This is a genomic window from Streptomyces chartreusis (assembly GCF_008704715.1).
In the GTDB taxonomy this organism is placed as follows: domain Bacteria; phylum Actinomycetota; class Actinomycetes; order Streptomycetales; family Streptomycetaceae; genus Streptomyces; species Streptomyces chartreusis.
The window spans coordinates 4858584-5086955 of record NZ_CP023689.1; the positions used below are offsets into that span (position 1 = coordinate 4858584).

Annotated in this window: 204 protein-coding genes and 7 tRNA genes (2 of these 211 running past the window's edge); 95 read left to right on the plus strand and 116 right to left on the minus strand. The window is 70.2% G+C overall.

What is annotated here, in order from left to right:
* From CP983_RS21090 to CP983_RS21100, 3 genes are all read left to right on the plus strand, one after another.
* Window positions 1-26, plus strand: the 3' end of a protein-coding gene (locus CP983_RS21090) for a hypothetical protein (RefSeq protein ID WP_107904894.1). The gene continues 451 nt to the left of window position 1, outside the view; the window shows 26 of its 477 coding nt (coding positions 452-477); the start codon falls outside the window, past its left edge; the stop codon is at window positions 24-26.
* Between the two features lie 85 nt (window positions 27-111).
* Window positions 112-477, plus strand: coding sequence for a PH domain-containing protein (locus tag CP983_RS21095; RefSeq protein ID WP_030950219.1), 366 nt, complete (start codon window positions 112-114; stop codon window positions 475-477).
* A 61-nt stretch (window positions 478-538) separates the two neighbouring features.
* Window positions 539-1219: a nucleotidyl transferase AbiEii/AbiGii toxin family protein gene (locus tag CP983_RS21100; protein ID WP_125527308.1), complete on the plus strand. Its 681-nt coding sequence runs from the start codon at window positions 539-541 to the stop codon at window positions 1217-1219.
* A gap of 37 nt (window positions 1220-1256) precedes the next feature.
* On the opposite strand, the gene CP983_RS21105 is transcribed toward CP983_RS21100, so the two are convergent.
* A complete protein-coding gene (locus CP983_RS21105; RefSeq protein WP_150501148.1) occupies window positions 1257-2216 on the minus strand; it encodes an intradiol ring-cleavage dioxygenase in 960 nt (319 codons plus the stop codon).
* A 129-nt stretch (window positions 2217-2345) separates the two neighbouring features.
* On the minus strand, window positions 2346-4109 hold the full coding sequence (gene aspS, locus CP983_RS21110; RefSeq protein ID WP_150501150.1) for an aspartate--tRNA ligase: 1764 nt from the start codon (window positions 4107-4109) through the stop codon (window positions 2346-2348).
* Window positions 4110-4307: 198 nt separating this feature from the next.
* Between aspS and CP983_RS21115 the strand changes: the two genes are divergently transcribed.
* Entirely contained in the window at window positions 4308-6506 is a 2199-nt protein-coding gene (locus tag CP983_RS21115; protein WP_150501151.1) for a SpoIIE family protein phosphatase, read from the plus strand.
* Here the strand turns inward: CP983_RS21115 and CP983_RS21120 are convergent.
* The 3 genes from CP983_RS21120 to CP983_RS21130 form a co-directional block, all read right to left on the minus strand.
* Window positions 6428-7534: an AI-2E family transporter gene (locus CP983_RS21120; protein WP_163016873.1), complete on the minus strand. Its 1107-nt coding sequence runs from the start codon at window positions 7532-7534 to the stop codon at window positions 6428-6430. The two genes, CP983_RS21115 and CP983_RS21120, sit on opposite strands and share 79 nt — an antisense overlap.
* Window positions 7535-7701: 167 nt before the next feature.
* Complete coding sequence (locus CP983_RS21125) at window positions 7702-8682, minus strand: pirin family protein (RefSeq protein WP_150501153.1); 981 nt, start codon at window positions 8680-8682, stop codon at window positions 7702-7704.
* 191 nt (window positions 8683-8873) lie between these two features.
* Window positions 8874-10373 carry an MFS transporter gene (locus CP983_RS21130; protein ID WP_150501155.1) on the minus strand — a complete coding sequence of 500 codons (1500 nt, stop codon included), beginning with the start codon at window positions 10371-10373 and terminating at the stop codon, window positions 8874-8876.
* 132 nt (window positions 10374-10505) lie between these two features.
* Between CP983_RS21130 and CP983_RS21135 the strand changes: the two genes are divergently transcribed.
* Entirely contained in the window at window positions 10506-11252 is a 747-nt protein-coding gene (locus tag CP983_RS21135) for a TetR/AcrR family transcriptional regulator (RefSeq protein WP_150501157.1), read from the plus strand.
* 88 nt (window positions 11253-11340) lie between these two features.
* Here CP983_RS21135 and CP983_RS21140 read toward each other — a convergent pair whose 3' ends face one another.
* Window positions 11341-11814 carry an SseB family protein gene (locus CP983_RS21140; protein WP_107904901.1) on the minus strand — a complete coding sequence of 158 codons (474 nt, stop codon included), beginning with the start codon at window positions 11812-11814 and terminating at the stop codon, window positions 11341-11343.
* A 178-nt stretch (window positions 11815-11992) separates the two neighbouring features.
* Between CP983_RS21140 and CP983_RS21145 the strand changes: the two genes are divergently transcribed.
* The 4 genes from CP983_RS21145 to CP983_RS21160 all read left to right on the plus strand — a co-directional run bounded on the left by CP983_RS21145 (window position 11993) and on the right by CP983_RS21160 (window position 16519).
* Complete coding sequence (locus CP983_RS21145; RefSeq protein ID WP_150501159.1) at window positions 11993-12826, plus strand: dioxygenase family protein; 834 nt, start codon at window positions 11993-11995, stop codon at window positions 12824-12826.
* A gap of 128 nt (window positions 12827-12954) precedes the next feature.
* Window positions 12955-14781 (plus strand): acyl-CoA dehydrogenase, encoded by a 1827-nt coding sequence (locus CP983_RS21150; RefSeq protein WP_150506772.1) that lies wholly within the window; start codon window positions 12955-12957, stop codon window positions 14779-14781.
* A 134-nt stretch (window positions 14782-14915) separates the two neighbouring features.
* Window positions 14916-16211 carry a M18 family aminopeptidase gene (locus CP983_RS21155; protein WP_125527890.1) on the plus strand — a complete coding sequence of 432 codons (1296 nt, stop codon included), beginning with the start codon at window positions 14916-14918 and terminating at the stop codon, window positions 16209-16211.
* 59 nt (window positions 16212-16270) lie between these two features.
* Window positions 16271-16519 (plus strand): DUF6458 family protein, encoded by a 249-nt coding sequence (locus tag CP983_RS21160; RefSeq protein ID WP_107904905.1) that lies wholly within the window; start codon window positions 16271-16273, stop codon window positions 16517-16519.
* On the opposite strand, the gene CP983_RS21165 is transcribed toward CP983_RS21160, so the two are convergent.
* Together CP983_RS21165 and CP983_RS21170 are read right to left on the minus strand one after the other, a co-directional pair.
* The gene (locus tag CP983_RS21165) at window positions 16507-18333 is read right to left on the minus strand and encodes an NHL domain-containing thioredoxin family protein (RefSeq protein ID WP_150501161.1); all 1827 of its coding nucleotides are present in this window, start codon (window positions 18331-18333) and stop codon (window positions 16507-16509) included. The genes CP983_RS21160 and CP983_RS21165 overlap by 13 nt on opposite strands.
* Window positions 18334-18362: 29 nt before the next feature.
* A complete protein-coding gene (locus CP983_RS21170; RefSeq protein WP_107904907.1) occupies window positions 18363-18749 on the minus strand; it encodes a cupin domain-containing protein in 387 nt (128 codons plus the stop codon).
* A gap of 51 nt (window positions 18750-18800) precedes the next feature.
* Between CP983_RS21170 and CP983_RS21175 the strand changes: the two genes are divergently transcribed.
* Window positions 18801-19805: a GlxA family transcriptional regulator gene (locus CP983_RS21175; protein ID WP_150501163.1), complete on the plus strand. Its 1005-nt coding sequence runs from the start codon at window positions 18801-18803 to the stop codon at window positions 19803-19805.
* On the plus strand, window positions 19802-20299 hold the full coding sequence (locus CP983_RS21180) for an LURP-one-related/scramblase family protein (protein ID WP_107904909.1): 498 nt from the start codon (window positions 19802-19804) through the stop codon (window positions 20297-20299). Before CP983_RS21175 ends, CP983_RS21180 begins: the two co-directional genes overlap by 4 nt.
* Before the next feature lie 118 nt (window positions 20300-20417).
* Here CP983_RS21180 and CP983_RS21185 read toward each other — a convergent pair whose 3' ends face one another.
* A complete protein-coding gene (locus CP983_RS21185) occupies window positions 20418-21236 on the minus strand; it encodes a carbon-nitrogen family hydrolase (protein WP_150501165.1) in 819 nt (272 codons plus the stop codon).
* Between the two features lie 181 nt (window positions 21237-21417).
* Here CP983_RS21185 and CP983_RS21190 point away from each other — a divergent pair, with 181 nt between their 5' ends.
* Complete coding sequence (locus tag CP983_RS21190) at window positions 21418-22242, plus strand: maleylpyruvate isomerase family mycothiol-dependent enzyme (RefSeq protein WP_125527885.1); 825 nt, start codon at window positions 21418-21420, stop codon at window positions 22240-22242.
* Window positions 22243-22324: 82 nt separating this feature from the next.
* On the plus strand, window positions 22325-23110 hold the full coding sequence (locus CP983_RS21195; RefSeq protein WP_150501167.1) for an SAM-dependent methyltransferase: 786 nt from the start codon (window positions 22325-22327) through the stop codon (window positions 23108-23110).
* Window positions 23111-23128: 18 nt separating this feature from the next.
* Here the strand turns inward: CP983_RS21195 and CP983_RS21200 are convergent, their stop codons facing one another.
* Both CP983_RS21200 and CP983_RS21205 read right to left on the minus strand, forming a co-directional pair.
* Window positions 23129-24424, minus strand: coding sequence for an MFS transporter (locus tag CP983_RS21200; protein WP_150501169.1), 1296 nt, complete (start codon window positions 24422-24424; stop codon window positions 23129-23131).
* Window positions 24421-25083, minus strand: coding sequence for a GntR family transcriptional regulator (locus tag CP983_RS21205; protein WP_030953275.1), 663 nt, complete (start codon window positions 25081-25083; stop codon window positions 24421-24423). The genes CP983_RS21200 and CP983_RS21205 overlap by 4 nt, the downstream gene beginning before the upstream one ends.
* A gap of 259 nt (window positions 25084-25342) precedes the next feature.
* Here CP983_RS21205 and CP983_RS21210 point away from each other — a divergent pair, with 259 nt between their 5' ends.
* Entirely contained in the window at window positions 25343-26188 is an 846-nt protein-coding gene (locus CP983_RS21210) for a D-alanyl-D-alanine carboxypeptidase family protein (protein WP_150506774.1), read from the plus strand.
* A gap of 66 nt (window positions 26189-26254) precedes the next feature.
* On the opposite strand, the gene CP983_RS21215 is transcribed toward CP983_RS21210, so the two are convergent.
* The 3 genes from CP983_RS21215 to pdhA (CP983_RS21225) are packed head-to-tail and all read right to left on the minus strand — an operon-like array spanning window position 26255 to window position 29826.
* Window positions 26255-27658, minus strand: a complete 1404-nt coding sequence (locus CP983_RS21215) for a dihydrolipoamide acetyltransferase family protein (protein ID WP_150501171.1) — start codon at window positions 27656-27658, stop codon at window positions 26255-26257.
* A 10-nt stretch (window positions 27659-27668) separates the two neighbouring features.
* Complete coding sequence (locus tag CP983_RS21220) at window positions 27669-28646, minus strand: alpha-ketoacid dehydrogenase subunit beta (RefSeq protein ID WP_030952986.1); 978 nt, start codon at window positions 28644-28646, stop codon at window positions 27669-27671.
* A 1-nt stretch (window position 28647) separates the two neighbouring features.
* Window positions 28648-29826 (minus strand): pyruvate dehydrogenase (acetyl-transferring) E1 component subunit alpha, encoded by a 1179-nt coding sequence (gene pdhA / locus CP983_RS21225; protein ID WP_030952987.1) that lies wholly within the window; start codon window positions 29824-29826, stop codon window positions 28648-28650.
* Window positions 29827-30364: 538 nt separating this feature from the next.
* Between pdhA (CP983_RS21225) and CP983_RS21230 the strand changes: the two genes are divergently transcribed.
* Complete coding sequence (locus CP983_RS21230; RefSeq protein ID WP_150501173.1) at window positions 30365-31360, plus strand: phosphotransferase; 996 nt, start codon at window positions 30365-30367, stop codon at window positions 31358-31360.
* A gap of 106 nt (window positions 31361-31466) precedes the next feature.
* Here the strand turns inward: CP983_RS21230 and CP983_RS21235 are convergent, their stop codons facing one another.
* Window positions 31467-33014 carry a protein kinase domain-containing protein gene (locus tag CP983_RS21235; protein WP_150501175.1) on the minus strand — a complete coding sequence of 516 codons (1548 nt, stop codon included), beginning with the start codon at window positions 33012-33014 and terminating at the stop codon, window positions 31467-31469.
* Between the two features lie 350 nt (window positions 33015-33364).
* Between CP983_RS21235 and CP983_RS21240 the strand changes: the two genes are divergently transcribed.
* A complete protein-coding gene (locus CP983_RS21240; protein WP_125528848.1) occupies window positions 33365-35005 on the plus strand; it encodes a Stk1 family PASTA domain-containing Ser/Thr kinase in 1641 nt (546 codons plus the stop codon).
* A gap of 66 nt (window positions 35006-35071) precedes the next feature.
* On the opposite strand, the gene CP983_RS21245 is transcribed toward CP983_RS21240, so the two are convergent.
* Entirely contained in the window at window positions 35072-35614 is a 543-nt protein-coding gene (locus CP983_RS21245; RefSeq protein ID WP_030961390.1) for a bacterial proteasome activator family protein, read from the minus strand.
* A 200-nt stretch (window positions 35615-35814) separates the two neighbouring features.
* Between CP983_RS21245 and CP983_RS21250 the strand changes: the two genes are divergently transcribed.
* Entirely contained in the window at window positions 35815-36717 is a 903-nt protein-coding gene (locus CP983_RS21250) for a hypothetical protein (protein WP_150501177.1), read from the plus strand.
* Between the two features lie 66 nt (window positions 36718-36783).
* Here CP983_RS21250 and CP983_RS21255 read toward each other — a convergent pair whose 3' ends face one another.
* Window positions 36784-37764 carry an NAD(P)H-quinone oxidoreductase gene (locus CP983_RS21255; protein ID WP_150501179.1) on the minus strand — a complete coding sequence of 327 codons (981 nt, stop codon included), beginning with the start codon at window positions 37762-37764 and terminating at the stop codon, window positions 36784-36786.
* A 162-nt stretch (window positions 37765-37926) separates the two neighbouring features.
* Between CP983_RS21255 and CP983_RS21260 the strand changes: the two genes are divergently transcribed.
* Complete coding sequence (locus CP983_RS21260) at window positions 37927-38940, plus strand: ATP-binding cassette domain-containing protein (RefSeq protein ID WP_107904921.1); 1014 nt, start codon at window positions 37927-37929, stop codon at window positions 38938-38940.
* Window positions 38937-39785, plus strand: coding sequence for an ABC transporter permease (locus tag CP983_RS21265; protein WP_107904922.1), 849 nt, complete (start codon window positions 38937-38939; stop codon window positions 39783-39785). Before CP983_RS21260 ends, CP983_RS21265 begins: the two co-directional genes overlap by 4 nt.
* A 13-nt stretch (window positions 39786-39798) precedes the next feature.
* Here CP983_RS21265 and CP983_RS21270 read toward each other — a convergent pair whose 3' ends face one another.
* The 6 genes from CP983_RS21270 to pdhA (CP983_RS21295) all read right to left on the minus strand — a co-directional run bounded on the left by CP983_RS21270 (window position 39799) and on the right by pdhA (CP983_RS21295) (window position 46794).
* Window positions 39799-40917, minus strand: coding sequence for a potassium channel family protein (locus CP983_RS21270; RefSeq protein WP_167537744.1), 1119 nt, complete (start codon window positions 40915-40917; stop codon window positions 39799-39801).
* Entirely contained in the window at window positions 40905-42314 is a 1410-nt protein-coding gene (locus CP983_RS21275) for a molybdopterin molybdotransferase MoeA (protein ID WP_150501183.1), read from the minus strand. Before CP983_RS21275 ends, CP983_RS21270 begins: the two co-directional genes overlap by 13 nt.
* Window positions 42311-43255, minus strand: coding sequence for an NTP transferase domain-containing protein (locus tag CP983_RS21280; RefSeq protein WP_150501185.1), 945 nt, complete (start codon window positions 43253-43255; stop codon window positions 42311-42313). Before CP983_RS21280 ends, CP983_RS21275 begins: the two co-directional genes overlap by 4 nt.
* Window positions 43256-43322: 67 nt before the next feature.
* The gene (locus CP983_RS21285; protein WP_150501187.1) at window positions 43323-44657 is read right to left on the minus strand and encodes a dihydrolipoamide acetyltransferase family protein; all 1335 of its coding nucleotides are present in this window, start codon (window positions 44655-44657) and stop codon (window positions 43323-43325) included.
* Window positions 44657-45661, minus strand: coding sequence for an alpha-ketoacid dehydrogenase subunit beta (locus CP983_RS21290; protein WP_030950496.1), 1005 nt, complete (start codon window positions 45659-45661; stop codon window positions 44657-44659). The genes CP983_RS21285 and CP983_RS21290 overlap by 1 nt, the downstream gene beginning before the upstream one ends.
* Entirely contained in the window at window positions 45658-46794 is a 1137-nt protein-coding gene (gene pdhA, locus CP983_RS21295; protein WP_030950495.1) for a pyruvate dehydrogenase (acetyl-transferring) E1 component subunit alpha, read from the minus strand. Before pdhA (CP983_RS21295) ends, CP983_RS21290 begins: the two co-directional genes overlap by 4 nt.
* Window positions 46795-46984: 190 nt before the next feature.
* Between pdhA (CP983_RS21295) and CP983_RS21300 the strand changes: the two genes are divergently transcribed.
* Window positions 46985-47470 (plus strand): Lrp/AsnC family transcriptional regulator, encoded by a 486-nt coding sequence (locus tag CP983_RS21300; protein WP_107904928.1) that lies wholly within the window; start codon window positions 46985-46987, stop codon window positions 47468-47470.
* A 15-nt stretch (window positions 47471-47485) separates the two neighbouring features.
* Here the strand turns inward: CP983_RS21300 and CP983_RS21305 are convergent, their stop codons facing one another.
* From CP983_RS21305 to CP983_RS21315, 3 genes are all read right to left on the minus strand, one after another.
* A complete protein-coding gene (locus tag CP983_RS21305; RefSeq protein ID WP_150501189.1) occupies window positions 47486-47791 on the minus strand; it encodes a hypothetical protein in 306 nt (101 codons plus the stop codon).
* A gap of 98 nt (window positions 47792-47889) precedes the next feature.
* Entirely contained in the window at window positions 47890-48480 is a 591-nt protein-coding gene (locus tag CP983_RS21310; protein WP_107904930.1) for a TetR/AcrR family transcriptional regulator, read from the minus strand.
* Window positions 48477-49994 (minus strand): 3-hydroxyacyl-CoA dehydrogenase, encoded by a 1518-nt coding sequence (locus tag CP983_RS21315; protein WP_150501191.1) that lies wholly within the window; start codon window positions 49992-49994, stop codon window positions 48477-48479. Before CP983_RS21315 ends, CP983_RS21310 begins: the two co-directional genes overlap by 4 nt.
* A 160-nt stretch (window positions 49995-50154) precedes the next feature.
* On the opposite strand from CP983_RS21315, the gene paaN reads away from it, so the two are divergent.
* Complete coding sequence (gene paaN / locus CP983_RS21320) at window positions 50155-51846, plus strand: phenylacetic acid degradation protein PaaN (RefSeq protein ID WP_125528672.1); 1692 nt, start codon at window positions 50155-50157, stop codon at window positions 51844-51846.
* Here paaN and CP983_RS21325 read toward each other — a convergent pair.
* Genes CP983_RS21325 through CP983_RS21335 form a run of 3 tightly spaced genes read right to left on the minus strand, consistent with a single transcriptional unit; the run spans window position 51843 to window position 54615 of the window.
* On the minus strand, window positions 51843-52589 hold the full coding sequence (locus CP983_RS21325) for a TrmH family RNA methyltransferase (RefSeq protein ID WP_150501193.1): 747 nt from the start codon (window positions 52587-52589) through the stop codon (window positions 51843-51845). The genes paaN and CP983_RS21325 overlap by 4 nt on opposite strands.
* Window positions 52586-53812: an HTTM domain-containing protein gene (locus CP983_RS21330; protein WP_150501195.1), complete on the minus strand. Its 1227-nt coding sequence runs from the start codon at window positions 53810-53812 to the stop codon at window positions 52586-52588. Before CP983_RS21330 ends, CP983_RS21325 begins: the two co-directional genes overlap by 4 nt.
* Entirely contained in the window at window positions 53809-54615 is an 807-nt protein-coding gene (locus tag CP983_RS21335) for a DUF5819 family protein (RefSeq protein ID WP_150501197.1), read from the minus strand. The genes CP983_RS21330 and CP983_RS21335 overlap by 4 nt, the downstream gene beginning before the upstream one ends.
* A gap of 203 nt (window positions 54616-54818) precedes the next feature.
* Between CP983_RS21335 and CP983_RS21340 the strand changes: the two genes are divergently transcribed.
* Entirely contained in the window at window positions 54819-55952 is a 1134-nt protein-coding gene (locus CP983_RS21340; protein WP_125529626.1) for an acyl-CoA dehydrogenase family protein, read from the plus strand.
* A gap of 87 nt (window positions 55953-56039) precedes the next feature.
* Here CP983_RS21340 and CP983_RS21345 read toward each other — a convergent pair whose 3' ends face one another.
* The 4 genes from CP983_RS21345 to CP983_RS21360 form a co-directional block, all read right to left on the minus strand.
* Window positions 56040-56369 carry a rhodanese-like domain-containing protein gene (locus tag CP983_RS21345; RefSeq protein ID WP_150506776.1) on the minus strand — a complete coding sequence of 110 codons (330 nt, stop codon included), beginning with the start codon at window positions 56367-56369 and terminating at the stop codon, window positions 56040-56042.
* A gap of 57 nt (window positions 56370-56426) precedes the next feature.
* Window positions 56427-57242 carry a hypothetical protein gene (locus CP983_RS21350; RefSeq protein WP_308436556.1) on the minus strand — a complete coding sequence of 272 codons (816 nt, stop codon included), beginning with the start codon at window positions 57240-57242 and terminating at the stop codon, window positions 56427-56429.
* Window positions 57243-57837: 595 nt separating this feature from the next.
* The gene (locus tag CP983_RS21355; protein ID WP_150501198.1) at window positions 57838-59304 is read right to left on the minus strand and encodes a DUF2252 domain-containing protein; all 1467 of its coding nucleotides are present in this window, start codon (window positions 59302-59304) and stop codon (window positions 57838-57840) included.
* Between the two features lie 226 nt (window positions 59305-59530).
* Window positions 59531-59893, minus strand: a complete 363-nt coding sequence (locus CP983_RS21360) for a winged helix-turn-helix transcriptional regulator (protein WP_107904939.1) — start codon at window positions 59891-59893, stop codon at window positions 59531-59533.
* Between the two features lie 151 nt (window positions 59894-60044).
* Here CP983_RS21360 and CP983_RS21365 point away from each other — a divergent pair, with 151 nt between their 5' ends.
* Both CP983_RS21365 and CP983_RS21370 read left to right on the plus strand, forming a co-directional pair.
* Window positions 60045-60695 (plus strand): FMN-dependent NADH-azoreductase, encoded by a 651-nt coding sequence (locus CP983_RS21365; protein ID WP_107904940.1) that lies wholly within the window; start codon window positions 60045-60047, stop codon window positions 60693-60695.
* A gap of 272 nt (window positions 60696-60967) precedes the next feature.
* On the plus strand, window positions 60968-61330 hold the full coding sequence (locus CP983_RS21370; RefSeq protein WP_150501200.1) for a DUF1304 domain-containing protein: 363 nt from the start codon (window positions 60968-60970) through the stop codon (window positions 61328-61330).
* Between the two features lie 154 nt (window positions 61331-61484).
* On the opposite strand, the gene CP983_RS21375 is transcribed toward CP983_RS21370, so the two are convergent.
* Window positions 61485-61568: transfer RNA gene (locus tag CP983_RS21375), tRNA-Leu, on the minus strand.
* A 505-nt stretch (window positions 61569-62073) separates the two neighbouring features.
* On the opposite strand from CP983_RS21375, the gene CP983_RS21380 reads away from it, so the two are divergent.
* From CP983_RS21380 to pknB, 6 genes are all read left to right on the plus strand, one after another.
* Complete coding sequence (locus tag CP983_RS21380) at window positions 62074-62940, plus strand: FhaA domain-containing protein (protein WP_107904942.1); 867 nt, start codon at window positions 62074-62076, stop codon at window positions 62938-62940.
* Window positions 62941-62950: 10 nt separating this feature from the next.
* A complete protein-coding gene (locus CP983_RS21385; RefSeq protein WP_107904943.1) occupies window positions 62951-63466 on the plus strand; it encodes an FHA domain-containing protein FhaB/FipA in 516 nt (171 codons plus the stop codon).
* A gap of 90 nt (window positions 63467-63556) precedes the next feature.
* Window positions 63557-65137 carry a Stp1/IreP family PP2C-type Ser/Thr phosphatase gene (locus CP983_RS21390; protein ID WP_125527763.1) on the plus strand — a complete coding sequence of 527 codons (1581 nt, stop codon included), beginning with the start codon at window positions 63557-63559 and terminating at the stop codon, window positions 65135-65137.
* A gap of 27 nt (window positions 65138-65164) precedes the next feature.
* The gene (locus CP983_RS21395) at window positions 65165-66604 is read left to right on the plus strand and encodes an FtsW/RodA/SpoVE family cell cycle protein (RefSeq protein WP_107904944.1); all 1440 of its coding nucleotides are present in this window, start codon (window positions 65165-65167) and stop codon (window positions 66602-66604) included.
* On the plus strand, window positions 66601-68076 hold the full coding sequence (locus CP983_RS21400; RefSeq protein ID WP_150501202.1) for a peptidoglycan D,D-transpeptidase FtsI family protein: 1476 nt from the start codon (window positions 66601-66603) through the stop codon (window positions 68074-68076). Before CP983_RS21395 ends, CP983_RS21400 begins: the two co-directional genes overlap by 4 nt.
* 170 nt (window positions 68077-68246) lie before the next feature.
* Window positions 68247-70232, plus strand: coding sequence for a Stk1 family PASTA domain-containing Ser/Thr kinase (pknB, locus tag CP983_RS21410; protein WP_150501204.1), 1986 nt, complete (start codon window positions 68247-68249; stop codon window positions 70230-70232).
* Window positions 70233-70319: 87 nt separating this feature from the next.
* Here pknB and CP983_RS21415 read toward each other — a convergent pair whose 3' ends face one another.
* The 6 genes from CP983_RS21415 to CP983_RS21440 are packed head-to-tail and all read right to left on the minus strand — an operon-like array spanning window position 70320 to window position 74692.
* A complete protein-coding gene (locus CP983_RS21415; RefSeq protein ID WP_150501206.1) occupies window positions 70320-71081 on the minus strand; it encodes a class E sortase in 762 nt (253 codons plus the stop codon).
* Window positions 71082-71094: 13 nt separating this feature from the next.
* Window positions 71095-72339 (minus strand): class E sortase, encoded by a 1245-nt coding sequence (locus CP983_RS21420; RefSeq protein ID WP_150501208.1) that lies wholly within the window; start codon window positions 72337-72339, stop codon window positions 71095-71097.
* Window positions 72336-72974 carry an aminodeoxychorismate/anthranilate synthase component II gene (locus tag CP983_RS21425; RefSeq protein WP_107904949.1) on the minus strand — a complete coding sequence of 213 codons (639 nt, stop codon included), beginning with the start codon at window positions 72972-72974 and terminating at the stop codon, window positions 72336-72338. Before CP983_RS21425 ends, CP983_RS21420 begins: the two co-directional genes overlap by 4 nt.
* Window positions 72971-73132 carry a hypothetical protein gene (locus tag CP983_RS21430; RefSeq protein ID WP_030945481.1) on the minus strand — a complete coding sequence of 54 codons (162 nt, stop codon included), beginning with the start codon at window positions 73130-73132 and terminating at the stop codon, window positions 72971-72973. Before CP983_RS21430 ends, CP983_RS21425 begins: the two co-directional genes overlap by 4 nt.
* Window positions 73133-73186: 54 nt before the next feature.
* Complete coding sequence (locus tag CP983_RS21435) at window positions 73187-73897, minus strand: class E sortase (RefSeq protein ID WP_150501210.1); 711 nt, start codon at window positions 73895-73897, stop codon at window positions 73187-73189.
* 18 nt (window positions 73898-73915) lie between these two features.
* Window positions 73916-74692: a DUF881 domain-containing protein gene (locus CP983_RS21440; RefSeq protein ID WP_125527755.1), complete on the minus strand. Its 777-nt coding sequence runs from the start codon at window positions 74690-74692 to the stop codon at window positions 73916-73918.
* A 140-nt stretch (window positions 74693-74832) separates the two neighbouring features.
* On the opposite strand from CP983_RS21440, the gene crgA reads away from it, so the two are divergent.
* Window positions 74833-75087 carry a cell division protein CrgA gene (crgA, locus tag CP983_RS21445; RefSeq protein ID WP_030945488.1) on the plus strand — a complete coding sequence of 85 codons (255 nt, stop codon included), beginning with the start codon at window positions 74833-74835 and terminating at the stop codon, window positions 75085-75087.
* Window positions 75088-75401: 314 nt separating this feature from the next.
* Here the strand turns inward: crgA and CP983_RS21450 are convergent, their stop codons facing one another.
* A complete protein-coding gene (locus CP983_RS21450) occupies window positions 75402-76286 on the minus strand; it encodes a rhomboid family intramembrane serine protease (RefSeq protein ID WP_125527754.1) in 885 nt (294 codons plus the stop codon).
* Between the two features lie 101 nt (window positions 76287-76387).
* Window positions 76388-76921 (minus strand): peptidylprolyl isomerase, encoded by a 534-nt coding sequence (locus CP983_RS21455; protein WP_107904953.1) that lies wholly within the window; start codon window positions 76919-76921, stop codon window positions 76388-76390.
* Between the two features lie 326 nt (window positions 76922-77247).
* Here CP983_RS21455 and CP983_RS21460 point away from each other — a divergent pair, with 326 nt between their 5' ends.
* A complete protein-coding gene (locus CP983_RS21460) occupies window positions 77248-77961 on the plus strand; it encodes a DUF5324 family protein (RefSeq protein ID WP_107904954.1) in 714 nt (237 codons plus the stop codon).
* A gap of 229 nt (window positions 77962-78190) precedes the next feature.
* On the opposite strand, the gene CP983_RS21465 is transcribed toward CP983_RS21460, so the two are convergent.
* Window positions 78191-78263: transfer RNA gene (locus tag CP983_RS21465), tRNA-Ala, on the minus strand.
* Between the two features lie 183 nt (window positions 78264-78446).
* Here CP983_RS21465 and CP983_RS21470 point away from each other — a divergent pair.
* Entirely contained in the window at window positions 78447-78995 is a 549-nt protein-coding gene (locus CP983_RS21470) for a helix-turn-helix domain-containing protein (protein ID WP_030945501.1), read from the plus strand.
* Window positions 78996-79171: 176 nt separating this feature from the next.
* On the plus strand, window positions 79172-80854 hold the full coding sequence (locus CP983_RS21475; RefSeq protein WP_150501212.1) for a serine/threonine-protein kinase: 1683 nt from the start codon (window positions 79172-79174) through the stop codon (window positions 80852-80854).
* A gap of 143 nt (window positions 80855-80997) precedes the next feature.
* Here the strand turns inward: CP983_RS21475 and CP983_RS21480 are convergent, their stop codons facing one another.
* Together CP983_RS21480 and CP983_RS44470 are read right to left on the minus strand one after the other, a co-directional pair.
* Window positions 80998-82338 carry a hypothetical protein gene (locus tag CP983_RS21480; protein WP_229914998.1) on the minus strand — a complete coding sequence of 447 codons (1341 nt, stop codon included), beginning with the start codon at window positions 82336-82338 and terminating at the stop codon, window positions 80998-81000.
* 225 nt (window positions 82339-82563) lie between these two features.
* Window positions 82564-82692 (minus strand): DLW-39 family protein, encoded by a 129-nt coding sequence (locus CP983_RS44470; protein WP_003999697.1) that lies wholly within the window; start codon window positions 82690-82692, stop codon window positions 82564-82566.
* A 338-nt stretch (window positions 82693-83030) separates the two neighbouring features.
* Here CP983_RS44470 and CP983_RS21490 point away from each other — a divergent pair, with 338 nt between their 5' ends.
* Window positions 83031-83408 carry a DUF6344 domain-containing protein gene (locus CP983_RS21490; RefSeq protein ID WP_107904958.1) on the plus strand — a complete coding sequence of 126 codons (378 nt, stop codon included), beginning with the start codon at window positions 83031-83033 and terminating at the stop codon, window positions 83406-83408.
* A 107-nt stretch (window positions 83409-83515) separates the two neighbouring features.
* Here CP983_RS21490 and CP983_RS21495 read toward each other — a convergent pair whose 3' ends face one another.
* The 11 genes from CP983_RS21495 to dnaA all read right to left on the minus strand — a co-directional run bounded on the left by CP983_RS21495 (window position 83516) and on the right by dnaA (window position 97865).
* Complete coding sequence (locus CP983_RS21495) at window positions 83516-84259, minus strand: AAA family ATPase (protein WP_150501214.1); 744 nt, start codon at window positions 84257-84259, stop codon at window positions 83516-83518.
* Between the two features lie 55 nt (window positions 84260-84314).
* Window positions 84315-84668, minus strand: a complete 354-nt coding sequence (locus tag CP983_RS21500; protein WP_107904960.1) for a VOC family protein — start codon at window positions 84666-84668, stop codon at window positions 84315-84317.
* An 89-nt stretch (window positions 84669-84757) separates the two neighbouring features.
* Window positions 84758-84831, minus strand: a tRNA-Ile gene (locus tag CP983_RS21505).
* Window positions 84832-84977: 146 nt separating this feature from the next.
* Window positions 84978-85763, minus strand: coding sequence for a DUF3566 domain-containing protein (locus CP983_RS21510; protein ID WP_150501216.1), 786 nt, complete (start codon window positions 85761-85763; stop codon window positions 84978-84980).
* An 18-nt stretch (window positions 85764-85781) separates the two neighbouring features.
* Window positions 85782-88367 carry a DNA gyrase subunit A gene (gene gyrA, locus CP983_RS21515; RefSeq protein WP_107904962.1) on the minus strand — a complete coding sequence of 862 codons (2586 nt, stop codon included), beginning with the start codon at window positions 88365-88367 and terminating at the stop codon, window positions 85782-85784.
* Window positions 88368-88409: 42 nt separating this feature from the next.
* Window positions 88410-90494, minus strand: a complete 2085-nt coding sequence (gene gyrB / locus CP983_RS21520) for a DNA topoisomerase (ATP-hydrolyzing) subunit B (RefSeq protein ID WP_107904963.1) — start codon at window positions 90492-90494, stop codon at window positions 88410-88412.
* Between the two features lie 484 nt (window positions 90495-90978).
* Complete coding sequence (locus CP983_RS21525) at window positions 90979-91530, minus strand: DciA family protein (protein WP_150501218.1); 552 nt, start codon at window positions 91528-91530, stop codon at window positions 90979-90981.
* The gene (recF, locus tag CP983_RS21530; RefSeq protein WP_150501220.1) at window positions 91527-92648 is read right to left on the minus strand and encodes a DNA replication/repair protein RecF; all 1122 of its coding nucleotides are present in this window, start codon (window positions 92646-92648) and stop codon (window positions 91527-91529) included. The genes CP983_RS21525 and recF overlap by 4 nt, the downstream gene beginning before the upstream one ends.
* Window positions 92649-92805: 157 nt before the next feature.
* Entirely contained in the window at window positions 92806-93681 is an 876-nt protein-coding gene (gene gnd, locus CP983_RS21535) for a phosphogluconate dehydrogenase (NAD(+)-dependent, decarboxylating) (protein ID WP_093866319.1), read from the minus strand.
* 259 nt (window positions 93682-93940) lie between these two features.
* A complete protein-coding gene (gene dnaN, locus CP983_RS21540; RefSeq protein ID WP_030967521.1) occupies window positions 93941-95071 on the minus strand; it encodes a DNA polymerase III subunit beta in 1131 nt (376 codons plus the stop codon).
* Between the two features lie 880 nt (window positions 95072-95951).
* Complete coding sequence (dnaA, locus tag CP983_RS21550) at window positions 95952-97865, minus strand: chromosomal replication initiator protein DnaA (protein WP_150501223.1); 1914 nt, start codon at window positions 97863-97865, stop codon at window positions 95952-95954.
* A 383-nt stretch (window positions 97866-98248) separates the two neighbouring features.
* On the opposite strand from dnaA, the gene rpmH reads away from it, so the two are divergent.
* The 9 genes from rpmH to CP983_RS21595 all read left to right on the plus strand — a co-directional run bounded on the left by rpmH (window position 98249) and on the right by CP983_RS21595 (window position 105166).
* Entirely contained in the window at window positions 98249-98386 is a 138-nt protein-coding gene (rpmH, locus tag CP983_RS21555; protein ID WP_015659252.1) for a 50S ribosomal protein L34, read from the plus strand.
* Between the two features lie 21 nt (window positions 98387-98407).
* On the plus strand, window positions 98408-98779 hold the full coding sequence (gene rnpA / locus CP983_RS21560) for a ribonuclease P protein component (protein ID WP_093746624.1): 372 nt from the start codon (window positions 98408-98410) through the stop codon (window positions 98777-98779).
* Entirely contained in the window at window positions 98776-99129 is a 354-nt protein-coding gene (gene yidD, locus CP983_RS21565; protein ID WP_107904969.1) for a membrane protein insertion efficiency factor YidD, read from the plus strand. Before rnpA ends, yidD begins: the two co-directional genes overlap by 4 nt.
* 3 nt (window positions 99130-99132) lie before the next feature.
* Window positions 99133-100398, plus strand: coding sequence for a membrane protein insertase YidC (gene yidC / locus CP983_RS21570; protein ID WP_125524331.1), 1266 nt, complete (start codon window positions 99133-99135; stop codon window positions 100396-100398).
* Window positions 100399-100413: 15 nt separating this feature from the next.
* A complete protein-coding gene (locus CP983_RS21575; protein WP_150501225.1) occupies window positions 100414-100926 on the plus strand; it encodes a Jag family protein in 513 nt (170 codons plus the stop codon).
* Window positions 100927-101053: 127 nt separating this feature from the next.
* Complete coding sequence (rsmG, locus tag CP983_RS21580) at window positions 101054-101770, plus strand: 16S rRNA (guanine(527)-N(7))-methyltransferase RsmG (protein ID WP_107904972.1); 717 nt, start codon at window positions 101054-101056, stop codon at window positions 101768-101770.
* A 295-nt stretch (window positions 101771-102065) separates the two neighbouring features.
* On the plus strand, window positions 102066-103139 hold the full coding sequence (locus CP983_RS21585) for a ParA family protein (protein ID WP_093746623.1): 1074 nt from the start codon (window positions 102066-102068) through the stop codon (window positions 103137-103139).
* The gene (locus CP983_RS21590; RefSeq protein WP_150501227.1) at window positions 103136-104233 is read left to right on the plus strand and encodes a ParB/RepB/Spo0J family partition protein; all 1098 of its coding nucleotides are present in this window, start codon (window positions 103136-103138) and stop codon (window positions 104231-104233) included. Before CP983_RS21585 ends, CP983_RS21590 begins: the two co-directional genes overlap by 4 nt.
* Before the next feature lie 315 nt (window positions 104234-104548).
* Window positions 104549-105166 (plus strand): GNAT family N-acetyltransferase, encoded by a 618-nt coding sequence (locus CP983_RS21595; protein ID WP_030947167.1) that lies wholly within the window; start codon window positions 104549-104551, stop codon window positions 105164-105166.
* A gap of 71 nt (window positions 105167-105237) precedes the next feature.
* On the opposite strand, the gene trxA is transcribed toward CP983_RS21595, so the two are convergent.
* The 7 genes from trxA to CP983_RS21630 form a co-directional block, all read right to left on the minus strand.
* Complete coding sequence (gene trxA / locus CP983_RS21600; RefSeq protein ID WP_107904974.1) at window positions 105238-105570, minus strand: thioredoxin; 333 nt, start codon at window positions 105568-105570, stop codon at window positions 105238-105240.
* Window positions 105571-105611: 41 nt separating this feature from the next.
* The gene (gene trxB / locus CP983_RS21605; RefSeq protein WP_150501229.1) at window positions 105612-106580 is read right to left on the minus strand and encodes a thioredoxin-disulfide reductase; all 969 of its coding nucleotides are present in this window, start codon (window positions 106578-106580) and stop codon (window positions 105612-105614) included.
* Window positions 106581-106749: 169 nt separating this feature from the next.
* Window positions 106750-107697, minus strand: coding sequence for an anti-sigma factor (locus CP983_RS21610; protein WP_150501231.1), 948 nt, complete (start codon window positions 107695-107697; stop codon window positions 106750-106752).
* The gene (gene sigM, locus CP983_RS21615; protein WP_126901636.1) at window positions 107694-108434 is read right to left on the minus strand and encodes an RNA polymerase sigma factor SigM; all 741 of its coding nucleotides are present in this window, start codon (window positions 108432-108434) and stop codon (window positions 107694-107696) included. The genes CP983_RS21610 and sigM overlap by 4 nt, the downstream gene beginning before the upstream one ends.
* Before the next feature lie 18 nt (window positions 108435-108452).
* Window positions 108453-110147 (minus strand): protein kinase family protein, encoded by a 1695-nt coding sequence (locus CP983_RS21620; RefSeq protein ID WP_150501233.1) that lies wholly within the window; start codon window positions 110145-110147, stop codon window positions 108453-108455.
* Window positions 110148-110283: 136 nt separating this feature from the next.
* Window positions 110284-112533, minus strand: a complete 2250-nt coding sequence (gene murJ / locus CP983_RS21625) for a murein biosynthesis integral membrane protein MurJ (protein ID WP_150501235.1) — start codon at window positions 112531-112533, stop codon at window positions 110284-110286.
* A 45-nt stretch (window positions 112534-112578) separates the two neighbouring features.
* Entirely contained in the window at window positions 112579-114987 is a 2409-nt protein-coding gene (locus tag CP983_RS21630) for a DUF6049 family protein (protein ID WP_150501237.1), read from the minus strand.
* A 277-nt stretch (window positions 114988-115264) separates the two neighbouring features.
* On the opposite strand from CP983_RS21630, the gene CP983_RS21635 reads away from it, so the two are divergent.
* The gene (locus CP983_RS21635) at window positions 115265-116707 is read left to right on the plus strand and encodes a CCA tRNA nucleotidyltransferase (RefSeq protein ID WP_125524323.1); all 1443 of its coding nucleotides are present in this window, start codon (window positions 115265-115267) and stop codon (window positions 116705-116707) included.
* Window positions 116708-116811: 104 nt separating this feature from the next.
* Here the strand turns inward: CP983_RS21635 and CP983_RS21640 are convergent, their stop codons facing one another.
* The 4 genes from CP983_RS21640 to CP983_RS21655 all read right to left on the minus strand — a co-directional run bounded on the left by CP983_RS21640 (window position 116812) and on the right by CP983_RS21655 (window position 120603).
* Entirely contained in the window at window positions 116812-117309 is a 498-nt protein-coding gene (locus tag CP983_RS21640) for an LppU/SCO3897 family protein (RefSeq protein WP_185843776.1), read from the minus strand.
* A gap of 111 nt (window positions 117310-117420) precedes the next feature.
* A complete protein-coding gene (locus CP983_RS21645) occupies window positions 117421-118698 on the minus strand; it encodes an MFS transporter (RefSeq protein ID WP_150501239.1) in 1278 nt (425 codons plus the stop codon).
* A gap of 95 nt (window positions 118699-118793) precedes the next feature.
* On the minus strand, window positions 118794-119876 hold the full coding sequence (locus CP983_RS21650) for an inositol-3-phosphate synthase (protein WP_125524321.1): 1083 nt from the start codon (window positions 119874-119876) through the stop codon (window positions 118794-118796).
* 43 nt (window positions 119877-119919) lie between these two features.
* On the minus strand, window positions 119920-120603 hold the full coding sequence (locus CP983_RS21655; protein ID WP_107904984.1) for a PadR family transcriptional regulator: 684 nt from the start codon (window positions 120601-120603) through the stop codon (window positions 119920-119922).
* Window positions 120604-120954: 351 nt separating this feature from the next.
* Between CP983_RS21655 and CP983_RS21660 the strand changes: the two genes are divergently transcribed.
* Together CP983_RS21660 and CP983_RS21665 are read left to right on the plus strand one after the other, a co-directional pair.
* The gene (locus tag CP983_RS21660) at window positions 120955-123582 is read left to right on the plus strand and encodes a transglycosylase domain-containing protein (RefSeq protein ID WP_167537745.1); all 2628 of its coding nucleotides are present in this window, start codon (window positions 120955-120957) and stop codon (window positions 123580-123582) included.
* 207 nt (window positions 123583-123789) lie between these two features.
* Window positions 123790-125292 (plus strand): glycosyltransferase family 87 protein, encoded by a 1503-nt coding sequence (locus CP983_RS21665; protein ID WP_150501241.1) that lies wholly within the window; start codon window positions 123790-123792, stop codon window positions 125290-125292.
* Window positions 125293-125440: 148 nt separating this feature from the next.
* On the opposite strand, the gene CP983_RS21670 is transcribed toward CP983_RS21665, so the two are convergent.
* From CP983_RS21670 to CP983_RS21680, 3 genes are all read right to left on the minus strand, one after another.
* A complete protein-coding gene (locus CP983_RS21670) occupies window positions 125441-126472 on the minus strand; it encodes an alanine racemase (RefSeq protein WP_107904986.1) in 1032 nt (343 codons plus the stop codon).
* Window positions 126473-126570: 98 nt separating this feature from the next.
* A complete protein-coding gene (gene femX / locus CP983_RS21675; protein ID WP_030951926.1) occupies window positions 126571-127689 on the minus strand; it encodes a peptidoglycan bridge formation glycyltransferase FemX in 1119 nt (372 codons plus the stop codon).
* 217 nt (window positions 127690-127906) lie between these two features.
* Complete coding sequence (locus CP983_RS21680) at window positions 127907-128212, minus strand: hypothetical protein (RefSeq protein WP_150501243.1); 306 nt, start codon at window positions 128210-128212, stop codon at window positions 127907-127909.
* Window positions 128213-128475: 263 nt separating this feature from the next.
* Between CP983_RS21680 and rpsF the strand changes: the two genes are divergently transcribed.
* The 4 genes from rpsF (at window position 128476) to rplI (ending at window position 130205) form a co-directional block, all read left to right on the plus strand.
* On the plus strand, window positions 128476-128766 hold the full coding sequence (rpsF, locus tag CP983_RS21685; RefSeq protein WP_010353482.1) for a 30S ribosomal protein S6: 291 nt from the start codon (window positions 128476-128478) through the stop codon (window positions 128764-128766).
* Between the two features lie 80 nt (window positions 128767-128846).
* Entirely contained in the window at window positions 128847-129446 is a 600-nt protein-coding gene (locus CP983_RS21690) for a single-stranded DNA-binding protein (RefSeq protein ID WP_107904988.1), read from the plus strand.
* A gap of 57 nt (window positions 129447-129503) precedes the next feature.
* A complete protein-coding gene (gene rpsR / locus CP983_RS21695; protein ID WP_003949403.1) occupies window positions 129504-129740 on the plus strand; it encodes a 30S ribosomal protein S18 in 237 nt (78 codons plus the stop codon).
* Between the two features lie 18 nt (window positions 129741-129758).
* Entirely contained in the window at window positions 129759-130205 is a 447-nt protein-coding gene (rplI, locus tag CP983_RS21700; protein ID WP_030953359.1) for a 50S ribosomal protein L9, read from the plus strand.
* A 211-nt stretch (window positions 130206-130416) separates the two neighbouring features.
* On the opposite strand, the gene CP983_RS21705 is transcribed toward rplI, so the two are convergent.
* Complete coding sequence (locus CP983_RS21705; protein WP_150501245.1) at window positions 130417-131754, minus strand: MATE family efflux transporter; 1338 nt, start codon at window positions 131752-131754, stop codon at window positions 130417-130419.
* A gap of 459 nt (window positions 131755-132213) precedes the next feature.
* Here CP983_RS21705 and dnaB point away from each other — a divergent pair, with 459 nt between their 5' ends.
* Both dnaB and CP983_RS21715 read left to right on the plus strand, forming a co-directional pair.
* On the plus strand, window positions 132214-133692 hold the full coding sequence (gene dnaB, locus CP983_RS21710; protein WP_107904989.1) for a replicative DNA helicase: 1479 nt from the start codon (window positions 132214-132216) through the stop codon (window positions 133690-133692).
* Window positions 133693-133751: 59 nt separating this feature from the next.
* Window positions 133752-135143, plus strand: a complete 1392-nt coding sequence (locus tag CP983_RS21715; protein WP_150501247.1) for a serine hydrolase domain-containing protein — start codon at window positions 133752-133754, stop codon at window positions 135141-135143.
* Between the two features lie 94 nt (window positions 135144-135237).
* On the opposite strand, the gene CP983_RS21720 is transcribed toward CP983_RS21715, so the two are convergent.
* Both CP983_RS21720 and CP983_RS21725 read right to left on the minus strand, forming a co-directional pair.
* The gene (locus CP983_RS21720) at window positions 135238-135690 is read right to left on the minus strand and encodes a GNAT family N-acetyltransferase (protein ID WP_125524317.1); all 453 of its coding nucleotides are present in this window, start codon (window positions 135688-135690) and stop codon (window positions 135238-135240) included.
* Window positions 135691-135699: 9 nt separating this feature from the next.
* Window positions 135700-136158 (minus strand): MarR family winged helix-turn-helix transcriptional regulator, encoded by a 459-nt coding sequence (locus CP983_RS21725; protein WP_150501249.1) that lies wholly within the window; start codon window positions 136156-136158, stop codon window positions 135700-135702.
* A 142-nt stretch (window positions 136159-136300) separates the two neighbouring features.
* Here CP983_RS21725 and CP983_RS21730 point away from each other — a divergent pair, with 142 nt between their 5' ends.
* A complete protein-coding gene (locus CP983_RS21730) occupies window positions 136301-137512 on the plus strand; it encodes an MFS transporter (RefSeq protein ID WP_150501250.1) in 1212 nt (403 codons plus the stop codon).
* Window positions 137513-137634: 122 nt separating this feature from the next.
* Window positions 137635-138057, plus strand: a complete 423-nt coding sequence (locus CP983_RS21735; protein ID WP_150501252.1) for a GlcG/HbpS family heme-binding protein — start codon at window positions 137635-137637, stop codon at window positions 138055-138057.
* A 110-nt stretch (window positions 138058-138167) separates the two neighbouring features.
* On the opposite strand, the gene CP983_RS21740 is transcribed toward CP983_RS21735, so the two are convergent.
* On the minus strand, window positions 138168-139034 hold the full coding sequence (locus tag CP983_RS21740) for a GNAT family N-acetyltransferase (protein ID WP_150501254.1): 867 nt from the start codon (window positions 139032-139034) through the stop codon (window positions 138168-138170).
* A gap of 201 nt (window positions 139035-139235) precedes the next feature.
* On the opposite strand from CP983_RS21740, the gene CP983_RS21745 reads away from it, so the two are divergent.
* On the plus strand, window positions 139236-139868 hold the full coding sequence (locus tag CP983_RS21745; protein WP_150501256.1) for an HAD family hydrolase: 633 nt from the start codon (window positions 139236-139238) through the stop codon (window positions 139866-139868).
* A gap of 393 nt (window positions 139869-140261) precedes the next feature.
* Window positions 140262-141989: a globin domain-containing protein gene (locus CP983_RS21750; protein WP_150501258.1), complete on the plus strand. Its 1728-nt coding sequence runs from the start codon at window positions 140262-140264 to the stop codon at window positions 141987-141989.
* 2 nt (window positions 141990-141991) lie between these two features.
* Here CP983_RS21750 and CP983_RS21755 read toward each other — a convergent pair whose 3' ends face one another.
* The 5 genes from CP983_RS21755 to CP983_RS21775 all read right to left on the minus strand — a co-directional run bounded on the left by CP983_RS21755 (window position 141992) and on the right by CP983_RS21775 (window position 145790).
* A complete protein-coding gene (locus tag CP983_RS21755) occupies window positions 141992-142474 on the minus strand; it encodes an NUDIX domain-containing protein (protein WP_030967399.1) in 483 nt (160 codons plus the stop codon).
* A gap of 147 nt (window positions 142475-142621) precedes the next feature.
* Window positions 142622-143527 carry a LysR family transcriptional regulator gene (locus tag CP983_RS21760; protein ID WP_125529898.1) on the minus strand — a complete coding sequence of 302 codons (906 nt, stop codon included), beginning with the start codon at window positions 143525-143527 and terminating at the stop codon, window positions 142622-142624.
* 232 nt (window positions 143528-143759) lie between these two features.
* Window positions 143760-144917, minus strand: coding sequence for a cystathionine gamma-lyase (locus tag CP983_RS21765; protein ID WP_150501260.1), 1158 nt, complete (start codon window positions 144915-144917; stop codon window positions 143760-143762).
* Window positions 144914-145405: a low molecular weight protein-tyrosine-phosphatase gene (locus tag CP983_RS21770; protein WP_107905000.1), complete on the minus strand. Its 492-nt coding sequence runs from the start codon at window positions 145403-145405 to the stop codon at window positions 144914-144916. Before CP983_RS21770 ends, CP983_RS21765 begins: the two co-directional genes overlap by 4 nt.
* A gap of 7 nt (window positions 145406-145412) precedes the next feature.
* A complete protein-coding gene (locus CP983_RS21775) occupies window positions 145413-145790 on the minus strand; it encodes a phage holin family protein (RefSeq protein WP_030957564.1) in 378 nt (125 codons plus the stop codon).
* Between the two features lie 60 nt (window positions 145791-145850).
* Between CP983_RS21775 and CP983_RS21780 the strand changes: the two genes are divergently transcribed.
* The 4 genes from CP983_RS21780 (at window position 145851) to CP983_RS21795 (ending at window position 148135) form a co-directional block, all read left to right on the plus strand.
* Window positions 145851-146168 carry a cupin domain-containing protein gene (locus tag CP983_RS21780; protein WP_107905001.1) on the plus strand — a complete coding sequence of 106 codons (318 nt, stop codon included), beginning with the start codon at window positions 145851-145853 and terminating at the stop codon, window positions 146166-146168.
* A 162-nt stretch (window positions 146169-146330) separates the two neighbouring features.
* Window positions 146331-146543 (plus strand): DUF5326 family protein, encoded by a 213-nt coding sequence (locus CP983_RS21785; RefSeq protein ID WP_030820182.1) that lies wholly within the window; start codon window positions 146331-146333, stop codon window positions 146541-146543.
* 196 nt (window positions 146544-146739) lie between these two features.
* On the plus strand, window positions 146740-147600 hold the full coding sequence (locus CP983_RS21790) for an IclR family transcriptional regulator (protein WP_189749027.1): 861 nt from the start codon (window positions 146740-146742) through the stop codon (window positions 147598-147600).
* A gap of 97 nt (window positions 147601-147697) precedes the next feature.
* Entirely contained in the window at window positions 147698-148135 is a 438-nt protein-coding gene (locus tag CP983_RS21795; RefSeq protein WP_030957553.1) for an SsgA family sporulation/cell division regulator, read from the plus strand.
* 231 nt (window positions 148136-148366) lie between these two features.
* Here the strand turns inward: CP983_RS21795 and CP983_RS21800 are convergent, their stop codons facing one another.
* Window positions 148367-150016, minus strand: a complete 1650-nt coding sequence (locus CP983_RS21800; protein WP_373309886.1) for a YibE/F family protein — start codon at window positions 150014-150016, stop codon at window positions 148367-148369.
* Between the two features lie 523 nt (window positions 150017-150539).
* On the opposite strand from CP983_RS21800, the gene thiC reads away from it, so the two are divergent.
* The gene (gene thiC / locus CP983_RS21805) at window positions 150540-152342 is read left to right on the plus strand and encodes a phosphomethylpyrimidine synthase ThiC (RefSeq protein WP_150501261.1); all 1803 of its coding nucleotides are present in this window, start codon (window positions 150540-150542) and stop codon (window positions 152340-152342) included.
* Between the two features lie 261 nt (window positions 152343-152603).
* Here the strand turns inward: thiC and CP983_RS21810 are convergent, their stop codons facing one another.
* The 3 genes from CP983_RS21810 to CP983_RS21820 form a co-directional block, all read right to left on the minus strand.
* Window positions 152604-153473 carry a hypothetical protein gene (locus tag CP983_RS21810; RefSeq protein WP_150501263.1) on the minus strand — a complete coding sequence of 290 codons (870 nt, stop codon included), beginning with the start codon at window positions 153471-153473 and terminating at the stop codon, window positions 152604-152606.
* A 193-nt stretch (window positions 153474-153666) separates the two neighbouring features.
* Window positions 153667-154740 carry a metallophosphoesterase gene (locus tag CP983_RS21815; protein WP_150501265.1) on the minus strand — a complete coding sequence of 358 codons (1074 nt, stop codon included), beginning with the start codon at window positions 154738-154740 and terminating at the stop codon, window positions 153667-153669.
* Window positions 154741-154980: 240 nt separating this feature from the next.
* Entirely contained in the window at window positions 154981-156093 is a 1113-nt protein-coding gene (locus CP983_RS21820) for a LacI family DNA-binding transcriptional regulator (protein WP_150501267.1), read from the minus strand.
* A gap of 453 nt (window positions 156094-156546) precedes the next feature.
* On the opposite strand from CP983_RS21820, the gene hisC reads away from it, so the two are divergent.
* Window positions 156547-157626, plus strand: coding sequence for a histidinol-phosphate transaminase (gene hisC, locus CP983_RS21825; protein ID WP_107905005.1), 1080 nt, complete (start codon window positions 156547-156549; stop codon window positions 157624-157626).
* A 48-nt stretch (window positions 157627-157674) separates the two neighbouring features.
* Here hisC and CP983_RS21830 read toward each other — a convergent pair whose 3' ends face one another.
* The gene (locus CP983_RS21830) at window positions 157675-158067 is read right to left on the minus strand and encodes a cyclophilin-like fold protein (RefSeq protein ID WP_107905006.1); all 393 of its coding nucleotides are present in this window, start codon (window positions 158065-158067) and stop codon (window positions 157675-157677) included.
* A gap of 142 nt (window positions 158068-158209) precedes the next feature.
* Here CP983_RS21830 and CP983_RS21835 point away from each other — a divergent pair, with 142 nt between their 5' ends.
* The 4 genes from CP983_RS21835 (at window position 158210) to CP983_RS21850 (ending at window position 165440) form a co-directional block, all read left to right on the plus strand.
* Window positions 158210-159718 carry a cytochrome ubiquinol oxidase subunit I gene (locus CP983_RS21835; protein ID WP_150501269.1) on the plus strand — a complete coding sequence of 503 codons (1509 nt, stop codon included), beginning with the start codon at window positions 158210-158212 and terminating at the stop codon, window positions 159716-159718.
* A 20-nt stretch (window positions 159719-159738) separates the two neighbouring features.
* On the plus strand, window positions 159739-160743 hold the full coding sequence (cydB, locus tag CP983_RS21840) for a cytochrome d ubiquinol oxidase subunit II (protein WP_150501271.1): 1005 nt from the start codon (window positions 159739-159741) through the stop codon (window positions 160741-160743).
* 12 nt (window positions 160744-160755) lie between these two features.
* Complete coding sequence (gene cydD / locus CP983_RS21845) at window positions 160756-164262, plus strand: thiol reductant ABC exporter subunit CydD (RefSeq protein ID WP_150501272.1); 3507 nt, start codon at window positions 160756-160758, stop codon at window positions 164260-164262.
* Window positions 164263-164375: 113 nt separating this feature from the next.
* Entirely contained in the window at window positions 164376-165440 is a 1065-nt protein-coding gene (locus CP983_RS21850; RefSeq protein WP_150501274.1) for a M23 family metallopeptidase, read from the plus strand.
* Between the two features lie 115 nt (window positions 165441-165555).
* Here the strand turns inward: CP983_RS21850 and CP983_RS21855 are convergent, their stop codons facing one another.
* The 7 genes from CP983_RS21855 to CP983_RS21885 form a co-directional block, all read right to left on the minus strand.
* Window positions 165556-166443 (minus strand): HAD hydrolase family protein, encoded by an 888-nt coding sequence (locus CP983_RS21855; protein ID WP_189749029.1) that lies wholly within the window; start codon window positions 166441-166443, stop codon window positions 165556-165558.
* A 130-nt stretch (window positions 166444-166573) separates the two neighbouring features.
* Window positions 166574-167476: an LLM class flavin-dependent oxidoreductase gene (locus CP983_RS21860; RefSeq protein ID WP_107905012.1), complete on the minus strand. Its 903-nt coding sequence runs from the start codon at window positions 167474-167476 to the stop codon at window positions 166574-166576.
* A gap of 41 nt (window positions 167477-167517) precedes the next feature.
* The gene (locus tag CP983_RS21865) at window positions 167518-167964 is read right to left on the minus strand and encodes a hypothetical protein (protein ID WP_125524484.1); all 447 of its coding nucleotides are present in this window, start codon (window positions 167962-167964) and stop codon (window positions 167518-167520) included.
* A 35-nt stretch (window positions 167965-167999) separates the two neighbouring features.
* Window positions 168000-168548 (minus strand): RNA 2'-phosphotransferase, encoded by a 549-nt coding sequence (locus tag CP983_RS21870; protein WP_150501278.1) that lies wholly within the window; start codon window positions 168546-168548, stop codon window positions 168000-168002.
* A 122-nt stretch (window positions 168549-168670) separates the two neighbouring features.
* Complete coding sequence (locus tag CP983_RS21875; protein WP_150501280.1) at window positions 168671-169603, minus strand: MerR family transcriptional regulator; 933 nt, start codon at window positions 169601-169603, stop codon at window positions 168671-168673.
* Window positions 169604-169743: 140 nt separating this feature from the next.
* Window positions 169744-171501 (minus strand): SDR family oxidoreductase, encoded by a 1758-nt coding sequence (locus tag CP983_RS21880; RefSeq protein WP_150506784.1) that lies wholly within the window; start codon window positions 171499-171501, stop codon window positions 169744-169746.
* A gap of 8 nt (window positions 171502-171509) precedes the next feature.
* Entirely contained in the window at window positions 171510-172361 is an 852-nt protein-coding gene (locus tag CP983_RS21885; protein WP_167537748.1) for a M24 family metallopeptidase, read from the minus strand.
* Window positions 172362-172615: 254 nt separating this feature from the next.
* Between CP983_RS21885 and CP983_RS21890 the strand changes: the two genes are divergently transcribed.
* From CP983_RS21890 to CP983_RS21915, 6 genes are all read left to right on the plus strand, one after another.
* A complete protein-coding gene (locus CP983_RS21890) occupies window positions 172616-173599 on the plus strand; it encodes an ABC transporter ATP-binding protein (protein WP_107905017.1) in 984 nt (327 codons plus the stop codon).
* Complete coding sequence (locus CP983_RS21895) at window positions 173589-174512, plus strand: ABC transporter permease (RefSeq protein WP_150501284.1); 924 nt, start codon at window positions 173589-173591, stop codon at window positions 174510-174512. Before CP983_RS21890 ends, CP983_RS21895 begins: the two co-directional genes overlap by 11 nt.
* Window positions 174509-175420: an ABC transporter ATP-binding protein gene (locus CP983_RS21900; RefSeq protein ID WP_107905019.1), complete on the plus strand. Its 912-nt coding sequence runs from the start codon at window positions 174509-174511 to the stop codon at window positions 175418-175420. Before CP983_RS21895 ends, CP983_RS21900 begins: the two co-directional genes overlap by 4 nt.
* A 10-nt stretch (window positions 175421-175430) precedes the next feature.
* Window positions 175431-176150, plus strand: a complete 720-nt coding sequence (locus CP983_RS21905; protein WP_107905020.1) for an ABC transporter permease — start codon at window positions 175431-175433, stop codon at window positions 176148-176150.
* A gap of 142 nt (window positions 176151-176292) precedes the next feature.
* Window positions 176293-176535, plus strand: coding sequence for an SGM_3592 family protein (locus tag CP983_RS21910; protein ID WP_125524489.1), 243 nt, complete (start codon window positions 176293-176295; stop codon window positions 176533-176535).
* 307 nt (window positions 176536-176842) lie between these two features.
* Window positions 176843-176927 (plus strand) — tRNA-Ser (locus CP983_RS21915).
* Window positions 176928-177043: 116 nt separating this feature from the next.
* On the opposite strand, the gene CP983_RS21920 is transcribed toward CP983_RS21915, so the two are convergent.
* From CP983_RS21920 to CP983_RS21960, 9 genes are all read right to left on the minus strand, one after another.
* On the minus strand, window positions 177044-177862 hold the full coding sequence (locus tag CP983_RS21920; protein ID WP_107905022.1) for an HAD family hydrolase: 819 nt from the start codon (window positions 177860-177862) through the stop codon (window positions 177044-177046).
* The gene (gene serS, locus CP983_RS21925) at window positions 177859-179136 is read right to left on the minus strand and encodes a serine--tRNA ligase (RefSeq protein WP_125524491.1); all 1278 of its coding nucleotides are present in this window, start codon (window positions 179134-179136) and stop codon (window positions 177859-177861) included. Before serS ends, CP983_RS21920 begins: the two co-directional genes overlap by 4 nt.
* A 564-nt stretch (window positions 179137-179700) precedes the next feature.
* Complete coding sequence (gene pheA, locus CP983_RS21930; protein WP_030949852.1) at window positions 179701-180633, minus strand: prephenate dehydratase; 933 nt, start codon at window positions 180631-180633, stop codon at window positions 179701-179703.
* Between the two features lie 136 nt (window positions 180634-180769).
* The gene (gene efeB, locus CP983_RS21935) at window positions 180770-182107 is read right to left on the minus strand and encodes an iron uptake transporter deferrochelatase/peroxidase subunit (protein WP_150501285.1); all 1338 of its coding nucleotides are present in this window, start codon (window positions 182105-182107) and stop codon (window positions 180770-180772) included.
* Between the two features lie 8 nt (window positions 182108-182115).
* The gene (locus tag CP983_RS21940) at window positions 182116-184170 is read right to left on the minus strand and encodes a copper resistance CopC/CopD family protein (RefSeq protein WP_150501287.1); all 2055 of its coding nucleotides are present in this window, start codon (window positions 184168-184170) and stop codon (window positions 182116-182118) included.
* Between the two features lie 13 nt (window positions 184171-184183).
* Window positions 184184-184639 (minus strand): copper chaperone PCu(A)C, encoded by a 456-nt coding sequence (locus CP983_RS21945; RefSeq protein WP_150501289.1) that lies wholly within the window; start codon window positions 184637-184639, stop codon window positions 184184-184186.
* On the minus strand, window positions 184636-185289 hold the full coding sequence (locus tag CP983_RS21950) for an SCO family protein (protein WP_150501291.1): 654 nt from the start codon (window positions 185287-185289) through the stop codon (window positions 184636-184638). Before CP983_RS21950 ends, CP983_RS21945 begins: the two co-directional genes overlap by 4 nt.
* 111 nt (window positions 185290-185400) lie before the next feature.
* Complete coding sequence (locus tag CP983_RS21955) at window positions 185401-186138, minus strand: YcnI family copper-binding membrane protein (RefSeq protein ID WP_150501293.1); 738 nt, start codon at window positions 186136-186138, stop codon at window positions 185401-185403.
* Window positions 186139-186373: 235 nt separating this feature from the next.
* The gene (locus CP983_RS21960; RefSeq protein ID WP_150501295.1) at window positions 186374-187213 is read right to left on the minus strand and encodes a hypothetical protein; all 840 of its coding nucleotides are present in this window, start codon (window positions 187211-187213) and stop codon (window positions 186374-186376) included.
* 269 nt (window positions 187214-187482) lie between these two features.
* On the opposite strand from CP983_RS21960, the gene CP983_RS21965 reads away from it, so the two are divergent.
* The 3 genes from CP983_RS21965 to CP983_RS21975 all read left to right on the plus strand — a co-directional run bounded on the left by CP983_RS21965 (window position 187483) and on the right by CP983_RS21975 (window position 189787).
* A complete protein-coding gene (locus tag CP983_RS21965) occupies window positions 187483-187929 on the plus strand; it encodes an ATP-binding protein (protein ID WP_150501297.1) in 447 nt (148 codons plus the stop codon).
* Between the two features lie 92 nt (window positions 187930-188021).
* Window positions 188022-188948, plus strand: coding sequence for an intradiol ring-cleavage dioxygenase (locus CP983_RS21970; RefSeq protein ID WP_189749031.1), 927 nt, complete (start codon window positions 188022-188024; stop codon window positions 188946-188948).
* Between the two features lie 11 nt (window positions 188949-188959).
* Complete coding sequence (locus CP983_RS21975; protein WP_150501298.1) at window positions 188960-189787, plus strand: triphosphoribosyl-dephospho-CoA synthase; 828 nt, start codon at window positions 188960-188962, stop codon at window positions 189785-189787.
* A 106-nt stretch (window positions 189788-189893) separates the two neighbouring features.
* Here the strand turns inward: CP983_RS21975 and CP983_RS21980 are convergent, their stop codons facing one another.
* Window positions 189894-191378, minus strand: coding sequence for an aminopeptidase P family protein (locus CP983_RS21980; protein WP_107905336.1), 1485 nt, complete (start codon window positions 191376-191378; stop codon window positions 189894-189896).
* A gap of 168 nt (window positions 191379-191546) precedes the next feature.
* Window positions 191547-192995, minus strand: coding sequence for a PP2C family protein-serine/threonine phosphatase (locus CP983_RS21985; protein ID WP_373309882.1), 1449 nt, complete (start codon window positions 192993-192995; stop codon window positions 191547-191549).
* Between the two features lie 566 nt (window positions 192996-193561).
* Here CP983_RS21985 and CP983_RS21990 point away from each other — a divergent pair.
* On the plus strand, window positions 193562-194221 hold the full coding sequence (locus tag CP983_RS21990; RefSeq protein ID WP_107905032.1) for a bifunctional DNA primase/polymerase: 660 nt from the start codon (window positions 193562-193564) through the stop codon (window positions 194219-194221).
* 55 nt (window positions 194222-194276) lie between these two features.
* Window positions 194277-194945 carry a hypothetical protein gene (locus CP983_RS21995; RefSeq protein WP_229914999.1) on the plus strand — a complete coding sequence of 223 codons (669 nt, stop codon included), beginning with the start codon at window positions 194277-194279 and terminating at the stop codon, window positions 194943-194945.
* A gap of 243 nt (window positions 194946-195188) precedes the next feature.
* On the opposite strand, the gene CP983_RS22000 is transcribed toward CP983_RS21995, so the two are convergent.
* The 3 genes from CP983_RS22000 to CP983_RS22010 all read right to left on the minus strand — a co-directional run bounded on the left by CP983_RS22000 (window position 195189) and on the right by CP983_RS22010 (window position 197969).
* The gene (locus CP983_RS22000) at window positions 195189-196154 is read right to left on the minus strand and encodes a DUF5926 family protein (RefSeq protein WP_107905033.1); all 966 of its coding nucleotides are present in this window, start codon (window positions 196152-196154) and stop codon (window positions 195189-195191) included.
* A gap of 161 nt (window positions 196155-196315) precedes the next feature.
* On the minus strand, window positions 196316-196954 hold the full coding sequence (locus CP983_RS22005) for an ATP-binding protein (protein ID WP_107905034.1): 639 nt from the start codon (window positions 196952-196954) through the stop codon (window positions 196316-196318).
* A 187-nt stretch (window positions 196955-197141) separates the two neighbouring features.
* Window positions 197142-197969, minus strand: a complete 828-nt coding sequence (locus CP983_RS22010; RefSeq protein WP_107905035.1) for a glycerophosphodiester phosphodiesterase — start codon at window positions 197967-197969, stop codon at window positions 197142-197144.
* Window positions 197970-198238: 269 nt separating this feature from the next.
* On the opposite strand from CP983_RS22010, the gene CP983_RS22020 reads away from it, so the two are divergent.
* Both CP983_RS22020 and CP983_RS22025 read left to right on the plus strand, forming a co-directional pair.
* On the plus strand, window positions 198239-199789 hold the full coding sequence (locus CP983_RS22020; RefSeq protein ID WP_150501300.1) for a S1C family serine protease: 1551 nt from the start codon (window positions 198239-198241) through the stop codon (window positions 199787-199789).
* 226 nt (window positions 199790-200015) lie between these two features.
* Complete coding sequence (locus tag CP983_RS22025; protein ID WP_150501302.1) at window positions 200016-201701, plus strand: serine/threonine-protein kinase; 1686 nt, start codon at window positions 200016-200018, stop codon at window positions 201699-201701.
* 59 nt (window positions 201702-201760) lie between these two features.
* Here the strand turns inward: CP983_RS22025 and CP983_RS22030 are convergent, their stop codons facing one another.
* A complete protein-coding gene (locus CP983_RS22030) occupies window positions 201761-201967 on the minus strand; it encodes a cold-shock protein (protein WP_107905038.1) in 207 nt (68 codons plus the stop codon).
* 217 nt (window positions 201968-202184) lie between these two features.
* On the opposite strand from CP983_RS22030, the gene CP983_RS22035 reads away from it, so the two are divergent.
* Window positions 202185-202271, plus strand: a tRNA-Ser gene (locus tag CP983_RS22035).
* A 246-nt stretch (window positions 202272-202517) separates the two neighbouring features.
* On the opposite strand, the gene CP983_RS22040 is transcribed toward CP983_RS22035, so the two are convergent.
* A complete protein-coding gene (locus CP983_RS22040) occupies window positions 202518-202949 on the minus strand; it encodes a hypothetical protein (RefSeq protein WP_167537749.1) in 432 nt (143 codons plus the stop codon).
* Window positions 202950-203129: 180 nt separating this feature from the next.
* Entirely contained in the window at window positions 203130-203996 is an 867-nt protein-coding gene (locus CP983_RS22045) for a bifunctional DNA primase/polymerase (protein WP_150501306.1), read from the minus strand.
* A gap of 376 nt (window positions 203997-204372) precedes the next feature.
* Between CP983_RS22045 and CP983_RS22050 the strand changes: the two genes are divergently transcribed.
* The 6 genes from CP983_RS22050 to CP983_RS22075 all read left to right on the plus strand — a co-directional run bounded on the left by CP983_RS22050 (window position 204373) and on the right by CP983_RS22075 (window position 210225).
* Window positions 204373-204699, plus strand: coding sequence for a hypothetical protein (locus CP983_RS22050; protein WP_150501308.1), 327 nt, complete (start codon window positions 204373-204375; stop codon window positions 204697-204699).
* A gap of 330 nt (window positions 204700-205029) precedes the next feature.
* A complete protein-coding gene (locus tag CP983_RS22055; RefSeq protein WP_150506793.1) occupies window positions 205030-206022 on the plus strand; it encodes a bifunctional MaoC family dehydratase N-terminal/OB-fold nucleic acid binding domain-containing protein in 993 nt (330 codons plus the stop codon).
* A 35-nt stretch (window positions 206023-206057) separates the two neighbouring features.
* A complete protein-coding gene (locus tag CP983_RS22060; protein WP_189749050.1) occupies window positions 206058-206480 on the plus strand; it encodes a MaoC family dehydratase in 423 nt (140 codons plus the stop codon).
* Window positions 206477-207643 carry a lipid-transfer protein gene (locus CP983_RS22065; protein WP_150501310.1) on the plus strand — a complete coding sequence of 389 codons (1167 nt, stop codon included), beginning with the start codon at window positions 206477-206479 and terminating at the stop codon, window positions 207641-207643. Before CP983_RS22060 ends, CP983_RS22065 begins: the two co-directional genes overlap by 4 nt.
* Before the next feature lie 146 nt (window positions 207644-207789).
* Window positions 207790-208350: a SigE family RNA polymerase sigma factor gene (locus CP983_RS22070; protein WP_125524838.1), complete on the plus strand. Its 561-nt coding sequence runs from the start codon at window positions 207790-207792 to the stop codon at window positions 208348-208350.
* 198 nt (window positions 208351-208548) lie between these two features.
* Window positions 208549-210225: a long-chain fatty acid--CoA ligase gene (locus CP983_RS22075; protein ID WP_150501312.1), complete on the plus strand. Its 1677-nt coding sequence runs from the start codon at window positions 208549-208551 to the stop codon at window positions 210223-210225.
* Window positions 210226-210325: 100 nt separating this feature from the next.
* On the opposite strand, the gene CP983_RS22080 is transcribed toward CP983_RS22075, so the two are convergent.
* Window positions 210326-214657, minus strand: a complete 4332-nt coding sequence (locus CP983_RS22080; protein WP_150501314.1) for a hybrid sensor histidine kinase/response regulator — start codon at window positions 214655-214657, stop codon at window positions 210326-210328.
* Window positions 214658-215045: 388 nt separating this feature from the next.
* The gene (locus tag CP983_RS22085; protein ID WP_150506794.1) at window positions 215046-215540 is read right to left on the minus strand and encodes an SSI family serine proteinase inhibitor; all 495 of its coding nucleotides are present in this window, start codon (window positions 215538-215540) and stop codon (window positions 215046-215048) included.
* Window positions 215541-215709: 169 nt separating this feature from the next.
* Between CP983_RS22085 and CP983_RS22090 the strand changes: the two genes are divergently transcribed.
* Both CP983_RS22090 and CP983_RS22095 read left to right on the plus strand, forming a co-directional pair.
* Window positions 215710-215800: transfer RNA gene (locus CP983_RS22090), tRNA-Ser, on the plus strand.
* Window positions 215801-216019: 219 nt separating this feature from the next.
* Window positions 216020-216092 (plus strand) — tRNA-Arg (locus CP983_RS22095).
* Between the two features lie 110 nt (window positions 216093-216202).
* Here the strand turns inward: CP983_RS22095 and CP983_RS22100 are convergent.
* The 5 genes from CP983_RS22100 to CP983_RS22120 all read right to left on the minus strand — a co-directional run bounded on the left by CP983_RS22100 (window position 216203) and on the right by CP983_RS22120 (window position 223018).
* Window positions 216203-217231, minus strand: coding sequence for an MASE1 domain-containing protein (locus CP983_RS22100; RefSeq protein ID WP_229915000.1), 1029 nt, complete (start codon window positions 217229-217231; stop codon window positions 216203-216205).
* A gap of 5 nt (window positions 217232-217236) precedes the next feature.
* The gene (locus CP983_RS22105; RefSeq protein ID WP_107905047.1) at window positions 217237-218064 is read right to left on the minus strand and encodes a PP2C family protein-serine/threonine phosphatase; all 828 of its coding nucleotides are present in this window, start codon (window positions 218062-218064) and stop codon (window positions 217237-217239) included.
* Between the two features lie 173 nt (window positions 218065-218237).
* Window positions 218238-221204 (minus strand): SpoIIE family protein phosphatase, encoded by a 2967-nt coding sequence (locus tag CP983_RS22110; protein ID WP_150501316.1) that lies wholly within the window; start codon window positions 221202-221204, stop codon window positions 218238-218240.
* A 132-nt stretch (window positions 221205-221336) separates the two neighbouring features.
* Window positions 221337-221915, minus strand: a complete 579-nt coding sequence (locus CP983_RS22115; protein ID WP_229915001.1) for a GtrA family protein — start codon at window positions 221913-221915, stop codon at window positions 221337-221339.
* A 275-nt stretch (window positions 221916-222190) separates the two neighbouring features.
* Window positions 222191-223018, minus strand: coding sequence for an NAD(P)H-binding protein (locus CP983_RS22120; RefSeq protein WP_150506798.1), 828 nt, complete (start codon window positions 223016-223018; stop codon window positions 222191-222193).
* Window positions 223019-223115: 97 nt separating this feature from the next.
* Between CP983_RS22120 and CP983_RS22125 the strand changes: the two genes are divergently transcribed.
* Window positions 223116-223532, plus strand: a complete 417-nt coding sequence (locus CP983_RS22125) for a winged helix-turn-helix transcriptional regulator (protein WP_189749036.1) — start codon at window positions 223116-223118, stop codon at window positions 223530-223532.
* 46 nt (window positions 223533-223578) lie between these two features.
* Here CP983_RS22125 and CP983_RS22130 read toward each other — a convergent pair whose 3' ends face one another.
* Window positions 223579-224061 carry a MarR family winged helix-turn-helix transcriptional regulator gene (locus CP983_RS22130; RefSeq protein WP_107905050.1) on the minus strand — a complete coding sequence of 161 codons (483 nt, stop codon included), beginning with the start codon at window positions 224059-224061 and terminating at the stop codon, window positions 223579-223581.
* Between the two features lie 127 nt (window positions 224062-224188).
* On the opposite strand from CP983_RS22130, the gene CP983_RS22135 reads away from it, so the two are divergent.
* The 5 genes from CP983_RS22135 to CP983_RS22155 form a co-directional block, all read left to right on the plus strand.
* Window positions 224189-224569 carry an HGxxPAAW family protein gene (locus CP983_RS22135; protein ID WP_229915002.1) on the plus strand — a complete coding sequence of 127 codons (381 nt, stop codon included), beginning with the start codon at window positions 224189-224191 and terminating at the stop codon, window positions 224567-224569.
* A 39-nt stretch (window positions 224570-224608) separates the two neighbouring features.
* A complete protein-coding gene (locus tag CP983_RS22140; protein ID WP_150501318.1) occupies window positions 224609-225487 on the plus strand; it encodes a DUF2797 domain-containing protein in 879 nt (292 codons plus the stop codon).
* Window positions 225488-225627: 140 nt separating this feature from the next.
* Complete coding sequence (locus CP983_RS22145; RefSeq protein ID WP_030956349.1) at window positions 225628-226368, plus strand: response regulator transcription factor; 741 nt, start codon at window positions 225628-225630, stop codon at window positions 226366-226368.
* Window positions 226365-227978, plus strand: coding sequence for a sensor histidine kinase (locus tag CP983_RS22150; RefSeq protein WP_150501320.1), 1614 nt, complete (start codon window positions 226365-226367; stop codon window positions 227976-227978). Before CP983_RS22145 ends, CP983_RS22150 begins: the two co-directional genes overlap by 4 nt.
* A gap of 14 nt (window positions 227979-227992) precedes the next feature.
* Window positions 227993-228372, plus strand: partial view of a bifunctional glycosyltransferase family 2/GtrA family protein gene (locus CP983_RS22155; RefSeq protein ID WP_150501322.1) — the beginning only. Its footprint extends 1105 nt past the window's final position; 380 of the gene's 1485 nt are visible here — the first part of the coding sequence; it begins with the start codon at window positions 227993-227995; its stop codon lies beyond the right edge, outside the window.

Below are 228372 nucleotides of genomic sequence, written 5' to 3' on the forward strand. Positions count from 1 at the left end.
CCTGGGACGGTTCGTACGACACCTGATCGTTTACCCCTCTATGCCTGGACCCCTCCGAGGCGCTATACATTGCGAAGATCATGTAGAGCCATCACGTGGGGGGATCCATTCATGGCGCTCTTCGGTAACGCGCACACCATCGACTCGGGTCAGGCGCAGCAGGACTTCGCCCGGCTGCTGGGTCACGGTGAGCAGGTGCACGCCGCGTACCTGCTGATACGCGACACCATCCTGTTCACCGACCGTCGTCTGATCCTGGTCGACAAGCAGGGCATCACCGGCAAGAAGGTGGAGTACCACTCCATCCCGTACCGCAGCATCACGCACTTCGCGGTCGAGACCGCGGGCACCTTCGACCTGGACGCCGAGCTGAAGATCTGGGTCTCGGGCACGCCGACGCCGATCGAGAAGACGTTCACCAAGGGCGTCGACATCTACGAGGTGCAGGCGATCCTTACGCAGTTCGTGGCGAAGTAGCCCGCACGTCCGGCCCCGCCGAGTCCGGCCGGCTCGGCGGGGCCGCCATAATCGGCGCACGATGATCCCGCTCCGCCACCACCTGCTGACCGACGTCCTCACGATCGGCGCCCCCTACCCGCTCGTGCTGGCCGGCGGGTACGCGGTCCGGGCGCACGGCCTGATGCCGGACGCCTCGGTCGAAGGGCCGCTGGAAGTGGCCACCGAGAGCCCCGAGCCGATGGACCGGGTCGCGGCGGCGGTCCGCACGGGCCTGACGGAACGCGGCTGGCTGGTGCGCCCCCTGGAGATCGACCCGCTGTCCGCGCGCCTCCTGGTCACCGGTGTGGAGGGCGCCGAGGAACACCCGGTCGACCTGGTGAAGGAAACCCTCTGGCAGCAGCCCGTCGCGACCGACCTGGGCCCCGCCCTCTCCCTCGATGACCTCATCGGCACCAAGGTCCGCGCGCTGGCCGACCGGGGCACCGCCCGCGACCTCACCGACGTCCACGCCGCCGCGGCCCACTGGAGCTTCCCCGACCTGGAGGAGCAGGGCCGGCGCCACGCCTGGGACGAGTTCGACCCGGCCGACCTCCAGTCCCGTCTGGAGGCGACGGAACTGCTGGACGACCGGGAGTTCACCACCCGGGGCCTGGACGCGGAGGCGGTGCCGGCCCTGCGCCGCTGGGTACGGGCCTGGGCCGACGACATCGCGGAGCGCCTGCTGGAGCAGGAGGCACTTCGGCCGCCCACGGAGGAGTGACGGCCGCCTCCCGCCCCACCAGGCCCTCAGGTCCGCGTCAGCTCGCCGACGCCGACGCTCCCGGCTGGACCGCGTCGTCCGTGCCGTCGTGCGTGGCCTCGGGGGCGACGCCCATCGTGATCGTGGCGACCACGCCCTTCGCGATGCCGTTCTTGCGGTACTTCAGCTTCAGCAGGCCGCCCTCGGTCCCGTTGTCCGGGTAGATGGTGTCCTCGTCGAGCGTGGTGCGGGTGGTGGTGTTCGTGGAGTACGGCGCCACCTCCGCGGAGGCGAGCACGCTCTCCTCGTCGAAGAAGAACTGACCGGTGTGGCAGGTGTTGCCGCCCTCGTAGCCGGCGTCCGTCCAGGTGCCGCTCACATGGACCTTGGTGTGGATGTGGACGCACCGGCCCTGGTACCAGCCGGGGAAGACCGTCCTGAACTCCACCGTGCCGTTGCGGTCCGTCCGCCAGGTGCCGCGCAGATAGCGCTCGTCGTCCGTCGGCTCCTGGTGGACACCGCCTCCCCCGCCGGGGCCGCCCGAGGGCTCACCGGACGGGGGCTCGCCCGTCGGCTCACCGGACGGCGGGGTGCCGCCGCCACCGCCACCGCCGCTGCCCATGTCCTCGTAACCCGAGTACACGCCCAGCGCGTTGCAGTGCCAGATGTCGACCGCGGCGTTCCTGATGGGCTTGCAGGTCTCGGAGTCGATCACCTTGAGGCGGAGGGTGAGCGGGATGCCCTCCTGGTCCTCGGTGATGTCCTTGCGGAGCTTGTCCGCGTCGATGTAGTAAGGGCCCTCGGTGGTCTCGGAGGTCAGCTTGTAGCAGGTCTCCGAGGCGCTGCCGCTCGCCGAGGCCGTGGTGCCCGCCGCGCTCTTCTCACCCGCGAAGGCGCCCGCCGCGAGGGTGCCGCCGACGCCCACGGCGACCGCCGCGCCCGCGCCGGCCGCGACGACCTTGCGACGCGTGAGGTCCTTCTTGTGTTTCGGCCCTTCGGCCGTCTGGTTTCCCGTCATGGGCAGGGAAGTTAGGGACCACGCCTGTCAGGAGCTTAGGTAAGGGCTGGGTGAGAGCCCTGCATGTGCCGCACAAAGAGAAGTGGCCCGGAACCTGCGTCGGTTCCGAGCCACCTCACTGCGTATCGCCTACTTCGGCTGCGGCTTGCGCACCGTGAGGTGCAGCTCCCTGAGCCGGGCCTCCTCCAGCTCCGTCGGCGCGCCCATCATCAGGTCCTGGGCGTTGCCGTTGAGCGGGAAGGCGATGGTCTCGCGGATGTTGGGCTCGTCCGCGAGGAGCATGACGATGCGGTCGACGCCGGGGGCGATGCCGCCGTGCGGCGGGGCGCCGAAGCGGAAGGCGCGCAGCATGCCGGCGAACTTGTCCTCGACGGTCTCGCGGTCGTAGCCGGCGATCTCGAACGCCTTCAGCATGATCTCGGGCTCGTGGTTCCGGATCGCGCCGGAGGACAGCTCGACGCCGTTGCAGACGATGTCGTACTGCCAGCCCAGGATGTCCAGCGGGTCCTGGGTCTCAAGGGCCTCGAGGCCGCCCTGCGGCATGGAGAACGGGTTGTGCGAGAAGTCGATCGCGCCGGTCTCCTCGTCCTTCTCGTACATCGGGAAGTCGACGATCCAGCAGAACCGGAAGACGCCCTCCTCGAAGTGCCCGGCACGCTTCGCGGCCTCGACGCGGACCGCACCCATGATCTTGGAGACCTCGTCGAACTCGCCCGCGCCGAAGAACACGGCGTGACCGGCGGCCAGCGACAGGCGCTTGGTCAGCTCGGCGACGTTCTCCTCGGTGAGGAACTTGGCGATCGGGCCGGTCAGCGAGCCGTCCTCGGCGACACGGACCCAGGCCAGGCCCTTCGCGCCGAGGGTGACCGCGAAGTCACCGAGCTGGTCGAAGAACTTGCGGGGCTGCGCGGAGACGTCCGGCACCGGCAGCGCACGCACGTGCTTGCCGGCGAACGCCTTGAACTCCGAGCCCTCGAAGACGTCGGTGATGTCGACGAGCTCCAGCTGGGCCCGCAGGTCCGGCTTGTCGGAGCCGTACTTCAGCATCGCCTCGCGGAACGGGATCCGCGGGAAGGGGGAGGTGACATGGCGGCCGCCGCCGAACTCCTCGAACAGCTCCGTCATGAGCTGCTCGATCGGCTGGAAGACGTCCTCCTGCTCCACGAAGCTCATCTCGACGTCGAGCTGGTAGAACTCGCCCGGCGAGCGGTCGGCGCGCGCGTCCTCGTCGCGGAAGCAGGGCGCGATCTGGAAGTAGCGGTCGAAGCCGGAGATCATCAGCAGCTGCTTGAACTGCTGGGGGGCCTGCGGCAGGGCGTAGAACTTGCCCGGGTTCAGGCGGGAGGGGACGACGAAGTCGCGGGCGCCCTCGGGGGAGGTCGCGGACAGGATCGGCGTCGCCATCTCGTTGAAGCCCAGCGCCGTCATCTTGTGGCGGATCGCCGAGATGACCGACGTACGCAGCAGGATGTTCTTGTGCATGCGCTCGCGGCGCAGGTCCAGGAAGCGGTACTCCAGGCGCCGCTCCTCGTTGACCCCGTCCTCGGTGTTGATCGTGAAGGGGAGCGGGGCGGCTGCGCCGAGCAGCTCGACCTCGCCGACCTCGACCTCGATCTCGCCGGTGGGCAGCTCGGAGTTGATGTTCTCGGCGCCACGGGAGACGACCTTGCCGTCGATCCGGACCGTGGACTCCTTGGACAGCTTGTCCAGGGCCTCGTACGCGGGGGTGCCCGGGCGGGCCACGAGCTGCGTGATGCCGTAGTGATCACGCAGATCGATGAAGAGGATGCCGCCCAGGTCGCGCCGATTGTGCAGCCAGCCACTCAGCCGGACGTCGGTGCCGACGTCAGAGGAGCGGAGCTCGCCGCAGGTGTGGGACCTGTACCGATGCATCGTCGTTCATCCAGTCTTCGCGGATCGGGGGCTTGGTTCCCGTGAATGAGGGGCTTTGTTTCACGTGAAACTCCCCCAAGCCTACCGGGCACCCCAAGATCGCCTCCCCACCATTTAGCCGTGGCCCCGGGCCCGGGGAGCGGATGCCCCGTACAGCTTCGGTGGCAGCGTTCGATCACCTCTTCTTAGAGTGGGGCAATGCGCACTGGTGAGCCCCTGCCCGCCGTGGGGGAGGTTCTGGCCGCCCTCGCGACCGGACTGTGGCACTGGAACACCGCCACGGGACTGGTCACAGTCGACGCGGAGGCGGCACGTCTGCTGGGCCTGCCCTCCGAACGGGCCACGCTCAGCCAGGCCCAGGTGCGCGCACGGCTGCACCCGGTGGACTGGAACGAGATCAGCGGCGTGATCCAGCTGGCCGTCGCCGAGGGCACGCTCGGCGAGGTGCGGGTGCGGATCATGGACGACCTGGGCCGGGTCGTCCGGGTCGGCCGCAGCCGCTTCCACGCGTCCTTCGACCGCGAGAAGCGGTCGTACGAGGTCACCGGGTCCCTCCAGGAGGTCACCGAGCCGGTGCCGGGCACCTCCGCCGGGCGTACGGCGGTCACCGGTGACTGGCGGCGCTCGCGGGAGGCGTTCCTGCTGGACGCGGGCCGGGCACTGGCCGAGGCGCGATCGACGGCCGAGGTGCTGCGGGTCGCGGCCGGTCTGTCGATGCCGGGCTTCTCACCGGACGGGCTCGCGGTCTTCGGCGTCACCGGCGACCGTCTGACGATCATCGGGCACCACGGCCATCAGCCCGGTGACGAGGGCCCCTTCACACATATGGCCCTGGACACGGACTACCCGGCCGCCGAGGTGGTCCGCACCGGCCGTGCCGTCTATCTCTCCTCGCCCGAGAAGTACAAGGACCGCTACCCGGTCACCTGGCCGCTCGCCGCGCACTTCGACCGGCAGTCCTGGGCGTTCCTGCCGCTGACCGTGGCCGGGCGCACGATGGGCGCCTGGATGGCGGCGTTCACCTATCCGGTCGCCTTCACCCCGGACGAGCGCTCCGTGCTGACGACGGTCGCCCGCATGCTCGCCCAGGCCCTCTCGCGCGCCGAGGCCGCCGAGTCCGCACGGGAGCTCACGGACGGCCTCCAGCGCTCGATGCTGCCCAAGCTGGGCCCCGAGATACCGGGCATGGGTGTCGCCGCGCGCTATGTCCCGACGGGCGGCGGCCTCCAGGTCGGCGGCGACTGGTACGACATGATCCCGCTGCCCGGGGGCACTTCCCGAACGGAGTTCGGGGGAGGCCGCTTCGCCCTCGTCATCGGCGACGTCCAGGGTCATGACGTGCGGGCGGCGGGCCTGATGGGCCAGCTGCGGATCGCGCTGCGCGCCTACGCCTCCGAGGGTCACCGCCCCGATGCCGTGCTCTCCCGGGCCTCGCGCTTCCTGCACGGGATGACGTTCGGCGCCCTCGACGAGGACCCGTCCGACCTGCGCTTCGCGACCTGCCTGTACGTCGAGGTCGATCCCGCGTCGGGCCTGCTGGACATCGCCCGCGCCGGGCACCCGGACCCGGCGATCCGGATGACCGACGGCACGGTGCTGGCGCGTCCGACGGCCGGCGGTCTGCCGCTGGGCATCGATCCGGACGCCGACTATCCGACGACCAGGATCACCCTGGAACCCGGCGAGACCATGCTGATCTGCACGGACGGGCTGATCGAGACCGGCGGCCACGACCTGGAGACCGGCTGGAAGCGCATCCGCTCGATCCTGGAGGAGCACGACGGCGACCTGGAGGGGCTCGCCGACGCCCTGGTCCAGGCCGTCCACGGCCCGTCCTCCCACCACACCACCGGCCCGCTCGCCGACCGGCGCGAGGACGACATAGCGGTACTGCTGCTGCACCGGCAGGGCGACGGACACGCCGACACCGCCCTGCGGACGACGGTCCGGCGCACCGTGCTGTCGGTCGCGCAGGCCGAGCCGGAGCGGGTCGGGGTGGCCCGGCAGCAGCTGCGGGAGCTGCTGCACGACTGGGCCTCCGAGGACCAGGTCGACTCCGCGGTCCTGCTGCTGTCGGAGACGCTGACGAACGTCCTGGTGCACACCGACGCCGACGCGCTGCTGCTGGCGGAGGTGCGGGGCGAGCCCGGCGACCGCCGGGTGCGCGTCGAGGTCACCGACACCAGCGACGACCTGCCGCACCGGCGCAGCCCCGGGGAGCTGGCCTCGTCCGGGCGGGGTCTGATGCTGATCGAGCTGCTGGCCCAGGCGTGGGGCGTCGACCCTCGCGGCGAGGGCAAGAGCATCTGGTTCGAGCTCTACGAGTCCGAGGGCGCCGTCGAGTCCGGGGGCGGCTCGGTCGAAGTCGCGGTCGCGCTCGAGGTCGAGCTGCCGTAGCGCTCCCGCAGCTCGTGCGCGACGCCGAACGCGGCGGCGGTGAGCGGTACGGCGAGCAGCATGCCGAGGATGCCGGCCACGGAGGCGCCCGCGGTGATCGTCACCATGACGACGGCCGGGTGCATCTGCACGGTCCGGCTCTGGATCGCCGGCGTCAGCACATGCCCCTCCAGCACCTGCACGGCCAGCACGATGCCCAGCACCCACAGCGCGATGACGAAGCCCCGGTCGGCGAGGGCGACCAGCACGGCGACGGCTCCCGAGATGACCGCGCCCAGATAGGGGATGTAGGCGCCGACGAAGACGAGCGCGCCGAGCCCGATAGCGCCCGGCACATCGAGGATCACCAGTCCGACGGTGATGCAGACGGCGTCGATGAAGGCGATGAAGGTGGTCCCCCGCATGAACCCCTCCACGGCCTGGAACGCGCGCCGGGCCATGGCCTCCACGAGTTCCCCGCTGCTGCCGGGCACGAGGGACCGCAGGGCGCCGGCCGCCCGGTCGGAGTCCCGCAGGAAGAAGAAGACCAGCAGCAGCGCGAGCACGCCGATGGCGATGGTCTCGCCCACGACGCTGACCCCGCTGATGAACCCGGAGGCGGCCGTCCCGCCGAACTTGGTGAGCAGCTCCTGGGCATTGGCGGCGACGTCGTCCAGTGAGGTGCCGGCGGCCCCGAAGTGGTCCGCGATGTCCCGGCCCGCCTGCTTGAGCGAGGCGACGATCTCGTCGCCGCTGTCCACGATCGCGGCGACGACGATGTACACGGCCCCGCCGACTACGGCCACCACGGCGACGCAGGTGAGCGCGGCGGCGACCGACCGGTTGACCTTGGCCTTCACCAGCCGCCGGTGCAGCGGCCCGAGCAGCGCCGTCCCCAGCAGCGCGAGCAGCACGGGCACCACGGCCGTACTGAACTCCACGGCCAGCCGGATCCCGACGTAGACCACTCCGGCGACGAGCAGCACGACCACACACCAGGCGGCGAGCCGCCGTACGGGATCGGGGAGCAGCGGGGTGGGGGCCTGCACGGTTCCAGCGGATCACGCGCGGGGCGGGGCTGTCGTGCGCGGGCGGACCGGGCGGGTGACGAGCGGGGAAGGGGCGGGGGACGGGTGGCGACGGGTGGCCGGGGTGACGAAAGGCCCGGGGCCGCACCACGCTGTGCGGCCCCGGGCCTTTTTCGTACCTGGGCGGGTCAGGCCTCGGAGGGACCCTCGCCGCTCATTCCGTGCACCGCCGGGACGGTGCCGAGGCGGCCCTTCTGGAAGTCCTCGAAAGCCTGCATGAGTTCGTCCTTGGTGTTCATGACGAACGGGCCGTAGTGGGCCATCGGCTCACGGATCGGCTGCCCGCCGAGGAGGACGACCTCCAGGTCCGGCGTGTTCGAGTCCTGCTTCTCGTCGGCGCGGACGGTCAGCGAACCGCCGTCGCCGAACACGGCCGTCTGGCCCGTGTGGATCGCGCGGCGCTCCGCACCCACGCTGCCGCGGCCCGCGAGGACGTACGCGAGGCCGTTGAAGTCCTCGCGCCACGGCAGGGTGATCTCCGCGCCCGGGGCGAGGGTCGCGTGGATCATCGAGATCGGGGTGTGGGTGATGCCGGGACCCTGGTGGCCGTCCAGCTCACCGGCGATGACACGCAGCAGCGCGCCGCCGTCGGGGGAGGTGAGCAGCTGGACGTTGCCGCCGCGGATGTCCTGGTAGCGCGGCGCCATCATCTTGTCCTTGGCCGGGAGGTTGACCCACAGCTGGAGGCCGTGGAAGAGACCGCCGGACATGACCAGCGCCTCCGGCGGGGCCTCGATGTGCAGCAGACCGGAGCCGGCCGTCATCCACTGGGTGTCGCCGTTGGTGATGGTGCCACCGCCGCCGTTGGAGTCCTGGTGGTCGAAGATCCCGTCGATGATGTAGGTGACGGTCTCGAAGCCGCGGTGCGGGTGCCAGGGCGTTCCCTTGGGCTCACCCGGCGCGTACTCCACCTCGCCCATCTGGTCCATCATGATGAACGGGTCCAGATGGCGGTAGTTGATCCCGGCGAACGCACGGCGCACCGGGAAGCCCTCACCCTCGAAACCGCTCGGCGCGGTCGTGACGGTGAGCACGGGACGGGCCACCGCCTCCGCGGGCGCGGCGACGCGAGGCAGCGTCAGCGGGTTCTCGACGGTCACTGCAGGCATGTCGGTACCTCCTTGTGCGGCCAGTTTAGTTGAGCGTTGAACTTCTTGCCACCCCTAACGGGAAAAGCGCGGCAGCCATTCCCGCCCGGGCACGCCGAAGGCCGGCGCCCAGGGCGGGCGCCGGCCTTCGTCACGAGGACCCGGTGCTTCGACGGCGGCTCAGTGTGTCAGGAAGAGCCGGTCCGAGGGGGTCAGACGACGAGTTCGGGCTGCTCGTCGGGGGTGCCGGCCGCCTCCTGCGGCCCGCGGCGGTCGTCGCGCATGACCAGGGTCGCCAGCAGCGCCGCCGCGAGGACGCCGATCGCGCTGACCGTGAAGGTGGTGGACATCGAGGCGGTGAAGGCCTCGCGGGCCGCCGCGATCAGACCGGCGTCGCCCCCGGCGACCGCACCGGCGATCGAGTGCCTGGCCTCCTCGGGCACGCCCTCGGGCATCCGGTCCGCGAAGCCGCTCGACAGCAGCGAGCCCAGGATCGCGATGCCCAGGGCGGTGCCGGCCTGCTGGACGGTGTCGTTCAGGGCCGAGCCGACGCCCGCCTTGTCCTCGGGGATCGTGCCCATCAGCGCGCCGACCGCGGCCGGCATCGCCAGGCCCGCGCCGAGGCCGAGCAGACCGAGCGCCACCGCCGGGACCGTGAAGCCGGAGTCCGCCGAGACCGTGGTCAGCAGCGCGAAGCAGGCCACCATCACCAGCATCCCCGCGAGGATCACCCACCGGTTGCCGTACCTGGCGGCGAGCTTGACGCCGGCGCCGTTGCCGACGAGGGCCGTGATCGCCAGCGGCAGGAAGGCGAGGCCGGCCTTGATGGGCGAGTAGCCGAGCACGAACTGGAGGTACTGGGTCAGGACCAGCAGCAGACCGCCGTTGCCGATCTGGACGAGCGCCAGGGAGAGCGAACCGCCGCTGAAGTTGCGGTGCCTGAAGAGGACCAGCGGGACCATCGGGGACTTGGTGACGTTCTCCCAGATCACGAAGCCGGCCAGCGACGCGAGAGCCACCGGCAGGGCGGCGGTCCACACCCCGTGCTGCGGGAGCTCGATGATCCACCAGACCAGGGCCGTCATCCCGACCGCCGACAGCACCGCGCCGAGCGGGTCCGGCTTCTGCCAGGGCGCCCTGGACTCCGGCATCAGCGTCAGACCGGCGACGACGGCGAGCACCACGATCGGCACGTTGATGAAGAAGATCGACTGCCAGGAAAAGTGCTCGATCAGGACACCGCCGAGCACCGGGCTGCCGACCAGACCGAGCATCGACACCGAGCTCCAGGCCGCCATCGCCCGGCCGCGCTCCTCCTCGTCGAAGACGGTGATGAGGATCGACAGCGTGGACGGCATGATCAGCGCCCCGCCGACCCCCATCGCGACACGGACGGCGATCACCTCGCCGGGGTTCGTGCACCAGGTCGCGGCCAGTGACGCCGCCCCGAAGAGCAGGAGCCCGATCAGCATCACCCTGCGGCGTCCGAACCGGTCGCCGAGGCTGCCGGAGGTGAGCAGCAGCCCCGCGAACACCAGGATGTAGGAGTCCAGGATCCACTGGGTCTCCTGCGCGCTCGCCCCGAGCTCCCCGGTCATCACGGGCACCGCGACGGTCAGCGCCATGCTGTCGACGACCAGCACCAGCGTGCTCAGGCAGAGCACCAGCAGGATCCACCAGCGACGTGGATCACGCGTTCCCTTGACGTCCATGACGTTCCCCTCCGGTTCGTGAACACCATTCCTTCGTTGCGAACACTGTACGCACAGCGGAACAGTGTTCGCAACACTTCATTCCTGTACGCTCGATGCGAACGATGTACGCAGGGATGCGAAGGAGTGCCGATGGCCGCCAGGACGACGAAGCAGAGCTCCATCCCCTCCGTGTGGGCCCGCCCGCAGCGCGAGTCCGACCAGCCCGCGCTCAGCCGGGCCACGATCGTGCGCGAGGCGATCGTCATGCTGGACGCGGAGGGCGTGGAGGCGCTGAGCATGCGCAAGCTCGCCACCAGGCTGAACGCCGGCGCGGCCTCCCTGTACCGGCATGTCGCGACCAAGGACGAGCTGATGGAGCTGGCCGTCGACGAGGTCGCCGCCGAGATCGACGTACCGCCCGCGGACAGCCCGGACTGGCGGGCGGCCGTGGCGCAGGCCGCGCACTCCTTCCGTACGACGGCACTACGGCACCCGTGGCTGTCCTCGGTCCTCGGCCAGGCGGGCCTCGCCTATCTCGGCCCCAACCTCATGTCGTACTCGGAGCGCTTGGCCGCCCTGTTCACCACTGCCGGGTTCCCGGACCCCAACGGGGCGATCGACGCCGTCCTGTCGTACGTCATCGGGATGAGCACCACCGAGGGCGCCTGGCTCATCACGGTCGCCCGCTCCGGGGAGACCGAGGCCGACTTCATCGCACGGCTGATGCCTGCGGCCCAGCAGGCGGTGGCGGACCACGAACACCTGGCCAAGGGCTACGCCCAGACGGAGGAGGTCGCCACCACGGACCCGGCGACCATGCGGGACACAAAGTTCGCGGCCGCCCTGGACATCGTCCTCGACGGCCTGGCCCTGCGCCTCGAAACGCCGGGATCCTGAGCGCCCCCCAGGGGCGCGGGGAACTGCGCGACCAGCCACAACGGCCCCGCAGACGCCGAACGACCCGGCGCGGCAACCCCGCGAAGCGCTACCCGTACATCCTGCGCATGGCGAACTCGACCATCTGCTCCACGGCCTTCGCGTCGAAGACCATGCGGTGCTCGCCCTCCATGTCGACGACGAAGCCGTAGCCGGTGGGCAGCAGGTCGATCACCTCGGAACCGGTGATGACGAAGTACTTGGACTCCTTGCCCGCGTACCTGCGCAGCTCCTTCAGCGAGGTGAACATCGGGATCACCGGCTGCTGGGTGTTGTGCAGGGCGAGGAAGCCCGGGTTGTCGCCGCGCGGGCAGTAGACCTTCGACGTCGCGAAGACCTGCTGGAAGTCCTCGGCGGACATCTGCCCGGTGGTGAAGGCGCGCACCGCGTCCGCGAGCGAGGGCGGGGACGGCTCGGGGTAGAGCGGCGGCTGCTGGCCGTACCCGCCGACGCCACCTGCCATGGGCTGCTGCGGCGGGGCGTACTGCTGCTGTGCACCGACGTTCTGGTCGTAGCCGTACATGAACGCAAGCGTACCCAGAGCCGCCGGGCTGCGGACCGGTACGGGGGCTGCGGCAAACCGACAGCGACTTGACAGCGACTCGACAGTCACCGCGCTGGTTTCGCACCGCGCACGCTCATAGCGTCGGCCGCAACGCGCAAAGTGCCGCGCACGGCACCGCACCGGCAAGGGGACAGCCATGCACCGACACGACGACGCCGAGGTCCACGAGCACGACCGCGGGCTCTCGTACGACCTCCCGGTCCTCGCCCGCCGCCGCATGATCCGGCTGATGGCGGGGGCGGGTCTGATCCCGCTGGTGGGCTGCACGTCCGACGGCGAGTCCTCGGCCGGCGCCTCCTCGAAAGGCTCCGCCGAGGCCTCACTCGGTACGTCCGCCGAGTGCGCGACCATCCCCGACGAGACCGCCGGCCCCTTCCCCGGCGACGGTTCGAACGGCGTGAACGTCCTGAAGGAGAGCGGTGTCGTGCGCGACGACATCACCAAGAGCTTCGGCGACTCCGCGGGCGGCACCGCCGAGGGCGTGCCCCTGACCGTCACGCTCACCGTCGTGGACGCGGCCTCCGGCTGCGGGACGCCGAAGAAGGGCGCCGCCGTATACATCTGGCACTGCGACCGGGACGGCAACTACTCCCTGTACTCGGACGGCGTCACCGAGGAGAACTACCTGCGCGGCGTGCAGGAGACCGACGACAAGGGCCAGGTCACGTTCAAAAGCGTCTTCCCGGGCTGCTACGCGGGCCGCTGGCCGCACATCCACTTCGAGGTGTACGGCAGCCTCGCGGACGCCACCGCGGCGACGGCCGTCACGAACACCTCCCAGCTGGCCTTCCCGAAGGACGTCTGCGAGACGGTGTACGACTCGGACGGCTACGAGAGGAGCGTGGACAACCTGAGCGGCCTCTCCCTGGAGACCGACGGGATCTTCAGCGACGGCGCCGACCAGCAGCTGGCCGCCATGAAGGGGAGTGTGGCGCGGGGATACACGGCGACACTGACGGTTCCGGTGTGACCTGTCACAGATTGCGGATCGGGGTTGCGTCTTATTACTGACGGGTAGCATCATCGTAGCTACTTGTTGGTACGTGAACTAGCGCGAGGATCCAAGTGCCTCGCCGATCCCTCTACGGAGTCGTCACCATGGGGCACTACAAGTCGAACCTCCGCGACATCGAGTTCAACCTCTTCGAAGTACTCGGACGCGACAAGCTGTATGGCACGGGTCCGTTCGAGGAGATGGACGTCGAGACCGCGAAAAGCATCCTGGAGGAGCTGACCCGCCTCTCCGAGAACGAGCTGGCGGAGTCCTTCGCGGACGCCGACCGCAACCCGCCGGTCTTCGACCCCGAGACGAACACCGCGCCGGTCCCGGCGTCCTTCAAGAAGAGCTACAAGGCCTTCATGGACTCCGAGTACTGGCGTCTCGGCCTGCCCGAGGCCATCGGTGGCACGACCGCGCCGCCGTCCCTGATCTGGTCGTACGCGGAGCTGATCCTCGGCTCGAACCCGGCCGTGTGGATGTACACCTCCGGCCCGGCGTTCGCCGGCATCCTCCACGACGAGGGCACCGAGGTCCAGAAGAAGATCGCGCAGATCGCCGTCGAGAAGACCTGGGGCTCCACCATGGTCCTCACCGAGCCCGACGCGGGTTCGGACGTGGGCGCCGGCCGCACCAAGGCGATCCAGCAGGAGGACGGCTCCTGGCACATCGAGGGCGTGAAGCGCTTCATCACCTCCGGTGAGCACGACATGGAGGAGAACATCCTTCACTACGTGCTGGCGCGCCCCGAGGGTGCCGGCCCCGGCACCAAGGGCCTGTCCCTCTTCCTCGTCCCGAAGTACCTCTTCGACTTCGAGACCGGCGAGCTGGGCGAGCGCAACGGCGCCTACGCCACGAACGTCGAGCACAAGATGGGCCTGAAGGCCTCCAACACCTGCGAGATGACCTTCGGTGACCAGCACCCCGCCAAGGGCTGGCTGATCGGCGACAAGCACGACGGCATCCGCCAGATGTTCCGCATCATCGAGTTCGCCCGCATGATGGTCGGCACGAAGGCGATCTCCACGCTGTCGACGGGCTACCTGAACGCGCTGGAGTACGCCAAGGAGCGCGTCCAGGGCTCCGACCTCGCGGCGTTCGGCGACAAGGCCGCGCCCAAGGTCACCATCACCCACCACCCCGACGTGCGCCGCTCGCTGATGACGCAGAAGGCGTACGCGGAGGGCATGCGCGCCCTGGTGCTGTACACCGCCTCGGTCCAGGACACGATCGCCGTCAAGGACGCCGCCGGCGAGGACACCAAGGCCGAGCACGCGCTGAACGACCTGCTCCTGCCGATCGTCAAGGGCTACGGCTCCGAGAAGGGCTACGAGCAGCTCGCGCAGTCGCTCCAGACCTTCGGCGGCTCCGGGTTCCTCCAGGAGTACCCGATCGAGCAGTACATCCGCGACGCCAAGATCGACACCCTCTACGAGGGCACCACCGCGATCCAGGGCCAGGACTTCTTCTTCCGGAAGATCGTCCGCAACCAGGGCGCGGCCCTGAACTCGCTCGCCGAGGACATCAAGAAGTTCCTGGCACTCGGCGAGGGCGGCGAGGACCTCGGCACGGCCCGCGAGCAGCTCGCCAAGGCGGCCGTGGAGCTGGAGGCGATCGTCGGCCTGATGCTGACCGACCTCGCGGCCACCGAGCAGGACGTCAAGAACATCTACAAGGTGGGCCTCAACACCACCCGTCTGCTGATGGCCTCCGGTGACGTCGTCGTCGGCTACCTGCTCCTCAAGGGCGCCGCGATCGCCGCCGAGAAGCTGCAGACGGCCTCCTCCAAGGACAAGGCCTTCTACCAGGGCAAGATCGCGGCGGCGAAGTTCTTCGCAGCCAACGTCCTGCCCGGTGTCACCGGTGCGCGCAAGCTCGCCGAGGGCGTCGACCTGGACCTGATGGATCTGGACGAGGCGGCCTTCTAACCGGAGGCGACGACGCCGGAACGACCGCTTCCACCCGGTCGTTCCAGGCACTCACGGACAATCCACATCGCCCTCACGAGGGCCCGCTCCCCTTCTCCGGGAGCGGGCCCTCGTACGTCGTTAAGGTGAACCCCATGAGCGAACCCCCCCGCTTCGATCGCGGCCACACCGACGACCTCATGTCCTTCCTGGCGGCCAGCCCGTCGCCGTACCACGCCGTGGCGAACGCCGCCGAGCGGCTGGAGAAGGCAGGATTCAGGCAGGTCGCGGAGACGGACGCCTGGGACGGGACGAGCGGTGGCAAGTACGTGCTGCGCGGCGGCGCGATCGTGGCCTGGTACGTCCCCGAGGGCGCGGCGCCCCACACGCCGTTCCGCATCGTCGGCGCGCACACGGACTCGCCCAACCTGCGGGTCAAGCCGCTGCCCGACACCGGCGCGCACGGCTGGCGCCAGGTGGCCGTGGAGATCTACGGCGGACCGCTGCTCAACTCCTGGCTCGACCGCGACCTCGGCCTCGCCGGCCGGCTGACGCTGCGCGACGGCTCGACGCGGCTGGTGAACGTGGACCGGCCCCTGCTGCGCGTCCCCCAGCTCGCCATCCACCTGGACCGCTCGGTCTCCGCGGAAGGGCTCAAGCTCGACAAGCAGCGCCACCTCCAGCCCGTCTGGGGCCTCGGCGACACCCGCGACGGCGACCTGATCGCCTTCCTGGAGGAGACCGCCGGGCTGGCGGCCGGCGAGGTCGCGGGCTGGGACCTGATGGCCCACTCCATCGAGGCACCCGCGTACCTGGGCCGCGACAAGGAGCTCATGGCCGGTCCCCGCATGGACAACCTCCTGTCGGTGCACGCCGGTGCGGCGGCGCTGGCCGCGGTCGCCGGCTCCGGCGCCGCGCTGCCCTGCATCCCGGTGCTGGCGGCCTTCGACCACGAGGAGAACGGCTCGCAGAGCGACACCGGTGCGGACGGGCCGCTGCTGGGCAGCGTCCTGGAGCGCTCGGTCTTCGCGCGCGGCGGGTCGTACGAGGACCGGGCGCGCGCCTTCGCCGGCACCGTCTGTCTCTCCTCCGACACCGGCCACGCGGTCCACCCCAACTACGCCGAGCGCCACGACCCGACGCACCACCCGCGCGTCAACGGCGGGCCGATCCTCAAGGTCAACGTCAACAACCGCTACGCCACCGACGGTTCGGGCCGGGCGGTGTGGGCGGCGGCCTGCGAGAAGGCCGAAGTCCCCTTCCAGTCCTTCGTCTCCAACAACTCCATGCCCTGCGGCACCACCATCGGCCCGATCACCGCGGCCCGGCACGGCATCAAGACCGTCGACATCGGCGTGGCGATCCTTTCGATGCACAGCGTGCGGGAGTTGTGCGGCGCGGACGACCCCTGGCTGCTGGCGAATTCGCTGGTGGCGTTCCTGGAGGGGTAGTCCGGGATACGTGGGGTACTCGCCTGCGACCGGAACCACCGGACAGGAAGGCGAGACACATGGGCCTCGGCGGGTGCATCATCCTCATCGCCGTTGGAGCCATCCTCACGTTCGCGACCGACTGGGAGATGGACGGCGTCAATCTCGACCTGGTCGGGGTCATCTTCATGATCGTGGGACTGATCGGCGTCACGACGTTCAGCAGCATCGCGCGGCGCAAGCGGGTGGTGGTGCCCCCGACGACTCCGGTCGTCGAGGAGGACCACCACCACCGCAGGGACGGATACAGCGACGGCTACGGCGTCTGAGCGTCCATCCCGGCCAGCACCAGCGGGAGACGGTCGGCGCCCGTCTCCGTCAGACGGACCGGCACGCCCCAGTCCTGCTGGTGGACATGGCACGCCGGGTACTCGTTGTGAGGGTCGTCGTCGCAGGACGCGGCCATCGCCGAGACATGCAGTACGCCCTCCGGGACGGACGGGTCGAGTTCGAGGGTGCGGGCGAGATCGGTGCCCGCACCCTCGCCCGTGCGCAGCAGCTCCGGAGGGGTCGAGGAGACCAGCAGCCGGGTCGAGGGGCCGTACCGGGTGTCCAGCTTCTGGCCCGCCGGGGCCTGGAAGATCACGTCCAACAGGAGCTTGCCGGGGGCCACTTCGGTGGCGGCGCGCCGCGTGCGGTGGGCGACCGCCTCGACGCGGACGGCCTCCTCGGGCAGCCGCAGCCGGGTCAGCCGGTGCCGGGCCGACTCCACGACCACGATGTCCTCGCCGGCCAGGACCGCGCCCGACGGCTCCCGCAGGTCCGTCGCCAGGGTGGTGACCTCGCCGGTCGCCGGGTCGTAGCGGCGCAGGGCGTGGTTGTAGGTGTCGCTGATCGCCACCGAGCCGTCGGGCAGGGCCGTGACGCCCAACGGGTGCTGGAGCAGCGCCTGTTCGGCGGCGCCGTCGCGGTGCCCGAAGTCGAAGAGGCCGGTGCCGACGGCGGTGTGGACCGCGCCGTCGGGGTCGACCCAGCGCAGCGCCGAGGTCTCCGAGTCTGCCAGCCACAACCTGTCGGGCGTCGCCGCGAGCCCCGACGGCTGCGCGAACCAGGCCTCGGCGCCCGGACCGTCGACCAGGCCCTCGTTGGAGGTGCCGGCGGTCACGGAGACGGTGCCGGAGTCCGGGTCGTACGCCCACAGCTGGTGGATGCCGGCCATGGCGATCCAGACCCTGCCCTGCCACCACGCCACGTCCCACGGTGAGGACAGGTTGACCTCGCGCGCGGGGCCGGACGTGGCGTCGCCCTGCATCCACTGGTGGCCGGTGCCGGCGAGGGTGGTGGTGCGGCCGCTGACCGGATCGAAGCGCCGCAGGGCGTGGCTCACCGTGTCGGCGACGACCACGGAGCCGTCCGGCAGCAGCGCCAGGCCCTGCGGTTCGTTGAAGCGCGAGCGCACCTCGGTGCTGTCGGTGAACCCGCGACTGCCCTGGCCGATCCGCCGGACGACGGTCTCGCCGTCCGGCTCCAGCTCCACCAGCTGATGCCGGGTGGTGTCGCTGACCAGGAAGTTCCCGCTCGGCAGCAGCAGCGCCTTCCCCGGGAAGCGCAACACCGTGGGCTCCGGCTCCGGCGCCACGTACGGGCCGTCGCCGCGCCGCAGCGTGCCCTTGGCCTCGTGCTCGGCCTCCAACTCGGTCACCAGACGCTCGATGGCGTGCACATGCCCCTCGCCGGCGTGCTGCGCGACGACATAGCCCTCGGGGTCGATCACCACGAGCGTCGGCCAGGCCCGCACCGCGTACTGCTTCCAGGTGGCGAGCTCGGGGTCGTCCAGCACGGGATGCTCGACGCCGTACCGCTCCACCGCGTCCACGACCGCCCCGTGCTCGGCCTCGTGCACGAACTTCGGCGAGTGCACCCCGACGACGACCACCGTGTCCCGGTGCTTGCGCTCCAGCGCCCTGAGCTCGTCCAGGACGTGCAGGCAGTTGATGCAGCAAAAGGTCCAGAAGTCCAGGACGACGATGCGTCCTCGCAGGTCGGCGAGGCTGTACGGGCGGCCGCCGGTGTTCAGCCAGCCGCCCTCGCCGACCAGCTCGGGGGCGCGGACGCGGACGCGTCGGGGTGCGGAGTCGCTCATGCCCCCAGGGTGCCACCGGCCACCGACAGTCAGCCCAGGGCGTGTCCGGTGGTGGCGTCCACATGGGCCGGTACCTCGTCGTGGCGGTCGCCGACCGTCAGGGTGCCGGTGGGTTCGAGGAGGAGGATGGACGTCGGGGCGGGGGCGTACGGCTTGTGTTCGGTGCCGCGGGGGACCGTGAAGACCGAGCCCTTGGGGAGGACGACGGTGCGTTCCGTGCCGTTCTCGCGCAGGGAGATGTGCAATTCGCCGTCGAGGACCAGGAAGAACTCGTCGGTGTGGTCGTGGGCGTGCCAGACGTGTTCGCCGTCGACCTTGGCCACGCGGACGTCGTAGTCGTTGACGGACGCGACGATGCGCGGGCTCCAGGTCTTGGTGAAGGAGGCGAGGGCCGCGTCGAGCGAGATGGGTTCCATGCGCTCATCGTGCGGGTGGCACCGGCGCCCTGCGAGTGCTAGGAATCGCATATGGCGCAAGGATCCTCTCAGCCGAAGCCCGGGCATCGGGTCGCCGTGATCGTCGACGAGGGCACCAATCCGTTCGAGGTCGGCGTCGCCACCGAGCTGTTCGGGCTGCCGCGGCCCGAACTGGGGCTCGCCGGGCCGCTGTACGACGTGACGCTGTGCGCGCCGACGCGCGAGGTGCGGATGAACCACGGCTTCTTCACGATGACCGGCGTGGCCCCGTTGGACGCGGTCGATGAGGCGGACACCCTCGTCGTGCCCGGCCGCCCGGACAACGTCGTCCCGCGCGGGGCCGCCGTACGCGACGCGATCCGCCGCACGCACGCGCGTGGCGCGCGCGTGATGAGCCTGTGCACCGGCAGCTTCGCGCTCGCCGAGGCCGGGCTGCTGGAGGGACGCCGGGCCACCACCCACTGGCGCTGGGCCGACATCTTCCGGGCGCTGCATCCGGGGGTCCTGCTGGAGCCGGACGTGCTGTTCGTCGACGACGGCGACATCCTGACCGCCTCGGGCAGCGCAGCCGCGCTCGACCTGTGCCTGCACGTCGTACGGCGGGACCACGGGGCCGAGGTCGCCAACGCGGTCTCGCGCAGGCTGGTGTTCGCCGCGCACCGGGACGGCGGGCAGAAGCAGTTCGTGGAGCGGCCGCTGCCGGACGTGCCGGACGAGTCGCTGGCCCCGCTGCTGGCGTGGGCGCAGGCACGGCTGGGGGAGCCGCTGACCGTGGCGGACCTGGCGGCGCGGGCGGCGGTGTCGCCGGCGACCCTGCACCGGCGCTTCCGGGCGCAGCTGGGGACGACGCCGCTGGCCTGGCTGACGGGGGAGCGGGTCACGCTCGCGTGCCGGCTGATCGAGCGCGGCGAGGAACGCCTTGACGTGGTCGCGGCCCGCAGCGGACTGGGCACCGCGGCTAACCTGCGCGCGCGGGTGCGGCGCGAGACCGGGCTCAGTCCGTCGGCCTACAGACGGCGTTTCGGGCCGGGCGGCGGGGAACCCCTCATGTCATGAGATTCCTCGTACGCGACCGGCTCCTCGGCTTCGGTGACGACTACTGGATCGAGGACGACCGGGGCAGCAAGGTGTTCCTCGTCGACGGCAAGGCGATGCGGCTGCGGGACACCTTCGAGCTGAAGGACGCGCAGGGCAACGTCGTCATCGACATCCATCAGAAGATGTTCGCGCTGCGCGACACGATGGTGATCGAGCGCGGCGGCGCGCCGCTGGCCACGATCCGCCGCAAGCGGCTGTCCCTGCTGCGCAACCACTACCGGGTGGCCCTGGCCGACGGCAGCACGGAACTCGACGTCAGCGGCAAGATCCTGGACCGGGAGTTCGCGGTCGAGTACGACGGTGAACTGCTGGCCGTGATCTCGCGGCGCCGGCTGCACGTCCGCGACACCTACGGCGTCGACGTGGTCCGGGAGGACGCCGATCCGGCGCTGCTGATCGCGGTGGCGGTGTGCGTGATCCACCTGGCGGAGAAGGAGCGGGGGGACGACTGAGGGCGGCCCGTGAAGCCCGCCGGTGCGGCTTCGGCCGCAGCGCCGGACCGCGGCGCGGCTCGGGTGAGCGGCGCGGCCCTGCTCAGCCGCGCGGTCCTGCTCAGCCGCGCGGTCCTGCTCAGCGGCGCGGCGGCGCCAGTCCCAGCATGCGGTCCTTGAGCGCCGGGAACTGATCCCGGGTCAGCGCGACCTTGCCGGGGTCGAACTCCACCGTCAGGACCTGCTCCCCCGCGCCGGCCTGCGCCAGCACCTCGCCCCAGGGATCGACCACGATCGAGTGACCGGCCTGCGGAACTCCGGCGTGCGTCCCGGCCGTTCCACAGGCGAGCACGAACGCCTGGTTCTCGACCGCCCGCGCCTGAGCCAGCAGCGTCCAGTGCGCCCGGCGGCGCTCCGGCCAGCCCGCGGGGACGACCAGAGTCTCGGCGCCGGCGTCGACGAGACCGCGGAAGAGTTCGGGGAATCGGAGGTCGTAGCAGGTGGCCACGCCCAGCGTGGTCCCGGGCAGGCGGACGGTCACGAGGTCCTCGCCCGCCGCCATCAGCACGGCCTCGCCCTTGTCGAAGCCGAACCGGTGGATCTTCCGGTAGGCGGCGGCCAGCTCACCGGAGGGGGAGAAGACGAGAGAGGTGTTGTAGAGCGGCCCGTCACCCGTGGCGGAGCCGCTGTCGGCCGGAGCCCGCTCGGGGATCGAGCCCGCGTGCAGCCACACGCCGGCGTCGCTCGCGGCCTTCGCCATCACCTCGTACGTCGGCCCTTCGAGCGGCTCGGCCTCGCTGCCGAAGCCTTCGTAGGCGAACGCCCCGGTGGTCCACAGCTCGGGCAGCACGACCAGATCGGCTCCGGCCTGTTCCCGTACGAGTGAGGCTACGCGGCCACGACGCGATTCGACCGATTCGCCCTCGTTGACGTCGATCTGGAGCAGAGAGGCGCGCACACTACCACCGTCCTGGCATTCGAGCCGTCCATCCGGGCCTACGATCGTCACACGAAAGCACTGCCGGGGTGCCTCACAGCAGCGTAACTTAGCGTTCAAGACACCCGCCGACAGCCGCCACCTCCCACTGGCAACGCCGCCACAACCCGCCCGTGTACCGACCGCCGAGGGGTCCCGTTCCGTGAGTCTGCATCCCACCCTCCAGCCCTACGCCGACGCCTGGACCCACTCCATCGATGCGATATCCGAGCTGGTGACACCGCTCGTCGAGGGCGAGTGGAATCGGCGAACGCCCTGCCCCGGCTGGTCGGTGCGCGATGTCGTCTCGCATGTCATCGGTCTGGACTGCGAGATGCTCGGCGACCCGCGCCCCATCCACACGCTCCCGCGCGACCTCTACCACGTCACCAACGACCACCAGCGGTACATGGAGATGCAGGTCGACGTCCGCCGTCATCACACGGCGCCGGAGATGACCTCCGAGCTCGAGTACACGGTCATCCGCCGCAACCGGCAGCTGCGCAACGAGTCCCGTGATCCCGGAACCAAGGTGCGCGGTCCGCTCGGCGCGGAGATCACCCTCGAGGAGTCGATGCGCAACCACGCCTTCAACGTGTGGGTGCACGAGCAGGATCTGCGCGCCGCCCTCGGCCGCCCGGGCAACCTCGACTCCCCCGGCGCGCACGTGACCCGTGACGTGCTGCTCTCCCAGCTGCCCGACATCGTCGCCACCAAGGCCGACGCCCCGCGCAGCTCGGCGATCGTCCTCGACGTGCACGGCCCGGTCGAGTTCCTGCGCACGATCCGTATCGACATCCAGGGCCGCGGCACCCTGGAGACGGCCCCCGCGCTCGGCCCCGCCGCCAGCCTCACCCTCGACTGGGAGACCTTCGTCCGTCTCGCCTGCGGCCGTATCACGGTGGAGTCGGTGGCGGACCGGCTGAAGACGGAGGGCGACCCGAATCTGACGGCGGCGATCCTGCGGAACTTCACCGTCACGCAGTAGGCGCCGCGGGCGGCGGGACGGGCAGGGGCGGCGGCGGGAAAACCGGTGTCGTCCGCCGCCCGGCCGCGGCTACCGTCCCGGCGTGACCGACACCGACACACACTCCGCGTCCACGTCCGCCCTACCCCCGCGCCTGACCCGACTGACCTTCCACGGCCCGCTGTCCGAGGCACGGGCACAGAGTCTCGTCCGGCGGCTGACCCGCACGGATCCCCGTACCGTCCTGGACATCGGCTGCGGCTGGGGCGAGTTGATGCTCCGCGTCCTCGAAGCCGCCCCGCGGGCCACCGGTGTCGGGGTGGACCTGAACGCCGAGGACCTCGCCCGCGGCCGGCGCAACGCCGAGGCCCGTGGGCTCGCCGAACGCGCCCGGTTCGTCGAGGAGTCGGCGACGGGAACCTCCCGCGGCCCCGCCGATCTCGTCCTGTGCGTCGGGTCGAGCCATGCCCTTGCAGCGGCCGAGCCGCCGGGGCACTTGGCCGAGGCCCTGCGTGAACTGCGCCATCTGGTCAGCGACGACGGCCGTGTCCTGCTCGGCGAGGGCTTCTGGCAGCGTCCCCCGACCCCGGCCGAACTCGCCGGCATGTGGCCGGAGGCCGCGGTGAGCGACCATCACGACCTCGCGGCCCTTCTCGACCTCGTGGTCGCCGCCGGGTTCCGTCCGGAGTGGACGGAGACGGCGAACCTCGACGAGTGGGAGGAGTTCGAGTCGGCGTACCAGGCGGACGCCGAGGTGTGGCTGGCGCGGAACCCCGGGCACCCGCTGGCGGACGAGACCCGTGAGCGTCTCGACCGTCATCGCGCCCAGTGGATGAGCTACCGCGGGGTGCTGGGGCTCGCGTATCTCACGCTCGTCCCGGTCCTCTGACCTCGCGGGCCGCTCCGCTCACGCGGGAACGTGCACCGTCTCCACCCTGCTGGCGACCAGCCGTTCCCGCTCCCTGCGCGCCGCCCGCCTGCGCAGCCGCAGGATCTGGCTGATGCCGAGGGCCTGGAGGACGAAGACGAACGAGAAGGCGACGGTGTAGTCGTCGCCGGTCGCGTCCAGCAGCACGCCGACGGCGAACAGCGTCGTCATCGAGGCCACGAAGCCACCCATGTTGGTGATGCCGGACGCCGTGCCCTGACGCTCCGGCGGGTTCGCCGGGCGGGCGAAGTCGAAGCCGAGCATCGAGGCCGGACCGCACGCCCCGAGCACGGTGCACAGCACGATCAGCAGCCACATCGGCGCCGTCGCACCGGGCCAGAGCAGCGTCGTCGCCCACATCACGGCCGTCGCCGCGACGGTGCCGAGCGCCAGTGGGAGGCGCGCCTCGTGGTGCCGGGCCACGACCTGGCCGTAGACCAGGCCGACGACCATGTTGGACAGGACGACGAGGGTGAGCAGTTCGCCGGCCGTGGCCCGGGACAGGCCCTGTGCCTCCACCAGGAACGGCATTCCCCACAGCAGCAGGAAGACCATCGCCGGGAACTGCGTCGTGAAGTGCACCCACAGCCCGAGGCGGGTGCCCGGCTCCCGCCAGGACGCGGCGATCTGACGTCGTACGTACGCCGAGCCCTGGTGGGGCAGGGGCTCCGGCTCGTGTCCCTCGGGGTGGTCCTTCAGGAACAGCAGGCTCAGCACGAGCACCACGACGCCCGCGCCGGCGCTGCCCGCGAACGCCGCCGTCCAGCCGACCCCGTGCAGCAGCCGGGCCAGTACCAGCGTGGAGACGAGGTTGCCGGCCATGCCCACGAGACCGGCGAGCTGGGCGATCAGCGGACCGCGCCGGGCCGGGAACCAGCGGGTGCCCAGCCGCAGCACGCTGATGAACGTCATCGCGTCGCCGCAGCCCAGCAGCGCGCGGGAGGCGAGGGCCGTGCCGTACGACGGCGAGAAGGCGAAGCCGAGCTGGCCCGCGGTGAACAGCACCGTGCCGATGGCCAGCACCTTCTTGGTGCCGAGCCGGTCGACGAGCAGGCCGACGGGTATCTGCATGCCCGCGTACACGAGCAGCTGGAGGATCGAGAACGTGGACAGGGCGGAGGCGTTGACCTCGAAGCGATCCGCGGCGTCGAGGCCGGCGACCCCCAGTGACGTACGGAAGATGACGGCGACGAAGTAGACCGAGACGCCTATGCCCCAGACGGCGACGGCGCGGCGGCCGCCCGGAGGATCGCCCGGCAGTGCGGCGGACCTCATCGTTCCTCACCCCGTGCGAGGTGGGAGAACCAGTCGATGTGCCGGTGGACGAGGCCGACCGCGGCCTCGGTGTCGCCGGAGCGCAGCGCCTGGAGGATCTCCTCGTGCTCGACGAGGGTCTTGGCGATGCGGTCGGGGTGGGAGTACATGACCGCTACGCCCATGCGCAGTTGGCGGTCGCGCAGCTGGTCGTAGAGCCGGGAGAGGATTTCGTTGCCGCCGCTGCGGACGATCTCGGCGTGGAAGCAGCGGTCGGTGACGGCGGCCGCGGCGAGGTCGCCCGCGGCTGCCTGTTCCTTCTGCCGGGCGAGCAGCTCCTCCAGGCGCTCGATGAGGCCGGGCGGCGCGGGGACGGCCTTGCGGGCCGCGTGCTCCTCGACGAGGATCCGCGTCTCGACGACGTCCTTGATCTCCTGCGCGGAGACCGGCAGCACCAGGGCGCCCTTCTTCGGGTAGAGCTTGATCAGCCCCTCGACCTCCAGGCGCAGCAGCGCCTCCCGCACCGGGGTGCGCGACACGCCGACGGCCTCGGCCAGCTCGCCCTCGGTGAGCAGCGTGCCGCCTTCGTAACGGCGGTCCAGGACGCCCTGTTTGACGTGGGTGTAGACGCGGTCGGCGGCGGGGGGCTGCTTGAGGGGTGCGGGCGGGGCGGAAGGCATGCCCACAGCATAGATACAACACGTACGCATGTCGGTCTTCGTCCATCATGCGGACCGCTCGGGAATCGTCCGGCAAAGAAGCGACATTGGCGCCAGTTGTTGCACAACCTTCTGTGCTAATTACGTGTCACACACGTGCGGCCCCACTTTCTTTCCCCTCCAATTCGGCCGCATATTCGGGGCATTCGACGCAATCGGGGTATTTCAGTTGATAATCGCCACCAAGGGCCGCCGTGTCCGCAGAGCCGCAGCCGTCGCCATGACGACCGGTGCCGTGCTCGCCACCGGAGCCCTCACCGCGGTTCCCGCGCAGGCCGTGACGACGCCCACCATCACCGCCAAGGGCGGGTACCTGATGAACGGAGCGACCGGCGCGACCCTCTTCACCAAGTCCGCGGACACGAAGAGGCTGACCGCGTCGACGACGAAGATCATGACCGCCAAGGTCGTGCTCTCGCAGTCGAACCTGAACCTGGACACCAAGGTCACCATCCGCAAGGAGGTCAGCGACTACATCGTCTCCAAGGGCGCCTCGTCGGCCCGGCTGATCGTCGGCGACAAGGTCACCGTCCGTCAGCTGCTCTACGGGATGATGCTGCCGTCCGGCTGTGACGCCGCCATGTCGCTCGCCGACAAGTTCGGCACCGGCACCACGGTCAAGGCCCGCACGGCCAACTTCATCGGCAAGATGAACACCATGGCCAAGAGCCTGGGCATGACGAACACGCACTTCGACTCGTTCGACGGCATAAGCAATGGCTCCAACTACTCGACGCCGCGCGACCTCACCAAGCTCGCCCGCAGCGCGATGAAGAGCACCACGTTCAAGTCCGTCGTGAAGACGAAGTCCTACACGGCCAAGACCATCACCAAGACCGGTGCCACCCGGACGATGGCGGCCTGGAAGAACACCAACGCCCTGCTCGGCTGGAACGGAACGCTCGGCATCAAGACCGGCTCCGGCACCGAGGCCAAGTACTGCCTGGTCTTCGCCGCCACGCTCAACGGCGAGCAGGTGATGGGCGCCGTGCTGACCTCCTCCTCCGAGGCCAACCGCACGGCCGACGTGAAGAAGCTGATCAGCTACGGCTACGCCCGTATCTGACCTCCTCGTCACACGCAAAGGGGCGGCCACCCGACGGTGGCCGCCCCTTTCGTCACCCGCTGCGACCTACGCCCAGGTGATCAGCCGCTTCGGCTGCTCCAGGATCGCCGCCACGTCGGCCAGCACCTTGGAGCCCAGCTCGCCGTCGACCAGACGGTGGTCGAAGCTCAGCGCCAGGGTGGTGACCTGACGGGGCTTGACCTTGCCCTTGTGGACCCACGGCTGGAGCTTGATCGCGCCGACCGCGAGGATCGCGGACTCGCCGGGGTTCAGGATCGGCGTGCCGGTGTCGACGCCGAAGACGCCGACGTTGGTGATGGTGACGGTGCCGCCCTGCATCGCGGCGGGGGTGGTCTTGCCCTCCCGCGCCGTGGCGACCAGCTCGCCGAGCGCCTGCGCCAGCTGCGGGAGCGTCCGGGCGTGGGCGTCCTTGATGTTCGGGACGATCAGGCCGCGGGGGGTCGCCGCCGCGATACCCAGGTTGACGTAGTGCTTCTGCACGATCTCCTGGTTGGCCTCGTCCCAGGACGCGTTGACGTCCGGGTTGCGCTTGATCGCGACCAGGAGGGCCTTGGAGATCAGCAGCAGGGGGTTCACGCGCAGGCCCGCGAACTCCTTGTCCGCCTTGAGCTCCTCGACCAGCTTCATCGTGCGCGTCACGTCCAGCGTCACGAACTCCGTGACGTGCGGGGCCGTGAACGCCGAGCCGACCATCGCCGCCGCGGTCGCCTTGCGGACGCCCTTGACCGGGATGCGGGTCTCGCGCGCCGTGTCGTAGGCGACCGGCGCCGCCGGAGCGGCCGGGGCCACGGGGGCGGCCTGCGGCACCGGCTCGGCGGCCGGGGCGGCCACCGCCGCGTGGACGTCCTCGCGGGTGATGATGCCGTCGGGGCCGGTGGGCGTCACCGTCGCGAGGTCGACGCCCAGGTCCTTCGCCAGCTTGCGCACGGGGGGCTTGGCCAGCGGCCGGGTCGCGGCCACCTCCGCGGCGGCAGCGGGCCCGTGGCCGTTCAGTTCGGACTGCAGGGCCTGCGCCGCGGGCTCCTGACGCGGGACGTCCGCTCCCTTGCGGGGGCGGCGCTTCGTCGAGGTCTGGGCCACGCCGTAGCCGACCAGCACCGGCTGGCGGCCCTGCGGTTCGGCCTCCTCCTCCGCGGCCTGCGCCGGGGCCTCCGGCACATCGGCGGGCGCGGCGGCGGGCGCCGCTCCACCCGCGACGTCCACGGCGATGATCGCCGTACCGACGTCCACCGTCGTGCCCTCGGGGAAGCGCAGCTCACGGACCACCCCGTCGTACGGGATGGGCAGTTCCACGGCCGCCTTGGCCGTCTCGACCTCGCACACCACCTGGCCGTCGGTGACCGTGTCGCCCGGCTGGACGTACCACTTGAGGATCTCCGCCTCGGTGAGTCCCTCGCCCACGTCGGGCATCTTGAACTCGCGCACGGACGCTTCAGTCATCGTCGTCACGACCCTCTCCTCAGTACGCCAGGGCACGGTCGACGGCGTCGAGCACCCGGTCCAGGCCCGGCAGGTACTCCTCCTCCAGACGCGCCGGCGGATACGGGGCGTGGTAACCGCCCACCCGCAGCACCGGGGCCTCCAGATGGTAGAAGCAGCGCTCCGTGATCCGGGCGGCGATCTCCGCGCCCGAACCGAAGAAGACCGGAGCCTCGTGGACCACGACCAGACGGCGGGTCTTCTCCACGGACGCCTGGATGGAGTCGAAGTCCAGCGGGGAGACCGAGCGCAGGTCCAGGACCTCCAGGCTGCGGCCCTCCTCGGCGGCCGCCGCGGCGACCTCCTGGCACAGCTTCACCATCGGGCCGTACGCGGCCAGGGTGAGGTCGGTGCCCTCGCGGACGACGCGCGCCTTGTGCAGCGGGCCCGGGATGGCCTCGGTGTTGACCTCGCCCTTGTCCCAGTAGCGCCGCTTGGGCTCGAAGAAGATCACCGGGTCGTCGCTCTGGATGGCCTGCTGCATCATCCAGTAGGCGTCCGACGCGTTGGACGGCGACACGATCTTCAGGCCCGCCACGTGCGCGAAGAGGGCCTCGGGGGACTCGCTGTGGTGCTCGACCGCGCCGATGCCGCCGCCGTAGGGGATGCGGACGACGACCGGCAGCTTGACCTTGCCCAGCGAGCGCGCGTGCATCTTCGCGAGCTGCGTGACGATCTGGTCGTAGGCCGGGAAGACGAAGCCGTCGAACTGGATCTCCACCACGGGGCGGTAGCCGCGCAGCGCGAGGCCGATGGCCGTGCCCACGATGCCCGACTCGGCGAGCGGGGTGTCGATGACGCGGCTCTCGCCGAAGTCCTTCTGGAGGCCGTCCGTCACGCGGAAGACGCCGCCGAGCTTGCCGACGTCCTCGCCCATGATGAGGACCTTGGGGTCCGAGTCCAGGGCGCGGCGCAGCGACTCGTTGATCGCCTTGGCCAGAGCCATCTTCTCCGCCATGTCAGGCCCCCTCTACGTCCGCGAACGACGCCTGGTAGGCGGCGAACTGGGCGCGTTCCTCGTCGACGAGCGCATGCCCGTCCGCGTACACGTTCTCGAAGATGGCGAAGTGGTCCGGGTCAGGCATGGCACGGACCGCCTCGCGCACTCGTTTGCCCAACGCCTCGCTCTCGGTCTCCAGTTCCGCGAAGAATCCCTCGTCCGCGTGGTTTGAAGCCTCGAGGTACCGGCGAACGCGCAGGATCGGGTCCTTCGCCTCCCAGGCCTCGCGCTCCTCGTCGGCGCGGTACTTCGTCGGGTCGTCGGAGGTGGTGTGGGCGCCCATGCGGTAGGTGTACGCCTCGACCAGCGTGGGTCCCTCGCCGGCGCGGGCGCGCTCCAGCGCCCACTTCGTCACGGCCAGGCACGCCAGGACGTCGTTGCCGTCGACGCGGACGCCCGGGAAGCCGTAGCCCTGTGCGCGCTGGTAGAGCGGCACGCGGGTCTGCTTCTCGGTCGGCTCGGAGATCGCCCACTGGTTGTTCTGGCAGAAGAACACCACGGGCGCGTTGTAGACCGCGGAGAAGGTGAAGGACTCGGCCACGTCGCCCTGGCTGGAGGCGCCGTCGCCGAAGTAGGCGATGACCGCGCTGTCCGCGCCGTCCTTGGCGATGCCCATCGCGTAGCCGGTGGCGTGCAGCGTCTGGGAGCCGATGACGATCGTGTACAGCTGGAAGTTGTTGCTGTTCGGGTCCCAGCCGCCGTTGTTCACGCCGCGGAACATGCCGAGCAGGTTGGTCGGGTCGACCCCGCGGCACCAGGCGACGCCGTGCTCGCGGTAGGTCGGGAAGACGTAGTCGTCCTCGCGGGTGGCCCGGCCGGAGCCGATCTGGGCGGCCTCCTGGCCGAGCAGCGACGCCCACAGGCCCAGCTCGCCCTGGCGTTGCAGGGAGGTGGCCTCGGCGTCGAAGCGTCGGGTGAGCACCATGTCGCGGTAGAGGCCGCGGAGCTCGTCGGGGGTGATGCCGGCGACGTACTTGTCGTACTCGGCGTTCTTGACGCGCTTGCCTTCTGGCGTCAGCAACTGAACGAGTTCGGGGTCCGTACTCGTCGTTTTCCTTGCGGTTGTGGTCTTGCCGGCCGTGCTCTTGGTACCGGCGCTGCGTCGCGGCTTTCGCGCGGCAGTGCTCTCCACGGTCACGTGTGCTCCTCCGTCGGTCCGGCTACCCGGGTTCGCCGGGTGCCAGTGCGGCTCACCTGAAGCCCTACGGACGCACAGGGTGGGTGCGGCTCGGTGGGGACAGGCGTGACAGGTGCCCCGGCGAGCGCCCTGCAAAAGGCACGTTACCCAGTGCTCCACATTTCTGTGAAACCCCTCCTGACCTGCGATTTTGCTTGGATTTCCAAGTAAATCGCCAAAGTCGGGAACAACTCCTGGTCACAGCCTTGCAGGGGGCCGGAACAACGGCACGTTATATCGGTGAGCCAGGTCACGGGAAGAGTCGCCGAGGGCCAGATCACCACAGAGGTGTGACATCGCCCTCGTGGGCGAAGAAGGAAATGTCCGTTAATCCGACTCGGTAAAAAACGATCAAGAATTGCGAGAGCGCCGCTGATCGGTCCGGCGATCGGAAGTGACTGACGGCGACTGGCAATGACTGGCTGCGACAACGCCCAGCTCACGGGATCCGCCGTTGCCCTAGCATCGGCGCGTGCCGCGCTCCTGTGTACCACCGTTAGTGCCTCACGCACCCCCTCTGGGCACCCTTCTCCGCCAGTACTCCGCCGGTTCCCCGCTGGCCTGCGATCCCGTCGACCATGGCCTGCTGAACCGCGGCTACCGGCTGCGCACGACCCGCGGCCGCTACTTCCTCAAGCACCACCACGACCCCGAGACCGCCGACCCGGCCGCCATCGCCCGCCAGCACCGGGCCACCCGGCACCTGGCCGACCTCGGCGTCCCGGTGGCCCCGCCGCTGGCCGACCGCGACGGACGTACGGTCGCGGTCGTGGGCGGCCAGGCATTCGCCCTGCACCCCTGGATCGACGGGCGGCACCGCCACGGCGGCCAGCTCACGCGCGGGCAGTGCGAACGGCTGGGGGCGCTGCTGGGCGCGGTGCACGCGGGGCTGGAGCGCGTGATGCCGGTCGCGGGGCGGGCGCGGACGGAGAGCGCCGACCCCGCCGACACCTTCGCCCTCATCGACGACCTGCTCGCCCGGGTCCGCCGGCGTCGCCCCGCCGGCTCCTTCGACGAACTCGCCCGCCACCGTCTGCTGGAACGCCGCGGACTGCTGCGGCGGCACGCCTGGCGGCGTCCCCCGCCCGGGACGTCGGTCGGCTGGGTGCACGGCGACTTCCACCCCTTCAACCTGCTCTACCGGGGCGAGGCGCCGGCCGCGATCGTCGACTGGGACCGGCTCGGCGTGCAGCCCCGCGCGGAGGAGGCCGTCCGCGCCGCGGCGATCTTCTTCGTACGGCCCACCGGAGCGCTCGACCTCGCGAAGGCGGCGGCGTACACGCGCGCGTACCGGCGTACGGCCGGCGCCACCCCCGAGGAGCTCGCGGCGGCCGTGCACCGTGTGTGGTGGGAGCGGCTGAACGACTTCTGGATGCTGCGCTGGCACTACGAGCGCGGCGACACCCGCGCGGACGCGCAGTTCCCGGCGGCCTCGGCGCTGGCGGTGTGGTGGACGCGGGAGTACGACGCGGTCCGCGACGCCTTCACGGGCTGAGCGGGGCGCGGCCGGGGTGTCCTGAAACGGCACGCGCGCGTGGAGCCCGTTTCCGGGCGGCACGCGCGCGTGGAGGTTCGGTGCCGATCCGCCGTCGGCCGGACGGTCAGCCCGTGGCCGGCGGGGTGGTCGGCAGCGTCGGCTCCTCGGTGGGCTCCTCCGTCGGCTCCTCGGTGGGCTCCTCGGTCGGGTCCTCCGTGGGCTCGGCCGTGGTCGGGTCCTCCGTCGGCTCCTGGGTGGGCTCCTCCGTCGGCTCCTGCGTCGGCTCCTCGGTCGGCGTGTAGTCCGGGTCGGTGCCCGTGCCGGAGCCGTCGTCGGTGACCTCTTCCGTCGGCTCGTCGGTCGGCTCTTCCGTCGGCTCGTCGGTCGCCTTGTTCTCGTCGGTGGTCTGCGACGTGGTCGGCGTCTCCTTGGTGTCGCCGCCTCCGCCGCCGGCGCCGTTGTTCAGCGCCAGCGCGACTCCGGCCGCGATGGCGATCACCGCGAGGACGGCGAGGATCCACAGCTTGCCGCGGCCGCTGCCCCGGTTGCCGTGCCCCTCGAAGCCGCCGTCGTCACCGCCGCCGTAGCCGCCCGGCAGGATCGGCTGCGGGATCTGCGTCGTACCGGAGGCCGGGTCGCCCGGGTGCCCCATGACGGTCGTGTTCGCGAAGCCCGACGCCGGGGTGTGCCGGCCCTCGTGCATGGCCACCGGACCGGTGTTCCAGGTGCCGGTGTGGCCGCCCTGGTCGTACAGCATCTGAAGGCCGTACTGGACGAGGCCGCGCATCTCCTCGGCCGTCTGGAACCGGTCGTCCGGCTCCTTGGCGAGCGAGCGCATGACCAGGCCGTCGAGCTCCGGCGGCGTCGCGTCGGAGACCTCGGAGGGCGGGGTCGGGATGTCCTGGACGTGCTGGTAGACCACCGACAGCGGGGTCTCGCCGGTGAACGGGGGCCGCAGCGCGAGGAGTTCGTAGAGGAGGCAGCCGGTCGCGTACAGGTCGGAGCGGTGGTCGACCGCCTTGCCGAGCGCCTGCTCCGGGGAGAGGTACTGCGGGGTGCCCATGACCATGCCGGTCTGCGTCATCGTCGACTGCGCGCCGTGCAGGGCACGCGCGATGCCGAAGTCCATCACCTTCACGGCGCCGTTGTTGGTGATGATGACGTTGGCGGGCTTGATGTCGCGGTGCACGATGCCGTGCTGGTGCGAATAGGCGAGGGCCTCCAGGACGCCGGAGACGATGATCAGCGCCTGCTCGGGGCCGGGTGCCTCGGCGTTGAGGAGGAGGTCGCGGATCGTGCGGCCCTCGACGATCTCCATCACGATGTACGGCACGCTGTGCGAGCCCACGACATCTTCACCGGAGTCGTACACGGCGACGATCGCGTGGTGGTTGAGGCCGGCCACGGACTGGGCCTCGCGCGTGAAGCGGGCCTTGGACACCGGGTCCTCGGCGAGGTCGGAACGCAGCAGTTTGACCGCCACGGTGCGCCCGAGACGCACGTCCTCGGCCGCGAACACCTCTGCCATGCCGCCCCGGCCGAGTCTGTGGGTCAGCCGATAACGGCCGTCCCCGACAAGTCCGCCATTACCCCACATTTCCGGCGCGTCTGACATACCGCCGCCAGCCGCCTCGGGGTCGGACGGGCCCTGAGCGCGCTGCTGCTGCTCCATCAGTCCTCGCCGTCGTTTCTGCCCGCGGTGCGCGCGGTGTTGTTACGGTCTCCGTCGGCCACGCTACAGCCTCCGCGCAAGCCGCCGGTCCGAGACGGTGGCCCGGGCCGGACGAAGGCGGACGGGCCATGAAACCGGTACCCCGTCTCCTCGTGCAAATTCTGTGCACCGACCGTACGGCCCCTGTAACGCTTCCGCGACGCTCCCTTCGCGTACGGTCACGGAACGGGCACCGCGCTTGACCTGTCAGTGCCGTGGGGCAGACTTGGCCGGGAATAGCACATTGGATCACTCGGGACCACCCGGTCCGCGGGGTCGCAGGCGCCCAAGGGGCACGGGGGACGCAGAACATGAGCCAGGACGGCGCACAGGGCACGGGCGCGGGGCGGGCGCTGGCCGGCGGCCGGTATCAGCTGCGCGACCTGCTCGGCCAGGGCGGCATGGCCGCCGTGCATCTCGCCTACGACTCCGTGCTCGACCGGCAGGTCGCGGTCAAGACCCTGCACACCGAGCTCGGCCGCGAGCAGGCGTTCCGCGAGCGCTTCCGCCGCGAGGCCCAGGCAGTGGCCAAGCTCACGCACACCAATATCGTCTCGGTCTTCGACACGGGCGAGGACACCGTCGACGGCATGACGACCCCCTACATCGTCATGGAGTACATCGAGGGCCGTCCGCTCAGCTCGGTCTTCGACGAGGACGTACGGCAGTTGGGCGCCGTGCCCGCCGACAAGGCACTGAAGATCACCGCCGATGTGCTGGCCGCCCTGGAGATCAGCCACGAGATGGGGCTGGTCCACCGGGACATCAAGCCGGGCAACGTGATGCTGAACAAGCGTGGCGTGGTCAAGGTGATGGACTTCGGCATCGCGCGCGCCATGCAGTCCGGTGTGACGTCGATGACGCAGACCGGCATGGTGGTCGGCACCCCGCAGTACCTCTCGCCGGAGCAGGCCCTCGGCCGGGCCGTGGACGCCCGCTCCGACCTGTACTCGGTCGGCATCATGCTGTTCCAACTCGTCACCGGGCGGCTGCCGTTCGACGCGGACTCGCCGCTGGCGATCGCGTACGCGCATGTGCAGGAGGAGCCCGTCGCTCCGTCCTCCGTCAACCGCGCGCTGCCGCCGGCCGTGGACGCGCTGGTCGCCCGCGCGCTGAAGAAGAACCCGAACGAGCGCTTCCCGAGCGCCGAGGCCATGCGCGACGAGTGCCTGCGCGTGGCGGCGTCCTTCCAGGCGGCGCCGCCGAGCATCGTGCCGGGCGCGAACACGCAGAGCGGCCAGGGCGTCGGCGCCTCGGTGTTCCCGCCGGTCGGCCAGACGCCGCCGCCCGGGGGCCCCGTCCAGACGCCGTACCAGCCGACCCCGCCGCCGAATCCGTACGGCACGCCGCCGCCGTCGGCGCCCTCGCCCGCGTACGGCTACCCGCAGCAGCAGCCGGGCTTCCAGACGCCCGCGCCCGCGGCCTACTCCCCGCAGCCCGGCATGGCGACGCCGCCGCCGTACTCCATCTCGCCCCAGACGCAGACCAATTCGGGCGGCGGCAAGAACAACCGGCCCGTCATCATCGGCTCGATCGTCGTGTCCATCGTCGCGGTGGTCGGCCTGATCGCCGCGCTCGCGCTGAACGGCGGCGGCAATGAGGACGACGGCGGTGGGGGCGGTGACGCGACCGCCACGTCCTCGGCGACGAAGAAGGCGGGATACCGCGAGGGCGACAGCACGAAGACGGTGGAGACGTCCGACTGCACGGAGCCTTCGGAGTCGTACCTGGACCCCGACAAGGTGACGATGCCGGACTTCACCTTCAAGTACTGGCCGTCGGTCCTCGAGTGCGTCAAGGCCGCCGGATGGGACTGGGAGAAGGTCGACGTGGACGAGAACACGTACGGCCAGGGCACCGTCATGCGGCAGTCGCCGAAGCTCCGCACGGACTTCGACCCGGAGGACCCCCCGACGATCACGTTCCAGGTCTCGACCGGCAACCCGGAGTGACCCCACCGATGTGAAAGGGCCCGGCAGCCTGTGCTGCCGGGCCCTTCGCCGTTCGTGGGCGAGTGGTTACAGGTAGGGACCGCCCGAGCGCCCGCCCGGGTGCTGTTCGCCGTCCTCGTGGCCGCCGACTCCCGGCGGCAGGGCGCGGCGCATCTGCTCCAGCTGGGCGCGCGCGGCCATCTGCTGGGCGAAGAGCGTGGTCTGGATCCCGTGGAAGAGGCCCTCCAGCCAGCCGACCAACTGGGCCTGCGCGATGCGCAGTTCCGCGTCGGACGGCGTCCCTTCGTCCGTGAAGGGCAGGGAGAGCCGCTCCAGCTCCTCCACGAGCTCCGGGGCCAGGCCGTCCTCCAGTTCCTTCACCGAACTGGCGTGGATCTCCTTCAGCCGGACCCGGCTCGCCTCGTCGAGGGGGGCGACGCGGACCTCTTCGAGCAGCTGCTTGATCATGCTGCCGATCCGCATGACCTTCGCAGGCTGTTCGACCTGCTCGGTCACCGGGATCTCGCGGGAGTCCTCGTCTCCGTTGCCGCCGGTGAGCGCCATCCCGTCCTGGCCCACGACCAGGATCTGGGGGTTCTCGGGCGACCGTTCGTTCCTCGGCATCTCCATGCCGCCATTCTCTCGCACCCGTACAGCTCATCATCGTGGTGCCCCCGGTGTGGGGTGATCCACCGTTTACGTCCCCCCGATTTTCGTAAAAGCCCGGCGGCGCGGCGAGGCGGGTCACGCCGGTGCCGGCCGTGCGCCGGATTGGGTCGGGTGGCGGAGTCCGGAATGCCGGGTTCGGCAGGTGCTGTGAGGGTTGTTCCATGACTTCATGGCTGGGGGCGGTGCGGGGGCGTACGCGAGCGGCGTCGAGTCGGCCGCGCGCCCTGTCGTGGCCCGCCGGGACCCTGACCGTGCTGGTGGCGGGGCTGGCCGTCGGGCTGCCGGGGGCCGGGGTGTCGTACGGGCTCGACGAGCCGCACGGCGCGGTCCCGACCGGCTCGTCGTCCGGTTCCGCCGCCCTGTCCTGGTCGAGCCTGTTGTCCGGGGCGTCCGGGGCGCCCTCGTGGCCGGCGGGTCCGCCCACGGCGGCCTCCGGGGCGTCGCCGGGATCCGCGGGCGGGAGCGGGACCGAGCCGTCCGCCGTTCCTCCGCCGCAGGACGAGAAGCCCTCGGCGACCGCCCCGTCACCCAGCGGGACGTCGGAGGAGTCCGCGGAGGAGACGCCCGAGGAGACGGAGGCGTCGGAGGAGCCCGGGGAACGGTCCGAGAAGCCCCGGAAGCGGCCCCGGGAATCGTCCACGCCCACCGCTCACGGGCCCGCCGCGTCCTCGCCCGACCCTTCCGACAAGCCGTCCCGGGCCGGCAGCCGGGCGGGAGAGGGACGGCAGCGGCCCGGTCGGGAGAAGGGGCCGCTGGAGGAGCAGGAGGTGGCACGGGACAAGCGGGACGGTGACAAGAGGGCCGATGAACGCGACGGCTCCCGGACGCCGGACGCGGAGCGCGAGGAGGAGGACGACGGCGACACCGAGCCGGAGAGCTCGGACACGGCCGACGCCCCCGCCCAGGACACCGCGCCCTCCGCCACGCCGACCCGTCACGCGCGACCTCCCGCACCGCACGCCGCCGAGCCCGTACTCGAAGTGCTGCCCCTCGGCGCCGGCCTCGTCCTCATCGGCCTGGGCCTGGGCCTGGCTTTCGTGGGCCTGCGACTGCGGCGCGGTTAGCGGTTGTCGCCGGCCGGTCCGGTCCCGTCCGACGGCGGGACCGGACCGGCCGGCGGTGCAGCCGCCCTACGGCGCCACCAGCAGCACCTTCCCCACGTGGCCGCTCTCCTCCACCACCCGGTGGGCCTGCGCCGCCTCGTTCATCGGCAGCTGGCGGTCGACGACCGGGCGTACATGGCCGGCGTCCAGAAGGGGCCAGACGTGTTCGCGTACGGCCGCGACGATCGCCGCCTTCTCGGCGAGCGGGCGGGCCCGCAGCGAGGTCGCGCTGATGGCGCCGCGCTTGCCCAGCAGCGCCCCGATGTTGAGCTCGCCCTTGATGCCGCCCTGCATGCCGATGATGGCCAGCCGGCCGTTGACGGCGAGGGTCTGGACGTTGCGGTCCAGGTACTTGGCGCCCATGTTGTCGAGGATGACGTCGGCCCCGGCCCCGTCGGTGGCCTTCTTGATCTCCTCGACGAAGTCCTGCTCCCGGTAGTTGATCAGGATGTCCGCGCCCAGCTCGGCGCACCGGTCCAGCTTCTCCCTGCTGCCCGCCGTGACGGCGACCTTCGCTCCGACGGCCTTGGCGAGCTGGATCGCCATGGTGCCGATGCCGCTGGAGCCGCCGTGCACGAGCAGCGTCTCGCCGGGGCGCAGGTGGGCGACCATGAAGACGTTGGACCACACCGTGCAGACCACCTCGGGCAGCGCGGCGGCCTGCGTGAGACTCACGCCCTTGGGCAGGGGCAGCAGCTGGCCGGCCGGCACGGCGACCTTCTCGGCGTAACCGCCGCCCGCCAGCAGCGCGCACACCTCGTCGCCGACCGCCCAGCCGGAGACGCCGGGGCCGACCTCGGCGATCCGGCCGGAGCACTCCAGGCCGGGGTAGGGGGAGGTGCCGGGCGGCGGGTTGTAGAAGCCCTGCCGTTGCAGGATGTCGGCGCGGTTGACGGCCCCGGCCATCACTTCGACCAGCACCTCGCCCTCACCGGCCACCGGATCGGGGACCTCGTCCCACACCAACGCCTCGGGCCCACCAGGTTCGGGAATCGTGATCGCATGCATGGGACGGACGCTACTCCTCGGCCCTACGCCGCCGTCCCTGCCCCGTCGCCGCCGGGTCCTTCGAAAATCCCTGTGCGCCACCGATGAGTTTGCGCGACCGTAAAGGTCTCCCCATGCGTAGCCCAAGAACGCGGAAGGACCATCCGGAAGGAACCCTAAAGCATGAGCACGCAGACGACGTCCGGTCTCGCCATCGAGACCGCGGGCCTGGTGAAGACTTTCGGTGAGACACGGGCCGTCGACGGCGTGGACCTCGCGGTTCCGGCCGGCACGGTCTACGGCGTCCTCGGCCCGAACGGCGCCGGCAAGACGACCACGGTGAAGATGCTCGCCACCCTGCTGCGGCCCGACGGCGGAGAGGCCCATGTCTTCGGGCACGACGTCGTCCGCGAGGCCGACGCGGTGCGCGGGCGCGTAAGCCTCACCGGGCAGTACGCCTCCGTGGACGAGGACCTCACCGGCACCGAGAACCTGGTCCTGCTGGCCCGTCTCCTCGGTCACGGCAAGCCCGCCGCGCGGGAGCGCGCCGGGCAGCTGCTGGAGGCCTTCGGGCTGACCGACGCGGCCGGGAAGCAGGTCAAGAACTACTCCGGCGGTATGCGCCGCCGTATCGACATCGCCGCCTCCATCCTGAACACCCCCGACCTGCTCTTCCTGGACGAGCCGACGACCGGCCTCGACCCGCGCAGCCGCAACCAGGTGTGGGACATCGTGCGCGCGGTCGTCGCCCAGGGCACCACCGTGCTGCTGACCACGCAGTACCTCGACGAGGCCGACCAGCTGGCCTCCCGGATCGCCGTCATCGACCAGGGCAAGGTGATCGCGGAGGGGACCAAGGGCGAGCTGAAGGCGTCCGTCGGCGCCGGCTCCGTCCATCTGCGGCTGCGTGACCCGGAGCAGCGGCCGGAGGCCGAGCGGGTGCTGCGGCTGGCGCTGGACGCGGACGTGCAGCTGGAACCCGACCCCGTGGCGCTCACCGCCCGCGTCGGTTCGGGCAGCGCGAACGGTCGGGGCGCGGCGGAACAGGCGGGCCGCGCGCTCGCCGAGCTCGCCCGCACCGGCATCACCGTCGACAACTTCTCGCTGGGCCAGCCCAGCCTGGACGAGGTGTTCCTCGCCCTGACCGGACACGACACCCACAAGACGGACGCCGACAAGGACGAGGTGACGGCATGAGCACCGTGACGCAGACCGAGAGCAAGGACCTCGCCCCCGTCAGCGCCGAGTCGCTCGCCGCGCTGCTCGTCGCCAAGGAGCGCCCGCCGCGGCCCAGCGCCTTCTCGGCGTCCATGACCTTCGGCTGGCGGGCGATCCTGAAGATCAAGCATGTGCCGGAGCAGCTCTTCGACGTCACCGCGTTCCCGATCATGATGGTGCTGATGTACACGTACCTGTTCGGGGGCGCCCTGGCCGGGTCCCCGAAGGAGTACATCCAGTTCCTGCTGCCGGGCATCCTGGTGATGTCGGTCGTGATGATCACGATGTACACGGGCGTCTCGGTGAACACCGACATCGAGAAGGGCGTCTTCGACCGGTTCCGTTCGCTGCCGATCTGGCGGCCGTCGACGATGGTCGGCTATCTGCTGGGCGACGCCCTGCGCTACACCATCGCCTCCATCGTGATGCTCACCGTCGGCATCATCCTGGGCTACCGCCCGGACGGCGGCGTGGCCGGAGTGCTCGCCGGGATCGCGCTGCTGGTGGCCTTCTCGTTCGCGTTCTCGTGGATCTGGACGATGTTCGGGCTGATGCTGCGCTCCGAGAAGTCGGTGATGGGCGTCAGCATGATGGTGATCTTCCCGCTGACCTTCCTGTCGAACGTCTTCGTGGACCCGAAGACCATGCCGGGCTGGCTCCAGGCGTTCGTGAACAACAGCCCGATCACACATCTGGCCTCGGCCGTGCGCGGGTTGATGGCCGGCGACTGGCCGGCCGACGAGATCGCCTGGTCGGTGGGCTGGGCGGCCCTGTTCGTGCTGGTCTTCGGGCCGATCACGATGCGGCTGTACAACCGCAAGTAGGGCGGCGCGTCCGTCAGATGGGCTTCATCCCCGGGGGCAGTCGCCGGTCGTCAGGTGTCACCTGGATGGCCGGCGACGCCCGCACGATGGTGATGAGCCGGTCGGTCAGCTCCAGTGTCCCGACGGCCGAATCGTCGTAGCCGAGCACGCGGTGCCCGCGGATGACACTGACGACCAGGTCCTCGATCTGCCGCGGGGTCTTGCCCACCTCGGCCTTTATGACGGGCCGTTCGATGATGTCGAGCCCGCTGCCCTGGTGGATCAGGTCCTCGAGGACCATGCCGGCGGCGGGGCTGAGCACCGACAGACCGAGCAGCCGCCCGGCCGCGCTGGCGCTGGTGATGACCGCGTCGGCGCCGGACTGCTTCAGCAGCGGCGCGTTCTCCTCCTCGCGGACCGCGGCCACGATCTTCGCGCCCCGGTTGAGCTGCCGGGCCGTCAGCGTCACCAGGACGGCCGTGTCGTCCCGCTGGGTCGCGATGATGATCTTCCGGGCCTTGTGCACCTCGGCCCGCTTCAGGACGTCGCTGCGCGTCGCGTCGCCGGTGACCCCCGCGTACCCGTCCGCGACGGCCGCTTCGATCACCTTGGAACTCGCATCGACCACGATGACCTGGTCCCGCCTCAGACCCGTGGCACAGACGGTCTGGATCGCCGAACGTCCCTTCGTGCCGAAGCCGACGACGACGGTGTGGTCACGCAAGGTGGACCTCCAGCGGGTCAGACGCCATTCCTCCCGGGTCCGTTCGGTGAGGACCTCGAGCGTGGTGCCGACCAGGATGATCAGGAACAGCACACGCATCGGCGTGATGACGAAGATATTGGTCAGCCGGGCGCCGTCGCTGACCGGGGTGATGTCGCCGTATCCGGTGGTGGAGAGGCTGACGGTGGCGTAGTAGAAGGCGTCGAGGAGATCGACGGACCCGTCCGAGCTGTCGTTGTAGCCGTCGTGGTCGGCGTAGACGATCAGGGCGGCGAGAACGAGCAGCGACAGTGCGATCGTGACCCGCTTGGCGACCTGCCGGAACGGGTGCTCCACCATCTTCTTCGGGAGCTTCACCCGATAGGTCGCGACTCTCTCGTCCGCACGGCGGGCGATCGCGTCCTGGCCCGGAAGTTTCACGTGAAACACACCTCGATACCGGCGGTGGCCCAGGGCAGATCGAGCAGTTCTGCCTCCTGACCCGCGCGTGCGCCGCCCGGCGGTACGACGGCGACGGCATCGGCCGCCGCCATGCCCCGCAGCATGGCCGGGCCCTGGTAGTGCAGCGGCACGGCATGGTCACCGCGCAGCACGACCGGGATGAGGCGGGTGTCGTGCGGGTGCCCGTGCGCAGCATCCTTCAGGGGCATCGTGTACGGCTCCGGGGCCGGGCGGGCGCCGAGGGTGCGCAGCAGGGGCTCGGCGAGCGTGAGCAGGCCGGAGACGGCGGCGAGCGGGTTGCCGGGCAGGCCGACGAGGTGCTGGTCCTCCTTGATGCGGGCCAGCAGCATCGGGTGGCCGGGCCGCACCTTGACGCCGTCCACCAGGAGTTCGGCGCCGATGCGCTCCAGCGTGGGGTGGACATGGTCGACGGGGCCGGCCGCGGTGCCGCCGGTGGTGACGATGAGGTCGGCTCCGGACTTGGTGAGGGCCTTGTGCAGCGCCTTGGCGTCGTCGCCGAGCCGGCGCACGGCGGTGACCTCGGCGCCGAGCGCGCGCAGCCAGGGAGGCAGCATCGGGCCGAGTGCGTCACGGATGAGCCCGTCGTGCGGGAGCCCCTCGGTGAGCAACTCGTCGCCGAGGACGAGGACTTCGACACGGGGTCGGGGTACGGCGGTGACGGTGTCGTATCCGGCGGCGGCCGCCAGTCCGAGCACGGCCGGCGTCACCAGGGTGCCCACGGGGAGGAGTTGGTCGCCGTTGCGGCACTCCTGGCCGCGCGGGCGGATGTCCTGGCCGTGCTGGATCTCCCGGGTGGCGTGCAGTTGGCCCTTGGTGTCGGTGCGGCCGTGCTCGCTGCGCAGGACGGCGGTGGTGTCCAGGGGGATGCGGGCACCGGTCGCGATCCGGACGGCCTCGCCGTCGGTGAGCGTTTCGGGCCCGGCGTGCCCGGCCAGGACGCCCTCTTCCCGTACGGCCCAGGGGCCGGGGCCGGCGACCGCCCAGCCGTCCATGGCCGAGGTGTCGAAGGAGGGCAGGTCGGTCAGGGCGGTGAGCGGGGCGGCCAAGGTGAGGCCGAGGGCGGCGTCGAGGGGGACGGAGACTGGGGCGCGGCGGGCGGCCCGGGTGGCTTTGAGAGCGGCGTGGGCGGCGATCTCGCGAGCCTCGGGCCAGGGGGTGGCCCGGTGGTGGCGGTCGGGGTTGTCGCCGTGCCGGCGGTCGGGGCCGTCCCGGTCCGGCTTGCGCGCGCCCCGGGGCTGCGGGGCGGGTGCGGGCGCATCGTCGCCGGACGCGCGGTGACCGTTGTGTTCGTTCACGAGGGCGAGCACCTCCTCGACGTCGAGGTCCTCGGCGTCCCCGTCCGTGCGGATGCCGCGGGCGGTCATCCGGCGTCCGGCCGGGTCTCGGGGGTGGCGTCGGGGGCGTCGGACTTGGCCGCGGCGGCCTCCTCGGCCCAGCGCAGGGCGAGTGCGGCGGCCTTGCGGGCGGCCTCGGCGACCGCCTCGGGGCCGCCTTCGCCGCCCTTGGCCTGTGCCGCCGCGTATCCGACGAGGAACGTGGTCAGCGGGGCCGCGGGCCGTGCCACGCCGTGGGCGGCGTCGCGGGCGAGGTCCAGCAGCACCTTGATGTCGACGTCGAGGTCGATGCCGAGTTCGTCCTTGACTGCGGAAATCCATTCATCCAACACGTGCCCATGCTCCCTGATGCGTGCCCTGGCGGTGGCGATGTCGTCCCAGGTGTCGCAGTCGAAGGACGCGACGGGGTCGGGGACGCGGGTGAGGTCGAGCGCGCCGGTCAGCCGGCGCAGGGGGAGGCCGCTGAGGCCGTCGTGCTCGCGGGCGAGCGCGGCCAGTTCGCGGCGCAGCGCGGACGCGCGGTACGCGGCGACGAGGTGCTGGTCGCGGCCGTCGGCGTCGGTGAGCAGCGCGCCGTCGGCGCCGCCGGTGCGCAGGGCGGCCAGCAGCCGCCGGACGGTGTCCTCGTCCAGGAACGGCAGATCGGCCGAGAGGACGAGGACCGACTCGGCCGTGGTGTGCCGGATGCCGGCGTCGAGGGCGGCCAGCGGGCCGCCGCCGGGCGGGTCCTCGCGGGCCCAGGTCACCGGCCGTGCGGTGGGTCGGGGGTCGGCGACGACGACGGTGGTGCGGGCGTCGGCGCAGGCGGCGAGCACCCGGTCGAGCAGCGGGCGCCCGCCGACGCTGACGGCGGGTTTGTCCACGCCGCCGAGCCGCCGCGCGGCACCGCCGGCGAGGACGACGGCGTCGTGCGCGACGTCCTGCCCGGCAGAGGCGGCGCCCTGCGCGCCCGTCGGTTCGTACGCGGTCATCCCCCGAGTATGCGTGCCCCGGCGATCACAGGGAACGTGGGGGAAGCAGCCGACCGCGACGGCTGGGTCAGAGTGTGCGCAGCAGCACCGCCGGCTGTTCGACGCAGTCCGCCACGTACCGCAGGAAGCCGCCCGCCGTGCCGCCGTCGCAGACCCGGTGGTCGAAGGTGAGCGAGAGCTCGACGAGCCGGCGCACGGCCAGTTCGCCCTCGTGCACCCACGGCTTGGGGATGATGCGTCCGACGCCGAGCATGGCGGCCTCGGGGTGGTTGATGATCGGCGTGGAGCCGTCGACGCCGAACACGCCGTAGTTGTTCAACGTGAAGGTGCCGCCGGTGAGTTCGGCCGGGGTGAGGGTGCCCGTGCGGGCAGCCTCGGTGAGCCGGGCGAACTCCGCGGTCAGCGACTCCGCGTCCCGTGCCTGCGCGTCCCGCACCACCGGGACGACGAGTCCCCGCTCGGTCTGCGCGGCGAAGCCGAGGTGCACCTGGTCGAGCTGGACGACCTCCCTGGCCTCCATGTCGACGGTGGAGTTGAGCTCGGGGAAGCGGGCCAGGGCGGCGGTGCAGATGCGGGCCAGCAGGGCGAGCAGGGAGATCTTCGGTCCCCCGGCGGCGTTCATCGCGGCCCGTGCCCGCATGAGCTCCGTCGCGTCGGCGTCCACCCAGCAGGTCGCGTCCGGGATCTCCCGGCGGCTGCGGGAGAGCTTGTCGGCGACGGCACCGCGGACACCCTTGAGGGGGATGCGGATGCCGCCGGCGGGGGCGGAGGAGCGGACGGGGGCCGGCGCGGCCGGGACGGCGGCGGGCGCCGGGGCCGACGGTGCCACCTGGGTGCGCGGCTCGGCCACCGGCTGCACGGTCCGCCCGTGCACCTGGGCGGCCCGCAGCGCGTACTCGACATCTGCCCGCAGGATCAGCCCGTCCGGCCCGGAGCCGTGCAGCTCCCGCAGGTCCAGGCCGTTCTGGCGGGCGAGGCGGCGCACCAGCGGGGAGATGACCGGCACGGGTCCCTCCGCCGCTTCCCTGGCGACGGCGTCCCCGTTGGCGGACACCTGCTCCCCCGGCCGCACCCTTCTGCGGCGCGCGGGTGCCTCGGAGGTGCCGTAGCCCACCAGGACGTTCCCGGAGCCCTCGCTCTCGCCGTCGGTGGTCGGCGCGCCGACGGCCACCGTGATCAGCGGCGCCCCGACGGGCAGTTCGGTGCCCTCCTCGCCGAAGCGGGCCGTGACGACGCCGCCGTAGGGGCAGGGGACCTCGACCATCGCCTTGGCCGTCTCGACCTCGACGACCGGCTGGTCGATCGCGACGACGTCGCCGACCTGGACCAGCCAGCGCACGATCTCCGCCTCGGTGAGCCCCTCCCCGAGGTCGGGGAGCTTGAACTCGAGCACCTGTGCCATCAGCTCTCGGCCTCCCACTGCAGACGCCCCACGGCGTCCAGGATCCGGTCCACGCCGGGCAGGTGGTGACGCTCCACCATCGGCGGCGGATAGGGGATGTCGAACCCGGCCACACGCAGCACCGGCGCCTCCAGGTGGTGGAAGCAGCGCTCCGTGATCCGGGCCGCGATCTCCCCTCCCGGTCCGCCGAACCCGCCCGACTCGTGCACGACGACCGCCCGTCCGGTCCGCCGTACGGAGGCGGTGACCGTGTCGTCGTCGAACGGCACCAGCGAGCGCAGGTCGACGACCTCCAGGTCCCAGCCCTCCTCCCGCGCCGCCTCGGCGGCTTCGAGGCAGACGGGCACGGACGGACCGTACGTGATGAGCGTGGCGCTCCGGCCGGAGCGCCGCACCACCGCACGGCCGATCGGTTCAACGGTCTGCGGGTCCTCGGGGTTCCAGGAGTCCTTCGACCAGTACAGACGCTTGGGCTCCAGGAAGACGACCGGGTCGTCGGAGGCGATGGAGGCGCGCAGCAGGCCGTAGGCGTCGGCGACGGTCGCGGGCGTGACGACATGGAGCCCCGGAGTCGCCATGTAGTACGCCTCGGACGAGTCGCTGTGGTGCTCGACGCCGCCGATGCCGCCGCCGTAGGGGACCCGGATGGTGATCGGGAGCGGCATCCTGCCGCGGGTGCGGTTGCGCATGCGCGCGACGTGCGAGATCAGCTGCTCGAACGCCGGGTAGGCGAAGGCGTCGAACTGCATCTCGACGACCGGGCGCAGCCCGTACATGGCCATGCCGACGGCCGTGCCGAGGATGCCCGCCTCGGCCAGCGGGGTGTCGGTGCAGCGGTCCTCGCCGAACTCCTTGGCGAGTCCGTCGGTGACGCGGAAGACGCCACCGAGGGTGCCGACGTCCTCGCCCATGACGTGCACGGACGGGTCGGCGGCCATGGCGTCGCGCAGCGCGCGCGTGAGGGCCTGCGCCATGGTGGCCGGCTTGACGGCGACGGTGGTCATCGGTGCGACCCCTCGGACTCGGCGTGCAGCTCCGCCTGCAACTGGGCGCGCTGTTCGCGCAGTTGCGGGGTGGGCTCGGCGTAGACGTGGTCGAACAGGTCCATCGGGTCGAGCGCCGGGTCCTGGTTCATGCGTTCGCGCAGGTCGGCGGCCATGGCCTCGGCGGCGTCGCGGGCGGCCTGCTTGCCGGCGTCGTCGAGCAGACCGCGCTCGGTCAGCTCGTGCTCCAGGAGCGCGATCGGGTCGTGCCCGCGCCAGGTCTCGACCTCGGAGTCGCCGCGGTAGCGGGTCGCGTCGTCGGCGTTGGTGTGGGCGTCGATGCGGTAGGTGATCGCCTCGATCAGGGTGGGACCGCCGCCCGCGCGGGCCTGTCGCACGGCGTCGGCGAGCACCTCGTGCACGGCGGCCGCGTCGTTGCCGTCGACCAGGCGGCCGGGCATGCCGTAGCCGACGGCCTTGTGGGCCAGCGACGGGGCCGCGGTCTGCTTGGCGAGCGGGACGGAGATGGCGAAGCCGTTGTTCTGGACCAGGAAGACGACCGGCGCCTGCCACACGGCGGCGAAGTTCAGCGCCTCGTGGAAGTCGCCCTCGCTGGTGCCGCCGTCGCCGACCAGGGCGAGCGCGACCACGTCGTCGCCCTTGAGGCGGGCGGCGTGGGCGAGGCCGACGGCGTGCGGAAGCTGGGTGGCGAGCGGCGTGCACAGGGGGGCCACGCGGTGCTCGTGCGGGTCGTAGCCGGTGTGCCAGTCGCCGCGCAGCAGGGTCAGGGCCTCGACGGGGTCCACGCCGCGTGCGACGGCCGCCAGGGTGTCGCGGTAGCTCGGGAAGAGCCAGTCGCGCTCCTGAAGGGCCAGTGCGGCGGCGACCTCGCAGGCCTCCTGGCCGGTGCTGGACGGGTAGACGGCGAGGCGGCCCTGCTTGGTGAGCGCGGTCGCCTGCACGTTGTACCTGCGGCCCCGCACCAGCTCGGCGTAGAGCCGGCGCAGCAGGTCCGGGTCGGCCTTCGCGGCCGCCTCCGTCCCGAGGACGCGGTAGGGCTCTGCGTCGGGCAGCAGCGGCGCGGGGTCCATACGGGGCTGCCAGGCGGGCGGCGGCGATGGCCGATACGCGCCTCGCTGCTCCATGACCGTCATGACGGCACCTCCTCGTGGGAGTGGCTACGGGAGGCGCAGCTCCTGTGACGCGCCCCACCTACCGATTGTTCGGTCGTCGGCACATTTTGGCTACAGGCCCCCCGAGGCTGTGGACAAACGGTTCTCCACAGCCTCCAATGAACGCAGTACGTCCACGGAAGGAAGGTGGGGGGACATGGCGCCTGAACAAATGGCCGAAGGCCCGGACGACGGAATCCCCCTGCCGCCCGCCCGGCCGCTCGACGCCATAGATCAGGACATCCTCCAGATGCTCCAGGCGGACGGCCGCGCGTCCATACGCTCGGTGGCCGAGCGGGTCCATGTCTCGCGCGCCAACGCCTACTCCCGCATCAACCGCCTCATCGAGGACGGCGTCATCCGTGGCTTCGGCGCCCGCGTCAACCATGAACGCGCAGGCCAGGGCACATCCGCGTACATCACCCTGAAGATCGTCCAGAACTCCTGGCGCACGGTCCGCGAACAGCTGCGCCAACTGCCCGGCGCCTCGCACATCGCCCTGGTGGGCGGCGACTTCGACGTCCTGCTCCTGGTGCACACCCCGGACAACCGCTCCCTGCGCGAACTGGTCCTCACCCGCCTCCAGAGCATCCCCGAGGTCCTCAGCTCCCGCACTCTGCTGGTCTTCGAGGAGGAGGACCTGGAGCCCCAGGGCTGAGCCGGCCGCGGCCCCTCAGGCGGAGGCCGTCACCAGGCCGATCAGCAGCAGCAGCGCCGGCGGGAGCAGCACGCAGACGAGCCCCGTCACAGCCGCCGCCAGGCGCGCCGTCCGCAGGGATCGCCGATGCGGCAGCAGCCAGGCGAGCACGAGCAGACCGAAACCCCAGTGGACCACGCCACCGAGCATCCCCAGGGCGCCCTCGGCTCCCAGGAAGACGTAGTCCCACACCAGGATCGGCAACGCGGGCACCGTCGCCACGAGCGGTGCCTTCCACCAGGTCGGATGGCGTTCGTCGCCCCGCACGTCGTCGGCTGTCATGCGCCCCACCCCACCACCGGCCGGCCCGCCGTGGCATCCGCGGCCGTACTCATCACCGCCACGCGCGCGTACTCACACCCACGCCGGCGCGGGCGGGTTCAGCTCGCCCTGCGCAGGCCCCCGAAGACCAGGCGGACCACCGTCTCGGCGACCTCGCGTTCGTTCATCCCGCGGCCGTCCGGGCGGTACCACTCCACGATGGAGTTGACCATGCCGAAGACGAGCCGGGTGGCCAGGCGGACCTCGACGTCGCCGCGGACCTCGCCCTCGGCGGCGGCGGCCTTCAGCAGTGCGGCCACCTGGTGGTCGAAGTCGCGGCGCCGCTCAAGGGCCCAGCGCTCGGTGTCGGTGTTGCCGCGCACCCGCAGGAGCAGCGTCACGTACGGCAGCTCGGCTATCAGCACCTCGACCATGCGCCGGACGACGTACTCCAGGCGGTCCGCGGCGTGCCCCACGCGTGCGTGCTCCTCGTCGAGGATGCCGAAGAGCCCGTCCAGGGCGCGGCTGACGGCGCGGCGCAGCAGCTCCTCCTTGCCCGTGACGTGGTGGTAGATCGACGACTTGGAGATGCCGGCGGCCCTGGACAGGTGCTCCATGGAGGTGCCGTCGTAGCCGCGTTCGTTGAAGACCTGCACGGCGACGGAGAGCAGGGTCTCCGGGGTGTACGTGTCGCGCTTGGCGGTGGTCATGAGGTGCTGCCCTCCCGCTTGTCGGAGGCGTACGCGTGGCGGTAGAGCGCGAGGGACGGCGCGTAGCGGCCGGAGGGCTCGCGCACGTGCAGCTCGTCCAGGAGGTCGTAGGCCCAGCCGCGGCCCAGGCGGCGGCTCCATTCGAAGGGCCCCAAGGGGTAGTTCACGCCGAGCCGCATCGCGGTGTCGATGTCCTCCACGGTGGCCACGCCCTTGGCGACGGCGTCGTGCGCCAGGTCGACGATCCGGGCGACCGTGCGGGCGACGATCATGCCGGGGACGTCGCCGATGACGCTGACGTCCTTGCCGAGCGCCTGGAACAGGCCGATGGCCTCGGTGAGGGTCTGCGGCGCGGTGTCCTGCGAGGCGGACAGCGCGATCCGGGTGGCACGGCGGTAGTCGACCGCGAGGTCGAAGTAGACGACGTCCCGGAACTCCACCGACGTCTGGCCGTCGGCGAGCGCCAGCTGGCCGCCGCTCGGCAGCACCAGACGCGTGCCGTGGTCCTCTTCCTCCTCGCGCACCGGGATGCCCGCCTCGCGGATCAGCGAAAGCAGCTCGGAGGCGGGGCCCAGGTCGCCCTCGGCGACGACGTAGGAGGGCTGCTGCCGCTTCTCGGCGGTGTGCGGCTCGTCCCGCTCGGCGTCCTCCGCGTAGTCGTACCAGCCGTGCCCGCTCTTGCGGCCGAGCCGGCCCGACTCGACCAGGCGGCGCTGGGCGAGCGAGGGCGTGAAGCGCACGTCGTGGAAGAAGGCCTGCCACACGGAGTGCGTGACGGATTCGTTGACGTCCTGCCCGATCAGGTCGGTGAGCTCGAAGGCGCCCATCTTGAAGCCGCCGCACTCGCGCAGCACCGCGTCGATGGTGGCCGGATCCGCTCCTTGCGCCTCGTAGACCGCGAAGGCCTCGGCGTAGAAGGGCCGGGCGATGCGGTTGACGATGAAGCCGGGGGTGTCGGCGCAGGCCACCGGCGTCTTGCCCCAGGCCCGTGCCGTCTCGTACGCGCGCGTGGCCGACGTGACGTCGGTGGCGAACCCGGAGACGACCTCGACCAGCGGCAGCAGCGGCGCGGGGTTGAAGAAGTGCAGGCCGACGAAGCGGCCCGGGTTCGCGAGGGCGCCGCCGATGGCCGTGACCGACAGGGACGAGGTGTTGGTGGCGAGCAGGCAGTCCTGGTCGACGACGCCCTCCAGCTCGCGCAGCAGTTCCTGTTTGACGTCGAGACGCTCCAGGACGGCCTCGACGACCAGGGCGCAGTCCGCGAGCTCGGCGAGGGACTCGGCGGGCAGCAGCCGGGCACGGGCCGCGTCGCGGTCGGCGCCGGTGAGGCGGTCCTTGGCGACGAGCCGGTCCAGGCGGGCGCCGATCGCGTCCGCCGCCGCCTGCGCGCGCCCGGGAGCGGCGTCGTACAGCCGTACCGGGTGGCCGGCGACCAACGCGACCTGGGCGATGCCCTGGCCCATGGTGCCGGTGCCGACGACGGCCACGGGGCTGCTGAGGTCGAGAGCTGTCATGTGCGCGATCCTCCCGCACGGGGTTTTCCACAGATGCGGCGGACCCCCTTGAACCGACCGATCGTTCGGTTACTCTAACTCTGTCTGGCTGTTCCTGCCCATGTTTCTGCCCAGGTCATGAGCTCGACGGAGAGCTCTGGAATCGAGGAGTTGGTCCCGCATGGCCGCCGAACTGACCGCCCACGAGCTGATCGCCAAGCACCGGCCCACCCTCGACCAGGCGCTGGAAGCGATCCGTACACGCGCGTACTGGTCACCGCACCCCGAGCACCCCAAGGCCTACGGCGAGAACGGCAGCCTGGACGCGGCGGCGGGCAAGGCGGCCTTCGACGCCCTCCTGGGCGGCCGCCTCGACCTCGGCCAGCCCGGCACCGACGACTGGGTGGGCGGCGAGACGTCCCCGTACGGCATCGAGCTGGGCGTCGAATACCCGCACGCCGACATCGACACGCTGCTGCCCGCCATGCAGGCCGGCCGGCGCGCGTGGCGCGACGCGGGCGCGGAGATGCGCGCGGTGGTGTGTGTGGAGATCCTCAAGCGGATCAGCGACCGGACGCACGAGTTCGCGCACGCGGTCATGCACACCTCCGGCCAGGCGTTCATGATGGCGTTCCAGGCGGGCGGCCCGCACGCGCAGGACCGCGGCCTGGAGGCGGTGGCGTACGCCTACGTCGAGCAGGTCCGCACCCCCGACACCGCGGAGTGGACCAAGCCGCAGGGCAAGCGCGACCCGCTCGCGCTGACCAAGCAGTTCACGCCGGTCCCGCGCGGGACCGCCCTGCTCATCGGCTGCAACACCTTCCCGACCTGGAACGGCTACCCGGGCCTGTTCGCCTCCCTCGCCACCGGCAACCCGGTCCTGGTCAAGCCGCACCCGCGCGCGGTGCTGCCGCTCGCGCTCACCGTGCAGGTCGCGCGCGAGGTCCTCGCCGAGGCGGGCTTCGACGCGAACCTCGTGGCGCTGGCCGCCGAGCGGCCCGGTGAGGGCATCGCCAAGACCCTGGCGACCCGCCCCGAGATCCGGATCATCGACTACACCGGCTCGACGGTGTTCGGCGACTGGCTGGAGGCCAACGCCCGCCAGGCGCAGGTCTACACGGAGAAGGCCGGCGTCAACACGGTGATCGTCGACTCCACCGACAACTACAAGGGGATGCTCTCCAACCTGGCCTTCTCGCTGTCCCTGTACAGCGGCCAGATGTGCACCACCCCGCAGAACCTCCTGGTGCCGCGCGACGGCATCCGCACCGACGAGGGCCCCAAGACCTACGACGAGGTCGTCGCCGACCTCGCCCGCGCGGTCGACGGCCTGCTCGGCGACGACGCCCGCGCGAACGCGCTGCTCGGCGCGATCGTCAACCCCGACGTCAAGGCCCGCCTGGAGGCCGCTGCCGGGCTCGGCGAAGTCGCCCTCGCGTCACGGGAGATCGCCAACCCCGAGTTCCCGGACGCGGTCGTCCGCACGCCGGTGATCGTCAAGCTGGACGGCGCCAAGCCGGACGACGAGGCCGCGTACATGAGCGAGTGCTTCGGTCCGGTGTCGTTCGCCGTGGCGATGGACTCGGCGGCGGACGCGGTGGAGCTGCTGCGGCGCACGGTGCGCGAGAAGGGCGCGATGACCGTCGGCGCGTACACCACCGACGACGAGGTCGAGGGCGCGATCCAGGAGGTGTGCCTGGAGGAGGCGGCCCAGCTGTCGCTGAACCTCACGGGCGGCGTGTACGTCAACCAGACGGCCGCGTTCTCCGACTTCCACGGGTCGGGCGGCAACCCGGCGGCCAACTCCGCGCTGTGCGACGGGGCGTTCGTCGCCAACCGGTTCCGCGTCGTCGAGGTGCGCCGGGAGGCCTAGGCCCGCGCGGCGCCCCCGGTGAGACTCCAGTGGTACAGCGTCATCGCGACGCTCGTCGCCAGGTTGTAGCTGGAGACCTGGGGGCGCATCGGCAGGGACAGCAAGTGGTCGGTGCGCGCCCGCAGTTCGGCCGACAGGCCGCTGCGCTCCGACCCGAAGGCGAGGACGGCGTCGTCCGGGAGCTTCACGCCCCGGATGTCGTCGCCCTCGGGGTCGAGGGCGAACAGCGGGCCCGGGGGCAGCTCGGGCACCGTCAGCCGCTCCACGACCGTCGCGAAGTGCAGTCCCGCACCGCCGCGCACGACCGTGGGGTGCCAGGGGTCGAGGGTGCCGGTGGTGACCACGCCGGTCACGCCGAACCCGGCGGCCAGACGGATCACGGCGCCCGCGTTGCCGAGGTTGCGGGGGTTGTCGAGGACGACGACCGGGGCGGTGCGCGGAGTGTGCGCCAGCTTGCCGAGGCCGGCGGCGCGTGACGGCCGTACCGCCAGGGCGGCCACCGCCGTGGGGTGCGGCCGCGGCACCAGGGACTTGTACGTCGGCTCCGGGACCTCGGTCAGGAGCCCGTCCAGGGCGTCCCGTACGTCCGGCGCCAGTTCGTCGGCGAGCGCCAGCGCCGCCTCCCGGTCCACGGCGACCGCGACCGGGACCTCGGCGCCGAAGCGCACGGCGTGCTTGAGAGCGTGGAAGCCGTCGAGCAGGACGGAGGTCTCGGCGAGCCGGTTCCAGGAGGCCAGGGTCATGCCGAAGAGCCTACGTGCGCGTGCTCGGGGTTCTCCGGGCTGCGCGGGGCAGGGGGCTTCACCGGGTGGTCGCCGCGCCGCACCAGCCCGGCCAGCCGGCCACGCGCGCGTGCGGCCAGGTCGCCCAGCCGGCGCAGGAACGACGCCGGCAGGAACACCGCGTCCGCCGCGATCATCGCCAGGGAGAAGAACGGCAGGCCGAGCACGACCGCGATCACGGCGTGCTCGGTGATCATCGCCGCGAGCAGGACGTTCTTGACCCGCCGGTTGAACAGCGTGAACGGGAAGGCGACCTGCACGACGACCGTGCCGTAGGTGATCAGCATGACCATGGTGCCGCTGGACGAGAGCACGTCGGCGAGCGCGGGCCAGGGCGAGAAGTAGTCGAGGTGCAGCGGGTAGTAGACGGCGGTGCCGTCCTGCCAGCGCGAACCCTGGATCTTGTACCAGCCGGCGGTGGCGTAGATCAGACACGCCTCGGCCATGATCACCAGCAGGGCGCCGTTGTGGACGACGTTGCCGATGACGTCCAGCAGGATGCGGGGCTCGGCGGTCCGCGCGCGGCGGCCCACGATCCACCACACGGCCGGGGCCAGCCAGCTGATCCACAGGATCAACGGCACGGTCAGGTCGCCGTCGAGCCGGCCCGCCGCGGTCACCGCGACCAGCACGAACCCGGACACGCTCCACAGGGCCGGACCCACCCGGTCCGGCGCCACGCGCTCACCCCGCGCGTGTGCGTCACGCGCGCGCCGTGCCCGGCGCTCGTCCAGCGACCAGACCTGACCGCAGCGCGTGAAGACGAGGTAGACGCACATCAGGTGCAGGACGTTGTCGCCGCCGTCGCCCATGAAGATGGACCGGTTCTGGAGCGAGAGCACGCCCACCATGAACAGCACGGACATCGCCCGGGTGCGCCAGCCGACCAGCAGCAGCACGGCCGTCAGGACGGCGAAGAGGTACACCGTCTCGAACCAGATCCCGCCGCGGAACCACATCAGCGCGGTGAAGGAGCCGTTCGTCCCGATCAGCTGCTGGGCGAGGTCGAAGTCCCAGGGCCCGCCGGGGCCGTACAGCTCCTGGCGGTGCGGGAACTCGCGCAGCAGGAACAGCAGCCAGGTCGCGCTGAAGCCGATGCGGATCACGGCCGTCTGATACGGGCCGAGGGCGGACTCCGTCACGCGGGCGATGGCGGAGGAGACCGCGAGGGCGAAGCGGTTCACCGGGTGCCTCCCGCGCCGATGCCGGCGGCGTCTGCGGCGGCGGCCCGGTCCTCCGGCACGGACCACCAGGGCAGCACTCGGTAGCTCGGCTTGTCCGAGATCTGCTCCTCGCTCCACTTCGGCGGGGGCACGTTGGTGGTGCGCGAGCGGACCTGGACGCGCTCGACGACGCCGCCCTCGCCGGCCGCGTCCGCGCGGTCGAGCCGCAGCTCCACTATGCGCCGCAGATACGTCTCGGACAGGGCGCCCCGAAGGCCCACCGGCCGGTTCTCGGTGTCGTGCGTGGCGACGAAGAAGTCCCAGGCCCGGCGCAGCTCGTTCTGCTGAGTGTGGCTGGGCAGCAGATTGCCGTCGATGGCCTCGCCGTCCTGGGCGGACAGGTCGTACCAGCCGGTCGTGCGCGTGCCGTCGCCGCCCGTGCCGACCTGGGCCCTGACCTGCACCGCGATGTTCTGCTGGAGCGGGTTGGGGGCGAACAGCTTCCAGTTCTGCTCGAACTCCGGGTATATCCAGTCGTCGATCGCCCCGCCGTGCTTCTTGGTGACCGTGTTCGGCGGCGCGACGTGCAGAAAGACCATCCCCGTGTGGACACAGACGACGATCGCCACCACCGCGACGGCTAGCGCGGCGACGATCTGGTAGCGCAGCGAGAGGGCGGCCACACCGGTGCGGGCCTCGGGTTCGGGCGCGGGCGACGGCGGGAGGGCGAGCGACGGTTCGGCGGGCGGGGCGGGCGGCGGCACCAGGGGCGGCTCCCGGTCCGGCCCGTGCCGGGCGGCCGAGCCTGCGTCGTACGCGTCCATCCTGCCCCGATTCCCGATTCCGGTCCGTCCCGCCTCAGCGCTCGCACGGGAACGGTACTCAGGCCGACGCGCCGGGCACAGCCCCTGCCGGACCGACGTTGCCCACACCTTACGGGGGTGCCGACGGGACCATTCCCTTCTTCTAGAACCTGTTCTATCTTGACGCACCGTCAGATCGCCGTGGGTGTGGAAGGGCAGGGACCGTGGACTTCACCTTCACCGAGGAGCAGCAGGCGGCGGCCGAGGCGGCGCGCGGAGTGTTCGCCGGGGTCGCACCGGACGCCGTGCCCTCTCCCGCGCTCACCCCGGGCGCCGTCGCCGACACCTTCGACCGCCCCCTGTGGGACCGGCTCGCCGACGCGGACCTGCTGAGCCTGCTCCTCACGGAGGAGTACGGCGGCGCGGGCCTCGACGCCGTCGCCCTGTGCCAGGTCCTGCGCGAATCGGCGAAGGTGCTGGCCAGGGTGCCCCTGCTGGAGAGCAGCGCCGCGATGGCCGCCGTCCAGGCGTACGGCGGCCCGGAACTGAAGGCCGACCTGCTGGCCCGCGCCGGGCGCGGCGAGCTGGTGCTGACGGTCGCCGCGCACGGCCGCACCGGCCACGACCCGGCCGAGCTCGCCACCACCGCCCGACGGGACGGCTCCGGGTGGGTGCTCGACGGGGTGCAGACCGCGGTGGCCTGGGCGTACGACGCCGATCTCGTCGCCGTGCCGGCCCGTACGGACGCGGATCTGACCGTCCTCGCGCTGGTACCGCGCGATACGGAGGGGGTCTCGCTCGCCGAGCAGTTCTCGACCAGCGGGGAACGGCTAGGGGAGCTGCGGCTGGAGTCGGTGCGACTGACCGCGCGGGACGTCATCGACACCGAGGGGGCGTGGGAGTGGCTGCGCGAGCTGCTGGCCACGGGGACGTGCGCGCTGGCGCTCGGGCTGGGGGAGCGGGTGCTGGGGATGACGTCCGAGTACGCGAGCAAGCGGGAGCAGTTCGGGCATCCCATCGCCACGTTCCAGGCGGTCGCGGTGCAGTCCGCCGACCGCTACATCGACCTGCGCGCGATGGAGGCCACCCTGTGGCAGGCCGCCTGGCGGATCACCTCGGGGGCATCGGGGGCACTGCCTGCCTCCGGGGACGTGGCCGTGGCCAAGATCTGGGCCTCGGAGGGTGTACGCCGGGTCGTGCAGACCGCCCAGCATCTGCACGGCGGCTTCGGCGCCGACGTCGACTATCCCCTGCACCGGTACCACGCCTGGGCCAAGCACCTGGAACTGACGCTCGGCCCGGCAGCGGCACACGAGGAAGCACTGGGAGATCTGCTGGCGGCGCATCCGCTGGGCTGACCCGACGGGAGCCGGGGCCCTTGCGCCGCGGATGTCGGGCGCCCTGCAGCACGAAACCGGGCGCCCTACGACACGGAGCCGGGCGCCCTAGAGCACGAAGCCGGGCTGGCCCTCGTTGTTCACGACGGGGCGTCCGGCCGCCGCCCACACCTGCATGCCGCCGTCGACGTTCACGGCGTCGACGCCCTGCTGGACCAGGTACATCGCGACCTGCGCCGAGCGGCCGCCGGAGCGGCAGATCACGTTGACCCGGCCGTCCTGCGGGGCGGCCTCGGTCAGCTCGCCGTAGCGGGCCACGAACTCGCTGATGGGAATGTGCAGTGCGCCATGGGCATGGCCCGCCTGCCATTCGTCGTCCTCACGGACGTCCAGAAGGAAGTCGTCGTCCTTGAGGTCGGTGACCTCGACGGTGGGCACCGCAGATCCGAAATTCATGACTCCGACGCTACCTGACGGGTGCGGGTCACCCGGCGGCTAGCCGAGCAATGCCGCCAGCTCCGCTTCCCGCGCCGCGACCTGGGCCAGCAACTGCTCGGCGATCTCGTCGAGAAGACGGTCCGGGTCGTCCGGGGCCAGGCGGAGCATCGCGCCGATCGCGCTCTCCTCCAGGTCCTTCGCGACCAGCGTGAGCATCTCCTTGCGCTGCGCCAGCCATTCGAGGCGGGCGTAGAGCTCCTCGCTGGGAGTCGGGCCCTGCTCCTTGGGCGCGGGCCCCGCGGCCCACTCCTCGGCCAGCTCCCGCAGCAGCGCCTCGTCCCCACGGGCATAGGCGGCGTTGACGCGGGTGATGAACTCCTCGCGCCTTGCCCGCTCGGCCTCCTCCTGCGCGAGGTCGGGGTGGGCCTTGCGGGCCAGCTCGCGGTAGAGCTTGCGGGCCTCGTCGCTCGGGCGCACCCGCTGCGGGGGCCGTACCGGCTGATCCGTGAGCATCGCCGCGGCCTCCGGGAACAGCCCTTCGCCGTCCATCCAGCCGTGGAACAGCTCCTCGACACCGGGCATCGGCATCACCCGGGCACGGGCCTCGTCGGCCTTGCGGATGTCCTCGGGGTCACCGGTACGGGCGGCGACGGCCTCGGCGATCCGGGCGTCCAGCTCGTCGAGGCGCGTGTACATCGGGCCGAGCTTCTGGTGGTGCAGCCGGGAGAAGTTGTCCACCTCGACCCGGAAGGTCTCCACCGCGATCTCGTACTCGATCAGCGCCTGCTCGGCGGCCCGCACGGCCCGCTCCAACCGCGCCTCGGGCCGCTCGGCCGGTTCCTCCACAGCCACGGCATCCTCTGCCGCGGCCACGGCTTCGTCAGCGACCGCCACGGCTTCGTCAGCGGCCGCCGCAGCCTCCTCGGCCGACTCCACAGCTCCTTCGGCCGGCTCCACAGCTTCGTCGGCCGGCTGCTGGGCTTCTCCTGCCGACTCCGCGGCTGTATCTGCCGTCTCGGCGGCCGTCACCCGCGCCTCACCACCCTGCTCGACTCCGCCGACGGGCACCTCGGCACCGTTCGGCGCCCCCTCACCAGCGGGCTCGGCCTGGGACTGCTCAGCTTCCGGCGTCATCACCCGCCCAGCGTAGGCCACACCGGGCCCGGCCCTTCGAACACCGGCATCGCCACCGACGCCGATCCGGGGGCGCGGAACCGTCCGGCGACCGTTGCCCCGGGGGAGGCGGGCGTCACGGGCAGGGAAGCGTCCGCCACCGGCCGCTGGGCGTGCGGCGCACGCCGAGCAGCGTCGGTCACCCGCCGGGAAGCGTCCGTCCCCCGCCGGGCGGCCTCGGCCCTGCCCCAAAGCGTCCGTCCACAAAGCGTCCGTCCACACCGGGCGGCCTCGGCGCCATGCCCCAGCCGCCCGTCATACGCCGGACGGCGTCCTCACACGCCGGAGGCGTCCGTCATACGCCCATCTCCGCCGCGATCCGCCCGTCCCGCACCGCCGTCACGAGTTCGGCGTGGTCCGCCTCGGTGCGGTCGGCGTAGGCGAGGGCGAACTCGGCGATCGCCTCGTCCAGTTCCTCGTTCTTGCCGCAGTAGCCCGCGATCAGGCGGGGGTCGGCGCTGTGGGAGTGGGCGCGGGCCAGGAGGGCGCCGGTCATGCGGGCGTAGTCGTCTATCTGGTCGGCGGCCAGCGCGGCCGGGTCGACGCTGCCCTTGCGGTTGCGGAACTGGCGGACCTGGAAGGGGAGTCCGTCGACCGTCGTCCAGCCGAGCAGGATGTCGCTGACGACCTGCATGCGCTTCTGGCCGAGAACCACGCGCCGCCCCTCGTGGTCCGTGCCGGGCGCCTCGAAGCCGGCCGTCACCAGGTGCGGGACCAGGGCGGAGGGGCGGGCCTCCTTCACCTGAAGGACCAGCGGCTCGCCGCGGTGGTCCAGCAGCAGGACCACGTAGGAGCGGGTGCCCACGCTGCCGGTGCCGACCACGCGGAACGCCACGTCGTGCACCGCGTGCCGGGACAGCAGCGGGTGGCGGTCCTCGGAGAGGGTCGTGACGTAGCTCTCCAGGGACGCGGCCACCGCGGCCGCCTCCTCGTCCGGCACCCGGCGCAGCACCGGCGGAGCGTCGACGAAGCTGCGCCCGCCGTCCTCGGTCGGCGCAGTCGACTTCGCGGCGAAGCGGCCGCTGGTGTTGGCCCGCGCCTTCTCCGCGACCCGCTCCAGTGTGCCGAGCAGGTCATGGGCGTCGGTGTGGGAGACGAGCTCCTCGTCCGCGATCGCGTTCCACGCGTCCAGCACCGGGAGCTTGGCCAGCAGCCGCATGGTGCGCCGGTAGGAACCGACGGTGTCGTGCGCGGCCTTGCGGCACTTGTCCTCGTCGGCGCCGGCCTCCCGGCCCGCGAGCACGAGCGAGGTGGCGAGCCGCTTGAGGTCCCACTCCCAGGGGCCGTACAGCGTCTCGTCGAAGTCGTTCAGGTCGATGACCAGGCCGCCGCGGGCGTCGGCGTACAGCCCGAAATTCGCCGCGTGCGCGTCGCCGCAGATCTGTGCGCGGATCCGGGTCATGGGGGTGCGGGCGAGGTCGTAGGCCATGAGCCCGGCCGAGCCGCGCAGGAACGCGAAGGGCGTCGCCGCCATCCTGCCGACCCTTATCGGGGTGAGGTCGGTGAGCCGGCCGAGGTTGGACTCCTCGACGGCGGCCACGGCGCCGGGGCGGGAGGCGTCCAGGTCGAACACCGCGTGCTCGGCGCGCGGTACCCGCTTGCGCAGCTCCTTGCCCTCCTCCTTCGGCGATCCGCCGCCGGGCCACTCGGCGAACCCCTGCACGCGCGGCAGCCGACGCGCCGCGGACGCCGTGCGCTCCCCGGACTCCGACGCCGCCGCAGCCGCCTCCGCCGCCACAGCCTCGGCACCGACCTCGGTCATACCGACCGCCTCCCCCGCTCACGCACGAACATCAACTCGTGCCGACGTTACAACCGGTGGCCGGAACGCGTCAGACCCTGTGGACAACTCCGCAGATGTGGAAAACCCGCTTGGCGGTGCCGGTGTCCTCCTGCGGCCGACGGGGGGCAAGTGGCCGAGGGGCGTGGGCGCGCGGGGGCGTACAGCAGGAGCAGGGCCTGGCCCGCCCACTCACCCGCAACGACCTTCAGCAGCCCTCCGGCCGCTCCCCGTCCCCCAGGTACTTCTTCGCCCATCCGCCCAACTCGGCCAGCGCGGGCTCCAGCGCCGCCCCCGACTCCGTCAGCCGGTACACCACCCGCAGCGGCGGCCCCTCGTAGACCTCACGCACCACCAGTCCCGCCGCGGCGAGCTCGGTGAGCCGGTCGGAGAGCATGCGCTCGCTGATGCCCGGGATCGCCCGGCGCAGGGCGACGAAGTAGGCGGGGCCCGAGGTCAGGACGGACACGATCGGGCCGGTCCACCGCTTTCCGAGCAGCTGGAAGACGCGGTTGATCCCCTCGTCGACCCGCTTGCACTGCGCCACGTCGTGACTCTGCTCACCCGCCATGCCCTTCAGGGTACTGCCCTGCGGTACGGGGATGAAAAAAAGTAAGTGACTGTGTTATCCATAGTCGAGTACGAACTTTCAGTTCCTGCGGACAGGTACGTCCCTGTACACGGAATCCCCCTGCCCGCTCCCGTCCTTCCTGGAGACCCCCATGGCCACGCTCCTGCACATCGACTCCTCGGTCTTCTCGACCGGCGCCTCCTCCTCCCGTGCCGTCACCGACGCCTTCCGGCGCATCTGGCAGGAGCAGCACCCCGAGGGCACGGTGATCCACCGCGACCTCGCCGCGCAGCCGGTGCCGCACATCGACGCCCACTCCCACACCGCGGGCTTCTCCGATCCGGCGACGCACACCCCGGAGCAGGCGGCCGCCTTCGCCGAGCGCGTGAAGCTGATCGAGGAGCTGGAGAGCGCGGACGCCGTGCTGATCGGCGCTCCGATGTACAACCTGACGATCCCGTCGACCCTGAAGGCCTACCTGGACAACGTGGTGCTGATGGGCCGTACCGCGGGCGACGCCCAGTCGATCAAGGGGACCCCGGTCACCGTCGTCGCCAGCCGCGGCGGCGCGTACGGTCCGGGCACCCCGCGCGAGGGCTATGAGTACGTGCAGAACTACCTGTCGGCGATCCTGGCCGACTTCCTCGGCGCCGACCTCGACTTCATCGTCCCGGAGCTGACGATGGCCCCGGCCAACCCCGCGATGGCCGAGCTGGTCCCCCTCTTCGAGGCCTCCCGTGAGCGCGCCCTCGACGAGGCCACCACCAAGGCCAAGCAGCTGGCCCAGAAGCTCGCGGCGTAACGCCGGCCGGCCGGTCCACCGAGCGCACCGGCCCGCGCCGCCGGCCACACCAGCAGCTCCGACGGCCGCACACACGCGTGGAGCCCCGCAACGCCACAGCGGGGCTCCACACACGCGTAGCGGCCGTTCGGCCTCAACGCCTCCCCCATCCCCCTACGACGACCTACGACGACGCCTATCCGGGAGTCACCCGCCGCCTCGCACGGGCCCCAGCCCCGCGCCCCGTCAGCCCCGCCCCCACCCGCCCCCGCACCCCCCGGCACAATCACCGCATGCATGCGATCTCAGTCGTCCTCGTCGCCCTCATGGCGCTGCTGCACGCCTACATCCTGGTGCTGGAGATGTTCCTGTGGCAGCGCGGCCCGGGCCGCGGCCTCTCCGGCTTCGACGCCGAAATGGCCCGCGCCACCGCGCCGCTGGCCGCGAACCAGGGCCTCTACAACGGCTTCCTGGCCGCGGGCCTGGTCTGGGGGCTGATCGCCGACGACCCGACCGGTCGCCAGGTCCAGATCTTCTTCCTGTCCTGCATGGTCGTCGCCGGCGTCTACGGCGCGGCCACCGCCAACCGCCGCATCCTCTTCGTCCAGGCCCTGCCCGCCGCCGTGACGCTCGCCACGGTCGTCGCGGCGGGCTGAGCCGCTGCCCCGGCACTCGGCCCGTGCCGTGACCTGAGAGCTTCATCACAGGTCACGGCACCAAGAGGCCCTGCCGCGAGGGTGGTGGACAGCACAACGTGGCGAACACAACAGAAGAGGCGGCATCGTGTTGACGATGCCGCCTCTTCGAGAGTGCGCGAGGGGGGAGTTGAACCCCCACGCCCTTGCGGGCACTGGAACCTGAATCCAGCGCGTCTGCCTATTCCGCCACCCGCGCATTGGGTGTGTCCTCGGGGCCTTGCCTTGCGGTCCGGCGCCTTCCGACACCCAGAACATTAGCACGGCGGCCAGGGTGGGTTCACATCCCTTATCCGCAGGCAGCCGCCCGCCCAGGCCGGTGCGGGCGCCCACCAGCGCAGTCGCCGAAGACCCCGGCACGGTGACCGATCCGCGGCCGCCCGCACTCCGTATCAGGGAGTACATGTTCACGTATCAACCTCGTACCGGTCCTGGGCATCTCCCCAGAAGCCGGTCGGGGTCCACAGTCAGGTGCGGGACACTGGTTTGCGGCCGCCTCTACGATCCATGGGAAGACTGTGTCCTCGAAGAGTTCGAAGGGGAGCTCCGGAGGGAACTTCGAGGGCGTCGACACCCGTCGACCGGGCCGACAGGGGGAACCAGCCGATTTACCGGCGCGTGGATACGATCAGTAAGCAGTACCAGGTAAGGCAGTGCCCGCCCGGCGGGATGCAGGACCAAGCAGGCTACGGAGGAGGTGCCCCATGGGAGTCCTGAAGAAGTTCGAGCAGCGTCTCGAAGGTCTGGTCAACGGCACCTTCGCCAAGGTGTTCAAGTCCGAGGTCCAGCCCGTGGAGATCGCCGGCGCGCTTCAGCGCGAGTGCGACAACAACGCGACGATCTGGAACCGCGACCGGACCGTCGTACCCAATGACTTCATCGTGGAGCTGAGCACGCCGGACTTCGAGCGGCTGAGCCCCTACTCGGGCCAGCTCGGCGACGAGCTCGCCGGCATGGTCCGCGACTACGCCAAGCAGCAGCGCTACACCTTCATGGGCCCGATCAAGGTGCACCTGGAGAAGGCCGACGATCTCGACACCGGCCTGTACCGCGTGCGCAGCCGTACGCTCGCCGGCTCCACCGATCAGCAGGGCCAGCAGGCCCCCGCACCCGCCGCCCCGCCCGGGCGGCCCGGCGGCGCCCAGGGCGGCTACGGCTACCCTCAGCCCGCCGCGCCCGCGGGAGCCCCGCCCATGCCGCCGTCGCCGCCCGGCGGACGCCCCGGCGGCTACGGCTACCCGCAGCCCGCGGGTGGCCAGCGTCCTCCCGCCGCACCCGCGGCAGGCGGCCGCACCCGCTACTGGATCGAGATCAACGGCACCCGCCATCAGATCTCCCGCGCCACGCTCGTGCTGGGTCGCAGCACCGACGCCGACGTGCGGATCGACGACCCCGGCGTCTCCCGCCGGCACTGCGAGATCCGGACCGGAACGCCCTCGACGATCCAGGATCTCGGGTCCACCAACGGCATCGTGGTGGACGGGCAGCACACCACCCGCGCTACGCTCCGCGACGGCTCGCGGATCGTCGTGGGCAGCAGCACCATCATTTACCGGCAAGCCGAAGGGTGAAGCGGGGGCAATGTCAGAGCTGACCCTCACGGTCATGCGGCTGGGTTTCCTGGCCGTACTGTGGCTGTTCGTGATCGTGGCCGTGCAGGTCATCCGCAGCGACCTGTTCGGTACGCGTGTCACCCAGCGCGGGTCCAGGCGGGAGGCCGGACGGCAGCAGCAGGCTGCCAGGCAGGCCGCGGCGCCTCCGCAGCAGCGCGGCCAGCAGGCCGGCGGCCGGCAGCGCCGTAACGCTCCCTCGAAGCTGGTCGTGTCCGAAGGCACCCTGACCGGCACCACCGTCGCGCTGCAGGGCCAGACCATCACCCTGGGCCGCGCGCACGACAGCACGATCGTGCTGGACGACGACTACGCCTCCAGCAGGCATGCCAGGATCTACCCGGACCGCGACGGCCAGTGGATCGTCGAGGACCTGGGCTCCACCAACGGCACGTACCTCGACCGATCGCGGCTCACGACCCCGACACCGATTCCGCTGGGCGCGCCGATCCGCATCGGCAAGACCGTCATCGAGCTGCGGAAGTAGTACGACAATGAGCGAGCGGAGCGAGCACGCAGCGGTGGCCCACACCAAGGGCCCCGGCGCGCTCCCGACCGGAGGGTGGGCACCGTGCGGATGTACCCGGAGCCGACGGGCGAGGTGCGCATGAGTCTGTCACTGCGCTTCGCCGCCGGATCGCACAAAGGCATGATCCGGGAGGGCAACGAGGACTCCGGATACGCCGGACCCCGCCTGCTCGCCATCGCCGACGGCATGGGCGGCGCGGCCGCGGGCGAGGTCGCCTCCTCCGAGGCGATCTCCACCATCGTCGCCCTCGACGACGACGTCCCCGGCTCGGACATCCTCACCTCGCTCGGCACGGCCGTGCAGCGCGCCAACGACCAGCTGCGCTCGATGGTCGAGGAGGACCCCCAGCTCGAGGGCATGGGCACCACGCTCACCGCCCTGCTGTGGACCGGTCAGCGCCTCGGCCTCGTGCACGTCGGCGACTCGCGCGCCTACCTGCTGCGCGACGGCGTCCTCACGCAGATCACGCAGGACCACACCTGGGTGCAGCGGCTCGTCGACGAGGGCCGCATCACCGAGGAGGAGGCGACCACGCATCCGCAGCGCTCGCTGCTGATGCGCGCGCTGGGCAGCGGCGACCATGTCGAGCCCGACCTGTCGATCCGTGAAGTCCGCGCCGGCGACCGGTACTTGATCTGCTCCGACGGCCTGTCCGGCGTCGTGTCCCACCAGACCCTGGAGGACACCCTCGCCAGCTACCAGGGCCCACAGGAGACCGTGCAGGAGCTCATCCAGCTCGCGCTGCGCGGCGGCGGCCCCGACAACATCACGGTGATCATCGCGGACGTCCTCGACCTGGACACCGGGGACACCCTCGCCGGGCAGCTGTCCGACACCCCGGTCGTGGTCGGCGCGGTCGCCGAGAACCAGCCGCACCACCTGCACGACAACGGCATCATGCAGACCCCGGCCGGACGCGCCTCCGGGCTCGGCCGCCAGGTGCCCGGACAGGGCGGCGGGGGCGGCGAGTTCGGCCCGCCCGGCTCCGGCGACACCACCGGGTACGCCCCGGCGGGCGGCTTCGGGGACTACACCGACGACGACTTCGTCAAGCCCCGCAAGGGCCGCAGGTGGCTGAAGAGATCCTTCTACTCGGTCCTCGCGCTCGCCGTCATCGGCGGCGGGATGTACGGCGGCTGGCGCTGGACGCAGACGCAGTACTACGTCGGCACGAACGAGGAACACGTCGCCCTGTACCGCGGGATCAGCCAGGACCTGGCCTGGGTCTCGCTCTCGAAGGTGGAGAAGGATCACCCCGAGATCGAACTCAAGTACCTGCCGCCCTACCAGCAGAAGCTCGTCGAGGCGACCATCGCCGAGGGCGGTCTGAAGGACGCCCAGGCGAAGATCGACGAACTCCAGCTCCAGGCCACCGCGTGCAAGAAGCGTGCCGCGCAGCAGGCCGCCCAGAGCGAGCAGAACGCCAAGACCGGTGAGGGCGAGGCCGGAGGCACCACGGGAACCACCCGTACCTCTCTTACGTCCAAGGCGACACCGACACCGAATCCCTCGGCGTCGACCAAGTCCCCGCCCCCGTCCACCTCCCCGACACCGACTGCGACGCCAAGCCCCGGCCCCACACTCTCGGAGGAAGAGCAGAAGGTCGTTTCGAACTGCGGTACGCAGTAGGCAAGCCGCGAGAGGCCCCGTCACACCATGAGCAGTACTACGAACTCGCCGACGCATCACACTTCCACGATCGGCGCGATCGGCGCGCCGAGCAGGCGCAACACCGAGCTGGTATTGCTGGCGTTCGCGGTCGTCATCCCGGTCTTCGCCTATGCCAACGTGGGCCTGGCGATGAACGACGAGGTGCCGGCCGGCCTGCTGGGCTACGGACTCGGGCTCGGCCTCCTGGCGGGCATCGGCCACCTCGCCGTACGCAAGTTCGCGCCGTACGCCGACCCGCTGATGCTGCCGCTGGCCACCTTGCTGAACGGGCTCGGCCTGGTCGTGATCTGGCGGCTGGACCAGTCGAAGCGACTCAGTAACTACGCCGATGCCGCACCGCGGCAGCTGCTGTACTCAGCGCTCGGCGTCGCCCTGCTCGTGGCCGTGCTGGTCTTCCTGAAGGACCACCGCGTCCTGCAGCGCTACACGTACATCTCGATGGCGGGCGCGCTGTTCCTGCTGATCCTGCCGCTCGTGCCCGGACTCGGCGCGAACATCTACGGCGCCAAGATCTGGATCAACATCCCCGGCCTGGGCACGGTCCAGCCCGGTGAGTTCGCGAAGATCGTCCTGGCGGTGTTCTTCGCCGGCTACCTCATGGTCAAGAGAGACGCCCTGGCCCTGGCCAGCCGTCGCTTCATGGGCCTGTACCTGCCGCGCGGCCGCGACCTCGGTCCGATCCTCGTGGTCTGGGTCATCTCGATCCTGATCCTGGTCTTCGAGACCGACCTCGGAACGTCCCTGCTGTTCTTCGGGATGTTCGTCATCATGCTGTACGTCGCCACCGAGCGGACCAGCTGGATCGTCTTCGGTCTGCTGATGTCCGCGGTCGGCGCGGTCGGTGTGGCGAGCTTCGAGCCGCACATCCAGACGCGTGTGCAGGCCTGGCTCGACCCGGCGCGCGAGTTCCAGCTCAGCCGCGCCGGCGTCCAGGACGGCATCCTCCACTCCGAGCAGGCCATGCAGGCCCTGTGGGCCTTCGGCTCCGGCGGCACCCTCGGCACCGGTCTCGGCCAGGGCAATTCCGACCTCATCGGCTTCGCCGCCAACTCCGACTTCATCCTCGCCACCTTCGGCGAGGAGCTGGGCCTGGCAGGCGTCATGGCGATTCTGCTGCTCTACGGGCTGATCGTCGAGCGCGGTGTGCGCACCGCCCTCGCGGCCCGCGACCCGTTCGGCAAGCTGCTCGCCGTCGGCCTGTCCGGCGCCTTCGCCCTCCAGGTCTTCGTCGTGGCCGGCGGTGTCATGGGCCTCATCCCGCTGACCGGTATGACGCTGCCCTTCGTGGCGTACGGCGGTTCCTCCGTCATCGCCAACTGGGCCCTGATCGGCATCCTGCTGCGCATCAGCGACACCGCACGCCGGCCCGCGCCCGCCCCCGCGCCCAACCCCGACGCCGAGATGACCCAGGTGGTCCGTCCGTGAACAAGCCCCTACGCCGGATCGCGATCTTCTGCGGACTCCTCGTCCTGGCTCTGCTCATCCGCGACAACTGGATCCAGTACGTCCAGGCCGACGAGCTGAGGACGGACAAGGCCAACCGCCGCGTCACCATCGAGCGCTACGGCACCCCGCGCGGCAACATCATCGTCGACGGCAAGGCCATCACCGGCTCGAAGGAGACCTCGGGCACCGACTTCAAGTTCAAGCGCACCTACACGAACGGCCCGATGTGGGCGCCGGTCACCGGCTACGCCTCGCAGGCCTTCGGCGCCAACCAGCTGGAGTACATCGAGGACGGCATCCTCACCGGCAACGACGACCGGCTGTTCTTCCGTAACACCCTCGACATGCTCACGGGCAAGGAGAGGGAGGGCGGCAATGTGGTGACCACCCTCAACGCCGCCGCGCAGAAGGCCGCGTACGAAGGTCTGAAGGACCGCGGCAAGGGCGCGGTCGTGGCCCTGGAGCCGTCCACCGGCAAGATCCTGGCGCTGGCGTCCTTCCCTTCGTACGACCCCTCGTCCTTCGCCGGCAACTCCACCACGACCGACTCCAAGGCGTGGACGAAGCTCCAGAAGAAGAACAACCCCGACGACCCGATGCTCAACCGGGCACTGCGTGAGGTCTACCCGCCCGGCTCGACCTTCAAGGTCGTCACCGCGGCCGCAGCGCTGGAGCACGGGCTGTACACGGACGCCGACGCGAAGACGGACTCGCCGGACCCGTGGGTCATGGAGGGCACCACCACCAAGCTGCCGAACGAGGGCACCATCCCCTGCAAGAACGCGACGCTGCGAGTCGCCCTCAAGTTCTCCTGCAACACCGTCTTCGGCAAGGTCGGCTCCGACCTCGGCAACGACAAGATGCTGGAGACGGCCAAGAAGTTCGGCTTCACCGAGGAGCAGTTCACCCCGACCCGCACCAGCGCGTCGGTCTTCTCCGACGACATGAACCCCTCGCAGACGGCCCTGTCCTCCATCGGCCAGTTCAACACCGCCGCGACGCCGCTCCAGATGGCCATGGTCGCCTCGGCCGTCGCCAACAACGGCACGCTGATGAAGCCGTACATGATCGACGAGCTCCAGACCAACAACCTCGACGCCATCGAGAAGACCGACCCGGAGGAGATGAGCAAGCCGCTGTCGGCGGAGAACGCTCAGAAGCTCCAGTCGATGATGGAGACGGTCGTCGAGGACGGCACCGGCAAGAACGCTCAGATCAGCGGCGTGAAGGTGGGCGGCAAGACCGGTACCGCCCAGCACGGTGTGGACAACAGCGAGAACCCCTACGCGTGGTTCATCTCCTACGCCAAGCTCGACGACGGCAGCGCCCCGGTGGCCGTGGCCGTCGTCGTGGAGGACCAGAACGCGGTCCGCGACGACATCTCCGGTGGCGGCCTCGCCGCGCCTATCGCCAAGAGCGTGATGGAGGCGGTCATCAAGAGCAAGAAGTGAACCTGCTCACGTCCCCTTCACATCGGTGCACGTTGCGATACCGGTCCTGTATCGGGTTACGGGCTTGGCCAGGTCACACAAGATGAGCCGGGTACGGTATGCCCGGACGGCACACCGCCCCACCCACAAGGGTGAGGTCGGGACCGACGGAGAGGGCTGGTAGGTAGCTTATGGAAGAGCCGCGTCGCCTCGGCGGCCGGTACGAGCTGGGCCAGGTGCTCGGTCGTGGTGGCATGGCGGAGGTCTACCTCGCGCATGACACCCGACTCGGCCGCACCGTGGCGGTGAAGACGCTGCGCGCGGACCTCGCGCGCGACCCGTCCTTCCAGGCCCGCTTCCGCCGGGAGGCCCAGTCGGCCGCCTCGCTCAACCATCCCGCGATCGTGGCGGTCTACGACACGGGCGAGGACTACATCGACAATGTGTCGATCCCGTACATCGTCATGGAGTACGTGGACGGCTCGACGCTCCGTGAGCTGCTTCACTCCGGCCGCAAGCTGCTGCCGGAGCGCTCTCTGGAGATGACCATCGGGATCCTCCAGGCCCTGGAGTACTCGCACCGCAGCGGCATCGTCCACCGCGACATCAAGCCGGCCAACGTGATGCTCACGCGCAACGGCCAGGTGAAGGTGATGGACTTCGGCATCGCCCGCGCCATGGGCGACTCCGGCATGACGATGACGCAGACCTCGGCCGTGATCGGCACCGCCCAGTACCTCTCCCCGGAGCAGGCCAAGGGCGAGCAGGTCGACGCGCGGTCGGACCTGTACTCCACCGGCTGTCTGCTGTACGAGCTCCTGACGGTGCGGCCCCCCTTCGTGGGTGACTCCCCGGTGGCCGTGGCGTACCAGCACGTGCGGGAAGAGGCCCAGGCACCGTCGGTCTTCGACCCCGAGATCACGCCCGAGATGGACGCGATCGTGCTGAAGGCCCTGACGAAGGACCCCAACTACCGCTACCAGTCGGCCGACGAGATGCGTGCCGACATCGAGGCGTGCCTCGACGGCCAGCCCGTCGCCGCCACCGCGGCCATGGGTTCCGTGGGCTACGGCGGCTACCCGGACGACCAGCCGACCACGGCCCTGCGTTCCGCGGACGCCGGCGCCACGTCGATGCTGCCGCCGATGAACCCGGACGACGGTGGCTACGGCTACGACGACCGCCCGGACCGGCGCCGCCAGAAGAAGTCCAACACCTCCACAATCCTGTTGGCCGTCGCGGCCGTGCTGGTTCTCGTCGGCGCGATCCTGATCGGCAAGTGGGTCTTCGACGGCGACACGGCGAGCAACAGCCAGGTGGCTGTGCCGAACGTCGTCGGCGAGACGGAGAGCAGCGCGAGGGACCTGCTCGGCAATGTCGATCTCACGATCGGCAAGGTCACGAAGCAGGAGTGCGAGGACCAGAGCAAGGGCAAGATCTGCTCGCAGACCCCCGACTCCAAGACCAAGGTCGACAAGAACACCACCGTCGACATCGTGGTGTCGACCGGGGCGCCGAAGGTCTCGGTGCCGGACGTGGAGGGCCTGCCCTACGAGAAGGCCAAGTCCGATCTCGAGGACAAGGGCTTCGACGTCCAGCAGAAGACCGAGGAGTCCGACCGGAACCCGGGCGTCGTCATCAGCCAGGACCCCGAGGGCGGCACTGAGCAGGAGAAGGGCAGCACCATCACCCTCACCGTCGCCAAGGAGAAGGAGCAGTCCACTGTTCCCGACGTCCTCGGCAAGACGTGTGACGAGGCGAAGGCCCAGATGGAGGCCAACGATCTGTCGGGCAACTGCCAAGAGGTGGACACCCAGGACCCGAACCAGGTCGGCAAGGTCATCTCGACCTCCCCGACGGCCGGCTCCGCGGTCGACAAGGACTCCACGGTGACCATCCAGATCGGCAAGCAGGCCAAGCAGAAGACCCCGGTGCCGAGCGTCGTGGGTCAGACGGTGGGCCAGGCCAAGCAGACTCTGGCAGCGGCCGGCTTCACCAACATCCAGTTCGCCAACGGCAGTGACCAGAACGACACGGCCTTCGTCACGGACCAGGACCCCAAGGGCAACCAGCAGGTCGACGACCCGGCGAACACCCAGATCACGCTGACTACCGTGGGCTTCGGCAACGGTGGGAACAACAACGGCGGTGGCGACAACGGAGGCATCTTCGGCTGACGGAAGCCTCCGGAGATCACGACGAGGCCCCGGCACCCTTCAAGGGTGCCGGGGCCTCGTCGTTCTCGCCCTCGAAGAGCGCGGTGATCAGCGCAGTTCCTCCGGCAGCGTCCGGTCCTCGTCGACCTTGTCCACGCGCTCCAGCTCGCCCCACACCACGTAGCGGTAGCGGCTCGTGTAGACCGGGGTGCAGGTCGTCAGCGTGATGTAGTGGCCGGCCTTCGTCTTACCCGATTCCTTCGGGATGCCGCCGAGGACCTGGACGTTGTACTTCGAGGTCTCGGGGAGGACGGCGTAGACCTTGTAGACGTACCACTTGTCCTTCGTCTCGAAGACGATCGGGTCGCCCTTTTCGAGCTTGTGGATGTTGTGGAACTTCGCGCCGTGGCCGTCCCGGTGCGCCGCGAGGGAGAAGTTCCCCTTCTTGTCCGAGTTAGGCAGGGTCGCCTTGACGGGGTCGGTGTAGTAGCCGGCGACGCCGTCGTTGAGGATCTTCGACGTCGTGCCCTTCTCGACCAGGATCTCGCCCTTGGTCATCGCGGGGACGTGCAGGAAGCCGATGCCGTTCTTGGCGTCGAACTCGGCGGGACGGCCGGAGTCGTCGTCCTGGTGGGCCCAGATGTCACGGACCTTGTCGGCCTGTTTGTCCGCCGCCCGGTCGGCGATGACGTTCGTCCACCACAGGGAGTAGACGACGAACAGGCCCAGCACCAGGCCCGCCGTGATGAGGAGTTCCCCGAAGACGCTGACGGCCATCGCGATCCGGCCCATGCGCCGACGGCGAACCGGGGGACGTCGTGAGGCGGGCGCGGCCGTGTGGTCTTCCGTGCCCTCGGTGGTCGCTGCCACGTTTCATCTGCCCTTAACTGACGAGCGCATCCGGCTTGCCCTTGCTGCGCGGCCGTTCCTCGACCATCTTGCCCCAGACGATCAACCGGTACTTACTGGTGAACTCCGGCGTGCACGTGGTGAGTGTGATGTAGCGGCCCGGTCCGGTGAAACCCGACCCCGGCGGAACCGGCTCCAGCACGCTCACATTGCTCGGCGACGTCACCGGCAGGATCGACGCCATCTTGTACACGAAGTACTTGTCCTGCGTCTCGACGACGATCTCGTCGCCCTGGGCGAGCCGGTTGATGTAGCGGAACGGTTCACCGTGTGTGTTGCGATGCCCGGCCAGGCCGAAGTTGCCGGTCTTGGCGTCAGGCATCGCCGTCTTCAGCTTGCCCTCGCCGTAGTGGCCGACCATTCCCCGGTCGAGCACCTTCTTGTTGCTGATGCCCTCCGCGATCGGCACGACGACATCCAGCTTCGGGATATGCAGGAGGGCGAAGCCCTGCCCGGGTTCGAAGGTCCCCGGGTTGCCTTTGCCGCTGGCCCAGTCCTCCTGGAGGCTGCTGGCTTCCTTGTCCGCCTGGGCGTGCGCCCGGATGTTGGTCCACCACAGCTGGTAGCTCACGAACAGCAGCATCAGCACGCCGGTCGTGATGAACACCTCACCGATCGCCCGGCTGGCGACCGTGGCCGGACCGGGCTTGCGCGCGCGGGCCTGCCGACGGGCCTCCATGCGGGAGAGCGGAGCACCGGAGCTCTCCGAGTCCGTCTCGGCCGCGTCCGACGGCTGGTGTGTTCCGCCATGGCGCCCGTGACGCCGCTTGGCGGCCTTTCTGCGGGCCGCACGGCCACCCGTCGGGGTGGAAGAGGCAGAAGCGGCGGATGAGGCGGGAGAAGGCGATATGGGCTCTCGGGAGGGCGGTGGGTCGGGAACCCGCAGCGCCACGGTCTCGTCGTCCGGTGGCGGCATGTACGGCTCCGCGTACGGCTCTTGGGCCACGGGAGCCTGGTAGCTCTGACCGGCGTAGCCATTGGAGCCGTAGCCGCCCGCTCCGTAGCCGTCGGCGCCGTACCCGGCCGCGGCCCGCGCTTCGGCGGCCTGCTGCGCCTGGGTGACGTAACTCTCCTCGCCGTACCACTCCCCGAGCGCACCGGAGCCCTCGTACGGCTGCTGCCCGTACGAGCTCCCCTGGTCGCCGGTGTCGCCGTAGGAGTCCGTGAAGGACTCCCCGTAGGCGGCGCCGGACTCGCGCTCAGGGCGCAGGGCGGTCACGCCGTGGCCCTGCCCACCACCGGGGCGAGCCCCGCCGACCTCGCCACCGCGTCTTCGTAGCCGCACTCCACCAGCCAGTTGGCCAGCATCCGGTGCCCGTGCTCGGTCAGCACCGACTCGGGGTGGAACTGGACTCCCTCGACCGGGAGTTCGCGGTGGCGCAGGCCCATGATGATGCCGTCGTGCGTGCGTGCCGTGACCTCGAGGTCGGCCGGGACCGTCGCCGGTTCCGCCGCCAGGGAGTGGTAGCGGGTCGCCGTGAAGGGCGAGGGCAGGCCGGCGAAGACGCCCTTGCCCTCGTGCTCGACCAGCGAGGTCTTGCCGTGCAGCAGCTCCGGCGCACGGTCCACGACACCGCCGTACGCCACCTGCATCGACTGCATGCCGAGACAGACGCCGAAGACCGGAACGCCGGTGGAGGCGCAGTGCCGCACCATCTCGACGCAGACGCCGGCCTCCTCGGGAGTTCCGGGGCCCGGCGAGAGCAGTACGCCGTCGAAGCCGTCCTGGGCGTGCGTCGTCGACACCTCGTCGTTGCGCAGCACCTCGCACTCCGCGCCCAGCTGATAGAGGTACTGGACCAGGTTGAAGACGAAGCTGTCGTAGTTGTCCACGACGAGAATGCGCGCGCTCACTGGTTGTCCACCGTCACATCGTTGAAGGGCAGGAGCGGTTCGGCCCACGGGAAGACGTAGTTGAACAAGACGTAGACGACGGCCATGGCCAGCGCGAGCGAGAGCAGTGCCTTCACCCACGCGTTCCCCGGCAGATGCCGCCAGATCCAGCCGTACATGCCGTCCCTTCCGTCGCACCACGGCACTCAGACTCACGCCGTACAGCCAACAGACTAACGGCGCAACGCTTCCGGTTTCCCGGCCTCCACAGGCTGGGTGGAGTCCAGGTGGGCCCACACGATCAGCCGATGACTGTGCCCCCACTCGGGATCGCACGTGGTCAGCGTCAGGTAGCGGCCTTCACGCGTGTACCCCGACTTACGGGGCACAGGGTCAATCACCTCAACGTCGGCGGGCAGTGTTTTGTAGGGGCCTTTGTCGATCCGATACGTGAACCAGGTCGTTCCGTCGGTCAGCACCACCGCGTCTCCGGGCCGCAGCCTGGGGAAATCCTTGAACGGATCGCCGTACGTGCGCCGGTGACCGGCGACCGAGAAGTTGCCCTTCTGGCCGAGCTGGGCGGTGTTCGCGTAGTGGCCGAGGCCCTTCTTCAGGGTCTTGGTGGCGGTGCCTTCGAGCACCGGCTTGTTCCACGTGAAACCAAGCCGCGGGATGTACATGATCGCGAAAGGCTTGTCCGCCGTGTACGGCGCCGGCTTCGGCGGGCTCGCGGTCGCCCCCGGACTCGCCGCGGCGCCGCCGGGAGCCGTGTCCGGCGGGCGCACCGCACTCTGCGCCCACTGCTCCTGAAGCTGGTCGATCTGGTCGTCCATGACGTTGTCGGCCTTCACGCCCGTCCAGAAAAGTACATAGACGACGAAAAGGACGATCACGGTGCCTGCGCTGATGCAGAGCTCGCTGACGGTCCTCACGACGACGCGCACCGGCAGCTCCAGGGAAGGTCACTCCACGGGCTTGGCGTATTGCAGATCCACTGTGCCCGAGTAGCCGGGCAGAGTCACCGTTCCGTCCTCGGTGACTTTCCAGCCGAGGCCGTAGACATTGACGTAGACCATGTAGTTCTGGATCGCCTTCGAGGCGGCGAGCGCCTGCTGCATCTTCTCCGGGTCACCGACCGCCGTGATCTTGTACGGCGGTGAGTAGACGCGACCCTGGAGGATCAGGGTGTTTCCCACGCAGCGCACGGCGCTGGTGGAGATCAGCCGCTGGTCCATGACCTTGATGCCCTTGGCACCGCTCTGCCACAGCGCGTTCACCACGGCCTGGAGGTCCTGCTGGTGGATCACCAGGTAGTCGGGCTGCGGCTCGGGGTATCCCGGCAGCTTGGCCGTGGCGTCCGGCGGGGCGTCGTTGAGCGTGACGGAGATGGCCTCGCCCGTCAGCTTCTGGGTACCGGCGTTGTGCTCCAGCGCGGTCAGCTTGGCGTCCTCCGCCTCGGTGCTGCCGTCGTCCCGCTCGGCGAGCGCCTCGACGTCGTCACGCAGGGACGCGTTCGCGTCGTCACGCTCGCCGTTCTCGCGACTGCGCTCATGGATCAGGTCCGAGAGCTTCAGCAGCGAGGCGTCCGTGCGGATGTTGGTGCCCTTGGCCGTGTTGAAACTGGTGAAGAAAATCAGCCCGGCGAGAGCGAAGACCGCCGCGGTGAGCACCCGCACCGGCCGGAAACGGCCGCGGGCAGGGCTGGATCCCGTCGGGGGAGAGTCGGCAGAATTGCTCAACGTACCCTTATCTCCTTCGGCGCCGCGGAAGCACTACGCTAACGGACGCCCGGAGGAGCCAGCAGAGTCCCCTTGTACGCCTCCCCGAGCCCGACCAGTTCCCTGCGCGGCCACGCAGCGCATCGACAGGAGAGACCCTCGTGCCGAAGTCACGTATCCGCAAGAAGGCCGACTACACGCCGCCGCAGTCGAAGCAGGCGACCGCCATCAAGCTGAACAGCCGCTCATGGGTCGCCCCCGTGATGCTGGCCATGTTCATCCTCGGCCTGGCCTGGATCGTCGTCTTCTATGTGACGGACGGTTCGCTGCCCATCGAGGCGCTGGGCAACTGGAACATCGTGGTGGGCTTCGGCTTCATCGCCGCCGGTTTCGGCGTCTCCACCCAGTGGAAGTAGCGCCCGAACCCTCGGCCACCTCACGGTGAACGCAGCTCTGCCCAGGGCTATCCGCTGAGTTATCCACAGCCTTGCAGCAATTTCCACAAGCTGACTGGGGAAAAGACGACGATCTGTGGATAACCCATCGGGGGTTGACGCCGGTATGACAGCCACACCGGTCACCCGAAGGCATCCCGAACACCTGTACGCCCCCTGCCTGACCTGCGGAAACACAGGTCAAGAGCAGGGGGCGTAGCCGTTCCCGCACCGTACGCACAAGATCCGCCACACGCTGTGGACAACAGGGCCGCTCACGTGGATAACGTCCGGGCTCAGCTGAGCTGGAGGGTCCTCAGCACGGTCATCAGCACCACCACGGCCAGGACCAGCGCACATGTGCCGTACTGCACCACGGCCCGGCGCTCACGTGGGGCATGGACCATCGCGTAGCCGATGACGACGCCGGCCACGAGGCCGCCGATGTGGGCCTGCCAGGCGATGTTGCCCCAGCCGAAGGTGAAGATGAGGTTGATCACCAGCAGGGCGATGATCGGCCGCATGTCGTACTGGAGGCGGCGCATCAGCACGGCGGTGGCTCCGAAGAGGCCGAAGATGGCACCGGAGGCGCCGAGCGAGGCGGTGCTGGGACCGGCCAGCAGATAGGTGAGAGCACTGCCGGCGAGGCCGGAGCAGAAGTAGAGCGCGAGGTAGCGGACCCGGCCGAGGGCGGCTTCGAGGGGACCGCCGAGCCACCAGAGGCTGAGCATGTTGAACGCGATGTGCCAGATGGCCTCGTGCGTGAACATCGAGGTCACCAGGCGCCACCACTCGCCCTCGGCGACGCCCTGGGTGGGATTGAACGGGGCCGGCGGCCAGGTGCCGACGAGAACAAGGTCGCTGAGCAGCCGATCGCTGGTCTGAACGGCGATGAAGACCGCGAGATTGATCCCGATGAGGATCTTGGTCAGCAGCCGCGGATCGGCGGCGACGGTGCCGCCCGCGATCGTGCGGGGCTGGGCTGCGGAGGGGGCGTGTCCGGTGCCGGAGCCGCCGCGGACGCAGTCGGGGCACTGGAAGCCGACCGAGGCGCTGACCATGCATTCGGGGCAGATGGGTCGCTCGCAGCGGGTGCAGCGGATGCCGGTCTCGCGGTCGGGGTGGCGGTAGCAGCCGGGCAGGCTCTGCGCGTCCTGCGAGCTGCCGGCCTGCTGGTCCATGAGGTCCCCTAGGTCGTCGTACGCGATGCACGCCTAATGCACCGCCCCGCTCATCCTTACGGACGAGCGGGGCGTTTGGTTCCCTGCGGGACGTGTCGGACTCAGCCCTCGCGGGTCTCCACGACGACCGACTCGATGACGACGTCGTTCACGGGACGGTCGGTGCGCGGGTTCGTCTGCGCCGTCGCGATGGCGTCGATGACCTTCTGGCTCGCGCCGTCGTTGACCTCGCCGAAGATCGTGTGCTTGCGGTTCAGCCACGTCGTGGGGGCGACGGTGATGAAGAACTGCGAGCCGTTCGTGCCCGGGCCGGCGTTGGCCATGGCCAGCAGGTAGGGCTTGTCGAAGGCGAGGTCCGGGTGGAACTCGTCCTCGAACTGGTAGCCGGGACCGCCGGTGCCGTTGCCCAGGGGGTCGCCGCCCTGGATCATGAAGCCGCTGATGACCCGGTGGAAGACCGTGCCGTCGTAGAGCTTGGCCGTGGACTTCTCGCCGGTCTCGGGGTTCGTCCACTCACGCTCGCCCTTGGCGAGTTCGACGAAGTTCTTGACCGTCTTCGGCGCGTGGTTCGGGAGGAGCCGGACCTCGATGTCGCCGTTGTTGGTCTTCAGGGTGGCGTAAAGCTGCTCAGCCACGATCTGCCTTCCGTTGTCTTCCTGTGACCCCCCGATCCTCGCACGGTCTGCGGCATCCGTCGCCCGCCACTCGTTCACCGGCAGGCAACCGGGCGCTTCTCGTGCAGAAAAGTGGCTGAGTGGGTACGTGGCGGGGGCGCGAGGCGACGAACCGTGGCATTGTCGACGACAAGCCACCGTTGAACCACATTGGTCCGTTATTGGGATTGATCAAGTAATTCGGCACCCATATGCCCGACCACACATGCCGCGGAGCGCTCCGACAGGCATGATCCGTAAAAGGGTGGAAAGTCGAAATACCGTACGCCACCGAGGAGGAGGATCCCGTGACCCGCATCGACAGCGTGCGCGCCGCGACCGGCTCGGCGAAGGACAGCGTGCTGCACGCCGCGGAAGTGGTGGCGCCCTACGCCGACACCGCCAAGGACAGGGCCGCACTGTATGCGCACGAGGCACGCGTACGGCTGGCGCCGATGGTTACGCAGGCCACCGAGCAGGCCCGCGCCCAGGCCCGTCTCCAGTACGACGCGCATCTCGCACCGCGGCTGGAGCAGGCCCTTACCCATGTGCCGCCGAAGGTCGACCTCGCCGCTCATGAAGCCGCCGTCCGTACCCGCAAGGCTGCCCGACAGGCCGCCGACTATTCCCGTCCGCGGATCGAGCAGGCGGTCGCCGTGGCCGTTCCCGTGCGGGACGAGGCCGCCGCGCGCGGTGCCGCCGCACTGGCCGCGCTGCGCGGCCAGGTCTCGCCGCAGGAGATCCAGCGACTGGTCCGCAAGCACGAGCGGCGGGCCAGGACCGGCCGCGTCGTGAAGACGCTGGCCGTACTGGGCATCCTCGCGGGCGGTGCCATCGCCGCGTGGAAGTGGTGGGACAAGCAGGCCAACCCGGACTGGCTGGTCGAGCCGCCCGCCGCGACGGAGGTACCGGAGTCGAACCGCCTGACGTCCGTGGACGGCAGCGGCCAGTCCGGCCTGGACCCGGAGGTCCAGGCGAAGGAGGCCGAGGAGGAGGCCGCCCGGCGGGACGAGGGCCGGTGATGTGAGGCCCTGGCCTTACGGCTTCTCGCGTACGGCTTCTCACCTACGGCCTCAGGTGCCGTAGGCGACGAAAAGTGGTGTGCGCCCCATGAGTGGGCGCACACCACTTTGTCGTCCCCACGGCACTTCGTCGTTTCCACGGCCTCCGTCACCTGACGGGCGCTCAGGAGCAACAGCACACCAAAAAAGCCCCCTGACCTGCGTTTCCGTAGGTCAGGGGGCTGATATGTGGAGCCTAGGGGAGTCGAACCCCTGACATCTGCCATGCAAAGACAGCGCTCTACCAACTGAGCTAAGGCCCCTCAAAAAGAAACGTCCGGCCGGAGGAAAACCCCATACCGGCGGGCGCCAAGACCAGAGTACCCGGTCGCCCCCCGGATCCCGCAAAAGGATTGGGGGTCCCGGTAAACGACCACTCTCCGTAGGATGCTCGGCGTGGTTCGCTACAGCGAACCGCAGTTTTGGGGAAGCGATGGGGAGACGCAATGGACGCCGCACAGCAGGAAGCCACCGCAAGAGCGCGGGATCTGCAGCGGAACTGGTACGGGGAGCCGCTGGGGACGCTCTTCCGTAAGCTCATCGACGATCTTGGTCTCAACCAGGCTCGTCTCGCGGGGGTACTGGGACTGTCAGCACCAATGCTGTCGCAGCTGATGAGCGGGCAGCGGGCGAAGATCGGCAATCCCGCCGTGGTCCAGCGGGTGCAGCTGCTGCAGGACTTGGCGGGGCAGGTCGCGGACGGCAGCGTGAGCGCCGCCGAGGCCACCGAGCGCATGGAGGAGATCAAGAAGTCGCAGGGGGGCTCGGTGCTCAGCAACACCACGCACACGACGAACAGTTCGGGTGCGCCCACGGTCAAGCGGGTCGTGCGCGAGATCCAGTCGCTGCTGCGCTCGGTCGCCGCCGCGGGCGACATCATCGAGGCCGCTGAGACCCTCGCCCCCACCCACCCGGAACTGGCAGAGTTCCTCCGGGTGTACGGCGCCGGCCGCACCTCCGACGCGGTCGCGCACTACCAGTCCCACCAGAACTGACCCCTGGCCCGGTCGCCGAGGGGGTATCGGCAGCCGGGCCGGCTGTATGCGTCCTGAGCGGGCACGAGGGGGTCGTGCGGGGGAGTCCGCGAAGGACGGTCAGCGAGGGGGGGTCGTATCGCTCGTCGTGGGGGAAGCAAGGGGGGTAACCGGAGGGGGAGGAGCGACGCACAGCCATGGGTGAGGTCTTCGCCGGGCGCTACGAACTGGTCGACCCGATCGGACGCGGAGGCGTCGGCGCCGTCTGGCGCGCCTTCGACCATCGCCGCCGGCGCTACGTGGCCGCCAAGGTGTTGCAGCAGAGCGACGCGCACTCGCTGCTGCGGTTCGTCCGCGAACAGGCGCTGCGGATCGATCACCCCCATGTGCTCGCGCCCGCCAGCTGGGCCGCCGACGACGACAAGGTCCTGTTCACCATGGACCTGGTGGCCGGTGGCTCGCTGGTCCATCTCATAGGGGACTACGGCCCCTTGCCGCCCTCGTTCGTCTGCACCCTTCTCGACCAGCTCCTCGCGGGGCTCGCGGCGGTGCACTCGGAAGGCGTCGTCCACCGGGACATCAAGCCCGCCAACCTGCTCCTCGAAGCCACCGGCACGGGCCGCCCGCGGCTCAGGCTCTCCGACTTCGGCATCGCCATGCGGCTCGGCGAGCCCCGGCTGACCGAGACCAACCTCGTGGTGGGAACGCCCGGTTACCTCGCTCCCGAGCAACTCATGGGCGCGGAACCGGACTTCCCCGCCGACCTGTTCGCTGTGGGGCTGGTGGCGGTGTATCTCCTGGAGGGCGCCAAGCCGGACTCCAAGGCACTCGTCCAGTACTTCACCACGCACGGGACGCCGGGGGCGCCCAAGGGCATTCCGGAACCGCTGTGGCAGGTCGTGGCCTCGCTCCTGCAACCTGATCCGGACTCGCGGTTCCGCACGGCGACGGGGGCGCGCAAGGCCCTCGCCGCGGCCGTCGAGCTGCTGCCGGAACCCGGTCCCGACGACGAGATCATCGAGATCTTCGACCAACTCGGGCCACTGCCACGAGGTTTCGCACCGGAGGGGCCGCTCAAGCGGGCTCCGGGCATCGAAGGGGACCGGACCGGCTCCGGGCAGTTCCCGCTCGGTGAGGGGTCGACGGGGACGCCGAGATCGGCGAACGGGGTCGGACCCGATCCGAGAAGCATGGGCTCGGTATCGAGCGGCGGCACGGGACTGGGGGCGGGCGGCAACAGCTCTGACTCCGCGTACAGCGAGCCAGGCCGTACGCCGGCGGAGCCTCCCGCCTCCCCTCCCCAGAGCGACAGCAGCAGTTCCGTCAGCATGTCGGACACCGGCAGCTTCCACCTGCCGCTTCCGCAGCCCACTGGCTCCACCCCGCAGGGGCAAACGCCCTCGCCACAGCCCTACGCGGCACGAGGGCCGGCGCAAGGGCCGGCCCAGGGCCGGGTACAAACAGGCAGCGACAGCCCCAGTCACAACCACGGCCCCAGCCACGAGGGCGTGCAGCATCACCCGGCCGGCAGCCACCAGGCCGGCAATCCCCCGGCCAACAGCTCCCCCTACGACACCACGCACGTCCTGTCCTCCCCTCAACCGCACACGCCGCAGTACCCGCCTCAGCCTCCGACGACGCCGCCACAGCACCAGCGCGTCGATGCCTCCACTGCTTCGTACACCGCTCAGAGCCCGCAGGTTCCACCTTCGGCTCCCCCAGTTCCGCAGCAACGCCGTCGCGGCGGTCACAGAGCCGTCCGCCGAGGGTCCCGAGGCCCCGCGCGCCGCCCCGGCCCACCCGCCAAGGTGGCCGTACCGCTCCTGCTGCTGGCGCTGGCTTGCTACGCCGTGGGGTTCTGGGCGCTGGCCCAGTTCTGAGCGACCGGCGCACCGGCCCAGCGCTGAAAACTGGCTCACCGGCCCCTCGTGGGGAACGGCAGGCCCACCGGCCCCTCGTTAACGGCAGGCTCATCAGCCCATGAGCGGCGGGCGCACCACTCCCCGCCCCCCTGGCCCCACACCTACAAGGCCCCGCCCCTCCGCCGAGCAACCACCGCCCACACCCCCAGCACCACCAGCACCAAGGTCCCGGCCCCGATGCCGCCGACCGCGAGCGCGGTCAGCGCGGCGTTCTCGATGCCCCCGGCCCCGTTACCGGCTTCGTCCGCCGCAGCCGCCTCCCGGTCGCCCGCGGAGAGCTGGAACACGTCCCCCGGCTCGGACTCCCCCGCATAACCGGGCCCGGCCTGCGCCGCGCCGCCCTCCTGCACGCGCAGCGTCAGCTCGAACGGCCCGTCGCCGTACCTCTCTGCCACCGCGGCCGACAGATGCACCACGAGGTAGTAGGAGCCCGCGAACCGCATGGCGCCGAGCCGGTCCGGGCCGGCGTACCGGTTCTCGTAGGCGACCGGCGGCAGCGGGTCGAGTTCGGCGACCTTCTCGCTGCCGTCGTAGTTGGCGCTCGCGTCGTCGACGAACCCGCGCACGGGGTTGTAGAGGGCGAGGTTCAGGGCGCCGACCGCGTAGCCGTCGCCGCCGTCCGCGGGGCCCACTCCAGCGGTGGCGTGCAGCTGGCGGCCCCAGTCGAGCGGCACCTTGTAGAAGAGCGTCCGCCCGGGCCGGATGTCGGAGGTCCACGCGCCCTCGCCGACCGGCACCGCCGAGGCGAACCCGGCGCCGCCCTTGCGGCGCTCGCCGTCGCCGGTGAGGGGGTCGGGCGTGGCGGAATCCCAGGTCTCGGGGGCGCTCGTCTCACCGGCCTGCTTCAGGGGCGGCTCGGTGGCGGCGAAGAGCTCCAGGTCCCAGGTGTCCGGCACCGACTCGGCCGTGGTGACGCGCTCGACGGTCACGTCGTAGGCACCCGCCGTCTCGCAGCGAGGCCGGTCGGCCGAGATCTCGCGCATGCCCCATGCCGCGATCGGACGGGGGCTGCGGACGACGCCGAAGGTCTCGGTGTCCTGGGAGCAGGAGTGGCCCTGGGCGTCCCGCACGGACACCTTGATGCCGTCGCCCGCGTGGATCGTGCTGCCGGCGGCGGGGACGGCGGTCACGGAGACGTACGCGTCCGAGGTGTCGTCGAGGTCGATGCGGTAGTGGGTCTCTCCGGCACCGGGAAGAGAGCTCTTGTAGGTAGCGCCCGGCGTGAGAGCCCCGGCGTCCGCGGTGCTCGCTCCGCCGCTGACGGGCCGGGCGTCCGGCGCGAAGGCGTAGGGACCGGGGGTTCCGGCGGCGAGGGCGGGCCCCGTCGGCAGGGCGGCCGTCGCGCACAGCAGCAGCGCGGCCACGGCGGCCGCACGCGCGCGTACCGGCGAGGAACCGCGCCACATCCTCGCGGGACGCCACCGCGCCGTACGCCGCCTCATCACGCGCCACCCCTCGTCAGACCACGACCGGACCTCGGACTCGCCCATCCTGCCCAGCCCGGCCGGGCGCCACCCCCACAATCCGCACGGCCGTCCGAAAAGCCCGGCTCTACGACCTCCGGTCCGCTCGCGCAACTCGAAGCGAGGACGTCGTGCGCCGCGGCGGGTACACAAAACCCCGGCCGCTCGGGCGACCGGGGTCTGTGTGCAATCCGATGTCGTGGCTCACGAACCCGTGGGCACGGAGTCAGTCGCCTCCGTCCACAGATCCTGCTCGGCGCGATCCGCCTGGATCTGGCGGTACACGAGGAGCCCGCCGATGGCGGCCAGTGCGACCAGGAGAAGCTTCTTCACCGCGCGACCTCGTCTTTCCTTGACGTAGGGGACCTCTGGCGCCCGACTATACACACCGGTCGATATCAATCGGTGACCTGCGTCCGGGCTCAACTGCCCGCCGCCACAGCCCAGTAGAAGCGGATGCCGCCGCTCCGATCGGAGGGTGATCACACCCCGACGGACGGTGACCTTTGGTCCCTTTCCTCCATCTTCGCTCACTCATCGAGTGCCATGCGTCCATTCGAGTGCTGTTCATCTGAAGATCGACGCGCCACGGGCGTCGGTCCATGACTTCCGAGCCTCCATACACATCATTGGGAAAGTACGCAAATCGCCCAACCCGAAAGTGAGGGGCCATGACCAGGAACAAGGTCATGAACCTGTGGACGGCAGTCGTCACCGCCTTCCTCGCGCTGTGCACTGCGCTCGGATTCGTCACCAACACCGCCGCCGCGGCCGTACCGCACACCGAGACGAGCCGCCGGAGCAACGGCGACGACGACAAGCGCAGCGCCGAGCTGCCGGTGCCGGCGATGCCTCAATGGGCGTGGTCCTACGCCAGAGCACTACCCCCCACGATGAAGCAGCGCATCCGAGCCGAGGCTCACGGAAAGACCCCAAGCTGCCGGCACCGCCCGCTCAGCGAGACGGAAGCGGCCACGACAGCCTCGACCACCCGAGAATGCGCCCACGCCGCACAACCGGCGCAGCCACTGGTCCCGCACCAGCGCTGAACCCCGGCTCCACCCGAGCTGTGACCCTCCGCTTGAACCTCGCAACACCACCTGCTTGAAACCCCGCAACACCACGGCGAACCGCTTCGCCCGTCCACGTCCCCGTCTCATCGCGTATCGACGATGTGCCGGAGATAGCTCCACGGGTCGTCGAGGTACCGCCGCCAATGATCGACGAGTTCCAGATCCCGCCAGCCGGCGGGACGCATTCCGTGGTCACCCACCTCGATGATCTCGGCACCAGGAAGCGCCGTGAGCACGGGTGAGTGCGTCGCGCAGATGATCTGTGCGCCGGAACGCCCCAGTTCGTGCAGCAGCCCCACGAGTTGAAGACAAGAAGCGAAGGACAGCGCAGCCTCCGGCTCGTCCAGGACGTACAGCCCAGGCTCCTGAAACCGCTCGCGGAAGGCCATCAGAAAGCCCTCGCCGTGGCTCATCTCGTCCGCGGCACCGGACAGCCTTCCCGACTTCTGCTCACGGTCCAGCGCGTCCAGCGCCGTCTCCGCCCGCAGGAAGAAACCTCTGCGGCGCGTCCGAGGCCCGCGCAGCATGCGACGACCGGCTGCCGTCGCCTCGAACTTCATCCGGCCGCCCAGGACCGACGGCTCGCGCCAAGTCGCGTACTTGTAGCCCGCGGATCCGCCCCAGGAGTCCAGGCCGAAGCCCTCCGCCAGCGCCTCGACGAGGGTCGACTTGCCCGAGCCGTTCTCCCCCACCAGGAACGTGACCGGTGCGGTGAATCTCAGGCCGTCGTCCAGCAGCTGCCGCACACAGGGCACCGACCAGGGCCAGCCGTCGCCTTCCTCCCGCTCGCCCTCGGCGACATGCGCGTATGCCCGTTCGACGATCATGCCGAAAGGCTCTCACCCGGCACTGACAACCGGGCACACGCGCCCTGAGGGGCCCCTACGGACGCCGCGGGCCCAGGATGCAGAACTCGTTGCCCTCGGGGTCTGCCATGACGACCCAGGGCTGCACGCCCTGGCCGATGTCGACGCGCTTGGCGCCGTGCGCCTCCAGGCGGGCCACCTCGGCGTCCTGGTCGTCGGGCCGGAAGTCGAGATGCAGCCGGCTCTTGCTCTGCTTGGCCTCGTCGAGCCGTACGAAGTCCAGTCCCGGCATGCGATCCGGCGCCGGACGGATCTCGAACTCGTCGTCGGAGGAGTGGACCACGACCCAGCCCAGAGCCTCGGCCCACCACTGCCCGAGCGCCGCCGGATCCTCCGAGTGCACGATTACCTGTTCCCATTCCAAGGTCATCCGCAGAGCTTAGATCTGCGAGAGCTTCGGAAACAGGCCACCGAATACAGAAGAACCCCAGCCGTGACCGGCTGGGGTTCTTCTCGATGTGGGGCTAACAGGATTTGAACCTGTGGCCTCATCCTTATCAGGGATGCGCTCTAACCAACTGAGCTATAGCCCCGCCGCGCTCTGCGGTGTGTGTCCCGCGCGCTGACTCCTGAAGATTAGCGCACGACGCGGGCAGTCCCAAAATCGGTTGTCGGGGGACCGTCAGGAGAGGTTTGGAACCGCCTCCCGACGGCAACCGTCAACCGGCCTCGGCGAACCTCACTCGTCCTCTGCGAGCGTCAGCTCGACACCGCCCACGAAGCCGGCAGAGAGGTTGTAGATGAACGCGCCGAGCGTCGCCAGCGCCGTCGCCAGGACGACGTCGATGACCGCGATGATCGACGTGAACATCAGGACGTGCGGCAGCGACAGGAACGACTGGAGGTCGAAGCCGTTCGACTCGTTCGAGCCGGTCGCCTCGGAGATCGTGCCGCCGACCGTCGAGAAGACGCCCATCGCGTCCATGACCATCCACAGCACCGCGGACGCGACGATCGTGCAGATGCCCAGCGCGATGGAGAGCAGGAAGCTGACCTTCATCACCGACCACGGGTCGGCCTTGGCCACCCGCAGCCGCGCCTTGCGCGTGCGCGGCGTCGTACGCGCGCCCGTGCGGGGCCGGCGCACCCCGCCCGCCGGAGCGCCCGTCTGGTACGCCTGCGGCGGGTGGTAGGGCCCTGCGGCCTGCTGCGACTGCCGTTCCCCGGGCAGCGGCGATCCGGGGGCCGCCTGCTGCGCTCCCGCGGGCTGGGGCTGCGGCTGGGCGCCCGGAGCCCCGGCCGCGTACTGCTGGGCCTGCGGGCCTCGGGTGTCCGTCACGGTTCCCCCCTGGGATCCGGGTGCGTCGGGCGCGGGAGCGCCCTTCGCCGGCGACTTGATCGCTTTCAGCTGCGTGGTGTGCGTGTCCGTCGCAGGCGCGGCGGAGCCACGGCCGCCGCCCGTCTCCGAACCGGCCGTAGAACCGGTCGAGGTACCGGACGATCCGGCGCCCGTGGCTCCGCTCACGATGACTCTCTCCTCGTGCTACTCGGCCGAGGGTGCGTCCTCGTCCGTGCCGGCGGTCGCGGCCCCCTCGGCGGTCTCGTCGACGACCACGTCGCCGTCGACTTCCTCCGCCTCGCGTCCCGCCTCGGCGTTGCGTGCGACACCTACGACGGCATCGCGCTTGCCCAGGTTGATCAGTTGGACGCCCATGGTGTCACGGCCCGTCTCCCTGATCTCGTTGACTCGCGTACGAATCACACCGCCGCCCAGCGTGATGGCGAGGATCTCATCGGTCTCCTCGACCACCAGCGCACCGACGAGAGAGCCGCGGTCCTCGACGATCTTGGCGGCCTTGATACCGAGGCCGCCGCGACCCTGGACGCGGTACTCGTCGACCGCGGTCCGCTTCGCGTACCCGCCGTCGGTGGCAGTGAACACGAACGTACCGGGTCGAACAACATTCATCGAGAGCAGCTCGTCTCCCTCGCGGAAGCTCATGCCCTTGACACCCGAGGTCGCGCGGCCCATCGGACGCAGCGACTCGTCCGTGGCGGTGAACCTGATCGACTGCGCCTTCTTGCTGATCAGAAGCAGATCATCGTCGGCCGAAACGAGCTCGGCACCGATCAGTTCGTCATCGGAACCGTCCTCCATCTCGCGGAGGTTGATCGCGATGACACCGCCGGAGCGCGGCGAATCGTAATCCTTCAGAGGCGTCTTCTTCACCAGTCCCGCCTTCGTGGCGAGTACGAGGTACGGCACCGCCTCGTAGTCGCGGATGGCGAGGATCTCGGCGATCGCCTCGTCCGGCTGGAAGGCCAGCAGGTTGGCGACGTGCTGCCCGCGCGCGTCACGGCCGGCGTCCGGAAGCTCGTACGCCTTCGCCCGGTACACCCGGCCCTTGTTGGTGAAGAACAGCAGCCAGTGGTGGGTGGTCGAGACGAAGAAGTGGTCGACGATGTCGTCTTCCTTCAGCTTCGTGCCGCGTACGCCCTTGCCGCCGCGCTTCTGCGCGCGGTAGTCGACGGTCTTGGTGCGCTTGACGTAGCCGCTGCGCGAGACCGTGACGACGATGTCCTCCTCGGCGATCAGGTCCTCGATGGACATGTCGCCGTCGTAGGGCACCAGCATGGTCTTGCGGTCGTCGCCGAACTTCTCGACGATCGCGGCCAGCTCCGCGCTGACGATGCCGCGCTGGCGGACCGGCGAGGCGAGGATCTCGTTGTACTCGGTGATCTTCGCCTGGAGCTCGTCGTGCTCCTGAATGATCTTCTGGCGCTCCAGGGCGGCCAGTCGGCGCAGCTGCATCTCCAGGATGGCGTTGGCCTGGATCTCGTCGATCTCCAGGAGGTCCATCAGGCCCGTACGCGCGATCTCGACGGTGTCGCTGGCCCGGATCAGGGCGATGACGTCGTCGATGGCGTCCAGGGCCTTCAGCAGGCCGCGCAGGATGTGCGCGCGCTCCTCGGCCTTGCGCAGCCGGAAACGCGTACGACGAACGATGACCTCGATCTGGTGCGTCACCCAGTGGCGGATGAACGCGTCCAGGGAGAGCGTTCGCGGCACGCCGTCGACCAGGGCCAGCATGTTGGCGCCGAAGTTCGACTGCAGGTCCGTGTGCTTGTAGAGGTTGTTCAGGACGACCTTGGCGACCGCGTCCCTCTTGAGCACGATGACCAGGCGCTGGCCGGTGCGGGACGACGTCTCGTCGCGGACGTCGGCGATGCCGCCGATCTTGCCGTCCTTCACCAGGTCGGCGATCTTCTGCGCGAGGTTGTCGGGGTTCGTCTGGTACGGCAGCTCCGTGACCACCAGGCACTGGCGGTTCTGGATCTCCTCGACCTCGACGACCGCGCGCATGGTGATGGAGCCGCGACCGGTGCGGTACGCCTCCTCGATACCCTTGCGGCCGACGACGAGCGCGCCGGTCGGGAAGTCCGGGCCCTTGATGCGCTCGATGAGCGCGTCCAGCAGCTCCTCGTGGGAGGCCTCGGGGTTCTCCAGGTACCACTGGGCACCGGACGCGACCTCGCGCAGGTTGTGCGGCGGGATGTTGGTCGCCATGCCGACCGCGATACCGGCGGAGCCGTTGATCAGCAGGTTCGGGAAGCGGGCCGGCAGGACGGTCGGCTCCTGGGAGCGGCCGTCGTAGTTGTCCGTGAAGTCGACGGTCTCCTCGTCGATGTCACGGACCATCTCCATCGACAGCGGCGCCATCTTGCACTCGGTGTAGCGCATGGCCGCCGCCGGGTCGTTGCCCGGAGAGCCGAAGTTGCCGTTGGAGTCGACGAGCGGCATGCGCATCGACCACGGCTGGGCGAGACGGACCAGGGCGTCGTAGATCGAGGAGTCGCCGTGGGGGTGGTAGTTGCCCATGACGTCGCCGACGACGCGAGCGCACTTGTAGAAGCCGCGCTCGGGGCGGTAGCCGCCGTCGTACATGGCGTACAGGACGCGGCGGTGGACGGGCTTGAGGCCGTCACGGACGTCCGGGAGCGCACGCGAGACGATGACGGACATCGCGTAGTCGAGGTACGAGCGCTGCATCTCCGTCTCGAGCCCGACGGGCTCGACACGCAGGGTCTGTCCCTCGTCAGGAGTGACGGGAGTGTTCTCGTCGGTCATTGCTGGTGAAGATCCTTCCTGGTGCGGTCAGCTGAGACCGACTCAGATGTCGAGGAAGCGGACGTCCTTGGCGTTGCGCTGGATGAACTGGCGGCGTGCCTCGACGTCCTCGCCCATGAGGACCGAGAACAGGTCGTCGGCCTGGGCGGCGTCGTCGAGGGTGACCTGGCCGAGGACGCGGTGCTCCTGGTCCATGGTCGTGATGCGCAGCTCCTCGGCGTTCATCTCGCCCAGACCCTTGAAGCGCTGGATCGAGTCCTCGCGGACACGCTTGCCGCGCTGACGGCCCATCTCCAGGAGCGCGTCGCGCTCGCGGTCGGAGTACGCGTACTCGACCTCGTCCCGGCCCCACTTGATCTTGTAGAGCGGGGGACGGGACAGGAACACGTGCCCGGCCTCGACCAGCGGCCGCATGAAGCGGAACAGGAAGGTCAGCAGCAGGGTGTTGATGTGCTGGCCGTCGACGTCGGCGTCCGCCATCAGGATGATCTTGTGATAGCGGAGCTTCTCGATGTCGAAGTCCTCGTGCACACCCGTGCCGAAGGCCGAGATCAGCGCCTGGATCTCCTGGTTCTGGAGGATCTTGTCGATCCGCGCCTTCTCGACGTTGAGGATCTTGCCTCGGATCGGGAGGATCGCCTGGTACTGCGGGTTGCGGCCGGACTTGGCCGAGCCGCCGGCGGAGTCACCCTCGACGATGAAGATCTCGCACTTGGTGGGGTCGTTCGACTGGCAGTCGGAGAGCTTGCCGGGGAGCGAGGCGCTCTCCAGCAGCCCCTTGCGGCGGGTCAGGTCGCGGGCCTTGCGGGCCGCCACGCGCGCGGTGGCCGCCTGGATGCCCTTGCGGATGATGTCCGCCGCCTCGTTCGGGTTGCGGTCCAGCCAGTCGTTGAGGTGCTCGTAGACCGCCTTCTGCACGAAGGTCTTGGCCTCCGTGTTGCCCAGCTTGGTCTTCGTCTGGCCCTCGAACTGCGGCTCGCTCAGCTTCACCGAGATGATCGCCGTCAGACCCTCGCGGATGTCGTCACCCGTGAGGTTGTCGTCCTTCTCGCGCAGCAGCTTCTTGTCGCGCGCGTACTTGTTGATCAGGTTGGTGAGCGCCGCGCGGAAGCCCTCTTCGTGGGTACCGCCCTCGTGCGTGTGGATGATGTTGGCGAAGGAGTACACGCCCTCGCTGTAGCCGCTGTTCCACTGCATGGCGACTTCGAGGGAGAGGGCCTTGTCCTTGTCCTCGGCCTCGAGGTCGATCACCGACGGATGCACCACGTCGCCCTTGCGGGAGTTGAGGTACTTCACGAAGTCGACGATGCCGCCTTCGTAGTGGTACGTGACCTTCTTGACCTCGGCGGTCTCGTCCGCACCGGCCTCGTCCGCACCGGACGTGGCCTTCGCCGACTCGCGCTCGTCAGTGAGTTTGATCGTCAAACCCTTGTTGAGGAACGCCATCTCCTGGAAGCGCCGCGAGAGCGTCTCGAAGGAGTAGTCGGTGGTCTCGAAGATGTCGGCGTCGGCCCAGAAGGTGACCGACGTGCCCGTCTCCTCGGTCGCCTCGTGCTGGGCGAGCGGGGCCGTGGGGACGCCCATCTTGTAGTCCTGCGTCCAGCGGTGGCCGTCGGTCCTGACCTCGACCGCGACCTTCGAGGACAGCGCGTTCACGACGGAGACACCCACGCCGTGCAGACCACCGGAGACCGCGTAGCCGCCGCCGCCGAACTTGCCGCCCGCGTGCAGCACGGTCAGCACGACCTCGAGCGCCGGCTTGTTCTCGGAGGGGACGATGCCCACCGGGATGCCGCGGCCGTTGTCGACGACGCGCACACCGCCGTCGGGGAGGATCGTGATCTCGATGGTGTCCGCGTGGCCGGCCAGCGCCTCGTCGACGGAGTTGTCCACCACCTCGTACACGAGGTGGTGGAGGCCGCGCTCGCCGGTCGAACCGATGTACATACCGGGTCGCTTGCGAACCGCGTCCAGACCCTCGAGGACGGTGATGGCGCTGGCGTCGTACGAGGCGGTGACCTCGCTGCTCGACGAGGTCACCGCGCTGTTGGCGCCGGCGTCGGTGGACGGGATGTTCTCGTTGGGGTTGCCGGAATCGGCCACGAAGCGCCCTTTCTGGCACAGCACGAGCCAGGCTCGTCGGCGGGTTGCCGGAGCGGCTGCGGCATGTTGCGTTGGTAAGCCTTGATCAGCGTTGCTCAGCTTTTCCCGGACGGTCCCCACGATTGGGGCGGGATTGGGCTCCAGTCTACCGGTAGCGCCGACAGTGATGGGGGTTTGCCGGTACCTGAGTCCGCATGTGCCGCCCTGAACCTGCCTCTTCCGACTCCCGATATACGGATGGGGGCTCAAAGAGGCTCACAGAGCCACTCAGCGCTTCCGGCCGTCAACCCTTTGCTACTTAGGAGTCAGGTCGCGATTCGCAACCGCGTGCGGTCGTACGAGGAGGGGCTCGTCGGCGCCGTTTCGTGACCGGCGACGGCCACTGATGTGATGTCGGTCACTTGTGGCCGACGGGGCCCTCGGGGCTGCTGTTACGGGGGTTCCGGGGCCGTCGGCGAGGGGTTCCGGCCGCGCGGAGAGGGCCATCAAGCGCCGTCGGCCGGCCCGCTCATCCGTACGTGTCGCCCGGCCCCGTGCTGCCGGGAGCGCGCAGTGGGCCGTAGCGGCGGGCCGGGCCGCCGGGGCCGTTGACCTTGATGTGCCGTACCGCGCCATGGCCGAGGTCCTCGTTGAGGCGGGCGACCAGAGTCGGGGCGAGCAGCCGCAGGTTCGTCGCCCAGGCCGTCGAGTCGCAGCGCACGACCAGGACCCGCTCGTCCTCGTCGTACTTCTCCGGCACACAGTGCTTGGCGACGTCGTCGCCGACGATCTGCGGCCAGCGGCCCATCACACCGCCCACCGCGGCCGGCGTCTCCCAGCCCCGCTCGCTGATCAGGCGGTTGATGGCGGAGCCGAGTGCCATGGGGTCGCGGCCGTCGGCGCGCGCGCCGGAGCGCAGCCCACCGCCGCGCCGTGCCTGCTTCTTCTGCTGCGCCGCGTCCCCCCGCGCGCGTGCCTGTTCCTTGGCCGCCCTGAGCGCCACGCGCGCGAGGTCGACGCCGGAGGGCTCGGGAGCCTTCTTGGGGGCGTCGGGGGCGTTCTCGAACGGGTTCTCGCTCATACGCGCTCCACCGTCCCCTCGGACACCGAGTAGCGCGCCCCCGCCAGCACGTGCGGGACGTCGTCGTCGACCGCGGCCGTCACCAGGACCTGCTCGCCGGGCGCGACCAGCTCGGCCAGCCGCTCACGGCGCCTGGCGTCCAGTTCGGCGAACACGTCGTCGAGGACCAGCACCGGTTCGTTGCCCTCGGCCCTGAGCAGGTCGTAGGACGCGAGGCGCAGGGCCAGCGCGTAGGACCAGGACTCGCCGTGCGAGGCGTAGCCCTTGGCGGGCAACTGACCGAGCTTGAGCAGCAGATCGTCGCGGTGCGGGCCCACGAGCGTGACCCCGCGCTCGATCTCCTGCTTGCGGGCCTCGGCGAGGGCCACCATCAGCTGCTCGTAGAGGTCCTCGCGCGTGAGCGCCTCGCCGGGAGCCGACGGCTTGTAGTCCAGGGCGACGGGGCCGCCGCCGGGGGCCAGCTGCTCGTACGCCTTGTCGGCCAGCGGCTGGATCGTCGCGATCAGGTCCAGGCGCTGGGCGAGCAACTCGGCGCCGGCGCGCGCGAGGTGCTGGTCCCAGACGTCGAGGGTGGACAGGTCCATCGAGCGGCCGCCGTGCCGGCGGGCCAGCGCGGCCGACTTCAGCAGGGTGTTGCGCTGCTTGAGGACGCGCTCGTAGTCGGAGCGCACGCCCGCCATGCGCGGGGAGCGGGCGGTGATCAGCTCGTCGAGGAAGCGGCGCCGCTCGCCCGGGTCGCCCTTGACCAGGGCGAGATCCTCCGGCGCGAACAGCACGGTCCGTACGATGCCGAGTACGTCACGGGGTCTGACCTGCGAGGACCTGTTGATCCTGGCCCGGTTGGCCTTGCCCGGGTTCAGCTCCAGCTCGACCAGCTGCTGCCGGTCGCCCTGGCGGACCTGCGCCCGGATGACCGCCCGGTCGGCGCCCATGCGGACGAGGGGGGTGTCGGAGGCGACGCGGTGGCTGCCGAGGGTGGCGAGATAGCCGACGGCTTCGACGAGGTTCGTCTTGCCCTGGCCGTTGGGGCCGACGAAGGCGGTGACGCCCGCATCGAGCGGGACTTCGACGCCGGCGTACGAGCGGAAGTCGGCCAGCGACAGATGCGTGACGTGCATGGTCGTTCGCCGACCTCCCCCAACGTGTGGTTGAACCGTCCCCAGTTGTGGACAACCGGGCCACCCCCCGAGGGTGCCAGGTCGGCATCCCCAGGGTGTGGATTACTTGTTCTCGTTTCTCGGTCTTGTCGTGCTCGGCCCGGCCGCGCCGAGCGGGCTACTTCTTCTCCACCGCGTGGCCGCCGAACTGGTTCCGCAGCGCCGCGATCATCTTCATCTGCGGCGAGTCGTCCTGGCGGGACGCGAACCGCGCGAACAGCGACGCGGTGATCGCCGGCAGCGGCACCGCGTGGTCGATGGCGGCTTCCACAGTCCAGCGTCCCTCACCGGAGTCCTGTGCAAAACCCCTGAGCCTGTCGAGGTGCTCGTCCTCGTCGAGGGCGTTCACCGCGAGGTCCAGGAGCCAGGAGCGGATGACCGTGCCCTCCTGCCAGGAGCGGAAGACCTCCCGGACGTCGGTCACGGAGTCGACCTTCTCCAGCAGCTCCCAGCCCTCGGCGTAGGCCTGCATCATCGCGTACTCGATGCCGTTGTGGACCATCTTCGCGAAGTGGCCGGCGCCCACCTTGCCGGCGTGCACGGCACCGAAGTCGCCCTCCGGCTTGAGGGCGTCGAAGAAGGGCTGCACCTTGGCGACGTTCTCCGCGTCACCGCCGTACATCAGCGCGTAGCCGTTCTCCAGGCCCCAGACGCCGCCGGAGACGCCGCAGTCGACGAAGCCGATGCCCTTGGCCGCGAGCTCCTCGGCGTGCCGCTCGTCGTCCGTCCAGCGGGAGTTCCCGCCGTCGACGACGACGTCACCGGGCTCGAGGAGCTCGGCGAGCTCGTCGATCGTCGACTGGGTCGCGGCGCCGGCCGGGACCATCACCCAGATCACGCGCGGGCCGGGGAGCTTGCCCACAAGCTCTTCCAGGCTGTGGACATCCGCGAGGTCCTGGTTGCGGTCGTATCCGACGACGGTGTGGCCCGCGCGGCGTATCCGCTCGCGCATGTTGCCGCCCATCTTGCCGAGGCCGACGAGACCGAGCTCCATCAGTTGTTCCTTAGGTTGCTGTGGCGTGTGAGGCACCTGCGTGCCCACGCCAGAGCCTAAACCCGGACGCACGCGCACATCCGTGGGCATACGCGCTCATACGTACGCCCTCACCTGCGGCTTCTCCGAAGGACCTCCGGAGCGGTCCGGTGATCCACAGCCCCGCCGGGACTGTGGAGGAAGGTCCGCGCCGAGCACCCGTCTCCGGACGAGCCGACGGCCGGGAAATCCACGGATTCCCCGGCCGCTGTGGACAACGTCAGCCGCTCAGGCGCACCGGCATGATCAGGTACTTGTAGGCCTCGTCCGCCTCGGCGTCCAGCGCGGGCTTGCCGCTGAGCAGCGCGGGCTTGGTGGACGTGGTGAACGACAGCTGGGCCACCGGGGAGTCGATGGCGCTCAGGCCGTCCAGCAGGAACGTCGGGTTGAAGGCGATCGAGATGTCGTCGCCCTCCAGCTGGGCGTCGACCCTTTCCACAGCCTGTGCGTCGTCGCTGGAGCCGGCCTCCAGGATCAGCACGCCCTGCTCGAAGCTGAGCCGCACCGGGGTGTTCCGCTCGGCGACCAGGGCCACACGCTTGACGGCCTCCACGAAGGGGGCGGTCTCGATCACGGCGACGGAGTTGAACTCGGTCGGGAACAGCGTGCGGTACTTCGGGAGGTCACCCTCCAGCAGGCGGGTCGTCGTACGGCGGCCCGCGCCCTCGAAGCCGATCAGGCCCTCTCCGGCGCCGGAGCCCGAGAGCGCCAGCGTGACGCTGTCGCCGCTGGTCAGCGCCTTGGCGGTGTCCAGGAGCGTCTTGGCGGGGACCAGGGCGACCGCGGAGGCCTCCGGGTTCTCCGGCTTCCACAGGAACTCGCGGACCGCGAAGCGGTAGCGGTCGGTGGAGGCCAGGGTGACGGTGTCGCCCTCGATCTCGATGCGCACACCGGTCAGGACGGGCAGCGTGTCGTCACGGCCGGCGGCGATGGCGACCTGGGAGGCCGCCGAGGCGAAGACCTCACCGGGGACGGTGCCCGTGGCGGTCGGCATCTGCGGCAGGGCCGGGTACTCCTCCACAGGCAGGGTGTGGAGTGTGAATCGCGAGGAGCCGCAGACCACGGTCGCCCGTACACCGTCTGTGGAGATCTCCACCGGGCGGTTGGGCAGAGCGCGGCAGATGTCGGCGAGCAGCCGGCCGGAGACGAGGACCGTGCCCTCCTCCTCGACCTCGGCCTCGACGCTGACGCGAGCGGAGACCTCGTAGTCGAAGCTCGACAGGCTCAGCTGACCGTCGTCGGCCTTCAGCAGGAGGCCGGCGAGGACAGGCGCCGGCGGACGGGCCGGGAGGCTGCGTGCCGCCCAGGCCACGGCCTCCGCGAGTACGTCGCGTTCCACCCGGATCTTCACTGTTGCCGCCTCCTGCTGTTGCCGGCGCTTCTCGGCCTGCCTGGCTTCGTCGTCTGTCTCGGTGTCGTCGGCCCCAGTGAGGGGAAGGACACCGGGAACAGTCTGACGCACCCCACTGACAGTAGGTGCCTCTCGGGGTCAAGTCGTGACGAGGGGCAGCCGGGAGCCGGACAGCGAGTTGTGCACAGGGCCCTCTTCGAAACGGATTCCCAGCTCTCTCTAGTTGGGAGTAGTAGTAGGGCCTGTGGATACCGTGGATAACCACGTTTTCCCAGCTCAGAGCAGAGATTTTGTCCACCGGCCCTGTGGGCGACGGCAGTGGACAACCGGGTGTTTCTGTGGAGAACGGAAAGTTCTGCACACCCCATGCACAGCCTGGGCCGACTTCTCCCCAGTGCCGTCCCCAGCTTTACCCACCTTTCCCACAGGCCAACCCGGCACCTTTGTGTGACGCCTTTCACTCGACCCGGTGAGGAGGCGCGTCGCGTTGCCGAACAGTGGACAGCGGTGTGGAGAAGCTGGGGATCGCTGGGGACAACTGGCCCCAGCCTGTGGGTTGTCGGTGGACAACTTCATGCACAGCCTGTGGATCTTTTCGCTGTCCACAGTCTGTGGAGATCGTTCGTCCACGAATCCACAAGCAGTTGACCTGGTCCGATCGTCCTTCAACAGGGGCGGCTGTGGACACAGTCTGGACAACTTCCCAGTCCCCAGGGTGTGGACGCCAGAAAGTCACCGAATCTGTGGAGAGTGGCCGTAACCCGGCAGGTATTCGAACAGCCGCCGTCCGCGGCATGACGAAGGGCGCCCCGGGATTTCGTCCCGAAGCGCCCTCAGTGACGTACGAACGGGCCTCGCGGCCCTGTGCCGGCCTGCTCGGTCAGCCGTTCTTGATGCGGTTGGTGAGCTCGGTGACCTGGTTGTAGATGGAGCGCCGCTCGGCCATCAGATTGCGGATCTTGCGGTCCGCGTGCATCACCGTGGTGTGGTCGCGGCCGCCGAACAGCGCGCCGATCTTCGGCAGCGACAGGTCCGTCAGCTCACGGCACAGGTACATGGCGATCTGGCGGGCCGTGACCAGCTGGCGGCCGCGCGAGCTGCCGCACAGGTCCTCGACCGTGAGGCCGAAGTAGTCGGCGGTGGCGCTCATGATGGCCGTGGAGGTGATCTCCGGCGTCGCGTCGTCGCCGCCCGGGATCAGGTCCTTGAGGACGATCTCCGTCAGGCCCAGGTCCACCGGCTGACGGTTGAGCGAGGCGAACGCCGTCACCCGGATCAGCGCGCCCTCCAGCTCGCGGATGTTGCGCGAGATGCGGGAGGCGATGAACTCCAGTACCTCCGGCGGGGCGTTGAGCTGCTCCTGGACCGCCTTCTTGCGCAGGATCGCGATACGCGTCTCCAGCTCGGGCGGCTGGACGTCGGTGATCAGGCCCCACTCGAACCGGTTGCGCAGCCGGTCCTCCAGGGTGACCAGCTGCTTGGGCGGCCGGTCGCTGGAGAGCACGATCTGCTTGTTGGCGTTGTGGAGCGTGTTGAAGGTGTGGAAGAACTCCTCCTGCGTCGACTCCTTGTCCGCGAGGAACTGGATGTCGTCGACGAGCAGGATGTCCATCTCGCGGTAGCGCTTGCGGAAGCTGTCGCCCTTGCCGTCGCGGATGGAGTTGATGAACTCGTTGGTGAACTCCTCCGAGCTCACGTACCGCACGCGCGTGCCCGGGTAGAGGCTGCGTGCGTAGTGCCCGATCGCGTGCAGCAGGTGGGTCTTGCCGAGGCCCGACTCCCCATAGATGAACAGGGGGTTGTACGCCTTCGCGGGTGCCTCGGCGACGGCGACCGCGGCCGCGTGCGCGAAGCGGTTGGAGGCGCCGATGACGAACGTGTCGAAGAGGTACTTCGGGTTCAGACGCGCGGTCGGCTCGCCGGGACCGGGCGCCGGCGCGGGCTGCGCGGCCAGCGGGCCGGGGGCACCGGGGCCGCCGCGGTGCACATGGCCGGAGCCGACGGGCGGCTCGGGCAGCTCACGGCGGCCGTCGCGGTCGTAGTCGGAACGCGGCTTGTCGTAGTCGGGCCGCTGCTGCTCATATTCGGAGCGGTGCTTGTCGTAGTCGGAGCGGTGCTGCTCGTACTCCGAGCGGTGCCCGTCGTAGGACGGTCGTTCCATCGGCTGCGGGCGGTAGTCCTGCGAGGGACCGCCGTAGGACTCCTGCTGATAGGAGTCCTGCTGGTACGGGTCCTGGGGCGGCGACGCGTACGGGTCCCGCTCGGGGAAGCCGAGGCGCTGCTGCTGCCAGCCGTAGTCGTCCTGCGTGGGGCGCGGCCAGCTGCCGGGGGTGTGCTCGGGGCGCTGGTACTCGCCCGGGTAGGCCGGGCGCGCGGTGGGCAGCGGGTCGGGGCTGCCGGTCCGCTGGTCGTCGGCGCGGTGGCGGCCGTAACTCTCGTAGGAGGGGAGCTCGGGCTCCTCGTAGCGGGACTGCTGCGCGGGCGGTGCCACCGGCGGGGCCGGGGGCGGGGGCTCGCCGGCGGAGTCGTCGACGGTGATCGCGATGCGGATCGGACGGCCGCACTCGCGGCTCAGCGTGTCGCTCACGATCGGGGCCAGACGGCCCTCCAGTACGCCCTTCGCAAATTCGTTCGGTACGGCGAGCAGGGCGGTGTCCGCGACCAGCGCGAGGGGCTGGCAGCGCCGGATCCAGTGCTCGTCCTTGCCCTCCACGCCCTGCCCGCGGCCCTCGCCGAGAAGCTGTTCAAGTACTCGTGGCCACACTGCGGCAAGATCGGCAGGTACGTCAGCCACAGGGCACGCTCTCTCACAGGTCCCACGAACGTGTGATTGTGGGACGGGTCGGGATTCAAACGGGTGGAGCCAGAATCAAGGGGACAAGGGAACGAATCGGAGTCCAGCCACGGTAGTCAGGGCGGCGGGTGCGGTTCAAGTTGTTGTCCCCAGCCTGTGGATAGTGTCTCCCAGTGACCTCTGGTTTGACCGGATGGCGTAGCCGCGCGTACCGTAACCAGGTCGAGTTGTCGATGGCTGCTGCCGCCTGCCTCCGATGGGCACAGATCACGTCAGGTGATCGGGAAGCGGTGCAATCGGGCGTAACTGCGAGCTACTCGTGGGCGCACGGTGACAGCCAGGACGGCACCCGCCAAACACCGATTTATCTCTGGAGCCCCCGAGTGAGCAAGCGCACCTTCCAGCCGAACAACCGTCGTCGCGCGAAGACCCACGGCTTCCGCCTGCGGATGCGCACCCGCGCCGGCCGCGCGATTCTCGCGAACCGTCGTGCCAAGGGTCGCGCCAGCCTGTCCGCCTGATCCTGATCAGGTCATGACGTCGTGCTGCCCACCGAGAACCGGCTGAGGCGGCGCGAGGACTTCGCGACCGCGGTACGACGAGGTCGTCGGGCAGGCCGCCCGACTCTCGTCGTCCACCTTCGTAGCGGTGCCACGGACCCGCACGCGCCTGGGGAGAGCGCTCCCCCGACGCGTGCGGGTTTCGTCGTGAGCAAGGCTGTGGGTGGCGCGGTCGTGCGGAACAAGGTGAAGCGCAGGCTTCGCCATCTGATGCGCGACCGAGTCGACCAGCTGCCCCCCGGTAGCCTGGTAGTCGTACGAGCGTTGCCCGGTTCGGGTGATGCCGACCATGCACAGCTGGCCCGAGACCTGGATGCCGCTCTGCAGCGGCTGCTGGGAGGGGGCGCGCGATGAAGTACCCACTACTGGCTCTGATCAAGCTGTACCAGTGGACGATCAGTCCGCTGCTCGGGCCGGTGTGCAAGTACTACCCGTCGTGCTCCCACTACGGGTATACGGCCATCGACCGGCACGGTGCGATCAAGGGCACGGCGCTCACCGCCTGGCGCATCCTGCGGTGCAACCCGTGGTCATTGGGCGGTGTGGATCATGTCCCGCCGCGCAAGCGCCCACGGTGGCACGAAATGGTGCGCAACGCGTGGCGCGCACGGAAGGGCGGGCCCTCCGCCGCCGAAACGGCCATCGAAGGTGAAGTTCCTTCGAGCCCGGCCGCAGAGACCCCGTCCCATGTCCAAGGAGCATGATTAGTGGACACGATTGCCAGCCTCTTCAGCTTCATCACGACACCCGTTTCCTGGGTCATCGTCCAGTTCCACTCGGTGTACGGCGCCATCTTCGGCCCCGACACCGGATGGGCCTGGGGCCTGTCCATCGTGTCCCTGGTGATTCTGATCCGTATCTGCCTGATCCCGCTCTTCGTGAAGCAGATCAAGGCGACCCGGGCCATGCAGACGCTGCAGCCCGAGATGAAGAAGATCCAGGAGCGCTACAAGAACGACAAGCAGCGTCAGTCCGAAGAGATGATGAAGCTGTACAAGGAGACGGGCACCAACCCGCTCTCCTCGTGCCTTCCCATCCTGGCGCAGTCGCCGTTCTTCTTCGCCCTGTACCACGTGCTCAACAGCATCGCGAACAACGACACCATCGGTGTCATCAACCAGAGCCTGCTGGAGAGCGCGCAGAAGGCGCACATCTTCGGGGCCCCGCTGGCCGCGAAGTTCACCGACAGCTCTGCTGACGTCGCCGCCCTCGACGCCTCGCTGACCACCGTCCGCATCGTCACCGCGGTCATGATCGTCCTGATGTCGGCGTCGCAGTTCTACACGCAGCGCCAGCTGATGACGAAGAACGTCGACACCACGGTGAAGACGCCGTTCATGCAGCAGCAGAAGATGCTGATGTACGTCTTCCCGGTCATGTTCGCCGTCTTCGGCATCAACTTCCCGGTCGGTGTCCTCGTCTACTGGCTGACCACCAACGTGTGGACCATGGGCCAGCAGATGTACGTCATCCACAACAACCCGACCCCGGGTTCCAAGGCCCAGGCCGCCTACCTGGAGCGCCTGACCAAGCACGTCACGAGCCACGGCAAGACCCGCCGCCGGGGCGAGCGCGCCATCATCAAGGCCATCGTCGCCAAGGGCCGCGACCGCAACGAGTTCGAGCGCAAGTTCATCAACGGCCTGACCAAGGCCGGACTCGCGGCGCAGACCGACGGCACCGTGGTGAAGAGCGAGGGCGCAGTCGCGACCGTCGCCGAGGACGGTACGCCGACCACCACGGCGACGCCCAAGCGTCAGCAGCCGAAGCGGCAGAGCAAGTCCCAGCGTCAGTCCGGCCATGCGAAGCAGGCCGACGAGCCGACCTCGCTGGAGAAGTCCGAGCCTGAGGACGCCAAGCCCGAAGCCGCCAAGAAGGATGCTCCCAAGCCCGGCAGCGGCGGCCGCAGCAAGGCCCAGTCCGGGCAGCGCAAGGGCGGTCCGCAGCGCCCCAAGTCCCCGTCCAAGAAGTAAGAAGGAGCCCATCCCGTGACGGAAGGCACCACCTCCGCCGCTGCCGAGGGTGCAGACACCCTGAGCCGCCTGGAGCAAGAGGGCGAGATCGCGGCGGACTACCTCGAAGGTCTGCTCGACATCGCCGATCTCGACGGCGACATCGACATGGACGTCGAGGCCGACCGCGCCGCTGTCTCGATCATCAGCGACGCGGGCAGCCGCGACCTGCAAAAGCTGGTCGGGCGTGAGGGCGAGGTGCTGGAGGCGCTTCAGGAGCTCACGCGCCTGGCCGTGCACCGGGAGACCGGGGACCGCAGCCGGCTGATGCTGGACATCGCCGGCTACCGGGCCAAGAAGCGGGCCGAGCTCTCCGAGCTGGGCGCCAAGACCGCCGCCGAGGTCAAGAGCACCGGCGAGCCCGTGAAGATGAACCCGATGACGCCGTTCGAGCGCAAGGTCGTGCACGATGCGGTGAAGTCGGCGGGCCTGCGGAGCGAGTCCGAGGGCGAGGAGCCGCAGCGGTTCGTCGTCGTCCTTCCCGCCTGATCGGTCGCTACGTCTCCTCCGGCCCCGTCTGTGCGCAGGCGGGGCCGAAGTTTGTCAGCCTGTTAGTTCTGGTGGTTCTGGTGATCGGCGCCCGAAGCGCCGGCGCGGTACGGAAGGACGGTCCCCCGTGACGGAGGCAGCGGAGCTTCCCCCTGTGCCCGAACAGGCACGTGAGGTGTTCGGCGATCGCTACGCTGATGCGGTCCGCTACGCCGAACTGCTCGCCGAGGCGGGTGTGCAGCGCGGCCTGATCGGCCCACGCGAGGTGCCCCGTCTGTGGGAGCGCCACCTGCTGAACTGCGCGGTGCTCTCGGAGGTCGTTCCCGAGGGCGTGACGGTGTGCGACGTCGGCTCGGGGGCCGGACTGCCCGGCATCCCGCTGGCGCTGGTCCGGGAGGACCTCAAGATCACTCTCCTGGAGCCGCTGCTGCGGCGGACGAACTTCCTGACGGAGGTCGTGGAGCTGCTCGGCCTCGACCATGTGACGGTCGTCCGTGGTCGCGCCGAGGAGGTCATGGGGAAGCTGCCGCCCGTGCATGTGGTGACCGCCCGTGCGGTCGCTCCGCTGGACCGCCTGGCCACCTGGGGCATCCCGCTGCTGCGCCCCTACGGCGAGATGCTGGCGCTCAAGGGCGACGCCGCGGAGGAGGAGCTGAAGAGCGCGGCGACGGCTCTGAGCAAGCTTGGGGCGGTGGAGACGTCGATCCACCATGTCGGCGAGGGCGTGGTGGACCCGATGTCCACGGTCGTGCGCGTCGAGGTCGGGGAGAGCCCGGGCGGTGTGCGCTTCGCGGCGAAGCGTGCGAAGGCGGCCAGGACGGGACGGACCCGTCGACGACGCTGATCCGTCCTGACGACGAGACGTACTCCACACAAGCTGGCAAACCTACCCATGCCGGAGTGTCGCGACAGTTCGGCCACCGCTGCTGTGCATCGTGTTTCACGTGAAACGTCGCTCACTGCTGCACGGCATCATTAGCCGCGGCCGCGCTGCCGAACCGCGTGACCGAAAGCCCCTCGGCTCCCTCAAGGAGGGTGCTTCCGATGACTCTCCGTCCCCCTGGAGGGGCACGGAGGTTTCCACAGAGGTGGATTTCTCCACAGAACAACAGGCCTCACTGGTTCACGACCCCGAAGACATGGGAGGCTCTGTTCATTGCGAGCCTGAAGTCGAGGAGAGTGAATCCTTGCGGTCCGACGCCAACATCGCGGGACCGATGACCGATCCGGTCCCCGGTCCCCGTACCGAGTCGATGGGGGACGATGTTTCACGTGAAACACCGCCCCCGATGGACGACACTCCCATCGGTCGTGCTGCCCAACTGGCGGTCGAGGCGCTAGGCCGCGCCGGCGAGGGCCTGCCACGGCCCGAGCAGACGCGTGTCATGGTGGTCGCCAACCAGAAGGGGGGCGTGGGCAAGACGACGACGACCGTCAACCTTGCCGCTTCGCTGGCCCTGCATGGCGGCCGTGTACTCGTTATCGACCTCGACCCTCAGGGCAACGCATCCACGGCCCTGGGGATCGACCATCACGCCGAGGTTCCCTCGATCTATGACGTGTTGGTCGAGAGCAAGCCGCTCGCCGAAGTCGTCCAGCCGGTCCCCGATGTCGAGGGCCTCTTCTGTGCCCCCGCCACGATCGATCTCGCCGGTGCTGAGATCGAGCTGGTATCGCTGGTGGCGCGTGAGAGCCGGCTCGAGCGGGCGATCCAGGCCTACGAACAGCCGCTGGACTACGTCCTCATCGACTGCCCTCCCTCGCTCGGCCTGCTGACGGTCAACGCACTCGTGGCCGGCCAGGAGGTCCTGATCCCGATCCAGTGCGAGTACTACGCGCTGGAGGGACTTGGGCAGCTGCTGCGCAACGTCGACCTGGTGCGGGGGCACCTCAACCCCGCCCTGCATGTCTCGACGATCCTGCTCACCATGTACGACGGCCGGACGCGGCTCGCGTCCCAGGTCGCGGACGAGGTACGCAACCACTTCGGCGACGAGGTGCTGCGGACGAGCATTCCCCGCTCGGTCCGTATCTCCGAGGCGCCGAGCTATGGGCAGACGGTTCTGACTTACGATCCAGGTTCGAGCGGCGCCCTGTCCTACCTTGAGGCCGCACGAGAAATCGCGCTGAAGGGTGTCGGTGTCAGCTACGACCCGACGAACGGCCACTTCGGCGCCCAGAGCAACCCGAGCATGGTGGAGGGGATCCAGTGAGCGAGCGACGGAGGGGTTTGGGTCGTGGACTCGGCGCACTGATCCCTGCTGCACCGACGGAGAAGACGGTGCCCCCGCCCGCGGTAGGGGGAGCTGCTCCCGCCTCCCCGGCTGCGATGCCGGTGCTGACCGACCGTGGGGTCGCCGCGGCCAAGGTGGCTACGCTGCCGCCTGTTTCACATGAAACCGAGGAGCCGCCGTCGAGCGGCGCCGTGGAGACGCCTGCCGCTCCCATGGGCGCTCACTTCGCGGAGATCCCCCTCGACGAGATCACGCCGAACCCGCGTCAGCCGCGTGAGATCTTCGACGAGGACGCGCTCCAGGAGCTCGTCACCTCCATCCAGGAGGTCGGTCTCCTCCAGCCGATCGTCGTGCGGCAGATCGCTCCCTCGCGCTTCGAGCTCATCATGGGCGAGCGCCGCTGGAGGGCCTGCCGTGAGGCCGGCCTCGAGGCGATCCCGGCGATCGTGCGGGCCACGGATGACGAGAAGCTTCTGCTGGACGCGCTGCTGGAGAACCTGCACCGCGCTCAGCTGAACCCGATCGAAGAGGCGGCTGCCTACGATCAGCTGCTGAAGGACTTCAACTGCACGCACGACCAGCTGGCTGACCGCATCGGCCGTTCCCGGCCCCAGGTCTCCAACACCCTGCGTCTGCTGAAGCTCTCGCCCAAGGTTCAGAACAGGGTGGCGGCCGGAGTGCTCTCCGCTGGCCATGCGCGGGCTCTGCTGTCCGTGGAGGACGCCGAGGAGCAGGAGCGGCTGGCCTACCGCGTGGTGGCCGAAGGGCTGTCCGTACGGTCCGTAGAAGAGATCGTGACCCTGATGGGCTCCCGCCCGCAGAAGACCCCGCGGTCCAGGGGTCCCCGGGCCGGCTCGGTTCCTTCGCCGGCGCTGTCCGACCTTGCGACGCGGCTCTCGGACCGCTTCGAGACGCGAGTGAAGGTCGAGCTCGGTCAGAAGAAGGGCAAGATCACCGTCGAGTTCGCCTCTCCGGAGGACCTCGAGCGGATCCTCACCACCTTCGCTCCGGGCGAGAAGCTCGCCCTGCAGAAGAGCCTGCTCGATGAGGACGACGAGGACAACGAGGGCTGAGGCTCGGCCGGCTCGGCTGTCCGACCCGTTCATGCGGGCCGTGTCCGGTGTGTACCGGAACACGGCCCGCACTTTGCTTTCTGGCGGTATCGATGGAATCGCATCGTCGATACGATGCGATCGGGTATGGCGCATCCACCTGGCAGACCTCTTAGGGGAGGCGGGGTCCATGCGAACGGTGAGCCGCACCGGACTGGTGAGCGCGGGTCTTGGACTGGGCGCGGTCGGCGGATTCGTCGGCAGCCTGCTCAGAGAGCGAAGCGCCCTGACAGCCGCTCGCGATGCCGCGGGCGAAGGAAGCGAGGAACAGCCTTCATGGGGCGTCGGCTCGTACCGCTCACGCTGGACAACCTTCCGGACCTTCCCAAGCGCTGCCGCTCGTGTGTCTTCTGGGAGTTGGACCCGGTCAGCGGTGAGGCAGCGGTAAAGGCCGGCACGGCCGCACTGGAGAAGGAAGCCTGGATCTCCGCCGTCCTGTTGGACTGGGGCTCCTGCGGGCGAGTCGTCTACGTCGATGAAGTGCCGGTCGGCTTCGTGCTGTACGCGCCTCCGGCTTACGTTCCTCGCGCGACGGCGTTTCCCACGAGCCCTGTCTCACCGGACGCGGTGCAACTGATGACCGCGTTCATCATGCCCGGCTATCAGGGCCAAGGGCTGGGCAGAGTGATGGTCCAGACAGTCGCCAAGGATCTTCTGCGACGGGGCTTCAAGGCGATCGAGGCCTTCGGAGACGCTCGTTGGAAAGAGCCGGCGTGCGTTCTGCCCGCCGACCATCTGCTGGCCGTGGGCTTCAAGACGGTTCGCCCGCACCCCACGTCCCCACGACTGCGGCTGGAGCTGCGGACGACTCTGTCATGGAAGGAAGACGTGGAGATGGCGATCGACCGGCTTCTCGGCGCGGTCCAGAAGGAACCGGCGCTGCGGCCTCTCTGACCCGTGCTGCACCCCGCCAAAGCAAATGGGCCAACCCAAGGGGTTGGCCCATTCGTGTTTCACGTGAAACGTCACTCGGCGATGAAGTCCTCGAGGTCGCGGAGGATCCCGGCCTTCGGCTTCGCGCCGACGATGGTCTTGGCGACCTCGCCGTTCTGGTAGACGTTCAGCGTCGGGATGGACATGACGCCGTACTTGGCGGCCGTACCCGGGTTCTCGTCGATGTTGAGCTTGACGATCTCGATCTTGTCACCGTGCTCGGCGGCGATCGCCTCGAGGGACGGCGCGATCTGACGGCACGGACCGCACCAGGCAGCCCAGAAGTCCACCAGGACGGGCTTGTCGCTCTTGAGGACGTCCTGCTCGAAGGAATCGTCGGTCACATTCTTCAGGGTGCCGGCCACGGCGGGCTCCTTAACTGATCGGGGCGTGGGGTGGATGGGGGTCAGACAGAGGTCTTCTCGGGCTCGGCCTTCTCCTCGTCCGCCAAGGCGGAGAGGAAGCGCTCGGCGTCGAGAGCGGCGGAACAACCGGTGCCGGCCGCCGTGATCGCCTGGCGGTAGGTGTGGTCGACCACGTCGCCGGCACCGAAGACGCCGCTGAGGTTGGTGCGGGTCGAGGGGGCGCTGACCTTGAGGTAGCCCTCCTCGTCCAACTCCAGCTGGCCCTTGAACAGCTCGGTGCGCGGGTCGTGGCCGATCGCGATGAACAGGCCGGTGACCGCCAGGTCCGAGAGCTCGCCGGTTTTGATGTTGCGCAGCTTCAGGCCGGAGAGCTTCTGCTCGCCCTGTACCTCGGCCACCTCGCTGTCCCAGACGAACTTGATCTTCGGGTCGGCGAAGGCACGCTCCTGCATCGCCTTCGAGGCGCGCAGGGTGTCCCGGCGGTGGACGATCGTCACGGACTTGGCGAAGCGCGAGAGGAAGGTCGCCTCCTCCATCGCGGTGTCGCCGCCGCCGATCACGGCGATGTCCTGGTCCTTGAAGAAGAACCCGTCACAGGTGGCACACCACGAGACGCCACGACCCGAGAGGGCGTCCTCGTTCGGCAGGCCGAGCTTGCGGTGCTGCGAGCCGGTCGCGACGATGATGGCCTTCGCACGGTGGACCGTGCCCGCGGTGTCGGTGACGGTCTTGATCTCACCGCTCAGGTCGACATTGACGATGTCGTCCGGGACGAGCTCGGCACCGAAGCGCTCGGCCTGGGAGCGCATGTTGTCCATGAGCTCGGGGCCCATGATGCCGTCCTGGAAGCCCGGGAAGTTCTCCACGTCGGTCGTGTTCATGAGCGCACCACCGGCGGTGACGGCACCTTCGAACACCAACGGCTTCAGCGACGCGCGCGCGGTGTAGAGCGCCGCCGTGTAGCCGGCAGGCCCGGAGCCGATGATGATCACGTTTCGGACGTCGCTCACGGCTTGATTCCTCGTCTCTGGAATACGTCGTCGGACCGGTGGAGCCCCTTTCAGAACTCTCACCCCACCCAACGGATCCTAAGGGGCGTGCATTCCCACTGTGTCCGGGCACACGGTGAGGCCTCACCGTAGGGGTTGCCGCGCCTGATGAAGACGAACCGCCGGGCTCTCAGTTACGTGCGTAGGACTTCGTCAGAAGGACCTTGGCACTGGTGGTCGACGGGTGTGTCACACAGCTCGCGTCGACGAGATAAGCGGTGACCTTGCCGGCGTCAGAGGCGTCGGTGAGGACGACGAGCAGCACTTCCTTGCCCTGGAAAGTGCCTTCCTGAGCAGCGAGCGCCGCGTCATCGCGACCGATGCCCTTCTGGATGCACTCCGGCACGGTGATCTCCCGGAGGATCTTCGGGCTCTCGGTGTCGGGTCCGCCCCGCACGCCCATGCTCTCGTCCGGGCCGCGGGACTTGCCGATGTTGCTGCCGCTCGTGGCGAGGAGGTGGTCGACCTGCTTCTCCAGCTTCGCCGCGGAGAAGGTGTCGGCGGTGGTCTGCCCGCCCTCGGCCGTGGGACCGGATCCTCCACCACCCATGAGCGAGGTCAGCAGTACGGTGCCGAGGCCCAGGGCAGCGGCCGTGAAGGCGGCGCCCAGGACGGCGACCTTGCGGCGCCCCGCCCTCTTGCGGTCCTTGCGGCCGGGGCCGGTGGTGGAGGAGCGGGCGTGACCTGCCGGACGGTCTGATGCTGTCGATGTTTCACGTGAAACATGCGTGCCGTCGTCCTCGGCAGACCTGCCGTCGTCGGCAGCGGAGAGCGCACGGACACCGCCGGCATGCGTAGGTGCGTCGGCGTCACGAGGCGCCGTCGCGCTCAGCAGAGCCTCCGCGGCGAGCGCGGCGTCGATGCGTTCAGCGACATCGGAGGGCATCCGTGCCGGGCCGGGCAGAGTGCCGAGCAGTCCCCGGATCTCCTCCAGCGAGGCGTGGACGTCGGCGCACAGCTCACACTCGTCCAGGTGCCGGCGTAGATCGGCTGTCTTGGACGGGGGGAGGAGTCCCTCGGTGAGGTCGGAGATCTCGGCGACGTCCGGGTGCCCGGCTGTATCTGTCGTGGATGTCACGCTCGCCCACCTCCGCCCTTCACTGCGGCTGAATCACTCGGCCCTGTATCGCGCGGATCCGTCTCCTTCGGCCTCCTGGCTTCGGGACCCGCTGCCGGTGGGACGGATGTCCCCTGGGTCCGGTTCCGCCTCTCGCCGGGATCCTTGCCACCACCGCCGCTTTCCGGGCGGAGATGGGTGAGGAGAGGCAGAAGTCTGGCTCTGCCCCGTGCACACCGGCTCTTGACCGTGCCCGTCGGGACATCGAGAACCCGGGCGGCCTCGGCTACGGGGTAGCCCTGCATGTCCACGAGCACGAGGGCCGCCCGCTGGTCCGGCGGGAGCGTGCCGAGCGCTTCCAGCAGCTGGCGGTGGAGATCGTTGCGCTCCGCGGGCGCCGAGGCGGACTCGTGCGGCTCCAGGAGCTGCTCCAGGCGCTCGGTGTCGTCGACCGGGGAGGTCTTGCGGGAGGCCGCCTTGCGGGCGCGGTCCAGGCAGGCGTTCACCGTGATGCGGTGCAGCCACGTTGTGACGGCCGACTGGCCCCTGAAGGTGTGGGCGGCCCGGTAGGCGGAGACGAGGGCGTCCTGGACGGCGTCAGCGGCCTCCTCGCGGTCGCCCAGCGTCCGCAGCGCCACGGCCCAGAGGCGGTCACGGTGACGCCGCACGATCTCCCCGAAAGCATCGGGGTCGCCCTCTACGTGAAGGGCGAGGAGGTCCTGATCGCTTGTGTCACCGTATGCGCCGCCATCCGCCATCGGACCCCCCTCCCTCTCTCAGCTGCTCACCTTGACGTCCAAGACCCTGCCACGGAACTGACCGTCGTCGACCTGCTTCGGCAGATTGGTCAGCCAGATCAGAAGGTAGCGGGACTTGAGGGAGTCGCCGGGCTTGAGTGTCACCGTGGTGCCGGAACCGGAGGCCACCTCGGGGTAGCTGTCGAAGGACGTCGGCGTGGCGCCGGGGTCACCCGAGGCGGCTCGGAGTTCGACGGAGGTGTCGCCCATGAAGCTGATGGTGACCTTGCCGACGGGCTGGGCCTTGCCGAGATCCAGGATGACTCCGACACCCGACTTCAACCGACCGAAGTCGGCGCTGGCGTAGTAGCTCGTCTGCCAGTAGGTGCCCGAGGCCGAGTCGTAGATCTTGTCTATGTCCCTCGGGTTCTCCGAGCCGTCCGAGCCGAACGGGTCGTAGTCCTGGACGCCCTCGATGGCGATCGGCTTGCTGGCCGGCTTCGTCGGGCTCTTGTCGTTGTCCTCTGTCGTCTGCGTCTGGTTCGAGTCCTCGGACTTGCCGCCCTGGTCCATGAGCGCGTCCGCCAACTGCCAGCTGCCCAGGCCCAGAGCGGCGATGAGGAGGGCCGAGACGGCCCACTTCAGGGCCTTGCCCGTGCGGCTCTGGAGCGGGGGCGGCGGGGTCGGCATCTGCTGGGTGACGCCGGGACGCGTCTGGCGGCCGTACGTGCCCTGCTGGTACGTCGTGCGCTGATAGTCCGGCGGGGCCGTGAACGAGGGCTCCGGCGGGCGGATGCGGGGCATCTCGCCGATCGCCTTCACCAGTTCCTCCGGCGTGGTGCACGCGGACTCGTGGCGGGAGGCGGTCGCGCCGTCGTTGGCCAGCGCGCGCATGGCGAGCTCGGACAGCCCGCGGTGGACACCGGCACGCACCTGGTCGGGCGCGATCAGACCGACGTCCTTCGGCAGCCCGGACAGCCCGTAGGCGTCGCTCTCGTACGGCCAGCGCTGGGTGAGCGCGGCGTACAGCAGGGCGCCGATGGCCTCCGTGTCGGTGCGCTGCGGGGTGTCGGAGCTGATGCCCCGAAGCGCGGCGTTCACGGCGAGGCCGCGGATGCGCCACTGCCCGCTGGAGGTGCGCAGCACGGCGTTCGGGTTGAGCCGCAGATGGGCCAGACCCTCGCGGTGGGCGGCAGCCATGGCCGCGGACACCTGGGTGACCATCTGGTAGGCGTCGTACACCTCCAGCGGACCGGAGGCGAGAAGGGTCGTCAGTTCCGTGGCGTCGGGGAGCCATTCGTGGACGACGTAGACGACGTCGTTCTCCTCCACGGCGTCGAGCACCTGGACGAAGCGCGGGTCGCCGAGCAACGCGGAGGAACGGGCCGCGGCCAGCACGGAACGCGCCCGTGCGTGGTCCGCGGGCAGGATGTGCACGCCGACGGCGCGACGGAGTTTCTCGTCGACCGCCCGCCAGCTGCTGAAACCGTCCAGACGGGTGACGCACTCCTCGAGGCGGTAGCGTCTGGCGAGTTTGTGGCCGCTGTGCAGTTCGGGCGGTGAGGCCTTCTCGGGACCCTCGGTCCCGCCACTCCCCTGTGCCTCGTCGATGTCCGTGACCCGCTCCCGATTCTTGGCCACCCCGTCGGCCGTGGACTGGTCCGCCTGAGCGGTCAGCGGCTCGTCGCCGCTGTTGTCTGCCACGTCGACGGCAGCCGTGCTCCGTTCCGCCACCGTCGTTCCTGCCTCCCCATCCATTGCGCGCCGTTGGACCCCGTGCGCGCCGTCCGACGCCGAAACCAATTGTGCCCACAGTCCGCCGCTATGCACGACACGCGGCGGCGGACGATGGTTGTGCGCGTACCCCGGTTCAGCGACCCAGACGCCCGCGAACCATGCCGACCAATGAGTTGAGCTCGTCGATGCGCATCCGGCGCGCGGCGACGAAGAAGGTGCCCAGCAGTACCGCTCCACCGGCCAGCAGGGCGGCCAGGGAGCCCAGTGCGCCCTGGCCGAGCGTCAGGGTCACTCCGTAGCAGGCCAAGCCGCTCAGCAGCGCCGCCGGCACCGAGGCGATGCAGAGCCTGGTGTACGTCCGCATCACCCGGGTGCCGTCGAGGTCGCCGCCGAGCCGCTTGCGCAGTCGGCTCCACGCGACACCGACGCCGATCGCGTAGGCCAGGCCGTACGAGGCGGCCATGCCGACCACGGCCCAGCGGGCCGGCAGCACGAGGAAGCAGAGCACCGACGCACCCGCGTTGCACGCGGCCACGATGACGGTGTTGTAGAAGGGGGTGCGGGTGTCCTCGTAGGCGTAGAAGGCGCGCAGCACGACGTACTGGACCGAGTAGGGGATCAGGCCGAGGCCGAAGGCCATCAGCATGTAGCCCATGTTGGTGGCCTCGCTCGTGCCCGAGGAGCCGAACATCAGGGTGCACATCGGGATGCCGAGCGCCACGAAGCCGAAGGCGAGCGGCACGATCGCCACGGCTGTCGTGCGCAGGCCCTGGGAGATGTCGTCGCGCACGGCGCCCGGATCGTCCTCCGCCGCCGAACGCGAGATGCGCGGCAGCAGGGCGGCCATCAGGGACACGGTGATGATGGCCTGCGGCAGGCCCCAGATCAGCTGGGCGTTGGCGTAGGCGGCGAAGCCGGTGCCGTCTTCGTCGGAGGCGAATCCGGCGGCCGTGGACAGCTGGGTGACCACGAGCGCGCCCGCCTGGTTGGCGAGGACGAACAGAATGGTCCACTTGGCGAGCACGGCGGCCTTGCCGAGGCCGTGGCCACGCCAGTCGAAGCGCAGCCGCAGCCGGAAGCCGGTCTCCCGCAGATACGGGATCATCGCCAGGGACTGGACGACCAGACCGAGCAGGACACCGATGCCGAGGAGCCGCTGGCCCTCCGGCGGGATGCTGGTGACCGACATGCCGGAGTGCTCGGCGGTGCCGTACACCCACAGGAACATGCCGAGCGTCACGATGATGACGATGTTGTTCAGGACCGGCGTCCACATCATCGCGCCGAAGCGGCCGCGCGCGTTGAGGATCTGGCCCATCACCACGTGGACGCCCATGAAGAAGATCGAGGGCAGGAAGTAACGGGTGAAGGTGACCGCGACGTCGTTGGCGGCGGGGTCGCTGGCGACCTTGGTGGACAGCGCGCTGACGAGCAGCGGGGCGGCGTACATCGCGAGCGCGGTCAGGGCGGCGAGCGCCACCATCACCAGCGTCAGCAGACGGTTCGCGTAGGCCTCGCCGCCGTCCTCGTCGTCCTTCATGGCGCGCACGAGCTGCGGCACGAAGACGGAGTTGAGGCCGCCGCCGACGGTCAGGATGTAGATCATCGTCGGCAGCTGGTAGGCGACCTGGAAGGAGTCGCCGAGCAGGCCGAGGCCCAGTGCCGAGACGATCAGCATGGACCGGACGAACCCGGTGAGCCGGGAGACCATCGTCCCCGCGGCCATCACGGCGCTCGACTTCAGCAGACCGCCGGCCCGGCCGCCCTTCTTCCCGGTGGGGGCGGGGGCAGGCGCGGGCTCCGGCGAGGCCGTCTCGGCCCCCGCGGTCGGCGTGGGGCCCACGGGCGGCGTGAGGCCCGCGGCGGGCGCGGGGGACGGTGCCGGGACCGTGGGCTGTGCCTGGTACTGCGGGTGGCCGCCCTGCTGCTGGTCGCGGAAGAGGTGCGCGAAGGCGTCGTGCTCCTGCTGTTCCCCGGCGGAGTTCGAGACGAGGTCGTCGACGCCCACGTACTGGGTCGTACGGGGGTCGTCACCGTACGGCAGGTACTGGGTAGGACCCTCCGGCTCGGGCGCCGGGGTCTGGGCCCACACGTTGGGGTCGGGGGCGTACGGCGACTGGGGCGGCTGGGAGTAGAGGGGCTGCTGAGGCTGGTACGTGCCCGGCGGGGGCGGCGGGTGCGCGGCGCGGTCGTACAGCGCCTCGGCGACCGGGTCCTGGGCGGAGAGCTCCTGGCCCCGGTAGGGGTCCTGGTCGTAGGCGTCCTGGAGGTACATGTCCGCGGGCTGCTGCGGCGGCACCTGGCCGGGCTCGGGCGGCGGGCCCTCGGGGTGCCCCGAGCTGCCCGCGGCCTGGCCGCGGTCACCGTCGTACGGCGCGTTCATGGCTACCCCACCTCATCGTCCCTGGCCCACCGGCCACGACATCGCTCAACGGTCCACTCTCTCACCCGTGCCGGACGGGTCGGCGCTTTCCGCTGCGGTGTCCGTTGAAGGGTCACTCGCCTGCTCCGGGGCGTCTGCCCCGTCCTCGGGGCGGGACTCCTCGTTGAGAACATCCTCGGGCGTGAGACGGTCGGAGGGCCCTTCCGGGTTCTCCGGACCGCCTTCTTCCGCGCCCGTCTCCCGGGAGTCGTCCTCCTCCGCGTCGCGGGCCGCGGCGCGCTTGCGCTGCGTGTACATCCGGAACCCGGCGAGGACCAGCAGCAGGAATCCGCCGCCGATGACCAGCATCACGGTGGCCGTGAACTCGGTGACCTTCACATCGAACCTGACGGGCTGGCCGTACGCCTGCCCGTCCTCCGTGTACAGCTGGGCGATCACCGAGGCCTGGCCGTTGGCCTGGGCCGAGGTGGGGAACTTCACGGTCTGACTGTGTCCGCCGGAGACCGAGACGGACTGCTCGTAGTAGCTGTCGCCGCCGATCTCCAGACGCCTCGGGCTCGTGGACGTGAGCCGCAGCACCAGGTGCTCGACGCCCTGGACCAGGTTGTTCTGCACGGTCACGGGGATCGTGGCGCTGCGCCCGGAGAGCTTGATCTCGGACTTCTCGATCAGCGTGACCTGGCCGGCGAGGGAGTTGATGTACGCCTCGACGCCGTTGCGGAAGTCGGCCGCCTCGGCCGAGCGACCGCGCCACGACGTGGACATCTCGCGGTTCATGGCCCGGCCGAAGGGGGTCACCACGCGGGACGGGTCGCTGAGGATGACCTTGAAGTTGTCGAGCTTGTTCTGCGTGGACGCGATCTGCTCGAAGGCCGCGCGCGGGAGCTCCTGCTTGCGCAGCGAGGAGGGGTACCGGGAGGCCGACGGGACCTTCGTGGTGGCTCCGGAGTCCGGCTTGGCCGTGGCCGCGGCCGCGAGCTCCTGGGGCTGGGACCAGGAGCCGCCCTGGAGCGCCGTCACCGCCGCGGCCATCGCCTGGGCCTCGCTCGCCGACGGCATCCGCTGCGGGGCGACGACGATGCTGCGCTGCCGGTCGGACTGGAGGTTCAGCGCCAGGCTCTGGGCGAGGAACCGCTGCACGGCGAGCGTCGAGCTCGACGCTCGCGTCAGGTTGCCCTGGAACACCGTCGACATCCGGGCGTCCGCGACGAGCGCCGTCGTGCCGCCGCCGATGGGGCGGGACGCGGAGGGCGTGTAGGGCAGACCGCCAGTCTCGATCAGGCTGTCGCTGCGGGCGATCACCTTGTCCGCGCCGGCAGAGGTGGCGACCTTGACGATGGACGGGTCGACGGCGCCGTTCACGGGCCAGGCGAAGTCCGTGGTCGGTACGACATGGAGCACCGACTCGACGGTGTCCGAGGCGACGTCGGTGGCCTCCTTGAGATGGCTCAGGGAGCCGGTGACGTTCGTGCCGTTGTGCGCGAGGGAGGCCAGGTCCGGGTCGGCGAAGGGCAGGGCGACGACTTCCTTGTCCTGCACCGCGTCCTGGAGCTCGGACAGCCACCGGTTGGCGGCTCCCTGATGGGTGCCGGCCGTGGTCGTGTCTCCCTCGCCCTGGACGCGGTAGCTCTCCGTCATCGCGCTCACGGAGGCCAGCAGGTCGGGGTCGATCACCCAGGTGACGTCGAGATCCTTGCCGAGCGACAGCAGCTGCTGGAGGCGCCCGCCCGGGGAGATCTCCTTGGCGAGGTCGTCGTCACGGAAGACCGGCGTCTGGGACTCGTCGGATCCCGTCTGCGCCGTCATGTGGGACGTGGAGACGAGCGGCCACAGAACCGTCGTCTTCGTCTTCGTGTCGGCGCCGTCCGGCTGCCAGGGCAGGAACGTCCGCTCGATGCCGAGCACGTGGTCCCATGCCTGCGAGGACGTCTCGCCGGACAGTGAGACGGCGAACTGGTACACGCCCTCGCCGCCGAGGTCGAGCTTGTCGACCGGCACCGAGATGCTGAAGTTCTGGGCGACGCCCGGAGTGAGCTTCGCGAACTCCTTGACGTACTTCCCGCCGACCGGGGAGCCGTCGAGCCCCTGCTGGTAGTCGGTGCGTCCGGCGACCGCGTCGATGGCCGAGCGGGTGTTCAGGGCGCCTCCGAGACGCAGGTCCACCTGCGCGTCGGTGACGGTCTCCTTGCCCTTGTTGGTCACCGTGCCGGACACGGTGATGGTGTCGTCCTCGCCGGGCACGGTCGGAGTGAGCGAGTCCACAGCGACATCGACGGTTTCCGAGCCGGAAACGGCCTTCAGGGAGTCCTGTCCGGCGGCGTGCGAGGGCGCCGCGGCAGGCAGCTGGAGCAGGCCGGCCAGCAGTGGCGCCCCGGCGAACAGTGCTCCGGTGCGCCGCAACCAGCGGCGGGCAGGTGAGGGACTCATCCCCTGGAAGTCTGCCGCCTCGGCCACGCGCTCGCCCGTCCCTCGTCGTCGTCAGTGGTCGTCGGAATGTGCGTCCACGCATGGTAACGATGTGCGCTGAGGGGAAGTGCCGCGGACTGCCCCACAAGATCGGTCCGAGGCGTCGGCCTGTCCCGTATGTGTATTTATAAAGGGAAGGCCGTCACCAAGTCGTAAAGGTTGCGACGGCAGCCCTCGGGATGCATCGGCGGAGGCGTCTGTGCGCGCCTCGTGCACGTTTAATGGAGGCGCTCGGGCGTGCCGGGGCCACGTACCCTCTTTTGTTGTGCCGAACGCCAACGAAGACAAGTCCAGTGTCCTGAGTCAGGTGCAGCATCGCGCGGTGAGTGAACTGCTGCGGGTCGCGCCTGTCGCCGACGACCTCGCCCGCCGTTTCAAGGACGCGGGGTTCTCACTCGCCCTCGTCGGCGGATCGGTCCGGGACGCGCTCCTCGGTCGGCTCGGCAACGATCTGGACTTCACGACCGACGCCCGTCCCCAGGACGTGCTGAAGATCGTGCGCCCCTGGGCGGACGCGGTGTGGGAGGTCGGGATCGCCTTCGGCACGGTCGGTGCGCAGAAGGACGGCTACCAGATCGAGGTGACGACCTACCGCTCGGAGGCGTACGACCGGACGTCGCGCAAGCCCGAGGTGTCGTACGGCGACTCGATCGAGGAGGACCTCGTCCGGCGTGACTTCACGGTCAACGCGATGGCGGTCGCCCTGCCGGAGAAGGAGTTCGTCGACCCGCACGGCGGGCTGGAGGACCTCGCGGCGCGCGTCCTGCGGACCCCGGGTACGCCGGAGGCGTCCTTCTCCGACGACCCGCTGCGCATGATGCGTGCGGCGCGCTTCGCGGCCCAGCTCGACTTCGAGGTGGCCCCCGAGGTGGTGACGGCCATGAAGGAGATGAGCGAGCGGATCGAGATCGTCTCGGCGGAGCGGGTGCGGGACGAGCTGAACAAGCTGATCCTCTCCGCCCACCCCCGCAAGGGTCTGACGCTGATGGTCGACACCGGGCTCGCCGAGCGGGTGTTCCCCGAGCTGCCGGCGCTGCGGCTCGAGAGCGACGAGCACCACCGTCACAAGGACGTCTACGAGCACACGCTGATCGTCCTGGAGCAGGCGATGGCGCTGGAGGAGAACGGTCCCGACCTGACTCTCCGGCTGGCTGCCCTGCTGCACGACATCGGCAAGCCGCGCACGCGTCGCTTCGAGGGGGACGGCCGGGTCTCGTTCCACCACCACGAGGTGGTCGGCGCGAAGATGACGAAGAAGCGCATGACGGCGCTCAAGTACTCCAACGAGCTGGTGAAGGACGTCTCACGTCTGGTCGAACTCCACCTGCGCTTCCACGGCTACGGCACGGGTGAGTGGACGGACTCCGCTGTCCGCCGCTACGTCCGCGACGCCGGCCCGCTCCTGGACCGCCTGCACAAGCTGACGCGCTCGGACTGCACGACCCGCAACAAGCGCAAGGCAGCCGCGCTGTCCCGCGCCTACGACGGCCTGGAGGAGCGCATCGCTCAACTCCAGGAGCAGGAGGAGCTCGACTCCATCCGCCCCGACCTCGACGGCAACCAGATCATGGAGATCCTCGGCGTCGGCCCGGGCCCGGTGATCGGCAACGCGTACAAGCACATGCTGGAGCTTCGGCTGGAGCATGGGCCGATGGAGCATGACGCTGCGGTGGCGGCGCTGAAGGAGTGGTGGGCCGCACAGGGCTGAGCTCCGGGGACGCGGCATGTTTCACGTGAAACATGCCCGCCTGGATACGTCGAGGGGCGATGTTTCACGTGAAACATCGCCCCTCAGTGTGTGGAGAGCTCAGATCAGACGTCCGAGAGGCACAGCACGAAGTTGTCGCCGTCGCCGGTCTGGGCGTAGAAGCTCGTGGCGCCGCTGACCTTGCGGCACTCCGTCTCGGCGGTGAACGAGGTGTAGGTGCCGTCGACCTTCTTGAGGACCTTGGCCTCCGCCTCCGAGGAAGAGCAGTCCACGACCTCCATCTCATCGCTCGAGGATGACGAGGAGGCGGACTTCAGGCAGTCGCCGACCTTCGCCTGGTCCGCGTCGTCCAGGCTGGCTATGTAGCCGACGACGATCGCAGTCACGACACCCACGCCGACGAGGACGTTCTTGATCGTCTTGAAGCTGACCTTGCGGCGCGGCTGCTCCGGGGGAACCGGCGCGTAAGGCGCCCCACCCTGCGGGAAGCCCGGCTGGCCCGGCTGCTGCGGGTACGGGGCCTGGCCCTGGGGCGGCTGGCCCTGGGCGTACGGGTTCTGGCCCTGCGCGAATGGATTGCCCTGCGGCGGCGGAGTTGTCACTTGGGGGTCCCCCTAGAACATGGGTGCGTGATCGCGAACAATGGCGCGATGTAAGACGGACGTAAGTTACCGGGCCCCACTGACAACTCAGTACTTGGGAATGCCTCTGTGTCATTGATGTGACACAGACCGATACTCAAAGCGGGCCATAGCCACCGCAACTGCCGCGTAGATAACGGAGACTGTGACAATGAGCGGGGCCGAACGGCCGTCCGGAGGCAGTATCAGCGCGGCAACTCCGGCCGCTCCGACGAACGCGACGTTGAACAGCACGTCGTAGACCGAAAAGGTCCGGCCACGGAAGCCGTCCTCGACCGAGGACTGCACGATCGTGTCCGTCGAGATCTTCGCGCCCTGCGTCGTCAGGCCCAGCACGAATGCCGCGACCAGCATGGGAGTTGTGGCGAAGGGCAGTCCCAGCGCGGACACCAGCACGGCGGCGGCGCCTGCGCACGTGGCGATCCAGCGGCCGGGGCCGAGCCGCGCGGCGGCCCAGGGAGTCACCACCGCCGCCGCGAAGAAGCCGGCGCCGGAGACGGCCAACGCCAGCCCCAGCAGGGCGAGTCCGTCATCGGCGGTGGTGGAGAAGGCGTACCGGCACAGCATCAGCACCATGACGAGCAGAGCGCCGTAGCAGAAGCGCATCAGCGTCATCGTGAACAGCGCCCAGGCGGCTTCTCGGCGCGGCGGAGCGGCGAGGTGGCGTACGGCTGCCGCCAGGTCGCGTGTGGTGCCGGACAGAGCCGCCGCAAGACGTGGCTGCACCAACTCACGATCGGGACCGAGCAGTTCCGGCGCCATACGCAGCGCGGCCAGCCCGGCGCACAGATACAGGGCCGCTCCCAGCAGCACCACGGCGGCATCGGAGTCCCAGACCACCAGCCGTACGACGAAGGCCAGGCCGGCTCCCGTGGCCGCGGCGAGCGTTCCGGCGGTAGGGGAAAGGGAGTTGGCGATGACGAGCCGCTCCTCGTCGACCACGCGTGGCAGCGCGGCGGACAGACCCGACAGGACGAAGCGATTGACGGCGGTGACACACAGCGCGGAGACGTAGAACAGCCAGTCCGGGACCTCGGTGACGATCAGGGCGGCGGTCGCCGAGGCCAGCAGGGTGCGCAGCAAGCTGCCGTACAGCAGGACCTGGCGGCGGCGCCAGCGGTCCAGCAGGACGCCGGAGAACGGGCCCACCAGGGAGTACGGCAGGAGCAGCACCGCCATGGCGGAGGCGATCGCGGTGGCCGAGGTCTGTTTCTCCGGGGAGAAGACGACGTAGGTGGCGAGTGCGGTCTGGTAGACGCCGTCGGCGCCCTGTGAGAGCAGGCGTACGACGAGCAGGCGCCGGAAGTCGCGGAAGCGCAGCAGGACCCGCAGATCGCGTACGACGGACATGAGGCACAGCCTCACATACGGGAGGGTCCCCGGGCGGTACAACCCGGGGACCCTCCACAGCCCTGGCAGGAGCGTTCTGGTGCGGCTCCGTCTGCTTAGCGCTCGACCTCGCCCTTGATGAACTTCTCGACGTTCTGGCGGGCCTCGTCGTCGAAGTACTGGACCGGCGGGGACTTCATGAAGTAGCTGGACGCCGACAGGATCGGGCCGCCGATGCCGCGGTCCTTGGCGATCTTCGCGGCGCGCAGCGCGTCGATGATGACGCCGGCGGAGTTCGGGGAGTCCCAGACCTCGAGCTTGTACTCCAGGTTCAGCGGGACGTCACCGAAGGCACGGCCCTCGAGGCGGACGTAGGCCCACTTGCGGTCGTCGAGCCAGGCGACGTAGTCGGACGGGCCGATGTGGACGTTCTTCTCGCCGAGCTCCCGGTCGGGGATCTGCGAGGTGACGGCCTGCGTCTTGGAGATCTTCTTGGACTCGAGGCGGTCCCGCTCGAGCATGTTCTTGAAGTCCATGTTGCCGCCGACGTTCAGCTGCATCGTGCGGTCCAGGACGACACCGCGGTCCTCGAACAGCTTCGCCATGACGCGGTGCGTGATGGTGGCGCCGACCTGGGACTTGATGTCGTCGCCGACGATCGGGACACCGGCCTCGGTGAACTTGTCGGCCCACTCCTTCGTACCGGCGATGAAGACCGGCAGGGCGTTGACGAAGGCGACCTTGGCGTCGATGGCGCACTGGGCGTAGAACTTCGCCGCGTCCTCGGAACCGACGGGCAGGTAGCAGACGAGGACGTCGACCTGCTTGTCCTTGAGGATCTGGACGACGTCAACCGGGGCCTCGGCGGACTCCTCGATGGTCTCGCGGTAGTACTTGCCGAGACCGTCGTGGGTGTGACCGCGCTGGACGGTCACGCCGGAACGGGGCACGTCGCAGATCTTGATCGTGTTGTTCTCGCTCGCGCCGATGGCGTCCGCGAGGTCGAGGCCGACCTTCTTCGCGTCGACATCGAACGCGGCGACGAACTCGACGTCGCTGACGTGGTAGTCGCCGAACTGCACGTGCATCAGGCCGGGGACCTTCGACGCCGGGTCGGCGTCCTTGTAGTACTCGACTCCCTGAACCAGCGACGCGGCACAGTTGCCCACGCCGACGATGGCTACGCGAACCGAACCCATTCCGGTTGCTCCCTGTGTGTACGAGTGAGTTCCTGAGTGGATCTCACGTGGCGGTGTCGCCGGGCGTATCCGGCCGGAGGTCGTCCCCCGGCCGGGGCAGGCCGCCCGGCGCTCCAGTGGTGTTGTCCTGCGAGTCGGGCCCCCCGGAGGCGGAACCCCTCAGGTCCCGTCCGGCCCGCTCGCTCTCGATGAGCTCGTTCAGCCAGCGCACTTCGCGCTCCACGGACTCCATCCCGTGGCGCTGGAGCTCGAGCGTGTAGTCGTCGAGGCGTTCCCGGGTGCGCGCCAGAGAGGCGCTCATCTTTTCCAGGCGCTCTTCCAGCCGACTGCGACGGCCCTCCAGCACGCGCATGCGCACGTCCTGGGGTGTGCGTCCGAAGAAGGCAAATCGGGCAGCGAAATGCTCGTCCTCGTACGCGTCGGGTCCGGTCTGGGAGAGCAGCTCCTCGAAGTGCTCCTTACCTTCCGCCGTCAATCGATAGACGATCTTGGCGCGACGGCCCGCGAGGGGTGCGGCGAGCGCGTCTTCGGTGGTGTTCCCCGGTTCCTCGATCAACCAGCCGTTGGCGACCAGCGTCTTGAGGCAGGGATAGAGCGTTCCGTAGCTGAAGGCACGGAACACGCCCAGTGACGTATTGAGTCGTTTGCGCAGCTCATAGCCGTGCATCGGGGACTCGCGCAGCAGTCCGAGTACGGCGAACTCGAGGATCCCGGAACGTCGGCTCACCCCTCGCCTCCTCGTCTTATGTCGCGCTGATGTATCGACTCGATACATCAAGACGATAGAACGGCCTTCCGGCTGCGACAAGTGGGGGAACGGTGAACGGGATCACATCAACGATTCATGTGGAGCGAGTTGCCTGATTTGGGGTGAAGTTCGGGGCTAGGTGGACTTTGACGGTGCGTAGTCTGTGCGCCATGCACAGCACCGGGAACCGAGTGACGCCTGAGGGCGTCGTCATCCTTGGTGCAGTACGGGTGAATGAGGAACCGGCCACATCCGTACTCCGGGGGGACCGGAAAACCGCCGCCGTTGCCAGGCGCCCAGGGGTGCGCCTGTCCAAGGAGTAGTCGTTCGATGAGCGAGCACCGTCGCAAACCGCCGCAGCCGCAGGGAGGCGGACGTGCCGCGGCCCGACGCGGCCAGGCCGGCTCGTCCGCCGGCCGCCGAGCGGCACCGCGAGGCGCCACCGGATCTCCCTCCGACTCGTACGGGTCGGGTTCCACCGGTTCGGCGAGCGAGGAACGTGAGTACGGCGGCCGCGCCGAAGCACGACGCGCGGCCCAGAGAAGCGCCGGTGGCCGGCGCAAGGCGCCCGAACCGGGCAGAGGCGGCCGCCGCGGCGCCCCGGGCGGGCCGAGCGGGCCCGGGCGGGGCAGAGGGCGGGCGGCACCGCCGCCCAACAAGCGGTTCATCGACTATCCCCGCGCCGGCAAGGACGGCCTCGCGCGCTGGACGCCGTCGTGGCGCCTGGTCACGGGAGCGTTCCTCGCGTTCATGGGTGGTCTGATCGCCGCCGCGGGCATCGGGTACGCCATGGTCGGGATCCCGAAGGCCCAGGACACCGCCCTGGCGCAGAACAACGTCTTCTACTGGTCCAACGGCAAGCAGATGGCGGCGACCGGCGGTCAGACGAACCGCCAGCTCGTGAGCGATGCCGAGATCCCGCGGGAGATGAAGGACGCGGTGGTCTCCGCCGAGAACGCGTCCTTCTACGACGACAAGGGCATCGACCCGGCGGGTATCGGGCGTGCTCTCCTCAACATGGCGAAGGGCGGCGAGACGCAGGGTGGTTCGACGATCACCCAGCAGTTCGTCAAGAACACCTACCTGAGCCAGGAGCAGACGGTCACCCGTAAGTTCAAGGAACTGTTCATCTCCATCAAGGTCGGCCAGAAGCTGTCCAAGGACGAGATCCTTGCCGGCTACCTGAACACCGCCTACTACGGCCGTAACGCCTACGGCATCCAGGCGGCGGCGCAGGCCTACTTCGGCGTGGACGCCACGAAGCTCACCACCACGCAGTGCGCCTTCCTGGCCTCCGTCCTGAAGGGTCCGAACTTCTACAACCCCGACGGGGGTGTGGGAGCGAACGCTTCCGCGGACCAGAACACCAAGCGGGCCAAGGACCGTTGGTCGTGGATCCTGGACCGCATGGTCGAGGTCGGACGCCTGACGCCGGCGGACCGGGCCAAGGTCGGCGAGTTCCCCACGCTGAAGAAGCAGAACTCGAACCTGTCCGGGCAGTCCGGCTATCTGATCGACATCGCCAAGGAGTACGTCGCCAAGAAGGCAGGTCTCTCTCCCGAGGACCTGGAGAAGGGCGGCTACCGGATCTACACGACCTTCGACAAGGAGAAGGTCAACCAGATGGCGGCGGCCGTCGAGAAGACGCGCAAGAGCTTCCTCAACACCAAGAAGCGGGAGAAGGACAAGTACGTCCAGTTCGGCGGGGCGTCGGTCGATCCCAAGTCCGGAGCGATCGTCGCGCTGTACGGCGGCGAGGGCTACGACAAGGGGCACTACTCCAACAACGCCAACACTCTGGGTGTGCCGGTCGGCTCGACCTGGAAGCCCATCGTGCTGGCTTCCGCGATGGAGTACGGGACCTATGAGACCGACGGAGAGCCGCTCTCGCCGCTGACGAAGTACAACGGCAACGACCTTCTGGTGATCAAGGACCAGAACGGCGACCCGATCATGGGCAACAACGGCAAGCCGTTCCGGCAGAAGAACGAGGGCACCACGGCCTGGGGTGACGTGACCCTCACGAAGGCCATGGAACAGTCGATCAACAGCCCGTTCGCTCAGCTGGGTATCGACGTCGGCCTGTCCAACACCCAGAAGATGGCGAACAAGATGGGTATCTCGTCCGCCTTCTTCGACAAGGGCAACATCAGGAACGTCTCCTTCTCGCTCGGTACCTCGACCCCCAGCGCCATCCGCATGGCCGACGCGTACGGCTCCTTCGCCGCGTCGGGCGAGCACTACGAGCCGTACTCGGTCACCAAGGTCCTCAAGGACGGCGAGCCGCTCGAAGGCTTCGAGAAGCCGGAGAAGCAGACCGCCATGGACGAGAACGTCGCGAACAACGTGACGGACGTCCTGCAGAACGTGGTCAAGAACGGCACCGGTAAGAAGGTCGCGGACATCGGGTTCCCGGTGGCCGGCAAGACGGGTACGACCGACGAGAACAAGTCGGCGTGGTTCGTCGGCTACACCAGGGAGCTGTCCACAGCGGTCACGCTGTTCCGGACGGACCCGGGCAAGGGCAAGCTGCTCTCCATGAACGGCACCGGCGGTGTGACCTCCATCCATGGTGGTGACATTCCGGCGCAGGTCTGGAAGGACTACATGGCCGAGGCCATGAAGGGCATCGACTACGAGGAGTTCCCGCCGGCGGAGCCCCTCGGGGAGATCATCGAGGAGACGCCCACACCCACCGTGGCGCCGTCGCCCACCGAGACGGTCGAGGAAAGCCCCACGCCGACCCCGACGCCTTCGGAGACGGACACCTCGCCGACGCCTACGCCCACCGACACCTGTGGTGAGTTCGACTGGCAGTGCGACAACAGCAACGGTGGACAGAACGGTGGCTCGGACGGAGGGACGACCTCGTCACCGACGCCAACGGAAACAGAGACGGACAACACCGGAGGTAATGCCAACGGCAACGGAGGCATCTTCGGTGGACCGTCAGGCTGACCGAGGGCTCATCTGACGGAAGAAGGCCGGTGGCCGGTACCCATGAGGTGGGTGCCGGCCACCGGCCTTTGTTGCTGGTGCGGGGCCTCGCGGGCAGCAGATCGGCGGGCTGTTTCACGTGAAACGTCGGTTTCACGTGAAACACTCAACCGCCCCACCGCCTTAGCCCTCGCACTGTTCTCAGACTGGTACGGCAGGATGTGCCCCATGCCCAGTGCAGAGACGACGCCCACGAGTGTGCACGAGCCCGACCCGGTGGTGCAGCCGACCAAGGAAGACGAGGTCGCCGCGAACGGGAGCGAGCTGATCGGCGGCCCCATCGGACCGCGTGCCCTCCTCGGGACGTCCTGGTGGACCCCCGTGCGGATCGTCGCGCTCGTCGCGATCGGCATGTTCGCCCTCGGGCTGGTCCAGAAGGCGCCCTGCTACAACGGCGCCTGGTTCTTCGGCGCCAGCTCGCAGTACACGCACGCCTGCTACTCGGACATCCCGCACCTTTACCAGGGACGCGGCTTCGCCGACGGGCTCGTGCCGTACTTCGACAAGCTCCCCGGCGACATGGAGTACCTCGAGTACCCGGTGCTGACCGGAGTCTTCATGGAGGTCGCCTCCTGGCTCACCCCGGGCAGCGGCAGCATCCAGGACCAGGAGCAGTGGTACTGGATGGTCAACGCCGGGATGCTGATGGCGTGCGCGGCCGTCATCGCCGTCTGCGTGAGTCGTACGCACATCCGACGCCCCTGGGACGGCCTGATGGTCGCCCTGGCGCCCGCCTTCGCGCTGACCGCGACCATTAACTGGGACCTGCTGGCCGTCGCTCTGACGGCCGCGGCGATGCTGATGTGGTCCCGAGGCCGTTCCCTCGCCTTCGGGATCCTCCTGGGCCTGGCCACGGCCGCGAAGCTCTATCCCGTCTTCCTGCTGGGCCCGTTGTTCGTCCTGTGCTGGCGCGCCGGCAAGTGGCGGGACTTCGGCAAGGCGCTGGGCGGCACCGTGGTCGCCTGGCTGGTCGTGAACCTTCCGGTGATGCTGCTCGCCTGGGACGGCTGGTCGCAGTTCTACCGCTTCAGCCAGGAGCGCGGCGTCGACTTCGGATCCTTCTGGCTGATCCTGGCCCAGAACTCCGACGACCCGCTGAGCACCGAGTCCGTCAACACGCTGGCCACGCTGCTGATGCTGCTGTGCTGCGCCGGTGTCGCCGTGCTCACGCTCACCGCGCCCAGGCGCCCGCGCTTCGCCCAGCTGGCCTTCCTGATCGTCGCCGCGTTCATCCTCACCAACAAGGTCTACTCGCCGCAGTACGTCCTCTGGCTGGTGCCGCTGGCCGTCCTGGCCCGGCCGAGGTGGCGGGACATCCTCATCTGGCAGGCCTGCGAGGTCGCCTACTTCCTCGGAATCTGGCTGTACCTCGCGTACACGACGAGCGGAGACGCTCACAAGGGCCTGCCGCCGGACGGCTATCACTGGGCCATCGGCGCACATCTGCTCGGCACGCTGTACCTGTGCGCCGTCATCGTGCGGGACATCCTCATGCCCGAGCGCGATCCGGTGCGGCGTACCGGTGAGGACGACCCCTCGGGCGGCGTCCTCGACAAGTCCGAGGACGTGTTCGTGCTCGGCGCCGCGACGCATCCTCCGCGGCATGCGGCGCACTTCGAGGGGCCTCAAGTGGAATGGGGCAACCGCGGGGCCACCGGCAGTTCGCTCTGAGCGAACATGGCTCGTGAGAGCCACGCCGAAGGCCCTGCGCGGAGCGGGACCGGCAGCGAAAAGGCCGTACACGGAGGAGTCCGTGTACGGCCTTTCGTGGTTGCGGCGTTGGCGGCCGGCGGCGGTTCAGCGGCCGAGCGACGCCGGATCAGCGGTCGACGATGCGGTCGAACTGCGTGGTGGTGTGCCGCAGATGGGCGACCAGTTCGTCGCCGACCTTCGGCTCCGGGGCGTCCGACGGGACGAACAGGATCGAGACCTGCATGTGCGGCGGCTCGGCGAACCAGCGCTGCTTGCCTCCCCACACGAAGGGAGCGAGGTTCCGGTTGACCGTGGCGAGGCCGGCCCGTGCGACGCCCTTGGCGCGCGGCATGACGCCGTGGAGGGCCTTCGGGGCCTCCAGACCCACCCCGTGCGACGTACCGCCCGCCACGACCACCAGGAAGCCGTCAGAGGCCGCCTTCTGCTGCCGGTAGCCGAAGCGGTCGCCCTTGGAGACGCGCGTGACGTCCAGGACGGCGCCGCGGTACTCGGTGGCGTCGTGGTCCCCCAGCCACAGCCGGGTGCCGATGCGGGCGCGGAAGCGGGTCTGCGGGAACTGCTGCTGGAGGCGGGCGAGTTCCTCGGCCTTGAGGTGGCTGACGAACATCGTGTGGAGCGGCAGCCGGGCCGCGCGCAGCCGGTCCATCCAGCCGATGACCTCCTCGACGGCGTCGGAGCCGTCGGTGCGGTCCAGCGGCAGGTGGATGGCGAAGCCCTCCAGCCGGACGTTCTCTATGGCGGAGTGCAGCTGCGGCAGGTCGTGCTCGTTTACACCGTGCCGCTTCATCGAGGACATCACCTCGATGACGACACGGGCGCCCACCAGGCCGTACACACCGTCCACCGACGACACCGAGCGGATGACCCGGTCCGGCAGCGGGACGGGCTCCTCGCCGCGCCGGTACGGCGTCAGCACCAGCAGGTCACCACCGAAGTAGTCCTTGATGCGCGCGGCCTCGTACGTCGTGCCGACGGCGAGTATGTCCGAGCCCAGCCGTGTGGCCTCCTCCGCCAGCCGCTCGTGCCCGAACCCGTAGCCGTTGCCCTTGCAGACCGGGACGAGGCCCGGGAACTGCTCCTGCACATGCTTGTGGTGCGCCCGCCAGCGCGCGGTGTCGACGTAGAGCGTGAGCGCCATGGCCGGACCTGGAACCTTTCTGGTGGCTGCGGTGTATCAGAGATATGGAAGCTATCGACGGTGCAGCTGTTGACGGTATCGAAGCAGAGAACGCAAGGTCAGCGACGCGACATGTAGATGTCCAGCGCCTTGTGGAGCAGCTTGTTCAGCGGGAAGTCCCACTCGCCGAGGTACTCGGCGGCCTGGCCACCCGTGCCCACCTTGAACTGGATCAGGCCGAAGAGGTGGTCGGTCTCGTCCAGCGAGTCGGAGATGCCGCGCAGGTCGTAGACGGTGGCGCCGAGCGCGTAGGCGTCGCGCAGCATCCGCCACTGCATCGCGTTCGAGGGCCGGACCTCACGGCCGATGTTGTCGGAGGCGCCGTAGGAGTACCAGACGTGCCCGCCGACGATCAGCATCGTCGCCGCCGACAGGTTCACACCGTTGTGGCGGGCGAAGTACAGCCGCATGCGGTTGGGGTCCTCGGTGTTGAGGGCCGTCCACATGCGCTGGAAGTACGACAGCGGACGCGGCCGGAAGTGGTCGCGCACGGCCGTGATCTCGTACAGACGCTGCCATTCCTCGAGGTCCTGGTAACCGCCCTGGACGACCTCGACGCCGGCCTTCTCGGCCTTCTTGATGTTGCGTCGCCACAGCTGGTTGAAGTTCTTGTGGACCTCTTCCAGGGACCGGTTGGCCAGCGGCACCTGGTAGACGTAGCGGGGCTGCACGTCGCCGAAGCCGGCCCCGCCGTCCTCGCCCTGCTGCCAGCCCATGCGACGCAGCTTGTCGGCGACCTCGAAGGCGCGCGGCTCGATGAAGTCGGCCTCGATGTCACGCAGCCGCTTCACGTCCGGGTTCTGGATGCCCGCCTTGATGGAGGTGGCCTCCCAGCGCCGGATGATCACCGGCGGGCCCATCTTCACGGAGAAGGCGCCCTGCTGCTTGAGGTGCGCGAGCATCGGTTCCAGCCACTCGGTCAGATTCGGCGTGAACCAGTTGATGACCGGGCCCTCGGGCAGATAGGCGAGGTAGCGCTTGATCTTGGGCAGCTGGCGGTAGAGGACGAGACCCGCGCCGACCAGCTCGCCGCTCCTGTCGAACCAACCGAGGCTCTCCGAACGCCACTCAGCCTTGACGTCAGCCCAGGCCGGGACCTGCATGTGGCTGGCCGCGGGCAGGCTCTGGATGTAGGCCAGATGCTGCTCGCGACTGATCGTCCTCAGGGTCAGGCTCATTCGGGGCGCTCCTCGGGCTGGTGTGTCCCCATGGGTTCAGGGGCTCCGGCTCTCGCGCCGAAGCCTACTGCGCCTTTGGAGCGCCCCGACTGGGCGTACGGCAGCTTCGCCCCGGCTTCCGCGCCGCCGAGGCGTTCGAGAGTGTTCTATGCGCTGTTCTACCGGTGTTCGGGAGACGATTCCCCCGGCCGGTGCGGGAAGGGCATTGCCCCCGACATCAGCCGCCGAAGAGCCCGCCGTGCGCCATGCCGAGGAAGAAGCCGACTCCGGAGGCGCCGAGACCCACGATCAGGCCGAAGCGCTCACGGGTCGTCTCCGAGATCCACTGGCCGTACGCGCCGGCGAGGATGCCCACCAGACCCGTCCAGGAGCTGAGCAGGTGCAGGAAGTCGAACTGTGCCGTGATGAACGAGGTGATACCGAGCACCAGGGTCACCACGAGCAGGGTGTCCTGGACGGGATGGGGCTTTCCGTCAGTGGCGAAGAGGCCTCCGACGGTGTTGGGTCGCAATGCCTGTGCCATAGGGCACCTCCTGCGGAAGACGGCGCATCGTAGCGCCATACACACCCGATGTGTACAGATTGTGGCCGACGGCGGCCGGATTTCAACCGGAAGCAGGTGTGCGGGTAGTGTGTACCGTCTGCACCGATGTCTGCCCGGGCCAGCTCGGGGAAACCGCGAGGTCACCCCGATTGCCAGTGCCCGCCGATACCGTTGCGTACGCATCACAACCCTCCTGCCACGGAACGACCGTGGCCGCTGAGTCCAAAGGAGGTGGGTTCCACATGCGTCACTACGAGGTGATGGTCATCCTCGACCCCGATCTGGAGGAGCGCGCTGTCGCCCCCCTGATCGAGAACTTCCTCTCCGTCGTCCGTGAGGGCAACGGCAAGGTCGAGAAGGTCGACACCTGGGGCCGTCGTCGTCTCTCGTACGAGATCAAGAAGAAGCCCGAGGGCATCTACTCGGTCATCGATCTGCAGGCCGAGCCTGCGATCGTCAAGGAGCTCGACCGCCAGATGAACCTGAACGAGTCGGTCCTCCGGACCAAGGTCCTCCGCCCCGAGACCCACTGAGCTCTCCCGCTCAGCTGATCTCGGGATTCGAGTAGCAGCAACCAAGCAGCCAGAGCAGCAAACCCGCCGAGAGGTTCCCCATGGCAGGCGAGACCGTCATCACGGTCGTCGGCAATCTTGTCGACGACCCCGAGCTGCGCTTCACCCCCTCCGGTGCGGCGGTCGCGAAGTTCCGTGTCGCGTCCACTCCCCGCACCTTCGACCGTCAGACGAACGAGTGGAAGGACGGCGAGAGCCTGTTCCTGACCTGCTCGGTCTGGCGTCAGGCGGCGGAGAACGTGGCCGAGTCGCTCCAGCGAGGCATGCGCGTCATCGTGCAGGGCCGGCTGAAGCAGCGGTCCTACGAGGACCGTGAGGGCGTCAAGCGCACGGTCTACGAGCTGGACGTCGAGGAAGTCGGCGCCAGCCTGCGGAACGCCACGGCGAAGGTCACCAAGACCTCCGGTGGCGCCCGTGGTGGCCAGGGTGGTTACGGCGGCGGTGGCGGCCAGGGTGGCGGCGGCTGGGGTGGAAACTCCGGCGGTGGCCAGCAGGGCGGCGGCGGTGCTCCTGCCGACGACCCGTGGGCGACCGGCGCTCCCGCCGGTGGCAACCAGGGCGGCGGCGGTGGCGGCGGCTGGGGTGGAAACTCCGGCGGCGGCCAGCAGGGCGGCGGCTACTCGGACGAGCCCCCCTTCTAGACCCTCGGGTCTGGGGTGGGCCGTACCCAAACTTCTTGATCACACAGGAGAAACATCATGGCGAAGCCGCCTGTGCGCAAGCCGAAGAAGAAGGTCTGCGCTTTCTGCAAGGACAAGGTCACATACGTGGACTACAAGGACACGAACATGCTGCGGAAGTTCATTTCCGACCGCGGCAAGATCCGTGCCCGCCGCGTGACCGGCAACTGCACGCAGCACCAGCGTGACGTCGCCACGGCCGTCAAGAACAGCCGTGAGATGGCGCTGCTGCCCTACACCTCCACCGCGCGATAAGGGAAGGGTGACCGAACAATGAAGATCATCCTCACCCACGAGGTCTCCGGCCTCGGTGCCGCGGGCGACGTCGTCGACGTCAAGGACGGTTACGCTCGCAACTACCTGATCCCGCGGAAGTTCGCTATCCGCTGGACCAAGGGTGGCGAGAAGGACGTCGAGCAGATCCGTCGCGCTCGCAAGATCCACGAGATCCAGACCATCGAGCAGGCCAACCAGATCAAGGGCCAGCTCGAGGCCGTCAAGGTTCGTCTGGCTGTCCGCTCCGGTGACGCCGGTCGTCTCTTCGGTTCCGTCACGCCGGCCGACATCGCTTCGGCGATCAAGGCTGCCGGTGGCCCCGAGGTCGACAAGCGCCGCATCGAGCTGGGCTCCCCGATCAAGACCCTGGGCGCCCACGAGACGTCCGTGCGTCTGCACCCCGAGGTTGCCGCCAAGGTCAACATCGAGGTCATCGCGGCCTGATCGCTGCGCTCGGCTTGAACAGCTGAATGAAGGGGCCGTACCTGTTGAGGTACGGCCCCTTCATCGTGCAGAGGACGGCCCCTGCGCTGTACGGGAGGGGGCCGGAGTTCCCGGAAGGGGCGGCAGGCCTTCATGGGCCGCGTCCGTTTCACGTGAAACAGCGTGTTTCACGTGAAACAGTCAGCGCCGCGCCCCGTGATGATCCTGCGTCTCAGCGCGTCGCGCCCGTGACGATCCAGCGCCCCGAGCGGGCACGCAGCCAGAGCGTCAGCATGCGGACCGCCATCATCAGCGTCATGGCCGCCCAGATCGCCGTGAGGCCGCCGCCCAGCACAGGTACGAGCAGTGCGACCGGAGTGAACACGGCCAGCGTGAGCACCATGGCCCAGGCGAGGTACGGACCGTCCCCCGCTCCCATCAGGACGCCGTCCAGGACGAACACGACGCCGCAGATCGGCTGGGAGAGCGCCACCACGAGAAGCGCGGGCAGGGCGGCATCCTTGACGACCGAGTCGCTGGTGAACAACGGCAGGAAGAGCGGCCGGGAGATCACCACGAGAAGGCCCAGGACGACGCCTGCTGCGATGCCCCACTCCACCATGCGGCGACAGGCGGCTCGGGCGCCCTCGGCGTCTCCGGCGCCGAGGTACCTGCCGATGATGGCCTGGCCGGCGATGGCGATGGCGTCCAGCGCGAAAGCGAGCAGGCTCCACAGCGAGAGGATGATCTGGTGTGCCGCGATGTCGGCGTCCCCCAGCCGGGCCGCCACGGCCGTCGCGATCATGAGGATCGCCCTCAGCGAGAGCGTGCGGACCAGCAGAGGTACTCCGGCCTGTGCGGAGGACCTGATCCCGGCAGCGTCGGGGCGCAGGGAGGCACCGTGCTTGTGGGCTCCGCGGACGACGACCACGAGGTAGATCGCGGCCATGCCGAACTGGGCGATGACCGTGCCCCAGGCGGAACCTGCGATGCCGAGGTCGGCGCCGTAGACGAGGCCCACGTTGAGGACGGCGTTGGCGACGAAGCCAGCCACGGCGACGTACAGCGGGGTCCTGGTGTCCTGAAGGCCGCGCAGGACGCCGGTGGCGGCGAGGACGACGAGCATGGCCGGTATGCCGAGTGCCGAGATCCGCAGATAGGTGGTGGCGTACGGAGCCGCGGTGTCCGAGGCGCCGAAGAGTTCCACGAGAAACGGTGCTGTGGGCAGGACGACCGCGATGACGGCGACACCCAGGAGGATGGCCAGCCAGATACCGTCCATGCCCTGGCGTATCGCGGCCTGAAGATCGCCGGAGCCGACGCGTCGGGCGACGGCCGCTGTGGTGGCGTAGGCGAGGAAGACGAAGACACTGACGGCCGTCATGAGGAGGGCCGAGGCGACCCCGAGGCCGGCGAGCTGGGCGGTGCCGAGATGGCCGACGATCGCGCTGTCGGCCATGACGAAGAGTGGCTCGGCGACGAGTGCGCCGAAGGCCGGGACGGCCAGTGCGACGATCTCTCGATCGTGCTGTCGCCGGGCAGCCTTGGGTCTCGCGGGGGCCTGTGTCATGGCCACCAATCTAATCGTCCACAGGTAAGAGATGCAATTGAGTAGTGACCCTTACTTGCCGTCTCGCGTCGTGTCCTTTCGCGCACCGTTCGAAGCGATCTTGGTCCGACTGGGGAAGTTTTTCTTCTGCACAGCCGGTGGATGGCAAAACAGCAGGTCAGAAGCGGTTGCCGAGAATCATTCCGAGCTTGTTCACAGGGCTGTCCACCGGGTCGTGCACAGGTTTTGAGGAGTTCTCCACAGCATCCGGGCCGTCGTCCACATGGCCTGTGGATAACCAGATTGGCTGACGGTGCCCGCGGGCCTACCGTGGTCCGGCGCCCGCTCCGTCCGTCGGCCGTGAAAGCGTCACAAAACCGACGTGCCTGAACCGGAGTTGGGCCTCTTATTTGTCAGTGGCGTGCCGTAGAACAGAGAGGCACGGCGAGGTCCGCTCGGCGGACGGGAGGAGGTGGCTCGGTGAGCATTTCCGAGCCCTTGGACGACCCGTGGGCCGACAGCGGTCCCAGTGATCGTCTGCCCGCCTCCCGCCGGCGCGGCGAAGGTGGCCGCGGACGCGACGAGCAGCATGATCGCGGCCGGGACAACGGCGAATGGGACGGTGGCGGTTCGACCTTCGAGCGGGTCCCGCCCCAGGACCTCGACGCCGAGCAGTCCGTCCTCGGCGGCATGCTCCTGTCCAAGGACGCCATCGCCGATGTGGTCGAGGTCATCAAGGGCCACGACTTCTACAAGCCGGCGCACGAGACGATCTTCCAGGCGATCCTCGACGTCTACGCCAAGGGCGAGCCGGCCGACCCCATCACCATCGCTGCCGAGCTCACCAAGCGCGGTGAGATCAACAAGGTCGGCGGCGCCTCCTATCTGCACACCCTCGTCCAGACCGTGCCGACGGCGGCGAACGCCGAGTACTACGCGGAGATCGTCCACGAGCGGGCCGTGCTGCGCCGCCTGGTCGAGGCCGGCACCCGCATCACGCAGATGGGATACGCGGCCGACGACGACGTCGACGAGATCGTCAACCGCGCCCAGGCCGAGGTCTACGCGGTCACCGAACAGCGCACCAGCGAGGACTACCTCCCGCTCGGCGACATCATGGAGGGTGCGCTCGACGAGATCGAGGCCATCGGTTCGCGCTCCGGCGAGATGACCGGTGTGCCCACCGGGTTCACGGATCTCGACTCGCTCACCAACGGACTGCACCCGGGCCAGATGATCGTCATCGCGGCCCGTCCCGCCATGGGTAAGTCCACGCTCGCCCTGGACTTCGCGCGTGCGGCGTCGATCAAGCACAACCTGGCGAGCGTCATCTTCTCCCTGGAAATGGGGCGCAACGAGATCGCGATGCGTCTGCTGTCGGCCGAGGCGCGGGTGGCCCTGCACCACATGCGTTCCGGAACCATGACGGACGAGGACTGGACCCGGCTGGCGCGACGGATGCCCGAGGTCTCGGCGGCACCGCTCTACATCGACGACTCCCCGAACCTGTCGATGATGGAGATCCGCGCCAAGTGCCGTCGACTGAAGCAGCGCAACGACATCAAGCTCGTGATCATCGACTACCTCCAGCTGATGCAGGCCGGTGGCTCCAAGCGCTCCGAGAGCCGTCAGCAGGAGGTCTCGGACATGTCCCGTAACCTCAAGCTCCTGGCGAAGGAGCTCGAGGTCCCGGTGATCGCGCTGTCGCAGCTGAACCGTGGTCCCGAGCAGCGCACGGACAAGAAGCCGATGGTGTCCGACCTGCGTGAGTCCGGCTCCATCGAGCAGGACGCCGACATGGTGATCCTGCTGCACCGCGAGGACGCCTACGAGAAGGAGTCGCCGCGCGCCGGCGAGGCCGACATCATCGTGGGCAAGCACCGTAACGGTCCGACGGCGACGATCACGGTCGCCTTCCAGGGTCACTACTCGCGGTTCGTGGACATGGCGCAGACCTGATCCACGCCTCCGCCGGAATGCGCTCGACTCCCGAGCGGACGGCGGGGTGGACTGTGGGCATGACGACTTCTCAGGACGAGCTGCTACCCGCAACCCGCCATGCCCTGCTGCACCGCATCGCCATGGCCCAGGCCGAGGGGCGTGCGCCCTCGATGGTGGCCGCGGTCGTGCGGGGCGGACGGGCGGTGTGGCACGGCTCGCGTACGTCGGTGGACGGGCACGGGCCGGACGAGCATGTGCAGTACCGCGTCGGCTCGATCACCAAGACCTTCACCGCCGTTCTCGTCCTGCGCCTGCGCGACGAGGGTCTGCTCGCCCTCGGGGACCCGCTGGAGAAGCATCTGCCGGGCACGGGTGCGGGGGAGGCCACCATCGCCGAACTGCTCGCGCACGCGAGCGGGCTGGCGGCCGAGTCGCCGGGGCCCTGGTGGGAGCGGACCTCGGGATCCCTGCGACCCGAGCTGTCCGACGTCCTCGGCGAGCAGCCCTTCCTGCATCCGTCCGGCCGCCGGTTCCACTACTCCAACCCCGGCTACACGCTGCTGGGCGCACTGGTGGAGAAGCTGCGCGGAGCCCCGTGGGAGGACGTACTCCGGCAGGAAGTGCTCGAACCTCTCGGGCTGACCCGCACGAGTGCGCAGCCGCAGGCACCGCACGCCGGGGGCTGGGCCGTGCATCCCTGGGCCGACGTGATGCTCCCCGAGCCGGTCGAGGACCTCGGCCGTATGGCTCCCGCCGGTCAACTCTGGTCAACCACCGCTGACTTGGCGCGGTTCGCGGCCTTCCTGATCCAGGGCGACGACCGGGTGCTCAGCGCCGAGTCGCTGCGCGAGATGAGGACGCCGGCCGCTCCGATGGAGGCCGCGGACGTGGCGAGCGGCTATGCGTACTGCCTGGGCCTGGAGCTCCGGCACCAGGGCGGCAGGGCGCTGATCGGGCACACGGGTTCGCTGCCGGGCTTCCTCGCCTGCCTCACCGTCAGCGTGGAGGACGATCTCGCCGCTGTCGTCCTGGCCAACTGCACCTCCGGACCGCTGCTGTTCACGGTCGCCGCCGACCTCGTGCGGATCGTCGCCGAGGCCGAGCCGCGCATCCCCGAGCCGTGGCGGCCGATGCAGCACGTCGATCCGGCGGTCCTGGAGCTGGCCGGGCAGTGGTACTGGGGCACGCATGCCTTCGCACTGCGGCTGGCGGCCGACGGGCTGGTCTCCCTGGAGCCGCTGTCCGGCAAGGGCCGCGGCTCGCGGTTCCGGCCCAACGGTGACGGCACATGGACGGGACTGGAGGGCTATTACGCCGGAGAGCTCCTGAAGGCCGTACGACGCCCTGACGGGACCGTGGACCACCTGGACCTCGGGTCGTTCGTGTTCACGCGCCAGCCGTACGACGAGGGGGCTGCCGTGCCGGGTGGAGTGGATGCCGAGGGGTGGCGGGGGACCGACCGGCTCTGACCGTCGGCCGGAGTGCCTCCCGTGCCGTGGGTGCTCGTGCTGCGTGGCGGGGGACCAAAGCGCCTGTTTCACGTGAAACAGGCGCCTCGCCGTTTCACAGCTCGAGCTTGAAGCCCGCGTGCGAGGCCGCGAAACCGAGCCGCTCGTAGAAGCGGTGGGCGTCCGTACGGCTCTTGTCGGAGGTCAGCTGCACCAACTGGCAGTTCTGACGCCGGGATTCATCGATGGCCCACTCGATGAGCCGCGTGCCCAGGCCGCTCCCGCGCTCGTCGGCATGGATGCGTACGGCTTCGATGATCGACCTGGTCGCTCCGCGCCGGGACAGTCCGGGAATGACCGTGAGCTGGAGCGTGCCGATGACACGGCCCTCGCGGACGGCGACGACCAGGTGCTGGTTCGGGTCGCCGGTGAGCCGCTCGAACGCGGCGAGGTAGGGCGTCAGGTCGTCGAGCGACTCGCGCCGGGCGCCGAGCGGATCGTCCGCGAGCATGCCGACGATCGCGGGGATGTCGTCGGTGGCAGCGGGGCGTATCTCAAGATCTCCCATGCCCGCACCCTATGCGGGCGCGGGCAGCGACTCGACGACCCGGACCAGTGGAACGAGTTCGGGGAGCTTCGCGGCCTCGTCCAGGGCCTCGCGAAGCGCCTTGTCGTTGGTGGGGCGGGCCTCGTCGAGGAGTGCGAGGCCGGCTTGGGTGACGTCGGTGTAGATGCCGCGGCGGTCGGTGGGGCAGAGGTAGCGGGAGAGCAGCCCGCGGTCTTCGAGGCGGGTGACGAGGCGGGTGGTGGCGCTCTGGCTGAGGACAACGGCGTCGGCGACCTGCTTCATCTGGAGGTGGCCGCCTTCGCCGTTGTGCTGGCGGCTGAGGACGTCGAGCAGGGAGTACTCGCGCACGCTGAGGTCGTGGCCGGTCTGTAGGGCGCGCTCGATGTGTGTCTCGATCCTGCCGTGCAGCAGGGAGAGGGCGCACCAGCCCTGGGCGAGGGCGGTGAGCGCGGGGTCTGTCGCTGTCATGTCGGTTCCTCCGTCCCGGAGCGGCTGAAGGCAGGGTAGAGCAGGATCGCAATAGCCTGCGCTTGCAAGTATGCCGCGCCTGCAAGTATTGTCTTCGAACGTAAAGCGCTCCTGCAATCTTCCGGGAAGGTGTTACCCCTCCATGCCTCTCGCGCTTCTGGCCCTCGCGATCGGGGCCTTCGGAATCGGAACGACCGAGTTCGTGATCATGGGCTTGCTGCCCGAGGTCGCGGGTGACTTCGGCGTCTCCATCCCCACCGCCGGGCTGCTGGTCACCGGATACGCGCTCGGCGTGGTCCTCGGCGCCCCGCTGATGACCGTGCTCGGCACCAAGGTCTCCCGCAAGCGGATGCTGATGCTGCTGATGGTGCTCTTCATCGCCGGCAACCTGCTGTCCGCCTTCGCCCCCACCTTCGCGGTGATGCTCATCGGCCGCGTGGTCGCCTCGCTCGCTCACGGTGCCTTCTTCGGCATCGGTTCGGTCGTCGCGGCCGACCTGGTAGCCCCGGACAAGAAGGCCGGAGCCATCGCGATGATGTTCACCGGTCTCACCGTCGCCAACGTGGTCGGTGTTCCGCTGGGCACGTTCGTCGGACAGGCCGCCGGCTGGCGCGTCACCTTCGGCATCGTCGCCGCCCTCGGCGTCGTCGGCCTGATCGGCATCGCCAAGCTCGTCCCCGACATGCCCAAGGCAGAGGGCGTACGCCTTCGCCATGAGCTCGCCGCCTTCAAGAACGCCCAGGTCCTGCTCGCCATGGCGATGACGGTCCTCGGCTTCGGCGGGGTCTTCGCGGCCATCACCTACATCGCGCCGATGATGACCCACGTCGCCGGTTTCGCCGACGGCTCCGTCACCTGGCTGCTGGTCCTCTTCGGACTCGGCATGGTCGGCGGCAACCTGATCGGCGGCAAGTACGCCGACCGCGCCCTGATGCCCATGCTCTACGTCTCTCTGGGCGCCCTCGCCGTCGTGCTCGCGCTCTTCACGCTCACGGCGCACAGTAAGGTCCTCGCGGCCGCCACCATCGCGCTGATCGGTGCCCTGGGCTTCGCCACCGTTCCCCCGCTCCAGAAGCGCGTCCTCGACCAGGCGCACGGCGCCCCGACGCTGGCCTCGGCCGTGAACATCGGCGCCTTCAATCTCGGCAACGCCCTCGCTGCCTGGCTCGGCGGGATCGTCATCGCCGGCGGCTTCGGCTACACGTCGCCCAACTGGGTCGGCGCCGCCCTCGCCGCGTCCGCGCTGCTGCTCGCGTTCCTCTCGGCAGCACTGGAGCGCCGCGACGGAGCCGCCAGCAGCGCCGTCGTCGCGGGCAGCGCCCCCGTCGAGCAGCGAGCCGCCGTGCACCACTGAGCCGGCCCTGTGCGGGGTCAGGGCCGCCCCCGCACACCTCTCCCGCCCGGTGCGCCCCGGTGGCCTGCCGGCGCGACACCACACCGCTTCACCTCAGTACCCACAGCAAGGAGAACCCCCTCATGAGCACCACGACCGCAGTCGCCCCGCTGACCACCCAGGACGCCGACCTCCTCATCGCCGCCGCGCACCAGGCTGCCGAGGCGGCCGGGGTGAACGTCAGCGTCACCGTCCTGGACGCCGGAGGCCACCTGCTCGCCTTCCGCCGTGACGACCGCGCCGTACTGATCGCCGGGGAGACCAGCACCCGCAAGGCCTACACGGCACTCCAGCTCAACGCCCCCACCGCCGACCTTGTCGACGCCGTACAGCCGGGAGGGCTCTTCCACACCCTGCCCACCGCGCTCGACCGCCCGCTGCTGTTCATCGCGGGCGGTGTGCCGGTCCACCGGGACGGCCGGCTGATCGGCGCGATCGGTGTCGGCGGCGGCGCGCCGGACCAGGACCACGGTTTCGCGACGACCGCGATCAAGGCGCTCGCCTGACGGCACCCCCACATCGGCCTCGTCCGACAGAACCTGCACATGGACGAGGAAACGCCGGCTCCCGAGGGGGCCGGCGTTTCCCATGGGTGTTGAAGCCCGCGGTCGAGCCCTCAGCCCGCCGCGACCGTCAGCGGAGCGAACCGCCGGGGCCAGTCGCCGGGCAGCTCGGAGATGCCGTACGTCATGACCGAGTTGAAGGCGACGGAGGCCAGGCCGTGCTCCTTCGCCCAGGACAGCAGCTCCTCGTGGCGTACGTCGATGTCCGTGCGCAGAGGGCGGTCGGTGTGGACGGCGAGGGAGGCGATGAGTGCCTTCGCTGTCTCGGTGTCACGAGCGATCAGCGGACCCACGACATGCGTGTCCATGTTGGGCCAGGCACCCGTGTAGCCGATGATCCGGCCGTTCTCCTCGGCGACGCGCAACTGGTCGGCGAAGGCGGGCAGCCGCGTGACGATGTGGGTGCGATCGGCGCCGAACACCTCCTCGTCGAGCCGCACGATGGTGCTGAGGTCTTCGGCGGTGGCGGCACGTGTGGCGACCGAGGGCACCGACGCACCGGGCGTGAAGTGTCCGCGCAGCATCTCCGCCCGCCCGGTGACCTTGAAGCCGAGCTCCTCGTACAGCGGCCGGCCGTTCGGCGTCGCGTGCAGCGTCAGCGGCATCGTACCCATCGAGTCGACGATGTGCCGCATGAACCGGCGTCCGATGCCCCGGCGGGCATGCCGCTCGGCGACCAGGACCATGCCGATCGCTCCCAGTTCGGGGCGTTCCCGCGGACCGTACTCCGTGACGACGCAGGCGCTGACGAGACCGCCGTCGGGGTCGTCGATGCCGTAGCCCCTCCCGGCTGTGAGCAGGAACTGCCACTTGTGTTCCTCACGGGGCCAGCCCCGATCCTCGGACAAGTCTGCGCAGGCGGTGAGGTCGCGAGGCGTCAGACGGCGGATGGGCAGAGCGGCGAGGGAAGGAGTCGGCACGCAGGTCAGGCTGTCTGACAACAGCCCTGATCGTCCACCAGTTTCCGGGGAGACGTACGACCTTTTGGCCATGTCATGGACGCCCGCACAGTGTGCCGATAGACGCTGGGTGTTTCACGTGAAACATGGGCGAACGGCGAGCATCCGCCAAAGGGCCTTGCAAGAAGGGATTGGCGGCATTCGCCATTAGCCTGATGGTTCATGGCGAGACTGCACCTCTTCGACTTGGACGGCACGCTTCTGCGTGGAACATCTGCGCCCGTGGAGATCTCACGCCAGCTTGGGCTGGAGCTTGAGACGGTCGCGCTCGACCGCGAGGTCTCGGCAGGGCTGATCGGCCCTCCGGAGTATGCACAGCGGGTGCATGCGCTCTGGGCCGATCTCACGGAGGTCCATGTGGCGGCCGCTTTCGAGGGTGCTCCTTGGATGACCCGGATCCGGGAGGTCTGGGCCGAGATCAGGGGACAAGGCGACTACTGTGCCGTGATCTCGCTTTCGCCCTCATTCTTCGTGGAACGGCTGACGGGCTGGGGCGTGCACGCGGCATACGGCTCACGCTTTCCGGCCGTGCCGTTCACCGAACCCGTCGATCCGGCCGGAGTGCTCAGTGCCGAGGCGAAGGTTCGCATCGCCGACCTGCTCTGTGCGGAGTTCGGCGTGACGCGAGCCGAATGCGTCGCCTATGGCGACTCAGGGTCGGACAAAGCCCTGTTCGGAGCTGTTCCGGTGTCTGTCGCGGTCAACGCGGACCATCATCTGGCTGGCCTTGCGACCCATACCTACATGGGGATGGATCTGTGGGAAGCCTATGAATTGGTGCGCAGCGGCCGGTAATTGAAGGAATTAACCGTTCGTCCCCTCGCCCATTTCGTGTGGACGCAAGGGGGGACTTGTGATCGGGGCCTTGGCCGGTAGGGTCGACTCCGGTTCGTGTCCGAGCTGTGATCCAGACTCCCGGCGTGGACCGAGCGCAAGGCAGAGCAGCGTAATGGGACGGAGAGATCGAAGACCCGCATTCTCGGTTATGGAGCCAGGGCGCTGACGCTGGGTGGGATGCTGCGGTGAGAGCACTGCGGCCAATGTCACACTCTCGCCTTACTTGTCCGTACTGGGCGTGAATGCGGGTTGAATGTGGCCGTATTGGATCGCGGCAACGAACGGGGAATGCAAGCCGTCGCGGGGGATCAGGCACCTTCCGATCGAGGAAGTGCGCAGACCGACCGAAAGATGTTCGAGGCGAGGCACACCATGGACGCTCCGACCACCACGTCGGCCGACAACGGCACTTCCGGCGGCGGGGGCGGCTGGTTCACGCCGCGCAAGCAGCCGGCGACGACTCCGGGCACTGAACAGGAAGCCACCGAAGGCCGACGACTTGCCGCCATGCGCCCGGTGGGCAGGACGTTGACGACCGACGAAGAGGCCCGGCCGGCCGAGGACCGAGATACGGGCCCCGGCGAGGCACACCAGGCAGCGGGCCCCGATCGCACCGGCGCCGGCACGAGGGCAGCCGGTCCCGATCACACGGGCGCCGGGGCGAGGGCACCACAGCAGGGAGCCCCGCCCTCGACGGCTCCCCCTGAACGGCCCGCCTCCGGGCACATACCGCCTCCCCAGCCGACGCCCCCCACCGCTCCGGCATCGAGTCAACCGCCGTACGCCACAGCCCAGGCCGCCCCGGCACGGCCCCAGACGTCGTCCTTCAGCGCCTTCGAGGCATCCGGGCCCGTTGCGGCGCCCACCTCTACCGCGCAGCCGCCGTCCCCTTCGCAGCCGGGCTCCTTCGCACCGCCCGCCCAGCAGCTGCACGTCCCGTCCCAGCGCCCCGCTCCGGCCCAACCCGCCTCCCCGGACGCCGTACTGATCCGCCGGACGATGGCCGAGGTGGGCCCCGTGGCCGACAAGGTCACCTCGTACTTCTACGCGCTGCTCTTCGTGCGCCACCCCGACCTGCGGTCCCTGTTCCCCGCGGCGATGGACACCCAGCGGGACCGGCTGCTGAAGGCCCTGCTCACCGCGGCCGAGCACATAGACAACAAGCCCGTCCTCGTCGACTACTTGCAGAACCTCGGCCGTGGCCACCGCAAGTACGGCACCCGGCCCGAGCACTACCCGGCCGTCGGCGAGTGCCTCATCGGCGCGCTCAGCAAGTACGCGCCCGACATCTGGAGCGGCGAGATGGAGGCCGCCTGGGTCCGGGCGTACACGACGATCTCCCAGGTCATGATCGACGCCGCCGCGGCCGACGAACTGCGCGCCCCCGCCTGGTGGTACGCGGAGGTCGTGTCGCACGAGCTGCGAACCTCGGACGTCGCCGTCCTCACCGTCCGCCCCGACCAGCCCTATCCGTTTCTCGCCGGGCAGTACACGAGCGTGGAGACGCCCTGGTGGCCCCGGGTCTGGCGGCACTACTCCTTCGCCTCCGCGCCCCGCTCCGACGGCCTGCTGACGTTCCATGTGAAGGCCGTGCCCGCGGGCTGGGTCTCCAACGCGCTGGTCCACCGCGCCCGCCCGGGAGACATCATCCGGCTCGGCCCGCCCGGCGGCTCCATGACCGTGGACCACACGACCGACAGCGGGCTGCTCTGCCTGGGCGGCGGCACCGGCATAGCGCCCATCAAGGCACTGGTCGAGGACGTCGCCGAGCACGGCGAGCGGCGACCGGTCGAGGTCTTCTACGGCGCCCGCACCGACCAGGACCTCTACGACATCGACACGATGCTCAGGCTCAAGCAGTCCCACCCGTGGCTGGAGGTCCGCCCCGTGGTGGACCGGCAGGGACTGCTCCAGCTCCCCGAAGCCATCCGCGAGTACGGACCCTGGACCGAGTACGACGCCTATGTCTCCGGTCCGCCCGGCATGATCCGCAGCGGTGTCGACGTGCTGAGGGCCAGCGGCGTCCCGGTCAGCCGCATACGCCATGACTCGGTGGAGGAACTCGTCGTCGCGTTGTGAGGTCAGCCCAGGTCGGGCGCGTGCATCGCGCGCACTCCCTCGATGTTCCCGTCGAGGTAGTGCCGCAGTGACAGCGGCACGAGATGGACGGACGCGATCCCGACCCGGGTGAACGGCACTCTCACGATCTCGTACTCGCCGATGGGCTCGTCCACCTCGGGGCCGTGCCGCAAGGACGGGTCCATGGACCCCAGGTGGCAGACGAAGAAGTGCTGCACCTTCACACCGGTCGCTCCGCCGTCCTCGCCGATGTGCTCCACGGTGTCGACGAAGCAGGGCACCACATCGGTGATCTTGGCGCCGAGTTCCTCGTAGACCTCGCGGTGCAGGGCGTCGACGACGGTCGCGTCCGTCGGCTCGACGCCGCCACCGGGCGTGAGCCAGTACGGATCCATGCCGGGCTTGGTGCGCTTGATCAGGATCAAGTCGTTGCCGTCCAGGAGAACGGCGCGTGCGGTGCGCTTGACCACGGGTCGGACGGTCATGGGAGAAATGTGGCCCGGCTGGTTCCACGTGAAACATCGCGAAACGTCACCGGTCGAGCTCACCGGGTGATGTCCCTGCCGGGCGGGCGCAGATGGGCCGCAAGCCGCCGCTCGCACCCATCGAATCGCGCCGCTCAGGCGCCGTGCTCAGGCCCAGTCCGAGGCCGCTCGCAGCAGCCACTCATGGGCCCGCGCGATATGCGGCATCGCCAGCGTGCCGGTGCGGACCACAAGGAAGTACGTCCGCAGCGGCGGCACCGTCGGATCGTGCAGGGCGACGACCTCGCCCCGCTCCAGAGCGGCGGCACACAGGTAGCGGGGCAGCACCGCGAGCCCCGCTCCCGCGCCCGCACAGGCCAGGACCGCGCGCAGGTCGGGGACGATCACCGTGCCCGGCGCGGCAGGGCGGCAGTCGTAGACCGAAGCCCAGTAACGGGAGACGAAGGGGAGGGACTCGTGCACCTCCACCACCGGCACGTCCTCCAGGGCATGCGCACCCTTGTGGCGCAGTTGGCCCTCACCGATCCGCTCGACCCAGCGGGGAGCGGCGACGAGCACGTGCTCCTCGTCGCAGAGCGGAGTCGCCGTGAGCAGGGCGCCGCGGGGACGGGCCGTACTGATGGCCAGATCCTGATGTCCGGCGGCCAGCCCCTCCAGGGCTTCCTCGGCGTTCCCGAAGGACGCGCGCAAGGCGAAGCCCTGGCCGTCCTCGCCGGTCAGCTCGGTGAGTGCGGGCAGCGCGCGCTCTGCCGTGAACTCGGGAGGGCCGGCGAGGTGCAGGGACCGCAGGGAGGAATCGTCGTCGAGGCCGGTCTCGGTGATCTCGACCAGGGCGTCGAGATGCGGCGCGGCCTTGTGGGCGAGCTCGTCGCCGATGGTCGTGGGGGTCACCCCGCGGGCCTGGCGCAGAAACAGAGGGCGGCCCAACTGCCGCTCCAGGGTGCGGATCTGCGAGGTCACGGCCGGCTGCGACAGCCCCAGCAGCGCGGCGGCGCGAGTGAAGGAGCCGGCCCGGTGCACGGTCACAAAGGTGCGCAACAAGGCCAGATCCATACCCGACGCTCCCCTTCCCCGCCCTTCTCCCCACCCCCAGGGCAGGGCCCAACTATAAATAAGTCGATAGGTCTCTGTCGCTACTGTGATTGGACACTGACACAGAGTCAACTAGCCTTGTTCGCGCGGTTCTTCGCGCGCGGAACCGAGGGCGGTCCGAGCCACGAGGGGGGAGGCTCGGACCGCCCGTTCGACGTATCGCACCGTCGACGGGCACAGGGTCAGGCCCGGTTCACCCGGCCGATGCGTCCAACGCCCGCAAAGCATCGGCCACCAGATCCTCCGGATCCTCCGCGCCGACCGACATGCGGATGAAGCCCTCCGGTACGGCGTCGCCGCCCCAGCGGCCGCGCCGCTCGGCCGTGGAGCGCACTCCGCCGAAGCTGGTCGCGTCGTCGACGAGCCGCAAGGTGTCCAGGAAGCGCTCGGCACGCGCGCGCGTGGGCAGTGTGAAGGACACCACGCACCCGAAGCCGCGCATCTGCCGCGAGGCGATCGCGTGCGAGGGGTCGGCGGGCAGCCCCGGATAGCGCACCCCGAGCTCTTCCGGCCAGTCCCGCAACGCCTCGGCGACCGCGAGGGCGTTGGCGCTCTGCCGCTCCACACGCAGGTGGAGCGTGGCGAGGGAACGATGGGCCAGCCAGGCCTCCATGGGCCCCGGAATCGCCCCGACGATCTTGCGCCACCGCCGCACCGCGGACATGGCCTCGGAGTCGCGGCCCGTGACGTACCCCAGCAGCAGGTCACCGTGCCCCGTCAGCTGCTTGGTGCCGCTGGCCACCGAGAAGTCGGCGCCGAGTTCCAGCGGGCGCTGCCCGAGCGGCGTCGCGAGCGTGTTGTCGACGGCGACGAGAGCGCCACGCGCGTGTGCCTCCGAGGCGAGCCGCCGGATGTCGCACACGTCGAGACCGGGGTTGGACGGCGTCTCGATCCACAGCAGTTTCGCGCCGTCCAGGACGTCGAGCTGGGCGTCCCCGCCGGTCGGCGCGGTGCGCACCTCGATGCCGTACGCCTCCAACTGCGCGCGCACCAGGGGCAGCGCCTGATAGCCGTCGCCGGGCAGGACGACCGCGTCCCCGGACCGCAGCCGGGAGAAGAGCACCGAGGAGATTGCGGCCATGCCGGAGGCGAAGACCAGCGTCTCGACGCCGTCCTCCCCCGGCGCCTCCAGCTCGCCGACGGCGCGCTCCAGAAGCGTCCAGGTCGGGTTCTCGTCCCGTCCGTAGGTGTACGGCCCTGTCGGCTCGCCCGGCAGGTGGAAGTGGGCGGCGAACACCGGACCCGGCAGGGTCGGCTCGTACTTGACCGGCTCGGGCAGGCCCGCCCGCACCGCGCGCGTGCCATCGCCGTCGCCGCCGGAAGGCAGCCCCTGGGGGCCCGGGTCGCTCATGCCGCGTGTCCCTCCACTTGTTCACGGACGGCGGCGAGCAGGCCCGTGCTCGCCGCCTCCACCATGTCGAGGCACTCCTCGAAACCGTCCCTGCCGCCGTAGTACGGATCCGGCACGTCGAGGTCGTCGCCTGCCTCCGGGTCGTACGCACGCAGCAGCCGTACCTTCGCCGCGTCCTCGGGCGATGGAGCGAGGCGCCGCAGGGCCTTGAGATGCCCGGTGTCGAGGGCGATCACGAGGTCGAGGCGGGCGAACCAGGACGACTGGAACTGACGGGCCGTGTGACCGCCGTCATAGCCGTGCTCCTCGAGGACGGAGACCGTGCGCGGGTCCGCCGGGTCGCCCTCGTGCCAGCCGCCGGTGCCGGCGCTGTCGACCTCGACCCGGTCGTCGAGTCCGGCTTCCTCCACGCGGGCGCGGAAGACGGACTCGGCCATCGGCGAGCGACAGATGTTGCCGGTGCAGACGAAGCAGACGCGGTAGGTCATCGGGTCCTCAGTCTCCGTCGGGCAGGGCGAGGTTGAGCGCCCAGGAGACGATCGAGATGATCAGGCCGCCGAGTACGGCCGTCCAGAAGCCGTCGACATGGAAGCTCAGGTCGAGCTTGTCGGCGAACCACGAGGTCAGCAACAGCATCAGCGCGTTGACGATCAGCGTGAACAGGCCGAGCGTCAGAATGAGCAGAGGCAGGCTGAAGAGCTTGACTATCGGCTTGACCAGGAAGTTCACCAAGCCGAAGATCAGCGCGACGAGGAGCAGGGTGCCTATCTGCTTGCCCGTGCTGTCACCGGTGAGAGTGATCTTGTCGAGCAGCCAGACGGCGACCGCCAGGGCGCCCGCGTTGGCGATCGTCTTGACTACGAAATTCTTCATGTGTCTGATCGTGGCAGACGAGATCGGCCACGAGCACTGGGATGAGGGCGGACGACAGCGATGAAGGCATTCCGGCTGGACGAACTGGAGGCGGAGCGCGCCGCCAACGAGGGCGCCTACCTGCAGTTTCTACGGGAGCGGAACATGTCGGTCGGCCTGTACGCGCTCGACGCCGGCGAGCACGATCCACAGAGCCCGCACAACCAGGACGAGGTCTACTTCGTTGTGAGCGGCCGCGCCCAGATCACCGTCGGCATGGAGACCACGAACGTGGCGCGCGGCAGCGTGGTCTACGTGCCGGCCGGAGTCGCCCACAAGTTCCACCACATCAGCGAGGACCTGCGGGTGCTCGTGATGTTCTCTCCGCCCGAGAGCTGACCTTCGGCCTCGGGGTTCCCTAGGGGTTCGATCAGGGGAGGACAAGGGCTGCGAGGCCCCCGCTGGGGCACCTGCCCGTCCTAGCATCGAGTGCGGGGAATCAGAAGATTCGCCGACATCAGGACCCGGCACAGGACGGGCGGAGAGGTAAGGACGAGGGCGATGCGTGAGATCTTCGCAGGACTGCCGTGGTGGGTTAAGTGGATCGCGGTGCCGGTCATCGCCCTGGTCGTGTTCGGCGGGCTGATAGCGAGCGTGGTCGGATTCGTGATCGGACTGCTCTTCAAGGTGCTGGTCTTCGTGGCACTGGTCGGCGGACTGATCTACGTCGTACGGAAGTTCATGTCGAGCTCTTCGTCACGCAGCGACTGGTGAGGGTCGTGGGGACCGGTGGGCGGTAACAGGAATCACCGGTTCCCTCGGGCGAGGGAAGTTTCCCGGACGGGGCGACCGCGGGCGGTGGCGGGCCAATAGAGTCCGGGAAATCGACGCGGGGACCGGCCCCGCGAGTGGCGTACACCCCACCCGTGTTCCCGCACGGGCTGCCCCCCTCGCGCTACGGGAGTGACCCTTGGCCAAGGTAGACACCGCACCATCGGAACCCCACGCACCCCCGGCCCGGCCGCGCTCCTCCGTACCCCAGGTGCCGCGGCAGGCCTCCCCGGAACCCTCCGAGCCGTCGAACTCCGCGACCCTCATCGGATCCGTCCAGCGCGCGATGCGCCTGCTGGAACGCGTCGCCGAGCACGAGTACGGCGCCCCCGCCAAGCAACTCGCCCGTGAGACGGGCCTGGCCCTGCCCACGGCGTACCACCTGCTGCGCACGCTGGTGCACGAGGGCTATCTGCGCCGCGACAAGGGTCTGTTCTTCCTCGGCGAGGCCGCCGTGCGGCTGAGCAGCAGCGGAGCCGAGCAGAAACGTCGCAGCACGGTCGCCGACACCCTCGCCCGGTGCCGGGACGCCATCGGTGTGCCGGTGTACTACGCCCAGTACCGCGACGGCGAGATCGAGGTCGTGTGCGTCTCCGACACCCCCGGCAACCCGGCGGTCGAGGAATGGGCCGACTTCCGCGAGACCGGCCACGCCCACGCGATCGGCCAGTGCCTGCTGTCCCAGCTCGACGAGGACGCCCGGCGCGACCACCTGGAGCGCCACCCCGTGCAGTCCATCACCCCGTACACGGTGCGCGACGGCAGCTCGCTGCTCCGCCGCCTCGAACGGGTCCGCAGGATGGAGCCGGTGGTCGAGCGTCAGGAGTACGCGCTGGGCACGGTGTGCGCGGCGATCCCGATCACGCTGGGCACCACGGCCGCGACGATGGCCATCTCCCTGCCCGTCCAGCAGTCCGACCGACTGCTGTCGGCGGCGCGGCAGCTCCAGGAGGAGATCGGGCGGCTCCTGGGGTCACTGGCGATCTCTATCAGTATCTGAAAACTCACTCCTTGTGATCTCTCGTGTACTTTCAGCAAGATTCCACCAGGCCTGGGGTCCGGTCCCGGCCAGTCGAAGGCAACCGACGGGGTAGGCGATGCGAGAGTCCGTACAGGCAGAGGTCATGATGAGCTTTCTCGTGTCCGAGGAGCTCGCGTTCCGCATCCCGGTCGAGCTGCGTTACGAGACCTGCGATCCCTATGCGGTACGCCTGACCTTCCACCTGCCCGGGGACGCCCCGGTGACCTGGGCCTTCGGTCGCGAGTTGCTGGTGGACGGCGTGGGCAGGCCGTGCGGGGAGGGCGATGTACGCGTCTCACCTGCCGGTTCCGAGACGCTGGGCGATGTTCTGATCAGGCTTCAGGTGGGGGCCGACCAGGCGCTGTTCCGGTCCTCGGTGGCGCCGCTGGTGGCCTTCCTCGACCGCACCGACAAGCTGGTGCCGCTGGGTCAGGAGGGCGCGCTCGCCGACTTCGACGCCCATCTCGACGAGGCTCTGGACCGCATCCTCGCGGAGGAGCAGAGCGCCGGCTGAAGCGTTACGCCGGTGCGACGCGGGTTTGGCGTAACGCTTCAGCGGTGTGCAAGGGGCGCGTGGGAGCGCTCCTCGTGCGCCGGGTGTGCTTTGCGCTCCGCCGGATGGGCGAAGTCGGGCGCAGCGGTTTGAAGCCCTTCAGAGCGCCGACGTCCCGGTCGGCCGGCTGTCGCGCGGTCTGCCCCCGACTCGGATCCCGGGGCCGTCACAGCGTCCGCCGGCGCCCCCGCGTCACCGCTTCCTCCGGCGGCCTCGCCCGCCCGGCCTGGGACCCGCCTGAGCGACTCCCGGGCCCGGCTGGGCGCCCGCGGGGACCGGCTGGGCGCCGGCCGGCACCGAGCCCGTCTCCGGACGGTCGGCCGAGACCACCAGTGCCGCGAGGGCGGTGGTCACCGGTACCGACGCGACCAGGCCGATGGAGCCCACCAGCGTGCGCACGATCTCCTCCGCGACCAACTCGCTGTTGGCGACCGTGCCGACGCCGCTCTGCGCGATCGAGAAGAGCAGCAGCAGCGGCAGCGCGGCGCCCGCGTAGGCGAGGACGAGGGTGTTCACGACGGAGGCGATGTGGTCGCGGCCGATGCGGATGCCCGCCCGGTACAGCCCGCGCCAGCCCATCGTGGGGTTGGCCTCGTGCAGCTCCCAGACCGCGGAGGTCTGCGTGACCGTCACGTCGTCGAGGACACCGAGCGAACCGATGATGATGCCCGCCAGCAGCAGACCGCTCATGTCGATCGACGGATACAGCCCGTGGATGAGACCGGTGTTGTCGTCGGTGTTGCCGGTGAGCGCGGCCCAGTCGATGAACACCGAGCCGAGGATGCCGATCAGCAACAGCGAGATCAGCGTGCCGAGCACCGCGACGGATGTCCGGGCCGAGAGGCCGTGGCACAGATAGAGGGCGATCAGCATGATCGCGCTCGACCCGACCACCGCCACGACCAGCGGATTCGAGCCCTGGAGGATCGCGGGCAGGATGAAGAAGTTGAGCACCATGAAGCTGATGGCCAGCGAGATCAGCGCCATCAGGCCGCGCAGCCGGCCGACGACCACGACGGCGATGGCGAAGATGCCGGCGAGCACCGACAGCGGAACGCGCCGGTTCACATCGGTGACCGAGTACTGGAGGTCCTTCGGCGCGGAGGGCTCGTAGGCGACCACGACCTCCTGGCCCTCGTGCAACTGGCGGGACTGGTCGGGCTGCACGATCTCCGTGAACGTACGGCCCTTGTCCTTGCCGGTGTCGACCTGGATCGTCGCCTTCTTGCAGGTACCGCTGTCCTGCTGCGCCGCGGAGGAACCCTCGGCGGTGGAGGTGTCGCCGGTCGGCGGCACGCCCGAGGCGTTGACGTCCTTGCAGCTCAGCTCGACGACCTTGGTGACCGTGGCCTGCTGCGTCTGCCGGTCGAAGCCGACTCCGGTGCGCTCGTGGCCGGGGGCACCGCCCGGCCACAGCACCGCGAGACCGACCACCACCGCCGCGGCGAACGGGATCAGAACCGCCGCGATGACCTTGCGCAGATGCCGGGAGACCGGAGCCGCAGGCCCGTGGGCGTGACTGTGCGAGTGTCCGTGGCCCTGCCCGGGCCCATGCCCATGGTCGTCGTTGCCGTCACCGCCACGCCCACCGCCGCCACCGCCCTGCCCGCCGCCGGATCCGGGGCCGTGACCTTGGCCACCCCCGGCATCGGGGCCGTGACCGTGGCCGCCACCTGCATCGGGGCCGGGACGATCGCCCGGACCGGGTCCCTGCCGGTACGGGCCGCCGGAGCCGTATCCACGATTCTGCGGACCGCCGGCTCCGCTTCCGTGCTCCTGCGGACCCCCGGGCCGGGAGCCGGGTTCCTGCCAGTCGCCGGCTCCGCCCCGCGGCTCCCGCATCCCACCGGGGCGGAGGTCGTGCGCGTGCCAACCGCCGGTGTCGGTCGTGCGACCGTCGGGGACGCCCGCAGCGCCACGGTCGAATCCACCGTCGGGGGTGCTCGCCGAACCACGGCCGAATCCACCGTCGTAACCGCCTCCGGGGACGCCCGAACCCCGGCCGTCCGTACGGCCGTTGCCCCGTGCGGGGCGGTTTCCGGGGCCATTTCCGGAGCCCGAGCCGCGGGGCGGATCGGGCGGTGGGAACGGAGGCTCATGCGTCGTGGTCACCGCCCGATCATCGCAAGAACGGTGGGGGCCCTCTGTTCAGCGCGCCCGAATTGACGCTAGCGTGGTGCCACCTTTGTACACGCGGGAGCTCGGAGCACCGGGCTGAGAGGGCGCTGACCTCCGTCCCAGCGATGTTTCACATGAAACATCACTCATCGCGAGTGATGTTTCACACGAAACGTCGGCAGACGGATACCGCTGCGTCGACCGCCGAACCTGTTACCGGGTAATGCCGGCGTAGGGAGTAGGTCTCATGACCATCAAGGACGCGCGCACGCCTGCCTCCAGCCAGGACGAACGGCCCATTCAGGGCGAAACGTCCACGGAGGCCGGGAAGTCCATCGGCTGGCACAAGGCGTATGTCGAGGGCACACGCCCCGATCTGCGGGTGCCGGTCCGCCAGGTGCACCTCACCAACGGGCAGTCGGTCACGCTGTACGACACGTCGGGCCCGTATACCGATCCGGTGGCCGATACCGACGTCCGCAGGGGTCTCCCCCCGCTGCGGGAGAACTGGATCATCGCCCGCGGCGACACCGCGGAGTACGCGGGTCGTCCCGTCCGTCCCGAGGACGACGGCATCAAGCACACCTCGCCGCGCGGCGGTCTGCGCAACCTCGACGCGGTCTTCCCCGGACGTCCGCGTCAGCCCCGTCGCGGCCGTGACGGCCAGGCGGTCACGCAGCTCGCCTATGCGCGCCGGGGCGAGATCACACCCGAGATGGAGTTCGTGGCCATCAGGGAAAACGTCTCTCCCGAGGTGGTCCGTGAGGAGATCGCCGCGGGCCGGGCTGTGCTGCCCGCCAACGTCAACCACCCGGAGATCGAGCCGATGATCATCGGCAAGCGGTTCCTGGTGAAGGTCAACGCCAACATCGGCAACTCCGCGGTCACTTCCTCCATCGAGGAGGAGGTCGAGAAGATGACCTGGGCGACCCGCTGGGGCGCCGACACGGTCATGGACCTGTCGACCGGCCGCAACATCCACACGACCCGTGAATGGGTGCTGCGCAACTCCCCCGTGCCGATCGGCACGGTGCCGCTCTATCAGGCGCTGGAGAAGGTCGACGGCCGCGCCGAGGAGCTGACCTGGGAGATCTACAAGGACACGGTCATCGAGCAGGCCGAGCAGGGCGTCGACTACATGACCGTCCACGCGGGCGTGCGCCTGCCGTACGTCCCGCTCACGGCCAACCGCAAGACCGGCATCGTCTCGCGCGGCGGCTCGATCATGGCGGCGTGGTGCCTGGCGCACCACAAGGAGAGCTTCCTGTACGAGAACTTCGAGGAGCTCTGCGAGATCCTCGCGGCCTACGACGTGACGTACTCGCTCGGCGACGGCCTGCGGCCCGGCTCGATCGCGGACGCCAACGACGAGGCGCAGTTCGCGGAGTTGAGGACGCTCGGGGAACTCAACCGGATCGCCAAGCGTTTCAACGTACAGACCATGATCGAGGGCCCGGGACACGTCCCGATGCACAAGATCAAGGAGAACATCGACCTTCAGCAGGAGATCTGCGATGAAGCTCCGTTCTATACGCTCGGCCCGCTGACCACGGACGTCGCGCCGGCGTACGACCACATCACGTCCGGCATCGGTGCCGCGATGATCGCCTGGTGGGGCACGGCCATGCTCTGCTACGTCACGCCCAAGGAGCACCTGGGCCTGCCCAACCGTGACGACGTCAAGACCGGCGTCATCACCTACAAGATCGCCGCCCACGCGGCCGATCTGGCCAAGGGGCACCCCGGTGCGCAGGAGTGGGACGACGCACTGTCCGACGCCCGCTTCGAGTTCCGGTGGGAGGACCAGTTCAACCTCGCCCTGGACCCGGACACCGCACGGGAGTTCCACGACGAGACGCTTCCGGCCGAGCCGGCCAAGACGGCCCACTTCTGCTCCATGTGCGGGCCGAAGTTCTGCTCGATGAAGATCTCCCAGGACATCCGCCGTACCCATGGCGGATCCCGGGCCGAGATCGAGGAGGGCATGGCCCAGAAGTCGCAGGAGTTCGCCGCGGCGGGTAACCGGGTGTACCTGCCGATCGCGGACTGACGTCAACAGGGGGCCAGATCAGGCGTCCTGCCCCTCACGTCGGGCCTGGACGCCTGCATCGCCGAGCCGGCGTCCATGACGATGTCCCGACCCGGAGCGCCAAGCCCCCGAAGTCGGGCGTGCTGCGCCGCGGTCGGGCCTTTCGGCCGGATGTGCGCTGCCGGCTGTTCGGCTTGCGCCTCCCCGAGGAGATGTCCCCGGGGTTCCCGCGAGGAGGTCCCCTGACGGGGCCTTCTCACGGCGGGAGCGCAAGCCGAGGGGCTACTCCGGCTGGTGTTCGGGCCCTCCGAAGTCCGGGCTCGTGTAGTCCGGGCTCGTGTAGCTCGGACGCGGGCCCGGGACGGCGCCGTTGTCCGGGCTGCTGAAACCCGGACGGCCGTAGCCGAGGTTCGGGATGCGGCCGGCCGGTGTCGTCGGCGGCGTGCGGTGCAGGGCCGCCGCCGTGCCGGGGTCGGCGAGTGCCTCCCGAAGGAAAGGCAGGACGCCGCGCTCCAGCAGGGCATCGCGCCAGGCTTCCCTGGCCCGGGTCACCTCTTCGCTCAGTTCGCCGTACGGCCCCGAGTCGAAGGCCGGCCGGTTGCGCAGGGCGGTGAGCAGGAGTCCGACGGCGGCGACGAGAATCGCGGCCGCCGCGATGGCGCCGAACACCCATCCGGTGGTGAGCATCGTCTGGGCGAACGCCGGCTCGGGGTTGAGCATCTTCAGGATGTAGCCGACGAGCAGGAAGATCGCCGCGGCGGTGCCCGCGAGGACGGGTGCCAGCACGGCGACCACGGCGACTATGCCGGGGCCGGCCGTCTCGGCGACTTCTCCCATGGTGGTGGCGAGCCCCATCGCGCCTGTGCCCGACTCGGAGGAGCCGGACTCGCGGCTGGACGACGGGGTGGACGGCGCCGGCTGGCGCAGTTCCTCGCGGACCTTCACGTAGTGCTGGTACTCGGTCGCCGCGGCCGCCGTGATGAGTGCGGTGGCGTTCAGCGCCATGGTGCGCAGCTGTTCGGGGTTGAGCCGCTGTCCCACAGCGGCCAGTTCCGGGCGGTGTGGTGCGGAGCGCAGCGCCTCGTCGAGGATCCGCTCGTACTCTTGGCGGTCCTCGCTGTGCAGGTGCTGCGGAACGCTGTTCATGTGCATCCCCCGATGCTCCGTAGGGCTTGGGGCTCGCATGCCAACGAGCCGTCGGGCAGAAACGGAGGGGAGCCTGCTACGGATAAGCCGATGGTAGAGCGGTGACGGCACACGGTGACAGGGGGTTTGCCAAAATTGGGCCCTGGCCTGCGCCGTCCTCCGTCCCTGCGTGATGGGGGGTCGTCTGCCCGGTGAACGTTCAGATATCCAGGGGAAGTTGCTGGACCAGCAGCTTTCCGGCCATGGTCACGCCGCCGTCCATCGCGATGGCGAGCCCTTCGGCGTAGAGGTGCGGCCCCTCGACCAGCGGCCCGCCGTTGTCCTCGCCCTCCTCGGAGCCGACCTCGCCCAGCAGATACGGAATGGGGCTGTGACCGTGAACGATGCGGGTGCCGCCGTACGTATCGAGCAGCGAGCGGACATGGTCCGGGCCGCCCTCGTCGCGGAAGGAGAAGCGCTTGGTGAACTTGCGGAAGAGGTCCCAGACCTCGTCGGCGTCGTTGCGCGTGAGTGTCTCGCGGACGGTGTCGTTGACCGCTTCGATCGAGTCGCCGTAGTCGAGATAGGCGGTGGTGTCCGAGTGCACCAGCAGATGCCCGTCGACCTCCTCCATGGCGTCCAGCCGGGACATCCACTGGAGGTGGTGGTCCTGGAGGCGGTCCATGTCGGTCTTCTGGCCGCCGTTGAGCAGCCAGGCGGCCTGGAAGGTGGCGGTGCCCGCGCCGGAGTTGACGGGGGTGTCGCCGAAGCGCTTGGCGCCGAGCAGCAGCAGCTCATGGTTGCCCATGAGGGCCTTGCAGTAGCCGCCGGCCGCCGCGGCCTCGGCGGACAGCCGCATCACGAGGTCGATGACGCCGATGCCGTCCGGGCCGCGGTCAGTGAAGTCGCCGAGGAACCACAGCCGTGCGGTGCCCGCGCACCAGTTCCCCGCCGAGTCGATCAGGCCCTTCTCCTGGAGAGCGGCCACCAGCTCGTCGAGATAGCCGTGCACGTCACCGACGACGAACAGCGCACCGGAGCCGCTGTTCGGCTGCTCGTCCGGCAGGGAGGCGGGGTCGACATGCACCTGGACAGTGTCGCCGCGATTGATGACCGGCAGGTCGCGCTGCGTGGGCGTGTACCCCTCGGGATACTTCTCCTCGGCGGGCGGGGCGACGTCGCCCGGGTGCGTGCTGGCGTACGGACCGGTCTCGTGGACGTAAGCGGGTACCCGGAAGTCGCGCAACGTCGCCGTGCGCTCCACCTCGGGTCCCTGACCGGCCCCCTGAGTCATCAGACCCCTCCACCATCACGCCGCATCTGCACCGCATCGGACTGCCTGGTCGCAGCGGCCCGCGGTGTCGTGGGCCCATCATAGGAATGCCGATCGCGCCATGTGATGACCCAGGGGTGGTGAATCGGAGCAGGACTGCTGTTCACCGCGGCTTTCGCCCCGATTGGGCAGGGCTTCTACCACTCGACGACCGCGCCCTGCCCGCCCCCCGACCTGCTTCTGCGGTCCTTCGGCGTGCGCCTAGCGATCCTCGGGAGACCGCGGCGGACTGACCGTCGTGCGCGGCGGACGTCGCTGGGACGAGGTACGCACGATCAACTCCGTCGGTATCACCTGCTCGACCGGCTGGTCCGAGTCGACCCCCTCGATGGCGTCGATGAGGAGCTGGACCACGGCCGTGCCGATGCGGCGGGGCTTCAGCGAGAGCGTGGTGATGGGCGGCTCGGTGTTGGCGTACACCGTGGACTCGCTGCAGCACACCAGAAGCAGGTCGTCCGGTACGCGCAGGCCGTAGCGGCGGGCGGCGGCGAGCAGGTCGGTGCCGTTCGGGTCGAACAGTCCGTAGACCGCGTCGGGCCGGTCGGGCCTGGCGAGCAGCCGGTCGGCGGCGACGGCGCCCGCGCACGGGTCGTGCGCCGGGTACGCCTCGTACACGGGGTCCTGTCCGACCCGTTCGCACCAGCGCAGATACGCCGTGGTCGACAGATGCGTGTAGGTGTCCGTCGTGGTGCCGGTCAGCAGACCGATCCGGCGGGCGCCCGCGTCGGCCAGGTGGTCGAGGATGCCCATCACGGCGGCCTCGTGGTCGTTGTCGACCCAGGCCGTGACCGGGAGCGAACCGGCGGGACGTCCGTCGGAGACGACCGGGAGGCCCTGTCTGACGAGTTCGCTGACGACCGGGTCCTGGTCGGACGGGTCGATGACCACCGTGCCGTCGAGGGCGACGTTCGACCACACGTCGTGGCGCGAGGTCGCGGGGAGGATCACGAGGGCGTAGCCGCGGGCGAGCGCGGCCGAGGTGGCCGCCCGGGCCATCTCGGCGAAGTACGCGAACTCCGTGAAGGTGAAAGGTTCATCCCCGTACGTCGTCACGGTCAGGCCGATGAGTCCCGACTTGCCGGTGCGGAGTGTCCGGGCCGCGGCCGAGGGCCGGTAGCCGAGGCGGTCGGCGACCTCGCGGACATGGCGGCGGGTGGCGTCGGGGAGCCGGCCCTTTCCGTTGAGGGCGTCGGAGACGGTCGTGATGGAGACTCCGGCGGCGGCCGCCACGTCTCTGATGCCCGCCCGACCGGGTCGACTGCCTCGACGTGAGGTTTCCGCGCGGCTCACCTGGTGCTTCCCTGCTGCTGTCATGGCGAGCCGATAGTAGGGCTCATGCGGTGGGGTAGTGCGGACGCATATGCAGTCGTTGACAGGCACGTTTCTGCAAGGTCATAGTCCGTCAGATTCCTTTGAAAGCAAGGGAGTTGAACGATCCAATGGCGAGACGTGACTTGTCGGCGCGCATGGGCCTGCCAAGTGTCCGATGTTTCGAAGAGGTCTCAACTCACCTTCACGGGGGATGCGCGCCAGGGCGCGAGCCACCGGCGCGTAGATATATGTGTGGCGCGCCCCCCGGTTCGTACGCCTTCGTGCGCCGATGCCCTTGATGCTGGTGTGACAGGTGTGATCAGCGGCCCGAGTCTGCCCCGCCCGTGGGCATCGCCTCTTCCTCACCTGTACGCATCGGCGCGGAATCCTCATAAGGTGAGAAGTATTGGAGCCGGCGGTGGTGATGGGCCGCCGGTGGTCGCGAGGAGGACTGCGGTGAGCGAGACGAGCCCCAAGCTGCGCGCCGAGCTGGAGGGTATCCCCACCTACAAGCCGGGCAAGCCCGCCGCGGCCGGTGGCCCGGTGGCCTACAAGCTGTCCTCCAACGAGAACCCGTATCCGCCGCTGCCGGGCGTGATGGAGTCCGTCACGGTGGCTGCCTCGTCGTTCAACCGCTACCCGGACATGATGTGCACGGGGCTGATGAACGAGCTGTCCGAGCGCTTCGGCGTCCCGCTCTCCCACCTGGCCACCGGCACCGGCTCGGTCGGTGTCGCCCAGCAACTGATCCAGGCCACCGCCGGCCCCGGCGACGAGGTCATCTACGCGTGGCGGTCCTTCGAGGCGTACCCGATCATCACGCAGGTCAGCGGTGCGGCCTCCGTACAGGTGCCGCTGACGTCGGACGAGGTGCACGACCTGGACGCGATGGCCGCCGCCATCACCGACCGCACCAGGCTGATCTTCGTCTGCAACCCGAACAACCCGACGGGCACGGTCGTGAAGCGGGCCGAGCTGGAGCGGTTCCTCGACCGGGTGCCGAGCGATGTCCTGGTGGTGCTGGACGAGGCCTACCGCGAGTTCATCCGCGACCCCGAGGTGCCGGACGGCGTGGAGATCTACCGCGAGCGCCCGAACGTCTGCGTGCTGCGGACCTTCTCCAAGGCGTACGGCCTCGCCGGTCTGCGCGTCGGTTTCGCGATCGCCCATGAGCCGGTCGCGGCGGCCCTGCGCAAGACGGCCGTGCCCTTCGGGGTGAGCCAGCTCGCGCAGGACGCGGCCATCGCCTCGCTGCGTGCCGAGGACGAACTGCTCGGCCGGGTCGGGTCGCTGGTGTGTGAGCGCAACCGTGTGGGCGACGGCCTGCGGGCCCAGGGCTGGACGGTGCCCGAGACCCAGGCCAACTTCGTGTGGCTGCGGCTGGGGGAGCGCACGGTCGCCTTCGCTCAGGCGTGTGAGCAGGCGGGCGTGGTGATCCGGCCGTTCCCGGGCGAGGGTGTGCGGGTGACGATCGGAGAGGCCGAGGCGAACGACATCTTCCTGAAGGTGGCGGAAGGCTTCCGCAAGGAGCTCTAGAGGCTCCGGGGGCACGGCCGGGCGGCGACAGGGGCTAGGCCGGCACGGTCAGGCGTCGATCAGTTCCACGCGGACGGGGTCGCCGTCGCGGACCGTCGCCAGCAGGCGGGCGTCGCCGTCGAGGCGGCCCAGGATGTTGCACGGGCTCGCGAGGCGGCACTCGGCGCCTCGCGAGATCGGTGTGGGTCCGTAGGGGAGGGCGAGCGCGTCGCCGTCGGTCCAGAAGGCGACTGTGCCAGGCTCGACCACCTGTTGTGCGTCCGTTTCACGTGAAACGGACACCCCTGTGTCGAAGTACACCTCCTCGCCCCAAGTGCGAGCGGTGGAGCTGAGCGGCAGGGCCTTGCCGAGGGCCTGCGCGGTTGGGGTGTCGTCGAGGGTCGCGGTGAGGTTCCCCGAGGGCCAGGAGATCCGTATCCGAAGCGGTGTCTGTGGCTGCATGCAGGCGATTCAACAATATGTTGAAGTTCCCGCCAAGGGGTTGGTCCGAACGAAGGACCCCCCGTGAGGGCCTGGAATGTCCGTGCTGCATAATTGCTTGTGAATGTGAACGCTTTCACAAGCGTATGTAAGGAGCAGCGACGTGGACCTGGCTTTGGCGCCGGAGACCCTGGCGCGATGGCAGTTCGGCATCACCACCGTCTACCACTTCCTGTTCGTCCCTCTGACGATCTCGCTGGCCGCCCTCACGGCCGGGTTGCAGACCGCCTGGGTACGCACGGAGAAGGAGAAGTACCTCAGGGCGACGAAGTTCTGGGGGAAGCTCTTCCTGATCAACATCGCGATGGGTGTCGTCACCGGCATCGTGCAGGAGTTCCAGTTCGGCATGAACTGGTCCGACTACTCCCGCTTCGTCGGTGACGTCTTCGGTGCTCCGCTCGCCTTCGAGGCGCTGATCGCCTTCTTCTTCGAGTCCACCTTCATCGGCCTGTGGATCTTCGGCTGGGACAAGCTGCCGAAGAGGATCCACCTGGCCTGCATGTGGATGGTCTCGATCGGCACGATCCTGTCGGCGTACTTCATCCTGGCGGCCAACTCCTGGATGCAGCACCCCGTCGGCTACCGGATCAACGAGGCGCGGGGACGGGCCGAGCTCACCGACTTCTGGCTGGTTCTGACCCAGAACACCGCGCTCGCGCAGGCCTTCCACACCCTGTCGGCGGCCTTCCTCACCGGCGGCGCGTTCATGGTCGGCATCTCCGCCTTCCACCTGCTGCGCAAGAAGCACATCCGCGAGATGAAGACCTCGCTGCGGCTCGGCCTGGTCACCGTCGCCGTCGGCGGTCTGCTCACCGCCGTCAGCGGTGACACGCTCGGCAAGATCATGTACGAGCAGCAGCCGATGAAGATGGCCGCGGCCGAGGCCCTGTGGGACGGCGAGAAGCCGGCGCCCTTCTCGATCTTCGCCGTCGGTGACGTCGACAAGGGCCACAACAAGGTCGCCATAGAGATCCCCGGCCTGCTGTCCTTCCTGGCCAAGGACGACTTCACCTCGTACGTCCCCGGCATCAACGACGTCAACAAGGCCGAGCAGGAGAAGTACGGTTCCGGTGACTACCGGCCCAACATTCCCGTCGCCTACTGGGGCTTCCGTTGGATGATCGGCTTCGGCATGACGTCGCTCGCCGTCGGAGTGGCCGGACTCTGGCTGACCCGCAAGAAGTTCATGCTGCCCCAGCATCTGCGGGTCGGTGAGGACGAGGTGCCGCATCTGGTGCTGCTCCCGAAGAAGGCACTCGGCCCGAAGCTGACCAAGTGGTACTGGCGCATCGCGATCTGGACCCTGGCCTTCCCGCTGATCGCCAACTCCTGGGGCTGGATCTTCACCGAGATGGGCCGCCAGCCGTGGGTCGTCTATGGCGTCCTGCGGACCCGCGACGCGGTCTCCCCCGGCGTCTCGCAGGGCGAGGTCCTCACCTCGATGATCGTCTTCACCACGCTCTACGCCATCCTCGCCGTCGTCGAGGTCAAGCTCCTCGCGAAGTACGTCAAGGCCGGCCCGCCCGAGCTGACGGAAGCCGACCTGAACCCGCCCAAGAAGATCGGCGGCGACTCCCCTGACGCCGACAAGCCGATGGCCTTCTCGTACTAGGCAGAGGGAGCTGCACTGTCATGGAACTTCACGACGTCTGGTTCGTCCTGATCGCCGTCCTGTGGATCGGCTACTTCTTCCTGGAGGGCTTCGACTTCGGGGTCGGCGTCCTCACCAGGCTGCTGGCCCGCAACCGGCCCGAACGGCGGGTGCTGATCAACACCATCGGCCCCGTCTGGGACGGTAACGAGGTGTGGCTGCTCTCGGCGGGCGGCGCCACCTTCGCCGCCTTCCCCGAGTGGTACGCCACGCTCTTCTCCGGCTTCTATCTGCCGCTGCTGCTCATCCTGGTCTGCCTGATCGTCCGGGGTGTCGCCTTCGAGTACCGGGCGAAGCGGCCCGAGGAGAAGTGGCAGCGCAACTGGGAGCAGGCCATCTTCTGGTGCTCGCTGCTCCCGGCGTTCCTGTGGGGCGTGGCCTTCGCCAACATCGTGCGGGGCGTGAAGATCGACCAGAGCCATGAGTACGTCGGCAACGTCCCCGATCTGCTCAACCCGTACGCGCTCCTCGGCGGTCTGGTGACACTGTCGCTGTTCACCTTCCACGGTGCGGTGTTCACCGCGCTCAAGACCGTGGGGGAGATCCGGGAGCGGGCACGGAAGCTGGCGCTGTGGCTCGGCCTCGTGACCGCCGTGGTGGCCGCGGTCTTCCTGCTCTGGACGCAGATCGACAACGGCGACGGGCAGAGCCTGGCTGCGCTGGTCGTGGCGGTCGTGGCGCTGGTCGCGGCTGTGGCGGCGAACCAGGCCGGGCGCGAGGGGTGGTCGTTCGCCTTCTCGGGCGTCACCATCGTGGCGGCCGTGGCGATGCTCTTCCTGACGCTCTTCCCGAACGTCATGCCGTCCTCGCTCAACGAGGACTGGAGCCTCACGGTCAGCAATGCCTCGTCGAGCCCCTACACACTGAAGATCATGACCTGGTGCGCGGTGATCGCCACGCCGATCGTGATGCTCTACCAGGGCTGGACCTACTGGGTCTTCCGCAAGCGGATCGGTACGCAGCACATCGCTGAGACCGTGCACTGAGGTGTGTTTCACGTGAAACCAATCGACCCGCGTCTCCTCCGGTACGCGCGCGCCACCCGCCTCTTCCTGATCGCGGTCGTCGGCCTGGGTGTCGTCGGGGCGGTACTGGTCATCGCGCAGGCGATGCTCATCGCCGAGGCGGTGGTGGGCGCGTTCCAGCAGGGCCTGTCCGCTGCTGAACTGCGCACTCCCCTGCTGCTGTTGGTGGCGGTCGCGGTCGGCCGTGCGGTGGTCGCCTGGCTCACGGAGCTGGCCGCCCACCGCGCGAGCGCGGCGGTGAAGTCGGAGCTGCGGGGGCGGTTGCTGGAGCGTTCCGCCGAGCTGGGTCCCGGGTGGCTCGGCGGACAGCGGACCGGGTCGCTGGTCGCCCTCGCCACCCGTGGCGTCGACGCCCTGGACGACTACTTCTCGCGCTATCTGCCGCAGCTGGGCCTCGCGGTCGTCGTGCCGATCGCGGTGCTGGCGCGGATCGTGACCGAGGACTGGGTCTCGGCGGCCATCATCGTCGGCACCCTGCCCCTCATCCCGGTCTTCATGATGCTGATCGGCTGGGCCACGCAGTCACGGATGGACCGTCAGTGGCAGTTGCTGTCGCGGCTGTCCGGCCACTTCCTCGACGTCGTCGCCGGCCTGCCGACCCTGAAGGTGTTCGGCCGGGCCAAGGCGCAGGCCGACTCGATCCGGCGGATCACCGGCGAGTACCGCAGGGCGACGATGCGCACCCTGCGGATCGCCTTCATCTCCTCGTTCGCGCTGGAGCTGCTCTCGACGCTGTCGGTGGCCCTGGTGGCCGTCACGATCGGCATGCGCCTCGTCCACGGCGAGATGCATCTGTACGACGGCCTGGTCATCCTCGTGCTGGCACCCGAGGCCTATCTGCCGCTGCGACAGGTCGGCGCCCAGTACCACGCGGCGGCCGAGGGGCTCTCCGCGGCGGAGGAGATCTTCGAGGTGCTGGAGACGCCGGTGCCGGCGTCCGGGACCGCGGCGGTGCCGACCGGCGGGGTGTCGTTCGAGGGCGTCTCCGTCCGCTACCCCGGCCGTACGGCCGACGCCGTTGCGGACGTGTCCTTCGCCGTCGAGCCCGGGGAGACGATCGCGCTCGTCGGGCCGAGCGGCGCCGGCAAGTCGACGCTGCTCAATGTGCTGCTGGGGTTCGTGCGGCCGACCGCGGGGCGGGTGCTGGTCGGGGGAGCCGATCTCACCGGACTCGATCTGGCGGAGTGGCGCTCGCGCATCGCCTGGGTGCCGCAGCGGCCGCATCTGTACGCCGGGACCATCGCCGAGAACGTACGGCTGGCGCGTCCCGACGCCGACGACACCGCTGTGCGACGGGCGCTGGCGGACGCCGGGGCGCTGGAGTTCGTGGACGCGCTGCCCGGGGGTGCCGACACCGTGCTGGGCGAGGACGGGACTGGGCTGTCCGCGGGCCAGCGGCAGCGGCTCGCGCTGGCCCGGGCGTTCCTCGCGGACCGGCCCGTCCTGCTGCTGGACGAGCCGACGGCCGCGCTTGACGGGGCCACCGAGGCCGAGGTCGTCGAGGCCGTGCGCCGGCTCGCCGTGGGGCGGACGGTGCTGCTGGTCGTGCACCGGCCGGCGCTGCTGGGGGTGGCGGACCGCGTGGTGCGGCTCGCCGAGCCCGCGGCACCCGATCGGGCGGAAGCCCTGCCCAAGTCCGAAGCGTCCGTCGTCCGTCGGGACGAGGGCGGTGAAACGCACGGAGAGCCCGCTCCCGCTGGTGCCGAGGACGTGCCGCTCGCCGCGGACGCGCGTGGTGCCCTCGCCCGCGTCCGTGCCATGTCCGGCCCCCGACGCGGCCGGCTCGCCCTCGCGCTGCTGCTCGGGAGCCTCGCGCTCGGCAGTGCCGTCGGGCTCATGGCCACCTCCGGCTGGCTGATCTCGCGGGCCTCGCAGCAGCCGCCCGTGCTCTATCTGATGGTGGCCGTGACGGCGACGCGGGCCTTCGGCATCGGGCGGGCCGTGTTCCGGTACGCCGAGCGCCTGGTGTCGCACGACGCGGTGCTGCGCATGCTGGCCGACACCCGGGTCGCCGTGTACCGGCGGCTGGAGCGGCTGGCACCTGCCGGGCTGCGCCGCACGCGACGGGGCGATCTGCTGTCGAGGCTCGTCGCCGATGTGGACGCGCTTCAGGACTACTGGCTGCGCTGGCTGCTGCCCGCGGCCGCCGCGACGGTCGTGTCCGCCGGCGCCGTCGGCTTCACGGCCTGGCTGCTGCCCGAGGCCGGTGCGGTGCTCGCGGCGGGGCTGCTGGCGGCCGGCCTCGGCGTCCCCCTCGTCACGGGTGCCGTAGCCCGCCGCGCCGAGCGCAGGCTGGCCCCCGCCCGGGGAGTCCTCGCGACGCGCGTGACGGATCTCCTCACCGGCACCGCGGAGCTGACCGTCGCAGGTGCGCTGCCCAGCCGTACGGCCGAGGCTCGCCGGGCCGACGGGACGCTCACCCGGATCGCCTCGCGGGCCGCCACCGCGACCGCACTCGGCGACGGGCTCACCGCGCTGATCTCCGGCCTGACCGTCGCCGCCACCGCCCTCGTGGGCGCCCAGGCGGTCGTGGACGGCCGGCTCAGCGGTGTGACGATGGCCGTCGTCGTCCTCACCCCGCTGGCCGCCTTCGAGGCGGTCCTGGGGCTCCCGCTCGCCGTGCAGTACCGCCAGCGGGTGCGCAAGAGCGCCGAGCGGGTCCACGAGGTCCTGGACGCACCCGAGCCCGTACGGGAACCGGAGCGTCCCCGGAAGGCGCCCGCATCGCCCTTCCCGGTCGCCGTCAGGGGCCTGACCGCCCGTCACGCGGGGCAGGACCGGGACGCGCTCGCAGGTCTCGACCTGACCCTGGAGGAAGGCCGCCGGATCGCCGTCGTCGGACCGTCCGGGTCCGGCAAGACGACGCTGGCGCAGGCGCTGCTGCGCTTCCTGGACACGGACGCGGGCTCGTACACGCTGGGCGGCGTCGACGCCCACGCGCTGGACGGCGACGACGTACGGCGGCTGGTCGGGCTGTGCGCGCAGGACGCGCACCTCTTCGACAGCTCCGTGCGCGAGAACCTGCTCCTCGCCAGGAAGGACGCCACCGAGGCCGACCTGCGTGACGCCCTGGGCCGGGCGCGGCTGCTGGACTGGGCCGACGGTCTGCCCGACGGCCTTGACACGCTCGTGGGCGAGCACGGGGCGCGGCTGTCGGGCGGTCAGCGGCAGCGGCTGGCGCTGGCCCGCGCACTCCTCGCGGACTTCCCCGTCCTCGTGCTCGACGAGCCCGCCGAGCATCTGGACCTCCCGACCGCAGACGCCCTCACCGCCGACCTGCTGGCCGCCACCGAGGGCCGTACGACACTGCTCATCACCCACCGGCTGGCCGGCCTGGACGCCGTGGACGAGGTGGTCGTGCTGGACGAGGGACGCGTGGTGCAGCGGGGCGCGTTCGCGGAGCTGGCCGCCACGGACGGGCCGTTGCGGGCGATGGTGGAGCGGGAGGAAGCGGCCGACCTGTTGGTGGGGGTTGCGTAGCCCGCGGATCTCCCCGGCGCGTCAGCCGCGCACTGGACCGTCCGCGTCAATTGTCCCCCAGGTGTACGACCTGAACGAGGCCCCGGCGCGACTTGCGGGTCAGGATCGCTGACATGCGCTCATATCGCTGTCGCCTTCGCGTCGTTCCGGCGCTGCTGTGCGCGCTCGCGCTCCTGGTGGCCAGGCCCGCGGACGCCGTCGCCGACGACTCGGACACCCACGGGGGCAGCGGCCTCGGCCTCAGTGCCCAAGTGGTGAAGCTCTACGAGGACGTGGCGCGGGCGACGAAGCGGTACGAGGCGGGGCGGCAGGAGGCCGAGGGGCACCGGGCGCAGGCGCAGCGGATCGAGGGGCTGCTCGACCGCGAGCGGCGGGAGATCGGCGTCCTGCGCGAGGACCTGGGCCGGATCGCCCGCGCCCAGTACCGCACCAGTGGCGGCATGCCGCTGACCGCGCAGCTCATCCTCGCGTCGAGCCCCGAGCAGTTGATGCGCGGTCAGCATGTGTTCTCGCAGACGAACATGGCCGTCAACAACTCCATCGAGAAGAGCCGTCGCGCCGAGAAGCAGCTCGCCAAGGACGAGGCCAAGGCCGCGAAGGCGTGGCACGGCCTGGAGAAACGCAACGCCGAACTCGCCGAGCTCAAGAGCGGCATCGAGCAGAAGCTCGAGGAGGCGCGGTGGGAGTTGCAGGGGCAGGCCGACTCCTTCGTGGCCGCCGGGTCCTGCCCCGGTGCCGTGCGCCTGGACCAGGAGGAGACGGACTTCGACGGCGCGTGGGCCACGCCGGTGGAGACGTACGAGCTGTCCGCCTCGTTCGGCAGCGGCGGGTCGCGGTGGGCCCACCGGCACACCGGGCAGGACTTCGCGGTGCCGATCGGCACGCCGGTGCGTGCGGCCGGGGACGGGCGCGTGGCCAAGGTGTCGTGCGGTGGGGCGTTCGGCATGCAGGTCGTCGTCCAGCACTCGGACGGCTACTACACGCAGTACGCCCATCTCGCCTCGGTCGCCGTCGACCAGGGCGACCGCGTCGACACCGGGCAGTGGATCGGCCAGTCCGGCACCAGCGGCAACTCCACCGGCCCGCATCTGCACTTCGAGGTGCGGATCACCCCGGAGATGGGCTCGGCGGTGGATCCGGCGCCGTGGCTGGCGGACCGGGGAGCGCCGCTCGGTTAGGGCCGGACGTTTTCCCGCGGATCATGCCGCGCGGCCGGGGCCAGGGGCCGTCCCGCGGGTCACGCCGCTCGGCGCGGACCAGGGCCGGTCCGGCGCATCAGGCCGGAGGAGCGGGCTAGCCGCGCTCGGCCAGCATCTGCTCGATGACGACCGCGACCCCGTCCTCGTTGTTGGCGACGGTCCTTCCCGACGCGGCGGCGACGACGTCCGGGTGGGCGTTGCCCATCGCGTACGACCGGCCGGCCCACGTCAGCATCTCGACGTCGTTGGGCATGTCCCCGAAGGCCACGACCTCCTCGTGCGAGATCCCGCGCTCGGCACAGCACAGGGCCAGCGTGCTCGCCTTGGAGACGCCGGGGCCGCTGATCTCCAGCAGGGCGCTGGGGCTGGAGCGGGTGACATTGGCGCGGTCGCCGATGGCGAGGCGGGCCAGGGTGAGGAAGGCGTCGGGGTTGAGCGTGGGGTGGTAGGCGAGGATCTTGAGCACGGGCTCACGGCCACCGGGGGCGTCCGGAGCCAGGAGGTCCTCGGCAGGCGCGAGCTCGTCCGGTATCTCCATGTGCAGCTTGGGATAGTCCGGCTCCTGGTAGAAGCCGTACGTCTGCTCCACCGCGTACACCGTGCCCGGCGCCGAGTCCCGCAGCAGTCCTACGGCGTCCACCGCGTTCTCCCGCGCCAGTTCCCGCACCTTCACGAACCGGTGGGCGCCGGGACCGCCGTGCAGGTCGACCACGGCGGCGCCGTTGCCGCAGATCGCCAGGCCATGACCGTGCACATGGTCGCTGACGACGTCCATCCAGCGGGCGGGGCGGCCGGTGACGAAGAACACCTCGATGCCCGCCTCCTCGGCGGCGGCCAGCGCGGCGACCGTACGTGGGGAGACGGACTTGTCGTCCCGCAGCAGGGTGCCGTCCAGGTCGGTGGCGATGAGCCGCGGGCGCACGGCGGCGTCCGGGTTCTGGGGCTGTCGAGTCGCTGAGGTCACCGCGTCATTCTCCCGCATATGCCTGCACGGTCGTGCGGCAGTCCGCACATCTGAGGTGGTCCCTGAGGAGATACCGCCCCTGAGAACACCGCCGGCAGTGCCCTCACCAGCACTGTCGCGCCCGACTCACACACCGCGGACGTTGTACTCACCGCAGCTGTGCCGCCGCTTCCATGGCGATCTGCTCGAAGACCTTCTCGTCGGCCGCGAAGTCCGAGTCGGCGATCGGCCAGTGGACCACGATCTCGGTGAATCCGAGTTCCTGGTGGCGCCCCGCGAAGTCCACGAACGCGTCGAGAGACTCCAGCACACCGCTGCGCTCCGGGGTGAATCCGGTGAGCAGCACCTTGTCGAGGCCGGCCACGTCCCGGCCGATCGCGGCGCAGGCGTCGGACAGCTTCTCGACCTGCCCGCGAATGGCTTGAAACGACTGCTCGGGGGTGCCGCTCTCGCTCACCTTCGGGTCGCCCGTGGTCACCCAGGCCTGCCCGTACTGCGCCGCAAGCCGCAGCCCGCGCGGCCCTGTCGCGGCCACCGCGAAGGGCAGCCGGGGCCGCTGCACACAGCCCGGGATGTTGCGGGCCTCGTGGGCCGAGTAGAAGTCGCCCTGGTAGGACACCGAGTCCTCGGAGAGCAGACGGTCCAGCAGCGTCACGAACTCGGCGAAGCGGTCGGCACGCTCACGCGGCGTCCAGGGCTCCTGGGCGAGCGTGGTGGCGTCGAAGCCGGTGCCGCCGGCGCCGATGCCGAGCGTGATCCGCCCGTCCGAGACGTCGTCGAGGGAGATCAGTTCCTTGGCGAGGGTCACCGGGTGCCGGAAGTTCGGCGAGGTCACGAGGGTGCCCAGCCGCAGCTGGTCGGTGACGGCCGCGGCGGCGGTCAGCGTCGGCACGGCACCGAACCAGGGGCCGTCCCGGAAGCTGCGCCAGGACAGGTGGTCGTAGGTGTACGCGGCGTGGAAACCGAGCTGCTCCGCGCGCTGCCATGCCTTGCGGCCCCCTTCGGACCAGCGGCGGTACGGGAGGATCACGGTGCTCAGGCGCAGACTCATGAGTCGAGCGTATGCGGCCGAATGAGTTTCACGTGAAACGGTCACCGCACGCGGCTGCTCAGCCACGGAGTGAGGGTGATCATCGGCATGAATTCGCGATGGGTCCGGTCGCCCGGCAGCGGCACGATCAGGAAGTAGCCCGGCGGGAAGCGGCGCGCCTTGACGTGGGCGAGGCCGTCGTAGAGGGAGCGGAGGAAGGCGGGCACGTCGTCGCGCGGGACGTCGGGGCACTCGACGCCCTCGACGGTGATCAGCGCGTCGTCCTCCGGGAAGAGCCGCACGCTCACCCGGGGCGAGCCGCCCAGATCGACGTATGCCTCGTGGGGCAGCGAGCCGTCCGGGTCCATGGTGATGCCGACGCCCGCGGCGCTGCGCCGGGAGGTCTGGTCGGCGCCGATGTCATGGCTCACCTCGATCTCGCGGCCGTACTCGGCGGCGAGGGTGCGGAGCGCGGTGACGGCGGACTCGGTGGTGGGAAATTGGTCCATACCACTGATCATGCCGGACCGGGGTCCCGGGAGGGTCAGTGCGGCTCCGGAAAGCGCAGGTACTGCGGCGGCACGCCCTTCGTCAGCCACACCCCGTTCGCGCTGACGTGGAAGACATGGCCGTCGCGGTGCATCGCGCCGGTGTCCACGGAGAGCACCACGGGGCGGCCGCGGCGGGCGCCGACCCGGGTCGCGGTCTCGCGGTCGGCCGAGAGGTGCACGTCGTGCCGGTTCATCGGCCTGAGCCCCTCGCTGCGGATCGCGTCCAGGTTGCGGTCCACGGTGCCGTGGTAGAGGTACGGCGGCGGGGTCGCCGGGGGCAGGCCGAGGTCCACTTCGACGCTGTGCCCCTGGCTGGCCCGGATCCGGGTGCCCTCGATCGCGAAGCGCTTCTTGTCGTTGGCGGCGACCACGTGATCCAGCTCTTCTCGGGTGAACCGGAATCCGTGCGCGGTCGCGGCGGCGATCAGCGTGTCGATCTCGACCCAGCCGCCCTCGTCGAGGACCAGTCCGATGCGCTCGGGCTGGTGGCGCAGGTGCTTCGAGAGATACTTCGACACCTTCACGGTGCGTCTTTCGTCCATGGCAATAGCCTGCCGGGCGCGACCTGAATCACGCGAATGATTTCACTCTCGATGTTTGATCCACAACCAAGTGCGGTTATCCACAGGGGAATTGGCGATTCTGTGGACAACGAGCGGTCACTTCAAGGGGTTTCGTCAAGATCACCTGATGGGCTGTGATTTGCGGTGAGTCGGTCCAAGGACCTTGCCCGCACCTCACGTTCGGCGGCCAGTGTGATGAACTCGGCGGCCTGCTCCGGGCCAACCAAGGCTTCCACGGCCTGCATTGTCTCGGCCGGAATCGCCACATTTCGATCAATTTTCAGGGTGTCCGGTTCTTCGCCCGCCCCCAGGCGCTGCCGCAGGTGCCGCCCCGCCAACAGACGCATCGCACGCGCGAGTTCCGCGTCCACCGTGTGCTGCGCGAGCGGGCGCAGCCGTCGTACCAGTGAGGCCGCTTCGGCCGCTTCTGCCTCCGTGGGACGGTGCGGTCCGTCGAGGTAGCGGGCGAAGACGTGCTCGGTGGTGAACTCAAGGAAACGGGCCGCGATGTGCTCGACCTGACCCCTCAACTCCCTGAGGTGGCCCGAGATCGCGGAAAGGGGCACGCCCGCGGCGTACAACTCGACGGCCACGGCGAGCTCTTGAGGGCTCGGGACGACGAAGGTGTCCGCGTCGCCGGGGACCGGCTCCAGGACGCCGAGCTCCACGGCGTCGGCCACGGCCGCGTCGTCCGGGGCGCCGCCGAAGCGCTCGTTCAACTCGGCGCGGGAGATGCGCACCGCCTCCTCGTCGCTCCACGGCCCGTCCACCTCGGCGGCCAGCCCGAGCACTCCGCCCAGGCCGCGGCCGGCGTCCCAGGCCTCCAGGAGCTCCTTGATGGAGGCCAGGGTGTAGCCGCGGTCGAGGAGGTCGGCGATCTGGCGCAGCCGGACGAGATGGGCGTCGGAGTAGAGGTTGGCGCGGCCCCGGCGTTCGGGGCGGGGGAGCAGGCCCCGGTCCTGGTAGGCGCGGATGGTGCGGACGGTGGCACCGCTGAGGTGTGCCAGATCCTCGATCCGGTAGGTCTTGTCCACGCCGGTCCACCTCCGCCCGCATCCGAGGGCCACCGCACCGACCCTCCCGCCCAGCTCAACAGCCCTCTCGGGGAGGGCCCGACACCCCGCTCCCCCGCGAACCCCTCAACGCCCGCGCACAGTTCCCGCGCCCCCAGGACTCACAACGGCGGTTCGAGCCGGGCGATCCTGCGCAGCGCCCTCGGCGTGAACCGCGACATCAGATACGCCCCGCGCGCCTCCGGCGTCACCGGCACGACGGCCTCGCCGCGCACCACCGCCCGCAGGATCGCGTCGGCGACCTTCTCCGGCGGATAGTTCCGCAGCCCGTACAGCCGCGCGGACCTCTTCTGGCGCCGCTTCTCCTCCTCGGCGTCGACGCCGGCGAAGTGCGCGGTCGAGGTGATGTTGGTGTTGACCAGCCCCGGGCATATCGCCGTGACACCGATGCCCTGCCCCGCGAGCTCCGCGCGCAGACACTCGCTCAGCATCAGCACTGCCGCCTTGGAGGTGCTGTACGCGGGCAGCGCCTTGGAGGGCTGGAAGGCCGCCGCCGACGCGGTGTTGACGATGTGGCCGCCCTGTCCGCGCTCGGCCATCTGCTTGCCGAAGAGCCGGCAGCCGTGGATGACGCCCCACAGATTGACGTCGAGGACCTTCTTCCAGTCCTCGGGTGTGGTGTCGAAGAAGGACCCCGACAGACCGATCCCGGCGTTGTTCACCAGTACGTCCACCACGCCGTACTCGGCGGCCACCCGCGCGGCGAGCTTCTCCATGGCCTGCTCGTCGGAGACGTCGACCGTCTCCGCCCACGCCTCGGGCGCCCCGATCAGCCGGGACATCTCGGCGGTGCGGCCCGCGGACTCCGCGTCCCGGTCGACGGCCACCACGCGCGCGCCGGCCTCGGCGAACGCGTACGCCGTCGCCCGCCCGATGCCGCTGCCCGCGCCGGTGACCAGCACGAGCTGCCCGCCGAAGCGGTCGGCGTACTTCCCGGTCGCCGTCACGCCCGCCGGCCGCCCGCCCTCGACGGATGTGACGAACTCCGTGATCCAGGAGACCAGTTGGTCGGGTCGGGTGCGCGGTATCCAGTGCTTCGCCGACAGCGTGCGCCGGGTCAGCTGCGGAACCCACAGCTCCAGGTCGTCGTAGAGCTTCTCGGACAGGAAGGCGTCCCCGAGGGGCGTGATGAGCTGCACGGGCGCGTGCGCGTACGCGTCCTGGCGTGGCCGGGTCAGCCGGGGCCGTACGTTGTCGCGGTACAGCCATGCCCCGCGTGCCGCGTCCGTCGGCAGCGACGGGGTCGGGTAGTCGCCGCCGGGGACCTGCTCCACGCGCTCCAGGATGCGCGGCCAGCGCTTGCCGAGGGGGCCTCGCCAGGCCAGCTCGGGCAGCACGGGCGCGTGCAGCAGGTACACGTACCAGGACTTGGCGCCCTGGCCGAGCAGCTGGCCCACGCGGCGCGGGGTGGGCCGCTTGACGCGCTGGTTGATCCAGTGGCCGAAGTGGTCCAGGGACGGCCCCGACATCGAGGTGAAGGAGGCGATCCGGCCCTCGGTGCGCTTGACCGTGGCGAACTCCCAGGACTGCACCGAGCCCCAGTCGTGCCCGACCAGGTGCACGGGCCGGTCCGGGCTGACCGCGTCCGCGACGGCGAGGAAGTCGTCCGTCAGCTTCTCCAGCGTGAACCCGCCCCGCAGCGGCTGCGGCGGCGTGGACCGGCCGTGGCCGCGGACGTCGTACAGCACGACATGGAAGCGGTCGGCCAGTCGCGGGGCGACCTCGGACCACACCTCCTTGCTGTCCGGATAGCCGTGCACCAGGATCACCGTCGGCTGCCCGGGGTCGCCCAGTTCGGCGACGCACAGCTCGACGCCGCCGGTCCGTACGACGCGCTCGCGCGCGCCCTGAAGAGTCAACGGCACCGTCACTTCTCCTCCGCCCAGCGCCGCACGTGCGGCAGATCGTCGTCCAGCCAGAAGGCGCTCTGCTCGGGGTCCGCGGAGTCGGTGACGACCAGGATCTCCTCGAACTTCGCGCCCGTGCCCCGGAAACCGAGGTGGGGTTCGACCGCCCACAGGCCCGGCTGCGGCGGGTGGTCGGAGAAGCGGTACGGCGACCACAGCGGGGACCAGCCCTCGCGGTGGCCGTGCAGCGCGTCGCTCGCCAGGCCCTTCAGGGACTGGGTGCCGAACCCGAACACATGCGCCGACCAGCGGCGTTCCGCGACCCGGTCGACCTTGTGCGCGATCACGCCGAAGGGATAGGCGCGGTGCCGGTTGGCGTAGCCCTGGCGGACCATGAGCCGGTCCACGTCCTCGTAGATCTCCCGCAGCGGCCGCCGTTCGCGCACCTCGCGCAGGATCAGCTCCCGGTGCGCCTCCAGGTCGGCCATCAGCTTGTCCTGGACCGGGTTGATGCCGAGCGAGCCGGAGTAGCCGATGTCGGCCGTGCAGCCGTCGTACACCGGGGCCATGTCCAGGATGAACGGCATCCCGGGCTCCAGCCGGCGGTTGGTGGGGAAGAACTGCAGCGGGATCCGGAAGTTCACGAACGCCGTGCGGTCCCCGAACCAGGCGAAGGGCAGATGGAACCAGTCGCGGACGCCGCGCTCACGCAGCCACTCCCGCTGCATGCGCGCCGCCTCGCGCTCGGTGATGCCCGGCTCCAGCCGGGCCGCTACGGCCTCCGCGCACTCGTACGCCAGGCGCTGGACCCTTCTGAACCCCTGCAACTCCGCGGACGCCACCGGTCGCTCGTCCGAAACCGCCGTAGTCATGCCACCGCCCCACCTGTCCACACCGACTGCGGTACGTGTCCGTAACTTGACACCGGTGAATGTGACAGTTGTTAGAGGCTGCGTCAATAGGGCTGCCGAAGGCTGTGGAAAACCCCCATGATGTGGAAAACCGGGGCGTCGTTGTTCGACCTCAGGGTGACCCCTAGGGCCCCGTAGTCCTGGAGGTTGACTTCAAGACAGCTCTGCGGGGTGACGTCCGGCGTGGCCGGTGTCACTACCTTCGTGGTGTGACTGTGATCGCGACCGAAAGCCTGAGCAAGCGGTTCCCCAGGGTGACCGCGCTTGACCGGCTGACCATGGACATCGGGCCCGGGGTGACCGGACTCGTCGGAGCCAATGGAGCCGGCAAGTCCACCATGATCAAGATCCTGCTGGGTCTGTCCCCCGCCACCGAGGGCCGTGCCGAAGTGCTCGGACTCGACGTCGCCACCAAGGGCGGCGCCATCCGCGAGCGGGTCGGCTACATGCCGGAGCACGACTGCCTGCCGCCCGACGTCTCGGCCACCGAGTTCGTCGTGCACATGGCCCGGATGTCCGGACTGCCGCCCACCGCCGCGCGCGAGCGCACCGCGGACACGCTGCGCCACGTCGGCCTGTACGAGGAGCGCTACCGCCCCATCGGCGGCTACTCGACCGGCATGAAGCAGCGCGTGAAGCTGGCGCAGGCCCTGGTGCACGACCCGCAGCTGGTGTTCCTGGACGAGCCGACCAACGGCCTCGACCCGGTCGGCCGGGACGAGATGCTCGGCCTGATCCGGCGCATCTACTCCGACTTCGGCATCTCGGTCCTGGTCACCTCGCACCTGCTGGGCGAGCTGGAGCGCACCTGCGACCACGTCGTCGTCATCGACGGCGGCAAGCTCCTGCGGTCCAGCTCCACCACCGACTTCACCCAGACCACGACGACCCTCGCCATCGAGGTCACTGACAGCGACGACCACCCGGACGGCACCCGCGCGGTGCGCGACGCGCTCCAGGGGCGCGGGGTGGACGTCCTCGACGGCAGCGGCGGCCTCCCCGGCGCCGGCCACATCCTGCTGCTCACCGCGCAGGGCGAGGAGACCTACGACCTGGTGCGTGACGTCGTCGCCGACCTCGGGCTGGGACTGGTGCGCATGGAACAGCGCCGGCACCACATCTCGGAGGTCTTCACCGACGGCGAGCAGAGCACCGCCACCGGCGAACAGCGGAAGGAGGCCGTCGGCCATGGCAATTGAGCACCCCGTAGCCGCGAAGACGGGTGACCAGACCCGGATCCACAACATCGGCTACCGCAACTACGACGGCCCCCGCCTCGGCCGCTCCTACGCGACCCGCTCGCTGTACTCGCAGTCCCTGCGCGGTGCCTACGGCCTCGGCCGCTCGGTGAAGTCCAAGGTGCTGCCGATGCTGCTGTTCGTGGTCATGTGCGTGCCCGCGGCCATCATGGTCGCCGTCGCGGTCGCCACCAAGGCCAAGGACCTGCCCGTCGACTACACGCGCTACGCGATCATCATGCAGGCCGTGATCAGCCTGTACGTCGCTTCGCAGGCACCCCAGGCCGTCTCCCGCGACCTGCGCTTCAAGACCGTGCCGCTGTACTTCTCGCGGCCGATCGAGACCGCCGACTACGTCCGGGCGAAGTTCGCGGCCCTGGCTTCCGCGCTGTTCATCCTCACCGCGGCCCCCCTGCTGGTGCTCTACGTGGGTGCGCTGCTGGCCAAGCTGGACTTCGCCGACCAGACCAAGGGATTCGCGCAGGGACTCGTCTCCGTGACACTGCTCTCACTGCTGTTCGCCGGCATCGGCCTGGTCATCGCGTCCGTCACGCCGCGCCGCGGCTTCGGCATCGCCGCCGTGATCGCCGTGATGACCATCTCCTACGGAGCCGTCTCCACGCTCCAGGCCATCGCCGACGCACAGTCCCTCAACGGCGGGGGCGGCTCCGGCGCCATCGCCTGGATCGGCCTCTTCTCGCCGGTCACGCTCATCGACGGTGTGCAGTCCGCCTTCCTCGGCGCGACCTCCGCCTTCCCCGGCGGGGTGGGCCCGAGCAACGGCGAAGGCGTCGTCTACGTCCTCGTCAGCCTGGGCCTGATCGCGGCCTGCTACGGCCTCCTGATGCGCCGCTACAAGAAGGTGGGACTGTGACCACGCTCCAGATCGACCACGTCTCCCGCTGGTTCGGCAACGTGGTCGCCGTCAACGACATCACCATGACGATCGGCCCCGGCGTCACCGGCCTCCTCGGCCCCAACGGCGCCGGAAAGTCCACCCTCATCAACATGATGGGCGGCTTCCTCGCTCCCTCCACCGGCACCGTCACCCTCGACGGACAGCAGGTGTGGCGCAACGAGTCGATCTACAAGCACATCGGCATCGTCCCCGAGCGCGAGGCGATGTACGACTTCCTCACCGGCCGCGAATTCGTGGTCGCCAACGCCGAGTTGCACGGCCTGGGCGACAAGGCGGCCCAGAAGGCGCTGGCCACGGTCGAGATGGAGTACGCGCAGGACCGCAAGATCCAGACGTACTCCAAGGGCATGCGCCAGCGCGTGAAGATGGCGAGCGCCCTGGTGCACAACCCCTCGCTGCTGCTGCTCGACGAGCCCTTCAACGGCATGGACCCGCGTCAGCGCATGCAGTTGATGGACCTGCTGCGCAGGATGGGCGACGAGGGCCGCACGGTGCTGTTCTCCTCCCACATCCTCGAAGAGGTCGAGCAACTCGCCCGGCACATCGAGGTCGTGGTCGCCGGACGGCACGCGGCCAGCGGTGACTTCCGCAAGATCCGCCGCCTGATGACCGACCGCCCGCACCGCTACCTGGTGCGCTCCAGCGACGACCGCACCCTCGCGGCCGCGCTGATCGCCGACCCGTCGACGTCCGGCATCGAGGTCGACCTGGCCGAGGGCGCGCTGCACATCCAGGCCGTCGACTTCGGCCGCTTCACCACGCTGCTGCCGAGGGTGGCGCGCGACCACGGCATCCGCCTGCTCACGGTCTCGCCGTCCGACGAGTCCCTCGAGTCCGTCTTCTCGTATCTGGTCGCGGCGTAGGAGGCCGAAGATGTACGACCCCACAGTCGCCAGGCTCACCTATCGAGCCCTGCTCGGCCGCCGCCGGGCCCTCATTCTGGGCGCGCTTCCCATGCTGCTCATCGCGATCTCGATCGTGGTGCGCGCGCTCGCCGGAGCCGACGACCAGACCGCGTCCGACCTGCTCGGCGGGCTGGCGCTGGCCACCATGGTGCCGATCATCGGCGTCATCGCCGGCACCGGCGCGATCGGGCCGGAGATCGACGACGGCTCGGTGGTGTACCTGCTGTCCAAGCCGCTCAAGCGCCCGACGATCATCTTCACCAAGCTGATCGTGGCGATCGCCGTGACGATGGTGTTCTCGGCGCTGCCCACCTTCATCGCCGGCTACATCCTCAACGGCAACGGCCAGCAGATCGCCGTCGCCTACACGGTCGCCGCGCTGGTCGCCTCCATCGCCTACGCCGCGATCTTCCTGCTGCTGGGCACGGTGTCCCGGCACGCGGTGGTCTTCGGTCTGGTCTACGCACTCGTCTGGGAGGCCCTGTTCGGCTCCCTGGTCGAGGGCGCGCGCACCCTCAGCGTCCAGCAGTGGTCGCTGGCGGTCGCGCAGAAGGTCGCCGGCGGGGACATGGTCACGTCCGACGTCGGTCTGACGACGGCCACGGTGCTGCTCGTGGTGGTCACCGTGCTCGCGACCTGGTACGCGGGCCAGAAGCTGCGGTCCCTGACACTCGCCGGCGAGGAGTGAGCAGGCGGGAGTGAGCAGGCCGGGAAAGAGAAGCGGGGCGTAAAGGAGCGGGCCCCCGAGCGGGCCCGCTCTTGACGGAGGCTTCACCCGTGTCCGGGCACACTGGGCGAACGGGGTGCACTGCACGAACTGGAGGACGGGGATGGCAGCCGGCAGGTCACCGCACGAGGATCGCGAACAGTCCGGGGACGACACCTGGGACGACCTGGTCCTGGACGACGACTTCATCCGCGCCGCCGAGACCGCGGAACCCTCCGCCCGGGCCCGGATGCTGGCCGAGCGCTGGCGCCGGGAGGAGCCCGAACCGCAGCCGTGGCGCTCCGACGAACCGCCCGCCGGGTGGTTCTTCAGCAAGGCGCGACGACGCAAGTGGCGCCGCGGGTAAGGGGCGTGAGGCGCCGCAGGTGAGGGGGCGTGCGGCGTCCCTCCCGGGCCCTTTATTCGGTGGCGCCCAACTCGGCCTCCAGGCACAGTGGTCATGTCCACATCGCCGGACGGTGAGTCCGGCGCCACGTTCTGGGAGAGGAGCCGGACGATGTCCATGCACGGCAGTACGTCCAGCTCCCGTCAGGGCAGCCGGCGGCGGACTCCGGGGTAATCCCTACTCCTCCGTAGAGCCCGAATCGCACGGGGAGCTGCCCGGGGCGGCCGCTTCGAGCACGCGATGTCGCTCTCGCGTGGGCCGCCCACCCGGAGGATTGGCCGAGTGGTAAGGCACTGGCTTGCTAAGCCATGGTCGGGTGAAAGCCCGCGCACGTTCGATCCGTGCATCCTCCGCAAGACGCTGTCACCGCGATCGCGCAGGACCTTGTAGCCAGGGACGAGCGAACCGACCCGAGGGGCGCGGGGAACTGCGCGATCAGCCACAGAGGGCACGCAGTCACTCGACGGCCTCAGCCCAGCAGACGCTCCAGCACCACCGCGATCCCGTCCTCCTCGTTGGAGGACGTCACCTCGTCGGCCACCGCCTTGAGTTCCTCGTGGGCGTTGGCCATGGCCACGCTGTGAGCCGCCCAGCCGAACATCGGTACGTCGTTCGGCATGTCGCCGAAGGCGATCGTGTCGGCGGCCTTCAGGCCCAGCCGACGCGCGGCCAGCGACAGCCCCGTCGCCTTCGACAGGCCCAGCGGGAGCAGTTCCACGATGCCGGCACCGGCCATCGCGACGTTCACGAAACCGCCCGCGGCCTGCCGGGCCGCCTCCGCCAGCGCGTCGTCCGACAGCTCCGGATGCTGTATGTAGATCTTGTTCAGCGGGGCGGCCCACAGATCGGCCACGTCCGTGAACGGCGTCGTGGGGAGGCTGCCGGTGAGCGTGTACCCCGGGCCCGCGATGACATCGCCCTCCAGCCCGTCCCGGCTCGCCGCCAGGTACAGCGGCCCGACCTCGGCCTCGATCTTCGCGAGGGCGACTCCCGCCAGCTGCCGGTCCAGGGTCACCGACGTCAGCAGGCGGTGCTCCCCGGCGTCGTACACCTGCGCTCCCTGGCCGCACACGGCGAGGCCGTGGTAGCCGAGGTCGTCGAGGATGTGCCGGGTCCACGGGACGGCGCGGCCGGTGACGACGATGTGCGCGGCACCGGCCTGAGTGGCCGCCGCGAGGGCGTCACGGGTGCGCCGGGAGACCGACTCGTCGGAGCGCAGGAGCGTTCCGTCGAGGTCGGTCGCGATCAGCCGGTAGGGGAAGGCCCCGGAGACAGACGCAGTGCTCACTTCGAGACCGGTTCCAGGACCTCACGGCCGCCCAGGTACGGGCGCAGCATCTCGGGCACCCGGACGGAGCCGTCGGCCTGCTGGTGGTTCTCCAGGATCGCCACGATGGTGCGCGGTACGGCGCACAGCGTGCCGTTCAGCGTCGCCAGCGGCTGGACCTTCTTGCCGTCGCGCATGCGCACGGACAGCCGGCGTGCCTGGAAGCCGTCGCAGTTGGACGCCGAGGTCAGCTCGCGGTACTTGCCCTGGGTCGGGATCCACGCCTCGCAGTCGTACTTGCGGGAGGCAGACGCGCCCAGGTCGCCCGAGGCCACGTCGATGACCTGGAAGGGCAGCTCGAGGCCGGTGAGCCACTGCTTCTCCCACTCCAGGAGCCGCTTGTGCTCGTTCTCCGCGTCCTCGGGGGCGACGTAGGAGAACATCTCGACCTTGTCGAACTGGTGCACGCGGAAGATGCCGCGGGTGTCCTTGCCGTACGTGCCGGCCTCGCGGCGGAAGCACGGCGAGAAGCCGGCGTAGCGCAGCGGCAGCTTGTCCGCGTCGAGGATCTCGTCCATGTGGTACGCGGCGAGCGGGACCTCGGAGGTGCCGACCAGGTAGTAGTCGTCCTTCTCCAGGTGGTAGACGTTCTCCGCGGCCTGGCCGAGGAAGCCGGTGCCCTCCATGGCGCGCGGGCGGACCAGCGCGGGGGTGAGCATCGGGATGAAGCCGGCCTCGGTGGCCTGCGCGATCGCCGCGTTGACCAGCGCCAGCTCCAGCAGGGCGCCGACGCCGGTGAGGTAGTAGAAGCGGGAGCCGGACACCTTGGCGCCGCGCTCCACGTCGATGGCGCCCAGCGCCTCGCCGAGCTCCAGGTGGTCCTTGGGCTCGAAGCCCTCGGCACCGAAGTCGCGGATCGTGCCGTGCGTCTCCAGGACGACGAAGTCCTCCTCGCCGCCCACGGGGACGTCGGGGTGGACGAGGTTGCCGAGCTGCGCCGCGAGGCGCTTGGTCTCCTCGTCGGCGTCGTTCTGCGCGGCCTCGGCGGCCTTGACGTCGGCCTTGAGCTGCTCCGCCTTCTTCAGGAGCTCGGCGCGCTCCTCGGGAGAGGCCTTGGGGATGAGCTTGCCGAGCGACTTCTGCTCGGAACGCAGCTCGTCGAAGCGGACGCCGGACGACCTGCGCCGCTCGTCGGCAGACAGGAGGGCGTCGACGAGCGCGACGTCCTCTCCACGGGCGCGCTGCGAGGCGCGCACTCGGTCGGGGTCCTCACGAAGCAGGCGAAGGTCAATCACGCGCTCAAGGCTACCGGGGCGGGGTGACAGCCCACGACCCGCTATTCCGAACCGCGGCTTACGTTCCGTTATGGGGGAATTGCGAGGTGTGTCAATAAAAGGCGTCTCACTCCCTGGAACGGGTAAGGCGCGAGGTCCCTGGTTGACTCGAATCCCTTGTGGAGAGCGGGACTTGGGCCTCGGTTGTCCACAGGGATCCCCAGCCCCCGAAGAGTTATCCACAGGCTGTGTGGAAGAACTGTGGATGCCGGAATTGATCACTCCGTAACGCGATGATCAAGTTGAGGATTCCCAGGACAAACCCTCCCCACCCGCACTTTCGAGTGGAAAACGGTCGCCCCAAAGGATTGCCCAAAGGAAAAGAGTGGACGAAGGGTGACTTGCCTTCTGATGGACTCCGGGGCGGCCTGGGGAGCGACTTGTCGACAGACTCACCCTCGCTTATCGACTTGTCCCCAGGTCGAGATGAGCACCTGTGGATAACCTCTGTGGATAACGATAATCGGCTGGTAGTACCGGCTGGAAACCCGCACGGAAGCGGCCCCGGAGCAGCGGGGGAACCCCTCAGAACCGCCCGTCCTGGCAGCGCGCCACCCAGTCGGCCGCCGACACGAACGCCTCGTCCGACGTCCCGAGGCGCGGCTGCTCCGCGTCCCCGGGCTTGATGTCCGCACGCGGGTACGAGCCCAGGAAGCGCACCTCCAGGCAGATCCGCTTGAGCCCCATCAGCGCCTCGGCCACCCGGCGGTCGGAGATGTGGCCCTCGGCGTCGATGCAGAAGCAGTAGTTGCCGATGCCCGCGCCGGTCGGCCGGGACTGGAGCAGCATCAGGTTGATGCCGCGCGTGGCGAACTCGCCCAGAAGATCACGCAGTCCACCGGGATGGTCGTCGCGCTGCCACAGCACGACGGACGTCTTGTCCGCACCGGACGGAGCGGCGGGCCGTGCGGGCCGGCCCACCAGCACGAACCGGGTCTGGGCGTTCTCCGCGTCGTGGATCCCGGTCTCCAGGGCCTCCAGGCCGTACAGCGCGGCGGCGAACTCACCGGCGAAGGCCGCGTCGTACTGGCCCTCCTGGACCAGACGGGCGGCGTCCGCGTTGGACGCGGCCGACTCCCAGTGGGCGTCGGGGAGGTTGTTCTTGAGCCAGTTGCGCACCTGGGGCTGGGCGGCCGGGTGCGCGGAGACCGTCTTGATGTCCGAGAGCTTCGTACCCGGCCTGACCAGCAACGCGAAGGTGATCGACAGCAGCACCTCGCGGTAGATCATCAGCGGCGCGCCCGCGACCAGCTCGTCGAGCGTGGTCGTGATGCCGCCCTCGACGGAGTTCTCGATCGGTACGAACGCGGCCTCGGCCTCGCCGACGCGCACCGCGTCCAGCGCGGACTGCACGGACACGTAGGGGATCAGTTCCCGGGTCGCGGCCTCGGGAAGCGTGCGCAGGGCGGCCTCGGTGAAGGTGCCCTCGGGGCCGAGATAGGCATAGCTCGCTGGCATGACCTCACCCTAATGGGCCTAGTGAAACCCGGCGCACGCCTCTTGGCCCCGCGCCACCCCTGAGGGCGACCTCACTCTCGTACGACCGACCTCGCTGTCGTACGACTGTGCCGAACCCGTACGAGCCCCGGCGCCGTCAGCCCTCCAGCAGGCGCTGCCCCACGTACTCGCCCTCCGCCGCGCCGCCCGGCACCGCGAACAGGCCGCTGGACTCGTGGCGGATGTACTTCGACAGGGCGTCGCCCCGGTCGAGCTTGCGCTGGACGGTGACGAAGCCGCGCAGCGGGTCGGCCTGCCAGCACACGAAGAGCAGACCCGCGTCGGGCACGCCGTCCGCGCCGATGCCGTCGTGGTACGAGAACGGGCGCCGCAGCATCGCCGCCCCGCCGTTCTGGTCGGGCCGGGTGATACGGGCATGGGCGTTGATGGGGACGACCAGATTCCCCGCCTTGTCCGTCTTCTCCAGGTCCATCCCGGTCGTCTCGGTGCCGCCGGACAGCGGCGCCCCGTCGGACTTGCGGCGCCCGATGACCTGCTCCTGCGCCTTGACCGAGAGCTGCTCCCAGTCGTCGAGGAGCATCCGGATACGGCGTACGACGGCGTAGGAGCCGTTCGCCATCCAGGCAGGGTCCTTCGAGCCGGACTGCGGCACGAAGATCCGCCGGTCGAAGTCGGCCTCGGCCGGCTTGGGATTGCGCGTGCCGTCCATCTGGCCCATCAGATTGCGGGCCGTCATCGGGGACGAGGTGGCACCCGGCGAGCGGTTGAAGCCGTTCATCTGCCAGCGCACCTTGGCGGCCCTGCCCGCGTCCTTCTGGATCGCGCGCAGGGCGTGGAAGGCGACCAACGCGTCATCGGCACCGATCTGCACCCACAGATCGCCGTTGCTGCGCGCCTTGTCGAGCCGGTCGGAGGAGAAGTCGGGCAGCGGGTCCAGGGCGACGGGCCGCTGCTTCTCCAGGCCGGTCCGCGCGAAGAAGCCGAAGCCGAAGCCGAAGGTGATCGTCAGCGACGAGGGTCCGGCGTCCAGGGCGACATCCGTGTCACCCTGCTGGGCCGCCTCGCCCGCCATCAGCCGCCGTGCCGTCTCCGACCAGCGGCGCAGCAACGCCGCCGCCTCCTTGCGGCCCGCGCCCGCCGCCAGGTCGAAGGCGACGAGGTGACCGCGTGCCTGGAGCCCCTGGAGGATGCCGGGCTGATGTTTCCCGTGAAACATCACCTGACCGGCCCCCAGCGAGGCGAGCGGCGTCGCCTCGGCGGGCCGGGCGGCGTACCCCACGGCCCCGCCCGCCGCGCCGAGCACCAGCCCGGTGGCACCGGCGGTGCCGAGCAGCCGCCGACGCGAGAGAACTCCCGCGCGGGAGGTGTCGTCGCCGGCGCCGCCATTAAGTGGCACCTCGCCCTTGGACGCCGCCTCGGGCGCCGCCTTGGGCGTCCGCGGTGCGCGGGCCTCCGGAATGGACTGGTCAGCCATGGTGAAGGTCAGCCGATCTGCGCGTTCTTGGAGACGGTGGTCTGGTCGATGTCGGAGGTCCGCACGGTCACGGAGACCTTCCACTCACCGGCCATGGGGATCTGCACCCCGCTCGCCGACCAGTGTCCGGTGGTGATGTGGTCCGGGACGACCGGCAGCGGCCCGATGTCCTGGGACTCAAGGGTGAAGGCGACCTTCACCTCGGGGATGTCGAAGGCACGGCCGTTGGGCCGCTGCACGTACACATGCATCTCGTTGCCGCCCACGCGCGCGGGGTCGAGGTCGACCCGTACGACGCCCTTGCCGTCCTCGCCGCCGGTGTCGAAGGACATGTCCAGGGTCAGCGCCCCCGCCGACGACGCGTCCGCCGCCGAGGCCGAGGTGGCGGCCTTGGCCTCCTCCTCCGTACGGCCCGGCTCGGTCGACGTCAGCATGGTGGTGACGGCGAGCAGGACGACGGCGACACCCGCCTCGGCGAGCACCGAGCGGCGCAGTCCGAACCGGTTCGGGTCGGCGTCGCGCCGCTCCTTGCGCCGTGCCGTGTCGATCGCGGCCCGCTGCCGGGCGAGCTGGGCGGCCCGCTCGGATTCGCCGTCCGCCTTGTCGGACCCGGCGGCGCCCTTCTTGCCGGAAGCCGCGGCGCCCTTCCCGGCAGAGGCCGAGGCAGAGGCGGAGCCGGAGCCGGAACCCGAGGCACCCGCACGCGCGGGCTCCTTCTCGTCGGCGTCGGCGTCGGCGTCGGCGTCGGTCTCGGCGTCAGTGTCGGTGTCGGCGTCAGTGTCGGTGTCGGCGACCGCGACCGGGTCGGACTCCTCCCGCGGCTTCACCACGACGGCCTCGGCCAGCCGCCCGGTCCACCGCCGCGAGACCCACGCGATCCCCACCAGCACGGCGACGAGCCCGATCTTGACCAGCAGCAGCTGCCCGTACCGCGTGTCGGTGAACGCCGTCCACGAACCGAGCTGACGCCACGACTGGTAGATCCCGGTCGCGACCAGCGCGAGCACGCTGCCGAACGCCAGGCGCGAGAACCGGCGTACGGCCAAGGCGTCGACCGGGGTGTCCGCGGGCGCCCGGTAGAGGGCGACGAGCAGCGCGGCCAGCCCGCCGAGCCAGCCCGCGACGGCCAGCAGATGGATGATGTCGACCGGCATCGCGATGCCCGCCTGGAGCCCGGTCGAGGCGTGCTCGGACATCGCCCAGCTCGCCGCGAGCCCCGCCGACACCACGACCCCGCCGACGGCGAGCCCGAAGGTCAGGTCCCGCTTCTCCTCGTCCTCGCGCTTCTCGTACGCCCCGAACAGCACCGCGATGAACAGCGCCGCCGCGGCGAGCAGCAGCAGGCGGGACACCAGTGCCGCACCGGTCTTGGTCTGGAGCACCTGCCCGAGCAGGTCCAGGTCGAAGACGTCGCCGACCTTGCCGCTGCCGGTGTACGAGCCGCGCAGGAGCAGCAGTCCGAGCGTGGCGGCGGTCAGCGCCAGCCAGCCGGCGACGGTGAGCCGCTGGAGCGCCCGCACGCCCGCCCCGCGCTGCCAGCAGGCGAGCACGAAGGCGGCGCCGCCGACCATGACGATGAAGCCGGCGTACGACACGTACCGCCCGAAGCCGTAGAGCGTGCCGACGACTCCGCCGCCCGCGGTCTGCCCGGAGACGGAGACGGTGGTCTGGGAGGGCGCGCCGATGGAGAAGGTGTAGGCGCCTGCGACGGGATGGCTGTCCTCGGACACCACCTGGTAGGTGACGGTGTACGTGCCGTCGGGCAGGCCGCCGTGGAGCTTCACGGCGTACGTCGTGCCGGTGAGGTTGGCCGGGTCGCCGCGGTCGACGCGCTTGCCCTTGGGGTCGAGCACCCGCAGGGAGTCGCCGGACAGGGCGACCTTCTCGGAGAAGGTCAGTGACACCTGCGTCGGGGCCTTGTCGACCACCGCGCCCTGCTGCGGGGCGCTGCCGGTCACCGCGGCGTGCGCGGAGACCGGCCCGGCACCGGCGAAGAGCAGGCCGGTGGCGGCCAGGAGCAGCAGCACCAACGTCCGGACGCGGGGTGCGATGGTCTGGGTCAAGGCGATCTCTCCCTCAGTGTCCGGTCTTCGGGTTGTACGTCGCCGACTTCACCGGCATCTTGACCGTGACGGTGCCGGACTCGGTGAAGTGGAGCTTCACGGTCACCGTCTCGCCCTGCATCGGCTTTCGCTTCAGCTTCTCGAACATCAGATGGTTTCCGCCGCTCTTGAACACGAGTTGACCGTGTGCGGGGACGGGAAGGTCCTTCGCCTCCTGCATCGAGGAGTCGACGGTCTCGTGGGCGGTCACGTCACCGACGTCGCTGGTCACGGACGTCAACTTGTCCTTCGTACCGCCCTTGTTGATGACCGTCAGATAGCCGGCCGCCATGGACTCGGAGACGGGCTGCGGCATGTAGGCGCCGCTGACCGACACCTCGGCCGCGGAGTCCTTGCCGTCCTCGGAGCCGCAGCCCGCGAGGACGAGGGCCCCGGTCAGTACCGCGACGGGCGCCACGACACGCCTCACGGCTTCTCACCCTTGATCAGCTTGGGGAGGTCCTTGGTGTAGTCGTCGACGCTCGCGTCCTCGGTGTAGAGGACGTATCCGGCGTCGGTCTTCGGCGAGAAGGCCACGACCTGGGTGCCGTGGGTGGAGACCGTCTTGCCGTTCTTGTCCTTGTGCGGCGCCTCGATGGAGATGCCGAGGGTGCGGGCGCCGGCCTGGATGGTGGCGAAGTCGCCGGTCAGGCCCACGACCTGGGAGTCGATGCCCTTGAGCCACTTGCCGAGCGCGGGAGCGGTGTCGCGCTCCGGGTCGGTGGTGACGAACACGACGTTCAGCTCGTCCTGCTCGGCTTTGGGCAGCTGCTTCTTGGCGACGGCGATGTTGTTCATCGTCAGCGGGCAGACGTCAGGGCAGTTGGTGTAGCCGAAGTAGATCAGCGTCGGCTTGCCCTGGGTCTCCTTGCGGAGGTCGTACTTCTTGCCGTTGGTGTCGGTGAGGACCAGGTCCGGCTTCTCGAACGGCTTGTCGAGGACGATGGCCGCCCTGTCCGAGCCGGGTTCCTCGGAGACCACGGTCACGGGCGAGGCGTCGTCGTCGCCGTTGCCGCAGGCGGTCAGGGTCAGGGTCGCGGCGGCGAGCAGGGCGGCCGCGGCGATGGTCTTCTTACGCATGCCAGGTCTTCTTACGCATAGAAAAATGTCCTAGTTGTTCAAGTCGGCCCGTGGGCGGGGGCTCCGGCGCGCACCAGGGGTGCCCGGTGCGCGCCGGAGCCGGAAGGGCCGTCAGGCGTCGGTGCGCCGACGGCCGGCGAGCACGCCGTACGCCACGCCCAGCGCGCCGACGACGATGCCGACGACACCGAGGACGCGGGCGGTGGTGTCACTGCTGTCGGCGGGCTCGGCGGCCTCGGTCTTCGCGGCGGCCGCCTCGGCGTCGTCGGAGTCGGAGGCCTTGTCGGCGGCGGAGGAGCCGTGGTGGCCCTCCTCGGCGGCGGACAGCGCGAGCACCGGAGCCGGGTTCTCGGGCTCCTCCTGGCCCTCCTGCGGGACCTCGATCCAGCGCACGACCTCCTTGTTGGAGTACGTCTGGATCGCCTTGAAGGCGAGTTCGTCGGTGTCCTCGGGAAGCTGGCCGATGGAGACCGGGAACTTCTGGAAGAAGCCTTCCTTGATGCCCTCGCCGGTGGCGGTCCAGGTGATCTTGGAGACCGCCTCGGAGATCTTCTCGCCGTGCATCTCGATGGGCTTGTCGAGCTTGGACTTGACGACCTTGACGTCCCAGCCGTCGATCGCTTCCGGCATCGCGGAGGCCAGCGGGTGGTCGGTCGGGAAGCTGACCTCGAGCTTGGTGGTCCTGGCGTTGTCGCGCTCGTTGGGCACCTTGAAGTCGACGACCGCGTAACCGCCCTTGGCGGCGGTGCCCTCGGGCTGCACGCTGACGTGGGCGAAGGCGGGCACGGACAGGGCGAGAACGGCCGTGCCGGCGAGGGCGCCTGCGGCGGCGATACGAGAGGCCTTCATGCGATGCACTCCACTGTGAGTGAGATTCGGGTTCCGGTGGTGAAGAGGAGTACGCGCGCGTGGTGGTGCCCGATCAGCGGGAAAGCCGGGAAGTCCGGCGGCAGGAGATCCCTGGACCGGGAACTCGCGCACGCACGCGTGCCGCACGACGGCGGCCTCTGGAGCCCACGGAAGTGAAAGCACACTCCAGGGAAGGGGAGTGAGCCCACGGAGGTGGAGCGAAGGTCGCGTCGTGTCAGGCGGCGAGGGCGAGCACGTCGGCCGGCGGGCCGCGCCTGATCACCGTGTGCTGGAGAGCGGCGGTGCGTGGCGCGCGGCGCGCGGGGGACTCGGTGCGCAGGAAGCGCGGGCCCGCCTCGGGTGCGCCCGGGAGCCCGGCACGCAGGGCGCGCACCAGAGCGAGCGCCCCGCGCAGGGAACGTACGAAAGCCCCCTCGGCGACCGAGTGCGCCGACAGGGCGGACATCTCGACTATCCGCAGCAGGGCCAGGTCTCCGCGCCGCAGCAGCCATCCGGCGACGACCGCCGCGAGTACGTGGGCGAGCACCATCGGAAGGGACGGCAGCAGGGAGGTGCTGAGGCCGGTGCCGCCGGCCGCGGACATGCCGTCCGCGGACGCGTGCGAGGCATGCGCCCCCGTGGCCGGGCCGATCCGCGCGTCGGTGAGGATCCGCTGGGCCTGGGCGGGGCTGATGGCCGCCGCGGCGGTGCCGCACACGAGCCGCGCGGCTCGCGCGACGAGCGCGGCGTCGGACATGGAGCCGGACCCGGAGGCCGCGGACGGCGCGCTCACCGTCACATGCTGACCCAGCCCGAACAGCGTGTGCAGCACGGTCTGGCCGACCGCGAGCAGCGCCGCGATGCCCGGCAGCGAGCGCTCACGCCCCGCGAACGGCAGGGCCACGACCAGGACTCCGAGGAACCCGGCGCCCAGCGTCCACATCGGAATCGTGGCGCAGGAGCCGAGCACGTGCCCGACCCCGGCCAGCACGACGCAGACCGCGGCGAACACCGCGGCCCGCAGGACCCGGAGATCGCTTCCGGACCGCGCCGTGCGCGCGTGGGGGGCAGTCATGGCGGGCTCATCATCGCACTGGCCTTATGACCGCCATACGGCAGGTCCGCAAGATGAGGTACGGGCGGTTGGGGAGGAACGAGAAGTACGGGGTATACGGGCCCGTAGAAACCGGAAGATCACCTTCTGGTGTGGGCCGCCAACACATACACCGATTCCGGCGTGGGCGCATCGACCATATGGGCGGCATCACGTCAAGGATGTGCTTACAGCCGGGCACTCGCGGCAATACGTAACGGTATGTCGAGCCGCGGCCAGGAGGCTGGAGCATGAGCATCTGGTGGTCACTCCATTTGCGCCGTGAAGCCGCGAGCGTTCCCCTCGCCCGGCGTCTGCTGCTCGGAACCATGGAGACGGCGGGCGTGGACCCCGACATCTCGTACGACCTCTCCGTCGCCCTCAGCGAGGCCTGCGCCAACGCCGTGGAGCACGGCGGCGTGACGTCCGACGGCTCCCCGCAGGCGTACCGCGTCACGGCCTATCTGGACGGCGAGAAGTGCCACATCGAGGTCACCGACTCGGGCCCCGGCTTCACCGCGCCCCATCGCGCCCCGCGCCTGGCGTCCTTCGACGCCGAGGACGGCAGGGGGCTGTGCCTCATCAACGAGCTCGCCGACCACGTCCAGATCGGCAACAAGCCGGACCGGGGCGGCGCGGTGGTGAGCTTCGACAAGATCCTCAAGTGGCGCAAGGACGCTCCGCTGATGGCGGTGTAGCACCGGCGGCGCCCCTCTGCTCCCCGGCACTCACAGCCGTCGCACAGCGCCGCCCCACGCCCTTGACGGGTGGTGTCCCTAACTTCCTGGCCATGACGGGAAACCACAAGGACAAGTCGATCACCCGGCGCCGTGCCCTCGCGGTGACCGGGGGCACGGTCGCGGCGGGCGGGCTCGCGGTCGCCGGTTACCAGGCTGCCTTCGCCGACACCGCCACGGCCACCGCAGAAGAGGCGACGACGGCCTCCGCGAGCGCCTCGCAGAGCTCCGGCTGCATGACGCTGATGTCGAGCGTCACCGAGGGCCCGTACTACCTCGACGGCGCCCTGGTGCGGAAGGACATCACCGAGGGCAAGAGCGGCGTCCCGCTGACGCTGCGGCTCACCGTCGTCGACGCCACCGACGGTTGCACCCCGGTCAAGGGCGCCGCCGTCGAGATCTGGCACTGCGACGCCTGGGGCTACTACTCCGGCTACACCACGGCCAACCCCGGCGGCTCCGCGCCCGCCGAGAGCGAGGACGGCTCGACCGCCGACGACGACACGTATCTGCGGGGTTATCAGATCGCCAACGCCAACGGGGTCGTCAAGTTCGAGACGATCTTCCCCGGTTGGTACACCCCGCGCACCTGCCACATCCACCTCAAGGTGCACACCGGCGGTCAGAAGGAGGACGGCACCTACGAGGGCGGCAAGGTCAACTACACCGGCCAGCTGTTCTTCGACGACTCGATCGCCGAGGAGATCTTCACGCTGGAGCCTTACTCGAAGCACTCCGGCAGCTACACCACCCTCGACGACGACATGGTCTACGACGGCGGCGGCGCCTCCAGCGGCCTGCTGACCCTGGAGGCCGTGCACAAGAAGGACCCGTCCAAGGGCTACAAGGGCTTCCTGACCGTCGCCGTCGACCCCGACGCCGAGAACACCGGCGCGGGCAGCGGCGGCGGTGGCACGCCTCCCGGCGACGCACCGAGCGGCGCGCCCGGCGGCACCCCGTCGGCCTCGGCGTCCTCCTAGGGGGTACGGCCATGAGCAGCCGCGAGGACGAGGCGCTGGCGCGGGCGGCCGTGACCGCGCTGACCGGACAGCTGGCCCTGGCTCCCAAGCCGGGCCTGCCCGACCCGCGCGACCTCGACGCCCGCGAAAGCCGCATGGACCACGGCATGCTGCGCTGGTCGGCCAAGGCGCTCGCGCCGGGCCTCGCCGCGATGGCCGCGGCCGCCCGGCGCACCGGCGAGCCGACCCCCGGGCTCCGCACCGAACTGGGCGCCATCGGCAGGTGCACCGAGCACTCGGTGCACCTCGCGGGCGGCGGTCACCGGGGCGCCCTGTGGGCGCTGGGCCTGCTGGTCGCCGCGGCCGCGCTCGACCCCCGGGCCGGGGCGCGGGACGTCGCGGCGACCGCCAAGCGCATCGCCGCGCACACCGACAGGCGCGCCCCGCGCAGGCCCTCCCGGGGCTCCTCGGTGTCCGCGAAGTACGGCGCCGCCGGGGCCCGGGGCGAGGCACGGGCCGGATTCCCGCACGTACGGCGGGCGTTGGACACCCTCACCGGGGCCCGCGCGTCCGGTGCCACCGAGGCACAGGCCCGCCTGGACGCCCTGCTCACGGTGATGTCCACCCTCCAGGACACCGAACTCCTCTACACGGCGGGCCCCATGGGGCTGCGCCACGTCCAGGCGGGCGCCCGCACGGTCCTGGAGTCGGGCGGCACGGCGACCGAGACGGGCGCCAAGGCCCTGGCATCGCTCGACGCCGACCTGCACGCACGCGCGTGGAGCCCACGGGGCAGTGCGGGCCTGCTGGCGGGCGCGCTCTTCCTGGACTCATTGCCGGTACAGGTCCGCGCCGCGTAGGCCCGACGCCCCTTGGGGGCGCGGGGAACTGCGCGACAAGCCCCCACCACCCGCAGCACACGACGATGGCCGGGCACCCCTTCGGTACCCGGCCATCAGTCCGACGTCAGCCCTTCAGAGAAGCCATCCAGCTCTCGACCTCGTCCGACCGCCTCGGCAGCGCAGCGCTGAGGTTCCGGTTGCCGTCCCCGGTCACCAGGATGTCGTCCTCGATCCGCACCCCGATGCCCCGGTACTCCTCCGGCACCGTCAGGTCGTCGGCCTGGAAGTACAGCCCCGGCTCGACGGTCAGCACCATGCCGGCCTCCAGCGTGCCGTCGACGTAGGACTCCACGCGCGCGGCGGCGCAGTCGTGGACGTCCATGCCGAGCATGTGCCCGGTGCCGTGCAGCGTCCAGCGCCGCTGGAGCCCGAGCTCCAGCACCCGCTCCACCGGCCCCTCGACGAGCCCCCACTCGACCAGCTTCTCGGCGAGCACGCGCTGCGAGGCGTCGTGGAAGTCCCGGTACTTCGCGCCCGGCTGCACGGCCGCGATGCCCGCCTCCTGGGCCTCGTACACGGCGTCGTAGATCTTCTTCTGGATCTCGCTGAAGCGGCCGTTGATCGGCAGCGTGCGCGTGACGTCGGCGGTGTAGTACGTGTGCGTCTCGACGCCCGCGTCGAGCAGCAGCAGGTCACCGGAGCGCACGGGCCCGTCGTTGCGCACCCAGTGCAGCGTGCAGGCGTGCGGGCCGGCGGCGCAGATGGAGCCGTAGCCGACGTCGTTGCCCTCGACGCGCGCGCGGAGGAAGAAGGTGCCCTCGATGTAGCGCTCGGAGGTCGCCTCGGCCTTGTCGAGGACCTTCACGACGTCCTCGAAGCCGCGGACCGTGGAGTCGACGGCCTTCTGGAGCTCGCCGATCTCGAACTCGTCCTTGACCAGCCGCGCCTCGGAGAGGAAGACGCGCAGCTCGGCGTCCCGCTCGGCGGTGACCTTGTCGGTCAGCGCGGCCTCGATGCCGGCGTCGTAGCCGCGCACGACCCGGACGGGGCCGGTGGCCTCGCGCAGGCTGTCGGCGAGCTCGCGCACGTCGGAGGCCGGGATGCCGTACAGCTTCTCCGCCTCGGTCAGCGAGTGCCGGCGGCCGACCCACAGCTCGCCCTGGCCGGAGAGCCAGAACTCGCCGTTCTCCCGGTCGGAGCGGGGCAGGAGGTAGATCGTCGCCTCGTGGCCGTCCGCGACGGGCTCCAGGACGAGCACGCCGTCCTCGGTCTGGTTGCCGGTGAGGTACGCGTACTCGACCGACGCGCGGAAGGCGTACTCGGTGTCGTTCGAGCGCGTCTTCAGGTTGCCCGCGGGGATCACCAGGCGCTCGCCCGGGAACCGTGCCGACAGCGCGGCGCGGCGGGCGGCGGTCTCGGCGGCCTGGGCGATCGGCTCCAGGTCATGGAGCTCCGTGTCGGCCCAGCCGGACTTCATGTTCTCGGCGAGCTCGTCGGACACGCCCGGGTACAGGCCGTTCTTGCGCTGCTTGATCGGCTCCTCAGACTCAGTCTCCGGGTCCGCTGCGGTAGCAGCAATGGACTCATCCGGGGTGAGCTCGTCGGCCACGGTCATCCTCCTCGATACGGCACTGGACCCCATCCATCGTACGGTCGTACGGGACGGAGCCCAGGGTCGCGGGACGGCACGCCCGCCGGTGTTATGGCACGGACCACGTGCCTGTTATGGCTGACCACGCCCCTGCCACGGCCGGACGGCCGCTGCGTACAGGGGCCGCTACTCGAAGCGGGCGGCGAGCAGGACGACGTCCTCGTCGCTGTCCGCCAGGTCCGCCCCCTCCGGCAGCACGGTCCGCAGAACGTGATCGACCACGGCGTCCGGATCGTGCCGGATCGCCCGCGGCACCCCGGCCGCCGCCGCGTGCAGCCGCGCGAAGGCACGGTCGGTGGCGTCGCCGGTGCGGTGCAGCAGCCCGTCGGTGTACAGCAGAACCGTCTCTCCGGCTTCGGCGGTGATCTCCACGCTCGGCGCCTCCCAGCAGGCCAGCATGCCCAGCGGGGCGGAGACGGAGGTCTCCACGAACTCCGTGCGCCGGTCGCCGATCAGCAGCGGCGGGGTGTGCCCGGCGCCGGCGAGCGTGATCTTGCGCAGGGCGGGCTCGCAGTAGGCGAACAGCGCGGTGGCGGAGCGGGCCGGCTCGGTGAGCCGCAGCAGCAGCTCCAGGTCGGACAGGACCGCGACCGGGTCCTCGCCCTCCATCACGGCGTACGCCCGCAGGCTGGCCCTGAGCCGGCCCATCGCGGCGACCGCGCTGGGGCCCGACCCGGTGACCGAGCCGACCGCGAGGCCGAGCGCGGCGTCCGGCAGCGGCAGCGCGTCGTACCAGTCGCCGCCCCCGCGTGGGCCGGTGCGGTGCCGGACGGCGAGCTGGACGCCGGACATCCGCGGCAGCCGGGAGGGCAGCAGCTCCTCGGCCATGGTCCGCATGCACGCGCGCGTGCGCTCGACTTCGAGGAGCCGGGCCAGGTGCTCGGTGGCGTAGCGGGTGTACAGGCCGATGAGGTGGCGCTGGCGCTCGGACGGTTCGGCGGGCTCGTCGTACAGCCAGACGGCGGCGCCGAGACGTCCGGCGCCGTCCGTGGACAGCGGCAGGGCGTAGCTGGCGGCGAAGCCGAGGCGGGCCGCCACCTCGCGGTGCCGGGGATCGAGGCCGTCCTCGGAGAGCAGGTCGGGCTGGGCGATCTCGCCGTCCCCGCCGGGCAGCCCGTCGAGGATCCTGCCGTACGACATCGCGCTGCGGGGCACCGTCTCGATGTGCCCGAGGTCGGCGCGGGCGAGGCCGAGGCCGATGGTCGTGTCGGGGCCCAGTCCGTCCGCGGGCTCCAGGACGACGAGCCCGCGCCGGGCGCCGACGAGGGCGGAGCCGGCGCGCAGCAGCTCCTCCAGGGCGTCGGCGAGGGTGGCCGTGCGGGCCAGGCGTTCGGTCAGTTCGTGGAGCGTCGTGAGGTCCGAGACCCAGCCGGCGAGGCGGTCCTGGAGCAGGGCACCGGGTGCGCTCGGCGGGGTGACGGCTGAGGCCCCCGAGGTCGCGGGCGCGGGCGCGACAGTGTGTGCGGGCGACGGAACCGTCGAATCGATTCCGGCCACTTTCGGAGGGTGAGGAGCGTTCATGGCGTCCGGCTTTCCGACCGGTGCGTATTGCTCAAAAGCATCGCAAACCCCCATGTCATTCTGCGCCGCTAGCAGTGTCTCCACATGTACACGCACTCGTTAGGGGATGTCCAGCATTGTCCTGCTGGGATTCCTGGTGTCCGGGGGCAACGAGAGCACTTCTCGTAGACCTCTTGCGCAAAGGCAAAGTTGGCTTAAAACTGCCTCAGGGAACGGGGTATTGCGGTCGACTGGTTTCGCTCAGCGGAGCGTCACAGCGGTCGTGATGGGTACGTACTCGGTGAAGGCCAGGGGTGGTTGACGACCACCCGGAACCTGGTGACGGACCCGGGCGTCTTAGCCACTGACGATCGTGCCCCATCCTCCCGTGGCGGAGGCGAAGAGAAATACGCGCGACGGCAAAACGCCAGACTTCGCCACCCCACGCCACGCCCATGCTTTTGGTAGACGCAGTATGGACGAGGCTGCCGCGGAAGCAGCCAACGCTCGGCCCATAGGGGTTTCCCTTGCTCGCGGCAAGGGTGTGATGCGCCAACAGGTACGCACAGTGAAGTGATCGACACATGGTGTGATGTGGTCCACGGTGTTGCCAGCGGTGCAACGGAAAGGAACGAGCGCTCATGCGCGAGATCCTCGGAAGGCGACGCAGGCTCCTGCGCGGTGACGGGAAGTCTGAGCTGATCAGCGCGGCCCTGACCTTCGCGACGGAATGGCAGTGGCCCGTACTCCCGGGAGTGACGACGCACCCGCAGGGACATTCCCGCTGCGGCTGCCCCGACCCAGACTGCACGGTCCCCGGTGCCCACCCCTTCGACCCCGGTCTCCTCGCGGCGACCACCGACGCACGCATGGTGCGCTGGTGGTGGGGCAACCGCCCCGCGGCGCCGATCATCCTCGCCACCGGCGGCCAGGCGCCCTGCGCGGTCAGTCTCCCCGCGCTGCCGGCCGCGCACGCACTGACCGCACTCGACCGCATGGGCATGCGCCTCGGCCCGGTCGTCGCCTCGCCCGCCCGCTGGGCGATCCTGGTCAAGCCGTACTCCATGGAGCAGCTGGGCGAACTGCTCTACGCCAAGGACTTCGTCCCCGGCTCACTGCGCTTCCACGGCGAGGGCGGCTATCTCGCCCTGCCCCCCTCCGAGACGGGTCAGGGCCCGATCAGCTGGCAGCGCGCCCCACTGCCCGGCTCGGCCTCCCCGTGGGTGCCCGATGTGGAGGCCGTCGTCGACGCCGTGGTCGAGGCCCTCACTCGTACGGGTGTGAGCGCCCCCGAGTTGTAGGGGTGTACGGCGCGCGCGGAACGGCGCACGCGCGCGCGGTCGTTATCTTCCGGATATGCCGCGTCATTCCAGGGGAAAAAGGGCACCGTCGTCGCATCGCCGCGGGCCGAACCAGCGAAGAGTCCGACTGATCGCCCTCGCGTCCGTCGCGGCGGCCGCGATCGCGCTGCCGCTCGCCTGGGCCGCCGCCGGTCAGGTCGTCGAGGCGGGCCGCGCCGCCGTGGGCGCGCCCGACCGTGAAGCCGTACGGTCCTCCCCGCCCGCCCCGAAGGACGGCACCGGACGTCCGACCCCGAACGGCGACGCCAAAGCGCCCACGGCCACGCCCACCGACTCCCCGGTGCTGCTCGACCTCGGCCTCTCGACCGCCGTGCGCTGCGGTCCCGAACTCACCTCGCCCGAGGGCGTCGAGGCGCAGACCTGTGTCCTCACCCAGGGCGAGGACACCTGGGCGCGCACCTACTTCCGCAACGCGACCGGTGGTGCGCTGGACTCCGTACTGAGCCTCATGGGGCCCGGAGGACGCACGATGCAGATGCGCTGCGAGGTGAGCGCCGAGGACGAGCCGGGGACCTGCGAGACACCACGGCAGCGCACACGCGCGGGACTGGACGCCTACACGGCCGTCACGGAATTCGCCGAGCGGGCCGGCGGAGGCGCGCTGCTTCTTCGTTCCGCAAGCAACTCCGCACCCGGTAAATCCGGGGCGCCCACGGACGGTTGACGGTCGGCGTCATTCCGTAAAGGGGCGCGGACATGGAAAGACCCGGTTGCTGGCGACGGGGGATGCACCAGCAACCGGGCTAATGGAACGGTAACAAGAGATCGGCGGTTCGCAAATTCGATCCGGGCTTTCAAGTCACGGATTCCCTTGCTCCGCAGGGGAGTTGTGATCGGATTCACCCCTCCCGCGCGGCCCGGTCCGGCTGAACGGCCGTTCAGCCGGACCCGATCTTCGCCGCCCGTGTCAGCTGAGCGTGACCTGCCGGTTGGTCAGGCCGCCCCGCGCGCGACGCTCGTCCGGAGTGAGCGGCGCGTCCGTGGCCAGGGCCGCGGCGAGGCGCTCGGCGAACTCGGCCGCCGGCTTCTCCACGTCCTCGGCGCCGACGCCGCTCGGCAGGTCCCAGACCGGCACGGTCAGGCCGTGAGCACGGAAGGAACCCACCAGCCGGGTGCCCTCGCCGAGGCTCGACCGGCCCGCCGCGTGCAGCCGCGCGAGGGCGTCCAGAAGCTGCTCCTCGGGGTGCGGCATGACCCAGCGCAGGTGGTTCTTGTCCGGTGTCTCGCACCAGTAGGCGGCGTCCACACCGGTTAGCTTCACGGTCGGGATGGCCGCGGCGTTCGCCCGCTCCAGGGAGGCGGCCACGTCCGGAGTGGCGTTCTCCGCGTCCGGGACCCAGAACTCGAAGCCCGAGTGCACAACTGGCTCGAACGCGCCTTCGGGGTCGAGCAGATCCTGGAGCCGGGGACCGTCGGCGGGGGCGCGGCGGCCCTGGACCGGGGTGCCGGGCTTCGCGGCGAGGGCCTGCTGGAGGGTGTCGGCGAGATCGCGGCTGATGTCGCCCGACGCCGTGTCGTTCTGAAGGCCGAGCAGCACCGAGCCGTCGTCGCGGCGCAGGGCCGGCCAGGCCATCGGCAGCACCGTGGCCAGCGTGACGGACGGGACGCCCTCCGGCAGGCCGCCCTTGAGGGGCAGCTCGACAGTGGCGGCAGGCACCAGCTCGCGCAGGGCCACCCAGTCGCACTCGCCCGGGAGTCCCTCGAAGGGGCGCTGCACCAGCTCGGTCACCGCGTGCGCGGCGGCCCGGCCGTGACAGGCCTTGTAACGCCGGCCGCTGCCGCAGGGGCAGGGCTCGCGCGCGCCGACCACCGGGATCTCTGCGTCGCTGAGCTGCGGGCGCTTGGCCTTGGTCTGGACTCGCTTCTTGGCCATCGTGGGTGTCTCCCGGTTACGGCTCGTCTGGTACGGGCGCGAGCCTAGCCGTTCACGCCATGGCCGACGGGAGGCTGTGGACAACGCAGCGGGTCGTGCCGGGAGTCTGTGGACAAACCGCCGTCACCGTACGCGGGGAGCGGGCCGGTTGGGACCCGTCGTCAGCCGCGTTCGTCGAAGGCGTCCGCGAAGCCGAGGCCGGGTATCGCGTGTACCGGCGGGGCCGCGACGCGCGTAGCGAAGTCGTCCCGGCGGTGCCCGGCATCGGGATCGTGCACGTCGTCGTGGACCACTACCCAGACCGTGACCTCGCCCCGGGCGTCGTCCCTGACGCCCCAGTCGTCGGCGAGAGCGGTGATGATGTTCAGCCCGCGGCCGCCGTGTGCGGTGACCGAGGGCGTGGCCGGAGCAGGGCGGGTGGGTCCGCCGCCGTCCGTCACCTCCACCGTGAGCCTGCCGCCGGATTCCACACGCCATGCGGCCCGGACGTCGCCGTCACCGGACAGCGCGTCACCGAGCGGTCGGCCGTGCTTGCACGCGTTGCTCAAGAGTTCGGAAAGAATAAGTACGGCATCGTCGATGACCGATTCCGCGACCCCGCCCGTGCGCAACTGCTTGCGCATCCGGTGTCTCGCTTCCCCCACGCCCGCAGGACCATGGGGTACGGCCATGCTCGACGACGTGGGCACCTCCTGTGCCACCACCAACGCCACCCCCGAGACCTCCTTTGCCCCACGCCACGGTGTGGATGCCCCATTGGCCTGTACCGGAAACCGGCCAATCGACGTCCGGCGACGCATTCGGAACGATCGAATACGGACCGAACGCGCCGGAGCACTCCCTGTAATCGGGATGGCTGGAATTCTTCGGTGTGGCTTGGAGTGGAGGATGGGGTTGGAGGGGCGGCGGGGTCAAGAGGTTGTACAGGGATTGAAGGGGATATAGGGGTTTCCCGGTGCCGTGGCCGGTTCCGGGTGCCCGCGCGGGTCAGCGGCCGAGCTGACGCAGCACCGCGCGGGGACGGTTGGTGATGATGGCGTCGACCCCGAGCTCGACGCAGAGGTCGACGTCCTCGGGCTCGTTCACCGTCCATACGTGCACCTGGTGGCCGGCCTGCTTCAGGCGCTCCACATAGGCCGGGTGACTGCGCACGATCCGGATCGAGGGGCCGGCGATGTCGACCCCCGCGGGCAGCCGCCCGTCGCGCAGCCTCGGCGAGACGAACTGCATCAGGGAGACCGTCGGCAGGTTCGGGGACGCGGCACGCACGCGATGCAGCGAGCGCGCCGAGAAGCTCATGATCCGCACCGGGGACTCGGCCGCCGAGACGGGTGTGTCGAGGCCGAAACGCTTCAGCAGAAGCAGCAGCCGCTCCTCGACCTGCCCCGCCCACCGGGTCGGATGCTTGGTCTCGATCGCCATCTCCACGCGCCGGCCCGCGTCGGCGACGAGCTCCAGCAGCCGCTCCAGGGTCAGCACCGAGGTGTCCTCGGGGTCCTCGGGCCGGAACTCCCAGTCGGGCTCCTCGGCCCGGTTCTTCCACGAGTCCCGGTTCTTGCGCGAGCCGAAGTCGAGGGCGGCGAGCTCGGCGAGCTCCAGCGCCGAGACCGCGCCGCGGCCGTTGGACGTACGGTTGACGCGGCGGTCGTGCACACAGACGAGATGACCGTCCGCGGTGAGGCGTACGTCGCACTCGAGGGCGTCCGCACCGTCCTCGATCGCCTTCTTGTACGCGGCCAGGGTGTGCTCGGGAGCGTCCTCGGAGGCTCCGCGATGGGCGACGACTTGGATCTGGTGCTGCCGTGCGTGGGTCACCGCGTCATGGTGCCACCGCACCGGGGTAGTCGTGCGACCGGAGCAGTTTCCGGAGCGCTGGGATTGCGCCCGTTTCGTCGCTGATGACCTATATAAAGAGTGGCCGCGGACGCACAGGCACCGCTTATGGTGCTCTGACGGCCCGTGGGAAAAGCTGACCGCATACAAAAAGACATGCACAGCTGAAGCGCACCGGCCATGAACAAGCGTGAACGGGCGTGATCGAGTGCGACCGACAACACCAGCCGTGGATCTATAGGAGAGAAGCTGTGAGCACCGAGAACGAGGGCGCCGCGGTCCCCCCGGCCCCGTCCGCACCCCCCGTGCCGGCGGATGCTCCTGCTGCTCCGGCATCCCAGGAGCACCCGGCTCCGCGCGCCGACGCCGAGCCCACGGCTCCGCTCCCGCCCGTGCCGAACACCGCCCCGGCGAGCTCGAACGGCACACAGCCGTACGGCCCGGATGCGTACGGCCCGGATCCGTACGCCGCGCAGGCCGCCGACGGGGTGCAGCCGCCCGCCGACGGATCCCGGCCGCCGGCCGCACACCCGCACGCCTCCCAGGGCTCGGCGCCCGACGCCGCCTGGCCGCCTCCGCCGCCGCCCGGCTCGCCGTACGGTGACGGCGGTGCCGGTGGGGCGGGCGGTGCCGGTGGTGCCGGTGGGGGCTCCGGCTGGGGTGCCGCGTACCAGCAGCCGGCGCCGAAGCGCGGGCGCGGCGGGCTGCTCGCCGCGGTCCTCATCGCCGCGCTGGTCGCGGGCGGTCTGGGCGGCGGCCTCGGCTACACCCTGGCCAAGAACGACGACAACACCTCCTCGACCACCGTCTCCGCCTCCGACAGCGGCGGCTCGGTCAAGCGCGACCCGGGCACCGTCGCGGGCGTGGCCGCCAAGGCGCTGCCCAGCACCGTCACCATCCAGGCCGAGAGCAGCGCCGGCGAGGGCGGCACCGGCACCGGCTTCGTCTTCGACACCGAGGGCCACATCGTCACCAACAACCACGTGGTGGCCGACGCGGTCGACGGCGGCAAGCTCACGGCGACGTTCCCGAACGGCAAGAGGTACGACGCCGAGGTCGTCGGCCACGCCCAGGGCTACGACGTGGCCGTCATCAAGCTCAAGAGCGCCCCGTCGGACCTCAAGCCGCTCACGCTCGGCGACTCCGACAAGGTCGCCGTCGGCGACTCGACGATCGCCATCGGCGCGCCCTTCGGCCTGTCCAACACGGTCACCACGGGCATCATCAGCGCCAAGAACCGCCCGGTGGCCTCCAGCGACGGCACCGGCAGCAACGCCTCCTACATGAGCGCCCTCCAGACCGACGCCTCGATCAACCCCGGCAACTCCGGCGGCCCGCTGCTGGACGCGCAGGGCAACGTCATCGGCATCAACTCCGCGATCCAGTCCGCCGCCAACGGCATGGGCGGCACCAGCCAGTCCGGCTCGATCGGCCTCGGCTTCGCCATCCCGATCAACCAGGCCAAGTACGTCGCCCAGCAGCTGATCAAGACCGGCAAGCCGGTGTACGCCAAGATCGGCGCCTCCGTCTCCCTGGAGGACACCGGCAACGGCGCCAAGATCACCGAGCAGGGCGCCAGCGGCTCGGACGCGGTCGAGGCGGGCGGCCCCGCCGCCAAGGCCGGCCTGAAGCCGGGCGACGTCATCACCAAGCTCGACGACTCGGTGATCGATTCCGGCCCCACCCTGATCGGCGAGATCTGGACCCACCAGCCCGGCGACAAGGTCACGATCACGTACGAGCGCGGCGGCAAGACGCACACCGTCGAACTGACCTTGGGCTCGCGCACGGGCGACAGCTGACGGACGGGCACGCGCGCGTGGGCTGACGGGACGGCTACGCGCGCGTGGGCCGGCGTTGGACAAGAGCCGCGCCCACGCCGCTGGGTCTGCACACGCCGGGCCGCGCCCCGCGCGTGTGCTGACCATGTCCATGCACTCTTATGGACTATCGTGCGTTCTCGACCTGGACCGTTCGCTAATGGGAAGCAGTGCGCGAACGGGAGACGGAAGAGGGGGCGGTCTCGCGGTGTCCGATCTTGGGCGGCTCGTCGCCGACCGGTACCTGCTGGTGGAGCGGGTGGGCAGCGGCGGCATGGGCACCGTGTGGCGGGCCGAGGACCGGCTGCTGGGCCGTCATGTCGCCCTGAAGAAGCTGCACATCCCACCGCACCTCCAGGACGACGAGGTGCGCACCCTCTACGAGCGCACCCGCCGCGAGGCCCGCAGCGCCGCCCGGATCGCCCACCCCAACGTGATCGTGGTGCACGACGTGCTCGACGACGAGGGCCTGCCGTGCATCGTCATGGAGTACATACCCTCACTCACCCTCAGCGACGTCCTGAAGCAGCGCGGCCCCCTGCCGCCCGCCGAGGCCGCCCGGGTCGGCCTCGCCATGGCCTCCGCCCTGCGCGCCGCCCATGACGCCAGGGTCCTGCACCGGGACGTCAAACCCGGGAACGTCCTCCTCGGCGACGGCGGACGCATCGTCCTCACCGACTTCGGCATCGCCATGGAGTCCGGTACGTCGTCCCTGACGAAGCCCGGCGAACTGATCGGCTCCATCCGCTACCTGGCCCCCGAACGTCTCAAGGGCGCGCACCCCGAGACGGGCCCCGCCAGCGACCTATGGGCCCTCGGCGCGACCCTGTACCAGGCGGTCGAGGGACGCGACCCCTTCCGCCGGGCCACCGCGATCGAGACCGCGTACGCCATCGCCACCGACCCCTACGACCCCCCGCGCAGCGCCGGTGAACTGGCCCCGGTGATCGAGGGCCTGCTGGTCAAGGAGCCCGGGCGGCGGATGGATGTGCACGAGGTCGAGCGGCGCCTGGCGGACGTGGCCGACGGGCGGGTGAGCGGCGTCGAGTCGACGAGGACGAGGGGAGGGGAGTCGACGGGGCGGTCGGAGTCGGCCGGGTGGCGGAACGGGGCAGGGCGGCGGGACGGGGCCGACGAGCCGACGCTTCGTGAGCGCACTCGCACTCGCACCGAGCCGACGCAACACACGGCAGTCAGCGGCACGGACTCCGCATCCACCGATCGACCGGAGCGAGCCGGTGAGTCGTCGGGCAGGGGAAACCGTCGTCGTACGGTGCTGTGGTCGGTCCTGGCGGTGACGCTCGTCGCGTGTCTGGCCGCCGGAACCCTGTGGTGGCTGAAGGGCAGGGACGCCGAGGGTTCCTCCGCCCACGGCTCCGGCGCCGACAGGCCCACTTCGTCGGCGAGCGCGCCGAGTTCGGGCCCCACCACGCCGCCGCCGATGCCCAGCGGCTACCACCTGGAGGACGCGGGCAGCGGACTGTCCGTGCCCGTACCGGACGGCTGGAAGCCCAAGACACTGCCCGGCGGCGAACTCGCGTACGTCGACCCGACCGGCCTGGTGGGGCTCCGGGTCAACGTCGTCGAGTTCGCGGGCACCGATCCCGTCCAGCACTGGCGGGAGACGGAGGAGGAGCAGACCCGTCGCGACAACCCCGGCTACGAGCGGGTGCGGATGGCGTCGACGACCTTCCGCGGCCGGCCCGCCGGGTACTGGGAGTTCACCTTCGACGGCACGGCGCGCAAGTTCCGGGCGGCGGAACTGGCCTTCGCGAGCGACGACGGCACGCAGTACGTGATCTACCTGTCCGCGCCGAACGCACGGTGGCACGAGTACCGGCCGGTCTTCGAGAACGCGACGAACGGCGCCCGCGTGCAGAGCGACAAGCCCTGACACGGCACCCGGCCTCGGCTCGACTCCGACGGGGCCGGCCGGCGCGGGCCTGCCGCGTGTCAGAGGGGGCGTACCGATTCGGCCTGCGGGCCCTTGTTGCCCTGAGTCACCTCGAACTCGACCCGCTGGTTCTCGTCCAGGCTCTTGTAGCCGTCGGACTGGATGGCGGAGTAGTGGACGAAGACGTCGGGACCACCGCCGTCAACGCCGATGTACCCGTACCCCTTGTCCGCGTTGAACCACTTGACGGTCCCCTGCTGAGGCATCGTTCGCCCTTCCTCTCCACTGTCCTGGCGGAGCGCCAGTGCGCCGGTCAGCCTTGCCCGTCGTACCGACCGGGAAACCGCGCGTTCGCGAGAACCACTCGAAGGCACCAGATCTCGGCCGGAGCTGCGTCTGTGGACCTTGGGTGGACCACAGCCCCTCGGATCCTCCCGAGGCCGGTACTCTGTACCCGCTCCGCCCCGAGCGGGCAGGAGCGCAGGTGGGTTGCCCGAGCGGCCTAAGGGAACGGTCTTGAAAACCGTCGTGGCAGCGATGTCACCGTGGGTTCAAATCCCACACCCACCGCACCTGAGAACGGCCCCTGACCAGGCAAGACGGTCGGGGCCGTTCCGTTGAGCGGGCACGAGCATGCGCGCTGGTCTGAACTGTCACTGCGGGATCAGCGATCCGGCTGCTGGGCCCGCAAGAGCCGTAGCTGGCCGATCTCTGCCGCAGTCACGTTGGGAATCGGTCACCGGCCGACCCTGGCATACGGACCGGAGGCGGTAGCAAGCCGCTTTTCGCGCCGAGCCGGCCCCTCCTACGTAGGTGCTAGAGCTCGTAGTCCTGCGCCAGACCCTCCCAATCGACCTCCCGCAACGCCTCCTCCGCGTCGCAGCCCGACGGCACGCGCGTGGTCGGCTGGAACCAGATGATCGTCAGGATCGAGCGGTGCAGGACCGGGTCGTGGGCGGGGTCGAGGGCCGTGGAGTGGAACGCGCCCACGCACGCCACCTGCGGCAGCACCTCGACCGGGCCGAACGCGCCGGCGTACTGGTCGGGATACTCGCGCGGCGGCGGCACGAGGTGCACCGGAGCCAACGGACGCTCGCGTTCCGCCGCGCCGATGAGGCCCTTGATCTTCATCTCGTTGAGCGGCTTGCACGGGTAGCCCTCCAGGACGCCGCCGTACGTCGAGGAGAGCCGCAGCTCCGAGAGGTCGAGCGAGCGGCCGGACGTGAGGACGACCCTGGTCAGCGACATGGTCGGCACTCTAGGGCGGTGGTGCATCGAGCTCCCGTGAATTTCAGGGCCGGTCAGTCGCCCGACTCCGTGGAGGTCGGCGGCCTCACGCCGTCAGGGCGGTCGTTCGCGTGCGCCGGTCGGTTCGATCGGTCTGTTGTGTCCGTTGTGCCGGTCGGTTCGATCGGTCCGCTGTGTCCGTCAGGGCCGATGCCCCGTCATCCGTGCCGCCGACGCGATCGTCGCTCGGGCCTCGCGTTCGGTCAGGCCCGTATTGAGGGCCGCCTCGACGAGCGGATCGACGAGCGCGGGCCCGATGCCGTCCTCGTACGCGCGGCAGGCCGCCCAGAACAGGCGGGTGTTGCGCTGGCCCTCGTGCGCGGCGAGCACGAACTGGACGAGGCCCTGGCCGTGACCGTCGGCCGACGGGGGCGCGGGGTGGTGCGTGCGGGGCGGAGGAAGCAGCAGGCGCAGGAGGGCGCGCGGACAGCGCGCGGGGACGATGTGGGCGGTGCCGGGAGCTGTGCTGTAGACGCCGTGATCGGTGCGCGAGCCGGGGCCGACGAGGTAGCCGCCGGCGCCCCGGATGTCGATGCCGGGCGCGAGGCGGCCCGCCGAGTTCGGGACGACGACCTCGGGCGGCCCGGTGAGCCACAGGTGACGGCCGCCGCTCGGGGTCAGGACGACCACCGTCGGCGGAATCGTGAACAGATGACGCAGCGCCAGTTCGCGCAGGGCGGCGGAGGAGTCCGTACCGGATTTGGTGTCGAGGTCGATGCCGATCAGATGGTGCGGGGGTAGCCCGCAGGCGATGCCGTAGCCGGTCGCCCAGGGGGCGGCGGCGAAGAGTTCGCGGATGCGGGCGGGGTCGGTTGAGGCGTCGTAGACGCCGTGTCCGAAGCGGCCGCACTCGCCGTGGCAGGGCGCGGGGTCGGGGTCGTCGCGGTGGGGGGAACGCAGTGCCGGGAGCTTCGTCCGGGACAGCGGAATGACGGCCAGACCGCGCTCGGCGGCTGACAGGGCGTGTGCGAGGGCCAGCGTCGTGGCCTGCCGGTCTGTGGTGGCCATGCCTCCATGTTCGTACGGATGTTCGAAAAAAGAAAGGGGGATTGGCCGCGCCCCGCCGACGACTCGCCGGTGCGCGGAGATTGGCCGGAAGCGAGCCGGAACCTTTCACCCCTTGTGCCGCTTGAGGGGTGCCTGTCCGTACTGCCCGAGAGTGGGAGTTGAGAGTGATGAAGGGGGTTTATCGACTTGTCATCACGCTTGAGGGCGAATCAGGGCTTCCGGGGTGGTTCGCCGGGGATTCGGTGGGCAACTCTGATCTCGCGACGTCGTGAACGACTCCGGGGCGGTCGGCCAACTGCCTTGGGAAAAGCCGTACTTAATGCACCACCAATGCGTCCGGCGGGGAGCCTGGGCGCACCTGTTCTGGAGGAACAACATGGCAAGCATCCGTACTGCCCGCGTCATCGCAGCCGTCTCCGCCCTTCCGCTCGCGGTCGCCCTGTTCTCCGGCGTCGCGACGGCGGACAACGGCGCCATCGCGGACGACGGATCCAGCGCGGCTGTCACGAACGCCGCTCAGGGCCTCATCGGCAGCGGGGTCGGCGGCGACAACTGGGGTACCTCGTCCACCACCCAGCAGCAGGCGACCGGCTCCGGTGCCTCGAACCAGAGCAACACCGCCCAGGTCAAAGGCTCGGCCTTCACGTCCGTCAACCAGGGCAACGACAACACGGCGGTCAACTTCACCCCGCTCTGGTGGTGAGCTGAGAGGGCCGATGCCCCGGTGCTCAGGCATCGGTCCTCTCGGAACTGTGGGTGTGCTGTGGGGTGCAAGGCGTCTGCGCGGCGGTACTTCGGTACCGCCGCGCAGGCGTTTTCGCGTGTGGGGTGCTCGCCATCGGCCTTGACAGCTCTACTCATCTGACGGACAGTCAGAAATCTTGGTGGGCAGGGTGAAAGTTCTCCGGAACTCATGGGAACCGGATCGGCACTCGCGGTGTACCAGAAGTGTCAGTGCGATGCGCCGCGGGGCGATGGGGACGAGGGGGCGACGGTGGGAACGGTGGGATACGGGCCGGGGGTGAGCCACGAGGTGGTGACGGACGACGAGCTCGACACGCGGCTGAAGGCATACGAGGGCCGGCCCGCCGCGGTGGCGCGTCCGGGCAAGGATCCCGTGAACGCGGCCATGATCCGGCACTGGTGCGAGGCCATGGGCGACACCAACCCGGCGTACTCGGGCCCGGACGCCATAGCGCCGCCCACCATGCTCCAGGCGTGGACCATGAGCGGCCTCACCGCTCAGCCGGGCCGCGCCCATGCCTATGACGAACTGCTCGGCCTGCTCGATGAGGCGGGCTGCACGTCGGTGGTCGCGACCGACTGCGAGCAGGAGTATCTACGGCCCCTGCGCCCGGGGGACGAGATCACCTTCGACTCGGTCATCGAGTCGGTGTCGGAGAGGAAGACCACCAAGCTCGGCACCGGCTACTTCGTCACGACCCGCACGGACATCCACGTCGGCCCCGACCTCGCGGGCACCCACCGCTTCCGGATCCTGAAGTACGCACCCGCACGCCGGGAGGCGGGTCAGCCACGACCGGACGGTGACCGCCAGCGACAGCCGGCGAGCGACCCTCAGCCAGCGCCGGACAGTGACCCCAAGCAGCGGCCCACCCGCCCCCGCCCCGTCGTCAACCGGGACAACGCCGGCTTCTGGGAAGGCGTCCGGCACCGCAGGCTCCTCATCCAGCGCTGCACCGCCTGCGGCACGCTCCGCCACCCCTGGCTGCCCGGCTGCAACGCCTGCGGGGGCCCGGACTGGGACACGGTCGAGGCGTGCGGCGAGGGGACCGTCTATTCGTACGTCGTGATGCATCACCCCCCGTTCCCGGCCTTCGACCCTCCCTACGCGGTCGGCCTGATCGAGCTGTCCGAGGGGGTGCGGATGATCGGCAATGTGCTGGGCGTGCCGTACGACAAGGTGCGGATCGGGCTGCCGGTGCGGCTCGAATTCCATCAGTACGACGAGGAGTTGGTGCTGCCCGTCTGGCGTGCCCGGGACGCCGAGGAGGCCGTCGCATGAGCGGCGACGAGCGGATGAAGGCGAAGGGGAGCCGGATCAGGGCCGGTGACGAACTGGTGCCGCTGGAGATCCCGATCACCCGCACCCTGATCGTCGCCGGGGCCATCGCCTCCCGCGACTACCAGGACGTGCACCACGACACGGAGTTGGCCCACCAGAAGGGCTCCCCCGACATCTTCATGAACATCCTGACGACCAACGGCCTGGTCGGCCGCTACATCACCGACCACTTCGGACCGACGGCCGTCCTGCGCAAGGTGGCCATACGACTGGGGGCACCCAACTACCCGGGAGACACGATGGTGTTGACGGGCAGCGTCGAGGAGGTCGACGGCGACACGGCGACGGTACGGGTGGTCGGGGCCAACGGCATCGGCAAGCACGTGACCGGCACGGTGACGGTGACCGTGCCGGCGGGAGAACCGTCCGTCATCGCGTCCGCGGAGGGCCAGGCATGAGCGTGCGCGAGCGGGACGCCCTGAGCGGCCGGGCGGCGATCGTCGGTGTCGGGGCCACCGAGTTCTCCAAGGACTCCGGGCGCAGCGAACTCCGGCTGGCCGTGGAGGCGGTGCGGGCCGCGCTGGACGACGCGGGGCTGACACCCGGGGACGTGGACGGGCTGGTGACGTTCACGATGGACACCAGCCCGGAGATCACCGTGGCGCAGGCGTGCGGGATGGGGGAGCTGTCCTTCTTCTCCCGGATCCACTACGGCGGCGGCGCGGCCTGCGCGACCGTCCAGCAGGCGGCGCTGGCGGTGGCGACCGGTGTCGCGGAGGTGGTGGTCTGCTACCGGGCCTTCAACGAGCGGTCGGGCCGCAGATTCGGTTCGGGCGTGCAGCACCGGGAGCCCTCGGCGGAGGGCGCGGCGCTCGGCTGGTCGCTGCCGTTCGGGCTGCTCACCCCGGCCTCCTGGGTGGCGATGGCGGGGCAGCGCTATCTGCACACCTATGGGCTGACGCCGGAGGCGTTCGGGCATGTGGCGGTGGTGGACCGCAAGTACGCGGCGACCAACCCGGCCGCGTACTTCCACGGCAGACCCATCACCCTCGCCGACCACGCGGCCTCGCGCTGGATCGTCGAGCCGCTGCGGCTGCTGGACTGCTGCCAGGAGACGGACGGCGGACAGGCGATCGTCGTCACGTCCGTCGAGCGGGCCCGGGACCTGCCGCACGCACCGGCCGTCATAGCGGCCGCGGCCCAGGGCGCCGGCCGCGGGCAGGAGCAGATGACGAGCTTCTACCGGGACGACCTGACCGGCCTGCCGGAGATGGCCGTGGTGGCGCGGCAGCTGTGGCGGACGGCGGGGCTGGGGCCCGGGGAGATCGACGTGGGGATCCTGTACGACCACTTCACCCCGTTCGTGCTGATGCAGCTTGAGGAGTTCGGGTTCTGCGGGAAGGGGGAGGCCCCGGGTTTCGTGGCCGAGGAGCGGCTGCCGCTCAACACTCACGGGGGCCAGCTCGGGGAGGCGTATCTGCACGGGATGAACGGCATAGCGGAGGGGGTGAGGCAGGTGCGGGGTACGTCCGTGAACCAGATATCGGGAGCCGCCCGGGTGCTGGTGACGGCCGGGACAGGGGTGCCGACATCGGGGCTGGTGCTTGCTGCCGACGGGTGACCCTCAGGGGTAATCCCGCAGTAGGCGTCCTTCCCTCGTCCACCTTCAGGAGGTGGAGTCAGCCCCACCCCTACAACCTGAGGCGGACGCGGCTTCGGCACCTGCGGCCGATCCGCCGAAGTAGGGGTCGCTCATAGCGTGGAGCCATGACCACACCCGTCTGCACCAGCGCTTCCGACGCCGCGACGCGGTCCCTGCCGAGCGCGACGTATCCGTCCTTCACGTCGTACGTACGGGCCCGCCAGCCGGTGCTGCTGCGTACCGCCCGCTCGCTCACCGCGAACCCGAGCGACGCGGAGGACCTGCTGCAGACCGCGCTGACCAAGACCTACGTCGCCTGGGAGCGCATCGAGGACCACCGTGCCCTCGACGGCTATGTGCGCCGGGCCCTGCTCAACACCCGGACCTCGCAGTGGCGCAAGCGCAAGGTCGACGAGTTCGCCTGCGACGAGCTGCCGGAGCCGGAGCCGGTGTCCGGCCAGGACGCCGACCCCGCCGAGCAGCAGGCGCTGCACGACGCGATGTGGCGGGCGATCATGCGGTTGCCGGCGCGGCAGCGGGCGATGGTCGTCCTGCGGTACTACGAGGACCTCAGCGAGGTCCAGACGGCCGAGGTGCTCGGGGTCTCCGTGGGCACGGTGAAGTCGGCGGTGTCGAGAGCGCTCGGCAAGCTGCGCGAGGACCCGGAGCTGTGCCTGGTCCGGTGAGGACCCGGAGCTGGGCCTGGTCCGGTAGGACCCGCGCGGCCGGCGGTGAGCCCTCCCCTCACCCCCGGCGGCAGAGCTCTCTCACCCCTACCGGCAGAGCTCTGTGAACGCAACGTGACATGATCGATCGCCCGACCCTAGTGACATACCGCGCGGTATGCGCGCAGAATCTCCGCAACCCTTACTGCCGCGTAGGCAATGTCGCCCCGGGAGGACGCCGTGCTGAGCACCATGCAGGACGTACCGCTGCTGATCTCGAGGATCCTGGCCCACGGGTCCACGATCCACGGCACATCGCAGGTCACCAGCTGGACCGGTGAGGCCGAACCGCACCGACGGTCCTTCGCCGAGGTCGGTGACCGTGCGGCCCAGCTGGCGCACGCCCTGCGCGACGACCTGGGCGTGGTCGGCGACGAGCGGGTCGCGACCCTGATGTGGAACAACGCCGAGCACGTCGAGGCGTACTTCGCGATCCCCTCCATGGGCGCGATCCTCCACACCCTGAACCTCCGGCTCCCGGCCGAGCAGCTGGCCTGGATCGTGAACCACGCCGCCGACCGGGTCGTCATCGCCAACGGCTCGCTCCTCCCCCTGCTCGCCCCGCTGCTCCCGCACCTCAAGCCGATCGAGCACGTGGTGGTGGCCGGCCCGGGCGACCGTTCCCTCCTCGCGGACGCCTCCGTCCAGGTCCACGAGTACGAGGACCTGATCGCCGGAAAGCCGACCACGTACGACTGGCCGGAGCTGGACGAGCGGCAGGCCGCGGCCATGTGCTACACCTCCGGCACCACGGGCGACCCGAAGGGCGTCGTCTACTCGCACCGTTCGATCTACCTGCACTCCATGCAGGTCAACATGACCCAGTCGATGGGGCTGACGGACCAGGACACCTCGCTCGTGGTGGTCCCGCAGTTCCACGTCAACGCGTGGGGCCTGCCGCACGCCACGTTCATGACCGGCGTCAACATGCTGATGCCGGACCGCTTCCTGCAGCCCGCGCCCCTCGCCGAGATGATCGAGCGCGAGAAGCCGACGCACGCGGCCGCCGTGCCCACCATCTGGCAGGGCCTGCTCGCCGAGCTCAACGCGAACCCGCGCGACGTCTCCACCCTCGGCCAGGTCACCATCGGCGGCTCGGCCTGCCCGCCGTCGCTCATGAAGGCGTTCGACGACCTCGGCATGCGGGTCTGCCACGCCTGGGGCATGACGGAGACCTCCCCGCTCGGCACGGTCGCCCGGCCGCCGGCCCACGCGGTCGGCACGGAGGAGGAGTTCGCGTACCGGCTCACCCAGGGCCGCTTCCCGGCGAGCGTCGAGGCCCGGCTCACCGGCCCCGGCGGCGAGCGCATCCCGTGGGACGGCGAGTCGGCGGGCGAGCTCGAGGTGCGCGGCGCCTGGATCGCCGGCGCCTACTACAACGGCCCCGACTCCGAACCGCTGCGCCCCGCCGACAAGTTCAGCGAGGACGGCTGGCTGAAGACCGGCGACGTAGGCACCATCTCGGCCGACGGCTTCCTCACCCTCACCGACCGTGCCAAGGACGTCATCAAGTCCGGCGGCGAGTGGATCTCCTCGGTCGACCTGGAGAACGCGCTGATGTCCCACCCGGACGTCGCCGAGGCCGCGGTGGTCGCGGTGCCGGACGACAAGTGGGGCGAGCGGCCCCTGGCCACGGTGGTGTTGAAGGAAGGCGCCTCCGCCGACTTCGAGACGCTCCGCGCCTTCCTTGCCGAAGAGGGCAAGATCGCGAAGTGGCAGCTGCCGGAGCGGTGGACGGTCATCGCGGCGGTGCCGAAGACGAGCGTCGGCAAGTTCGACAAGAAGGTGCTGCGCAGGCAGTACGCGGAGGGTGGGCTGGACGTCACCCAGCTCTGACGGGACGCCGTAGGGGAACTGTCGTCGGTCGGCCGCGGGTTGTTCGTGGCCGGTCGCGCAGTTCCCCGCGCCCCTTTCAGGGGCGCGGAGGCACCGTCCCTCAGTTGGTCCCGATCCGCGACAGCAGGTCCACGATCCGGGCCTGCACCTCGGGGCTCGTCGAGCGCTCCGCCAGGAACAGCACCGTCTCGCCGGAGGCCAGCCGGGGCAGGTCGGCCTGGTCGACGGCGGCCGTGTAGACGACCAGCGGGGTGCGGTTGAGCTGGCCGTTCGCGCGCAGCCAGTCCACGATCCCGGCCTGGCGGCGGTGCACCTGCATCAGGTCCATCACGACCAGGTTCGGCCGGAAGTCGCCCGCCAGCATCACCGCGTCGGTGTCACTCGCGGCCCGCGCCACCTGCATCCCACGCCGCTCCAGCGTCGCGGTCAGCGCCAGCGCGATCTCCGCGTGCTCCTCGATCAGCAGGACGCGCGGCGGGTGCTGCTCGCTGTCCCGGGGGGCCAGCGCCTTCAGCAGCACGGCGGGATCGGCGCCGTACGCCGCCTCCCGCGAGGCCTGTCCGAGCCCGGCCGTCACCATCACCGGCACCTCGGCCGCGACGGCGGCCTGCCGCAGCGACTGGAGCGCGGTACGGGTGATCGGCCCGGTCAGCGGATCGACGAACAGCGCGGCCGGGAACGCCGCGATCTGCGCGTCGACCTCCTCGCGCGAGTGCACGATCACCGGCCGGTAGCCGCGGTCGCTCAGCGCCTGCTGGGTCGTCACATCCGGCGCCGGCCACACCAGCAGCCGCCGCGGGTTGTCGAGCGGCTCCGGCGGCAGCTCGTCGTCCATCGGCTGCGGACGCGGAGTGTCGGCCACCTCGACGGCCCCGCCCGGCCCGTCCAGGGGTTCGGGTCCCTCGGCGGCGTTCTCGTCCGGCGCGCCTATGGCGTACGACCGTCCGGCCGCCTCGGCAGCAGGCGCGAGCCGTGACTGCCCGGCCATCGACGGCTGCGGCTGGGGCTGCCCACCGGCCGACGGCTGCGGCTGTGCCGCGGGCACCGGCTGCTCGGCCGGCGGATGCGGCCGCGCCCCCTGCTCCACCGAGCCACCGGCACGCGCGCCGGGGTCGGGCGGCGTACCCAGCTTGCGACGGCGGCCACCGTTGGTCTGATGCGGGGGAGGTGTGGCCGACGACTGCGAGGGCTGCTGCACCTGAGCGGCCTGCCGGGTGAAGGGCACGCCCTGCCCCAGCGTCCGCACACTGATCGCGCGGCCCTGGGTCGAGTTCGGGTCGACGGGGGCACCGGGAGCGCCGGGACCGGCCGGAGCGGCGGCCTCGGCGGGAAGCGGCTGCGCCGCCCGCTGCTGACCGGCCGCAGCCTCGGGAGGCAGGGGAGTACCCGGAGCGGGCGTGCCCTGCGGCTGCGCGGGCTGTGCCGGCCGGGGGGCGTTCGGATTCGGCGGTACGGGGGTGGCGGCGCCGTCGGGCGCCATGGCCGTACCCGCGCCGGAGCTGTCGTCGGCACCGGCGGGCCACGGCTGCGGGGCCGGTACACCCTGCGCCGGCGTGCCCTGCGCGGGAGCGCCCTGACCAGGCGCCGCCTCGATGGGCAGCGGCCCGCCCGGAGCGACGGCGCCCGGCGCGGTCCGGGCCTGACCGGCGGCAGGCACGGGCTGCCCGGGCACCGACTGGGCCTGCGCCTGCTGGGCCTGCGCCTGCTGGGCCGGCACCGGCTGCCCCGGAGCGACCTGCCCCGGAGCGACCTGTCCGGGAATCTGCTGCCCCGGAGCAACCTGTCCCGGAATCCCCTGCGCCGGCACCTCCTGCGAGGCCGCTCCGACCGCCTCCGCGGGCGGAGCAACGGCACGCCGGCGACGTCCGGTCGGTGCGCTGGTGGGGTGCGGCTGCGGCGGGGTGTGGTCGTCGGCCTGATCGTGCGGCACGGCGTCGTGCCGGCCCTCGTCGCCCCGTACGCCTCCCGGCGCTCCCTGCCCAGGAATCTGGGCAGGTGCCGGAGCCACGGGCGAAGCCGGAGTCATCGATGCAGCGGCAGCAGGACCCGCGCCCCGAGCCTGGCCCGGCGCCTCGGCGGGCGCGCGGTCCGCCTCGGCCGGCGGCAGCGCGAACACCGTACGGGGCCCCGCCTCCTGCGCCTGCGCGGCACTGCGCTCGGCCGCGGCGGCCAGGGCACGGCGACGCCGTCCGGTCGGCTGGGCGGCATCGCCCGGCGCGGCACTACCGGAACCGTCGGCCGGAGCCGCGTCGGCGGCCGGAGCGGGCAGGGCGGGCGGCAGCGCGTGCTGCTCCCCGCCGTCCCGCCGGGCACGCCGTCCACCGGGGCCGGGCACGCCCTGCGGCGGTACGGTCCCGCCCAGGCCGCTCCCGGTCGCGGCGGTCCCGGCCGCGTGCTCGGCGGCCGTCATGACGGCGCCCTCGGAGACACCGTCACCGCCGTCACCGCCGTCGCCGTCCTCCGCGGGACGCCCGCGGCGCCGTCCGGTGCCGCCGGAGACCTCGCCGCCACCGTCACCCGTGCCCGCGGGCAGTTCGGGCGCGGCGCCGGCACGCCTGCGCCGCCGGCCGGTGGGCGCGGCGCCCTCGGCGGACCCCTCGCCTTCGGCCTCGGGCGTGTCGCTCTCCAGGAAGGCGTCGACGGAGGACCGCCGGGCCCGCCGCCGTCCGGTGCCGCCGCCCTCGGCCCCGTTCGCGCCATTGGTCCCGTCGGTCCCGTCCCCGGCCGCGGTGGCGTCAACGGCAACGGCCGGAGCGGCGGCGACGGCCCCCGCCCCACCGCCGATGGGCACTTCGAGGACGAACGCACTGCCGCTCATCCCGGGCACCTCGTGCGTCTGGAGCACTCCGCCGTGGGCCCGCACGATCCCGCGCACGATCGGCTCGTGCACCGGGTCTCCCCCGGGATACGGCCCGCGCACCTCGATCCGTACGACCTCACCGCGCTGTGCGGCGGCCACCACGACGGTGTTGTCCATGTAACCGCCCGCGGACACCGGCGAGTTGCCGGTTGCGTCGACACCGGCGACGTCCGCGACGAGATGCGCGAGCGCGGTGGCCAGACGCTGCGGGTCGACCTCGGCCTCGATGGGCGGCGCGTGCACGGCGAACTGCACCCGCCCCGGGCCGATGAGGTCCACGGCCCCGTCGACACCCGCGGCCACGACGGCGTCGAGCATCACCTTCGTACGGACGACCTGCTCGATGCCGGAGTCCAGCTGCTGGTAGCCGAGGACGTTGTCGATCAGCGTCGTGATCCGCGAGTAGCCGGCCGACAGATGGTGCAGCACCTGGTTGGCCTCGGGCCACAACTGCCCCGCGTCGTCGGCGGCGAGCGCGGCCAGCTCACGGCGCAGCTCGTCCAGCGGACCGCGCAGCGACCCGGCGAGCAGCGTCAGCAGCTGGTCGTGCCGCCCGGACAGCGCCTCGTACCGGTCCTTCTCGCGCTCGCCGAGGGCGGCGTAGCGGTCCTCGCCGGCGGCGAGTTCCTCGGCGTGCCGCTCCTGGAGCTCCTCGACCTCGGTGACGTGCTTCTGCCGCAGGGCGGTCAGCTCGGAGGCGTGCTCCTCGGCGAGCCTTTCGAGTTCGTCCTCGTGCTGCTTCTGCTCGGAGTCCTTCTCCTCGGCCAGCGTGTCGTAGGGCCGCCGGTCGGTGAAGGTCATCACGGCGCCGACGAGCTGGTCGCCGTCGCGCACGGGAGCGGTCGTCAGATCGACGGACACCTGGTTGCTGCTCTTGGACCACAGCACCTGCCCGCGCACCCGGTGCTTGCGCCCGGAGCGCAGGGTGTCGGCGAGCGGGGACTCCTCGTACGGGAAGGGCGACCCGTCGGCACGGGAGTGCAGGACGAGTGTGTGCAGCTCGCGTCCGCCGAGGTCGCTGGCCCGGTAACCCAGTATCTGGGCGGCGGCCGGGTTGACGAGGACGATCCGCCCGTCGGTGTCGGTGCCGACGACGCCCTCGGAGGCGGCGCGCAGGATCATCTCGGTCTGCCGCTGCGAACGTGCCAGCTCGGCCTCGGTGTCGACGGTGCCGGAGAGGTCCCGGACGACGAGCATGAGCAGCTCGTCGCCGGTGTAGCCGTAGCCGTCGTAGGCCTGGCCGCCGTTCTCGAGATTCGCGGACGTGACCTCGACCGGGAACTCGCTGCCGTCGGTGCGCCGGGCCGTCATCCGGGTCGGCTTCGTCCGGCCCTGCGGGTCCATGTGATCGGGCCGCCGCATGGAGCCCGGGATGAGCTTGGAGTCGAACTGCGGAAGCAGATCGAGCAGCCCGCGCCCGACCAGAGCGGTCCCCGGGGCCTCGAAGGCCTCCAGGGCGATGGTGTTGGCGTTGACGACGGTCCCATTGGCGTTGACCAGCACCAACGCATCGGGAAGCGCATCGAGTATGGCTGCGAGGCGAGCAGCGCCTCGGGATGGCCTGCTGCTCACGAGACGCTTCCTCCCTGTTACCGCACCTTGCCGACCGCTCGGGCCATCTTGCCAACCGGCCCGCGGCGTGTCACGCGAGGGAGTCTAAGGGTTGGGGTTGCGCTCGCGACGTCGGATGAGAGGGAGGTCGCACGAGGAAGTGACCCAGAACGTATGACCGCCCCTGCCGTCGTCCTTCCCGCGTCCGCCCGCTGTCCATGGCGACTTCGCGAGACCTTCGCGGGACTTTTGCGGATCCGGTGCGTCCGGTATGGAAAGCCTGTGCGACGGGGGACGGGTGAGGCCCCTCGACGGACCGCACATCGGACCTTCGTCTCATCGACGCCGGCCCGGGCCCGCGCGCCCGGACTCTTCGGCTGCCCGGTGCTCTACAACCGGCGTCGGCGCTCTACAACCGGCGCCCTTGCGCCCGCACGTCGGGAAGGAGCGGCACGAGCCGGTTCCAGCGGGCGATCTCGCACCCGTCGCTGCGGTCGTAGCGGGCGTCGACGGGGCGCCCGGCCCAGGTCCCGGTGACATGGGCGGTGGCCGACCCGCCGTACTGCATGGTGCAGAAGGTGCCCTGGGGTACGGGGGCGAAGGCGTCCTTGCCCCAGCGGGTGCCGCTGTCGAGCGCGGCGCAGGCGTCGGCGGCGCGGGGGTGGTCGCCGCCGGCCGGATGGCAGGTCAGCTCGTGGGTCCCGTCGGCGCCGCCGCCGGCGTCGCGGACGGTGACGGTGAGGTGGTCGCCGGCGCGGCCGGGGTCCTTGGCGAGCGGGACGGCGGCGGGCGCGGCGGCCACGGGCGCGACGGAGGCGAGCCCTACGGCGGCGAGGGTGCCGGTGGCGGTGAGGAGGACCCGGCGGAGGCGGCCGGCCCGGACGGAACGGTTGACCTGCAACATGACCTGACTAACGTCGGACACCGTCGGACGTTGCGGCCCTCGAAGCACGCCGGGAAGGGCTTTGCCCTGCGACCTGTCCGCCTAGTACCGTGGGAGTCGATTGGTGACAGCACGCTCGACTGTGTCATCATCTGCACGCACCACTCGCGCTCGCGCGGGCGGCTGTGCTGGAGGCGTCGCCTAGTCCGGTCTATGGCGCCGCACTGCTAATGCGGTTTGGGCCTTAAAGCCCATCGAGGGTTCAAATCCCTCCGCCTCCGCGCTCGATCACGAAGCCCCGGTCCGAGGACCGGGGCTTCGTCGTTCACGCCACTCGGACGCCTGCTCCAGCACCCGCCCGTCGAACGCCTCAGAGGTCGTTTTCCCAGCTCACAAGGGGTGGACCAAACGGATTTCACATGGCGGCGGCAGTCATGTAATGTTCTTCCTGTCGCCGCGAGCGGGCCGGAAGGGCCGGGAGCGGCGGGAAAACAGAACAAGCACTCGTAGCTTAACGGATAGAGCATCTGACTACGGATCAGAAGGTTGCAGGTTCGAATCCTGCCGAGTGCACATTGGATCAGAGGCCCCGGAGAAATCCGGGGCCTCTGGTGTTTTCGGTGAAGTGCCGGGGGGCGGCCGACGGTTCGGGGTGCGGGTGCGCGATCCGTGGGCGTCGGGGGCTACTTGTTGTCCTTGTGGTCTTCCATGCGCAGGGTCGCGTGGTGGTTCAGGGGCTGGTCCGGGACGAGGCGGGACAGGGCCTCCGTGAGGCGTTCGCAGGCTTCTCCCAGGGCTCGGACCGTGTGGTTGCGTTCGGCGATGGTGGCCGAGAGGAGCAGGCACGTCAGGGCCACGGTGCCGTTGAAGGCCTGGAGGATGACCATCTTGGCCAGGAGGTCCTGGCCGGCGAACGGTCCCACGTCCGCCGCGCCGGCGATGATCGCGACCACCGAGGTGATCAGTGCGCAGGGTGCGGCGCCCTGGAGTTGGAAGCGGAAGGCCGCCCAGATCAGGAAGGGGACGACGAGGAAGAGGAGATTGAGGGGGCTGCGGGTGGCCACGATGGAGGCCGCTGTCGTGCCGACCAGCAGGGCCGCCGCCTCGGCCCAGCGCAGCGGCGGGACGTCATGTGGCCGGCGCAGGGTGCGTGCGGCCAGGAGCAGGGGTGCGATGACGAGGACGCCCATCGCGTCGCCCGTCCACCACACCGACCAGGTCGGCCAGAAGTCGTCGGCCGTCAGCGCCTCGGAGGCCACGAGGACCCCCGTGCCGATCGTCGCGCTGATCAGCATCCCGCTCAGGGCGCCGAGGAAGACCAGCGCCAGGGCGTCCTGGAGCCGGTCGAGCGCGAGGCGGAACCGTACGCGGCGCAGCAGGAGGCAGGCGCAGACCGGGGCGATCGTGTTGCCGGCGACGATGGCGAGCACGGGCAGGATCGACGGTCCGAGCGGCGCGTTCACGACCAACGCGCCGATCGCGATACCCGGCCACATGCGCAGGCCCCACATCAGCAGGGCGACCAGGGCGATGCCGGTCGGCGGCCAGAAGGGCGTGACCTGGCCCCGCACCAGCTGCTGCTCCAGGCCCAGCTTGGCGCTGCCGTAGTAGGCGGCCGCGACGATGGTCAGGCGCAGGGCGTGGGTGGCGTAGTCGCGGAGCCGGGGGCTGTCCGTCTTCTGCGATGTCATGGGGGCGACCAGTCCGTACATGGCGCTCACCCTCCGCCGAGGTCGCCGTAGCGCAGGACGAGGACCGCCGCGTCGTCGCTGTGGCCGGTCAGGTCCGCGACCTTGATCACCTGGGCGGCCAGGTCCGCGGGCTCGGCGCCGCAGCCGTCGCCGACGAGGTCGGCCACCCGCTTGAGACCGTCGTCGATGGGATAGCCGGGGCCCTCCACCACGCCGTCGGTGAGCAGCACGAACGCGCCCGTGCCGGTCAGGTGCCGGCGGGACGACGGATAGTGCTCGCCGGCGTTGATCCCGAGCGGCAGGCCGCCGTCGTGCAGGACGATCTCGCAGTGGCCGCCGGTCGTGGCCCAGACCGCCGGTACGTGTCCTGCGCGGGCGTCGCACAGTTCCTTGGTGGCCGGGTCGAAACGCAGGAAAGTGCAGGTCACGAAGAGCTCGGAGGCCATCGCGACCAGCAGGTCGTTGGTGTGCCCCAGCACCTCCGCCGGGTCCGTGGTGGCGGTCGCGACGGCGCGCAGGCAGGTGCGGACCTGGCCCATCAGCGCCGCGGCCTCGACGTCATGGCCCTGGACGTCCCCGATCGCGAAGCCCACCGAGCCGTCCGGCATGCGGAAGCCGTCGAACCAGTCGCCGCCGATGTCCAGACCGATCCGCGCGGGTGTGTACCGGCCCGCCGCCCGCAGGTACGGCACGTCCGGCAGCTCCGCGGCGAGGACCTGGCGCTGGAGTGCGGCGGCCAGCTCGACGCGTGCCTGGTGGAGCTTGATCTGGTCCAGAATCCGGCCGGTGAGATCCCCGAGCTCCTGGAGCAGCTCTCTGGTGGCACCGGCCGAATCGGTGCGGCGGTGGGCCATGGCATCACACCCCGTGTTCCTGCGGAGCGCTGTATACGGCGATACGTCGCATATGTGGCGCTTTCACGGTACCCCGCGGTGACGGGAGGGTTCTCCCTGGCCGACGAACCGATCGACGAACCGATCGACGAACCGATCGACGAACCGATTGGCGAACCGATTGACCGACCGGTTCAGTCCTGGTCGCCGAAGGCCAGCGCGTCCAGGTCCCCGTCGAAGTCCTCCCCCAGCCCCGGCAGGGCCAGGAACATCCGCTCCAGCGCGTCGGGCGCCGCCTCGCGCGGTTCGTCCCGTACGGCGTCCGGTGCCGTCTGGAGGGTCTGTTCCGTCCAGATGCACTTGCCGGTCGGCGTGTACCGGGTCCCCCAGCGCTGCGACAGCGCGGTGATCAGCTGGAGGCCGCGGCCCCCCTCGTCCGTCTCCGTCGCCCGGCGTATGCGCGGCATCGTCAGGCTGCCGTCGAAGACCTCGCAGATCAGCGCGGCGCCGTGCAGGAGCCGTAGCCGCATGGGGCCCCTGGCGTGCCGGATGACGTTGCCGACGAGCTCGCTCGCCAGCAGCTCGGTGGTGGGGGTGAGGTCCTCCAGGTCCCAGGCCGTCAGCTGCTTGCGGATCAGGGCGCGGGCCTGGCCCGCCGCCCTCGGGTCCTTGGGGAGCGGCCAGGAGGCGATGCGGGAGTCGGGCAGCGCGTGCATCCGCGCCAGGAGGAGGGCCGCGTCGTCGGCCGTCTGCTGGCCGGCGGGCAACAGGGTCGAGGTGATCCGTTCGCAGAGCAGCTCCAGGTCCGTCACCGTGCCGTCCGCGTGGGCGGTGCGCAGCACGTCGGCCAGGGCCGCCATGCCCTCGTCCATCTCGCGCCTGGACGACTCGACCAGGCCGTCGGTGTACAGCGCCAGCACGCTGCCCTCGGGAACCCGGACCTCCGTCGTCTCGAAGGGGGGCTCGGCCGCGCCCAGGGGCGGGTCAGCCGCCAGGGGTGGGAAGACGACCGTGCCGTCGGGGTGCAGCAGGGCCGGCGGCGGGTGGCCGGCCCTCGCTATGGAGCAGACGCGGGTCGTGGAGTCGTACAACGCGTACAGACACGTCACGTACGACTCCTCGCCCATGGCGCCGACGATGTCGTTGAGGTGGCTCATGATCTCGTCGGGCGGCAGTTCGAGGTCGGCCAGGGTGTGCACGGCCGTGCGCAGGCGGCCCATCGTCGCCGCCTCCGGCAGGCCGTGGCCCATGACGTCGCCGACGACCAGGGCGACCTGGCCGCCGGACAGCGGGATGATGTCGTACCAGTCGCCGCCCACATCCATGCCCTGGCCGGCCGGCAGATAGCGGGCGGCGGCCGAGCAGGCGGGCAGGTCGGGCAGGTCCCGGGGGAGCAGGCTGCGCTGGAGCTCGCGGGAGCGGGTGTGCTCGGCGTCGAAGAGGCGGGCCCGCTCCAGGGCCTGGGCGACCAGGGCGCTGGTCGCGGTCAGCAGGGTGCGCTCCTCGTCGGTGAGGCGGCGGGGGTGGTCGAAGGTGACCGCGCAGATGCCGAAGGTGTGGCCGGAGGCCGTCAGCGGGAGCAGCGCCCAGGACTGCTTGCCGGCGCGGGCGGGCAGGTCCGCCAGCTCGGGGTAGTGGGCGGAGAACTCGTGGGGGGTGGACAGGAACAGGGGAGTGCCGGCGAGGATCGCGTCCCACAGCGGGCTGGACTGCGTGCGCTCACGGCCGTCGAGCACGGCGAGGACGTCGTCCGGGTAGCCGACCGAGCCGACGGTGTGCAGCCGGTCGCCCTCCACGGTCTGCACCACCAGACCGGACGCCTCGAACGGCGGCAGTACTCCGCGCGCGACCGCGTCCACCACGTCCACCGACGTCGTCGCCTTGGCGAGGGCCGCGGTCAGCTCCCCTATCCGCGCGGCGCGCTCGGTGGCCGCCCGCTCGGCGGACCGGCGCTCTTCCTCCAGCCGCCGCCTCTCGGTGACGTCGGTGAAGTAGATGGTGCGGCCGTCGGGGCCCGGCACCAGCCGCAGATGGCACAGGCGGCCGTTCGGCAGCCGTACGTCGAAGCTCACCGACTTCTCCGCGGCGGCGGCCTGCCGGCAGCGGATCTCCAGGCCGGGCACCTGCTCGGCGGCGGGCAGGTCCCACAGCAGACAGCCGAACAGCTCCTCCTCGGAGAAGCCGAGGGTGCGCTCGGCCTCCAGGTTGGCGAAGGTGATGCGCCAGTCGTCGTCCATCGCCAGGAAGCCGTCGCTCATGTGCCGCAGGGCCCGGCTGAGGGCGTCACGGGCGGAACGGGGTTCGTTGCTGTCCCAGCCCACCCCGATCATCCGGTGCGGTTCGCCCTGTTCGTCGTACGTCGGTCTGGCGCGGGCCTGCGTCCAGCCCCAGGTGCCGTCCAGCTTGCGCACCCGGTACTCGGCCTCGAAGACGCCGCCGGTGCGGATCGCGCGGTCCGCCGCGGCCAGCGTCGGCGGCAGGTCGTCGGGGTGGACGCACCGCATCCAGTTCTCGACCTTGCCGGTGTAGTCCTGGGGCAGGGTGCCGTACAGCTCCAGGGCGGCTTCGTCCCAGATCAGTTCGCCGGTGCGGATGTTCCAGTCCCAGGAGCCGACGCTGACCTCCTTCAGGGCCTGGCGCAGCCGCTCGCCGTTGTGTTCGGGCTGCTGGGCGGGCCGTACGGGGCCGGTCGGCGGGGGCGCCTGGCCCATGCGGTCCTCGGTCCAGGAGACGACGGCCCGCAGGAACTCCCAGTGGTCGGGCCCCGGTTCGCCGGGTGCGTCCATCAGGACGCTGAGGGCGCCGGTGCCGCGGTTGCCGCTGTACAGCGGCAGTGCGGCGAGGCCGGTGCCGGGCCAGGCGGCGTCCGGGGAGTCGGCGGCGCCGGCCGGGCTCAGCGGGACCCAGACGCCGTTGCCCTCGCGCAGCGCGAGTGCCGGGGCCAGGGGGCCCTCCTGGCCGACGATCTCCCAGGAACGGGTGAGGGCCGGCGGGAGCCCGGCGGTCGACACCAGCCGCAGCGCGGACATCGGGCCCCGCAGGTGGATCATGCCGCCCAGCGCGCCCAGCTCGCCCACCGCGTGCTGGAGTGCCAGCCGGAAGACCTCGCTTTCCGCGACACCGGGGGCCACCGTGCTGAGCAGTGCCAGCCGAGCGTTCATGTCGCGGACTTTACCGTTCGGGCACCGGGTAAACCTTCGCTTCGCAAGATCCTCACGGGTGCCGTGAAGTGCACTGACGGGAAGTCAACGACCGGATAGCGCACTGGAGTTGGGATGTCAGGAGGTTGACGGCTATGCGGCGGCCGGGATCAACGCGGGGTGCGTGGGGGCCACTTGCCGGCGACCGGCGTCCGTCGCCGGGATCAGGAGGAGGTTCGGCTCGCCGGGCAGGAGCGTCTCGCTGCGGGTGGAGCGCTTGCTGTGCTCGTCGCGCTCGTTCCGGTCGGCGAACACGAACAGCCGCAGGACCAGGAAGCGGCCGACGCCGGCCAGGCCGGAGGCGGTGAGGTAGACGGTCTGTTCCCAGAACATGCCGGGCGACGGCTGGACGGCGTACAGCGCGAACATCGCGGCGGTCGTGGCCAGGTAGGCGGCGACGGCCGACCCCGAGGACTGCAGGTGCCGCCGCCAGTCGGGGCGCCGGCCGGTGCCGAAGGTGAACAGGGCGTGCAACTCGGTGCACAGGAGCGTGCCGGCGACGGTGACCAGGGCGTTCGCGACCGCCCAGGGCATCGCCGGGGCCAGCATCGGTACGGCCGCGCTGGAGAGCAGTCCGACACCGCCGCCGCACACCACGAACCGGACGAACGAGGAGAGGGGACCCGGGCTCGACGGCGCCGGGCTCGGCTTCGACTGGCGCTGCGATTCCATGGCGGCTTCCTTCCGGGCGGGCGGCATCCTGAACGGGATGCAGCTCATCCCGGCCCGGCTTCAGCGCGGCCTCAGGAGGGCTTCAGCGGGTGTCGGCCGGGTTTCAGCCGGGGGAGGCAGGGCCGGAGTCCGGCCGGGATGAACTGGCGTCAACGATGCCGTCGTGCACGGCCGGAAACGATGGAGTGTCCTACCGGATCGAAGGTGGGGCAGGCTCCACCAACGCCCCTCCGGTCTTCCTGGTTGCCCTGCCACTTGAAGACATCGGCGTTCCGCTACTTGAAGGCACCGGCGTTCCGCTCCACCCAGTCCGCGAACGACCGCGCCGGTCGGCCGAGGACCTGGTCGACGGCCGGGCTCACCCGCCGCAGCGCGGCCGGTGGGGTGCCCAGCAGATCGAGGGTGCTCTCGACGACCGGCTCGGGCATGGTGCGCAGCAGGTGCTCCCGGGCCTGCGCGCGGGTCAGTTCGGTGAACCGGACCGGCTCCCCCAGGGCCGCTCCGATCGCCGCGGTCTGCTGCCGGGGCGAGACCGGCGCCGGGCCGGTCAGGTCGTACACCTCGCCGGCGTGACCCGGAGCGCGCAGGGCCGCCGCCGCAACCTCCGCGATGTCGGCCGGGTCGACGGTGGGCAGGGCCGTGTCGCCGAAGGGAGCGGCGACCTCCCGTCGGGTGCGGACCGTGTCGGCCCACTGGAGGGCGTTCGAGTGGAAGGCACCGGGCCGCAGCATCGTCCACTCCAGGCCGGACGCCTTGACGGCGTCCTCCAGCGCCGAGGGGTGGTCGCCCGTGCCGACGCCCTGGGACGACAGCAGGACCACGCGCCGGACGCCCGATCCCCGTACGACGTCCAGTACGGCTGCGAGGTCGCCGTCGGCCGCCATGAAGTCGCCGGAGGTCAGCAGGAACAGGGCCTCGGCCCCGTCGAGCGCGGGTTTCAGACGTTCGGGTCCGGTGAGGTCGGCCGGGTGGTGGCGGACCCCCGCCGGTACGTCATGGGCGGAGATACGGCGGGAGACCGCCGTCACCCGCTCGCCCGCGTCCGTGAGCGCCCGCACAAGTGGCCTTCCCACATTGCCCGTTGCTCCGGTCACCACGATCATCATCGGTCTCCGTTCCGAGTTCGGATCTCGTACGGCGACGCTACTGTTGTGGGGGTAGTAGGTACCTAGAGGAAAGTATTGGCGGACGGGGGCAGTTGTGACCGAGAGCACAGGGAATCGGGTGCCGCGGGGTGCCGATCCGGCGAATGCCTGCCCCGTCGCGCCCGTCGTCGACATCGTCTTCAGCCGCTGGACCACCCCGATCCTGTGGGCACTTCACGAGTACGGCCGTCAGCGCTTCGTCGAGCTGGAGCGCCGCATCGGCACCATCACGCCGAAGGTGCTCACCCAGCGGCTGCGGCAGCTGGAGCGGGACGGGCTGGTCGTGCGCACGTATCACGCCGAGGTCCCGCCACGCGTCGAGTACGAGATCAGCGAACTGGGCCGCAGTCTCGCGCCGTTGTTCGCCGCGCTGTCGGAGTGGTCCGTGCACCTGGACGCGGTCGAGCGGGCCCGGGTGGCCTACGACGCGCGGGAGGACCGGCGGGCGCCAGGGGTCGGCGGGGCCCACTGACCCCCGCCTGGGCTCGGCGCGCAGGATCCACTGACCCCGGTCGCGCTCAGCCCTTGTCCTGTTCGCGCATTTCGTCGATGTAGGTCTGTGCCAGTCCCGTCGTCCGCGTGAACCAGTCCGTGAGCACCGCGATCTCGTCGGCGGAGTAGCTCGCGAAGAGCTCGTTGAGGCGGGCGTAGTAGGGGCCGTAGAGGGCCCCGGCCCGCTCGACCGCGGACGGTACGGCGGCCACCCGGACCCGGCGCCGGTCGGCCGGGTCGGGGCGGCGGGTGACAAAGCCGGCCCGCTCCAGGCGGTTGAGGATGCCGGTCATCGCGCCGGTCGTGACGTGGGCGTGTTCCGCGAGCTCGCCGGCCGTGAGCAGGTCGTCCCCCGCCTTCAGGACGCAGGCGAAACAGAGCAGGTCGGTGATGTTCAGGCCCAGCCGCTGGGCCATCTCCTGCTGGCCCAGCAGGTGGGCGGCGATGAGGGAGTCCATCGCCTCCAGCGCCTGGGCCGGGGTGGCGGTGGGACGCGGCGTGGCTTGCATCTTCCTTATTACCTTAGCTCGTGAGAGATTTAGCGCATAAACTTCTTACGACGTGAGAGATTCTGGGTCCCTCACGGACGTGGGTGATTTCCGCTGCCCTGACGAGAGACGAGAGGGAGGCAGGCACGTGAGCCAGTATGACGAGGGGCACACGGTCGCGGGCTGGACCGGAACCGGGATCGCGACCGTCGGATCCGCCGTGCTCGGTGCCGGGACATGCATGGTCTCGGCCGCGCTGATCGTGGGCGGGCTCGGGATCCTGGCGGCGAGCGTCCTGGTGACCTGGGCCCTGCATCTGTCCGGCTGGGGCAAGCCCTCGGGACCGCGGCCGCGCGGGCAGTGGCCCATGGGGGTGCGCGACCTGACCGTGCGGGACGGGCACGCGGACTGCTGGGGCTGCCGGCTCGCGGGTCGCGGGCGGCGCAGCGCCGACGTGGTCGCGGTCGTCGGCGAACCCGCCGGGGCCGGTGAACCCGCCGTCGCCGAGGCCGGTTCGCTCGGCCGCTGAGAGGGCGTTGTCAGTGGCACCCCCTAGGCTCGATGAGCGATGGCACAGGCATGGAGATGCAAGGGGCTGCGCTGGTCGGCCGACGGCCCCGAGCTGGCGTGGGACGGCGGTCGGCGCTCGGCGCTGACCTGGGGGAAACGGGTGGCCTTCGGGGTCGCCGAAGGGGGCGTTCGGACATGCGTGGGAGCGCGGGGGCACGCCTGTCCGGTAAGGGCGGCCGTATCGGGGCGCAGCACGGGGGCGCGCTGCGAGGACTGTGCTCGGCTGGACCGGGCGCACTCGGTGGCCGCCGACACGATCGCGGACGACCCGCGGCCGTACCACGTATATCTGGCCTGGTTCGGCCCCGGGATGACCAAGGTCGGCATCACCGCCCTTGAGCGCGGCTCGGCGCGGCTCCTTGAGCAGGGCGCGGTCTGCTTCACCTGGCTGGGCGCAGGCCCGCTGATGGCGGCACGGCGCACGGAGGAACTGCTGCGGGCGGCACTGCGGGTGCCGGACCGGATTCCGTACGCCGACAAGCGGGCGGTGCGCTCCGGGCTGCCGGCGTCGGCGGCGGAGCGCGCGGCCGAGGTCGAGGACCTGCACGCCCGGGCGGTCGCGCTGGACGCCTGGCCGGAGTCACTGGTCCGCGAACCCTGCCGACCGGTCGATCACGCCGGGGTGTTCGGGCTCGCGGAGCTGCCGGGTGCCGTCGGGGAGGTGACCGAGCTCGTCGCGGGCGGGGCGGTGAGCGGACGGCTGGTGGCGGCCGCCGGACCGGACCTGCACGTCGAGGCGGGCGGCGGGGTGGTCGTCGTCGACACGCGGCTGATGACCGGGTGGGAACTGCTGCCGACGGGCGGCGACGGGGAACTGACGGTGCCGGTAAAGGAGTTCAGGGAGCGGGAGGCGACCATGCAGGACGGGCTGTTCTGAGGACGGCCCTGGGACCAGCCGGGAAATCGCTCTCCGCCAGGGACTTCCCAGGGGTTGCCTGAGAGCCTCCTGTGCGTTTCTTAGGAAAATCACAGGTTGCGGAAAGCGTGTTCTAAGAGGGCCCCGACAAGGTGTCCACCATGACCACGACCTCGCCCCAGGGGCGCACCGAACTGCTGAGGCCGGACGGGAGCCCCGTCCGAGTGCTTGTGGTGGACGACGAGATGTCGATCACCGAACTGCTGTCCATGGCCCTTCGCTATGAGGGCTGGCAGATCCGCAGCGCGGGGGACGGCACGGGAGCCGTCCAGACCGCGCGTGAGTTCCGGCCCGACGCCGTCGTCCTGGACATGATGCTCCCGGACATGGACGGCCTCACCGTCCTCGGGCGGCTGCGCCGCGAACTGCCGGACGTGCCGGTGCTGTTCCTGACGGCCAAGGACGCCGTCGAGGACCGTATCGCCGGGCTGACCGCGGGCGGCGACGACTACGTCACCAAGCCGTTCAGCCTGGAGGAGGTCGTCGCCCGGCTGCGCGGGCTGATCCGGCGTTCGGGCGCCGCGGACCGGCGGTCCGACTCCGTGCTCGTCGTCGGCGACCTGACCCTCGACGAGGACAGCCACGAGGTGTCGCGGGCCGGGGACAACATCCACCTCACCGCCACCGAGTTCGAGCTGCTGCGCTTCCTCATGCGCAATCCGCGGCGCGTGCTCAGCAAGGCACAGATACTCGACCGGGTCTGGTCGTACGACTTCGGCGGGCAGGCCAACGTCGTCGAGCTGTACATCTCCTATCTGCGCCGCAAGATCGACGCCGGCCGCGAGCCGATGATCCACACCCGGCGCGGAGCCGGCTATCTGATCAAGCCCGCGGTGTCATGAGCGGGCGACGACGACCGCGTACGCAGAAGAGACGGGCGGGCCAGCCGCGCACCCTGCGGACGCGGCTCGTCGTCGCGTCGGTGGTGCTGATCGCCGTGGTGTGCGCGGTGATCGGCACGGTGACGACGCTTGCGTTGCGGTCGCATCTGTACGAGCAGTTGGACGGCCGGCTCAACGAGGTCGCGGCGCGGGCATCCGGCTCCTTCCGGCCGCCGGACCAGCCCGACGGCGGCCAGGCGCCCGACCTGGAGAAGAAGCCCAAGGAGGTCGTTCTCACCGACTTCGTCTCCAAGGGGCCGCAGCCGGGCGGCACCATCGCGGCCAAGGTCGAGAACGGTTCCATCACCGAGGCCGAGGCCGGTGACAGGACCACGGACGACAACGGCGTCCCCCAGGTGACCCCCGAGTCGCTCAGTGAGTCGGCGACGAATGCGCTCGGCTCCGTCGAGCAGGACGGCAAGAAGCACACGATCGACATCCCCGGCTACGGCGAGTACCGCGTCCAGTACGCGAGCGGCCCCAACGGCACGTTCTACGTCGCCATCCCCACCGAGGACGTGACCGGCACCCTCAACACCCTCGTCCTCATAGAAGCCAGCGTCACCGCCGCCGCCCTCGTGGCCGCCGGGATCGCCGGCACCGTGATCGTCGGTGTCGCCACGCGCCCCCTGCGCCGCGTCGCCGCCACCGCCACCCGTGTCTCCGAACTCCCCCTGCACACCGGCGAGGTGAACCTCAAGGAGCGGGTCCCCGAGTCGGAGTGCGATCCGCACACCGAGGTCGGCCAGGTCGGCGCCGCGCTCAACCGCATGCTGAACCACGTCCACGGCGCCCTGCACTCCCGCCAGCAGAGCGAGATGCGGGTGCGGCAGTTCGTGGCGGACGCCAGCCATGAGCTGCGCACACCCCTCGCGTCCATCCGCGGGTACGCCGAGCTGACCAGACGCGGCAGGGAGGACGTCGGCCCGGACACCAAACACGCCCTCGGCCGTATCGAGTCCGAGGCCGGCCGGATGACCCTCCTCGTCGAGGATCTCCTGCTGCTCGCCCGGCTCGACGCGGGCCGTCCCCTCCAGTTCGAGCAGACCGATCTGATCCCGCTCGTCGTGGACACCATCAGCGACGCCCGCGCCGCCGGCATGGACCACAACTGGCGTCTCGACCTGCCCGACGAGCCCGCGCTCGTGTCGGCGGACGCGGCCCGGCTGCAACAGGTCCTCGTCAACCTCCTCGGCAACGCCCGCAACCACACCCCGACCGGCACGACGGTCACAGCGCGTGTTCAACGGCGGGGTCCGTGGCTGTGCGTGGACGTCGAGGACAACGGCCAGGGCATCCCGCCGGATCTGCTGCCGCACGTCTTCGAACGGTTCGCGCGCGGCGACTCCGCGCGCTCCCGCGCCACCGGCTCCACGGGCCTCGGCCTGGCCATCGTGCAGGCCGTGGCCACCGCGCACGGCGGTGCCGTGACCGTCGACAGCATGCCCGGACGCACCGTCTTCACGGTGCATCTGCCGGCGCTGCCCGTGCCGCCGAGCCCGGAAATGAGCTGGCAACAGCACTCACAGGTACAACACAGCGTCACCACATGGGTGGAACAGGGCGCCTGACGAAAGTCGGTTCCATGCGAACCGACTCTTCTCCCGGCAACCTGCCGGCGCGGGAGCACCTCCCGGCCGGAGACGCCGGTACGCCTGTCCTGGACGTAGTGATCCCCGTCTACAACGAGGAGAAGGACCTCCAGCCGTGTGTGCTGAGACTGCATGACCACCTCAAGCGCACGTTCCCGTACGCGTTCCGCATCACGATCGCGGACAACGCGTCGACCGACACCACTCCCCTGGTGTCGCGGCGGCTGGAGACGGAGCTCCCGGAGGTCAGGGCGTTCCGGCTGGAGCAGAAGGGCCGCGGCCGGGCGCTGCGGACCGTCTGGTCCGCGTCGGAGGCCCCGATCCTCGCCTACATGGACGTGGACCTGTCCACCGACCTCAACGCCCTGCTGCC

Bases quoted from the DNA above. Each gene is read 5' to 3' on its own strand.
- CP983_RS21095 (WP_030950219.1), top strand. From the start codon at position 112: ATGGCGCTCTTCGGTAACGCGCACACCATCGACTCGGGTCAGGCGCAG.
- CP983_RS21100 (WP_125527308.1), top strand. From the start codon at position 539: ATGATCCCGCTCCGCCACCACCTGCTGACCGACGTCCTCACGATCGGC.
- CP983_RS21105 (WP_150501148.1), bottom strand. From the start codon at position 2,216: ATGACGGGAAACCAGACGGCCGAAGGGCCGAAACACAAGAAGGACCTC.
- aspS (WP_150501150.1), bottom strand. From the start codon at position 4,109: ATGCATCGGTACAGGTCCCACACCTGCGGCGAGCTCCGCTCCTCTGAC.
- CP983_RS21115 (WP_150501151.1), top strand. From the start codon at position 4,308: ATGCGCACTGGTGAGCCCCTGCCCGCCGTGGGGGAGGTTCTGGCCGCC.
- CP983_RS21125 (WP_150501153.1), bottom strand. From the start codon at position 8,682: ATGCCTGCAGTGACCGTCGAGAACCCGCTGACGCTGCCTCGCGTCGCC.
- CP983_RS21130 (WP_150501155.1), bottom strand. From the start codon at position 10,373: ATGGACGTCAAGGGAACGCGTGATCCACGTCGCTGGTGGATCCTGCTG.
- CP983_RS21135 (WP_150501157.1), top strand. From the start codon at position 10,506: ATGGCCGCCAGGACGACGAAGCAGAGCTCCATCCCCTCCGTGTGGGCC.
- CP983_RS21140 (WP_107904901.1), bottom strand. From the start codon at position 11,814: ATGTACGGCTACGACCAGAACGTCGGTGCACAGCAGCAGTACGCCCCG.
- CP983_RS21145 (WP_150501159.1), top strand. From the start codon at position 11,993: ATGCACCGACACGACGACGCCGAGGTCCACGAGCACGACCGCGGGCTC.
- CP983_RS21150 (WP_150506772.1), top strand. From the start codon at position 12,955: ATGGGGCACTACAAGTCGAACCTCCGCGACATCGAGTTCAACCTCTTC.
- CP983_RS21155 (WP_125527890.1), top strand. From the start codon at position 14,916: ATGAGCGAACCCCCCCGCTTCGATCGCGGCCACACCGACGACCTCATG.
- CP983_RS21160 (WP_107904905.1), top strand. From the start codon at position 16,271: ATGGGCCTCGGCGGGTGCATCATCCTCATCGCCGTTGGAGCCATCCTC.
- CP983_RS21165 (WP_150501161.1), bottom strand. From the start codon at position 18,333: ATGAGCGACTCCGCACCCCGACGCGTCCGCGTCCGCGCCCCCGAGCTG.
- CP983_RS21170 (WP_107904907.1), bottom strand. From the start codon at position 18,749: ATGGAACCCATCTCGCTCGACGCGGCCCTCGCCTCCTTCACCAAGACC.
- CP983_RS21175 (WP_150501163.1), top strand. From the start codon at position 18,801: ATGGCGCAAGGATCCTCTCAGCCGAAGCCCGGGCATCGGGTCGCCGTG.
- CP983_RS21180 (WP_107904909.1), top strand. From the start codon at position 19,802: ATGAGATTCCTCGTACGCGACCGGCTCCTCGGCTTCGGTGACGACTAC.
- CP983_RS21200 (WP_150501169.1), bottom strand. From the start codon at position 24,424: ATGAGGTCCGCCGCACTGCCGGGCGATCCTCCGGGCGGCCGCCGCGCC.
- CP983_RS21205 (WP_030953275.1), bottom strand. From the start codon at position 25,083: ATGCCTTCCGCCCCGCCCGCACCCCTCAAGCAGCCCCCCGCCGCCGAC.
- CP983_RS21210 (WP_150506774.1), top strand. From the start codon at position 25,343: ATGACGACCGGTGCCGTGCTCGCCACCGGAGCCCTCACCGCGGTTCCC.
- CP983_RS21220 (WP_030952986.1), bottom strand. From the start codon at position 28,646: ATGGCGGAGAAGATGGCTCTGGCCAAGGCGATCAACGAGTCGCTGCGC.
- CP983_RS21235 (WP_150501175.1), bottom strand. From the start codon at position 33,014: ATGGAGCAGCAGCAGCGCGCTCAGGGCCCGTCCGACCCCGAGGCGGCT.
- CP983_RS21240 (WP_125528848.1), top strand. From the start codon at position 33,365: ATGAGCCAGGACGGCGCACAGGGCACGGGCGCGGGGCGGGCGCTGGCC.
- CP983_RS21245 (WP_030961390.1), bottom strand. From the start codon at position 35,614: ATGGAGATGCCGAGGAACGAACGGTCGCCCGAGAACCCCCAGATCCTG.
- CP983_RS21250 (WP_150501177.1), top strand. From the start codon at position 35,815: ATGACTTCATGGCTGGGGGCGGTGCGGGGGCGTACGCGAGCGGCGTCG.
- CP983_RS21255 (WP_150501179.1), bottom strand. From the start codon at position 37,764: ATGCATGCGATCACGATTCCCGAACCTGGTGGGCCCGAGGCGTTGGTG.
- CP983_RS21260 (WP_107904921.1), top strand. From the start codon at position 37,927: ATGAGCACGCAGACGACGTCCGGTCTCGCCATCGAGACCGCGGGCCTG.
- CP983_RS21265 (WP_107904922.1), top strand. From the start codon at position 38,937: ATGAGCACCGTGACGCAGACCGAGAGCAAGGACCTCGCCCCCGTCAGC.
- CP983_RS21275 (WP_150501183.1), bottom strand. From the start codon at position 42,314: ATGACCGCCCGCGGCATCCGCACGGACGGGGACGCCGAGGACCTCGAC.
- CP983_RS21280 (WP_150501185.1), bottom strand. From the start codon at position 43,255: ATGACCGCGTACGAACCGACGGGCGCGCAGGGCGCCGCCTCTGCCGGG.
- CP983_RS21285 (WP_150501187.1), bottom strand. From the start codon at position 44,657: ATGGCACAGGTGCTCGAGTTCAAGCTCCCCGACCTCGGGGAGGGGCTC.
- CP983_RS21290 (WP_030950496.1), bottom strand. From the start codon at position 45,661: ATGACCACCGTCGCCGTCAAGCCGGCCACCATGGCGCAGGCCCTCACG.
- pdhA (WP_030950495.1), bottom strand. From the start codon at position 46,794: ATGACGGTCATGGAGCAGCGAGGCGCGTATCGGCCATCGCCGCCGCCC.
- CP983_RS21300 (WP_107904928.1), top strand. From the start codon at position 46,985: ATGGCCGAAGGCCCGGACGACGGAATCCCCCTGCCGCCCGCCCGGCCG.
- CP983_RS21305 (WP_150501189.1), bottom strand. From the start codon at position 47,791: ATGACAGCCGACGACGTGCGGGGCGACGAACGCCATCCGACCTGGTGG.
- CP983_RS21310 (WP_107904930.1), bottom strand. From the start codon at position 48,480: ATGACCACCGCCAAGCGCGACACGTACACCCCGGAGACCCTGCTCTCC.
- CP983_RS21315 (WP_150501191.1), bottom strand. From the start codon at position 49,994: ATGACAGCTCTCGACCTCAGCAGCCCCGTGGCCGTCGTCGGCACCGGC.
- paaN (WP_125528672.1), top strand. From the start codon at position 50,155: ATGGCCGCCGAACTGACCGCCCACGAGCTGATCGCCAAGCACCGGCCC.
- CP983_RS21325 (WP_150501193.1), bottom strand. From the start codon at position 52,589: ATGACCCTGGCCTCCTGGAACCGGCTCGCCGAGACCTCCGTCCTGCTC.
- CP983_RS21335 (WP_150501197.1), bottom strand. From the start codon at position 54,615: ATGGACGCGTACGACGCAGGCTCGGCCGCCCGGCACGGGCCGGACCGG.
- CP983_RS21355 (WP_150501198.1), bottom strand. From the start codon at position 59,304: ATGACCGAGGTCGGTGCCGAGGCTGTGGCGGCGGAGGCGGCTGCGGCG.
- CP983_RS21360 (WP_107904939.1), bottom strand. From the start codon at position 59,893: ATGGCGGGTGAGCAGAGTCACGACGTGGCGCAGTGCAAGCGGGTCGAC.
- CP983_RS21365 (WP_107904940.1), top strand. From the start codon at position 60,045: ATGGCCACGCTCCTGCACATCGACTCCTCGGTCTTCTCGACCGGCGCC.
- CP983_RS21370 (WP_150501200.1), top strand. From the start codon at position 60,968: ATGCATGCGATCTCAGTCGTCCTCGTCGCCCTCATGGCGCTGCTGCAC.
- CP983_RS21380 (WP_107904942.1), top strand. From the start codon at position 62,074: ATGGGAGTCCTGAAGAAGTTCGAGCAGCGTCTCGAAGGTCTGGTCAAC.
- CP983_RS21385 (WP_107904943.1), top strand. From the start codon at position 62,951: ATGTCAGAGCTGACCCTCACGGTCATGCGGCTGGGTTTCCTGGCCGTA.
- CP983_RS21390 (WP_125527763.1), top strand. From the start codon at position 63,557: ATGTACCCGGAGCCGACGGGCGAGGTGCGCATGAGTCTGTCACTGCGC.
- CP983_RS21395 (WP_107904944.1), top strand. From the start codon at position 65,165: ATGAGCAGTACTACGAACTCGCCGACGCATCACACTTCCACGATCGGC.
- pknB (WP_150501204.1), top strand. From the start codon at position 68,247: ATGGAAGAGCCGCGTCGCCTCGGCGGCCGGTACGAGCTGGGCCAGGTG.
- CP983_RS21430 (WP_030945481.1), bottom strand. From the start codon at position 73,132: ATGTACGGCTGGATCTGGCGGCATCTGCCGGGGAACGCGTGGGTGAAG.
- CP983_RS21450 (WP_125527754.1), bottom strand. From the start codon at position 76,286: ATGGACCAGCAGGCCGGCAGCTCGCAGGACGCGCAGAGCCTGCCCGGC.
- CP983_RS21470 (WP_030945501.1), top strand. From the start codon at position 78,447: ATGGACGCCGCACAGCAGGAAGCCACCGCAAGAGCGCGGGATCTGCAG.
- CP983_RS21475 (WP_150501212.1), top strand. From the start codon at position 79,172: ATGGGTGAGGTCTTCGCCGGGCGCTACGAACTGGTCGACCCGATCGGA.
- CP983_RS21480 (WP_229914998.1), bottom strand. From the start codon at position 82,338: ATGAGGCGGCGTACGGCGCGGTGGCGTCCCGCGAGGATGTGGCGCGGT.
- CP983_RS21490 (WP_107904958.1), top strand. From the start codon at position 83,031: ATGACCAGGAACAAGGTCATGAACCTGTGGACGGCAGTCGTCACCGCC.
- CP983_RS21495 (WP_150501214.1), bottom strand. From the start codon at position 84,259: ATGATCGTCGAACGGGCATACGCGCATGTCGCCGAGGGCGAGCGGGAG.
- CP983_RS21500 (WP_107904960.1), bottom strand. From the start codon at position 84,668: ATGACCTTGGAATGGGAACAGGTAATCGTGCACTCGGAGGATCCGGCG.
- gyrA (WP_107904962.1), bottom strand. From the start codon at position 88,367: ATGACCGACGAGAACACTCCCGTCACTCCTGACGAGGGACAGACCCTG.
- CP983_RS21525 (WP_150501218.1), bottom strand. From the start codon at position 91,530: ATGAGCGAGAACCCGTTCGAGAACGCCCCCGACGCCCCCAAGAAGGCT.
- recF (WP_150501220.1), bottom strand. From the start codon at position 92,648: ATGCACGTCACGCATCTGTCGCTGGCCGACTTCCGCTCGTACGCCGGC.
- gnd (WP_093866319.1), bottom strand. From the start codon at position 93,681: ATGGAGCTCGGTCTCGTCGGCCTCGGCAAGATGGGCGGCAACATGCGC.
- yidD (WP_107904969.1), top strand. From the start codon at position 98,776: ATGAAGTACCCACTACTGGCTCTGATCAAGCTGTACCAGTGGACGATC.
- CP983_RS21585 (WP_093746623.1), top strand. From the start codon at position 102,066: ATGGGAGGCTCTGTTCATTGCGAGCCTGAAGTCGAGGAGAGTGAATCC.
- CP983_RS21595 (WP_030947167.1), top strand. From the start codon at position 104,549: ATGGGGCGTCGGCTCGTACCGCTCACGCTGGACAACCTTCCGGACCTT.
- sigM (WP_126901636.1), bottom strand. From the start codon at position 108,434: ATGGCGGATGGCGGCGCATACGGTGACACAAGCGATCAGGACCTCCTC.
- murJ (WP_150501235.1), bottom strand. From the start codon at position 112,533: ATGAACGCGCCGTACGACGGTGACCGCGGCCAGGCCGCGGGCAGCTCG.
- CP983_RS21645 (WP_150501239.1), bottom strand. From the start codon at position 118,698: ATGTCCGTCGTACGCGATCTGCGGGTCCTGCTGCGCTTCCGCGACTTC.
- CP983_RS21650 (WP_125524321.1), bottom strand. From the start codon at position 119,876: ATGGGTTCGGTTCGCGTAGCCATCGTCGGCGTGGGCAACTGTGCCGCG.
- CP983_RS21660 (WP_167537745.1), top strand. From the start codon at position 120,955: ATGAGCGAGCACCGTCGCAAACCGCCGCAGCCGCAGGGAGGCGGACGT.
- CP983_RS21665 (WP_150501241.1), top strand. From the start codon at position 123,790: ATGCCCAGTGCAGAGACGACGCCCACGAGTGTGCACGAGCCCGACCCG.
- CP983_RS21670 (WP_107904986.1), bottom strand. From the start codon at position 126,472: ATGGCGCTCACGCTCTACGTCGACACCGCGCGCTGGCGGGCGCACCAC.
- femX (WP_030951926.1), bottom strand. From the start codon at position 127,689: ATGAGCCTGACCCTGAGGACGATCAGTCGCGAGCAGCATCTGGCCTAC.
- CP983_RS21680 (WP_150501243.1), bottom strand. From the start codon at position 128,212: ATGGCACAGGCATTGCGACCCAACACCGTCGGAGGCCTCTTCGCCACT.
- rpsF (WP_010353482.1), top strand. From the start codon at position 128,476: ATGCGTCACTACGAGGTGATGGTCATCCTCGACCCCGATCTGGAGGAG.
- CP983_RS21690 (WP_107904988.1), top strand. From the start codon at position 128,847: ATGGCAGGCGAGACCGTCATCACGGTCGTCGGCAATCTTGTCGACGAC.
- rpsR (WP_003949403.1), top strand. From the start codon at position 129,504: ATGGCGAAGCCGCCTGTGCGCAAGCCGAAGAAGAAGGTCTGCGCTTTC.
- rplI (WP_030953359.1), top strand. From the start codon at position 129,759: ATGAAGATCATCCTCACCCACGAGGTCTCCGGCCTCGGTGCCGCGGGC.
- CP983_RS21705 (WP_150501245.1), bottom strand. From the start codon at position 131,754: ATGACACAGGCCCCCGCGAGACCCAAGGCTGCCCGGCGACAGCACGAT.
- CP983_RS21715 (WP_150501247.1), top strand. From the start codon at position 133,752: ATGACGACTTCTCAGGACGAGCTGCTACCCGCAACCCGCCATGCCCTG.
- CP983_RS21720 (WP_125524317.1), bottom strand. From the start codon at position 135,690: ATGGGAGATCTTGAGATACGCCCCGCTGCCACCGACGACATCCCCGCG.
- CP983_RS21725 (WP_150501249.1), bottom strand. From the start codon at position 136,158: ATGACAGCGACAGACCCCGCGCTCACCGCCCTCGCCCAGGGCTGGTGC.
- CP983_RS21730 (WP_150501250.1), top strand. From the start codon at position 136,301: ATGCCTCTCGCGCTTCTGGCCCTCGCGATCGGGGCCTTCGGAATCGGA.
- CP983_RS21735 (WP_150501252.1), top strand. From the start codon at position 137,635: ATGAGCACCACGACCGCAGTCGCCCCGCTGACCACCCAGGACGCCGAC.
- CP983_RS21745 (WP_150501256.1), top strand. From the start codon at position 139,236: ATGGCGAGACTGCACCTCTTCGACTTGGACGGCACGCTTCTGCGTGGA.
- CP983_RS21750 (WP_150501258.1), top strand. From the start codon at position 140,262: ATGTTCGAGGCGAGGCACACCATGGACGCTCCGACCACCACGTCGGCC.
- CP983_RS21755 (WP_030967399.1), bottom strand. From the start codon at position 142,474: ATGACCGTCCGACCCGTGGTCAAGCGCACCGCACGCGCCGTTCTCCTG.
- CP983_RS21760 (WP_125529898.1), bottom strand. From the start codon at position 143,527: ATGGATCTGGCCTTGTTGCGCACCTTTGTGACCGTGCACCGGGCCGGC.
- CP983_RS21765 (WP_150501260.1), bottom strand. From the start codon at position 144,917: ATGAGCGACCCGGGCCCCCAGGGGCTGCCTTCCGGCGGCGACGGCGAT.
- CP983_RS21770 (WP_107905000.1), bottom strand. From the start codon at position 145,405: ATGACCTACCGCGTCTGCTTCGTCTGCACCGGCAACATCTGTCGCTCG.
- CP983_RS21775 (WP_030957564.1), bottom strand. From the start codon at position 145,790: ATGAAGAATTTCGTAGTCAAGACGATCGCCAACGCGGGCGCCCTGGCG.
- CP983_RS21780 (WP_107905001.1), top strand. From the start codon at position 145,851: ATGAAGGCATTCCGGCTGGACGAACTGGAGGCGGAGCGCGCCGCCAAC.
- CP983_RS21785 (WP_030820182.1), top strand. From the start codon at position 146,331: ATGCGTGAGATCTTCGCAGGACTGCCGTGGTGGGTTAAGTGGATCGCG.
- CP983_RS21795 (WP_030957553.1), top strand. From the start codon at position 147,698: ATGCGAGAGTCCGTACAGGCAGAGGTCATGATGAGCTTTCTCGTGTCC.
- CP983_RS21800 (WP_373309886.1), bottom strand. From the start codon at position 150,016: ATGCGGGAGCCGCGGGGCGGAGCCGGCGACTGGCAGGAACCCGGCTCC.
- thiC (WP_150501261.1), top strand. From the start codon at position 150,540: ATGACCATCAAGGACGCGCGCACGCCTGCCTCCAGCCAGGACGAACGG.
- CP983_RS21810 (WP_150501263.1), bottom strand. From the start codon at position 153,473: ATGCACATGAACAGCGTTCCGCAGCACCTGCACAGCGAGGACCGCCAA.
- CP983_RS21815 (WP_150501265.1), bottom strand. From the start codon at position 154,740: ATGACTCAGGGGGCCGGTCAGGGACCCGAGGTGGAGCGCACGGCGACG.
- CP983_RS21820 (WP_150501267.1), bottom strand. From the start codon at position 156,093: ATGACAGCAGCAGGGAAGCACCAGGTGAGCCGCGCGGAAACCTCACGT.
- CP983_RS21830 (WP_107905006.1), bottom strand. From the start codon at position 158,067: ATGCAGCCACAGACACCGCTTCGGATACGGATCTCCTGGCCCTCGGGG.
- cydB (WP_150501271.1), top strand. From the start codon at position 159,739: ATGGAACTTCACGACGTCTGGTTCGTCCTGATCGCCGTCCTGTGGATC.
- CP983_RS21850 (WP_150501274.1), top strand. From the start codon at position 164,376: ATGCGCTCATATCGCTGTCGCCTTCGCGTCGTTCCGGCGCTGCTGTGC.
- CP983_RS21855 (WP_189749029.1), bottom strand. From the start codon at position 166,443: ATGCGGGAGAATGACGCGGTGACCTCAGCGACTCGACAGCCCCAGAAC.
- CP983_RS21860 (WP_107905012.1), bottom strand. From the start codon at position 167,476: ATGAGTCTGCGCCTGAGCACCGTGATCCTCCCGTACCGCCGCTGGTCC.
- CP983_RS21865 (WP_125524484.1), bottom strand. From the start codon at position 167,964: ATGGACCAATTTCCCACCACCGAGTCCGCCGTCACCGCGCTCCGCACC.
- CP983_RS21870 (WP_150501278.1), bottom strand. From the start codon at position 168,548: ATGGACGAAAGACGCACCGTGAAGGTGTCGAAGTATCTCTCGAAGCAC.
- CP983_RS21885 (WP_167537748.1), bottom strand. From the start codon at position 172,361: ATGACTACGGCGGTTTCGGACGAGCGACCGGTGGCGTCCGCGGAGTTG.
- CP983_RS21895 (WP_150501284.1), top strand. From the start codon at position 173,589: ATGGCAATTGAGCACCCCGTAGCCGCGAAGACGGGTGACCAGACCCGG.
- CP983_RS21905 (WP_107905020.1), top strand. From the start codon at position 175,431: ATGTACGACCCCACAGTCGCCAGGCTCACCTATCGAGCCCTGCTCGGC.
- CP983_RS21910 (WP_125524489.1), top strand. From the start codon at position 176,293: ATGGCAGCCGGCAGGTCACCGCACGAGGATCGCGAACAGTCCGGGGAC.
- pheA (WP_030949852.1), bottom strand. From the start codon at position 180,633: ATGCCAGCGAGCTATGCCTATCTCGGCCCCGAGGGCACCTTCACCGAG.
- efeB (WP_150501285.1), bottom strand. From the start codon at position 182,107: ATGGCTGACCAGTCCATTCCGGAGGCCCGCGCACCGCGGACGCCCAAG.
- CP983_RS21950 (WP_150501291.1), bottom strand. From the start codon at position 185,289: ATGCGTAAGAAGACCATCGCCGCGGCCGCCCTGCTCGCCGCCGCGACC.
- CP983_RS21955 (WP_150501293.1), bottom strand. From the start codon at position 186,138: ATGAAGGCCTCTCGTATCGCCGCCGCAGGCGCCCTCGCCGGCACGGCC.
- CP983_RS21960 (WP_150501295.1), bottom strand. From the start codon at position 187,213: ATGACTGCCCCCCACGCGCGCACGGCGCGGTCCGGAAGCGATCTCCGG.
- CP983_RS21965 (WP_150501297.1), top strand. From the start codon at position 187,483: ATGAGCATCTGGTGGTCACTCCATTTGCGCCGTGAAGCCGCGAGCGTT.
- CP983_RS21970 (WP_189749031.1), top strand. From the start codon at position 188,022: ATGACGGGAAACCACAAGGACAAGTCGATCACCCGGCGCCGTGCCCTC.
- CP983_RS21975 (WP_150501298.1), top strand. From the start codon at position 188,960: ATGAGCAGCCGCGAGGACGAGGCGCTGGCGCGGGCGGCCGTGACCGCG.
- CP983_RS21985 (WP_373309882.1), bottom strand. From the start codon at position 192,995: ATGGGGGTTTGCGATGCTTTTGAGCAATACGCACCGGTCGGAAAGCCG.
- CP983_RS21990 (WP_107905032.1), top strand. From the start codon at position 193,562: ATGCGCGAGATCCTCGGAAGGCGACGCAGGCTCCTGCGCGGTGACGGG.
- CP983_RS21995 (WP_229914999.1), top strand. From the start codon at position 194,277: ATGCCGCGTCATTCCAGGGGAAAAAGGGCACCGTCGTCGCATCGCCGC.
- CP983_RS22000 (WP_107905033.1), bottom strand. From the start codon at position 196,154: ATGGCCAAGAAGCGAGTCCAGACCAAGGCCAAGCGCCCGCAGCTCAGC.
- CP983_RS22005 (WP_107905034.1), bottom strand. From the start codon at position 196,954: ATGCGTCGCCGGACGTCGATTGGCCGGTTTCCGGTACAGGCCAATGGG.
- CP983_RS22030 (WP_107905038.1), bottom strand. From the start codon at position 201,967: ATGCCTCAGCAGGGGACCGTCAAGTGGTTCAACGCGGACAAGGGGTAC.
- CP983_RS22040 (WP_167537749.1), bottom strand. From the start codon at position 202,949: ATGTCGCTGACCAGGGTCGTCCTCACGTCCGGCCGCTCGCTCGACCTC.
- CP983_RS22045 (WP_150501306.1), bottom strand. From the start codon at position 203,996: ATGGCCACCACAGACCGGCAGGCCACGACGCTGGCCCTCGCACACGCC.
- CP983_RS22050 (WP_150501308.1), top strand. From the start codon at position 204,373: ATGGCAAGCATCCGTACTGCCCGCGTCATCGCAGCCGTCTCCGCCCTT.
- CP983_RS22065 (WP_150501310.1), top strand. From the start codon at position 206,477: ATGAGCGTGCGCGAGCGGGACGCCCTGAGCGGCCGGGCGGCGATCGTC.
- CP983_RS22070 (WP_125524838.1), top strand. From the start codon at position 207,790: ATGACCACACCCGTCTGCACCAGCGCTTCCGACGCCGCGACGCGGTCC.
- CP983_RS22075 (WP_150501312.1), top strand. From the start codon at position 208,549: ATGTCGCCCCGGGAGGACGCCGTGCTGAGCACCATGCAGGACGTACCG.
- CP983_RS22085 (WP_150506794.1), bottom strand. From the start codon at position 215,540: ATGTTGCAGGTCAACCGTTCCGTCCGGGCCGGCCGCCTCCGCCGGGTC.
- CP983_RS22100 (WP_229915000.1), bottom strand. From the start codon at position 217,231: ATGTACGGACTGGTCGCCCCCATGACATCGCAGAAGACGGACAGCCCC.
- CP983_RS22105 (WP_107905047.1), bottom strand. From the start codon at position 218,064: ATGGCCCACCGCCGCACCGATTCGGCCGGTGCCACCAGAGAGCTGCTC.
- CP983_RS22110 (WP_150501316.1), bottom strand. From the start codon at position 221,204: ATGAACGCTCGGCTGGCACTGCTCAGCACGGTGGCCCCCGGTGTCGCG.
- CP983_RS22115 (WP_229915001.1), bottom strand. From the start codon at position 221,915: ATGGAATCGCAGCGCCAGTCGAAGCCGAGCCCGGCGCCGTCGAGCCCG.
- CP983_RS22120 (WP_150506798.1), bottom strand. From the start codon at position 223,018: ATGATCGTGGTGACCGGAGCAACGGGCAATGTGGGAAGGCCACTTGTG.
- CP983_RS22130 (WP_107905050.1), bottom strand. From the start codon at position 224,061: ATGCAAGCCACGCCGCGTCCCACCGCCACCCCGGCCCAGGCGCTGGAG.
- CP983_RS22140 (WP_150501318.1), top strand. From the start codon at position 224,609: ATGGCACAGGCATGGAGATGCAAGGGGCTGCGCTGGTCGGCCGACGGC.
- CP983_RS22145 (WP_030956349.1), top strand. From the start codon at position 225,628: ATGACCACGACCTCGCCCCAGGGGCGCACCGAACTGCTGAGGCCGGAC.
- CP983_RS22150 (WP_150501320.1), top strand. From the start codon at position 226,365: ATGAGCGGGCGACGACGACCGCGTACGCAGAAGAGACGGGCGGGCCAG.